Genomic DNA, 185,283 nt, shown 5'->3' with positions numbered 1-185,283 from the left:
TCGGCATCGACGTCGAGGTCGTCGCCAAAGACCCGCACATCAAAGGATTCTCGGTGGTCAAACGCCGGTGGGTCGTCGAACGCACCCTCGGCTGGATCATGCTGCACCGGCGCCTGGCCCGTGACTACGAAGCCCTACCCGGCAACTCCGCCAGCATGATCCGCATCGCGATGATCGACAACCTCACCAAACGCGTCACCGACGAAACCACCCCAACCTGGCGAGACATCTGAAGATCACATCACTCGCAAAATACCTGAATCAGACGCCCTCTCAGATCTTCGTAGAAGCCTCTCGTATTACGGTGGGTTTCCGCCAAATGGGAGGACAGAGCCCGCTAACCGCCGGCCATGCCGGCCCGCACCAGGTGCTCCAGCCACGGCGTCGGCGCCACCCCCAGCTCCCGGCTCAGGTCGGCGCGGAACAGCTCGAACCGGCGCATCGCCTCGTTGATGTTGCGCTCCGCCAGGTGCACGGCGATCAGCGTCCGAGTGGCGCTCTCCCGTAGCGGCTCCAACTGCACGGCGGTCAACGCGACCTGCACGGCCTCACCGAACCGGCCCTGGGCGGTGAGCCGCTCGGCCAGGGCCTCCAGCGCGTACAACTGCGTCTGGCGCAGCCGCTCCCGCTCGGTCAGCACCCAGTCGTCGTACCACCCGGGCAGCAGCTCGCCGATCGCCAACGCTGGCACGCCGGGACCCGTACCCACCGGTGACCCGCCGGCCAGCAGGGTGGCGGCCGCCGCGCCCAGGGTGGCCACGTCGCTGGTCACCCCTGCGGCCAGGGCCAGCCGGTCCTGTTCCTCCACGAGCGGCTCGGTGGTGATCCGGTGCAGCCGCCAGAGCATGGTGCGCAGGTTGGCCCGGGCACGTTCCTCGTGCGAGCCGGGCCAGAGCGTACCGGCGGCCTCGGATCGGGCGCACCGCTGGCGTACCCCGAGGTAGGCCAGCAGCCGGCGGGCGCCCTGCGGCACCGCCACCGCGCGCCCGTCGCGTTCCAGCCCGAACCCGCCCAGCAGCCGCAGCGCATACCGGGGCGGCTGCCCCGCTCCGGCGTCGTGCGCTCCGGAGCGGAGGTCGTGCGTCACCTCGTTAGCAGCCATCCGTGCGCCTTTCACACCCGATCGCCCCGTGGGAGTTTCACGGTCGGGTGTGGACGGTCGACGCGCCAGCGCTGTGTCGTCACACCGACCCGCCGAGCGGCGCGGATCAGCCGTTCGCCGGAGTTGGTGCCGCCCGTTCAGCGCAGCTTGTTCAGCGTCCGGGCGTACCCGGTCCACTCGGCGGCGTCGCCGACGTCGGCCCGGATCTGGGCCTCCTTCATGATGGCGAGCACCTGCTCGGCCGGCGCGTCGGCCAACTTGCCGAGCGTGCTGATCCCGGCGCGGGCCAGCGCCGCCCGGGCCTTGGTCGGCACCCCGGTGAGCATCGCGATGTCGGCGTCCCCGACGTTCTCCAGCTCGGTCTCGATGCCGAGCGCCGCGGCCACCGCCGACTGGGCGCCGACCGTGGTCCGGACGATCACCGCCTCCCGTTCGCTCACCTCGGCGAACATCGCGTCGACGCTCGGGTAGCTGGTGTCGGCCGGAAGCACCTTGAGCACGTCGCGGATCAGCCGGCCGTCGGCCACCTCGTCCTCGCCGAAGATGCGAATGAACTCGGTGAGCTTCACCTCGCGCGGGAAGCGCTGCCGAACGTCGGAATGCTCGGCGGCGTACCGCTCGAGATGGGCGGCGCCCCGGAGCTTTGGTCCGGCGACCACGTCCACGCCGAGGGTCTCCACGGCGGGCAGCACGATGGTGCCGGCCTTGGTCTGCCAGATGCTGACCTTCTTGTCCATGAACATCGTGGTGCCCATGTACTTGCCGAAGTCGAGCGTGCTGATGTAGTTGGGGATCTGTTCGATCGCGTGCGGGCCGAGGGTGACCTTGTTCTCGTGCACCGTCGAGTGCAGCCGGTTGATCTCGGCACGGATCTCGTCGAGCAGCCGGCGCAGGCTCACCCGCATCGCAGCCATGCAGGAGAACGCCTTGGCCAGATCGGTGCCGAGGTGGTCCAGGTCGTGCTCGATGCGGTGGAACCGCTCGTTGAAGCCCTGCTCGCCGGGGGTCTGCCCGGCCTGCACGACGTCCTCGCCGTCGACCCAGTCGCTGTGCGCGAAGGTGCGGGCGAACGGCGGCGGCGCGCAGCCCGGCTCCACCGCCGGGAACGACTCGGCGTAGCTGAACACCCGCTTCGCGGTGCCCACGTTCTCGTAGATCCAGGAGGAGACCAGCACGCTGGCGTCCGAGGCCGGGATGCCGTGCTTGGTGAACGCCTCGTACAGCTCGGTGACGGTCACCCCGTCGTAGTTGATCTCGCTCGCCATGGTGGTGTCCCTCTCAGAGCTGGTCGTACACGCCGCGGTGCCGGCGCTGCTGGAAGGTGCGGAAGGTCCGGGCCACCGCCGGGCGCAGCGGCTCGGCGGCGCCGTCGGCGTCGAGGTCGACGTGGTCGCGCCGGATGCCGAAAGTGTTGATCTCCACGCCGAGTGGGCAGACCCGGGTCAGTGCGTTCATCAGCCGCTCGTACTGCGCCAGGGTCAACGCCACCCCGTCGGGCAGCTCCACCCGGAACTCGTACGGGTCGGTCAGCCCGGTGCGCACATAGGAGAGCGCCACCACCGCGACCAGCCCGGCGTGGGTGGGCCGCAGCGTGGTCCGCGCGCCGACCGCCTTGATCTCCGCCGTACCGCCGCCGAGCCCCACGGTGTACCAGCGGAACCCGGTGGCCCGCCTCTCGGCCAGGTTCAGCCCGGCCTGCGGCAGCCCGATCACACTGCACACCAGCAGCACCCGGTTGCCGGTCTCGACCAGCGGCAGCGCGGCGGCGAGGTGCCGATCGCGCAGCAGCCCGACCAGCCGGGCCAGCCGGTCGGCGGCGGCTGGCTGGCCGGCGATCAACGCGGTGGCCAGCGCCGCCGGCAGCTCGATGGTCTCCACCAGCTCGTCGGGGAGCCGGTTCAGCGCGGCCACCACGGGTGCCGGGTCCCGCACCGCCGGCAGACCGGCGGCGGCCAGCACCTGATCGATCGGCTGCCCCGCCGGCCGGGTCGGCACGGCCGCCCACCGGGTCCGGGCCACCGCGTCGGTCAACGGCGTCCAGGCCGGCTCCCCCGCGCCGGTCCAGGCCGACGCGGCGCTCGCGAGCCCAGCCAGCAGCAGGGCGTTTCCGCCCGGGTCACCGGGCGCGTGGAACTGCGCCTCGACCGCCGCGTCGACACCGACCGCCGCGCTCAGCGGCGCGGTCACCGCCAGCCCCCGGGTCGGCAGGTGCGACAGGTACATCCGGGTGGTGCTGATCCGGTGCGTGGTCGGCAACCCGCACACCCGCCACAGCCACGCCAGCTCGCCGTCGGCCGCCACGGTGGGCACGCCGTACGCGCGGGCAGCCGCGATCAGCGCCTCGGCGGTCCGGTCGGCAGTGGGCGTCCGGCCGGTGTCCAGCACCCGGTTGCGCAGATCGGTGGCCTGCGCGGGGGTCGGCCAGCTCACGTCCACGCCGAGACCCAGCTCGTAGCGGCTGCCGCCGGCGTCGTCCTGGGCCCGGGTCACCTGCCACACGATCGCCGAGCCGAGCGCTCGACAGACCCGCCCCGCCCGGTCCAGGGCAGCGGCCAGCGGCGGCGCGATGCCGTGCGCGCTGTCGAAGGCGTACGACTGGCGCAGGCTGGCCCGCAGCGCGGTGACCTCGGTCAGCCGGCTGGCCGGCAGCGCCCGGCCGGCGTGCGTGGTGTTGTTCGGCGGGGTGTTCGCGGGCAGCACCAGCCGGTCCCGGCGCAACTGGGCGAGGAAGTTCGTCCGGTGCTGCGGATCGCCGGCGGCGACCAGCCGGATCGCCACCGCGAACCGGTCGTCGTCCTCGCGCAGGGTGAACCGGGCGCCGCCGGGCAGGTCGGCGAAGAGCCCGGCGTTCGGGTCGGTGTCCGCGCCGGGGCCGTTGAGCAGTCGACGCACCGCGGCCGGGGTGGGCAGCAGGAACCGCCGGTAGAGCCCGAGCCGGTGGGCGTACGCGGGGTCCGGCTCGCGGGCCGGCGGGGCCAGTCGGCGCGCGTACACCTCGCCGCTGGTCGGCTCGTGCACCAGCTCGTCGACGAAGCGGGCCACCCCGACGTCCGCGCCGATCCGGTCCAGCGCGTCCCGCCGGGCGTGCGCCAGGGTCCGGTACCCGTGCACCTCCCGGGCGGCGCGGCGCAGTCGGTGCTTCTCGTACGACATCAGGTAGAGCAGCCGGCCCAGGTTGCCCTCCAGCACGGCCAGCTCGACCAGTGCGGCCCGCGCCGCCCCGGTGACCGCGGTGGCGGCGGTGCCCTCGACGGCCCGCTCGACCGCCACGGCGACGGTGAACGACGCGACCAGCGGCTCGTCGGCGGTGTCCGGCGCGTACGCCGGCACCGACGCGCCGGCGGCCGACCAGGGCGCGAAGACCACCGGCGGGAGCACCCGCTCACCGGTGCCTCCCGGGTGCACGGTGACCGTCACCCGGACGGTCTCCTCGACCAGGTCCCGGCGCAGCACCACGGTGAGCAACGGGTGGCGGCTGGTCCAGTCCACCGCGGCGGTGCCGGCGGCGGCGATCGGCACCACCACCCGCCGCACGGTGCCCGGGTACGGGCCCTCCAACTGGTCGACGAGGTTACGTTCGACGGACGGGTCGGCCCCGTCCACCGGCACCCGGATGTCGATCATCGCGCCCCCGCTCAGACGATCCGGAACGGCCGGGGGTCGTCCCGGTCGACGTAGACGGGCACCTGGTTGGCGGCGAGCACCGCGTTGTCGCCGACCGGCAGCCGCTGCACGCCGTCGCCGGTGGGGGCGCTGCCGGTCACCACCACCGCCGAGTCGGCCGGGAAGCGGACCAACCGCAGCTCGCGGACGTCCGCCACGCCCGGCTCGTTCATCAGCGTCCAGATCACCTCGGCTGCCCGGACCGGCTCGCCGAAGGGCAGCTCGTCCACGTAGCGACGCAGCCGGGCGTGCAGCCGGAGGCGCAGCTCCGTGGCGGCGGTGGAGGCGTTCACCGTGTCCCGGGAGCCGGTGGGCAACGGCAGGCCGCGGATCACCAGGTCGGCCTCGACGCCGATGCCCACCTCGTCGGCCCGATCCACCGAGGCGAAGATGCCCACCGGGCGCAGGTCCTCGATCACCGACTCGACGGCGGCCTGCAGCCCGTCCGGACCGTCCCAGATGGCCGCGGCGGTCGGCGCGACCAGCACCGTCACGTAGTACGGGTTGCCGAGGTCGCGTTCGGTGCTGAAGACCCGCTCGATGAAGTTGAAGTTGCCGAAGATGGACTGGTTGAGGTCCAGGCCGCCCCGGCCGTCGAAGACCTGCACCTGGCGTACCCCGGGCACGGTGGCCACGGCCAGGCCGATCGCCTCGGCCGTCCAGATGGACCGGGGTGCGGCCAGCAGCAGCTGCCGGTAGCGGGCGTCGGAGACCTGCTGTTCGCCGCCGGTCAGCGCGACGGTGTGCGTGATCTCCACCAGCTCCTTGCCGGCGGCCTGCTCGGCGTCGTCCAGGTCGGCCAGCAGCGTGTCGGCCCGGTTCCACCGGTCGATCTTCTGGCTGGCCTGGGTGGGGTCGAGGTTGTGCGCGGGACCGGGGTAGAAGGCCGCGACGGCCGGTTCCCGCTCGCCGACGGCGGCGGAGAGCACCACCGTCTCGTCCAGCGCGACGTGGTGCCCACCGGGGGTGGACAGTCGCGCGCCACGGGGCAGCGTCAGCTGGGTGCGGCCGGTCGGCAGCGCGTCCTTCAGCTTCACCTTCACCGTGCCCCGGGCCTGCAGGTACGGCCGGGGGATGCCGAGCTCCTCGCCGAGGCGGGTCAGCGCGTCAGCGGTCGCCGACACCACGTACGAGTTGTCGTAGACCGCGCCGAGCGCCGACCACAACCGGGCGTCCTCCAGCGCGGCCAGTTCGAGGACCTTACGCAGCACCGCACCGCTGGTCAGGTCGACGTCCTCGCCGAAGAGCAGTCGGGCGGTGGCCAGCTTCTCGGCGAGCAGCCGGGCGAAGGACTTCGGTACGAAGCCGGTCTCGACGATGCCGAAGCCGGCCGAGCCGGTGGCTCGTAGCGCGGCGGCGTCGACGGCCAGCACGTCGGCCAGCTCTGCCGGGATGGTGGGATCAGACACTGGGCAGCTCCCCGAGGTGCACCGAGAGCCGGTCGTCGGTGATGGTTTCGAACTGGACCTGCACCTGCAGGGTGCGGGAGGCGCGCAGCGCGGCCCGGGCGGCGTCGTCCTGGCCATCGCCGGTGCCGCCGGCACCGAGCCGGCCGTCGTCGAGGTTGACGTCGACGATCCGGCGGACCCGGGGATCGCGGTCGAGCAGGGTGATGATGCCGATCCGCACCTGCTCACGGATCAGGGTCGGCTCGACCGGTTCGGCCAGGGCGTTGAGCCCGTCGAAGCCGAAGGTGGCGTCGAAGACGTTCGAGCCGCGCAGCGTGGTCAACGCCACCGCGAGGCTCTGCGCCACGTTCTCGGTGCCGGCGACGAGGGCCAGCACCCGGCCGTTCGGGCCGTCGTCGAAGACGACGTCGCGGGCCAGGTCCAGCCCGGGCATGGTGGGTTCGAAGGCGAGACCCCAACCGAGGTAGCGGCGCTGCGCGGCCTGCCGTTCCCGCTCGGTCCGGTCCATCTCAGACCGCCCGCAGCTTGCTGTGGCCGGCGGTGGCGGCCAGGCCCGGGCTGGAGCCGTCGGTGGCGCCGCTGAGCGAGTCCAGCGCCACGGCGACGTTGCCGACCTTGAGCTTGCCGGCGGCGCCGGTGGCCGAGGTCACCGTGTTGCACTGCTTGGTGGAGTTGCTGGTGGCGATGGTGCAGCCGGCGACCGATTTGCCGCTGATGCCGTCCAGCCGCACCACTTCGGCACCACCGACGGTCAACTTGGTCTGCCCGGTCGGGGTCACCGCCCCCTGGTTGGGGCAGTGCACGTCACTTGACGTGGTGAGCACGAATGCCATCTCGCTCTCCTCAGTGGACGTTCATGGCGTTGCTGACCTGGACGTCGACGTCGTCGGCGGTGATGCTGACCGAGCCGCCGCTGATGTTCACCGCGCCGTTGCCGGCGTCCAGGTCGATCTGGGTGGCGGTGATGGTGATCGAGCCGTCCTGTTTCATCACGATCGACGACCCGCCGGCGGCGTGCTCGATGGTGATGCTGTCCGCCTCGTCGGCGCGTTCCGGACGCTGACCCCGGCCCCGCAACTGGGCCCGGCCCACCCGCACGGTCAGCTCACCCAACTCGATGACCCGGTTGCCGTCGCCGTCGGTCAGGTCGTGCGCCACCTTGCCGTCGTGGTCGGCGGGCACCACCGTGTCGCCGATGGATGACCGGCTGTTGGTGGCCACCCCGACCGGCAGCGAGAGCCACCAGTCCCCGGGCTGGGAGACCGGGGCGTGCCCGGTGGGCCAGAGCGCGCCCACCTCCACCGGGTCGTCCGGGGCGCCGTTGCGGTAGGCCAGCGCCACCCGGGTGCCCGGGTAGCGGGGCAGGATGAGCCCGCAGCCGCCCCAGGCGAACGGGGTCAGGTAGGTCACGCCGGGCAGCGGCGCGGGCTGCTCCCGGCGTACCGGCAGCCGGCGGGCGCCGTTGGGTCGGCCGTCGGGGCGGGCGAGCCCCTCCCAGACCGTCTCGGTCTGCGCCGGCGGCTCGACCGCGCCGCTGGCGTTGGTGGCCGCCGCCCGCACCTCGCCGATCTCCAGCCCGCGCGACTCGCCGCGGGCCGCCCGGGCCGCGCGGCGTACCGCCTCGGCGGCGGCCACCCCGGGCGAGGAGGCCGGCGCGGCCGGGTCGGCGGTACCCACGCCGGAGGCGTCGCTCCAGGCGTCCCAGGCCTGCGCGGGCGAGGCCACCTCGACGCCCTGCACGACTGTCACGAAGCCGGCGGTACGCGACAGGGTGTGCCGGGCGGCGCTGAGGTAGAGCAGCTTCGCCCCGGCGCCCAGCTCCCCGGTCGACGGGGCGAACGGGGCCGCGAACGAGCCGAGCAGCGCCGCCCCGACGCTGCCCAGCGTGGTCGCCTCGTCGACCGCGGGCGGGTCGAAGCGGACCAGGTCGCCGGGCTTCAGGTCGGGCCGGCCCTTGCACGTCAGGGTCCACGCCCGCCGGCGCGGTGGCGCGGTGCCGCCGGCCTCGGTGGCCGCGTACGGGTCGGTGTCCTGGCTGCCGTTCTCGGTGCACTCCAGCAGGCCCGTGGCGAGGGTGAGCGGCTTCGGCTCCCCCTCCGGGTACGGGATCGGGCGCTTGCCGACGTGCACCGTGCCGTCGCGGATCAGCAGCATTCCCCGCCCGTACGCGTTGAGCGACTGCTGCAACGCCCCGCCGATCCGGTCCAGGGCGGCACGGTAGAGCAGCCCGGCGCCGAAGGTGACCCGCTCGTCTCCGGCCGCCTCGGTGGCGCCCCGGGTCATCGTGCCGTCCGGGTTAGCGGCCCAGCCGGTGACGTCGACCCGGGTGCGCTCGGCGACGGCCCGGATCGCGGCGGTGAAGTTCGCCGCCTCGAACCGCTCGGCGACCCGCTGGCCGAGCCGGGCGTACGCCTGCTCGACGAGGGTCAGCTCGGTGTCGTATGTCCGCTCGCCGGTGAGCCGGCGCACCTTGGTCACCCGTAGCACGGCGACCAGCGCCTGGGTCAGCTCGGCCGGTGACGGGCCGGCGTTGACGCCGACCAGATTGGTGAAGAACGCGCCCACGGACGTGTTCGCGTCACGCCAGTACAGGTGCAGCTTCGCCACCAGCGGCGGTTGCCCTTCGGCGGTGCGCAGCGCGGCGAAGTGCTCGTCGATCAACCCCTGCACGGTGATCGTGTACGCGCCGGGACCCAGCCCGTCGGGCAGCGCGGCGTCGATGGCCGCGTAGTAGTCGGCGCTGGACAGGGTGAGTGCCGCGTCCTGGCTGAGCCCGGTCGGGGTCTCCCGGTGGAAGGTCAGGGTCCAGCCGGCGTCGTTGCCGACCGCGCCCTGGCGCACCTGGCCGGTCTGGAACGGCGTGAGCGTCATCGCACCACCCTCCGCAGCTTCTTGTCGAGCAGGTAGCGGTAGCGCAGCTTGCCGGGGCCCAGCTCGGATTCGACCCGCTGCGCCGGTGGGCGGCGGCGCCAGACGAACTCGTTGATCGGCGGCGGCCCGAACCGGTCCACCGCGCGGTCAGCGGGCCGCCAGGCCAGCGCCACCGACGAGCCGTAGTCGCCGGAGCCGCGTACCGTCCCGGCGTGCAGCAGCCAGGACAGCACCACCAGTTCCACGGCGACCGGGGCGGACCCGGTGGCGGCCGACGGGCCGGCGTCGGGGCAGACCCGGCGCAGGCCGGCGGCGAGCGGCACCGAACCGAGGATCCGGGTGCCCTGGCGGACGACCAGTCGCAGCGGCACCCGCCCGACCAGCACCGGTGGCCGGGGCGTGGCCGGCGGCGCGGGCCGGGGTGCCAGGTCGTCGGCGGAGCTGCTGACCACCGCGAGGGGGTCGGTGTCCAGCCACTGTCGGGCCAGCCCGGTGGGCAGGATCAGCACCGCGTGCACGCCGGCGCCGAGCTCGACGCGGTGCGGCAGGCCGGCGGTGAGGTTCTGCCGGACCTCGGTGAACCCGGCCGGCACCTCGATCGGCGTCTCCGGCAGCAGGTAGCGGTCGATCGGGAACGGTGGCATCAGTTGCCCAACCCGTCGGCGAGCGCGCCGACTCCGATGCTGGCCACGTCGAGCAGCTTGCCGAGCAGGCTGGGACGGGGCACGTGGACGAGGGTGATGGTGGTGTCCAGGACGTCGCGGCGGGCGGCCGAGGCGTTGAAGGTCAGGGACTGCACCTGCATGTCGGTGCGGATGGTCATCGAGGTGACCAGGATCAACCCCCCGAACTTCCCGCCCGAGTACGCGGCCAGCGCCGTGCCGCGCTTGCTCGCCTCGGCCATCGTCTCCAGGGCGAACTTCCAGGCGTAGCGTTCCGCGCCGACCAGCACCCCGGTCAGCGTGATGGTGTCGTCGTGGGTGGCCACGATGGCCTTGTGCGCGGTGGAGCCGATCGGCGGCAGGTGGTAGGTCTGGGCCAGGGAGATGGCGGTGACCGCCCAGAGCGGGATCGGCAGCGCCCCGTCGCTGATGATCGCCGACGGCACCGTGTCGTACCGCATGAAGCTGCTGGTGAATGCCATGCTCAACGACCTCCGGTGGGTGGCAGTGGCACCGGTGCGCCGGTGGGTTCGACGGCCAGGCCCAGGTCGCGCAGCGCCTGGGTGATCTCGCGGACCTCGCCGGCGGCGCTGGTCACCCGCAGCCGCAGCCGACGCTCCTCCAGTGCCCGGCTGATCCGCGCCGGCCGGGTGGCCGCCGAGCCGCGTCGGTTGATCCGGTCGATCTCGGCGGCGGCGTCCTCCATCCGGGATATCGCGTCGAGGATCCGCGGGTCGGGGGTGAAGCCGGGGTCGTCGCGTTGCAGCCGGGTGATGGCGTCGCGGAAGTCGGCGGCGTCGCGGCGCAGGTTGGCGACCAGGTTGTCGGTGAGCGCGCTGACCCCGCCGACGCTGGTGGCCCGGTGTGACTTGTCGTCGACCAGCCACACCCAGCCGTCGTGGCCGATGCCGACGAGGTCGGTGCCGGCGACCTTGACGTTGGCGTCCGGCCCCTTGAGGAACAGCTCGATGCTGCTCAGCGAGAACGCGGCGGTGTACTCGCCGAGCACGCCCCGGCCGTAGGTGACCATGTCGTGTCGCAGGTAGGCGCGGAAGCCGGGGCCGTCGTCGGCGCGTCCACCCCGGTCGCGGAAACGCCGCCACAGGGTGGCCAGGGCCTCCGGGTTGTGCAGGGCGAGCTGCTGGGTGAGCCAGACGTCGCCGCCGGCCACCACGGCCCGCAACTCCGGGTCGGCGATCCGGGCCAGGGCCTCCGCGAGCCGGGCCTGGCTGACCTGCAAGCCACGGTTGCGGGCCCGGCCGAGGTCGTCCACTGCGGTGCGTAGCCGGCCCAGCTCGTCTGGGGTGAGCCGGCTGCCGAGCCGGGTCTCCAGATCGGCGAGGGCGGCCCGCTTGCCCGCCTCGGACTCGGCGGCCACCGCCCGCCACAACGCCTGCGGCTCCAGCTCGGCGGCGCGGCGCAGGGCGGCCTGCCGGTCCGCCGGCATGGCCCGGAACGCGTCGGTGACCACGGCGGCCGGCTCGGTGTGCCGGCCGCCCGTGCCGCCGCCGGCCTCGAACTCGCGCAGCAGCGAGTCGGCGTACTGGGCGGCGTCGTCAGCCAGCCGCAGCGGCGCGTCCCCGACGATGCCCTCGCGGGGTCGGCTCAGCTCGCGCATCTCGGTGTTGAGCTGGTCGAAGTACTCCCCCAGCGTCTCCACCCGCACCCCCTCAGGCAGGGTGCCGCCGTCGAGCACGTGGTCGAGGATCGCGGCGATGTTCTCCCGCAGCACGGCGATCCGCTCCAGCCGGCTCACCGCGTTGCCCAGGTGCAGGTCACCGACGTCGTCGATGATGCGGCGGATGAGGTGCTCCATGAGCCGCCGGGAGCGCACGTCGCCGGCCTCGCTGTGCCCGGCCACGGTCCGCATGAAGCGGCGCAGCCGTGGGTTGGCGTCGGCGGCGGCGTGCACCGCGGCGGCGTCCAGGAAGCGGCCGGCGCGGAACCGGCGGGGCGGGGTCACGGCCGCACCGCCGGGACGCGTGGCCCGGCGGCGGCACCACCGGGTTGGGAGTCGAGCACCATGAGGAGGAACCGGGCGCCCTCCGGGCCACCGACCGCGCTGCGCAGCATCGCCTCCCGCTCCACGTACGCCAGCACCGGCTCCATCAGCTTCTGCACGACGCGTTCCAACACCTCGTTGAGGAGGATCTCGGTGATGAACGCCTGCAGCAGGTCCCGGGAGGCCGCCTCGATGACCTGCCGGGCGACCCGGCGCGCCACGTACCGGCCGCCGGCCCGTAGCCCGGCGCGCAGCCCGTACCGCAGGGCGACCCGGCCGCCGCGCATGGCCGCTCCGCCGATGGTGCCGATCTCCGGGATCAGTGACAGCGCCAGCCCGAGGTACGCGGCGAAGAGTTCCACCTCCACCTCGGCGCGGGTGAGCACCAGCTCCGGGTCGATCAGCGCCCCGTAGAGCCGTTCCCGCCGGTGGGCGTGGACCACGTCACCCACGGCGACAGCCACGCCGATGGCGAAGCCCAGCGGTGGGCAGAGCACCGACAGGGCGATGATGCCGACGGTCAGCGCGAACGCCGACAGCGCCTGCCGGCCCAGTTCGCTGCTGAACAGGTCGTCGACGCCGAGCGCGTAGAACCCGTTGCCGCCGAAGAACTCGCCGAGCTGCTGGTGGGTGACGAGGTGGATGCCCTGCAGGGCGTACCGGCCACCGGGGATGGTGGCGGACGGGATGTGTTCACTGATCCGGCTGGAGCGGAACGCGAACCCGGCGTCCTCGCGGGCACGGCCGAGCATCTCGGCGTTGTTGCGCCGCATGTCCTGCAGCACCCGCCACAGCTCGTCGCGGATCGCCGACCGGTCACCGGCGAAGCGGGCCAGCACGTCGGGCAGATCGGCGATCTGCTTGACCAGCGGGTCGATGCCCTCGGCCTCGCCGCGCTGGATGACCAGCGCCTGCTCGATGTCGGCGACGGTCCAGAGCACTCCGTGCGAGTCTCGGATCCGGGCCACCCCGTCCCGCTCGACGATCTCACCGGCCGCCCCGGGACTGGTGAGGGCGGCCTCGGCGGCGAGGAACGCGCCGGAGAGCGAGTGCGCCGCGCCGTACCAGGCGGTGGAGGGGTTGACCAGGCTGGCGGTGGCGAGCGCCTCTCCACCGGTGCTCGTGTAGGTCAGGAGCGTCCGGGCCGTCTCGTGTCGACGCAGCCGGTCCCGGAGGCCCTGCAACTCGACGTAGTCGGTGAGTTGGGAGACGATCAGCCGCTCGAAGATCGGCGCGTACCGGGCGAAGTTGGTGATCCGGGCCTGGATGCCCTGTCGGGAGGTGAGCAGCAACTGCACCAGCATGGCCTTGTTGCCGATCACGAAGATCGTCCCGACAGCGTCCTTCACCGCCGGCGTGAACTCGTGCAGGAAGTGCAGGTTCCAGGCAGCCGGGTGCTCCTGCAGGCCGCTGCGGATCCGGGCCCAGTGCTCCGGCTTCCGATAGACGGCCATGATCCGCTGGGCCAGGTGGTCCAGCCGGGGAACCACCCCGGCGAGGTGGCGCAGGAACTGGATGGCGGGCGAGGCGACCGGCCGGAAGTCCAGCGGCCCGAGCCGGCCGGTGCCCTCCGGAACCGGGCGGCTGAACCCCTCCCGTTCCGCCGCGCCGACCATGACGCCGATCGCGGCGGCCCGCGCGCGCAGCACCGCGGCGGCCTGCAGGCAGAAGGTCGCCGGATAGCGGCAGGGTTGGTTCATCTGCAGCCGGAACGCGATGTCGTCCATCAGCCGGCGCAGCTCGTCGGCGTCCGCGCCGAGCGCGTCAAGTTCGGGTTCGCCGTTGAGCGATCCACACGCCGGAATCTCCGCACGTCCGCCGGTCACCAACGGGAACCGGCTCGCACCGGCGCCGGGCGGCGCGCTCGGGGCGCTCGGGTCGAAGACGAACCCGCCTCGCGGCGTACCGCCGGCTCCGTCGCCGGTGCCGGTCCCTGTGCCGTCGCCCGCCCCGGTGCCCGTGCCACCGCCGGCGCCCGTGCCGCCGCCAGCGCCGGAGCCGGTGCCGCCGCCCTGGCCGGTACCGCCGCCGACGCCGCCGCCGGGCGGCGCGTTCGGGTCGACCGGCGTTGTCGGGTGCTGCTCGACGCTGATCGGCAGCAGGTTGGCCCGCCCGGTCCAGTGCAGCGTCGTGTCGGTGGCCTCGGTGCCGACCAGCAGCAGGGACGTGCCGCCCACCTGGACGACGATCAGGCAGGTCGGTGTCGCGCCGCCCAGCGAGCCGAGGATCCCGTCGACCCGCCGGTTCACCTCCACCTCGACGGCCCGCTCGACCTGCGCCCGGTACTCCTCGACGGTGGTGGTCTCGCCGCGCGGCTGCGCGGTCTGCAGCCGGGACCGGATGTCGGCGCCGATCTCCTCGTCCACCATGGCCACCAGCGCGGCCCGGTCGGCAACCGGTCGGCGGTCGACCGTGCCCGGTTGCGGGCTGGGCGTCCGCGCCTCGATCTCGAAGTGCGGCTGCGGGGTGGCCCGGAAGACAGTCTCACCGAACCGGTCGAAGGTGAAGTACGACAGCGGGGTGGTGGTCACCATGACCAGCCACACCTGCCGCCCTTCCGGGTCGGTGACCCGGGCGATGACGCCCTGTGCGGCGCCGGAGGGCAGGCCACCGTGCTGCCGGACCGCCTCCCGGGCCAGCTCGGCGAAGTGGCCGACGAGGTAGGTGACCGGGCGCAGGTGCCAGTCATAGCGCACCGGCGTCGCCGCGTCGCCGTCCACCGGCACCTCGGCGGCATCGCCACCGTCGTCGTAGGACGGCACCCGGTAGACGGCCAGCAGGTGGCGCATCCGCTGCGGATCGAACAGCTCGGTCGGCGGCCGGCTCAGCGGCGCGGCCACGCCGACCGGCAACCCCGGGTCGAGCCGCGCGGCGGTCACCACCTCGTCGATGCGCCGGCGCAGCCGGGCCTCGAAGGCCCGCCGGTCGTCCGGGGACACCCGCTCGCCGGCCACGCCGGTCCAGCGGAACTCCGGCGCGCCGGGGCGTACCTCCAGGTAGCCGCCGCGCGGCGCGACCACCTCGCGCCGGGAGCGTTCCAGTGCGCGGGCCAGGGCCGCGGCGAGCGCCGCGGTCACCTCCTCCGGCCGCTCGGTCACCGACCGGGCGTCCAGCCGGATCCGCACCGGCACGTGCACCGAGATGGCCACCGTCAGAACCGCCCGTCCAGGTGCTCGGCGAGCCGGGCCAGCGCGAGGTCGGCGAGCGCGTCGGCGTCGACCGCGCCGCCGCCGGCGACGACCTCGATCTCCACCGGGAAGTGGTACGCGATGACGGCGCGATCGTCCTCGGCAACCTGCTCGGCCTCCGCCTCGCTGCCGGCCGCCGGCAGCACCAGCTCACCCGCGTGCACCAGGGCCAGCCCGGTACGGGTGACCCGGGCGGCACGGCCAGCTCCGGTCGCCATCTGCTACCTCCGGTTCGTCGTCGGCGGGCTGTCGTTCGCGGGTTAGGGCAGCACGGACGGGTCGCCGACCTTCGGGTCGACCGTGGCGGCCAGGCTGAACCCGCTGAAGGTCGCCGCCGGGGCGCCGGAGATGGTGGCGGTGGTCGGCGTCGCGCTGGTGATCAGGCAGTCCTGCAGCACGAACGAGGAGAACGCCCAGTCGTCGCCGGTGTGCTCCAGCAACGCGATGTCGAACAGCTCACCGTCGAGCGCCAGCTTGGTGAGCCGGCCCGCGACGTCCCCGATGGCCTTGACTGTCATCGTGAAGTTCATCGACACCGGCGCGTGGATCGCCCCCATGTGGGTCACCTCGCACGAGTGCAGCGGCTCGACGTTGAGCGAGAACGACGGGCTGAACGAGTCGATCGGGCTGATCAGCACCGTCTCGGTGCCCTTGGTGTACTGCACCGCGAGGCGGGTCTTCCACTCCATGGTCTGGTTCCTCCGGGTCAGAACTTGGCCACGAGCGTGACCAGCAGGCGGCTCACGGCCGGGCCGTACGTGACGGTGACGACCAGGTCGACGGTGCGGTCGGCCCGGGCGGCGGTGACGATCGAGGTGTCGGTGGCGGTGCGGGCGACCTCCGGGATGGTGAGGATGTCCAGCACCGGGATCTCGATCCGGTAGTCGTCGATCACCGCCTGCCGCTTGAGCGGGCCGAGGATGCCGTCCACCTGGGTCTTCAGCAGGGTCATCCCCGGCTTGGTGATCCGCGCGTCGCCGACCAGGCCGATCAGGCCGGCGCGGAGCATGAACTCGATCTGGTCGAGCGTGCGCACCAGGTCGACGTGCAGCAGGCTCGCGTCCGAGGTGAACAGCCGCCCGTCGGCGAAGTGCAGGCTCTCCCCGGTGATCAGTGTCGGGTCGATGATCGGCGTGAGGTTGGCCTCGGACAGGCCCTTGATCTCGGCCGGGCTGTACTGCTTGGCCACCGGCATGGCCACCCCACGGATCTTCTTCAGCACGATGCTGTGGTGTACCGGCAGCCCGGCCACGGCCGCCATCGCGGCGGTGGCGGCGTCGCCGTCCGCACCCCGAGCAGCGATCATCACCATCCGGCTGGTGCTGCTCTTGAGCGGGTTCGCCGCGGTGGTGATGTCGGCGACGTAGGTGGGGCCCTTCTCGGTGGCCGGGTTGACCATGGCGAAACCGAGCCGCCGCTGGCCGGCCGCCGACATCGTCTCCACGTGCGCCTTGAGCGCGTGCAGCCCGGTCGGCGCGCCCGCCCCGGCAGGGTTGCCGACGCTCGACTCGTTGGCCAGCGACACCATGGTCACATCGTCGGCGGCCTCCAGACCGCTGAGCGCAGCGGCGTAGTCGTCGCCGGCGACCTTGACCCCGTACACCTTGGCCGGGCGCGGATCCTGCAGAAAGGCCAGCTCCAGCGAGTTGTAGAGGGCGTTGCGGACCACGCTGCCGGTCTGCCGGCGGGCGAAGTTGGTGACCGCGTCGTCGAGGGTCTCGATCCGGACCGGGGTGTTCGCCGGGGCCGAGCCACCGTCGGCGGTGGTCGGGGCCTTGCCGACCACGGCGATGACGCCTGGCGAGCGCTGGGCCAGGGGCGCCGGTGGCGGCACGATCCGGACCTCGATGAACGGGAATGCTGCTGTCGGTGCCACGGGTCCTCCCGGACGGAGTTGCTGCTGCGGTCGATGGGCGGGAGTCTCAGGTCGTCAGGGCGGCCAGTCCGATGCCACTGCGGGCGAGCCACTGGCCGGCCCGGGCGAACCGGGCGGCCCGTCGTTGCACGTCGGTGCCGGTGTCGCCACCGGGCCAGCCGTCGTCGTCGAACGTCTCGATGGGCACCACCCAGACGGCGACGACCCGATGCCGCCGCCGAACGTCGTCCGGTGCGGGCACGTCCAGCCCCAACTCCTCGGCGCGAGCCCGCACCAGGCGGGTCTCGACGAGCAGGTCGGCCAGGGAGAAGCCCTGGTCGCGGATCAGTACGGCGGCGGCGAACGGCAGCGGACGCGGGGTGGGTGGGGCGGCCGACGGAGCGGCGTAGCGCAGTTGCACGGTGGCCCCAGCGGCCTGCCCGCGCATCCGCGCCACCAGGTCACCGGCATTGGCGGCCCCCACGCCGGCGAGCAACCGGTCCAGGTGCGCGTCGGTGAACGCGGCAGGCTGGTGCAGCCCGGCCCGCAGCCGGGTCACCAACCGGGTACGGCGCTCGGTCTCCAGTTGTGCCGGGTCGGTCGGCAGCGCACCCAGGTCCGCGATGATCTGCGGGTCGACGTCGAAGGCGGGCACCGCCACGTCGAGGTCCTCGACCCGGTCCCGGGCCACGCTGGTGCGCACCACCAGGCTGCCCCGCCAGAGCGCGTCGATGCGCAGCGCCGAGCCGCCGAGGCCGTGCAGCCGTACGTGCAGTTCGGTGCGGCTGGTGCCGCCGGAGCCGAGCCACTCCCCCTCGGCCAGGGTGACCGGGGCGGCGGCGAAGCCGAGGGTCAGCTCGTCGAACACCGCGGAGTACGGGGGCGCGACCGGCATCGCCTCGGTGTCGTACGCGGCCTCCACCAGGTGGGCCAGCGACGCGTCGTCGAAGACGGCGGCGCGGGTGCCCGGGTCGGCCAACCGCACCAGCACTCCGTCGACGAAGTCCACCGCACCGACCTCCCCGCTACTCGCGCCGGTGCACCCTGCCCGGCTCGGCACGAGGATCGCGAAGGGCCCGTCACCCGACCGTCACCGCAACCGTCACCGCAACCGGACACGGCCCCGACTGTCGGGAACTGAGCACCCGCACAGCATTCCGATGCCCTCAGCCGTGGGCCTCCGGCCCCGGCCTCCTGACCTCAGCCGTGGCCACACGTCAGCGGCCCCCAGCTTCCGCCACCCGGGCTCCGTAAGGCGGGCGGCGCGGCACGGCACGGCGCGGACAGGCGCGGCGCGGACAGGCACGGGACGGCGCGGCACGGAGCGACGCGGCACGGACCGGCCACGGCACGGCGCGGACAGGCACGGCGCGGACAGGCACGGTATGGGCCAGCACCGCATGGGCCAACGCAGCGTGGACCGGCAGCGCATCGGCCAGCACCGCATGGGCCAGCGGGGCGGCGCGGGCCGGCGGCAATGTCGCTAAAGAGCGCGATACCTCAGAGTCATTTTGATACCTCAGAGTCATCACGCTCGTCGGGACATGTGCCCTCAGGTGCCGTCACCCTCCGTGAGACACCGTCGACACCCGGGTGACGAACGGCCCGCAGGGTTCCAGGGGCGGGCGTCGAACACCGCCGTCACCGCAGGCGTCGAACACCGCCGTCACCGCGCCCAACACCGCCGCCGTCACCGCTGGCGCCGGACACCGGCGGCGCCGGGCACGCCTTCCGGTCGTTCGGGACTGGCGGGGAAATCCCGCTAAGCGGCGACCACGATCGGGTCCGGGTAACTGTCAGGAGGGCGAGGCTTCGTGCAGGACGACGCGTAGGGGGTGCGGGGCGGTGGTGGCGAGGTTGCCGAGCACTGCGAGCAGCAGGGCGTACTGACCGGCCGGCTCGTCGGCGAGCAGCTGGCCGGCGTCGTTGATCAGCAGAGTGAGCGGGCCTGCGTCCAACCGGTCCCGAAGCACGTCGGCGAGGGCGTCCCAGGTGCTCCCCAGGTAGGTCGGTAGGGCCAGCGCGTCGGCCAACGCGGCGAAGAGCGCGGGCCTGGTCCGAGTCGCCGCGCCGGCCAGCACCGACGCGCCGGGCACCTGCGGGGCGCCGTCCCGGCACACGGTCAGCCAATCGGGCAACCGGCCACGGTCCTGATCGAACATCACGTGCCTCCTGGTGGGGCCGGGCGACGGTGCTGCGGGGCCGGCCGGGTCGACCGGCCGGCCCCGGGTCGGTCAGAGTCGGTAGAAGTCGGTGTAGTGGTTGGGCGAGAACCAGGTGACCCCGGTGCTGCGGTTCACCACGATTCGGTACGCGTCCCGGGCGGCGCCCTGGGTGCGCGGGTACACGTCGTACTCGTGGTAGGTGCCGTTGGTGGGCAGTTGACCCTCGTAGTTGTAGAACCGGCCGCCGGCGAAGTTGGATTTGCCGCCGCTCCACGAATACCAGCCGCGGCTGGTCGGGAAGCCCTTGGCGGCCCAGCCCGAGCGGGCGGTACGGGCGTCCGCGCAGCGGCTGACAGTGCAGGAGTTGTAGACCGCCGCCGACGCGGAGCCGGTCAGTTGGGGGGCCACCACGGACGGGCCGACCAGCGCGGCGGCGACCAGGGCGAGGAGCAGGGCGAGGGCGGTGGTACGCCGGCGGATCGCGCCGAGCGTGGCCAACGGGGACACGAGGGTGGACACAGGCTGCCTCCAGACCATCCGATCCATCGATCCGCATCACTGTCGGATCGGAACCAGTCTCACCGTTGCCCCCTGCTCGCAACAGCCCTCGCCGCGCCAACTACTCCACAATGTTCGGTGAACCTCGGACGATCCACTCCTCCGCTGGCGCGTCGGCGTGCGCTCTCAACGGCGTGGCGGCGGGCATATCGGTCACGGGTTGTTAGCGTGAAACGCGGATCCGTGACCATGGAGGGGTGCCATGACAGACACCCCCGATGGGCGGCCGAGGCCGGCGGATCGGTGGAGGCATCGGGGCATCCGCGGGCTGACCATCACCCGGGACGTGAGTGTCCGCAGTTGGCGTTGGTGGGCACGGACCTGGGATCGACTGGTCGCGGCGCTCCAGGATGAGGCACCCGTGGGGCTGGGCGCCGACCCGTCTCCGTCCGGTCCGCTCGTCGAACAGCGCGACGTGCCCCGGCTGATCGTGGTCCCTGCCCGCGGCTACGTGTACTCGTTCTACATCCGCGCCACGTTCGCCTGGTCGTCGCCGTCGAGCCTCCGGTCCGAGGTGTTGAGCTGGTACGTGCAGTACTTCCAGCCGAACGCGATCCAGCGGTTGACCCGGCTCGCCGCAGACGCCGCCCGAGACCTACCTCCGCACCGGGCAGCCGACCTGGAGTTGGCCTTGCAGCGGGCGCTCGCCGACGACCCCACGTGGGACTACCAGCGGGGCGACATCGTCATCACCTGCCAACCCGATGCCACCGTACGGCTCGACGAGCGGATCATGCCGACGTTCCAGCCGCACGTCGACCGGTTGATGAAGCTGGAGTACCAGTTCGACGAGCAGCTGCGAAAAGCTACCTACGCCCAGGAGCTGAGCCGGCGCTGGGCCGCGATCCTCGGCGAACACGTCGACGCCGAAGACGAGGACGTCGCCGACGCCCGCCAACACATGCTCACCGCACAGAGGGAGGCAGCCCGCTGGATCAGCGAACTCCTCCACCACCACTCTCAACACCCCACCGACCCGCCGACCCCGCCCCCGATCCCACCCCAGCAAAGCCGTCCCAGCCCCGCCCCGCCGCCCTCCCATCCCAGCCCATGATCACTCGGCGTTCGGCAGTTCGGCACCCTGACGACCACTCGCCAGAAAATGATCATGGGTGGGGGTGACGGACGGCGAGGATGGTCAGGGTTTGCGAACAGGGGCACTGCGATCAAGCCGCTTTGTACACAGTGTCGAGGTGCCATTCCAGGAATTCGGCACGCGGCCGATCGCTGCGCCGCTCCGGAAGGGCGATCTGCTCGCCCGCCTTCGCATAGAACTGCTCGCCATTGCCGAACTCGCTCCGAAGCCGAGGACTGACCATGAGCCGATGTTTCGGATCGACGCCCAGATAACCCCGATCGAAGAGGATGTGCACGTCCGACTTGAGTAGCAGACCGTTGTCCAGCCGATGCTCGCCACCCATCGGAAGCGGACGGATGTGCGCGGCCTGCAACACAGGCTGAACCTTGTTGCCGGTGATGGCGCAGCGCCGGCCATAGGCCCCCAGAACCACCGCCTTGAATGACTGCTGCCCGAGCCGCTGGGGCACCAATCGGGGATCCCCATAGACGGGACCAGGACGATGCCAGGGCCCGTTCAGATCCACCTCGGCCGACGTCCCGATCAACCGGTGCATCAGGAGATCGAAGTATCCCGCCACCTCGGCATCAGCCAGGTTGTAAGTCTTGCCCTGCACGACGTTCGACGCGAATGCTGGCGGTGGATCGACGGTCGACGCATCGTGAAAGAAGGTGACGTCACGAACGAAAATGCAGCCGATGGTCGGATCCTCTCCGGAACCAATCGCCTGCTTGCGGTAACGCCCGACGCTGTAACGCATCTCATCGATGCTCGCAGCACCATTGGCCTCGCCGAAGAGCTCCCAGGCCTCCGAGATTCGAAGCTGGGTGAAGCCGCTGAAGAAGCCTCCGCCAACCACCCGGTTCAGTGGAAAGTGCGCCTTGAAGAGGAAGGGCTCGCCTGGGGTGAGTGCGCGGAAGGCACCGCCAGAGGGCCGCCAGAAGTTGACCTCATTCAGCTCGGGACGCTCCGCGAGGAAGCGGTACCACCTCTCGTCCGTCACACCTACGAAGGCCTTCACATCGAACAGGGTGCGTGAAAGTTGATCTGAACGCCACCATCTGAACGGTCACGTGCGCTTGCGTCGAGACACCACAGGCGCTGGAGCAAGATCGTGCTCGATCCTGGAACGAGTGGCCTTCGCAGCGACCCGATACCACTACATCGAGGATCGAGCAGGATCATCCGGTCCAGCACCACTCCACGTTCGCTGGTCGCCGACGATCAGGGGCGAGCGGAGGACGTCAGCCTGCTGTCACGTCGGATGTCACGGTTGATCGGTCGAGAAGCGCTGCTGCAAGGCCGACGACTGTTCCACCGATCCACCCCGGACGCCGAGGCTGCGCCGGGCCATCCGGTAGTAGGCGTCACGGGCTTCGTTGACCCGGGTGAGCATGACGGCGATGTCCGGCGGCGGGTCGACGATCCCGCGAGCGAGCCGTTCGACCTGCCAGACCGCGTCCCGCCAAACAGCGGCGGCGGCGACCGTCGGCTCGTCGCCGAGCAGCAGCAGGTTCTCCCAGACGATGGTGCGCCTGGCGTCCGCCTCGGCCAACCGGGCCAGCCCGTCCTCCCGGTCGATGGGGTGGCTGTGCGCTCCCGGCCGGTGATCGGCCGTCATCCGCAGCGCCACCGCGTGACTCTCCTTGATGGCATGCGCGTACTCGACGTACGCGTCGAGCCGCCGCTCGTCCCACCGGATGCTCTGGCTGCGCCGCCACCTTGCCCGGTCGGCCAGCGAGGTGGCGAGGATCGTGCCCAGGGTGCCGACCAGTACGCCGAGGAGTGCCGGAAGCTGCGTCAGAAGGGTGCCCACGAGCAGAGGCTGCCAGCACCGGGCAAGCCCTGCCAGTCGCTACCCGGCGTGCCATGCGCCGGTGCACACCACCGCTACGCGCCGCCGATCAGTGCCCTCAACGCCGCGCAGTGCTGCTCGTACGCTCTCTGCCCGGCCGGAGCTATCCGATAGGTGGTGCTACCCCCACGGCCACGACCGGTTTTCGTCGAGCTGACATAGCCAGCCGCTTCCAACGTGGACATCTGCTTTGACAAATCCGACTCGCTGATCTGCAGGTGGTCCTTCAGAAACCGAAACGAGACCGAGGAGGCGTTGGCCAGGACGGCCATGGCCGCTAGGCGCTTAGGCACGTGGATGATCGGGTCCAGTCCATCGATCATCGAAGGCGTGCCCGGGTCGTGGCGGCAGCCACGGCGTAACGCCGCTCGTAGACCGCTAGGCCAACCGTCACAAGGACGAACGCCGCCCCGGCGGCAGCCGGGACGCCGACCAGCCACCAGACGAGCCCGACGAGGAGAATGACCACGGCCAGGCCAACCAGGTATCCGCGCCACACTCCGGCGATCTCGACGGGCGGCGTCCCCTTGCCCGGCATCGGGAGCGCGCCGTGCCGACGCTGCATCCAGACAACGAACAGGGCCTCGACGGCGATCAGGACGGCGAGCGACGCCATGAACAGGGCCGCGTTCTCACGCCACCAGGTGAACGTCCCGATCATGGCAGCGGCCCAGGCGCCGACGGAGGGCGCGTACCACGACGGGGTGGGCGGATAGCTGACGTAGGGCGCGGCGGCACCACGCTCGGCCGCTTTGAGCTGTTCCTCCAGATCAGTACTTTCCACATCGGAAAGCTTAATGAACACTTTCCACACGTGCAAGTGATAGGCCCACCGCTGGCCGGTGCGGACGCCCGAGCCATCAGCCCCAGAAGATGCCGGTGTGGTCACGGCCGATCTCGTCGAGCAGGATGCTGACGTCTACGGACGGCCGGGCAGGGCCGTAGCGGTGAAACCGCACATCCCGGTCCCGGTAGTACAGGGCCCAGGTGCCGGTGGTCTTCGTGTGCCGCAGCCGTGCGATGGGGAATTCCTCCACTCCGGGCCAGTGTTCGCACCCCACGGCCGCCGCCGCTCGACGATCGTGAGATGCCGGGGAGCGCCCTCGCATTCCACCCGCACCTGGTCTCGTGCCGCTTCCGGCCCGCGCTCGTCGCACCAGCTCAGGCGATCGCGCCCGCCCGACGGGTCGCAAGGATGGCCAGGGTTTCGCGGCGTACCGCGTCGGCCTCGTGAACCAGCCGGCGGTGGGCGAAGCGGACCACCAGGATCCCGATGGTCGCCAACAGCGCGTCGCGGCGCAGGTCAATCTCCCGCTGGCGTGGGTCGCCGTGCGTGGCGGCGCCGTCGAGCTCGATGTTGACCTGCTCACACTCGGCGAGCATGTCGAGGTACATGGTGCGCCGCCCAACGCGTATCGGGACCTGCCGGCGGAACGCCGGCATCCCCGGGCCGGTGAAGACGTGCTCGTGCCCCCAGATCTCCAGCGGGCTGCGGCAGCCGTCGGCGAGCCTGCTCAGCAGCGTTCGGAGCGCAGCCCGGCCGATCAACTTCGGCACATTTCCCAGGGCGATGGCTAGCCGCTCGGGCGTGGTCAGCCGATCGTTGACCGCTCGGATCACCGGGGCCCGCCGCTCGGTTGGCGGCAACGTCGGCCACGAGTCGACGAGGGCCTGCTCAACGCGGGTCACCGTCAGCCCCCGCCGGACCACCACGTATGGCGGTTCGAGGATGAGGCCCTGGCGTCGGTGCACCACCACACCGGGTCGGGTGCGCAGGCCGGAGCCCGCCGGTGCACTCAGATGCACCAGCTCGCCGACCGCCTGCTGGCGCAGCCCCCATGCGCTGAGCGCGCTGAGGTGACTGAGTGCGCCGCAACCCTCAGCCCAGGCGAGAGCCGCGCGCTGACCCAGAGCAGGGTCAAGTCGACGCAGGGCAGAGACGCCGGGTCGACCATCTACCAGGTGCGCTGCCACGTACACCTCGGGCAGCACCCGCACCAGATCGCCGCTACGGCAAGCCTGCTGCAACGCCCACCGCGGCACCACCTGCCTGGCAGTCTCACGGGTCACCAGCCCCGCGCCAAGCGCTACCAACTCCCGCAGCACCGGATTCACGCCACCGACCGTGTCGCCCCACCCCAATCCCCTGCAACCCCCTCCACCTCGCCCCTGTGCACACCCACCAACCTGTGGACAGCGCCCGCCGCCGCTCGATTTCTGCTAGCCGGACCGATCGGTGGCAGGTCAGCAGGGCAGGCGTCGGCGTGTCGAGTTGCTCAGCTGCCAACGATCACGAAAGCAACTCAGCTCGGGACGTCGCGGTGGCGGAAGGCCGCGACGCCGACGGCTAGCAGCGCCGCCGCCACCCCGGCCAGCACCACCAGCGGCAGCACCGCCAGGTCGACCGCGGGCACGGACGGCACATGGGTGTACGGAGAGAGGTTGAGCGCGGCCTGCGGCAGCTCCAGCACCGCGCCGAGTTGCCCGAGGAGCAGGAAGACCAGCAGCGCCGTCCAGGAGAGCACCACCGACCGGCGGGGCAGCAGGCCGAAGAGCGCGGTCACCACTCCGGCCACCACGAGCAGAGCCGGCAGCCGCAGCAGTGCGGCCCCTCCCAACTCGATGGCCGCGCCGAGCGGGTCGCCGGTGACCAGGCCGTAGCCGAGCCCGGTGGTCAGGCCCGCGAGCAGCAGCAGGGCGACCGCGCCGAGCGCTGCGGCGAGCACCTGGGTGCCGAGCCATCGGGTACGGCTCACCGCGGTGGCGAGGGCGGCCTCCAGCACCCCGTCGGCTTCGTCGCCGCGTACCCGCAGCATGGCCTGCACCACGTACGCCCCGATCGTCAACGCGAACAGCCCGAGCATCGCGGCCAGGTACGCGTCGACCAGGTCGGTGCCACCGCCCATCGCGTTGATCGCCTCGGCGGCGGCCGGGTTCTGGTCGATCATCGCGTTGAACTCGTCGGCGGCCACGCCCATCGAGAGGCCGAGCACGGCCACCCCGACCGCCCAGCCGAGCAGAGTGCCGCGCTGCATCCGCCAGGCCAGCCCGGCAGGGCTGAGCAGCCGCGCCGCAGCGGTCGCTGGCCCGCGCCGAGGGGCGACCAGCCCGGCGCCCTGGTCCCGTCGCTCCGCGAGGGCGTACGCCAGCGCCACCCCGGCGAGCAGCAGTACGACGGGCAGGGCGAGCACCCACCAGCGTTCCCCGGCGAAGGCCCGCACCTGGTTGCCCCAGCCGAGCGGGGAGAGCCAGGACGGCCACGCACTCTCCACCCGGGTGCCGTCGGCGTTGGAGTCGCCGAGCACGTCGCCGGCGGCACGCAGCACGAAGGAGAGCCCGACGACGGCGGCGGCGAGGGCGTTGGCGCCCCGGGAGGTGACCGAGAGTTGCGCGGTGACCGCGGCGACGCCGGTGAAGGCCACCCCGACACCGCCGACCGCGCCGGCTGCCGCGACGGAGCCGGCCAGCGGCAGGCCGGCACCGGCCAGAGCGAGCGTGAGCAGGGCTGCGGCCAGCACGTTCGCCGCGACGACGACCAGCAGCGCGGCGGTGAGCGGCGCGTACCGGCCGACCACGGAAGCGCCGAGCAACTCCGCCCGGCCGGTCTCCTCGTTCTGCCGGGTGTGCCGGGCCACCGTGAAGGTGCTCAGCAGGGCGACGATCAGGGCCAACGTCACGTACGTCTCCGCGACCACCACGGCGCCGAGGTCGGCGCTGGCGATGGGGCCGTTGAAGGCTCGGGCGACCAGGCTGGACGCCGAGGTGGCGGCGTAGCCGTGGCGGGCCGCCTCGTCCGGGTAGACGCCGGCAACGCTGCCGGCGAGGGCATAGCCGAGCAGGGGCGTGCCGAGGACCCAGATCGCGAGGCGGATCCGGTCGCGGCGCAGCACGAGACGGGCCAGCCGGCGGGTGCCGGTGAGGGCGGTCATCGGGCACCGGCCTGCGGGGCTTCGGCCGGTTGGTGATCGTCGGCGGCGGGTTGCTCCTCGCCGTAGTGGCGCAGGAACAGCTGCTCCAGGGTGGGTGGGGTGCTGGTCAGCGCGCGGACGCCGAAGCGGATGAGCTGGCCGAGCAACTCGTCGAAGTGCGCCGGGTCGACCTCCAGGTGGGTACGCCCGTCGACCTCGTGCACGCCGTGCACGCCGGGCAGCGCGTCCAGGCCGGTCACCGGCCGGGCCGTCTCGACGATCACCGTGGTGCGGGTGAGGTGGCGCAGCTCGGCAAGGCTGCCGGACTCGACGGTACGACCCTCGCGGATGATGCTGACCCGGTCGCAGAGCGCCTCGACCTCGGCGAGCACGTGGCTGGAGAGCAGCACGGTGGCGCCGGCCTGCTTGATCCGCCGGATCTCGTCCTGGAACACCGCCTCCATCAGGGGATCGAGGCCGGAGGTCGGCTCGTCGAGCACGTACAGCTCCACGTTGGAGGAGAAGGCGGCGACGATGGCGACCTTCTGCCGGTTGCCCTTGGAGTACGTGCGGCACGCGCGGGTCGGGTCCAGATCGAAGCGCTGCAGCAACTCGTCACGGCGACGCCGGTCGAGGCCGCCGCGCAGGTCACCCAGGAGATCGATCGCCTCCCCGCCGGAGAGGTTCGGCCAGAGGCTGACGTCGCCCGGCACGTACGCCAGGCGGCGATGCAGGCGCACCGCGTCGCGCCACGGGTCGGCGCCGAGCACCCGCGCGTCGCCGGAGTCGCGGCGGAGCAGCCCGAGCAGGATTCGGATGGTGGTGGACTTCCCGGCTCCGTTGGGCCCGAGGAAGCCGTGCACCTCCCCCGGCTCGACCCGCAGGTCGAGCCCGTCGAGTGCCCGGATGCCGCCGAACGTCTTGACCAGGTTGCCGATCGAAATGACGGGCATCGCCCCTCCTGCCATTGGATGCGTCGACCGTCCTCACTGTACTGACCGTCGGTCAGTCGAATCAACGGTGAGGTCTGCCACCGGTCAGGGCCGGCTAGGCTGGCCGGCATGACCGCCGATCCCGCGGACGACACCCGCACCCGGATCCTGCGCGCCGCGCTCGACCTCTTCGCGGAGCACGGCTACCAGCGCACCTCGCTGCGCCAGATCGGCGAGCGGCTGCGGCTGACCAAGGCCGCGATCCTGTACCACTTCCCGGCCAAGGAGCACCTGCTCGCCGCACTGGTCGAGCCGCTGGTGGCCGACCTGGAGGCGCTGCTCGACGCCGCGCAGGGGCAGCCGACCGAGCAGGCCCGGTGGACGGTGCTGGAGGGCTGGGTGGACACCATGCTCGCCCACCGCCGGCCGCTCGGCATGCTCTTCCACGACATCGCGCTGGTCGGCCGGGGAGACACGTACCACCGCCTGATGGGGATCGCGATGCGGGCCAACGACCTCATCGCCGGGCCGGACGCTGGACGCCGCGAACGGGTCCGGGCGGTCCAGGCGGTCGCCGCGTGCAGCGACCCGATCGTCTTCTTCACCGACGTGCCGGACGAGGTGCTGCGCGCCGACATGCTCGACGGCGTACGCCGCCTGCTGGCCATGCCGCCCGCACCCCCGGACGCCGCACCCCTGGTCGGGGCAGCCCCGGCCGTCGCAGCCCCGGGTGCCGGGGCGACAGCCCACCGGCGGCAACCGGGGCGGCCGCGGGCACTGGGCCGGGAGCAGGTCGAGGCGGCTCGGCGGATGCACGCGGCGGGAACGCATTCGGTGAACGCCATCGCCACCACTCTGGGTGTCTCGCGGGCCACCGTCTACCGACACCTGGACGACAGTAATGAGACGGTTTAGCGACTGTTTCGAGACGGTTGTGAACCGCCTCCCGATCGGTCAGGCCGCCAGGGTGGCGTAGCGGCCGTTGTGGTGCAGCAGGCTGTCGTGGGTGCCGGCCTCGACGATCCGGCCGTGGTCGAGCACCGCGATCTGGTCGGCGTCGCGGACGGTGGAGAGCCGGTGCGCGATGGTGATCGTGGTACGCCCCTCGGCGAGCACGTCGAACGCCCGCTGCACGGCCCGTTCGGTCTCGGTGTCCAGCGCGCTGGTGGCCTCGTCGAGGACGAGGATGCGCGGGTCGCGCAGCAGCGTGCGGGCGATGGCCAGCCGCTGCTTCTCGCCACCGGAGAACCGGTGGCCGCGCGAGCCGACCACGGTGTCGTACCCGTCGGGGAGGCCGGCGATCAGGTCGTGGATCTGTGCGGCGCGGGCGCCGTCCTCGATCTCCGCGTCGGTGGCGTCCGGCCGGGCGTAGCGCAGGTTCTCCCGAACGGTGGTGTGCAGCAGGTAGGTCTCCTGGCTGACCACGCCGACGATCGCGGCCAGGTCGGCCAGTCGCAGGTCCCGCAGGTCGACGCCGTCGACGGTGACTCGGCCGGCGGTCGGGTCGTGCAGCCGGCTGACCAGCCCGGCGAGGGTGCTCTTGCCGGAGCCGGTCTCGCCCACCAGGGCGAGGCTGGTGCCGGCGGGCACGTCCAGGGTGATCCCGGCGAGCGCGGCGGTGTCGCTGCCCGGGTAGCCGAAGGTGACGTCCTCCAGGCGCAGGTGCCCCCGTACCCGGGTGGGGTCGAGGCGGACCGGCTCGGTGGGGTCGGCCACGTCGACCGGCAGGTCCAGGTATTCGAAGATCCGGGCGAACAGCGCCAGCGAGGCGGTCAGTGAGACGCCCACGTTGAGCAGCCCCATCAGCGGCCGGAACAGGCCGCCCTGCAGGGCGGTGAAGGCGACCAGGGTGCCGATGCTCAGCGTGCCGGCGGTGCCGGGCAGGCCGGCTGCGAGGTAGATGACCGCCGGTACGGCAGCGAAGATGATGCTCATCGAGGCCATCCGCCAGCGGCCGGCCAGCTCGCTGCGCAGCTCCAGGTCGACCAGCCGGGCCGACGAGGCGGTGAAGCGGTCGATCAACGCGGGCCCGGTGCCGAGGGTCTTGGCCAGTTGCACGCCGCTGATCGACAGCCCCTCCTCGACGGTGACGTTGAGGTCGGCGAGTTCGCGCTGGCGCTGGGCGGTGATCTCGCGGCGCATCCGGGCGACCCGGCGGGTCAGCCAGATCGCCGGCGGCAGCACCACCAGCGAGACCAGGGAGAGCTGCCAGGAGAGTGCGACCATCGCGACCGCGGTGGCGATCACGGTGGTGAGGTTGGACGCGACGGCGGTGGCGGTGGAGGTGACCACCGACTGCATGCCACCGATGTCGTTGGTGATCCGGGACTGCACCTCGCCGGTGCGGGTCCGGGTGAAGAAGCCCAGCGACTGCCGCTGGAGGTGGCTGAAGACGTCGGTGCGCAGCCGGTGCATGACCTGCTGCCCGACCTGGGTGGAGATCCAGGTCTGGACGACGCCGAGGGCGGCGGTCACGGCGGCCACCGCGACCATGCCGAGGACCAGCCAGACCAGCAGGGTCACGTCTCCCTGCGGCAGTGCCCGGTCGATGACAGCACGAAGCAGGAACGGGGTGGCCATCGCGATGATCGAGGAGGCCACGATGATCGCGGTGACGGTGGCCAGCGCGGGCCGGTGGGCGGTGAACAGCCGGCCGATGCGGCGCAACGACACCTGGCGGGCCTGCGCCTTCTCGTCGGCGCTGACGGTGCGGTGGCCGCGGTCGCGGCCGGTGGGGGTGGGTTCCAAGGGGAACTGCCTCTCGTCGGGGACATTGCTGAGGTTACCTCATCATGAGGGAACAACGGCATCCCCTGCTACCGTATTCCCCGTGACGGAGCGCACGGCGGACGGCGACGACGAGAGCCTGGCGGAGACCTTCTGGGCGGTGGCCGGGCGGCTGCGCCGACAGGCGCGGGAGTCGTTGGCGCCGTGGGACGTCACACCCAGCCAGTCCCGGGCGCTCGGGGTGCTGGCCCGGCACGGTGAGCTGCGCCCCGGCGGCATCGCCGAGCACCTGCGCATCGCGCCCCGCTCGGCCACCGAGGTCATCGACGACCTCCAGGCCCGTGGGCTCGTCGAACGCCGACCCGACCCGGCCGACCGGCGGGCGACCCTGGTCGCGCTCACCGACGAGGGCAACCGGGTCAGCGCCGCCATCCGGGCCGCCCGCCGGGCCGAGGCGGATCGCTTCTTCGGCCACCTGGACGACGCCGACCGCGCCCAGTTCGCCCGCATCCTGCGTACCCTGCTCGGCTGAGCACGGCAGGCACCTCTGTGACGGGGTTTGCCCAACCCGCGCCCGGGTAGCCAGCGGCCCCGTCCGGTCGACGGGACCGGCCCCGACCGGGCCGGGCGACGCGACAGGAGGATGGCCGTGCCGCTGGTGTCCCACCTGACCCATCGCCCCGCCTGATGTGCGGGATCAGCGGGGAGGCACGGTTCGACGGTCGGCAGCCCGACGCCGCGGCGGTCACCCGGATGACCGAGGCGATGCTTTCGCGCGGCCCGGACGGCGAAGGGCTGTTCACCGACGGCTGGGTGACCCTGGGGCATCGCCGGCTGACCATCATCGACCTGTCCGACGCGGGCGGACAGCCGATGGTCCGCGACGACCTGGGCCTGGCGCTGGTCTTCAACGGCTGCATCTACAACTACCCGGAGCTGCGCGAGGAGCTGCGGAACGCCGGGTACGCGTTCCACTCCACCAGCGACACCGAGGTGATCCTGGTGGCGTACGCGCACTGGGGTGAACGCTTCGTCGACCACCTGGTCGGCATGTTCGCGATCGGGCTGGTCGACCGTGCCCGGCGGCGGCTGGTGCTGGCCCGCGACCGGCTCGGCATCAAACCGCTGTACCTCGCCGAGACCCCCGGCCGGCTCCGGTTCGCCTCCACCCTGCCCGCGCTGCTGCGCGCCGGCGACGTGGACACCAGCGTCGACCCGGTGGCGCTGCACCACTACCTGTCGTGGCACTCCATCGTGCCCGGGCCGCGGACCGTGCTGCGCGGCGTCCGGAAGTTGCCACCGGCCACCCTGCGGGTGATCGAGGCGGACGGGCGCAGCCGGGAGGAGGTGTACTGGCGTCCGGACTACGTCCGGGAACCGGCCGACGCCGGGATGGACGCCGCCGACTGGCGGGCCGCCATCGGAGACGCGCTGCGCACGGCGGTACGTCGGCGGCTGGTCGCCGACGTGCCGGTCGGGGTGCTGCTCTCCGGAGGGCTGGACTCCAGCCTCATCGTGGCGCTTCTCGCCGAGGCCGGCCAGCAGCACCTGCGGACGTTCAGCATCGGCTTCGACAGCCGCGGCGACGAGTCCGGCGACGAGTTCCACTACTCCGACCTGGTGGCCCGCGCGTACGACACCGACCACCACCGGATCCGGCTGGCCGACGACGACCTGGTGCCCGCCCTGCGACGGGCCGTCCTGGCGATGGCCGAGCCGATGGGCAGCCACGACGTGGTCGCCTTCCACCTGCTGTCCGAGCAGGTGGCCCGGCACGTGAAGGTGGCACAGTCCGGGCAGGGCGCCGACGAGGTGTTCGCTGGCTACGGCTACCACCAGCCGCTCGTCGAGGCGCCCCGGCACGGCGCGGCCGAGACGTTCGCCGCCGCGTTCTTCGACCGCGACCACGACGAGCTGCGCCAGATCGTCGGCCCGGCGTACGCGCTGGACCACGACGCCAGCCGCGACCTGCTCGCCGGGTACCTCGCCGCGCCCGGGGCGCAGAGCGCGCTGGACGCGGTGCTGCGCCTGGACACCCACCTGATGCTGCCCGACGACCCGGTCAAGCGGGTGGACAACATGAGCATGGCGTGGGGCCTTGAGGTGCGGACGCCGTTCCTCGACCAGGACCTGGTCACCCTGGCCGCGCACTGCCCGCCCGAGCACAAGGTGGCCCAGGGCGGCAAGGGCGTGCTGAAGGAGGTCGCCCGGGAGGTACTGCCGGCCGAGGTGATCGACCGGCCCAAGGGCTACTTTCCAGTGCCGGCGCTGCGCAACGTGGACGGGCCGGTGCGCGAGCTGGTGGCCGAGGCATTGCAGGCGCCGGCCGCGCGCGAGCGGGGCCTGTTCCGGTCGGAGTACGTGGCACGCCTGCTCGCCGAGCCGGACCGGGCCGAGGCGGCGGCCGGCAGCAACAAGCTGTGGCAGCTCGGCCTCCTGGAACTCTGGCTCCAGTCGCACGGCATCCGCTGAGCCGGGGGTCGGGTCAGCCGGCGGAGGTGCGGGCGGCCAGGTCGTCGATGACCGCCCGCAGGTCTCCGGTGCGCTCCAGCACCCGCCGCTGCCGGGTCGCGCCGGTACCCTCGCGGCGCAGCCGGGCCAGCTGCCCCAGCGCATAGCCCAGATCCCCGTGCCGCAGCAGGGCCGGGGCGATCATCGTCATCAGCTCGTCGACCAGCACCCAGGCCGGCCTGGTCCCACCGGCGCGCAGGTCGATCAGCTCGCCGTCGAGGCCGTCGTGGGCGGCCCGCCAGTGCGCCGCGGCGACCAGGCAGTCGCGGGTACGGGGGGCGGGCACACCAGCGCGTACGTCGTCGGCGAGGGCGGCGACCAGTGCCCGGACCAGCGCGGCGACCAGCACGGCGTCGTCCACTTCCGGGCAGACGTCGCCCACCCGCACCTCCACCGTCGGGTACGCCGACGACGGCCGGGCGTACCAGTAGACCATCGCGGCGTCGAGCATGATGCCGGCGGCGATCAGCTCGTCGACGGTCCGGTCGTAGTCGGCGAGGGAGTCGAAGTACGGCGTCGGGCCGATGCTGGGCCAGCGCTCCAGTTGCATCGACCGCCAGCTGGCGTGGCCGGTGTCGTGCCCGTCGTGCAGCGGCGAGTTGGTGGTGATCGCCTGCACCACCGGCAGCCACACCCGCAGGTGGTTGCAGACCTGCACGGCCAGTTCGCGATCGGACAGCCCGACGTGCACGTGGCAGCCGCAGACGGCCGGGTCGTGCGCCACCGGCCCGTACCGGCGCGACATCGCGTGGTAGCGCGGTTTGTCGGGCACCGTCCGGTGCGGCTCGGCCACCGGGGTGGCCCCGACCGCCACCAGCCGGGCACCCGCCGCCGCGGCCGCCTCGACGGCCGATCGGCGCAGTGCCACCAGGTGCGCGCGCAGATCGGTGAGGTCGGCACAGACCGGGGTGATCATCTCGACCATGCTGTGCCGGAACTCCTGCCGGCTCTGCTCCCGGGCCGAGCCGCGCAGCGCGGCCAGCACCTGGTCGGCCACCGGCAGGTTCCGCCCGCTGTCCGGGTCGAGCAGCAGGAACTCCTCCTCCACGCCGAGCGTGAGGGCGCCCAGGTCGGGCACGGTTGCGGCGGCCGCCGGACGGCACGTCATGGCGCCCTCCATCTGCTCCTGCGGCCGGGGCTCGACGCCCCGGCCGGCGGGTGCCTCGGTTTCCCGGCCCGCCCCGCCGGCAAACGCACGGTCAGCCCGGTGACACGGCCGCCGCACGCCCGGCGAGGAAGGCACGTTCGGCCGCGTTGTCCGTCAGCGCGGCGGCCGTCCGGTACTCGGCGGCGGCCTCCCCGCCCCGGTCGAGCCGGGCGAGCAGGTCCGCACGGACCGCGTACCGCACGTGGTAGCCGTCCAGGTCGAGGCGGTCCACCTCGGCCAGCGCCACCGCCGGTCCGGCCACCTCGGCGAGCGCGACCGCCCGGTTCAGCGCCACCACCGGGCCGGGAGCGACCGCCGACAACTGGTCGTACAACTGGAGGATCTGGCCCCAGTCGGTGTCGGCGGCGCGCGAAGCGGCACTGTGCACGGCGGCGATCGCGGCCTGGATCTGGTACGGCCCCGGCCGGTCGCGGCGCAGACAGCGGCGGACCAGCGCCTGCCCCTCGGCGACCAGCGCGGCGTCCCAGCGGCCCCGATCCTGTCGGGGCAGTGGCACCAGCTCGCCGTCGGCGGTGGTCCGCGCGTCCCGGCGGGATTCGGTGAGCAGCATCAGCGCGAGCAGGCCGAGGGCCTCCGGCTCGTCCGGCATCAGCTCGGCCAACAGCCGGGCCAACCGGATCGCCTCGGCGCACAGCTCCGCGCGGACCAGTCGCCGCCCGGCGCTGGCCGTGTACCCCTCGTTGAAGATCAGGTACAGCACCGCGAGCACGGCGTGCAGCCGGTCGGGCAGGTCGGCGTCGCGTGGCACCCGGTACGGGATCCGGGCGTTGCGGATCTTCGACTTGGCCCGGACCAGCCGCTGCGCCATCGTCGGCTCGGGCACCAGGAATGCGCGGGCGATCTCGGCGGTGCTCAGGCCGCCGAGCAGGCGCAGGGTGAGCGCGACCCGGGCGGCCGGTGCGAGCGCCGGGTGGCAGCAGGTGAAGATCAGACGTAGCCGGTCATCGCGCACCGGTCCCTCCTCGGCGGGTACGTCGGCCGCGTACAACAGGGCCGCCTGGGCGTGCCGGTCGGCCCGGGACGCCTCCCGGCGCAGCCGGTCGATGGCCTGGTTCCGAGCGGTGGTGATGATCCAGCCGGCAGGGCTGGGCGGTGGACCGGTCTGCGACCACCGCCGTACCGCGATGGTGAAGGCCTCCTGGACGGCCTCCTCGGCGAGGTCGATGTCGCCGAGGAGGCGGACCAGGACGGCGACCGCGCGGCCGTACTCCGCGCGGAACACCGCCTCCACGTTCTGCACGGTCAGTCCCCGGCTCCACCCTGGAACGGGCGTACCTCGATCGGCAGCGTGGTGGCCAGCGCGTAGCGGCGGCCCCAGTCCAGGGCGGCGTCCAGGTCGGGCACGTCGATGATGGTGATACCGCCCAGGTGCTCCTTGCCCTCGACGAACGGCCCGTCGGTGACCAGCACCTCGCCGTCGCGGGGGCGCAGCACGGTGGCGGTCTCCGGGCCGTGCAGGCCCTGCCCGAAGACCCACGACCCGGCCCCCACCAACTCGTCGTGCAGCTCCCCGAGCTGACGCATCACCCCGGCCAGGAACTCCGGGTCCGGCGGCAGCTCACCCTGGGGCTGGTGGATGCTGAGCAGGTACAGCGTCATCGTTCCTCCTTGCGGGGGCGGCCGGCCCGTCGCCGACCCCTCATCCTCCACACGAACGGCCCTCGCCCGGATCGACATACCGCTGGAAAAGATTCGGCCGGATTCCCGCCGGCGCGACGGCGCGGTGTCGGCGGGGGTGCGGCGCGACCGGGCCGGCCCGGTCTCGGCGGGACCGGGCCGGCTCGACCCACGGTGCGACCCGCGCGGCCCGGTCGACGGCGCGACCGGGCCGGTCGGGTGCCCCGGTCAGGGGTAGGTGGTCAGGTACACCTGCTGGTTGGCCGCGTTGGCGGTGCCGCCGGTGTTGTTGATCACCCGGTTGATGGTGCCGACGCCACCGAGCGAGACGGTGACCATGTTGGTGAACCGCACGTTCGGGTTGGTGGGCGCCTCGATGGCCCGGTCGGCGATGACCGCCGGGTTCACGTTGAAGTAGCAGTAGCTGCCCATCCCCCACGCCTGATGGCTGGTGACGGAGTCGGCCACCTTGTACGCGGCGTACCCCCGGGTCGCGCCGTTCATCCAGGCGCCCTGGTTGGGCGGGTCGTACGGCATCTCGTTCTGGTAGAAGTACGTCCGCCCGCCGTTGCCGTTCCAGACCGTCTGGTACTTCTGGTAGTGCTCGACGAAGAGGCCGTACATGGTGACGTTGTCGCCGTTGACGGTGAGCCCGGTGTCGGCGGTGTTCAACGTCCACCCGGTGGGTACGCCGCTGGCCGCGTGGTCGGCCCGCCACAGCCACATGTGGTCACCGATCACGTTGTCACTGTTGACGGTCAGCGTGTTGGTGGCCCTGCCGACGTGCGGTCCACCGATCCGGAAGAACACGTCGTGCAACGAGGTCGGGTTCGCGGCGTGGCTCGCCGCCGAGCCCGTCGGCCCGACCTCCATCAGCACCGGCGAGTTCGTCGTGCCGGCCTCGAACATGATGCCGGCCACCTTCACACCGTCCACGTCGGCCACCCGCATCCCGACGCTGCCGTTGTCGGCCTGGATGGTAGCCAGGCCGAGGCCGAGGATCACCGTGTCGGCCCGGTTGACCTGGATCGGCTCGGTGACGTGGTGCACGCCCGGGGTGAAGAGCAGGTGCTTGCCCTGGGCCAGGGCCGCGTTGATGGTGGCCGCGCTGGTGCCGGGCTGGACGATGAAGAACTGCGACAGCGAGATGGACGAGCCGGCCGGGGTCTTGCCGTACCAGCTGGTGCCGGTGGAGTTGTTCCGCAGCGCCGGCACGAAGACCCGGTACTCGCCAGTGCCGTCGACGTACAGGAACGGCTTCTCCCGAACCTGCGGGGTCTGCGGGATGACGGTGTGCGACGGGTTGGGGAAGCTCGGCGGTGGTGCGCCGGTGACGCCCTGGAAGACCATGTTCCACACCGAGCCGGTCCAGCCGTTGCCGAACTCGCTGTTGCGCGAGTACCACTGCTGCTGCGAGCCGGAGACGACCAGGCCGTCGACGCGGGTGTCGGCCATCAGGCCGCCACTGGACCAGCCGTCGCCGCCGTTCCAGAGCTGGATCTGGTTCTGCGCGCCGCGCAGGTGCATCCGCCGGTACGGCGCGGCCTGGGACACCGCCCAGCGCTCGACGCTCACCCCGGCGGGCAGGGTGACCGAGAGGTTCTCCGCCGCGCGCCAGAAGTTCTGGGTGGCGTTGCCGCCGAACCAGGCCGCCTCCACCCGGACGTGCCCGTTGAGGTTGACGTCGTCGGGGCTCATGCCGAGGCCGGCGACCTGGGTGAAGAAGCCGAGGTTGACGTCGGCGGTGTAGGTGCCGGGCTTGAAGAGCACCGCGTAGCGCTGGGGGCCGAACTGGTTGGTCTCCTGCTGGGTGAAGAGCGTGTGCAGTCGACTCTGGATGGTGGCGGTCGGGGTGCTCGGGTCGAAGACGAAGGTGTTCGGACCGAGGTTCGGGTTGCGCGGGTCGGTCGGGTCGACCGGCGGCTCGCTGGTCCCACCGGTCGTGTTCACCGCCAGCTCCCACAGTGAGTAGCCGTAGGTGGTGCCCCGCGCGGTGCCGTACATCCGCAGGTAGCGACCGCTGCCGGTGACGGCGAGGGTCTGCGTGCCGCCGGCGCCGGTGGTGGTCGAGTAGATGGTGGTCCAGGTGTTGCCGTCAGCCGAGGTCTGGAGCTGGAAGGCCCGGGCGTATGCGGCCTCCCAGGTGAGCACCACCCGGCAGATCGACTGCGTGCTGCCGAGGTCGACGCGCAGCCACTGGGGATCGCTGGCGGCGCTGGCCCAGCGGGTGCCGGCGTTGCCGTCGACCGCGGCGGACGCGGGGGTGCCGGCGTTCTCGGTGGACGAGGCGGTAACCGGGCGGCCCTGCGCGGCATTGGTGCTGCCGCAGGTGGGCGTGCTGCCGCCGGTCTCGCCGTAGACCTGGAACTCCCAGAGCGAGTAGCCGTAGCCGGTGCCCCGGGCGGTGCCGTACATCCGCACGTACCGGCCGGCGCCCGTGACGGCGAGGGTCTGCGTGCCGCCGGCGCCGGTGGTGGTCGAGTAGATGGTGGTCCAGGTGGCCCCGTCGTCGGAGGTCTGGAGCTGGAAGGCGCGGGCGTAGGCACCCTCCCACTGCAGGGTCACCTGGCTGAGGGTGGCCCGGGCACCCAGGTCGACCTGGAGCCACTGGGGATCGCTGAACGCGCTGGCCCAGCGGGTGCCGGTGTTGCCGTCGACGGCGGCGGCGGCCGGGGTGCCGGCGTTCTCGGTGGACGAGGCGGTGGCCGGGCGGCCCTGCGACAGCAGGGTGGGGGCGGCCTGCGCCGGTGTCGGGACGCCGGCCGGGGTGAGCGCCGCGACCAGGGCCACGGTGAGCCCGAGGAGCAGGTGTCGGACGGCACGCCGGGGACGCGGGCGTGCGGATGTAGCGCGAGATGTCATGACATCGCCTGTCGATAGGGGGTTACGGACGACGCGCGGGTGGGATGGGGCTCGCCCGTGGTGCCGTGGGTGGTGCCGCCGATGCGACGCCGCGGGGCGGAGAGCGCTCTCGTAGGAGTGTTGCGGCGCGATTGCGACGGCGTCAAGACATCGATCTATAACACTGTTATTTATCCCGAAGGTTTGTTGTGGGCGAATTGCCCCTCAGCGGCGTACGCCACCCTCGGTGAGGAACCGGGCAATCGGCAGCGTGGCGGCACCCAACGCCACGGCGTCCACCCCGAGCCGGCACAGCTCGATCGACGCCTGCTCGTACGGCTGGCGCAGCGCCTGCCGGCCGGCGGCCTCCCGGACGGCCGGCAGCAGGTCGCCCAGCGCCATCGCCGCCCAACCGCCGAGCACCACCCGCTCCGGGTTGAACAGGTTGATCAGGTTGGCCACCCCGGCGCCGAGGTAGCCAGCGGTGTCGTCCAGCACCCGTCGGGCGGTGGCCGAGGTCGCGGCGGCGTCGACCAGGGCGGCGAGCTGGGACTCCTCATCCTCGCCCGGCACTGGCCGGCCCCGGCGTGCCTCCCGGTAGCGGTCGATGATCGCCTCCGCGCCCACGTACGCCTCCAGGCAGCCGCGCGCGCCGCACCGGCAGGCCCGGCCGCCGTACACCAGGGTGGTGTGCCCCCACTCCCCCGCGCTGCTGGACGCGCCCCGGTAGGTGGCGCCGTTGGTCACCACCGCCGCGCCGACACCGGAGCCGACCAGCGCGAAGACCGCGTGCCGCGCACCCCGGCCGGCGCCGAACCACATCTCCGCCTGGCCGAGGGTCTTCGCGCCGTTGTCGATGTGCAGCGGCAGGTCGGTGCCGGCGCCGATCAGGCGCTCCAGCGGCACCCGGTCCCAGCCGAGGGCCTGGGCGTGCACCACGGCCTGGGTGCCCTGCTCGACCACCCCGGAGACGCCGATCCCGACGCCGAGCACGTCGCTGGTGGCGACCTGGGCCTGGCCGGTCACCGCGTCGATGCCGGCCAGCACGTGCCCGGCCACCACGTCGGGCTCGGTGCGCGCCGGGTCGAGCGGGTACTCGACGCTGGCCAGCAGGGTCATCGCGAAGTCGAACAGCTCGACCCTGACCCGGGTCTCGCCCACGTCCACCCCGACGACGAAGGCGAACCGGGGTGCGACCCGCAGCAGCATGCTGGGTCGGCCCCCGTCGGACTCGGCGGCGCCGGCCTCGGCGACCAGCCCCTCGTCGATCAGGTCGGCCACCACGTTGCTCACCGCCGGCTGGCTCAGCCCGGTGCTGCGCACCAGGTCCTGCCGGGTGAGCGGGGCGTCGAGGAAGAGCTTCGTCAGCAGGGCAGACCTGTTGCGCAGCCGGACGCTCCGGTTGGTGGCTCGCGCCAGCTCCACTCGGCACCTCGATCCCGTCGGTCGTTCGAGCGACTGTAACCGGCCCGTGCTTGACGACCCACTGGACAGCAACTTTAATGACGACATTCATTAAGCCGTGATGTAACTCCCGGGAAACGCCACCGGACCCCGGCGGCGCACCCCGAAATCCCGTCCGCAGCCGGCCGGCCGTCGCCCACCCCTATCGACGACGGAGGCCGGCGGACCCCACCACGTACCGGAAGGGCTGACCGTGTCGAGACGACACCTCGGGATATTCACCGCCGCCGTACTGGCCGCGGCCTCGCTGACCGCCTGCGGCGGCTCCGGCGACGACTCCGCCGGATCGGGCAAGACCCTCACCTACTGGGCCAGCAACCAGGGCGCCAGCCTGGAGGCCGACAAGACGATCCTCCAGCCGGAGCTGGACAAGTTCGAGAAGCAGAGCGGCATCAAGGTCAACGTCGAGGTGGTCCCCTGGTCGGACCTGCTCAACCGGCTGCTCGCCGCCGCCGCCTCCGGCAAGGGCCCGGACGTGGTGAACATCGGCAACACCTGGTCGGCCTCGTTGCAGGCCACCGGCGCCCTGGTCGAGTTCGACGACGCCACCCTGCAGGCCGTCGGCGGCAAGGACCGCATCGTGCCCGCCGCGCTCGCCGCCGCCGGCGCCCCCGGCAAGCCGCCGGCCGCCGTGCCGCTCTACAGCATGGCGTACAGCCTGTACTACAACAAGAAGTCGTTCGCCGACGCCGGCATCACCGCACCGCCGACCACCTGGGAGCAGCTTGCCGAGTACGGCAAGAAGCTCAGCACCGGTGGCAAGTGGGGCCTGGCGATCGAGGGGGCCAACCCGTCGGAGAACGCCCACCACGCCTTCACCTTCAGCCAGCAGTACGGCGGCGAGTGGTTCGACTCGGCCGGCAAGCCGACCTTCGACACCCCGCAGAACGTCTCGGCGATCAAGCGCTACATCGACTTCATGGCCGCCGACAAGATCACCAACCCGAGCAACGCCGAGTACGCGCAGAACCAGTCGGTCTCCGACTTCGCCAACGGCAAGGCCGCCATGCTGCTCTGGCAGTCCGCCGGCTCGAACCTGAAGACGCAGAACATGCCCGCCGACGCGTACGGGGTGGCCCCGGTGCCGTTCCTGGCCAGCCCGCCGCCCGGCGGCAAGAAGGTCAACAGCATGGTCGCCGGTATCAACATGGCGGTCTTCAAGCACACCAAGAACCGTGACGGCGCGCTGAGCTTCGTGAAGTTCATGACCAGCGACGAGGAGCAGACGATCCTCAACCGCACGTACGGGTCGCTGCCGGCGGTGAAGACCGCGGGCTCCGACCCGGCGTTCACCGCCGTGGAGCAGAAGACGATCCAGGAGACCCTGGTCACCACCGCGGCCCCGCTGCCGCAGGTGCCCGAGGAGAGCACCTTCGAGACCCTGGTCGGCACCGCGATGAAGGAGCTGTTCGCCGACGCGGCCAGCGGCAAGCCGGTCACCGAGGAATCGGTGAAGGCCAAGCTGACCGACGCGCAGCAGAAGATGCGCTGACCCAGGCGTCGCCGGTGGCCGTGGTCGGGTGCTGAGCCCGGCCACGGCCACCGCCTCCGAGAGGACCCCGATGGCAACCAGCACCACCGCGCCGGACGCCGACCAGCGCGAACCCCGGGCCGGGTCGCCGGCCCGGGGGCCGGCCCGCCGGCCCCGCGGCCCCCGCCGCTCGCTCCTGCCGTACCTGCTGCTCGCACCGGCCATCGTGCTGGAACTCGCCATCCACGTGATCCCGATGGTCGTCGGGGTCTGGATGAGCCTGCTGGAGCTGACCCAGTTCCACATCCGCAACTGGTCCACCGCGCCCTTCATCGGGCTGGAGAACTACCGGGCGACGCTCGATGTGAACAGCGCCGCCGGCAAGGAACTGCTGCACTCGTTCTGGGTCACGCTGGTCTACAGCCTGCTCTCGGTCGGGTTCGCCTGGCTGCTCGGCATCTCGGCGGCGGTGGTGCTGCAACGGCCGTTCCGGGGCCGGGCCATCCTGCGGGCGCTGTTCCTCACCCCGTACGCGCTGCCGGTCTACACCGCCGTGATCACCTGGAGCTTCCTGCTGCAGCGCGACACCGGCCTGGTCAACCACGTACTGGTCGACCAGCTCGGGCTCCTCGACGACCGGCCGTTCTGGCTGATCGGCGACAACAGCTTCTGGTCGCTGCTCGTGGTGTCGGTCTGGCGCAACTGGCCGTTCGCTTTCCTCTGCCTGATGGCCGGCCTGCAGAACGTCCCCGGCGAGCTGTACGAGGCCGCCGCCATCGACGGCGCCGGGTTCTGGCGCCGGCTGCGCTCGGTCACCCTGCCCATGCTGCGGCCGGTGAACCTGGTGCTGCTGCTGGTGCTGTTCCTGTGGACCTTCAACGACTTCAACACCCCGTACGTGCTCTTCGGCGGCTCCGCGCCGGAACAGGCCGACCTGATCTCCATCCACATCTACCGCAGCTCCTTCAAGACCTGGGACTTCGGGTCCGGCTCGGCGATGTCGGTGGCACTGTTGCTGTTCCTGCTGGTCGTCTCGGCCGCGTACCTGCTGATCACCAACCGCCGGAGGGACGACCATGCGTGAGACCGCCGGTGAGCGCTGGGGTCGGCGCATCGTGCTGACCCTGCTCACCCTCTTCGTCGTCATCCCGCTCTACGTGATGGTCACCTCCGCGGCGAAGCCGCTGCAGGACGTGCAGAACGGCTTCACCTGGTGGCCCAGCCGGCCCACCCTGCAACCGTTCATCGACATGTGGAGCACCGTGCCGCTGGCCCGCTACCTGGTGAACAGCCTGGTGGTGTCGAGCATCGCGGCGATCTGCTCGGTCGCGGTGGCGATCTTCGCCGCGTTCGCGGTCAGCCGGTACCGGTTCCGCGGCCGGGGAGTCTTCTCGGTGACGGTGCTGTCCACCCAGATGTTCCCCGGCATCCTGTTCCTGCTGCCGCTCTTCCTCATCTACGTCAACCTGGGCAACGCCACCGGCATCGAGCTGTACGCCAGCCGCACCGGCCTGATCATCACCTACCTGACCTTCTCGCTGCCGTTCTCGATCTGGATGCTGGTCGGCTACTTCGACTCGATCCCCCGAGGGCTGGACGAGGCGGCGCAGGTCGACGGGGCCGGGCCGCTGCGCATCCTGTTCCAGGTCATCCTCCCGGCCGCCGTGCCCGGCGTGGTCGCGGTCACCGTGTACGCGTTCATGACCGCCTGGGGTGAGGTGCTCTTCGCCTCGGTGATGACCGATGAGGGCAGCCGCACCCTGGCCGTCGGCCTGCAGGGCTACTCCACCCAGTTCAACGTCTACTGGAACCAGGTGATGGCCGCCTCGCTGGTGGTCAGCATTCCGGTCGTCGCCGGCTTCCTCGCCCTCCAGCGCTACTTCGTCGCCGGCCTCACCGCCGGCGCGGTCAAGTGAGTCATCCAACCCCAGAGGAGAACCTACCCGTGCCGGATTTGTCCAAGCTGCCGCCCGACTTTCTCTGGGGTGTCGCCACGGCGGCGTACCAGATCGAGGGGGCCGTCGACGTCGACGGCCGGGCGCCGTCCATCTGGGACACCTTCTCGGCGACCCCCGGCAACGTCGACAACGGCGACACCGGCGCGGTGGCCTGCGACCACTACCACCGGTGGCCGGAGGATCTGGCGCTGCTGCGCCGACTCGGCGTCGACGCGTACCGGTTCTCGGTGGCCTGGCCCCGGGTGATGCCCGACGGCGTCGGCGCGGTCAACCCCGCCGGGTTGGACTTCTACGACCGGCTGGTCGACACGCTGCTCGCCGACGGGATCCGGCCGTTCGTCACGCTCTACCACTGGGACCTGCCGCAGGTGCTACAGGACCGGGGCGGCTGGCCGCAGCGCTCCACCGCCGAGGCGTTCGCCGACTACGCGGCGGTGGTCGCCGCCCGCCTCGGCGATCGGGTGACCGACTGGAACACCGTCAACGAGCCGCTCTGCGTGTCCTGGATCGGGCACCTGGAGGGGCGGATGGCCCCGGGCGAGCGGGACCTGACCCGCGCGGTGCACGCGTCACACCACGTGCTGCTCGGGCACGGCCTGGCCACCCAGGCGGTACGCGCCAACGCCGCCCGGCCGGCCTCGGTGGGGCTGGTGCTCAACCTCAGCCCGATCGAGCCGGCGACCGACCGGCCCGAGGACGTCGCGGCGGCCCGGCGCGCCGACGGGCACGTCAACCGCTGGTGGCTGGACCCGATCCACGGGCGCGGCTACCCCTCCGACATGATCGCCACGTACGGAGTCGAGCCGCCGGTGCGCGGCGACGATCTGGCGGTGATTGCCACACCCACCGACTTCCTCGGGGTGAACTACTACTTCCGCCAGGTGGTGGCCGACGACCCGACCGGGCCGCCGCCGTACGCCCGGCAACTGCCGGTGCCCGGCTCGGTGGAGACCGCGATGGGCTGGGAGATGTACCCGACGGGGCTGGAGCGGCTGCTGGTCGAGGTGAACGAGGAGTACCGGCCGGGCCGGATCATCGTCACCGAGAGCGGCTCGGCATGGCCGGATGAGGTCACGGCCGAAGGCGCGGTGGAGGACAAGGAGCGCACCGACCACCTGGAGCAGCACCTGGCGGCGTGCGCGTCGGCGGTGGCCCAGGGCGTGCCGCTGGACGGCTACTTCGTCTGGTCGTTGCTGGACAACTTCGAGTGGGCGTACGGCTATGACAAGCGCTTCGGGTTGGTGCACGTGGACTACGCCACCCAGCGCCGGACGGTGAAGGCGAGCGGCCTGCGCTACGCCGAGCTGATCCGCGCCCACCAGCGCGTCGCCGGTGCGACCGGGACCGCCACACCGGCGGCCTGAACGGGGGTCGGCGAGGCTGGGCACCCTGGGCGCCGCGTCGAGCGGCGCCCAGGGCGTTCCGCGCTCAGTCCAGGAGCCGGCGGGACAGCGACGGCGGCAGCCGGCCGGCGAGCAGCCAGCCGGCGACCGCGGCGAGCAACGGCAGCCCACCGGCGGTCGCGACGAGGTGAACGACCGGCACGGCGCCGAGCGGGTCGAGGTCGCGGTGCAGGGCACCGGCCAGCGCCAGGTAGGCACCGGCCACGCCCAGTACGGCACCGAGCAGGGCGAGCGCTCCGGCGGTGGTGGCGGTGAGCGTCCGCCGGACCCGCCTCGGTGCCCCGGTCGCGGTCAGCGTCCGCAGGTCCGCTGCGGCCTCACCCCGGATGAGCCCGACGGTCGTCGCCAGCACGCCGAGCGCGAGCAGCACGCCAGCGCCGGTAGCGCCGGTCCGCAGTGCGGTCAGCGAGCTCTGCTCCCGACGGGACTCGATGGTGAGCCCGGCGGCGGCGGCCAGGTCCTGGGCTGTGGCCAACTGCGCGTGGGTGAGGGCCTGGTCGGCCGCGAGGAACCAGCCGACGCGGGCCGGTTGCCAGCCGTGCCGGCCGAGCGCGCCGGAGGTGATCAGCGAGTCGGGCAGCCTGGTGTAGCCGGACCGGGGAAGGGTGCGCACGATCGGACGTACGCCGCGGGCGGGGATGTTCATCAGCTCCAGCTCGCCGGTGCGGGTGCTGAGCACATCGGTGTCGGGCTCGACCGTCATTCCGGCCACGCCGTTCAGTCGGAGCAGCCCGGGATTGACGACGTAGAGCGGATAAGAGGTCGTAAACTCCCCGGCCGCAGCCGGTGCGCCGATCTCGACGGCGGGGTGACCGCTCGGTCTTCCCTCCCGGCCCGGCTCGAGGTGCGCGGCCACCACCGCCATGTCCAGCGGGATGACGGTTGCCGCACCCACGGCGGTCGCGATGGTGTCGGTCCGGGCCTGGAGCGCGGCGATCTCGGCCGCCGTTCGTTCCGGGATCACCGGATCCGGGTGACCGATCCTGATCACCAGTTGGCTGGCGGCGAGGTTGCCCAGCCCGGCCGCCTCCCGGCTGCGGTAGTCCGCTGCGGCGGAGCCCACCACGATCGCCGCCGACAGCCCCACCGCGAGGCTGATCGCGGCGAGCGCGGCCCCGGCCCGGACGCGGTACCGGGACAGATCCGCCAGGGCCAGCCGCACCGCCACCGGCAGACCTCCCCGGGCCGCCGCCAGCGCCGGGATGGCCAGCGGACCGACGAACAGCACGCCGAGCGCGACGCCGACGGCACCCACCCCGATGAGCAACGGGTTCGACCCGTCGGAGAGCACCAGCGCCGTGAGACCGGCAGCGAGCAGCACGGCCGCGGCCACGGCGGTCCGCCGCGCTGGCGGTGGGACCGGCGGCCGGGCCGACAGCGCGCTCATGATCGGGGTACGGGCGACCGCGCGGGCCGGCCACCAGGCCGCGGCGGTCGCCGTCGCGACGGCCAGCAGCATGCCCGCGCCGATGGTGAGCCAGGGCAGGTCGAACCGGCCGATGCGGTGCCCGGCGGCGGTCTCGACGAACCCTGCGGTGACCAGCCAGCCGGCCACCCCGACGGCGGTGCCGCAGACCGCGGCGACTGACCCGACCGCCGCGCCGTTGACCAGCAGCACCAGCCGCAGGTGTCGACGGGTGGCGCCCATCGCCGCCAGCATGCCGAGCTGACGCAGCCGGCGCTGTGCCAGCACCACGAACCCGGCGGCGGCCACGAGCGACACCAGCAGCAGGCCGACGGCGGCCAGCGCCAGCGCGGCGATGGTGAGCGCGGTGCGCTCGGCCACCGGCCGGGACTCGCGCACCAGCGGGCCGTCGATGGTCTGCCGGAACTCCTCCAAGCTGTCGCGGTCGCCGGCCACCAGGACGGTCACCACCTGCGGTCGGTCGGCATGCGCCGGGTCGGTGAGGGCGAACTCGTCGTGCAGGTCCGCCGGGTTCTCCACCACTCCGACGATCAGGCGGTCGGAGTCACCGAGCTGGACCCGGGTGCCGAGCTCGGCGCGCAGGGCTCGCGCCACCCCGTCGGTCACCGCCACTTCGGCGGACCCGGTCGGGTAACGGCCCTGCCGCAGGGCGAGCATCGGGCCGCCGTACGCACCGGCGGGGTCCTGGGCCCGGACATCGACCGGATCGAACACCCCCGGCACCGGCACGTGCCGGTGCCCGATGACGTCGATCGTGCCGAACCACCCCCGAGCGGCGGTGACCCGGGCATCCAGCGCGGCCGGATCGTCGCCGGGGATCCGGAGAAGCTGGTCGGCGCGACCGAACGTGGCGTCGCTCGACGCGGCCAGGTTCCAGGTCGCCGCCAGGCCGAAGGTGGCACCGGTGACCGCGACGGTGAGCAGCGCGATGGCCAGCAGTTGCTGCCGCCACTCACGGCGGAACAGCCGTACCGCCCAGCGGATCACCGCGCGGCGGGCCGGGAGTCCGCCGCCAGCGGGCCGGGCTGTTCTGCGGCCGCGGCCCGGGTCGGCAGTCACGACGTCGGGTCCGGGGCGAGCAGGGCGTCCGGGCCGGCCGACGGTGCGGTCTGGTCGACCACCCGGCCGTCCCGAATGAAGATCACTCGATCGGCCCAGGACGCGAGCTGGGCATCGTGGGTGACCATCACTCCGGCGATGCCGCGCTTGCAGGCCGAGCGGAGCATCCGCAGGACGGCTTCGCCGTTGGCGGCGTCGAGGGCGCCGGTCGGCTCGTCGGCCAGCAGCAGCCGCCGGTCCCCCACCACGGCCCGGGCGATGGCGACCCGTTGGCGCTCACCGCCGGAGAGGTCGTCGGGAAAGTGGCCGGCGCGGTCGGTCAGCCCCAACTCGTCGAGCACGTGCAGGGCGGCGGCGCGCGCCGGACGTACGGCCATGCCATCCAGCTCCAGGGGCAGGGCCACGTTCTCGACGGCGGAGAGGCCGGCGAGCAGGTTCAGGTCCTGGAAGACGAAGCCGAGCGACCGGCGACGCAGCCGGGCGGTGGCGTCGGCGGACAGCGCCGAGAGGTCGGACCCGCACACCGTCACCTGACCGGCCGTCGGCTCCTCCAGGGTGCCCGCGATGGTCAGCAGGGTGCTCTTACCCGAGCCACTGGGACCCATGACCGCGACCAGTTCACCGGCGACCACGTCCAGGTCGACCGCACGCAGGGCGTGTACGGCAGCGGCGCCGGCCCCGTACACCTTGGACACCTGCCGCAGGCTCAGCACGACGCTCATCGCCGGGCTCCTGCCGCGTCGTCCCGGGCTGGCCGCGTCGGGCGACTCTCCTGGTCGTCCGTGGCCAGCGACGGGTCCGTGGTCGGTGCGCTGGCGGCGGGCTGCGTCGGGTGGCTGCGCAGGCGGGCGTCCGCCGCGTCCAGCCAGCGGACGACCGCTTCCAGTCGGAACAGCTCGGCGTCGACGACGAGGCCGAGGCCGATGTCCTCCGGTGCCGCGTCGGCCTTGAGGTGGGTGTAGCGCTGCATCTCCTCGACGATCCGCCGCCGGTGGGTCTGCAGGATCTCGGTGACGTCCACCTGGGTCAGGCGCATCGCCACCTGCACCTTCATCACGAGCTCGTCGCGGGGCGGCGGCCCGGCCTGGGGTGGCGTCCGCAGCCAGCTGTGCAGCTCCCGTTCGCCGTCGGCGGTGAGCCGGTAGCGCTTCTGTGCGCCGTCGCGGCCGGTGTCGTCGGTCTCGACGTGGCCCTCGCGCTCCAGGCGTTGCAGCGTGGTGTAGACCTGCCCGACGTTGAGTGGCCAGACCTCGCCGGTGCGCGCCTCGAACTCCTGCCGGAGCTGGAGACCGTACTTCGGTGCCTCGGTGAGCAGCGCCAGCATGGCATGACGGATGCTCACGAACCATCACCTACAGTTAGCATACTCGGTATAATACACAGTATTATACAGTCGGCACTCCCCCGTCCGACCACCGTCCACAGTCGTCCTCCCGTTCGGACAAACCGCCGTCGGCGGATCGCGCCGACGGTTAGCCTTCCCGAATGGCCGCAGCAGCCGACGAGGTCGGGCAACCCGACGCCGGGCTACGGATGTCCGAGACGGACCGGCTGACCGCGTTCAGCGACGGCGTCTTCGCCATCGTCATCACGCTGCTGGTCATCGAGCTGCGGGTGCCGGAATACCACAAGGGCGAGTTGCTGACGGGGCTGCTCGACGAAGGAGCGTCCTACCTGGCCTTCGTGGTGTCCTTCATCTATATCGGGGTGCTCTGGCTCAACCACCACGCGCTGGTCCGGCTGATCCGCGGCACCACCCTCGCGCTGAGCTGGATCAACCTCGGCATCCTCTTCGGCGCGGTGATCATCCCGTTCCCCACCGCCGTGCTGGCGTCCGCGTTCACCCACGGTGACACCGCCGACCGCCGCGCCGCCGTCGCCCTGTACGCGCTGGCCGCTGCCCTGATGTCGGCCCCCTGGCTGGTGTTCTTCGGCTACCTGCGCCGCCACCCGGCGCTGCTCCAGCGCGAGGTCAGTCCGGAGTACGTGCGGACGCAGCGGCTGCGACCGGTCACCGGCCTGGTCCTCTACGGGCTCAGCGGCCTGCTCGGCTGGTTCGTCAACCCCCTGCTGGGCCTGATCGGCGTCATCGTCATGGTCATGTATCACGCGTTCACCAGCGAGGGGCTGCACCGGCGGCCAGCAACAGCCCGGCGGTGATCGGCGGGTCCGGCACTCCGATCACCTCCCGCACGCAGCTCCATGGGTTATTCGCCCGCATATGTACCAGTAAAGCTAGTCTGGGCCGGTGCAGGGCAGACCGGACAGCGAGACAACCACCGACGAGCGGCACTCGTCCCGGGTCACGTTCGAGGTCAACGACGCGCCACGGGAGCTGACCCTGGACAACCGCACCACGCTGCTGGACACCCTGCGCGAGCGGCTCGACCTGACCGGGGCGAAGAAGGGCTGCGACCACGGCCAGTGCGGCTCCTGCACCGTGCTGCTGGACGGCCGCCGGGTGAAGAGCTGCCTGGTCCTCGCGGTCACCCTGGACGGCCGGTCCGTGCTCACCGTGGAGGGACTGGCCGGGCCGGACGAGCTGTCCCCACTCCAGGCTGCCTTCGTCGCGCACGACGCGTTCCAGTGCGGCTACTGCACCCCCGGCCAACTCTGCTCCGCCCGCGGCATGCTCGACGAGTTCGCCCAGGGCTGGCCCAGTGCGGTCACCGACGACCTCACCGCACCGGCCGAGCTGACCGACACGGAGATCCGCGAGCGGATGGCCGGCAACCTGTGCCGCTGCGCCGCGTACCCGCACATCGTCGCGGCCGTCCGTGAGACGGCGGTGACGACGTGAGGCCGTTCCGCTACCACCGGCCGGCCGACGTTGCCGAGGCGGTCGCCGTGCTGACCGCCGAGCCGCAGGCGGCGTACCTGGCCGGCGGGACCAACCTGGTGGACCTGATGAAGCTCGGTGTGCAGCGGCCCGACCTGCTGGTGGACGTGAACCGGCTGCCGCTGGACGCGGTCGAGAAGCTGCCCGACGGCGGGCTCTGGATCGGCGCGACGGTACGCAACAGCGACCTCGCCGCCCACCCGGTGGTCCGCCGGGACTACCCGGTGCTGGCCCGCGCCCTGCTCGCCGCAGCCTCCGGGCAGTTGCGCAACCTCGCCACCACCGGCGGCAACCTGTTGCAGCACACCCGCTGCGTCTACTTCCAGGACACCGGCAAGGCGTGCAACAAGCGCGAACCGGGAAGCGGTTGTGCCGCCCGGCACGGCCAGAATCGCGACCTGGCCGTGCTGGGCTGGTCCGATGAGTGCGTGGCCACCCACCCGTCGGACCTGGCGGTCGCGCTGGCCGCGCTGGACGCGGTGGTGGAGGTGCACGAGGCCGGCGGCGCCCGCGACATCCCGCTCGCCGCGCTGCACCGCCTGCCCGGGGAGCATCCGGAGCGGGAGACCACGCTGGCCAGGGGTGCGTTGATCACCGCCGTCCGACTGCCGGCGCTGCCGATGGCCCGCCGCTCGACGTACCTCAAGGTGCGGGACCGGGCCTCGTTCGCCTTCGCCGCTGGCTCGGTGGCCGCGGCGCTGGACCTCGACGGCGACGTGGTCCGCGACGTCCGACTGGCGTACGGGGCGGTGGCGCACCGGCCGTGGCGGGCCTACCGGGCCGAGGAGGAGCTGCGGGGTCAGCCGTTCAGCCCGGAGCTGGCGGCGCGGGCCGCCGACGCCGAGCTGGCCGAGGCGCGCCCGTTGCGGCACAACGGCTTCAAGCTGCCGTTGACCCGGGCCATCACGGTACGGGCGCTCACTGAACTGGCCGAGGGGACGCCGCCGTGAGCGCCGGCGCGGTCGGTCGGGCGTACCCCCGGATGGAGGGTCCGGAGAAGGTCACCGGCACGGCGCGGTACGCGGTGGAGTACCCGGTGGACGGAGTCACCTACGGCTGGGCGGTACCGGCGGCGGTGGTCCGGGGCCGGATCACCCGGGTCGACGCCGAGCCGGCGCTCGCGCTGCCCGGCGTGCTGGCCGTGCTGCATCACGGCAACGCGCCACGGCTCGCGCCCGGGCCCGAGCCGGACCTCTGGCTGTTGCAGGAGCCGGTGGTGAGCTACCGGGGGCAACTGATCGCGGTGGTGGTGGCCACCAGCCTGGAGGCGGCCCGGGAGGGCGCCCGGCTGGTCCGGATCGACTACGACGCCGGGCCGCACAGCACCGTGCTCACCGCCGATCATCCCGGCCTGTACCGGCCGGACCACGTCAACCCCAGCTACCCGACGGACACCGCCGAGGGTGACTTCGACGCCGGGTACGCGGCCGCTCCGGTCCGGGTGGACGCCACGTACCGGACGCCGGCCTACCACAACAACCCGATGGAGCCGCACGCCGCCACCGCGCAGTGGCATGGCGAACGGTTGCTCGTACACGACTCCAACCAGGGCGCCGCGCCGGTGCAGGCCGCCCTGGCCGAGCTGTTCGAGATGCCCCGGGAGGCGGTCCGGGTGATCACCGAGCACGTCGGCGGCGGCTTCGGCAGCAAGGGGTACGCCAAGGCGGCTGTGGTGCTGGCCGCGCTGTCGGCCCGGCACGTGGACCGGCCGGTCCGGCTGGCGCTGACCCGGCAGCAGCTGTTCGGCCCGATCGGCTACCGCACCCCCACCATCCAGCGGGTCCGGCTCGCCGCCGACACCGACGGACGGCTCACCGCGATCTGCCACGACGCGATCAGCCAGACCTCGACCCTCCGCGAGTTCGCCGAACAGACCGCCGTCTACACCCGCAGCATGTACGCCGCACCGCACCGACGCACCACGCACCGGCTGGTGCGCCTCGACGTGCCCACGCCGTTCTGGATGCGCGCCCCGGGAGAGTGCCCCGGCGCGTACGCGCTGGAGTCGGCGATGGACGAGCTGGCCATTGCCGTCGGCATCGACCCGGTGGAGCTGCGGATCCGCAACGACCCGGCGGTCGACCCCGAGCTGGGACGGCCGTTCACCAGCCGCAACCTGGTCGCCTGCCTGCGCGAGGGCGCCCAGCGGTTCGGCTGGGCCGACCGGGATCCGACACCGCGGGCCCGGCGCGACGGGCGCTGGCTGATCGGCACCGGGGTGGCCGGCGCGAGCTATCCGGCCCGGTCGCACGCCGCCGCCGCGGCGGCCACCGCGCGCTCCGACGGCGGATTCCTGGTGCGGATCGACGCCACCGACATCGGCACCGGCGCCCGGACCGCGCTCTGGCAGGTGGCGGCGGACGCGCTGGGGGTGCCGCCGGAGCGGGTCGAGATCCGGATCGGCGACAGCGACCTGCCGGCTGCAGGGGTGGCCGGCGGGTCGATGGGCACCGCCTCGTGGAGCTGGGCGGTGATCCGGGCGTGTGACGCGCTACGCGAGAAGCTGCGGGACGCCCCCGAGGGGGTGCAGGCCGACGGCGAGGTGACCGCCGAGGTGAACACCGCCGACGAGGTGGGCGCGCAGCCCGCGCTGCCCCGGTACGCGTACGGGGCGCACTTCGTCGAGGTCCGGGTGGACGCGGACACCGGCGAGGTGCGGGTGAACCGGCTGCTCGGGGTGTTCGCCGCCGGGCGGGTGGTCAACCCGACGACCGCGCGCAGCCAGCTCATCGGCGGCATGACGATGGGGATCTCGATGGCCCTGCACGAGGAGGGCCTGCTCGACGAGCGGTACGGCGACTGGGTCAACCACGACCTGGCCACCTACCACATCACCGGCTGCGCGGACGTGGAGCGGATCGAGGCGCACTGGATCGACGAGCAGGATGCCGAGCTGAACCCGGCCGGGGTGAAGGGCATCGGCGAGATCGGCATCGTCGGTGCCGCGGCGGCGATCGCGAACGCCGTGCACCACGCCACCGGGGTGCGGATACGCGACCTGCCGATCCGGCTGGACAAGCTGATCGGTCTATCACCATTGGCTTAAATAAGCCGGCAATGATATAAACGTCGTCGTGCACGCTTTCGACGTGCTGGGCGATCCGGTCCGGCGCCGCATCCTGGAGCTGCTCGCCGCCGGCGAGCAGACCGCCGGCGCGGTCAGCGCGGTGATCCGCGACGAGTTCGGCATCTCACAGCCCGCCGTGTCCCAGCACCTCAAGGTGTTGCGGGACAACGGCTTCGCCACCGTGCGGCCGGAAGGTACCCGGCGGCTGTACGCGGTCGACCCGCGCCCGCTGCGCGAGGTCGACGGCTGGCTGGAGCACTTCCGCCGGTTCTGGACCCCGCCCCTGGCGGCACTCGCCACCGAGCTGGCCCGGGGCCGACGCGAGCGTCGGCTGCGTGGGCCAGGAGACCCCGAGGAGAGGTAGACACGATGATCGACGCGACCGAGCAGATCAACGCCGTCCAGCGCACGGTCGGCAGCCGCACCCTGGAGGCCGGCGACGCCCGGGTGAGCACGGTCAGCCAGACGTACCACGCGACGCTCGAAGATCTCTGGGATGCCTGCACCAACGCCGAACGTATTCCGCGTTGGTTCCTGCCGATCTCCGGCGACCTGCGGCTGCACGGGCGCTACCAGCTCGAGGGCAACGCGGGCGGCGCCATCGAGACCTGCGACCCGCCGCACCGCTTCACCGCCACCTGGGAGTACGGCAACGAGGTGAGCTGGATCGAGGTGCGGCTCACGCCGGTGGACGCCGAGCGGACCCGCTTCGAGCTGGACCACATCGCGCATGTCGACCAGGACCGGTGGGCCCAGTTCGGCCCGGGTGCCGTCGGCGTCGGGTGGGACCTGGGCCTGCTCGGCCTCGCCTCCTATTTGGCCGGCGACGGCAGCGGGGTCTCGCCGGAGCAGAGCGTCGAGTGGAGCGCCTCCGACGAGGGGCGCCGGTTCATGGAGCTGAGCAGCCAACTGTGGGGGGAGGCGAGCACCGCAGCCGGCACCGACGCCGACGAGGCAAAGGCCGCCGCCGAGCGCACCACCGCCTTCTACACCGGCGCCCCGACCGCCTGAGCACATCCCCCGCGCCGCCGCCGTCCTCCGATCGACTGCGGCGGTGCGGGTAACGTGCAGCCGCATGATCGGTTCGCCGTACTCGCACTGCTCCTACTGCGGCGCCGCCTACCCGGCGACGGCCGGGTGGCCGCGGGTCTGCGCGGGCTGCGGCGAGACCGTCTGGCGCAACCCGCTGCCCGTCGCGGTGGCGGTGCTGCCGGTCCGCACCGCCGAGGGCCTGGGCGTGGTGGTGGTCCGCCGGGACATCGCGCCGGCCCGCGGGCTGCTCGCGCTGCCCGGCGGCTTCATCGAGTACGGCGAGGAGTGGTCCGACGCGCTGGTCCGTGAGCTGCGGGAGGAGACCGGGCTGGTCGCGGCGGCCGAGGACGCCCGCCTCTTCGCGGTGCACGGGGCACCGGCCGGCGGCACCATGATGATCTTCGGAGTGCTGCCCGAGCGGCCGATCGAGGAACTGCCGCCGTCGGCGCCGACCGAGGAGGCCACCGAGTGGCTGGTGCTCACCGACCCGGTCGAGCTGGCGTTCTCCACCCACACCCGGGTGCTCGCCGACTTCCTCACCCCCAACCGCCGCGCCTGACCTCCCACTCCCCCAGCCTCCCCCGGCCAAGATCGCGCTGCATCCTGGTTGTAGTGGTATCGGCGCGGTTGGAGGCCACTAAAACCAGGATCTAGCGCGATCTTGAGTCGGTTCGGTCGGCGCGACAGCCGCGCGATCGGCGCGGTCGTCAGCGGGGTAGTGCGTCGTCAGTGCCGGCGAGGTAGCCGGCGGCCTGGAGCTCGAACAGCTCCCGGTAGAGACCGCCGGCCGCCATCAGCTCGTCGTGGTTGCCGTGCTGGACGAGTCGACCCCGGTCCATGACGAAGATCCGGTCGGCGTGCCGGACGTTGGCCAGCCGGTGGGTGATCAGGACGACCGCCCGGTCGGGTCGGCGGCGCAGGTGCTGGAACAGGGCGTGTTCGGCGCGGGCGTCCAGCGCAGCCGACGGTTCGTCGCAGATCAGCAGCGCGGCGTCGCGGTAGAGGCCGCGAGCGGCGACCAGCCGCTGCCACTGCCCGCCGGACAGCTCGTGCCCATCCTTGAACTCCCGGTCGAGCAGGGTGTCATAGCCGTGCGGCAGGCCGACGATCATGTCGTGCGCGGCGGCCGCCCCGGCTGCCTCCTGCACGCTGGGGCCAGGTCGCTCCGGCGGGCGGTCGTGCCGGCCGACGCGGATGTTCTGCCCGGCGGTGAACGGGAACTTCCACCATTCCTGGGTCATCACGGCCACCTGCGCGCCGAGGGCGCGTGGGTCCAGCTCGGCGGCGTCGACGCCGTCCCAGCGGATCACCCCGCCGGTCGGCCGGTAGAGCCCCGCGATCAGTTTGGCCAGGGTGGTCTTGCCGGAGCCGTTCTCGCCGACCAGCGCGATCACCTCGCCCCGCCGGACGGTCAGGCTGACCCGGTCCACCGCCGGCGCGTCGGTGTCCGGATAGCGCAGGCTCACCTCGTCCACCTCGATCGCGTCGACACCCTCGGCCACCTGGTCGCCGCCGATCGGCACGCGGGTCTGGGCGCGGTCGAGGAAGTCGCGGTAGTCCTGGTAGTAGAGGGCGTCCTCGTACAGCGAGTTGGTGGCGATGACCGCGACGCCCAGGCTGGTCCGCGCGGACTGCAGGGCGAGCAGTGCGGTGGCCGCGGCCGCGAGGGCGACCATCCCGTTCAGCAACAGGCCGCCGAGGACCGCGTACACCCCGAAGGTGGCCAGGCCCGCCACCGTGGCGCCGACCACCCGGGTGCCGGTCTGCGAGCGGACCAGGCGCAGCTGGGCCCGGGTCTCGACGGCCATCACCCCGCGATACTCGGCCAGCAGGAAGTCGCGCATCTGGTAGGCGCGCACCTCGGCGGCGGTGTGCCGGTTGGCCATCAGGTGGGCCAGCATCCACATCCGACGCCGTCGGGTGATCCGGGCCAGCATCGCCAGGTACTCCCGGCGGGCCATCCGCACCGCAGTGATCGCCTGGGGTATCGCCGCGAGCAGCAGGCAGGGCAGCAGCAGCGGCTGGATGACGGTCACCGCCACCGCGGTGGCGAGCATGCCGACCACACCGGTGACCAGGTTGACGGTGTGGTCGACGATGTACGCCGCCTCCGCCATCCCCCGGTCCCGCGCCCGATCCATCTCCTCGGCGAAGCCGGCGTCGTCGAACGCGGCCAGGTCCACCGCCGTGGTGGCCTCGAACAGCCGAAGCTCGACCTGATAGTTGATCTGCGGGGTCAGTCGGGCCTGGGCCCAGCCTGCCGCGATCGTGAGACCGCCGCGCGCCGACACCGCCGCAGCGGCCACGATCAGCGCCGGCAGGGCCGAGCGGACCCGGTCCGGGGTGGGACCCGCGGCGAACAACTCGCGCAGCACACTGGTCGTGGCGAGCAGGCCGAACGTGGTCATCACCCCGGCGGCGACGTTGAGCCCGATGGACGCGACGGTGTCCCTGCGGTTGGTGGCCCAGGCCAGCCCGACCGCCTCCCGGACCAGCCGGGGCAGCCGGCGGGCCACCGCCCAGAAACTGGTGTGCGCGAACTCCTGCGCGTGGTGCATCCAGTCGCGATCCTCCAGCTCCGGCAGCATGGTGTCGGGCGGATCGCCCGGCGGATCGTCGTCCTGGGGAGCGGTGCGCTGCCGGGCCATCGACTCCACGGACCCTCCTCCGGGCGGGATCACGGATGCCGCCCGACACTACTGCCCGCAACCGTTCGATGTCTTCAGGTAATCGGTGCGTCGCACGGGTGTGCCAATGGCGTGTCGTCACCAACCGGAAGATCCCGAGTCACCCAGGTCAGCCGGCCGGCGTCTCCGAGCGGAAGCTGTGACCCAGCTCGGCGCCGAGCCCGAAGTAGTGGCGGAAGTTGTAGATCAACGGATGCCAGGCCGCCGGGTCGACATGGTCGGTGCCCGGCACGACGATGCGGGCGTCGGCGTGCACCGCCAGGACGTGGGCCTCGACGATGAGGAACGTGTCAGTGACGTCGGCGTGGATCCGGGTGGCACGGGCCTCCAGGTGCAGCGGGCACTCGGCCACCCGGGGCGGTCGGACGCAGCGCGACGGCTGCGGCCGCAGGCCGGCGGCCTCGAACTTCGCCGGCTCGTGTCGGAACCGGTCCCGCTTGGCCACCGGCACCGGGTGCCGTCCGGTCAACGGCGCCAGCCGCTCGACAGCCTCCCACTGGTCAGCAGCGGGAAGATTGATCACCAGGTCGGGGCGAGCGGCAAGATTGTGCGCGGTCTGCCCCTCGCGGCCGAGGCCCAGCACGACGAGCTGGCCGAGGGCCCACGCCGACGAGATCGGTGCCAGGTTGGCGCTGCCGTCGTCGTTCTCGGTGCTGAGCAGCGCCACCGGGGTGCCGAAGTACAGGATGCTCGGGTTTATCGTCAGGTGCTCGGTGGCGGTTGGGGTGTGGCTGATCGTCATGGTCGCCGACCGTACGGCCGTCATCGTTCGGCCCGCGCCGAAGCGACCACTCAAGGTCGGCCACGCCGGGCGAAGGCGATGGACGCCCGCCAACTCCGCGGGTCAGGGGGTCGGCGATGTGGCCTCGGTGACCGGCAGCAGCACCCGGAAGGTGGTCCGCCCCGGCTCGGTCTCCACCCGGATGTCGCCGTGGTGCTTGTGCACCACGATCCGGTACGAGATGTCCAGCCCCAGGCCGGTGCCCGCGCCCACCGGCTTGGTGGTGAAGAAGGGCTCGAAGATGCGGGGGCGCACCTCGGGCGGGATGCCGGGGCCGGTGTCGGTGATCTCCACGGCCAGCAGGTCGCCGACGCGTCCGGTGCGGACGGTCAGCACGCCCTTCTCCCCCATCGCGCCCAGCGCGTTGTCGATCAGGTTGGTCCACACCTGGTTCAGCTCGGCGGCGTACGCGGGGACCGGCGGGAGGCCGTGGTCGTACTCGCGGACCAGCTTGACCTGGGCGGGGATCTTCGCCTTGAACATCACCAGCGTGGCGTCGAGCAGGTCGTGCACGTCCACCACCTGGTGCGGCGCGCGGTCCAGCTGGGAGTACTGCTTGGCGGCGCCGACCAGGCCGGAGATCCGGGTCACCGCGTCGCCGATCTCGCGCATCAGCAGCTCGGTGTCGACGGTGTAGGTGAGCCAGCGCACCGCCGCCTCCAGGTCCGCCGGGCCGACCGCCTCCTTCACCCGACCCAGCCAGGCCGCGTCGAGCCCGCCGCCGACCAGGATCGGCGCCAGGTCCCAGGCGCCGCTCACCCCGCGCTCCTCCAGCCAGTCGGTGAGGGTGTCCTCCGCGTCGGCGGTGGCCATCGGGGTCAGCTTCGGCGCGGTGGCCACCCGGGCCACCGCCTCCTCCTGCAACGCGACCAGCCCGTGCAGGGCCCGGCCGTCCAGCCGGCCGTCGGCGATCATCGCGAGCTTGTGCCGCATCCCGGCGACCCGGTCGCGCAGCACCGAGGTGGCCCGCACCGCCGCCGCAGCCGGATTGTTCAGCTCATGGGTCAGCCCCGCCGAGAGTGAGCCGAGCGCCAGCAGCCGCTCCCGTTCGCCGACGATCGTCTGGCTGTTCCGCATCCCGAAGAACAGCCCCTCCAGCAGGTGCATGGGCATCGGGAACCAGGACCGCAGGGCGTGCGCGAAGTCCTCCGCCGGCAGCACGAAGAACTCCGCGTCGGTCACCGCCCGCAGGCTGTTGCGGTAGATCTGCTCGACCTGGTCGCCCAGGTACGCCTGGGTGGCCCCGCCGTACACCCCGCGCTGGTCGGTCCGGCTGGTCTCGACGTCGTCGCCGCGCACCCGCCGGCTCAACGCCACCGCGCCGCGCAGCAGCACGAAGAAGCAGGTGGCGGCCTCGCCTTCGCCGTACACCAGGGTGCCGCCGGCACGCTGCTCGACCCGGCCGTGTTCGGCCAGCCAGTCGAGCTGCGCATCGTCGAGTGCCTCGAACAGGAACAGGGTGCGCAGCTGGGCGGGCGTCAGGCGATCGGTCTCGGTGCTCACTGGGCCTCCAGGTAGCGGTGCACGAGCGACACGGCCATGGCGCCCTCGCCGACGGCCGAGGCGACCCGCTTGACCGACTCGGCCCGCACGTCCCCGGCGGCGAACACCCCCGGCAGGCTGGCCTCCAGGTGGTACGGGTCGCGCGACAGCGACCAGCCGGCCGGCCGCCGACCACCGGTCACCAGGTCGGGACCGGTGACGATGAAGCCACGCCCGTCGCGGACCAGCACCCCGTCCAGCCAGTCGGTCCGGGGCTCGGCGCCGATGAAGATGAACAGCCAGGACGTGTCGACCGAGCGGGCCTCTCCGGTGCGGGTGTCGCAGAGGGTGAGCCGTTGCAGGTGGTCCTGCCCGGCGCCACCGACCACGGCGGTGTGCGGGTGCACCGTGATCCGGTCGATCCGCTCCAACTGGTCGATCAGGTACCGCGACATCGAGGTGGTCAGGTCAGCGCCCCGGATCAGCAGGTGCACCCTGGCCGCGTAGCGGGAGAAGTGCACTGCGGCCTGGCCGGCCGAGTTGGCCCCGCCGACGATGTAGACGTCCTGCTCGACGCAGTTCGGCGCCTCCGTGGCGGTGGAGCCGTAGAAGACCCCCCGGCCGGTGAAGTCGGCCAGCCCGGGGGCGTCGAGCACCCGGTAGGAGACCCCGGTGGCCAGCACCACGGTGTGCGCGGCGATCTCGGTGCCGTCGCCGAAGCGCAGCAGCCGGGCGGAGCCGGCCTCGGTCAGGCCGACCACCTCCCGGGCACTGAGCAGCTCGGCGCCGAACTTCACCGCCTGTCGCCGGGCCCGGTCGGTCAGCTGCGCGCCGGAGACGCCGTCCGGGAAGCCCAGGTAGTTCTCGATCCGGCTGCTCTGGCCAGCCTGCCCGCCGGTCGCCCGCCGCTCGACCAGCACGGTGCGCAGGCCCTCCGACGCGCCGTACACGGCCGAGCCCAGACCGGCCGGGCCGGCGCCGATCACCACGAGGTCGTAGAAGTCGGACGCTGGCACCACGGTCAGCCCGGCCAGCCCGGCCAACTCGGCCTCGCTCGGCGCGATCAGCGCCTTACCCTCGGCGGTCACCACCAGCGGCACGTCCGCCTCGGTGGCCCCCGCCGCATCGAGCAGTCGGGCGCCCTCCGGATCGTCGGCCAGCAGCCAGCGGTACGGCACCAGATTGCGGGCCAGGAAGTCGCGGACCTTGAACGACGGCGCCGACCAGCGGTGACCGACCACCCGAATCTCGGTGGTCGCCGCGTCCGGGGTGACCGCCCACGCCTCCAGCAGGCCGTCCACCACCGGGTACAGCTTCTCCTCCGGCGGGTGCCAGGGCTTGAGCAGGTAATGGTCCAGGTCGACCACGTTGATCGCCTCGATGGCGGCGTCGGTGTCCGCGTACGCGGTGAGCAGCACCCGGCGGGCGGCCGGGAAGATGTCCATCGCGGCCTCCAGGAACTCGACGCCGGTCATCTCCGGCATCCGGTGATCGGCCAGCAGCAGCGCCACCTGCTCGCCGCGCAGTTTGACCTCCCGCAACGCGTCCAGCGCCTCCGGGCCGGAGGCGGCCCGCAGCACCCGGTAGCGGTCGCCGTAGTGGCGGCGGATGTCCCGGGCCACCGCCCGGGAGACCACCGGGTCGTCGTCGACGGTCAGGATCACCGGGTTCGCCATGGCGCCCATGAAACCACCTGACCGGGGTACGCCGCACCGGCCGGGGTCGGTCCGGGCACCGATGCACGCTTGGTCGGGGCCGGGACGGGTAAGCCGGGTCGCCGCGCGGGTGGCCGCACACCGACCACCCGCCCAGCTGCCGCGCACACCTCGGGGGGCCCATGGCGGACGCGTCGCCGACCGGACCGACGACGTCGGGCCGCATCGTGGAGCTGCGGGTGCACGGCGTCTCCGGTGCGGGGGCGGACCAGGTGCTGGACCGGCCGCACGTCCATCAGGTCGCCGGCGACCGCAGCGGCGGGTTCTACCGCCCACGCCCGGGCTACCCGGACGAAACCGGGACGGGCGGGATGACGCTGGAGGCGTACCGGTGGAGTGACCTGCCGTCCGGCACGGCCGTGCGGACGCTGTCGCTGGTGTTCCTGCTGCCGTTCATGCTCTGCAACGTGGCGCTCTGGATGCGCCCGGCGAGCCGCGCCTCGAAGCACGGCATCGTCGGGCTGTGCCGGGTGCTCGCGCTCACCCTCACCATGCTCTACGTGCTGTCGATCGTCGGGGTGGCGCTGGACCTCGTCGCCTGGCGCTGCACGGGCCTCTCGTCCTGCATGGCCGAGCGGAGCTGGCTGTCCTGGCTCGGCGGTCGCTCGCCCGGATTGCGCCTGGGCGTGCTGGCGCTGGTGCCGGTCGCCGCCATCGGCCTCGTCTGGTGGCTGGGCGCGCGCCCGGGCCACTCGTTCGACGCGTTCCGGACCCGGGAGCCCGCAGCCTCCGAGACCCAGTTGAGTGCGGTCGGCCAGTGGGACGGCGCACCGCTGGTGGGCCGGCTGCGCTCGGTGCACGTCGCCGCCGCGTTCGCCACTCTGAACGGCAGCCTGCTGGCCGCCCGGACCAGCCAGGGTGCCTCGTGGGAGATGATGCTGCTGCTGGTGGCCACCGGGGCGGTGCTGCTCGCCTGTCTGGTCCTGCTCACCGTGGTGCAGAGCATCGACCGGCCCGGCCCGGCCGCCCGGGTCGACGGGCTCACCCGCGGGCTGCGCACGATCGCCTGCGGGCTGACCGTCCTGGTGATCGTGCACACCATCAGTAGTCCGAAGCCATGGCCGCAGAGCCGCGAGCTGCCCGGGTACGGCGCCACCGTGGCCTGGTTGTTCGCCAGCCAGACCGCGCTGCTGGTCGTACTCGCCGCGCTGGTGATCTGGCGACGGGGCGGGCGGCCGGGCAGCTCGCCGCTGCGCGCGCTGGGTGCGCCGGTCTTCGTCACGGTGGCCGCGGGCCTCGCCGTGGCGTTCTCCGCCGAGCTGGTCTACCGGGTGTCGGACCTGCTGGACCGCGACGGGGAGACCGCCGACCGGCTGGCCACCAGCCCGCCGCTGGCGTACAAGTGGGCGATCTTCGGGTTTTTCATCGCGGTGCTGACCGCGCTGCTGGTCGGCGGCGTGGTCACGGTGCTGACCCGGCATGGTCGGTGGCGGGCCGCGAGGGCGATCGTGGCCGCCGACTTCCCGCACGCGCCGCCGGAGGCGGCGGACCGGCTGCGCCAGGTCGAGCGGACGGTGGCCCGGGCCCGGTTCACCGAACGGCTGGAACCGCTCACCACGGTCTACGCGGGACTCGCCGCGCTCGGCCTGGCCACCAGCGTGCTCGGCCTGCTCCAGCTCTATCCCGGCGACGTGATCCAGCGCTACGTCGGGGTGCCCGCCGACCTGGTCAACTTCCTGATCGGGATGGGCAGCTACGCGATCGCCGCGATCGTGCTCGGGTTGGTGATCGGCGGCATCTTCGCGTACCGGACGGCGCAGTTCCGCCGGTACGTGGGCGTGCTGTGGGATCTCGGCACCTTCTGGCCGCGGGCCGCGCATCCCTTCGCTCCGCCCTGCTATGCCGAGCGGGCCGTGCCGGAGCTGACCCGGCGGATCACCTACCTGGTCGAGCAGGGCGAGAGGGTGTTGCTGGCCGGGCACAGCCACGGGTCAGTGCTGCTCGCCGCCACGGTGCTGCAACTGCCACCCCGGGTCACCGACCGGGTCGCCCTGCTGACCTACGGGTCGCCGCTGCAACGGGTGTACGCGCGGCTGTTCCCCGCGTACGTCGACGACGAGGTGCTGCGGGAGATCGGCGAGCGCGTCGGCTGGCGATGGAGGAACCTGTGGCGGGACACCGACCCGCTCGGTGGCTGGATCTTCGCCCGGCACCGCCCCGGAGACCACGAAACGCTGACCGGCCCGATGGCGGCGGTGGACACCCGGCTGACCGACCCGCACGGCGTCGTGCCGCCGCCGTACGACAGCGTGCCACCGCCAATCCTGGGCCACTGGCCGTGCGAGTCGGAGGAGTCGTTCGCGGCGGCGGAGCGGGACCTGATTGAGCGGCTACGCGCGGACCGCCGGCTGAGCCCGTGAGCCGCCGGCCGGATATCGTCGCCGGGTGACTCCGTCCCAGCAGCCCGAACGCCGGCTGATCGCCTCGAACAAGAAGGCCCGGCACGACTACACCGTGCTCCGGACGTACGAGGCGGGCATCGTGCTGGTCGGCACCGAGGTGAAGTCGCTGCGCGAGGGGCGGGCGTCGCTGGTGGACGCGTTCGCCCACGAGCGCGACGGCGAGCTCATGCTGTACGGCCTGCACATCGCCGAGTACGCCTACGGCACGTGGACCAACCACGCCCCCCGGCGCAACCGCAAGCTACTGCTGCGCCGGTCCGAGATCGACCGGATCCTGGAAAAGGTCCGCGAGGGCGGGGTGACCCTGGTCCCGCTGTCGATGTACTTCGACAACGGCTGGGCCAAGGTCGAGCTGGCCCTGGCCAAGGGCAAGCGCACCTACGACAAGCGGCAGACGCTGGCCGAGCGGGACGCCAACCGGGAGATCGCCCGCGAGCTGGGCCGGCACCTCAAGGGCCACCCCCGCCGGGCCTGACCGCCGCTACCACCCGGCCTGGCCTGGGCACACCGACTTCGCCCGGCGCGCGCGACAGGCGAGGCCGCAGATGCGGCCCAGATGGCCCTTCAGGTACGCAGAAACGGCGGTCCTGGCCTTCCGTGCTCGCAGATGCGGGCGCTAGGGTGTGGCCGTGACGATGTTTCGGATCGGCGAGGCGGCCGACCTGCTCGGCGTCAGCGCCGACACGATCCGCCGCTGGGTGGACGCCGGGCGACTGCCCGCCGGGCGGGACGCGCACGGCCACCGGGTCATCGACGGCGTCGACCTGGCCGGTTTCGCCCGCGCCCAGGCGGCCGACCCGGACGCGGGCGCGGAGCTGTCCTCGGCTCGCAACCGGCTGCGCGGCATCGTCGTCGACGTCCGCAAGGACACCGTGATGGCCCAGGTCGACATCCAGGCCGGCCCGTTCCGGATCGTGTCGCTGATGAGCCGGGAAGCGGTCGACGAGCTCGACCTGCGGGTCGGGTCGGTGGCCGTCGCAGTGATCAAGTCGACCACGGTGGTGGTGGAACGGGCCGCACCCGCCGCCCCGACCAGGGGAAGGACCGGCGGATGAGCAGGCAGGGAGTGCGCGCCGCGCTGGTGGCCATGGTGGCGGTGGCCGGGCTGGCGGTTTCCGGCTGCGCCGGGGACGAGGCCCCGGGGGGCGCCGCGGACGGCCGGGTCACCGGCACGGTGACGGTGTTCGCCGCCGCCTCGCTGACCGAGTCGTTCACCCGCATCGGCAGTGACTTCGAGGCCGCCAACCCGGGCAGCTCGGTCACCTTCAACTTCGCGGGCAGCTCGGCCCTGGCCAACCAGATCAACCAGGGGGCGCCGGCGGACGTGTTCGCCTCGGCCGCGCCGACGAACATGACCACGGTGACCAAGGCCGGCAACGCCGACGGCACACCGAGCACCTTCGCCCGCAATCAACTGGTGATCGCGGTGCCCCGGGGCAACCCGAAGGGGGTGACCGGGCTCGCCGACCTGATCCGGCCAGGGGTGAAGGTGGCGCTCTGCGCCGAACAGGTGCCCTGCGGCGCGGCGGCCCGGACCGCGCTGGACGCGGCCGGCGTCGCGCTGACGCCGGTCACCCTGGAGCAGGACGTCAAGGGCGCACTGGCCAAGGTGAAGCTCGGCGAGGTCGACGCGGCCCTGGTCTACCGCAGCGACGCGCGGGCGGCGGCCGCCGACGTGACCGGCGTGGAGTTTCCCGAGTCGGCGCGGGCGGTCAACGACTACCCGATCGTGGCGCTGAAGGAGGCGCCGAACCCGGCCGGCGCGCGGGCCTTCGTCGCGTACGTCCGCTCGGCACCAGCGCAGGCGGTTCTCGCCGAGGCCGGGTTCCAGGCTCCGTGAGCCGGGTCCTCGACGCCGCCGCGCCCCGTCGGCGGGGTCGGGTGCCGGCGGCGCTGCTGATCCCCGCCGGGTTGGGGCTGCTCTTCCTCATCCTGCCGCTGGCCGGGCTGGTCGTCCGGGCGCCGTGGACGACGCTGCCGCAGCGGCTCACCGAGCCGGGAGCGCTGACCGCGCTGCGACTGTCGGTGCAGACCGCCACCCTCGCCACCGTGCTCTGCCTGCTGCTCGGCGTGCCGCTGGCCTGGCTGCTGGCCCGGGTCGAGTTCCCCGGCCGCCGGCTGGTCCGCGCCCTGGTCACCGTGCCGCTGGTGCTGCCGCCGGTGGTCGGCGGGGTGGCACTGCTGCTGGTCTTCGGCCGTCGGGGGCTGCTCGGCGGCTGGCTCGACGCTACGTTCGGCATCACCCTGCCCTTCACCACCGCGGGCGTGGTGCTGGCCGAGGCGTTCGTCGCCATGCCGTTCCTGGTGATCGCCGTGGAGGGTGCCCTGCGGGCCACCGACAACCGGTACGAGGAGGCCGCCGCGACGCTGGGCGCCGGCCGGTGGACCACCTTCACCCACGTCACGCTGCCCCTGGTGGCGCCAGGGCTGGCCGCCGGCGCGGTGCTCTGCTGGGCCCGAGCTCTCGGCGAGTTCGGCGCCACCATCACCTTCGCCGGCAACTATCCGGGCCGGACGCAGACCATGCCGCTCGCCGTCTACCTGGCCCTGGAGACCGACCTGGAATCCGCGATGGTGCTCAGCCTGGTGCTGCTCATCGTCTCGGTGGGCATCCTGGCCGCGCTACGGCACCGCTGGATCACCGGCCCATGACCGCGCCGCTGCTCGACGCCCGGCTCGTCGTCGACCGGGACGCCTTCCGGCTTGACGTGCCGTTGCGGGTTGCGCCCGGCGAGGTGGTCGCGTTGCTCGGGCCGAACGGCGCCGGCAAGACCACCGCGCTGCGCGCACTGGCCGGGCTGCAGCCGCTCAGCGCCGGGCACGTCACCCTCGACGGCGTCGACCTGGACCGGCCGGCGAGCCGGGGCTGGGTGCCCACCGAACGTCGGCCGATCGGCGTGGTCTTCCAGGACTACCTGCTCTTTCCGCACCTGAGTGCCCTGGACAACGTGGCATTCGGCCCGCGCCGGCACGGCGTCGACCGGCGGGCGGCGCGGGCCACGGCCCGGGACTGGCTCGGCCGGGTGGGGCTGGCCGGCCAGGCGCACCGCCGGCCCCGACAGCTCTCCGGCGGGCAGGCGCAGCGGGTGGCGCTGGCCCGGGCACTGGCCGTCGAGCCGTCATTGCTGCTCCTGGACGAGCCCCTCGCCGCGCTGGACGCCCGCACCCGGTTGGACACCCGCGCGGAGCTGCACCGGCACCTGTCCGCGCACCCCGGGGCGACGGTGCTGATCACCCACGACCCGCTGGACGCGTTGGCGCTGGCCGACCGACTGGTCATCGTGGAGGGTGGGCAGGTGGTGCAGGAGGGTGACGGCCCGAGCGTGACCGCCCGCCCCCGCACGGACTACGTGGCCCGGCTGGTCGGGCTGAACCTCTACCGGGGCCGAGCCGAGGGGCACGGGGTACGGGTCGCGCCGGACCTGTCCCTCACCGTCGCCGACCGGATGGACGGCGAGGCGTTCGTCGCGTTCCGCCCAGCGGCGGTGGCCCTGCACCCGTCCCGGCCGGAGGGCAGCCCGCGCAACACCTGGGCGGGCACCGTCGCCGGCGTCCAGCGGCACGGCGACAACGTGCGGGTGCAGCTGGACGGACCGATCGGAGTGGCCGCGGACGTCACCCCGGCCGCCGCCGCCCAGCTGCGGCTGATCCCCGGGCAGCGCGTCTGGGTGGCGGTCAAGGCGACCGAGACGCACGCCTACCCGGCCAACGGCTGACCCCGGCCCCCGGCGAGCAGGGTCGGCGTGCGGGTGGCCGGCCTACCACGGCTCAGCCGGCAAGCAGGTCGTTGTGCGCGGCGCGCAGCCGGGCCAGCGCCGGGTCGCTGCCGGGGATGACGCGCCGGTCCAGCTCAGCCCACGCCTCGGCCAGCGCCGCGCGGACGGCACCCAGCTCGGCTGCGTGCCGCTGACTGCTGCGCCGGTGCTGCTCGTCGAGCCGACGGGCCCAGCCGGCGGTGACCGTGGCGAGCCGGTCGGCGTCGGCGCGGGCCTGCGCACCACTGCGGGCGGCGGCGGCCGGGACGATGGCGGCGATCGGACGGGGATCGCCGTCGCGGGTGACGACGGTGACCGCGTCGGTCAGCTCGGCCAGCGCGACAAGCTGACTGAACCGGGTGCGCGCCTCGCGCAGCGGCACGGAGCGCGGCGGGTCGGGGTGCGGGGTGAGCGCGGGGACGGCCATGGATGCATGGTGCCGCCCGGGTACGACAGAATCCGCCGTCGTCAGTGGACGGTGGGCTGCCCGGCGGCCGGCCCGGCCAGCCACTCGTCGGCCAGCACCGACCAGACCTCAAGGTCGATCCGCCCGTTCGGGCGCGGGTACACCTGGCGGAGAGTGCCGTCGTGGCGCAGGCCGAGCCGGCGGGCGAGCGCGATGCTGCGGGCGTTCTCGGCGTTGGTGCGCCACTCCACCCGCTGGATGCCGCGCTCGCGTACGGCCCAGTCGACGATTCGGCGGATCGCCGGTGCGACCATGCCGCGCCCCTGCGCCGCCGGCTCCACCCAACAGCCCACCTCGCAGACGCCCAGCGCCACGTCGAACGACACGAACATCACCCCGCCGACCAGCGTGCCGCGCCACCACAGCCCCCAGATGCCACCGGAGTCGGTGGCCCAGCGGTCGGCGTACCGCTGGAGCACCGCCCGGGCCGAGGGCAGGTCGGTGGCGACGAACGACGGCGACACCCAGGGCTGGATGTGTTCCCGGGCCCGGTCCAGGTGGGCGAGGAACTCCTCGGCCCGCCACGGGTCCAGCGGGCGCAGCTCGACCTCCTCGGTCAGCGGCAGGGCGAACATGGAACCTCCACGGGGTACGGGGCCGACGTCGGGTAGCAGGCTCCCACAGGCCCGGCAGGCCCGGCAGGCCCGGCAGGCCCGGCAGGCCGGCTCAGATGATCATGTGTGTCCAGTAGCTGAGCCAGAGTACGAACAGCGCGCCCTGCACCAGGGCGAGGGCCGCGGTCAGCCACACGTCGACGGTGGCGCGGCGCGCCCAGCGGGTCAGCACCAGGGCCACCGGGAACGCGGCGAGCAGGTAGCGCAGCAGGCTCTTGTAGACCGGCGGGCCCATCGACAGCGGCACCAGCACCATGAGTACGCCGTAGACCAGGTAGGCCAGCTCCCGGCGGCGGAACCCCGCGACCAGCACGGCCAGCACGGCCACGGCGAACCAGACCCGGGCGGCGTCGCGCGTCTCCCCGGCCAACCCACCCAACAGCACCGGCACCGGGTTCTGCACCTCGATCCCCCACCCTTCCTGCTGGGCGTGCTGGTAGGCGAACCAGTCCCCACCACGCCACCGACAGAACGCCATGAAGGTGAACCAGCCGGCGGGCAGCAGCAACAGCGGCCAGCCGATCCGCAGGTATCCGAGCAGGGCGCGCGGGCCGAGCCGCCAGTCGTGCTGGCGGAGCAGCACCAGGGCCAGCGGCAGCGCGACGAGCAGGCCGACCGACCGGCTCATCGCCAGGAAGTAGCCGAGCACGCCGACCAGCAGCCAGCGGCGCCGCTCCGCGTAGTAGAACGAGGCCAGCGCGAGGCAGACGAAGAGCGACTCGGTCAGCGCGGCCTGGAACAGGAACGCGGTTGGCAGCAGCACCAGGTACCGGGTGAACCGGCGGGCCGCGTCCGGATCGCCGAGCAGCAGCTCGGCCAGCCGGTAGCCGTACCAGAGGGCCAGCAGGAACGCGACGTTGCTGATCAGCAGCAGGGCCAGCGCGTTGTCGCCGCCGAGCAGCGCGCCGACCGGCCGGGCCAGGAACGGGTAGAGCAACGGGAAGCCGAAGTCCGCCCACGGCCCGGTCAGCGGCAGCTGGCTCAGCCGCAGGTAGAGCAGCGCGTCCCAGGCGAACCAGAAGGAGATCCACCGGTGCCCGGAGACGTCCCGCTGCTGCGCCCACATCAACGCCTCGTCCGGCGGCGGCGCGCCGGGGATGCCGTCCCAGGCGTGCAGGACCAGCAATCCGACCAGGGTGAGCAGCAGCTTCGCGCCGAGGAAGAGGCCGAGCAGGTAGGGCCAGGGCGACGGCACCCGGCGGGCCAGCCGCGTCCCGGCCCGGGCCGCCCCGGCCAGGCCGGCGGCCAGCGCCGTCGCGCGCCCCCGGCCGCTCCGCCACCGGCGCATCCGCCCCGCTCCCCCGGTCCGCCCCAGACTCACCCGCCGCGGGGGTGTCGCCCCTCCCGTTGTACGCCGCCGCGCGCCCCGCCGGAGCGGAAACCGCCGTGACCCGCGCCGCCGCGAGAGTGAAGTCCGGCGCAGAACGGGTACGCGCCGCGCCTCAACCACAGCGGGTGAGCAGGGAGCGCGGGGGCATGGGCGAGCAGCACGGCACGGTGGTCATCGGTGCGGGGCCGGCTGGGCTCACGGCTGCGTACGAGCTGCTCCGGCACGGGCTGCCGGTACAGGTGTTCGAGGCGGACGAGGTGGTCGGCGGGATCAGCCGGACCGTGGAGCGCGACGGGTGGCGCTTCGACATCGGCGGGCACCGGTTCTTCACCAAGGTCCCCCGGGTGGAGGCGTTCTGGCACGAGATCCTGCCGGACGAGGACTTCCTGACCCGGCCCCGGATGAGCAGGATCTACTACCGGGGCGCGCTGTTCAACTACCCGCTGAGCGCGGTGAACGCGCTGCGCAACCTCGGGCTGCCGGAGGCCGCCCGCTGCCTGGGCTCGTACGCCCGTGCCCGGCTGCGCCCGCCGCGGGACCAGTCGCACTTCGAGGGCTGGGTGTCGGCCCGGTTCGGCTGGCGGCTGTACTCGATCTTCTTCAAGACGTACACCGAGAAGGTCTGGGGGATGCCGGCGGACCGGCTGCAGGCGGACTGGGCCGCGCAGCGGATCAAGAACTTGTCGCTGGCCAAGGCGATCCGCAACGCGGTGCTGCCCCGGCGGTACCGCACGGACGTGACCAGTCTGATCGAGCAGTTCCAGTACCCGAAGTACGGACCGGGGATGATGTGGGAGCGCTGCGCCGAGCAGGTGCGCGACCGGGGCGGGGAGGTGTCGACCGGCACCTGGGTCACCGCGGTGCACCGCGACCCGCGGCGACGGCGGGCGATCAGCGTGACGGTCAACGGCGCGGGCGGGCAACGCACCACACCGGCCGACCACGTGGTCTCGTCGATGCCGATCTCGGAGCTCGTGGCGGCGCTGCGCCCGGCGCCGCCGCCGGAGGTGCTGGCCTGTGCCGCGGACCTGCGCTACCGCGACTTCCTGACGGTCGCGCTGGTGGTGCCGGCCGAGTTCTCGTTCCCGGACAACTGGATCTACGTGCACGACCAGGGCGTGCGGGTCGGCCGGATCCAGAACTTCGGCTCCTGGTCGCCCTACCTGGTCAAGGACGGCCGCACCTGCCTGGGTCTGGAGTACTTCGTCTTCGAAGGCGACGAGATGTGGCGTACCCCGGATGCCGACCTGGTGGCGCTGGCCACCGCGGAGCTGGAGCGGCTGGGGTTGGCCCGGCCCGGCGTGGTGGAGGCCGGCTACGTGGTGCGGATGCCGAAGGCGTACCCGGTGTACGACGAGCGCTACCAGCACAACGTGGACGTGATCCGGGCCTGGCTGGCCGAGGCGGTGCCGAACGTACACCCGGTGGGGCGCAACGGCATGCACCGCTACAACAACCAGGACCACTCGATGCTGACCGCCATGCTCACCGCGGAGAACATCGCCACCGGCAGCGCGCACGATGTCTGGTCGGTGAACGTGGAGCAGGACTACCACGAGCAGTCCACCGGCGGCGACCGGCGGCGGGGCACGGGCCGGGACGCGCCGGTGCTGCCGAGCCGGACCATCACTGCCCCGATCACTGTGCCCAAGGGTGTGGGTGCCGCCGCGCAGGGTGATCGGCCGGCGCAGGTGCCGCTGGTCTGACGGACGGTCGACGCGGCCGACCCGTGACTCTGATCGTGGGCCAGCGGGGCGGGCGGGGACCCTCTTCGACGGCCTACGGTTCGGCGCGCCCAAACGCAGGCTGAACGCGACTCAGGATGGCTGGCGTGCGGCGTGAGTCCGGATGAGTCCTTCGACGCTGCGGAGGAAGGTCTCGCAGATCAGTACCGGGTCGAAGAGGCAGCCGGCCGCCATGGCCCCATCGCGGAGCATGACGAATTGCTGCGCGGCGGACTCGGCCTCGGCTTTTTGGATGCTCGCCATCAAGGTATTGATCGTGTCGAGGAACCACTGCCGATGAGCGAGGACGGCTTGGTGCACGGGGTGGTCGGGATCGGGATACTCAGCCACGGCGTTCAGGAAGGCGCAGCCGCGAAAGCCTGCGGACTGGATGTCCTGGGCAATCGACTCTGCAACGGCCCGAAGGGCGTCAGGCGCCGGTAGGCCGGCGGTGACCGCGTCCACCGGGCCGCGGATGGCTTGATCGGCCGCCTGCAGATAGGCCAGGACGAGATCCTCCTTGCCAGGGAAGTGCCGATAGAAAGTGGCCCGGGTCACTTTCGCCTCTCTGATGATCCGATCGACGCCGACCGAGTGGATTCCCTCCCCGTAGAAAATCCTGGTCGCGGTGACAAGGAGCCGTTGCCGCGCCTCGGACGGTCGGATGTCGCTTTCGCCACGTGCCATGAGCCCATCATAGGGATAGAACGTTCGGTCTTGACAGGTCGGCGCGGCCTCGTCATCATTGGCAAGACAGAACGTTCGTTCTCCCTGGTGGTTTTCCGGCCGCGGCGCCCGCTGGTCGCGGTTCTCCCTCAGGAACCACCGAAAGGATCACCATGACCACCGTTACCGCACCCGGCATCTCGACGACGGCGTCCACCCTTCGGCGGCTGTACTTCGTCCGCTTCGCATTCGCCATCGTCTGGGCCCTCGTGATGTTCACGACCGCCGAGCACCTCGGCCCGCTCACCGTGACACTGCTCGTGCTCTACCCGCTGTTCGACGTGGCCGCCGCCGTCATCGACGCCCGCGCGTCGCGCGCCACCGGATCGCCCACCCTGCTGTACGTGAACGTCGCGGTCAGCCTGCTCGCCGCGGTCGGTCTGGCAATCGCCGGCGCGTCCGGCATATCGGCGGTCCTGCGCGTGTGGGGCACCTGGGCGGTCGCGGCCGGGCTGGTTCAGCTGATCGTGGCGATTACCCGCCGCAGGATGGGTGGTCAGTGGCCGATGATCATCAGCGGTGGCATCTCCGTACTCGCCGGCGCGTCGTTCATCGCCGGTGCCTCCGCGGACAACCCGGTGCTGACCAACGCCATCGGCTACGCCATCCCCGGTGCCACCTTCTTCCTCATCTCGGCCATCCGCCTCGGCCGCGCCGCGAAGGCAAACTGACATGAGGAACGCGACGTATGACGTCGTCGTGATCGGCGCGGGGCCGGTTGGGGAGACGTTATGGCACGCCGTTCCCGCGTTCCCGACGGTCAGCGAGGTTTGGCTGCGCCTGCTGGAGGCGTGCGGCCGCTGACCGCAAGCCGAGGACCACCTCCAGGCCAGGAAACCGCTTACCTTACGGCTATTGACGGTCATCACTGTCTATCAGTACCGTGATTCAGGCAGCAAGAAAGCGCTTTCCGACCCTCACCGTCCGACAGGGAGCGCCCCCATGCCCCGATTCCTGCGCGCGTTCTGCCTCGCCCTGCTCGCCGTCGCCACCGTGCTGAGCACCACCACCGCCCTGCCCGCCGAGGCCGCCCCCCGCTTCCGGGTGCTGGTCTTCTCCAAGATCACCAACTTCTACCACGACTCGATCCCGGCCGGCGTCGCCGCGATCCAGCAACTCGGCACCACCCACAACTTCGAGGTCGTCGCCACCACCGATGCGGCCGCGTTCATCGACGCGAACCTCGCCACCTTCGACGCCCTGGTGTTCAACAACACCAACTCCACCCCGGCCTCCGGTGACCTGCTCAACGCGAGCCAGCGCGCGGCGTTGCAGACGTTCATCCGCAACGAGGGCGGCTGGGCCGGCCTGCACGCCGCCTCGGCCAGCGAGCGCGACTGGCCTTGGTACGAGGGCCTGGTCGGCACCATCTTCGACTTCCACCCCGACTTCTCCGCCACCGGCGGCACCTATCCCGGCCGGGTGAAGGTGCTCGACCGGGCGCACCCCTCGACGCGGAACCTGCCGGAGCTCTGGGAGCAGAGCGAGGAGTGGTACAACTGGCGGACCAATCCGACCGGCAACGTGCACACCCTCGCGCAGATCAAGGTGCGGGACGGGATCAACGGGCTGGACGAGGGCGTCGACCACGCGTACTCCTGGTGTCAGCGTTACGACGGCGGCCGGTCCTGGTTCACCGCCGGCGGGCACGCCAGCTCCCGGTTCAGCGAGCCGGCCTTCCTGGAGCACCTGCGCTACGGCATCGAGTGGGCCGCCGGCGCGGTGGCCGGCGACTGCTCGGCCACCGAGACCACCAACTTCGAACGGGTGGGGCTGGTCACCGAGAACCTCGCCGACCCGTTCGAACTGGCCGTCGCCCCCGACCGGAAGGTCTACTACATCCAGCGCACGGGCGCGTTGAAGGTGGTCAACCAGGACACCCTTCAGGTCAGCACGCTGCTGGACCTCGCGTACACCTCGGCGATGACCGACCAGTCCGACGGGCTGCTCGGGATGACGCTGGACCGCAACTTCGCCAGCAACGGCTGGATCTACCTGCTCTGGTCCGACAAGACCCTCAAACAGCTCAACCTGTCCCGGTTCACGGTCGCCAACAACAGCGTCGCGCTCTCCTCGGAGAAACGGCTGCTGGCCATCCCCACCTTCCGCGGGGTGGGCCGGGCCAACTCGCACATGGGCGGCTCGCTGACCATGGACGCCGCCGGGCGGCTCTACGCCGCGATCGGCGACAACACCGACCCGTTCGCCTCCAGCGGGTACACCCCGATCGACGAGCAGGCCGGGCGGGCCGCCTGGGACGCCCAGGGCACCGCCGGCAACACCAACGACCTGCGCGGCAAGATCCTGCGGATCACCCCGCAGGCCGACGGCACGTACGCCATCCCGAGCGGCAACCTCTTCCCGGCCGGCACCGCGAGGACCCGGCCGGAGATCTACGCGATGGGCATGCGCAACCCGTTCCGGATCACCATCGACCCGCTGACCAACGCGCTACTGGTGGGCGACTACGGCCCGGACGCCCGCGCCGCCGATCCCAACCGGGGTCCGGAGGGGACGGTCGAGTTCAACCGGATCACCGCCGCCGGCAACTACGGCTGGCCGTACTGCGTGGGCAACAACATCCCGTTCAACGACTACAACTTCGCCACCAGCACCTCCGGGGCGAAATTCAACTGCGCCGCCCCGGTGAACAACTCCCCCAACAACACCGGCCTGACCACCCTGCCGGCGGCGAAGTCGGCGCTGGTCTGGTACGCGTACTCCGCCTCCAGCCAGTTCCCCGAGGCGGGCACCGGCGGCGGCGGGCCGATGAGCGGCCCGGTCTACGACCACGATCCGGCCAACACCCGCACCACCAAGTTCCCCGAGTACTTCGAGGGCAAGTGGATCACCTACGAGTTCACCCGCAAGTGGTTCAAAACGCTCTCGATCCACAAGACGGCGCAGACCTTCAGCAACGCGCGCTTCGGCCCCACCGCCGTGGGTGACCTCCAGTCCATCAACGGGATCTTCGGCAACATGAGCTGGATCCAGCCCTTCGAGGCGGAGTTCGGCCCGGACGGCTCGCTCTACGTCATCGACTTCGGCGAGGGCACCGGCAGCGGTCGCGGCGGCAGTAACGCCGGCGCCGGCATCTACCGGATCGACTACGTGGCCAACGGCCGGCCGCCGGCCGTGAAGCTCATCTCCAACCCGGACAGTGGACGCCCGCCGCTGACCGTGGCCTTCTCCTCGGCCGGATCGGCCGCCGGGGACGGCTCGGCGCTCAGCTATGCCTGGGACTTCACCAACGACGGGAGCACCGACTCCACCGCCGCCAACCCGAGCCACACCTACTCGGCGGCCGGGAAGTTCACCGCCCGGCTGACCGTGCGCAACAGCGGCAACGGGTTGACCGCCAGCGCGGTCACCGACGTGGTGGTCGGCAACACCCGGCCCACGGTGACCATCACCGTGCCCGACGGCGGCTTCTTCGACTTCGGCGACAAGATCCCGTACACGGTGACGGTCACCGACCCGGAGGACGCCACCATCGACTGCGCGAAGGTGACCGTGCAGACCCAGCTCGGCCACGACTCGCACGCCCACCCGCTGGACGTGTACACCGGCTGCTCGGGGCTGCTGGCCACCGAGGCCGACGCCGGTGACGGGCACGGGCCGGGGCAGAACCTCTACACGGTCGTCACCGCGCAGTACACCGACGGCGGCGCGGCCGGCGGCGTACCGGCCCTGACCGGCTCGACCCGGGCGCAGTTGCAGCCCAAGAGCAAGGAGGCCGAGCACTTCACCGCCCAGTCCGGCATCACGGTCAACGACCGGGCCACCGCCCGCGCCGGCAAGCGGCTCGGCGACGTCGACCACAACGACTGGGCGGCGTACGGGCCGGTGGACCTGCGCAACGTCGGCTCGGTGACGCTCGGGGTGACCAACGGCGGGCTCGGCGGCGACATCGAGCTGCGAACCGGCTCACCCACCGGCACCCTGATCGGCAGGGCCACCATCGGATCGACCGGCGGGTGGGACAACCTGGTCTCGCCCACCGTCACCCTGACCAACAAGCCCGCCGGCACCACCACCCTGTACGCGAAGTTCGTCAACGCCGCCCAGGTCGGCGGCACCCCGGACCTGCTCTCGCTGGACTGGCTGCGGTTCAACGGTGCCGGCGTCAAGCAGGAGCCCGGCGGGACGCTCTCCCTCGCGGCCAGCCCGGGCAGCGGCACGGCGCCGCTGACCACCACCCTGACCGCGACCGCGACGGCGCCGTCCGGGCAGAGCATCACCGACTACGCGTGGGACTTCGGCGACAACAGCGCCGTCACGCACGGAGCGACGCTGCGGTCGACCGGCCACGGCTACCCGCGCAAGGGAACCTTCACCGCCCGCGTGACGGTCACCTACACCAGTGGGGAGACCCGCTCGGCAAACCTGACCATCACGGTCAACTGACCATGGTCACCGGCGGGCGGGGGAACCATCCCGCCCGCCGGTCACCGTCGGTACGCGCAGACCGGCTTGCCTCGGTCAGCCACCCGGGGGGCGCCCGTCAGACGGATTCGAGTTCGTGGTGTTCCGGGTCGCCGCCCGCGGCCTCGTCGCGCTCGCGGGCCGCGACGGCCTCGCGCTGGGCACGGATGTTCTTGTTGCGGAAGGTGAGCAGGATGGCCTGGGCATACAGGAAGATGCCGATCAGAATGCTGGAGGCGGGGACCGGCAGCCCCCACTCGCGTGGCAGGTACATCGCCAGGAACCAGGACTTCACGTCGGTGCCGATGAGGGTGAACACGAGCGGCACCAGGCCCTGAGGGAACAGCAGGATCGATCCGCCGACCCAGTAGAGGGCGCCGATCGTCGCGTCCCGCTTGGATATCTCGATCTTGGTGCCGTCCGACGCCGCTGCCCGGCCCGCTGCCGTGTTCCGGCCGGTACGCATGATGTGCAGCATGTCCGCGCCCTTGGCGGTGAGCTGCCGGGCCGCCACCGAGCCCAGCCACCAGGCGAGCGCGATGCTGGTCGCCAGGCTGATCGGTCCGCCGGCCCACCGCAGCACGGGCAGATCGAGCCGATCGCCGAGGATCACGGCGGTGAGCGCCGGGGCGACCGGGATCAGGCCGATCCAGAACAGCACATGGGACTGGCCGGTGGTGTCGGCGTGTTCGAGCGGATTGTCCGGGCGCTTGTGGGCGTCGGGACCGGGCACCATCGCGGCCACCGAGGCGTAGACGATCAGGCCGGCACCACCGCCGAGCAGCGCCGGCACGGTGGCGGCGATCCACGGCCAGGCCCAAGTGTAGCCGCTCCAGATGGTGAAGCCGATGCTGAGGGCGATCGAGATCGGGCCGAACAGAGCCAGGTAGGCCCACTGCCGGCCACGTACGTCCGCACGTTGGGTGCCGGTCGTGATGGTCTGCCAGAGTGCCGTGCCGTCCTGGCTGTACAGGTTGCAGGCCGAGGTGATGGCGAACAGCGCGACGGCCGGGCCGGCCCACGGCAGCAGCGCCTTCGCGTCGAAGGTGAGCGGCAGCAGCGCGGTGAGCAGCGCCCAGACGATCGGCACGGTGGCCGTGGTGGTCCGCTGTGGGTCACGCCACCAGGTGCGCAGCTCCTTGCGGAAGGCCGCGCCGGTCGGGCCGGCGAACGGGCCGCCGGTCGGCACGGGAACGTGGCTGGTGCCGCGGATGGTGACCCGGGAGCGGCGTGGTGTGCCGAGGGTGGCCGCCCAGATCAGCAGGAGCAGCCCGATGAGTACGGCCAGGCCGGCGAGCGCGCCGAGGACCAGCAGCCAGTCACCGTGGTCGGCGGCGTCGACGGCGACCACGCCCCAGCTCGACGGAATCCAGCGCAGCGTGGTGGAGCACGTGGACGAGAAGCCGGTGGAGAGCACGTCCGAGTAGATGACCGCGACGATGACCATCCAGCCGGACTGAGACAGGACGATCATGGCGGCGAACAGCACGCCGGTGATCGCGGCGCCGACCCGGGAGGTGGCGACAAAACCGAAGAGGGCGTACGCGACGCGCGACAGCAGCACCACGAACACGAGTTCCCCGGCAGCGGCCGGCACGGCGATCAGGGCCGGCACCACTCCCCGGTGTGCCGCGTACGTGATCAGGCTGAGGAAGGCCAGGGCCGTGACCGCCGTGGTGATACCGACGAAGGCGGCGCCGAGCAGGCCGACGGCGAGTTTGCGGCGCGGCACCGGAAGCAGCGCGAAGTGGTCGGCGCGCAGCACGGCCGAACCGCCCCACAACGGGCCGACCACCCAGCCCAGCATCCACGTCACCCAGACGCAGGCGAGCAGATCGCCCAGCACGCCCGGCTCGGCGATGTCGACGAACGTCAGCCAGATCGTGGCCGCGGCGAACAGCAGCCCGAAGATGCCGCCGGTGACCATCCAGGCGGCCTTGCCGCCGCTCATGGAGTTCCGGATGATCGCCAGCTTCATCCGGATCAGGACGCCAGCCAAGACAGGCCCCTCCCGGCGTGCTCGTCGCCACCGACCAGCCGGACGAAGGTCTGCTCCAGCGTCTGCTCGCCGCGGACCTCGGCCAGCGGCCCGTCCGCGACGACCCGACCCTTGGCCATGACGGCGACCGTGTCGCACAGCTGCTCGACCAGCGCCATGACGTGGCTGGACAGCACCACCGAGCCGCCCGACTCGACGAACCGTATGAGGATTGCCTTGAGCGCGGCCGCGGACACCGGGTCGACCGCCTCGAACGGCTCGTCCAGCACCAGCAGTCGCGGCCCGTGCAGCAGCGCGGTGGCCAGGCCGATCTTCTTACGCATGCCGGTCGAGTAGTCCACCACGAGGGTGGTCTCGGCCTCGTTGAGCTCCATCACGTCGAGCAGCTCATCAATGCGCTCGGCGAGCACGGCCGGTTCGATCCCGCGTAGCTGCCCGATGAACGTGAGCAGCTCCCGGCCGGTGAGCCGTTCGGGCATCGCCAGCCCGTCGGGCAGGACGCCCATCATCGTCCGCGCCTGCACCGGGTCTTTCCAGACTTCTACGCCGAACACCTCGGAGCTGCCCTCATCGGGGCGCAGCAGGCCGACCGCCATGGACAGCGCGGTGGTCTTGCCGGCGCCGTTCGGGCCGACGAGGCCGAAGAACGATCCCTGCGGCACGGTCAGATCGACGTGGTTGACCGCGATGTTCGCGCCGAACGCCTTGTGCAGACCGGTCAGGCGCAACGCCGGTGGCCTGCCATCCACGTCGGATCGATCCGTTACAGGGTCCTGCGTGGCCTCTGCTGCCATGGAAGCCCCCGTGGATGTCTGTTCGATACGACCGGCATCAGTCTGCCCGAGACGGCGTACCAGCGGAATGGACGCACCCTGACGGTGGGCGGTGGGCGGTGGGCGGTGGTCGGCCGCCGCGGCCGAATCTGATCATCTAGTATCAGCGGCCGGTATGGCGTACGACATGGGGGTTGGGTTGCATGTGGCCGTTCACGAAGCGGTCAAAGGATCCGGTCCTGGACCCGACCTTTGGTGACCCGCACCGGAAGGCCCTGATCCGGGCGCTGGAGAAGCGCAACTGGAAGTTCGCCCGGGAACTGCTCACCATGGCGGCCGATCCGGACGAGATGGCCTTCCTCATGGAAGCCGTCGGCAGGGTCGATGGGATCCAGGACTGGATCGGCGACTGGATCGACGCCGAGCCTGAGTCAACTCTTCCCGTGCTGGTGGCCGGCTGTCACGCCGTGTACTGGGCGTGGGACGCACGCGGCGGCAAGCGGGCGAAATACACCACTGCTGACCAGTTCAAGGGTTTCCATGAGCGGTTGCACTACGCCGAGACGTTGTTGCAGAGGGTCCTCACCCGCGAACCCGACAACGTGACCGCGCGGGCATGGCTGGTCACCAGTGCCCGAGGCCTGGGCATCGGGGCGGTGGTGGCCCGGCAGCGCTTCGAGGCGGTGACTCGACTGCACCCGGGGCACGTGGTCGCGCACGAGCAGCGGTTGCAGTACCTGTGTGCGAAATGGTCCGGCAGTCACGAGGAGATGTTCGACTTCGCGCGGGGCGCCGCAACGGCGGCCGGACCGAACAGCCTCCTGCACGAACTGGTGGCCGTCGCCCACGTCGAGAAGTGGGACGCCTCTGAACGAGAGGAGGGCAACGAGTACATCGTCTCCGACGAGGTGCGTGCCGAACTTCTTGCCGCGGCGGACAATTCGATCTTCCACCCGGATTACATCCCCGCCGGCCCCGGCTGGGCACCCCGGGTGGCGGTGTTCGCGATGGCCTTCGAACTGGCCGACGAGTTCGACGCGGCGTGGCATGCATTCGCGCTGCTGGACGGGTTGGTCACCGAGTGGCCGTGGCAGATCCTCGGCGACCCCGTCGAGAAGTTCACCGCCTCCCGCGACTATGTGACCGCGAACCGTAGCTGACGTTCCAGGCGGCGGCCGAGGTCTACCGCAACCGTCCGTTGGTTGATCAGTCCCGAGTCAGCGGCGTCGCCGCCACGCCAGGGTGAGCAACGCGGCGACAGCCAGCCCGAGCAGCGGGGCGACGCCCACCCCGACGAGCGTGCAGGCGACCGCCAGCAGCGCCGGCGGCACCCAGCACCAGGCGGGCACGGTCCGTGGGGTGGACCCCCGCCGACGGGCCGCCGCCTCCACGGCCATCGGCACCACCAGCACCGGCAGCGCGGCGGCCAGCAGGGTCAGCCAGGGCAGCACCAGGCGGTCGAAGCGCGCCACCGCCAGCAGCCCACCGAGCACCGCGATGGCGAGCATCGCCGTGCGGGCCGGCACCCGCGGCGCCAGGCCACGCACCGCCAGCGCCCCGGAGTACGTCGTGGTCAGCGCCGCCGCGAAGACCGCCACCGCGACGAACAGATTCGCGTACGCGGCCAGCCCCGACCCGGCGGCGAGCAGCGCGACCACGTCCGCCGAGCCGGTCCGCAGCCACAGGCCGGCGCCGGCGAGCACCCCGAGCAGCGCCGGCCCGACCAGTAGCCCCACGCACCAGGCCAGGTCCCGCCGCCGGGCCAGGCCGACGCTGAAGTCCGGCGCGCGCAGCGCGAAGACCGCCGCGTAGCCGATCAGCGCGGCGGCGTCGGCGAGCCCGCCGGCGGCGAGGCGGACCGGTGCGCCCGGTGGTGGCAGCACGGTCAGGCACCAGACGACCAGCACCACCGCGCTGAGCGTGGTGAGCACCGCGATCCGATTGCCGAGCCGGGCCGGCGCCCAGGAGACGGCGAGGACCGCCACCTCCAGCAGCACCGGTCCGGCCCAGCCGGGCAGATGCGTCAACGCGGCCAGCGAAGCGCCGCCGAGCCCGACGTTGAACCCGTTCCAACCGACCATCGACACGGCCAGCACCGCCGCCAACAGCAGCCGCGACGTGGTGCCCAGGTACGCCGGCAGCACCGCGGTCAGCGTCCCGCCGTCGCCCAGCGGTCGGCGCAGACCGATCCGGCCCTGCCCCCAGAGCAGGGCCGCCATCAGCAGCCCGCCGACCAGCAGCCCGGCCACCGGCACGGCGCCGCCGTGGCGGGCGGCCATCGCCGCGCCGAGCACCAGGGTGGCCGGCGCGGTGCCGATGCCCAGCCAGGCACCGACCGCCGCCGGCCACCGCCGTTCAGGAGCCTCAGACAACGTGGTGCAGGTAGCCGGCAATGGCCGCGTCCAGCACCTCCGCGCCCGGCCGCGCCCACACCTGCGCGGAGAAGACCTCCACCTCGATCGGGCCGAGGTAGCCGGCCGCGTCCACCGCCTCGCGCAGCCGGCGCAACTCGATGCACCCCTCGCCGGGCAGCGCCCGACCGAGCAGCACCCCCTCCGGCAGCGGCGTCACCCAGTCACAGACCTGGAACGCGGCGATCCGCGCGCCGGCCCGGTCGATCTGGGCGTACACCGTGTCGTCCCACCAGACGTGGTACGCGTCCACGACCACACCGACGACCGCCGGGTCGAACCGCTCGGCGATGTCGAGCGCCTGGCCGAGGGTGGCGATCACACACCGGTCGGCAGCGAACATCGGGTGCAGCGGCTCGATCGCCAGCCGGACCCCGGCTGCCGCCGCGTGCGGGGCCAACTCCCCGATCGCGTCGGCGACCCGGCGGCGGGCGCCGTCGATGTCCCGGCTGCCCGCCGGCAGACCGCCGGAGACCAGGACCAGCTCCGGGGCGCCCAGGGTGGCCGCCTCCTCGATGGCCCGCAGGTTCTCCGCCCGCCAGTCGTCGGCCTGGAAGAAACCACCCCGGCACAGCGAGGTCACGGTGAGGCCGGCGTCGCGGACCAGCTTCGCCGAGCGGGCCAGCCCGTGCTCGGCCACCGGCTCGCGCCACAGCCCGACGCCCGGCACACCGGCCGCCACGCAGCCGGCCACCACCTCGGGCAGCGGCCAGTGCTGCGCGGTGGCCTGATTGAACGAGAACCGCGCAAGGCTCATTGCGCCACTCCCGCGACGGTGAACAGCGCCCGGGCGCGGGCGGCGGCCAGCTCGGCGTCGGGCAGCAACCCGGCGGCGTCGGCCAGGGTGAGCAGGGTGGCCAGGTGCGCCGGGGACCGGCCGGACTGCGCGCCGCCGACCATGGTGAAGTGCTCCTGGTGCCCGGCCAGCCAGGCCAGGAACACGATCCCCGTCTTGTAGTGCCAGGTCGGTGCCGCGAACAGGTGCCGGGCCAGCGGCACGGTCGGCGTGAAGATCTCGTCGTACGCCGCCAGGCCGCCCCGGTCCAGCGCGCCCAGCGCGGCGGCGGCGGCCGGCGCGATGGCCGCGAACACCCCGAGCAGCGCGTCGGAGTGGCCCACCTCGTCGCCCCGGATCAGCTCCGGGTAGTGGAAGTCGTCGCCGGTGTAGAGCCGCACCCCGGCCGGCAGACGGCGACGCAGCGCCACCTCCCGCCCGGCGTCCAGCAGCGACACCTTGATGCCGTCCACTTTGGACTGATGCGCCTTGATCAGCTCAACGACCGTGTCGGCGGCCAGGTCCAGATCGACCGCACCCCAGTAGCCGGTCAGCGCCGGGTCGAACATCGGACCCAGCCAGTGCAGCACCACCGGCTCCTCGGCGGCGGACAACAGCTCGTCGTACACCTGGAGGTAGTCCTCCGGGCCGCGCGCCGCGGCGGCCAGGTGCCGGCTGCACATCAGCACTGGCCGGGCGCCGGCCGCGCGTACGTCGTCGAGTTGCTCCCGGTACGCCGCGGTGACCTCGGCCAGGGTGGCCGGGCCGACCGGCAGTTGGTCGGTGCCGACTCCTGCGACGATCCGCCCGCCCACCGCGCGGGCCTCGGCGGCGCTGCGGCAGATCAGCTCCCGGGTGGCCGGGTAGTCCAATCCCATCCCCCGCTGGGCGGTGTCCATCGCCTCGGCGACCCCCAGCCCGTACGACCAGAGATGCCGCCGGAAGGCGAGAGTGGTGTCCCAGTCCACCGCCGCCGGCGTGCCTGGCACGTTCTCCGCGCCGGGATCGGCCACCACGTGCGCGGCGGCGTACGCGATCCGGCTGGTCGCCGCTGCCGCCGGGCGGGTGAACCCGCTCCCCCCGGCCAGCCGGTACCGCCGTCCCCCGGGCAGCACGACCTGGGCCGTCACGGGTTGAGCTCCGGCACCTCGACGCGGACACCGTCGCGGGCCGAGCGCAACCCCAGCTCGGCGAGCTGCACGCCGCGCGCCCCGGCCAGGAAGTCCCAGCGGAACGGCTCGCCCGCCACGACGTGCCGCAGGAACGCCTCCCACTGCACCTTGAAGCCGTTGTCGAACTCCTCGTTGTCGGGCACTTCGGTCCACTGTGCCCGGAAGTCCTCGGTGACCGGCAGATCCGGGTTCCATACAGGTTTCGGGGTGACCGCCCGGTGCTGCACCCGGCAGCGGCGCAGCCCGGCCACCGCGCTGCCCTCGGTGCCGTCGACCTGGAACTCCACCAGTTCGTCGCGGAACACCCGCACGCACCAGGACGAGTTGAGCTGCGCGATGATCCCGCCGTCCAGCTCGAAGATGCCGTACGCGGCGTCGTCGGCGGTGGCCGGGTAACTGCGGCCGTCCTCGTCGACGCGCTCGGGCACGTGGGTGGCGGTCACGCAGGAGACGGCATTGACCCGGCCGAACAGCTCCTCCAGCACGTAGTGCCAGTGCGGGAACATGTCCACCGTGATGCCGCCGCCGTCCTCGGCCCGGTAGTTCCAGGACGGACGCTGGGCCGGCTGCCAGTCGCCCTCGAAGACCCAGTAGCCGAACTCGCCGCGTACCGAGAGGATCCGGCCGAAGAAGCCGCCGTCGATGAGCCGCTTGAGCTTGCGCAGCCCGGGCAGGAAGAGCTTGTCCTGCACCACCCCGGTCCGTACCCCGGCCGCGTCCGCGGCCCGAGCCAGGTCGAGCGCGACGGCGGTGTCCTCAGCGAGGGGCTTCTCCGTGTAGATGTGCTTGCCGGCCTCGATCGCCTGCCGGATCGCCTTCTCCCGCTGCTGGGTGACCTGGGCGTCGAAGTAGATCTCGACGTCGTCGCGGGCCAGCGCCGAGGTCAGGTCGGTGGTCCAGTCGGTCAGCCCGTGCCGCTCGGCGAGCTCCCGGAGCTTCGTCTCGTTGCGCCCGACCAGGACCGGTTCCGGCCAGATGGTCGTGCCGTCGGCCATCGTCAGGCCGCCGGACTCGCGGATGGCCAGCAGCGAGCGGACGAGGTGCTGCCGGTAGCCCATCCTTCCGGTCACGCCATTGACGATGATGCCGATCGACCTGCGGGTCATGGTGTTCCTTCCGTCGTACTGGTCGTGCCGATCCACGTTCAGTGGTTGGCGGCCGCGCTGCCGAGCAACCCGCGCAGGTCGGTGGCGAGCCGGTCGAAGCGGGGATCCGACATCACCTGCGCGTAGTCGCGGTGCGCCGGCAGCTCGACCGGGAAGGTACGGATGATCCGGCCGGGCCGGGCGCTCATCACCACGACCCGGGTGCCGAGGAACACCGCCTCGGCGATGGAGTGGGTGACCAGCACGACCGTCGTGCCGGTCTCCCGCCAGATCCGGTGCAACTCGGCGTTCATCTGTTCCCGGGTCAGGGCGTCCAGGGCACCGAACGGCTCGTCCATGAGCAGCACCGGCGGCGAGTGCAGCAGCGCTCGGCAGAGCGCCACCCGCTGCTGCATGCCGCCGGACAGCTCGTGCGGCAGCGCCTTCTCGAAGCCCCTCAGGCCGGTCATCTCGATCAACTCGTCCGCCCGGCGGGCCGCCTGCGCCCGGTCCATGCCGCGCATCTCGGCCTGGAGCAGGATGTTGGCCCGCGCGCCGCGCCACTCCAGCAGCGCGGCCTTCTGGAAGACGAAGCCGATCTCCTTCTGCGGGCCGCGTACCGGGCGGTCCAGCAGCGACACCTCGCCGCTGGTCGGCCGGACCAGCCCGGCGACGATCTTCAGCAGGGTGGACTTGCCGCAGCCGGACGGACCGACGATGGTGACGAACTCTCCCGGTTCGATGTCCAGCGACACGTCGTCCAGGGCTGTGGTCTGCGACCGCCGGGAGCTGAACCGGACGGTCAACCCGGCCATCCCGATGGCGGTGCCGGTGCGTGCCGGCGCGGCGGTCACCGGGTCACCCCTGGGCCGCGTACGAGGCGTCCCAGTACGCGTTGGGCGCGCCCGGGTCCTTCAGCTCCGCGTAGCGGGCCATCAGGTCGATGGTCTCGGTCCACTGGGCCTCGGTGTTCACCCCGGGCGGGCCGTCGGCGCCGATCAACGGCAGGTTGAGGGCGAGTTGCTTGGTGAGCACCTCGGCCGGGGGCTCGTTCTCGGCCAGGGCGGTCATCGCGCTCACCGCGCCAGCGGGGTCCCGAGCAGCGTCAGCCCAGGACTTCTGGGTGGCCCGGACGAACTTGCGGGCCAACTCCGGGTCCTTCTGCAGGGTCTGGGTGTTGGCGATCAGGCCGGTGCCGAGCAGGTTCATGCCGTAGTCGGCGAAGAGCAGCACGTCGACCTTCTTGCTCGTCCGGTTCTCGATGGTGGGGGCCTGGTCGTGGAAGAAGCCCATGATGGCGTCGACCTTGCCCTCGGCCAGCGCGGCGATCTTGCCGGCGGCGTCCACGTTGACCACCTTGACGTCGCTCTGCTTGAGGCCGTTCTTCTCCAGCCAGGCCGGGAAGGTCGCGTAGAGGGCGTCGCCGGGGGTGCCGCCGACGGTCTTGCCCTTGAGGTCGGCCGGGGACTTGATGTTCTCCTCCGCGAAGAACTCCACCGAGGAGGGGCCTTTCTCCAGGTACGCGCCGAGGCTGCGGACCGGCATGCCGGTGGCCACCGACTTGAGCAGCACCGGGCTGTCCGCCCAGCCGAAGTCGGTCTGCTTCTGGGCGACCTGCTTGATGGTGTTGCCCGAGCCGTTGCCCGGGAGGATCTTCAGCTCGATGCCCTCGGCGGCGTAGTAGCCCTTCTGGAGCCCGTAGTAGAACGGGGCGTGCTCGCCGTAGGGCACCCAGTTGAGGGTGAGCGTGACCTCCTTGTTGCCGCCGGCGCCGGTGGTGCCGGAGGAGTCGTCCCCGCCACAGCCGGTAGCGGCGAGCAGCAGGGCGGCGGTGGCCAGGATGGTGGTGGCGGTGCGCTTCATCGGCTTTCCTCCGTGATGGGGTCGGTCAGGAGGTGGTGAGCGGCACGCCGGCCCGACGGCTGGCATGCCAGGGAATGAGCAGCGCCTCGGCGATCTCGACCAGGACGAACAGGACGATGCCGATGGCGGACATCAGGATCAGGTCGGCGAACAGCAGCGGGGCGTCGAGGTTGCCGTTGGCCAGCAACAGGACGTAGCCGAGCCCTTCGCTGGCGCCGACGAACTCGCCGACCACGGCGCCGACCACCGCGAGGGTGACCGCCACCTTGAGGCCGGCCATCAGGTGTGGCAGCGCGTTCGGAAAACGGATCTTGCGGAAGGTGCGCCACGGCCCGGCACCCATCGTGGCGGCGAGGTCGAGCAACTCCGGGTCGGTGGAGCGCAGCCCGGCCACCCCGGAGATGACCACCGGGAAGAACGCGATGAGCACGGCCAGGATGATCTTCGGGGTGAAGCCGAGGCCGAACCAGACCACCAGCAGCGGCGCGATGGCGATCTTCGGAATGACCTGTGCGAACAGGACGATCGGGTAGAGCGCCTTGTCCAGGGTGCGCGAGTAGGCGATGGCGACCGCGGTGGCCAGCCCCAGCGCTGCGGCCAGCACGAACCCGACCACCGTCTCGTAGAGCGTGACCATGGTGTGCCGGGCCAGCTCGGACCACTGGTCGGTCATCGTGGTCCAGACCTGGACGGGAGTGGGCACCAGGTAGTTGGGCACGTACTCCCGGGCGGCGACGAACCACCAGACGGCGAAGAACGCCGCCAGCACCAGCGCCGGACGCCAGAGCGAGTCGGCGAGGACCAGCGCCCGCCGGCCGATCGTCGGTCGTGGCGGTCGGCCACCGACACCGGGTGGTGGACCGGCCACCATGGACGATCCGGAGCCGCCGGCCGGCTGGGCGGCCGCCGGTGTGGCGGATTCACCGGCCGCCGTCGCGGCGGCGGCGGCCTTCCGGCCCGCCGTGTCCAGAGCGTTCTCGGTCACGCGGAACCTCCTCGGGGCCCGGCACAACAGCCGCGGAACGGGCCGGTCGGCAGATCAGGCAAACGCTTTCCTGGAGCGTAGGCGGCCCCTCGACGGCAGGCAAGGCCTTTCCTCGATCTGTTTCCACCGCACCTGCGCCGGGGCCCCGCACCCGGCCCAACAACCATCCCTAGTGGACGGTCAAGCCGTGGCCGGATAGGTGTCGAGCAATCCGCACATGCCCAGCCGGCCCTGCTCGATCGGCTCGTTCACCGCGTACACCCCGGCCTGACCCAGGTGCCCGGGATTTCCCCGTTCGAGGGCGTCGAGCTGCTCGCCGGTGCCGGCGGCGGCCCGGCCCGCGCCGGCCGCCCACCGCTCTCGCCACCGCGCCAGCAGCGGCCGGCGCAGCGCCAGAGCGGCGGAATGGAACGCCGTCAGCGCCGCCGGCCCGCCGCTCCGCAGGGCCTGGAAGCCGGTCACCGCCAGATCCCGCCGGCGATACGCCGCGCTCACGTCGGCACCCGGCGCTCCCCCGCCCGGCAGCTCCGCCGCAGCGGCGTACGCGGCCGGGTCGGCCAGCACCTCGGGCGGGAACGTGAGCACCGCGTCGCCGGCCTCGGGCAGGCCGCTGTTCTGCATCAGCACCACAATGGTCAGCCCACCGCCGTTGACCAGGCGGTGCACGGTGCCCGGCTCGAACCAGACCACCGCCCCCGGCTGCAGCGGGGTCTCCTGGTAGCCGGTGGGGGTGAGGGTCTGCACCGCGCCCTCGCCGCCGGTCACCACGTACCCCTCGGTGCAGCAGAGGTGCACGTGCGGGGTGCCGCCGACCACGCCGTCCGGCGCGACGGTGTCGTAGACGCGCAACCGGGAGACCCCGATCCCGCCGGGCAGCGGAGCCGACCGGTCAGACACCGGCGCACCCGCCGGTGTCATGCGCCCCCGGCAGGACGGTGAGGTCGTCGAGTGGAAGCACCGCGAAGCGATCGGACACGGCCGGACCTCCCTGCGGGAAAGGGCTTTCTCTGCGGTACCGTGACGCTAGCCGGCACGACGAAACGCCGTCAACAGATCGAGGGGGCGGGCCATGGCGACCCTGTCTGACGTGGCGCGTCGCGCGGGCGTCTCGCCCGCCACCGCGTCCCGCGTGATCAACGGCAGCAGCAAGCCGGTCACCGACGAGTTGCGCGAGCGGGTGCTGGCCGCCGTCGCCGAGTTGCAGTACGTCCCGAACGCCCACGCCCAACTGCTGGCCCGCTCGCACCGCAGCGCGGTCGGCGTGATCGTGCACGACGTCTCCGACCCGTACTTCGCCGAGATCACCCGCGGGCTGCAACGGGTGGCCACCGACCGGGGCCGGCTGCTGATGATCTGCAACAGCTACCGCGACCCGGACCGCGAGTTGGAGTACGTGGAGCTGCTGCGGGGCCACCAGGTGGCGGCGCTGATCCTGGCCGGCTCCGGCTACCACGACGACGCGTTCACGCGGCAGCTCAACGAGAAGCTCGCCGCGTACGAGGCGACCGGCGGACGGGTCGCGGTGATCGGCCGGCACGAGCATTCCGGCGACGCGGTGATGCCCGACAACCGGGCCGGTGGCTACCTGGCCGGGCGGGAGCTGTGCGACCTTGGGCACCGGGCCATCGGCGTGGTGGCCGGCCCGCGCATCCTCACCACCACCACCGACCGGCTGGCCGGGTTCCGGCAGGCCCTGGCCGAGCAGGACCGCGAGCTGCCCGAGCGGCGGATCCGGTACGCCGAGTTCGACCGCGACGGTGGCGCCGAGGCCACCGCTCGGCTGCTCGACGCCGACCCGGAGCTGACCGCGATCGTGGCGCTCAACGACTCGATGGCCATCGGCGCGCTCGCCACGCTGCGGGCCCGCTCGATGGCGGTGCCGCAGCGGGTCTCGGTGGTGGGCTTCGACGACATGCCGATCGCCCGGGACGTGACCCCGGCGCTGACCACCGTACGGCTGCCGCTGGTCGACATGGGAGTCCGCGCGATGTCCCTGGTGCTCGGCGCCGAGGCGCCGGCACCCCGCGTCGAGGTGCTCCCCGCCGAGCTGGTCCGGCGGGACACCGCGGGCCCGGCCCCACAGCCCGAGCGGGATGCCGCAGGCTCGGCGCCACGCGCTCGGCGGGGCGGTCGGACGCCCGGACGCACCTCGGAATAAACGAATTGTCCAGGGCTCGTCCGGGGCTTAACCTCCCCCGGTGCTGATTCGGGAGTTCGTCGACCAGGACTGGTCGCAGGTGTGGCCGATCATCGAGGAGGTGATCCGGGCACAGGAGACCTTTCCCTACGATCCCGCGATGACCGCCGAGCAGTCGTACGGCATGTGGGCCGAGGCGGCGCCGGGGCGGACTGTCGTGGCGGTGGACGGCGAGCGGGTGCTCGGCACCGCGAAGATGGGCACCAACCGGCCCGGGCCGGGCGCGCACGTGTCCACCGCGAGCTTCATGGTCGCCGCCGACGCCCGGGGCCGGGGCGTGGGCACCGCACTGTGCCGCGACGCGCTGGCCTGGGCCCGCCAGCAGGGGTACGCCGGCATGCAGTTCAACGCCGTGGTGGAGAGCAACCGGTCGGCGGTGGAGCTGTACCGGCGGGAGGGCTTCGACGTGGTCGGCACGGTGCCGGGCGCGTTCCGCCACCCCGCCCTCGGCCGGGTCGGCCTGCACGTCATGTACCAGGAGTTCTGACCGGACCGGCGGGTGCGGCGGAACAACCGCCGCCGGGTGCGTGGCACTGCTGCGTGCCTGTCGAGCTGCCCCAGATGTGGGGCATGCGGTTCCCGGCCGACGGTGCCGGCGGTGCGGGCTGGTCCACCCCCGGCCTGCGGTCCCTTCCACCCCGGCCCGCGGTCACTTCCACCCCGGCCTGCGGTCGCTTCCAACCCGGTCTGCGGTCGCTTCCACCCCGACCCGCGGTCACTCGAACTCGCCGGTCCCGGTCGGAGGCAGCGCGCGATGACATTGCTGCCCCATTTCTGGGGCAGCTCGACAGCCAACCAGGGTGGAGTAGACGAGCTGGCGCAGCTGGGAGCGCAACGGGTACGTGCTCGGACGGCGATTGGCGCGGGGCGGACAGGGCCGCGGGACGGGATCCGGCTCGTGCCGCGGCGCGGGGCGGACAGGAGCAGCGGGACGGGATCCGGCTCGTGCCGCAGCGCGGGGCGGACGGGGCAGCGGGACGGGATCCGGCTCGTGCCGCAGCGTGGGACCGGCCGGCTCGACGGACGACCGGGGTGGAGCCGCGGCTAACCGGCCTCCCCCACCGGGATGGCGACGGGCGACCGACGTGGCTCCGCGCCAGCCCGGCGGATCGGGCTGAACAGGCCGCCGACCGCGACCAGCAGGCAGCCCGTCCCCGCGACGAGGGCGACCGTCGGGACGCCGTACCGGGCGGCGGCCCAGGTCAGCGCGACTGCGCCGGCCGGCCCGAGGGCGTAGTGCGTGCTCCAGAAGGCCGAGGTGACCCGGCCGAGCAGGTGGTCGGGGGTGATCTCCTGACGAAGCGACATCGAACAGATCCCGCCCACGCTGAGGCAGCACAGGTAGACCGCGGTCAGCACGGTGACCGTCGGCACGGTGGTCGCGAGGCCGACGCCCGCGAGGGCCAGACCGCAGACGCAGTGCGCGCTGATCCAGGTCACGCCGAAGCCGCGGCGGCGGCGTAACGGCGCCACCAGTAGCGCCCCGACGACCGTGCCGAGCGCCGCCAGGCCGAGCACCGTGCCGACGGTCCGGTCGGAACCGCCGAGGTCGTGCTTGACGTGGTAGACGAGCACGTCGGTGAAGCCGTAGGTGAGGAAGATGAACACCGACAGCAGCACGGTCAGCGACCGCAGCACCGGCTGGCGCCACAGGAACCGCGCCCCGGCCAGGAACTCGGCCAGCGGCCGCTCCCGGCGTACCGGAGCGGTGCCGTCGGGCTGGGCGGGCCGCAGCCGGATCATCCGGAGGCCGGCAGCGGAGAGAGCGAAGCTCGCCGCGTTGACGGCGATCGCCGTCGCCGGGCCGAACCGGGCCGACACCACGCCGGCGAGCAGCGGCCCGAGCACGGCCGCCGCCGCGTAGGTCGCCTGCAACCGCCCGTTGGCCTCGGTGATCCGGTCTCGGTCGACCAGGTTGCGGACCGCGGTCACCGCGGCGACCTGGAACACCATCCCGGCGGCCTCGCAGATCGGCAGTACCACGAAGAGCAACCAGACCTGCGGGCCGGCGAGCCAGGCCAACGGCACCAGCCCGTAGAGCACCAGCCGGGCCACATCCGCCACGATCATCAGGGTGCGCCGGTCGTACCGGTCGACCAGCACCCCACCGAAGATCCCGGCGGCGACGGACGCTGCGCCGGCCACGGCCGTGAGCAGGCCCATCTGGGTGATCGACCCGGTCGCCTGGAGCACCAGCAACGGCACCGCGAGGTAGGCGAACGAGTCGCCGGCCGCGGAGAGCGACTGCGCGACCCAGTACGTGCCAAAGGTGCGATCCCGCCACAGTGGGGTCCGGCCAGCGCTGGCAGGTCGACTCATCTCGCCGAGGGTAGTGCGCGCGGTCGCCCCGTTCGGACCGCCGGGCGATCGCGCGCCATCGATAGGCTCGCACCGTGACGCTCAAGGGAGCACTGACCTGGATCTCCACGGGCGGCGGCGGTCTTCTCATCGGGGCCGCGCTGGGCCTCCTGATGACAGTGGCCTTCGAGGACCCGCTCAAGAAACTCCTGCAACGGGTGCGCCGAAGGAGCAGGGTTCTACCGTCGAGACGGCGCACACCGAGCGCGTCGGGCTTCGAGTTTGGCGACGTCACGTCGCCGTGCATGATCGTGGCGGGCGATGGCACCGAGGCCATCAAAGAGGAGCTGGTGCATCTCGTCGTCAGTGACGAGCCCGTCGAACTACCTGCGGAGTTGGCAGCGTGGCGGTCGGAGATCGCCGCTGAGGAGCAGGTCAGGAAGGCATCTGGGTCAGCGCACCACTGGAACGGTGATTGTTTCGCGGTCGAGAAACTGGTCGAGGAGCGGACGGCTCGCGACGAGGAGGTGGAGATCTTCCTCCACCTGCCACGGACGGATTACTACAGCTTTCTGGCCAGTCAGCACCTCGACAGGCGATTCAGGGACGGCACGACGCCGCGGAGCAGGTACATCGACCCGGTCGGCCACCGCAGAGCGCCCGTGTTCATGTCGCTGAGCCTCGGCACCAGCGTTCTGGTCATCACGACCGACAACCATGTTCTGATCTGCCAGCGGGGCCCGGATGTCGGGTCCCGCCCTCTGCACTGGGGGGTCTCGGCCGACGAGGGGCTCAGCGCGAGGCTCGACTCGCCGAGCGGTCTTCCGCCTCGGATACACGCTGCCGCCCGGCGCGGGCTGTGTGAGGAACTGTCCCTCGAAGATCATGAGTATCGCCTGGCTCTGCTCGGCTTCACCATCGACACCGAGCGTCACCAATGGGATTCGGTGTTCGTGGCGTACGCGCACGACCTCAGCTCAGAGCAGCTCGATCGCCGGCTGCAGCGAAGCGCCAAGGACCGTGGGCTGGAGATCGAGTCCTGGGAGTTCGTCCCCTTCACTGTCCGGACCGTCCTGCAGCGGCTGCATGGCGGGCGGCCGACGCGGGCCTGGACTCCGGTCGCCCCCGTTGCCCTCTACCTCGCTCTGGTCCACGAATATGGACGATGGCGAGTTGAGCGGCTGGCAAGGAACCATTCAAAGCGCCTCCGCAGGTGACGATCGACATGTGTCGGGCGTCACACCGCTCCCATGTCACGGACGGACGGGCGCTCCGCATCTCGTGGTCATCAACACGAGCGGCGGAGGGGCACGACGATGAACACACCACACGGAGCCGACACGGCGAGCACGCACCGCGTCCTGATCCTGGGCGCGGGCTACGCGGGCATGGCTGCGGCGATCCAGCTCGCGGCCCGCACCAAGCGGCGCGCCGATGTGCAGGTGACCCTGGTGAACGCGCAGGAGCGGTTCACCGAGCGGTTGCGGCTGCACATGACGGCGACCGGGCAACAGCTCGGCGAGATGGACATCCCGGCGCTCCTGGCGGGCACGGGCGCGCGGTTCGTACGCGGCTGGGTGACGGCGGTGGACGTGCACACGAAGACCGTGCGGATCGACGACAGCCGGGTGCTGCACTACGACACCCTGGTGTACGGGTTGGGCAGCGTGGCCGACACGGCGCTGGTGCCGGGTGTCGACGACCACGCGTACACCCTCAACAGCGCCCAGGACGCCGCGTTGCTGGCCGACCGGCTGGCGCGGCTCGCCAGCGGCACGGTGGTGGTCGCCGGCAGCGGGCTGACCGGCGTCGAGTCGGCCGCGGAGATCGCCGAACGGTACCCGACGGTGAACGTGGTACTGGCGGGCCGGCAGGAACCCGGCGCCAGCATGACCGTGAAGGCCCGGGCATACCTGCGGGCCGCGCTCGATCGCCTCGGTGTCCAGGTGCGCAGCGGAACGGCGGTGACGAAGGTGCTGCCCGACTCGGTCGAGCTGGCGGGCGGGGAGTCCATCGCCGCCGACGTCGTGCTGTGGACGGGCGGTACGCGGGTGTCGCCGGTGGCGGCCGCCGCGGGACTGACCGTCGACGGTCGCGGCCGCGTCGTGACCGACGCCGCGCTGCGGTCGGTGTCGCACCCCGACGTGTACGCGGTCGGCGATGCCGCCGCGATCCGGCAGGGCTACGGCGTCATGCACGGCACCTGCCAGAGCGGGATGCCGACCGGTGTGCACGCCGCGGTGTCGATCGTCCGTGCGCTCAACGGCAGGCAGCCGAAGCCGTTCCGCTTCGGCTACTACCACACGCCGGTGAGCCTCGGACGGCACGACGCGGTGGTGCAGTTCACCCACCCCGACGACAGCCCTCGTCGGGGCTTCCTGACCGGCCGTACGGCGACCTGGTACAAGGAGACCGTGAGCGCCTCCCCCTGGCCGACCTATCGGCGAATGAAGAAGATGCCCTCCTCGGGCGCGTTCTGGCCGCACGGTGGCCGCTTCACCCGGTTGCGGGGCGCGCGGTGACCCCTCCGCACCCGGATCCCGACCAGCAGGTCTTCCACAACCACCGCAACCTGCTGTTCTCGGTGGCGTACCGCATCCTCGGCAGCGCGGCGGACGCCGAGGATGCGGTCCAGGACGCCTGGATCAAGTGGTCGGCGGCCGATCGCTCCCAGGTGGCCGACCCCAAGGCGTACCTGGCGCGGATCGTGTCGAACCTCGCGCTACAACGGTTGCGCTCCAGCCGGCACCAGCGCGAGACCTACGTGGGGCCGTGGCTGCCCGAGCCGATCCTGACCGAGGGCGACACCGCCGACACCGTCACCGACGCCGAGTCGGTGTCAATGGCGATGCTGGTGGTGTTGGAGACGCTCAGCCCGCTGGAGCGGGCCGTGTTCGTCCTGAAGGAGGTCTTCGACTTCAGCCATGCCGAGATCGCGGTGGCGGTGGAACGCTCAGAGGCTGCGGTGCGCCAGGCCGCGCATCGTGCCCGCGAGCACGTGCGCGCCCGACGGCCACGCTTCACGGCGGACCGGTCGCAGCAGCGTGGGGTCACCGAGCGGTTCATCGCCGCCGCGACCGGTGGCGACATCAACACCCTGATGGAGTTGCTGTCCCCGGACGTCACGCTGTGGACCGACGGCGGTGGCAAGGTCCGCCAGGCCCTGCGTCCCATCGTGGGTGCGCGGACGGTCGCCGCCTGGTTCGCGGCCATCGGCACCGTCACCTACCAGGGCATCGAGCCTGCCGACATGACGGCCGAGGTGGTCGAGATCAACGGCGGCCCGGGCATGGTGTTCCGGGGTGCGGGCCGGGTGATCGCCACCGTCACCTTCGACATCGACGCCGACGGCCGCATCGCCGCCATCCACAACGTCGCCAACCCCGACAAGCTCCACGCCGTCGCCGGGGGCACCGCTCACGACATCACGACCTGACCGTCAGTCGCTCTCGGTGAACAGGGCGGCGTACCGGGTCAGGTACAGCGGCCATCCTTCGTCGTGGGCGACGCCGTCGCTGACGGACTGCCAGCCGGGTCCGTGCCGGTCGAGGTGACGGTGCTCCAGCTCCACCCGGGTGCGCTGCGGCGACTCGGCGACGAACGTGACCTCGACCTCGCTGGTGTTGTCCGGCTCGGTCTCGACCTGCCACTGGGGGCTGATGTCCCAGCTGAACACGACCCGGTCCGGTGGGTCGTAGGCGAGGACACGGGCCCAGCGGCACTCGGTGCCATCGACGCCCCGGTCGTAGATGTGACCGCCGACCTTCGGTTCGAACACGGTCTCGGCGATGGCCACGCCGAGGAGGTTGTGCTCCGGCGGTTTGACGTCGCCGAACCGCTCGGTGAACACGGTGAAGGCTCGCTCGATCGGCGCCTCGACAATGATCTGCCGGCGGACCACGGCGTCTGTTGCTGGGGTCATGACTGCTCCTCGGTGGGTTGTTCGACCACTTCCTGGTAGCTGGACAGGGCACGGTTCCAGAACGTGTCGAGCTGGTCGCGCAGGGCGGCGACGCCCGCCGGGTTGAGTCGATAGACCCGGCGGGTGCCGGCTGCCCGGTCGGTGACCAGCCCGGCGTCCTTGAGCACCTTCAGGTGCTGGGATACCGCGGGCCGGCTGATCGGCAGCGCTTCGGCGAGTTCGCCGACGGCCTGCGGCCGCTCAGCCAAGCACGCGACGATGGCGCGCCTGGTGGGGTCGCCCAGGGCGTCCCAACCATCGCCAGCTTGGTAAGTATCCACGAACGGTAAGCTACGGCTTACGGATCACCGAGTCAAGCAGCACCGGCCGAAAGACCTGCCCCACCGCGGGATGGACGCACGGAGCCGGCCGCGGGAAGGATCCCCGCGGCCGGCTCCGGGTTGGTGCGAAACGTGGTCAGCGCTGGCGCAGCGGTGCGAGCGCGGTGCTCCAGGCCACGACCTGGTCGAGGGTCACGCCGAGCGCGTCCCGCTGGTGCTCGTTGGGCTTGAAGACGCTGAAGTTCTCGAAGTCGGTGAAGAGCGACAGCGCGACCTGCGAGCGCACGTCGGCCATCTGGAGCTCACCGGCGATCAGACGCAGGTGCTCGACGGCCCGCGCGCCGCCGACCGAGCCGTAGCTGACGAAGCCGACGGCCTTGTTGTTCCACTCGGCGTAGAGGAAGTCGATGGCGTTCTTCAGGGCGCCCGAGGTGGAGTGGTTGTACTCCGGGGTGACCATCACGAACCCGTCGAACGACGCGATGGTCTCGGCCCACCGCAGCGTGTGCGGCTGGGTGTACTGACCCATCGACGGCGGGTAGGCCTCGTCGAGGTGCGGCAGCTTGTAGTCGAGCAGGTCGATCAGCTCGAACTCCGCGTCGGAGCGCTGCTTGGCGACCTCGAGCACCCAGCGGGCGACGGCTTCGCCGTTACGCCCCGGGCGGGTGCTCCCGAGGATGATCCCGATCCTGGTCATGGTTGGCGCCTTTCAGGAGGTCCTTGCCTGGCGGATGAAAGCTAGCTATTCCTTGCTTGGTCAAGCAAATACTTGGCCTATGCTTACCGTCACAGCGAGGGTGAGCAATTGCTCGGTCAAGCAACTAGGATTGGGGCATGTCCGGCAGCTCGGCAGAACCCCTGCTCCCCCTCAACCCCGACGAGGAGGCGCTGGTCCGTTCCCTGGGCCAGCTGATGTTCGTCCTGCCCCGGGCGATCGACGCAGACATGACCGGCGACCGGCAGCTGCCGCTGACCGAGTACACCGCCCTACGGGTCCTCTCCGAGGCGCCGGGCCGGCAGATGCGGATGAACGAACTCGCCGCGGAGTGCCAGCTCTCGCTCAGCGGGATGACCCGCACCATCATTCGGCTGGAGACGCACGGCCTGGTCGAGCGGATCCGCAGCGAGCAGGATGCCCGCGGCTGGAACGCCGTCCTCACCGACGCAGGCTTCGCCCGGCTGGAAGAGTCCTGGCCGAGCCACCTGGCCGCCGTACGGCGGCGGTTCCTGGACCACTTCGAGGGCCTCGACCTCGCCCAGTTGGCCCGCGCCTTCCGGCGGGTCGGGACGGCCGACTGAGCCAGGCGCTCACCCGCCGCCGAGCAACCGCTCGAACGGCGCCGGGTCGGCGTACGGGTCGACGGGAGCTGGTGGGTCGCGCCGGTCCACCTCGCGGGCCAGCTCGCCGGCCGCCCGGTCGATCCGCTGGACCAGCGAGCCCTGGGCCGCGTCGCCGGCCCCCCAGTCCTCCGGTGCCGCGAACACCGCGGTGGGCACCACGACCGCGTGCAGGTAGCTGAAGAGCGGCCGCAACGCGTGCTCCAGCACCAGCGAATGACGCCCCGTCCCGCCGGTGGCGGCGACCAGCACCGGCTTGTCGACCAGGGCGGCGTCGTCGAGGACCTCGACGAACATCTTGAAGATCCCGTTGTACGAGGCGGAGAACGTCGGCGTCACCGCGACCAGCGCGTCGGCACGCCGGACGGTGTCCTGCACCCGCTCAAGGTCCTCCGACGGGTACCCCGCCAGCAGGTTGTTGACCAGGTCGTGCGCGTGGTCGCGTACCTCGATCAGCTCGACGTCGACCTCGGCGCCGAGCCGCTCCAGCTCACGGCGGACCGCGTCGGCCAACCGGTCGGCGAGCATCCGGGTCGACGACGGCTGTCGCAGGCCGGCCGACACGACGGCGATGGTGCGCTTCATCGGACCTCCTCCACGGCGCCGGCCAGCGCCGCGGCCTTCAGCGAGGCGTGGGTGGGTGCGTCCGGGACGTGGGCGGGACGGCCCACCGCGAACTCCTTACGCAGCACCTGGACGACCTCGCCCAGCATCTCGATCTGCTCCAGCACGGTCCTGCGGGGGACCCCGATCCCGTCGACGTTGAAGACCTGCCGCTGGTAGTCGCCGCCTGCGTACTCGCGGAAGGCCAGGGTCCGGTCGATCACCTCCTGCGGGCTGCCGACCAGGAGCGCCGTCTGCTTCATCGTCTCCTCCAGGGACGGCCCGTGCCCGTACGCCGCGGAGTTGTCGAAGTACGGGCGGAACTCCCGCTTCGCGTCCTGCGAGTTCTTCCGCATGAACACCTGCGCGCCCAGACCGACGATCGCCTGGTCCGCGGGGCCATGCCCGTAGTGCTCGAACCGCCGGCGGTAGAGCCCGACCATCCGCTGGACGTGGGCCTTGGGCCAGAGCAGGTTGTTGTGCAGGAACCCGTCGCCGTAGTAGGCGGCCTGCTCGGCGATCTCCGGGCTGCGGATCGAACCGTGCCAGACGAACGGCGGCACGCCGTCCAGCGGGCGCGGGGTCGAGGTGAACGACTGCAGGGGCGTGCGGAACCTCCCCTCCCAGTCGACCACCTCCTCGCGCCAGAGCCGGCGCAGCAGGTCGTAGTTCTCGACCGCGAGCGGGATGCCGTTGCGGATGTCCTGCCCGAACCAGGGGTAGACCGGGCCGGTGTTGCCGCGCCCCATCATCAGGTCGACCCGGCCGTCGGCCAGGTGCTGGAGCATCGCGTAGTCCTCGGCGATCTTCACCGGGTCGTTGGTGGTGATCAGCGTGGTCGAGGTGGACAGAATGATCTTCTCGGTCCGGGCCGCGACGTGACCGAGCAGGGTGGTGGGCGAGGACGGGAAGAATGGCGGGTTGTGGTGCTCGCCGATGGCGAAGACGTCCAGCCCGACCTCTTCGGCCAGCTTCGCGTACTCCACCACGGCCTTGATCCGTTCGTGCTCGGACGGCATCCGCCCGTTCACGGGGTCGCGTGCCACGTCTCCCACGCCGAAGATTCCGAACTGCATCCGAACTCGCCTGCCTCGCTCGCACCGGTCGTGCCTGACGCTCATCAGCAACCTCGGGCGGGCGGTACAGATTCCTTGACTGGTCAAGGAGTTTTGTGGCGGCGGTCACGTACCTGCCTGCCGGCAGGAAGCCCATCTCACACCGCCCAGACGCCGGTGGCGGCGGCCGACCGCGAGGTCACCTCGGTATCAGTCATGCGTCCATTGCACCCGTTGGCGAGCGCCCTGGCCATGTGCGACAGCGTCGCGGAGATACGCGTCCGTCTCGCTCCGGCCCGGTCGGCGTCGCCGACCGGGCCGGAGCGCGTGGTCAGCGGGACGGGCCGTAGGGGGCCAACGGGTTGGTCAGGGTGCCGACGAACTGGAGGGCGGCCGACGGGTCGGTCAGGTCGATCATCTGCTGGTTGTCGCGAAGTTGGAGCCGGTTGAGGCAGGACAACGTGAACTCCGGAGCGAACAGGTCGTAGCGGCGGGCGCGCTCGGCCAGGTGCGGCACCCGGTCCAGATAGTCGGTGGCGCAGGCCGCGACGGTCCGCCAGAAGTCCTCCTCGGCCAGCACGCCGGCCTCGGCCAGCACCGCATTGAGGTGACGCAGGAAGCAGTCCACCACGTCGGTGAAGATGGTCAGCAGCTTGGTGTCGTCGGGCACCTCGACCCTGATCCGCTCCACCGCCGCCGGCAGCTCGACCTCGGTACTCATCACCGCGATCTCCTCGGCGATGTCCTTGAAGATCACCCGCTCGACGGTGTCCTGCTCGTCGAGGACCAGGATGACGTTCTCGCCGTGCGGCATGAAGGCCAGGTCGTGGGCGTAGAAGCTGTGCAACAGCGGGGTCAGGTAGGCGTCCAGGTAGCGGCGCAGCCACACCTCGGGCGCCAGGCCGGACCGGGCGATCAGCGCCGCCGCCAGCGAGCCGCCGTCGGCGTCCACGTGCAGCAGCGCGGCCATCGTGGACAGTCGCCGCCCCGGTGCCAGGCCGGGCAGCGGGCTCTCCCGCCACAGGGCGGCCAACATCTTGCGGTACGGGGAGGTGCGGTCGGTGGCCGACTCGTACTGGCGGTGCCGGTAGCCCACCGCGGCCCGCTCCCGGATAACGGTCAGCCCGGTGCCGGCCAGCACCTCGTCACCGGCGATCAGCTCGGCCAGCCAGTCGTTGATCGCCGGGGTGGCCGCCATGTACGCGGCCGACAGCCCGCGCATGAAGCCCATGTTCAGCACCGACAGCGCGGTCTTGACATAGTGCCGGCTCGGCTCGGTGACGTTGAAGAAGGTGCGGATGGACTGCTGGGCCAGGTAGCTGTCCGGCCCCGGGCCGAGATGCACCAGCCGGCGCTCGGCCAGCTCACCGGCGAAGGTCACCGCCAGCTTGTTCCACCACTGCCAGGGGTGCGCCGGGATCAGGTGGTAGTCGACGAGATCCAGGCCGAGGTCAGCCATCGTGGCCGCGAACCGTGCCCGGGTCTCCGCGTCCAGCTCACCGTCGATCAGCGCGTCATAGTCGAGATCGGCGGCGCTGCTGAACGTCGAGTGGTCCCGGTGCGCGGCCAGCCATTCGAGCCGGACCGGCGCGGCGGCCTCCGGGGCGTACCGGTGGTACTCGTCGACGCCGAAGCCGAGCCGGCCGTTGTTGGCCACGAAGCAGGGGTGGCCCTCGGTCATCGACGTCTCGATGGTCTGGAAGTCCGCCCCGGCCAGCTCGGCGGCGGTCGGCACGGGCTGGGCCAGTTTGTACGCGGTGCCGGCCAGCGTGGAGGTGATCTCCTCCAGGTAGACCGGGAGCACCCGCGCGGAGAGCCCGAGGGTGTCACGCAGCTCGACGATCAGGTCCACCGCGTCGGGCGGCAGAGACGTGCCGTCGCGGTGCCGGGTGATGCTGTCCGGGTCGATCTGCCAGTGCGCCAGGGCGAGCACGCGGGCGGCGAACCGGTAGGTGACCGTGCCGTCATCGCTGCGGATCTCGTACCACTGCCGGTCGTCGTCGGCGGCCGACACGGGTTCCGGGGTGAGCAGCCGTTCGTGGGTGAACTCGGCGAGAGCCTTGCGGACCAGCAGCCGGTTGGCCCGGGCCCAGCGCTGCGGGGTGAGATGGCCAACCGGGTCAACGGCGGCGGCCGGGACGGTGGCGGACGACTGGGTGGGGACGGCGGTGGCGGTCACGCCGGGGCTCCTTCGGCTCGGGTGGCGGCGGCGCGCTGCATGGTGGCGTGGAACTGCGCCCGGGTGCAAACGCTGAGCAGCGCGTCCTTCTCGGGCTTGGCGATGGTGCCGACGACCTCGAAGCCGACGGCGGCGTTCAGCGCGTGCACGGCGGTGTTGCGCACGTCCGGTTCGACCACCACCCGTCGGGTCGACGGGTCGGCGAAGAGCCAGGCCATCACGGTGCTGATCACCGCCCGGGTAAAGCCGTGCGCCGGGCTGCCGGTGGGCGCGCAGAGGAAGTGCATGCCCACGTCGCCGGGCTGGGCGTCGTACAGGCCGACCAGCTCGACGTGGGCAGGGTCGTAGCGTTCGGCGAGGAAGGCGGGTTGCCCGCGCCACAGGCCGAGGTACGCGTCGTGGTGCGGGTGGTCAGCGATTCGCCGGTACTCCTCGGCCACCCGCGCCGGGTCCGCGTCCTGCATCAGCCAGAACGCGGCCTTCGGGTGGGTCACCCAGGCGTGCAGCAGCGCGGCGTCGGCGTCAAGGTCGAGGGTCCGCAGCGCGAACTCGCCGAGCTGGTCGTCGACGCGGGTGAAGACGACGCTCACGACGACATCCCGGCGGGCGCGCCGAACTCCTGGAACGTGATGCTCTTCTCGACCGGGTAGTGCTCCCGGCCGAGCATTTCCCGGATGATCCAGGAGTTGCGGTACGGGCCCATGCCGAGGTCGGGCGAGGTGATGCTGTGCGTGTGGGTGCCCGCGTTCTGCAGGAAGATGCCACGACCGGTGTGGTCGATGCTGTAGTTGCGGGCCACGTCGAACCGGCCGTGGGAATCCCAGCGGATGCGGTCGCGCACCGGCGTCAGGAACTCCGGCACCTGGTAGTGGTAGCCGGTGGCCAGCACCAGGCCCTCGGTCCGCAGGGTGAAGTCCCGCTTCTGCTCCACCTGGCGCAACCCCAGCGTGTACGCCCCGTCGTGGTAGCCGGCGCTGGTCAGCTCGGTGTTGGTGAGCAGCCGGGTGTTCACCGGCCCGTCGATGCTCAGCGCGTAGAGCTGGTCGAAAATCTCGTTGATCAGGTCGGCGTTGATCCCCTTGAACAGGCCCTTCTGCGCCGACTCCAACCGGTAGCGGGTCTCCTCGGGCAGCGCGTGGAAGTAGTCCACGTAGTCCGGTGAGGTCATCTCCAGGGTGAGCTTGGTGTACTCGAGTGGGAAGAAGCGCGGCGAGCGGGTGACCCAGTTGAGCTGGTAGCCGTACCGGCCGATGTCGCCGAGCAGGTCGTGGTAGATCTCCGCGGCGCTCTGCCCGCTGCCCACCACGGTGATGCTGCGCTTGGCCCTCAGGTCGTCCCGGTGCTCCAGGTAGCGCGAGTTGTGCACCGCGTCGCCGGGCAGCCCGGCGACGGCGGCGGGCAGGTACGGCGGTGTACCGGTGCCGAGCACCAGGTGCGGGGCGCGGTATTCGAGCGTCTCCCCCGCGCCGGTGCTGGCCCGCACCACGTAGTGCTCGTCGGCCGCGTCGTACTCCACGGTGGTCACCGACTGGCCGAAACGCAGGCTCGGCAGCTTCGCCGCCGCCCAGCGGCAGTAGGCGTCGTACTCGCTGCGCAGGGGGTAGAAGCTCTCCCGGATGTAGAACGGGTAGAGCCGGCCGATCTCCTTGAGGTAGTTGAGGAAGGAGTACGGCGAGGTCGGGTCGGCGAGGCTGACCAGGTCGGCGATGAACGGCGTCTGCAACCGGGCCGATTCCAGCAGCATGCCGGGGTGCCAGGCCAGGGTCGGCCGGGCCTCCAGGAACACGCCGTCCAGTTCGTCGATCGGCGCGGTGAGGCAGGCCAGGCCCAGGTTGTACGGGCCCAGCCCGATGGCGATGAAGTCGTGGGTGGACATCCGGCCCTCCAGCCGCGGGTTCGGGGACACCGGCATCAGCCGACGTGGCAGGTCAGGTCAGCGGCGGCCCGGTCGTGCACGTACCGGCCGGCGTGGGTCGCGATCAGCTCGAGCACGTGCCCGACGTCCTCGACCGTGGTGGCCGGGTTGAGCAGGGTGAACTTCAGGAAGTGCCGCCCGTCCACCCGGGTGCTGGCGACCAGCGCGGCACCGGAGGCGGCCAGCGCCTCCCGGGCGTGCAGGTTGGCCGCGTCGGCCAGCTCCCGGCCCTGGCCGGTGGGCAGGTAGCGGAAGACCACCGTGCTGAGCGCCGAGCGGGTGACCACCTCGAAGCGGGGATCCTCGCTGACCAGTTCCCAGGCGTCGGCGGCCCGGTCGACCACCTCGTCGAAGAGCGCGCCGAGCGCGTCCGGGCCTATCACCCGCAGGGTCAGCCAGAGCTTCAGCGCGTCGAAGCGGCGGGTGGTCTGCAGGCTCTTGTCGACCTGGTTGGGGATCCGCTGCTCCACCATTCGCGCCGGGTTGAGGTAGTCGGCGTGGTAGGTAGCGTGCCGCAGCACCTGCCGGTCGCGGACCAGCAGCGCGCTGGAGCTGACCGGCTGGAAGAACGACTTGTGGTAGTCGACGGTCACCGAGTCGGCCCGCTCGATGCCGTCGAGCAGGTGCCGGCGGGTCGGCGAGACCAGCAGCCCGCAGCCGTACGCGGCGTCCACGTGCAGCCAGACGCCGGCCACCGCGCAGATCCCGGCCAGCTCGGCGAGCGGGTCGATGGAGCCGAAGTCGGTGGTGCCGGCGGTGCCGACGACGGCCATCACCACCAGCCCGGCCTGCCGGCACCGGGCGATCTCGTCGCGGACGGCGGCGGGCCGGATCCGCCGCTGCGGGTCGGTGGACACCGCGATCACCGCGTCCGGGGCGAGGCCGAGCAGCTTGGCCGACTTCTGCACGCTGAAGTGGCCGGCCGCGGAGGTGATGACGCGCAGCCGGGGCAGCAGTTCGGCGCGGTCCGCCGGGCTGGTCGCGGCGGCGCACGCCTCCTCGCGGGCCAGCAGCAGCGCGTGCAGGTTGGACTGGCTGCCCCCGCTGGTGAACACGCCGTCGGCGTTCGGGCCGAGGCCGATCCGGTTGGCGGTCCAGTCGATCAACCGCCGCTCGATGAGGGTGGCCCCGGCGCTCTGGTCCCAGGTGTCCAGCGAGGAGTTGACCGCGGTGAGCACCGCCTCGCCGAGCAGCGCCGGGATGGCCACCGGGCAGTTGAGGTGGGCGAGGTAGCGGGGGTGGTGGAACCAGACGGCGTCGTGCAGGTAGACGTCCTCCAGCTCGTCCAGCGCGGCGCTGGCGTCGCCGAGCGGCCGGTCCAGGTCGACGCGGTCGACCAGGGGGGCCAGCTCGGCTGGGGTGATCCCGGTGCCGGGCTGGTCCACGGTGGCCACCCGGCGGGCGACCCGGTCGACGCCGGCGGCGAGTGTCCGCCGGTACTGCTCGACCGATCCGTCGTGGAGCAGCTGGGCTCGCGCGGCGGCCGGAGCGGCAGCCGGCGCCGGTGGCGGTGCGGTGGTCTTGACGGGGTACGTCGGCACAGTCACGGGATGTCCTCCACGTTCTCGACGATGGGCAGCCGGAACCCTCCCCCGGCGCGTTCGTGCGCGCCGGGGGCCGTGCTGCCTTCAGATGGGTCGCCGCTCAGGCGGTGGCGCCGACCAGCGCCTCGGCGCGCAGGTCTTCCTCGGATGCCCCGCGTCGCCAGTAGCCGGCGAAGGTCACCCGTCGGCGGTCGATGCCCCGCTCGCCGACCAGGTGTCGGCGCAGTGCCCGCACCGCGCCGGATTCACCGGCGATCCAGGCGTACGGGGTGCCGGTGGGCAGCCGGGCGCCACGGATCGCGGTGACCAGCAGGTCGCTGCCGGGTGGGGTGCTGCCCCGCACGATCCACCGGATCTCCGCGTCCGCCGCGGTGGGCAGCTCACCGATGTCGGCGGCGGCCGGCACCTCGATCCAGGCGCGGACCCGGGTGCCGGCGGGCAGCCAGGCCAGGATGCCGGCGGCGGCCGGCAGCGCGGTCTCGTCGGCGGCCAGCAGGACGACGTCGGTGTCGTCCGGCGGGCGGAAGCAGACGCTGCGGTTGTCCCGCACGGCCGGGCCGAGCAGCAGCAACCGGTCACCGGGCCCGGCCTGACCGGCCCAGCGCGAGGCGGGGCCGGTGTCGCCGTGGCTGACGAAATCGATGTCCACCTCGGCGGCGGCCGGGCGGTGCTCCCGGATGGTGTACGAGCGCATCACCGCGCGGATGTCCGGCGGAAGTGCCCGCCAGGCGCCGAACCAGTCGTCGCCCAGCTCGATCGGCACCACCGGGGCGTCCTGCCCGGGGTGCGGCAGGAACAGCGAGACGCTCTGGTCCCGGCCGCCGCCGGCGAACCCGGCCAGCTCCGCACCGCCGAGTGTGACCCGTACCAGTGAAGCCCCGACCCGGCGGGCCCGGACGACGTGCGCGGCGAAGAAGCGGTACTGGAGGGCGATAGGCTCGACGGTGCTCGTACTCATGGCGTCAGCTGACCTTCTTCGCGTTCCGGATGGCGGTGGCGAGGTTCTCCAGCAGTGGCGCGGACCCGGCGTACGAGAAGCGGGGCACCGCGTCCCACGGGGTCACCTGGTTGGTCTTGACCGCCGGCAGCTGCTGCCAGGTGGGCTTGGCGGCGAGGTCCTTGGGCTGCAGGGCGGTGCTGCGGTTGTCCAGCAGGATCAGGTCGGCCGGGAACTTGGCGGTGTTCTCCCAGCTGAGCGCCTCGAAGTAGTCGCCGGCTTCGAGCTTGGTGGGGATCACGATGTCCACGCCCAGCTCGGCGAAGTACATCAGGTCGGTGCTCACCTTGGGGTTGGAGACGTAGAACAGGTCGGGGCTGCCGGAGCAGGCCATCACCTTGATACCCGGGTTGGCCTTGACCGCCTGGCGGACCGCCTCGGAGGCGGCGTCGAAGCGGGCCTTCGCGTCGGTGACCTTCTTGGCCGACAGGTCGGCGCCGAGCGACTCGGCCAGGGCGGCGTACCGCTCGATCGGCTTGGTCATCGGCACCCGGGCGGTGGTGATCGCCACGCTGGGCGCCAGCGGCAGGATCTTGGCCTTGCTCTCGTCCGGCACGTACCAGAGGGCGTCCGGGTCGTACATGTGGGTGACCAGCAGCTCGGGGCGCAGCGCCGCGTACTTCTCCAGGCTGAACTCGCCCCACACGTTGCCCAGGATCTCCACCGACTCGACGTTCAGGTCACCGGCCTGCGGGTCGGCCGTGCCGTCGGCGCGCTTGGTCTCGCCGAACACGCCGACGATCTGCTTGTCGAGACCGAAGTCGACCAGGGCCGCCGCCACGCCGGTGAAGGCAACCACGCGGGCCGGGCGGGCCGCCGCGTCGATCTTCTGGTTGCGGTCGTCGGTGAACGACCAGGGACCACTTCCGTTGCTGGCAGCGGGCTTTGCGTCGTCGTCCTTGCCGCAGCCGGCGAGCAGGGCGGCCAGCGTGGCGGCGCCACCGGCGGCCAGCAGCCCACGGCGAGAGAGGCGACGGGCGGACAGAGCATCGGGCATGGTGTCGTCTTTCGATCAGGGGATGGCCGGGGTCGACCAGGACAGCGGGGTTAGGTTAGCCTAACCTCGGCCTTTGTCAACAGCGGTACGCCGTGTCGCCACACCCCCCGGAGCCCACACTGGACGCCACACCCTCCGTCATCCGCTCGGCACGATCCGTGCCGGTTGGGTCGGCGGCACCACCCCCCGCACCACCGCCGGCGCGGCGCGGTCGCCAGGCGGCCCGCGCCGCCGGCCTGGTCGGCGCCGTGGCGCTGCTCGGCGTGGTCCTCCTGCTCAGCATCGCCGTCGGCGCGAAGGCCATGCCGCTCGGCGACGTCTGGTCCGGGTTGCTGCACCACGACGCCGCCGAGTACGCCGTGGTGCACCGGATGCGCCTGCCGCGCACCCTGCTCGGGCTGCTCGCCGGCGCGGCGCTCGGAGTCGCCGGCGCGGTGATGCAGGCCCTCACCCGCAACCCGCTGGCCGACCCCGGGCTGCTCGGCATCAACGCCGGCGCGTCCGCCGCCGTCGCCACCGCGGCCGCCTTCCTGGGCGTCACCGCCATCGGCGGGTACGTCTGGTTCGCGCTGCTCGGCGCGGCCGTGGTCACCGCGCTGGTCTACGCCGTGGGTGGCGGACGCGGCGCCACCCCGGCCCGCCTCGCACTGGCCGGCGCGGCGCTGAACGCCACCCTCTACTCGTACGTGAGCGCGGTGATGCTGCTGGACACCGCCTCGCTGGAGCGGCTGCGGTTCTGGACGGTCGGCTCACTGGCCAGCGCGGACTCCGCGACCGTGACCCGGGTGCTGCCGTTCATCCTGGTCGGCCTGCTGGTCGCGCTCGGGGCCGCCCGCCCGCTGAACGCCCTCGCGCTCGGCGACGACGCGGCACGGGCCCTGGGTGCCCGACCCGCGCTGATCCGGGCCGCCGTGATCGTCGCGGTCACCCTGCTCTGCGGAGCGGCGACCGCCGCTTGCGGCCCGATCGTCTTCGTCGGGCTGCTGGTGCCGCACCTGGTCCGGGCCCTGACCGGCCCCGACCTGCGCTGGCTGCTGCCGTACTGCGCGGTGCTCTCCCCGGTGCTGCTGCTCGGCGCCGACGTGCTGGGCCGGGTGCTGGGCCGACCGGGTGAACTCCAGGTCGGCATGGTGACCGCCGTGCTGGGCGGCCCGCTCTTCCTCTGGCTGGTCGCGCGCGGGCGGGTGGCCCACCCGTGAGCGAGCGCAGCGAGCGGACCAGCAGGCTCAGCACCGTGGCGCGTCGCGCCACCGCGGAGCGAAGCGGAGCTGTGGCGTGACCGTCATCCGTACCCCTGGCGGGCTTTCGCTGCGGTTCCGCCCCCGCGCGCTGGCCGTTGGCGCCGGCGCCGCGCTACTCGCCGCCGGGCTGGGCCTGGTGGCCATGGGCAGCGGCGACTACCCGATGGGCCCGGCCGACGTGTTGCGTACGCTCACCGGCGGCGGCACCCCGGCGGAGCATTTCATCGTGAACGAGCTGCGGCTGCCCCGGCTGGTCACCGCACTGCTGGTCGGCGCGGCGCTGGCGCTGGCCGGCACCGTGTTCCAGTCGCTGGTGCGCAACCCGCTCGGCAGCCCGGACGTGCTCGGCTTCACCCAGGGCGCGTCGACCGGCGCGCTGGTGGTGGTCGTCCTCGGCGGCGGCAGCCTGGCGCTGGCCGGCGCGGCGGTGGCCGGCGGGCTCGCCACCGGCCTGTTGATCTACGCCCTCGCCTGGCGGCGCGGGGTGCACGGCTACCGGCTGATCCTGGTCGGCATCGGCGTCGCCGCGATTCTCACCGGCGTCAACGGCTACCTGCTGACCCGGGCGCCGCTGATGGACGCGGCCCGCGCGGTGCTCTGGCTGACCGGCAGCCTGGACGGGCGGGGCTGGGCCAACGCGGGGCCACTGCTCGTCGTCACCGCCGTTCTGGGGCCGCTGGTGCTCGTCGGCTGCGGACCGGCGCTGCGGATGATGGAGCTGGGCGACGACACTTCCAGCGCCCTCGGTGTGCCGGTACGCCAGCTACGCCTGATCCTGCTGGCCGCGGCGGTGCTCCTCGTCTCGTTCGCGGCGGCCGCCGCGGGACCGGTGTCCTTCGTGGCGCTCGTCGCGCCGCACGTGACGAAGCGGCTGACCCGGGCGCCCGGCCCGAACCTGCTGCCGTCGATGGCGGTCGGCGCGGCGCTGTTGGTCGGCGCCGACCTGCTGGCCCAGCGCGCGTTCGCCGGGCACCAGCTTCCGGTCGGTGTGGTGACCGGAGTGATCGGCGGCGGCTACCTGGTCTGGCTGCTGGCCATGGAACGCCGGGCGGGTCGGCTGTGAACACCCGCGACGCCTTCGAAGGAGCACCCATGCACCCCGGCAGTTCCCGGCTCGGCGGCACCGCGCTGACCCTCGCCTACGACCGGCGCACGATCGCCGAAGACCTGACCGTGGCGGTGCCCGACCAGTCGTTCACCGTGATCATCGGCCCGAACGCCTGCGGAAAGTCGACTCTGCTGCGGGCGCTGTCCCGGATGCTGCGCCCGACCGTCGGAACGGTCCTGCTGGACGGCCGGGACATCCACGATCTGCCCGCCCGGAAGGTGGCCCGCACCCTCGGCCTGCTGCCGCAGTCGTCGATCGCGCCCGACGGGATCAGCGTCGCCGAGCTGGTCGCCCGGGGCCGCTACCCCCATCAGGGGCTGCTGCGGCAGTGGTCGCGCGAGGACGAGCGGGTGGTCGAGGAGTCGATGGCCGCCACCGGGGTCGACGACCTCGCCGACCGGCCGGTGGACGAGCTCTCCGGCGGCCAGCGGCAGCGGGTCTGGATCGCCATGGCGCTGGCCCAGCAGACCCCGCTGCTGCTGCTCGACGAGCCGACAACGTACCTCGACATCGCCCACCAGATCGAGATCCTGGACCTCTGCGCCCGGCTGCACGAGGAGCAGGGACGCACGCTGGTCGCGGTGCTGCACGACCTCAACCACGCGGCCCGCTACGCCACCCACCTGATCGCCATGCGCGACGGGCGGGTGGTGGCCGCCGGGGAGCCGGCGTCGGTGGTCACCGCCGACCTGGTGGCCGAGGTTTTCGGGCTGCCCTGCCGGGTGATCGACGACCCCGAGACCGGCACCCCGCTGGTCATCCCCGCCGCCCGGCGCCGGGCCACCGCGCCCGCCCCGGAGCCGGCGTGACCCGCGCGCGCCGGGTGACCGGCGCGACCACCCGCCCGTACCGGATGGCGGCGGCGTGACCGCCGGACGCTTCCGCGACCGGTGGGGCGTGCCGCACCTGCGGGCCGACGACCCGCTCGCCTTGGCGACGGCGCAGGGCCGGGTGACCGCGTACGACCGGGCCTGGCAGATCGAGGTGGAGCGACACCGGGCCCAGGGCACCAGCGCCGCCTTCCTCGGCGCCGACGCGCTCGGCTGGGACCGCTTCGCCCGGCAGGTCCGGCTCGACGACACCGCCCGCCGCTGCCACGCCGCGCTCGACCCGGCCACCGCCGCCTGGGTGGCCGCGTACGTGTCCGGGGTGAACGCCGGTCTTGCCGCTGGGGCGGCCCGAGCGCCCGAGTTCGCCGCCGCCGGGCTGACTCCCGGCCGGTGGCAGCCGTGGACCCCGTTGGCGGTCTGGCTGGGCCACCACATCCTGTTCGCCGGGTTCCCCTCCAAGCTCTGGCGCGAGCACGTGGCGCACCGGCTCGGCCCGGCCGCGGTCGACCTGTTCGCCACCGACGGCCCGGCCGTCGCCGGCAGCAACGGGTGGCTGCTCGCCGCCGGGCGGACCGGCACCGGCGCCGCACTGCTCGCCGGCGACCCGCACCGGTTCATCGAGGATCCCGGCGTCTACCAGCAGATCCGGCTGGCCTGCCCGGAGTACGACGTGGTCGGGCTGGCGATGCCGGGCGTGCCGGGCATCGCCCACTTCGCGCACACCGGCGCGGTGGCCTGGGCCATCACCAGCGCCATGGCCGACTACCAGGACCTGTACGCCGAGCAGCTACGCCGGCACGGCGACGAGGTGCGGGCGCTCGGCCCGGACGGTTGGCGACCCGCGCACGTCCACGTCGAGATGATCGAGGTGGCCGGGGCGGACCCGGTCGAGGTCGAGGTGGTGGAGACCGATCGGGGGCCGGTGATCGCCGGCGGGCCGGACGAGCCGACCGCGATCAGCCTTCGCTACCCGCCCCGGGTCCGCGCCGAGCTCGGCTTCGCGGCGCTGCCGGAGCTGCTGCGCGCCCGGACTGTGGGCGATGTGGACCGGGCGCTGCGGCACTGGGTGGAGCCGGTCAACGTGGTGCAGGCGGCGGACACCGCCGGCGGGCTGCTGCACCGGGTCGCCGGCGCGGTGCCGGTGCGGCATCCGGAGAACGGCCGGCGGGTGGTCCCGGCCTGGCGGGCCGAGCACGCCTGGCGCGGCTGGTACGCGCCGCTGCCCCACGCCGAGGTGGTCGACCGCGCGGTGATGGCCAACGAGCGCGGGCTGGCGGCGCCGCTCGGGGTCGAGTTCGCCCCGCCACACCGGGCGCGCCGGATCGCCGAGCTGCTCGACGCCGGTGACGGCTGGACGGCCGAGCGGCTGGCCGCCGTGCACACCGACACGTACATCGGCTCGGCCGGCCGGCTGCTGGCCGTACTGGCTGCGGTGACCGCGCTCGGCCCGACCGCCGCCGCGCTGCGGGACCGGCTGCTGCGCTGGGACCGACGGATGGCCGCCGACAGCACCGACGCCGCGGACTTCGCCACCCTGCGGGCGGCCGTGGTCCGCCGGCTGGCCACCCACCCGGCGGTGGCCGCGCTGGCCGAGCCGCCGGCGTACCCGGAGGTGTTCGCACCCTGGTTGGCGCTGACGCCGCGGGTCGGCTACGCGCTGGAGCACCTGCTGGGCACCGCCCGGCTACCCGGCCTGGACGTGGCGGCGCTGGTGGGCGCGGCGGCCGAGGAGGTCGCCGGCCCGACCGGTGCGGCGAACGGACAGACGCGCTGGGGAGACCTGCACCGGCTGGCACCGTGGCGGGCGCTGCCCGATCCGGACGCCGGGCCAGGTCCCCGGTTGGACGGCGACCACGACTGCGTGCTGGCCACCTCCAGCGTGCCCGGGGTCACCCACTGGTGCGCACGCGGGCCGGCGGCGCGCTTCGTCTGGGACCTGGCGCGGCGGGAGGACAGTCGCTGGGTGGTCCCGCTGGGCGTCTGCGGGGTGCCCGGCGACCCACACCACGACGACCAGAACGCCGCGTGGTTGGCCGGCGACCTGCTGCCGGTGACCACCGACTGGGATCAGCTCACCGAGGAGCGAGATGAGTACTGACGCGATGAGGGCCGACCAGCACCACTACCGGCAGGACGTCACCGGGTTCGGGGTGGTGACCATCCGACTGGTGCGGCCGGACGAGGACGTCGACCTGCTGCACGGCTGGGTCACCGAGGAACGGGCCCGGTTCTGGGGCATGCGCGAGGCGAGCCGCGACCGGGTGCACGAGATCTACGCGTACCTGGACTCGCTGGCCACCCACCACGCGTACCTGGTGCACCGCGACGGCGTGCCGGCGGCGCTGGTGCAGACCTACCAGCCCGAGGCCGACCCGGTCGGCGAGTGCTACGACGTGCGCCCCGGCGACGTCGGCATGCACCTGCTGATCGGGCCACCGGTGACGGTCGAGCGCGGCTTCACCGGCGCGCTGCTCGGCGCGATCCTGGACTTCGTCCTCGCCGATCCGGCCCGACTGCGGATCGTGATGGAGCCGGACGCCCGCAACGACAAGATCCTCGACCGGCTGCTGCGCACCGGGTTCCAGTCCGGCCCGCTGATCGACCTGCCGGAGAAGCGCGCGCGACTGTTCTTCCTGGACCGGGCGGCGGTCACCGGCTGACGCCGTCCTCATCGGGAAGCACGCCGGGGTGCGCGGGGCATCCCGTCCGGGGGTCAGCGGGTGGGCGCTCCGAGGGCGACCAGGTCGGCCAGGCGGTCGAGTTGGTTCGGGTCGGACAGCGCGGAGCCGACCGCCACCACCCGCACGCCGGCGGCGAGGAACGCACCGGCGTTGTCGGCGTCGAGGCCGCCGGTGGCGACGAAGCGTAGGTGCGGCAGTGGGCCGGCAACGGCCCGGAACCAGGCCGGCCCGAGGGAGATCGCGGGGAACGCCTTGAGCCAGGTGAGGCCGTGTCGCATCGCCTGCTGTGCCTCGGTCGGGGTGGCCACGCCGGGCAGGTGGGGCAGGCCGCGCGCTGCGGCGGCGTCGGCGACCGCCAGGTCCAGGCCGGGCGCGACGGTGAACGCCGCCCCGGCGTCGGCCGCCGCGGCGACCTGCTCCACGCCGAGCACGGTGCCGGCGCCGACGATCCGGCCGCGCTCAGCGCCCGCCTCGACGGCGGCGCGCAGCGCCGGCACCGCGTCGGCGGTGGCCACCGGCACCTCCACCACGTCGATGCCGAGGTCCCAGGCCCGGCCGGCGAGCCGGACGGTCTCCGCCACCGGCAGGCCGCGCAGGATCGCCATCACGCGGGCGGCGCCGAAGATGTGCTCGAAGTCCGCTGTGGTCATGGTCCACTCCATCCGAGGTCGCGGGAGATCTGTTGCGTGGTGGCCAGCAGCCGGGGCAGCAGGCGTCGCAGGTCGGCCAGGGTGGCGACCACCGTCGGCGCGGTCACCGACACGGCCGCGGTGACCGCGCCGTCGGCCTGCCGCACCGGGGCCGCCACGCAGGTGATCAGCGGCTCGAACTCGCCGTCGTCGGCGGCCCAGCCCCGGTCGGCGACGGCTGCCAGCTCCGCGCGCAGCGCCGCCGGGTCGCAGATGGTGCCCGGGGTGTACGCGCGCAGCTCGGTGCGGTCGAGCAGCCCGGTCAGCCGGGGCTCCGGGCAGAACGCCAGCACCACCTTGCCCACCCCGCTGGCGTGCAACGGCGCGGTGCGCCCGATCTGGGAGTACATCCGCACCTGGCCACGGGCCTCGATCTTGTCCACGTAGACCAGCTCGTCGTCGACCAGTTGGGCCAGGTGGATGGTGTGCCCGCAGTCGCGGCCGAGCGCCGCCAGGTGCGGGTGGGCCACCGTGCGCACGTCCAGGGAGTCCAGGGCCTGCTGGGCGAGACCGATCAGCCGCAGCCCGACAGCCCAGCCGCCGTCGCGGCGTCGGGCGAAACCACCGGTCTCCATGGTCTGCAGCAGGCGCAGCGCGGTGGACTTGTGCACTCCCAGATGGGCGGCGACGTCACCGAGCTGGGCAGGCTCACGGGCCAGCAGCTCCAGCACCCGCATCGCCCGGCCGACGCTCTGCGACACGCCTCAGACCTCCGCTCGCACGCCGGTCAGGTCCAGCGGCGACCAGGCTTCGACGGGGGCGTCGAGCAGCCGGTCGAACCAGGCCCACGGCGGCACCGGGGCGTTGTCGCCGCTGCTGCCCAGCGCCTGAGCCGCGACCAGGTGACCGAGGCGCAGCCGGCGTACCGGGTCGAGGCCGCGCAGCAGCCCGGCCACATAGCCGGCGGCGAACGCGTCCCCGGCGCCGACCGGCTCCACCACCGTCACCCGGGGAGCCGGGACGAAAACCGGATCGGCGTCACGGGGTAGGGCGGTGGCGCCTACCGCGCCGTCCTTGACCACGACCGTCTCCGGCCCGGGCAGCAGCCGGCGCACCGAGGCCGGGTCGGCGGTGCCCCACAGGGCGTCCGCCTCGTCCTGGCCGACGAAGACCAGGTCGCTGCGGTCGGCGAGGTCGCGCAGCACCGGGGCGGCCCGGTCGGCCGGCCAGAGCCGGGCCCGGTGGTTGACGTCGAAGCTGATCAGCGCGCCCGGCAGCGGCCGGTCGGTCACCGCGTGCTCGACCAGGGCTCGGCAGGAGGCGGAGAGCGCCGGGGTGATCCCGGACAGGTGCAGCACCCGGACGCCGGCCAGCCGAGGGTCGGCCAGTACCGCCCGGTCCAGCCGGGACGCGGCCGAGCCGGCCCGGTAGTAGTGCACGGCGGTCGACGCCGGGCCCGGGTCCTTGACGTACAGCCCGGTGGGAGCGGCCGGGTCGACGGTCACCAGGTCGACCCGGACACCGGCGGCGGCGACGTGCCGGACGACGGCCCGGCCGAAGGGGTCGTCGCCGACCCGGCTCACCCAGGTCGCCCGGTGTCCGAGCCGGGCCAGGTAGCCGGCCATGTTGGACTCCGCGCCGCCGACCGACACGGCGACCCGCTCGGCGTGCTCCAGTTGCTCGCCCGGCGCGGGGCAGAGCACCACCATGGTCTCCCCCACCGTGGCCACCTCGACCGGTGGGAGGCCGGCCGGGTCGGTCGCGTGGTCGGGTCGGGAGTCAGGGGTCGGCACACGTCCTCCCGGCGGGGGTTCGGGGTGCCGCCGAGCCTATGTGCGTTGCGCAGGACGAGCAACCCGTTGCGCTCTGCGCAACGGAAGTCAGGGCAGCGTCAGCCCGTACGCGGCGAGCACCTCATTGATCGGCTGGTAGTAGGTGGTGCCGCCGGAGGTGCAGTTGCCGCTGCCGCCGGACAGGATCCCGAGGATGGTGCCGGTGGCCGCCACGTAGAGCGGCCCGCCACTGTCGCCCGGCTCGGCGCAGATGTTGGTACGGATCAGGCCGTAGACCACATCGCCGCTGGCGTAGTTGACGGTCTGGTTGAGGCCGGTGACGGTGCCGCAACGCACCCCGGTGGTGGAGCCGCTGCGGCACACCGCCTGACCGACGTACGCGTTGCCGGCGCCGTAGATGGTCAGCAGGCCGGGGTAGGTGTAGACCGCGCTGGGATGGGCGATCCGGCCGGTGTAGCGGATCAGGCCGTAGTCGTTGCTGGGAAAGCTGGTGGCGGTACGGGTGCCGAGCACGGTGGTCTGCGCGCTGTCGGCGTACCAGGCACTGGCGACAGTGGTGCAGTGGCCGGCGGTGATCACGTAGTAGGTGCTGCCGCTGCGCACGTTGGCGCCGAGCGAACAGCGGCCGCCACCGCCGTAGATGCCCTGTCCGGCGGCGATCAGGGTGCACAGCGTTCCGGGCTCCCGGCGCAGCAACGCGCCGGCCCGGCCGGCCACCGTGCGCAGCGCCGCCACCTCGGCGGGCGCCACGGTGTCGTCGACGGTGATAGTCAGCCGGCCGGTGGCCGGGTCGAGGCCCCAGGCGGTGCCGGGCGTGCGTACCCCGGCCAGCGCGGCCGGGTCGGCGACGGACGCGGCGGGGGCGGCCCGGTCGGGGACGGCGGCCTGCGCCGCGCCGGGCGCGACGAGCAGGAGTGCGGTCAGGACGAGGGCGACGAGCGGGGAGCGGCGCATCCGAACCTCCGAAGAGATCGAGATATATGGATGCCGTCAAGCATCACCCGACGGCTGACGCCATGGCAACCTCGGGCCGGACGCGCGGGTGACCAGCCTGGGGGCGGGTCGGTGGGAATCGCCGATCCGGGGACGGGCCGCGCCGGTGCCGCCGATAATCCTCGGAGACGCGGCGGGAGGCCGGGCATGACCACCGGAGGCACTGCGGCGCTGGTACGCCGCCCGGACGGGTCGGCCCGGGCCACGCTGCTGGAACTCCTCTTCGACGTGGTCTTCGTGGCCGCCCTCGCCATGGTCTCGAAGCTGATCGCCGAACGCGACTCCTGGAGCGGCTCCGGGCCGGTGCTGCTGACGCTGGCGGCGATCTGGTGGACCTGGTCGGTCACCTCGACCACGACCGAGTTCTACGACCCGGATCAGCGTCCGATCCAGGCCATCCTGATGGTCGCCATGGTGGGATCGGTGGGGATGGCGGCGGCACTGCCGATGCTGTCCGCCGGGCACGCGATGGTCTTCGCGATCGCGTACGTCACCACGCACGTGGTGCGCGGCGTCGTCCTGGTCACCACGTTGCACCGACAGCGGCACCGGGCGGCCATGGAGCGGGCCTCGCGGTTCATGTTCTGGTTCTTGGTCTCCGGCGTCTTCTGGATCACCGGAGCGGTGGCCGGATCGCCGAACTGGAGGCTCTGGACCGTCGCGATAGCGATCGACCTGGTCTCTGCGGCCGTCCGGTACCCGATGCCCTGGCTGGGCCGGGTGCCCCTCGACCAGTACGAGCGGACCACCGGGCACCTGGGCGAGCGGTACCAGCAGTTCATCATCCTGGCCCTCGGCGATATCATCCTGGTGCCCATCCTGGAGGTCAGCCGGACGCATTTCGACCGCTTCCGGCTCGCGGCCCTGCTCTGCGCCTTCGCCACCATGCTGATGCTCTGGCAGATCTACGTCTTCCGAGCTGGCGAGTTGCTGAAGGCCGGTGCCGACGCGAGGCGAGCGGCCCGGCTGGCCCCGTACACCCATCTGGTGATGCTGGCCGGCGTGGTCGCCACGGCGGCCTCCTTCGACCTGGTCGCCGAGCGGCCGACCGGAACGACGCCGACGCGGTGGCTCGTGCTGATCCTCGGTGGCCCGGCGCTGTTCGTGATCGGGCGCATCCTGTTCACCTATCTGGTGACCGCCATCGTGCCGTGGCGGCGGCTGGTCTGGCTGCTGCTGCCGGTGCTGGCGCTCCCGTGGGCCGGTGGCTGGCCGCCGCTGCTGGTCACCGTGGTCGTTGCGCTCGGGCTGGCCGGCGCCGCCCTGGTCCCGGCGAGCAATGTCCCGCTGACCAGACCGGGGCTGCAGATGCGGCGACCGCAACCCTGAGCCGCCGGGGCGGCCGGATCAGTCGAGGTGCCGACCGGTCCAGTCGGCGAGGTCCCGGGCGCAGGCGTCGACCGACTCCCGCCACGTCCGGGCCGCACCCTCCCCCGCCTCGTCGCTGACCTGCTTGACCAGACGGCACGGCACGCCGGCCTGGTTGGCGGCCCAGGCGACCGCGTACCCCTCCATGTCGACCAGGTCGGCGCGCTGCGCCAACCGGTCCCGCGCGGCGTCGTCGGCCACGAACGTGTCGCCGGTGGCCAGCACCGCGCCCTCGGCGGCCAGCGGCAGCGGCGCGCCGTAGGTCTGGCCGGTGAGCGTGCGCAGCAGGGCGGTGTCCAGGTCGTGCTGGAGCACGGTGGCCACCTCGTGGATCCCGGTCCAGCCGGGGCGTAACGCGCCCGCCGTGCCCAGGTTGAGCAGCAGGGCGGGGCGCGGCCCGCCGGCCAGCACCGCCGCCACCGCGCTGGCGGCGTTCACCTTGCCCATCCCGGTGAGCAGCACCGGCAGCTCCGGCGGCAGGTACCGGGCCTCCTCCTCGACGGCGAGCACCACCAGCGGACGATCGGCGCGGACCGTACCCCGAAGAATCACCGGAGCATCGTACGGGCCGCCCCGGCGGGATACTCGGCCGGTTCGGCGGGCTCGGCGCGAGCGCCGGTCAGCCCCCGGCGGTGACCGCGGTGGCGGTGACCGTGCCGTCGGTCGCCGGGCCACCCTGCACGGTGACGCTCTGTCCGGCCTTGAGGCCGCTCAGCTTGCTGGCCTTGGTGGTGCGGACCTCGGTGTCGTCGGTGGTGCGCACGGTGATCACGGTGCCGTCGGCGGTCTCCAGGTAGAGCGTTCCGCCGTCGACCAGCTTCACCTTCCCGTTGGTGGTCGCCGGCGCGGTCGCGCCACCGGTCTCACCCGTGCCGCTCGGCCCGGCGCCGCTCTGGCCACGCCCGCCGGCGCCCGGGAAGGCGGTGGGAACACCACCCGGGAAGCCGGCCCGCCCCGACCCGGTGGTGCTCGACGGCTCACCCCAGCGTTGCTGCACGTGAACCCCGCCCAGGAAACCGGCCAGCACCAGCACGAGCGCGCCGAGCGCCGGGGTTGCCCGGTTCCACCAGCGGCGCGGCGCCGCTGCGGCGAGCGCGGCGGTCAGGTCGCGATCCGGGGCCCCCGCCGAGGCCACCGGGTGGTCGTCCACCCGGTCGAAGATGACGGTGTCGCTGCTGTCCATGTCGGTTCCTCGCATGTCGGCCTACTCGTAGCGCAGGGCGTCGATGGGGCGCAGCCGGGCCGCCCGGGCCGCCGGAAGGCCGCCGAAGAACAGGCCGATCGCGACCGAGACCCCGAGGGCCAGCCCCACCGAGCTGGGCACGACCACCGGGTGGACGCCGACGATGGTGAACCGGGCACCGATCAGCGCCGCCGCCACCCCGAGCGCCCCACCGAGCAGGCTCAGCAGGGTCGCCTCCACCAGGAACTGGGTGAGCACGGTACGCCGGCGTGCCCCGAGCGCCTTGCGGATGCCGATCTCCCGGGTCCGCTCGGTCACCGTCACCAACATGATGTTGGTGATGCCGATGCCGCCGACCAGCAGGCTGATCGCGGCCACCGCGCCCAGCAGCACGGTGAACGTGTCGGCCGTCTCGGACTGGGTCTGCAACAGCTGCGCGGCGTTCTGGATCCGGTACGGGGTGCTGCCCGAGGTGGACGCCGGCAGGCGCTGAGCGAGCACGGTGGAGATCTGCCCCTGCGCCGCCGACACCCGATCCGGATCGCTCGCCTCCACCAGGATCGAGCTGAGCGGCCCGTACCCGGTGAGCACCTCGCGTACCGCCCGCAGCGGAGCGATCGCGGTGTCGTTGGCGTCCTGGAAGCCGGTCGAGGACTTCTCCGCCAACACCCCGACCACGGTGAACAGCGCGCCGCCCACGGTCACCTGCCGACCCACCGGGTCCACCCCGGCGAACAACTCGTCGGCCACGGTCCGACCGAGCACCACCACCCGGCGGCCCTGCGCCTCGTCGTCGGCGCTGAACGCGGTGCCGCTGGCCACCGGCGAGTTGGCCGCGGTGAACCAGCTCGGCCGGGTGCCGACGAACTGCGACACCTCGTGGTCGGCCCCCTCGAAGGTCAGGGTGGTGCTGGTGGTGGCCAGCGGGGAGACCGACCGTACATCGGGCGCGAGCACCGGGTCGGCGAGCGCGTCGGCGACCTGGAGGGTCAGCCCGCCGGCGCTGCCGCCCCGGTTGGTGCCGGTCACGGTCAGCGTGTTGGTGCCCAGCGCCTCGATCCGGTCGGTGATCGCCTGGGCAGAGCCGTTGCCGACGGCGACCAGCAGGATCACCGCGGCGACGCCGATCAGGATGCCCAACATGGTCAGCGCCGAACGCAGCTTGTTGGCGGCCACACCGCGCAGCGCGAACCGGACGGTCTCGGCGAGGTTCATCGGCCAAACCCCGCCGTCGTGTGCCGCCCGCCCTGCCGGACGTCCGAGCGGACCTGCCCGTCGAGCAGCCGGATCAGACGCCCGGCCCGGGCACCCACCTCCGACTCGTGGGTGATCAGCACGATGGTCCGGCCGGCCGCGTTGAGCTGGTCGAGGACGGCCAGGATGTCCTCGGTGGACTGGCTGTCCAGGTTGCCGGTCGGCTCGTCGGCCAGCACCAGTGCCGGCTCGGTGACCAGCGCCCGGGCCACCGCGACTCGCTGCTGCTGGCCACCGGAGAGCTGGTTGGGCTGGTGGTTCGCGCGATCGGCCAGTCCCACGGCGTCCAGCGCGGCGAGCGCCCGCTGCCGCCGCTGGCCGGCCCGTACCCCGGCGTACGCCAGTGGCAACTCGACGTTGGCCAGCGCGCTGGTCCGCGGAATCAGGTTGAACGCCTGGAAGACAAAGCCGATGAGCCGGTTGCGGACCAGGGCGAGCTGACGGTCGGCGAGGCGGCCGACGTCCACCCCGTCCAGCAGGTACTGCCCGCCGGAGGGCACGTCGAGGCAGCCGAGGATGTTCATCAGGGTCGACTTGCCGGAGCCGGAGGAGCCCATGATGGCCACATAGTCGCCAGCGGTGACGGCCAGCGAGACCCCGCGCAAGGCGTGCACCGCGGCCGGGCCCTCGCCGTACACCTTGGTCAGCATCCGGACGTCCAGGACCGGTTGGCGTGACACGTTTCCCGGCGTCATCAACGGGTTCCGTTCCCGCCCCGAGCACCGCCGCCGGGGACGCCGCCCCCGCCGGGGACACCACCGCCCGGGAAGCCACCGCCACCCGGCAGGCCGCCCCCGCCGGGGAGGCCGCCGCCGGTGCTGCCCGTGCTGCTGCTCTCCGGCAGCACCACCCGCTCCCCCTCGGTCAGCCCCGAGGTGACCTCGTACGCCTGGTCGCTGGCGAGCCCCACGGTGACCCGTCGGCTCTCCGTCCCCGTGTCAGTGACCACCGTGACGGTGCGCCGGTCGCCGGTGCCGCTGACCGCTGCCGAGGTGACCAACAGGACGTCCGCAGCGGTGCCGGTGATCACGGCGACCCGCACGGTCTGCCCCGGCTTCGCGCCGGCCGGCAGCTTGTCCACGCTGACCGTGACCCCGTAGGTGACCACGTTGTTGGCGGTGGTGGCCTGCGGATCGACCGCGACGACCTTGCCACCGGCCTCGGCCCCCTGCAACGCGTTCCACGTGATGGTGGCGGCCTGGCCGTCCTTGAGCCGGGTCGCGTCCGCCTCGGCGAAGCCCGCGGTGACCTGCAGCTTCGTCAGGTCGGCCAGCTCGACGAACCCGCTGGAGGTGGTGGACCCGGAGCTGGTGGCGCCGGTCGACCCGCTGCTGCCCTGCTGCCCGGTGGAGGAGCCCCCGGTCGAGCCGCCGCCGGTGGCGGAGCCTCCGGAGGAACTGCCCACGGTGCCGTTGACCGCGACCACCGTGCCGGCCATCGGCGCGGTCAGCCGGGTGCCGCTCACGGCGGCCTGCGCCTCGTCCACCGCCAGCTCGGCCTGGGTGACCGAGTTCTCCACCGATGAGGTGTCCGAACCGGCCTCCTCAGCGCGGTCCAGGGCGTCCCGCGCGGCGGTCAGGTCCGCCTTCGCCACGTCGAGGTCGCGTTGCGCGGCTGCCGGGTCGACGGTGGCCAGCAGTTGGCCCTTCTTCACCCGGTCGCCGACCCGTACCGGGATCGCGGTGACGGTGCCGGCGGTGGCGAAGCTGGCGCTGGCCGTCGAGGCGCTGCGCACCGAGCCGTCCGCGGTGACGGAGGCGGTCACGGTGCCCCTGGACACACTGACGGTCCGGGTGCCGGTGGACCTGGCATCCGCCGTCGAATCGCCGCGCACCGACAGCCAGGCCCAGCAGCCGCCGCCGACCAGCAGCAGGACCAGGGCGGCGTTGACCGCGACGGGGGGCCGGCGCAGGACGGCCGGCAGGCGCACTCGCATGCCGGTCAGCCTCGCCGGCACGGCTGGGAGGATCTTCGGCGCAAGCTCAGAGCTGGCTCGGAATAGGTGCCGCCGGATCGTCGCCCGACGGGGCCGGCTGCCGGGGTACGGCGGGCAACAGCACCCGGAATGTCGTCCCCGAGCCCGTCCCGGTGTCCAGCTCGATCCACCCGCCGTGCGCGTGCACGATCGACGCGGCGATGGACAACCCCAGACCGGAGCCGCCCCCGCTGCCCCGGCCCCGGCTCGGGTCGGCCCGGTACAGCCGCTCGAAGACCCGACCGGCGTGCTCGGCGGGGATACCCGGCCCGTCGTCGTGCACCTCCAGCACGGCGAACCCGTCGGCGGTCGGCGCGGGGACCGGCCCCGAGCGGACCACCGGCCCGGCCGGCGGGCCGACCAGCCGGCCGACCCGGACGGTCACCCGGGCTGCGGGCCCGGTGTGCTGCACCGCGTTGCCGACCAGGTTGGCGGCGACCTGGCGCAGCCGGTGCTCGTCGCCGAGCACGGTCGGCGTCTCGAAGGTCGGGTCGTGCTCGGCGAGCGTGCTCAGCCGCACCGGCCGGCCCGGCGTACGGGCGTGCGCATCCCGGATGGTGTCGGCGGCGATCTCCAGCAGATCCACCGGACGCAGCGTCGGCGTGCGCTGCCGGTCCAGTCGGGCGAGCAGGAGCAGGTCCTCCACCAGTACGCCCATCCGGGCTGCCTCGCTCTCGATCCGGCCCATCGTCTCGTCCAGCGCGGGACCGGGTGGGGTGCCGCCGCGCCGGTACAGCTCGGCGAAGCCGCGGATCGAGGTCAGCGGCGTCCGCAGCTCGTGCGACGCGTCCGCGACGAACTGCCGCAGCCGGCGCTCGGAGGCCGCGCGGGCGCTCATCTCGGTGCCGATCCGTTCCAGCATCAGGTTCACCGCGGCACCCAGCCGCCCCGGCTCGGTGTGCGGATCGGTGTCGTCCACTCGACGGGTCAGGTCGCCGCCGGTGATGCCGGCGACGACCTGCTCCATCCGGGTCAGCGGGCGCAGCCCGAGCCGCACCACCGAAGCGGCCAGCAGCCCGAGGCCGAGCAGCACTCCGCCGGTGACCGTGACGTCGATGAGCAGCAACCGGTCGGCGGTCTGGGTCACCTCGGCCAGGGAGGCGCCGACCACCACGACCCCGCCGGTCCCGCCCGCCGGCACGGCGAGCAGCCGCCAGTCCGCGGCGCCGTGGTCGCCGGAGACGGTGTACGGCCGGCCGGCGCGGGCGCGGGCGGTCACCTCGGCCAGCGATCCCGGGTCCGGTGCCGCCGCGCTGGGGGCGCTGCTGTGCTCGGCGTCGCGGGTGCCGTCGGCGCGGTAGAACAGGACGAGCTGGTCCGGACCGAGCCGGGCGATCCGTCCGACCAGGGCACCGGGTGGACCGGTGCCTGGGCGGGGCTCGCCGGTGAACGGGCGGACCTGTACGGCGAGTTGCTCGTCGACCCGGTCCACCAGGTAGCTGCGCAGCAGCAGCAGGCCGGCGGCGTTCGCCCCGAGCAGGGCCAGCGTGGCGAGCGCCCCGACGACCAGGACCAGTCGGGACCGCAGCGTCCAGTGCGGCCACGGGCGCACCCGGGGCAGGCGGCTCACTCGTTGCCGCGCGGCGCCCGCAGCGTGTAGCCCACCCCGCGCACCGTGTGGATCAGCGGTGGACCGGACCGGTCGACCTTGCGCCGCAGGTAGTAGACGTACGACTCGACGATCCGCCCGTCGCCGCCGAAGTCGTAGTTCCAGACCCGGTCCAGGATCTGCGCCTTGCTGACCACCCGACCGGCGTTGAGCAGCAGGTAGCGCAGCAGCCGGAACTCGGTGGGCGACAGGTCGACCGGCCGCCCGCCCCGGCGTACCTCGTGGGCGTCGTCGTCCAACTCCAGGTCGGCGTAGCGCAGCAGCCGGGTGTCCGGGGTCGGCGGGAGGTCCGACCGGGTACGCCGCAGGATCGCCCGGATCCGCAGCACCACCTCTTCCAGGCTGAACGGCTTGGCCACGTAGTCGTCCGCACCGGCCACCAACCCGGCGACCCGATCCTCGACGGTGTCCCGGGCGGTGAGGAAGAGCACCGGCACCGGCCGGCCGGCGGCGCGCAGGCGCCGGGCCACCTCGAAGCCGTCCAGGTCGGGCAGCATCACGTCGAGGATGACCAGGTCCGGAGCGAACTCCTCCACGGCGGCCAGCGCGGCCCGCCCGGATCCCGCCACCCGCACGTCGTACGCGACGAGCCGCAGTGTGGCGGCCAGCAGGGTGGAGATGTTCGGCTCGTCGTCGACCACCAGGAGGCGGGCGCTTGTGGACTCACCCTCGGCGGTCGGGGCGGGGCTGGCCGTGGGCGGCCGGAGGACGTTGGTATGCACTGGGACTGGGTACCGGACCGGGCTCGACGTTCGCTGTGCTGAACCTGTGCACCGGCTGTCACCAGGTGCGCAGCACCAGCTCACCGGCGGCGATCCCGGAGGTTATCTCGGTGTACTGGCCGCCGCGCAGCCCGACGGTGACGGTGCGGGCGGGCCCGCCGTCGGCTGGCAGCACGCTGCCGGTGCGGTCGGCGCCGTCGTGCACGGCGGTGGATGGCACGCGCAGCGCGTCCGGCACGGCACCGGTCTGCACCGTCACGGCGGCGCTCTGCCCGACCAGCAGGTTCTCCGGGGCGGTGGTGAAGGACAGCACCACGCCGTAGCGGACCATCGTGCCGTCTGCGGTGCCGACCGGGTCGACCTGCACCACGGTCGCCGCGAACGTCTGCTCCGGCCGGTCGGCCAGGGCCAGTGTCGCGCTCTGCCCGACCGCGAGCGCGCCGGCGTCGGCCTCCGGGAACTTCGCCACCACCTGCATGGCGTACGTGTCGGCCAGGGTGATGAAGGTGGCTCCGCGGCCTACCTGGCTGCCCACCGGGCCGGCAACGGAGAGCACGGTGCCAGCCATCGGCGCGGTGATGGTGGCGCCGTCGAGGGCCTCCTGCGCCTCGGTGAGGGCGGCCTCGGCCTGGTTGACCCGGCGCTGGGCGGTCAGGATCGGGTCGGTGCCCCGGGCGGTGGTTCCGGCGTCCCCGCCGCAGTCCGCGCCGCTCTGCCCAGGGGCGGCCGGCGTCCGGGACGCGCCCGATCCGCCGCCGGCGGTCGGCACGGGACCCCCGGGCGTACGGCTCGGCGCGGCGGAGGTCGCGGTGGTTCGGGGCGTTGGGCTGCTGCCGGGGGTGGGCGTGCCGGTGGCCGGCGTCGCCTCGGGCGTGCCGGTGGGCTGCGGCGAGCGCCAGGCCACCGGTCGTACCCCGGAACCGGTGCCGGTCTGGCAGCTCGCCGCCGGGTCGTCGGCCGCGTCCCAGGCCTTGGTCAGCGCGTCCCGCGCCTCGGCCAGGTCGGTCTCGGCGTCCTGGACGGTGTCCGCCGCGTCGGCAGCGTCGGCGTTAGCGATCGCCGCGAGCCGCTGGCCGACCTTGACCACGCTGCCCGGCCGGACGCTGACCGTCTGCACCGTGCCGGCGATGGTGAAGCCGAGGCTGCGGGTGGTGGCCGGCTGGACGGTGCCCGAGGTGGCCACCTCGACCGCGACCGGCCCCCGGTCGACGGCCACGGTCACCGGTCGGGTCGGCGCGTCCGCGGCGTCCGCGGTCCAGGCATGCACGCCGGCCGCGCCAAGCAGCAGCAGGCCGGCAGCGCCGGCCGCCCACCACCGGGTCCGCCGGGTACGCCAGCGTCGCTTCAGGCCGATCCCCATGGTCGGGCAGTCTGCGCAGCGCGCCTCGCGGTCGGCTCGACCCCACCTCAGAGTTGGCTCGGAACCGGACACCGGCTCGGGTGCTCGCCCCGCGCAGAGCGGGCAACCGGTAGAGCCGGTGCCCCTGGGTCGCTCCGAGGGAACTCCGAGCCAGGTCCGAGCCGCCGACGAGGTGCGGCCGGTTCGCTGAGCAACTACCGGATGAGGCGTGAGGAGCACCCGTGCCGTTGACCAAGAGGCGCCGTCGGCTGGCGGCCGTACTGACCGCCGCCGCCTCGGCAGTCCTGCTGCTAGCGGCCTGTGGCGGCGGGTCGGACGACGAGTCGACCGACGCGGACGGGGTGGGAAGCTCCTTCACGGCGTACCAGGACTGCCTGCGGGACAACGGCGTGGCGTTGCCGACGATGGATCCGTCCCGCGTTCCCGGCGCGCGGGGCACCGCCCGCCCGTCGGGCTTCCCGACCGCCCGCCCGTCAGGCATGCCGACCGACCGCCCGTCGGGCTTCCCGACCGACCGCCCGTCGGGCTTCCCGACCGCCCGGCCGTCGGGCAGCGCCGACCCGTCGCGGGGCGCGGGGCGCGGCTTCCCGGGCGGCGCTCGGCCGGAGGGGGTCGACGAACAGACCTGGCAGAAGGCGCAGCAGGCGTGTGCGTCGGTGCGGCCCAGCGGCCCGCCGGGCGGCTTCGGCGGCCCGGACGCGTCCGGCGCGCCGGGCGCACGACCGGGCGGATCGGGCGACGGGCGGTCCACCGCCTACCGCACCTGCCTGAGCGACCGCGGCCTGGATCCGGACCGGCTCGACGACAGCGACCCGAAGACCCGCGAGGCGTTGACCGCCTGCGCGGTACTCAGCCCGTCCCCGAGGACCTGACCACCACCGCGCCGGTCGCGCCCAGCCAACATTCAGCTCGGTCGCATCGCGCGTCCAGCGAGGTGGGGCAGGCTGGTCCGGCGAGCCACCGGACCCGTCCGGATGCGCCATCCCGACCACGTGGCGGCGCACCCCGACGTCGGCGGTCCGGTCCGCCGACCGAGAGGTGACGACGGTGTACGACGGGCAGGATTTCCTCCGCGACAATCGCTGGTGCCTGAGCCGGCGCACACTGCTGACCGGGGCCGGTGCGGTCGGCGCGGCCGGGCTGCTCAGCGCCTGCGGTGCCGGCGACCCTCCGGCCGGTCAGACGGCCGCCGAGCCCGGCACCGTGCTGACCCGTACCGGCGACGTGCCGGTCGGCGGCGGCACGGTCGTCGGCGGCGTGCTGGTCGTCCAGCCCGAGGCCGGCACCTTCACGGCGTACGACGCGACCTGCCCGCACCAGGGCGTACGGGTCGGCGCCCCCCGCGACGGGGTGATCACCTGCCCCGCCCACAACTCCACCTTCTCGGCCACCGACGGCGCCCGCCTGAGCGGCCCCGCCACCCGCGGGCTCACCGAAATCCCCGTCCGGGTGGACGGCACCGACATCCTCCGCGCCTGAAGATCGCGGGCGGTCACTCGTCGGCGAAGCTGTACAGCACGAAGTCCTTGTCCGCACCGCAGGCGATCACTCGGGTGTTCCATGAACACGACGCGCTGCGGACCTCCTGGAGCTCGCCCAACTCGTCGACCTCGCCTGACTTCGCCCACACACCGGCCAGGACGCGGTTGTCCGCCACCGTGCTGGGCGCCTTGGCGAAGACCAGCAGGTTGCCCTCGTCCAGTCGGGCCGCCACGCCGCGGCGGTCGCGCAGCACCGGCTTTCCGGCGGCGTCGAAGAGGGTGACCGTCGACTCCGGGCTGTCCCGCTGGGCGAGCAGTCGGGTGCCGAGTGGGACCAGGTCGGTCACGCCCGGCGCCGACCAGTGGATCGCCTGCTCGCCCTCGGTCGCCGCCACCACCTCGGTGCGCTCGGCGTCGCTGTTCGGCACCTCCAGCAGGCACGCCCGCCGCTCGCCGCAGGCCACCAGCTCCTTCGGCCGGTTCTGGTCGTTCCCGGCCCGGTAGAGCACCACCGGCTCCGCGTCAGAGCCCAGGTCGTACGCCAGCAGCTGGTACCCGCCCTCGTTGGCGGCCACGTAGAGCCGGTCCTCGTGCGCCACCACCAGGTCGTCGAGGTCGGCGACGCTGCCCCACTGGCGCAGCACATTGCCGGAGGACATGTCGAGCAGCCGCACCGACCGGTCCGCACCGACCTGCACCAGTCGACGCCCCTTGCCCGTCCACGGGTTGCGGGGCGCGCCGTCGAGGAAGGCCGGCCCGCCGGCCGCCTGATCGGTGCCCACCGGCCGGACGACGGTGCGACTGCCGCCGTACCGGTCACCGGGGTTGGCCTGGATCCACTTCTCGTTGCCGTTGGTCAGCCGCAGGCCGACCAGCCGGCCGCCGGCCCGGTCCACCAGCACCGCCACGTCGTCGGCGAAGTACACGTCGTCGTCGCCACGGACCATCCGCGACCAGCGCTGTTCGCCTGAGCGACCGTCGAGAATGGCCAGCGCGCGAGGGGTGCTGTCGCCCGGGGCGTCGGCGAGGACCGCGACCGCCCCCGGGACGGCGACCAGCCCCGTCCAGTCGTCGGCGGTGACGTCGGTCGGCTCGCGCCACAGCTCATCGCCGGTGGCCGTGTCGACGGCCACCACCTCCAGCCGGTCGTCCGGCAGCGGGTACCCGAGGTAGGCCCGGTCGCCGAGCACCGCCGTCCACATGCCGGCCGGCCGCTCGGCGCCGGCCGCCGGCCGGGACAGCTCGCTCAGCGCCCGGAACTCCAGGTCCGGGTAGCGGTCGCGGGTGAGGTAGAGGGTCGCCGCGGTGGCCACCCCGGCCAGGGCGAGCACCGCGCCGAGCACCACCCAGCGGGCCCGCCGCCAGCGCGTCCCGGTGGCCGGGGTGAGCGCCGACGGTGGGGGCGCTCCGGACCCGCCGACCAGGGTGGACGGTACGCCCGCCGGCCCGTGCACGGTCGGGGCCGACGCCCCGGGCCAGCCCGGCCCGGCCGGCAGGGTCGAACCCGGCCCGGGCTGCGACGGCAGGGTCGGTGCGATCGGTCCGGCACCGGCAGGCACGGTCTGCGTGGCGGAGTCTGCCCCGGCCGGGACGGTCGGCGCGGTCGAGCCTGCCCCGTTCGCCACGGTCGGGGCGGGTGGGGCGGCGGGTGACGTCGGCGCGTACGGCGGTCCGGCCGGTGAGGTCGGCACCGGTGACGCGGACGGGCCCGCCGGAGCCTGAGCGGGTACGCCGCCCGGGGCGGGCGGGGCGACGGGCGGTCCGGCGTACGCCGGCGCGGGCACCCCTCGGCGCAGCGGCAGATCGGTCAGCGCGCCCTCGGCCACCGGCAACTCCGGCTGGTCCAGCACCGTCGGCGCCACCCCCAGCTCGGCGTGCAGCATCCGGGCCACCAACGGGATCCGCGACGATCCGCCGACCAGGAACAGCCCGGAGAGCTGATCGGGGCGGAGTCCAGCGGCGGCGATCACCTCCCGGGCCCGGTCCACCGCGCGGCGCAGCAGCGGCGTGGCCACGCGCTCGACGTCCGCCCGGGTCAGCCGCACCGCCTCGGCCACGCCGGGCACCGCGACCGGCGCCACGGTGGACCGGGACAGCGTCTCCTTGGCACCCCGGACCTCGTCCCACAGCCGGATCTGGTCGCGGCGCTGCGCCACATCCGTCGGCCGGATCAACCGGGCCCACTGCGCGGCGTGCCGGTCGCCGACCAACTCGCCGACCCGCTGCATCAACGCCGCGTCAAGATCCAGGCCGCCGAGATCGGGCAGGCCACCATCGGCGACCACGCTGAAACCGGAGTCACCCCACGGGTCGGCGCCCTCGTTGCGCAGCACCGCGACGTCGAGCGTCCCGCCGCCGAAGTCGAACACCGCGATGGCGCCGCCGACCGGCACCGGCCGGTGCAACACCTGGGTGTAGTAGCGGGCGGCGGCCACCGGCTCACGCAGCAGCCGGGTGCCTGGTGGCGTCGGCCCGGCGAGGGTGTGCTCGGCCGCCTGCGGCCAGCCCGCCTGCATCAGCGCGTCGCCGAGCACCTGCCGTCGCGTCTCATCCCAGGCCGCCGGGCAGGTGACCACCGCCGGGGGCAGGAAGCCGACCGTGTTCACCGCGGCCCGCGCGACGGCCGCCAGCACCGCGGCGAGCAGCTCGGCCGGCGGGTACGAGCGGTCGCCGAGCAGTACGCCCGGCGCGTCCACCCGGCGCTTCGGGTTAGCCTCGAACCGGGCCGGGTCGGCCTGCGCCAGCCGCCGAGCGTCCCAGCCGGCGTGCAGCGTGCCGTCCGGGTCGGCGTACACACCGGACGGACTGACCGGCTGACCGTCCATCAGCAGCGGACGCGTCCGCCCGTCCGGCCATCGCAGCACCGCCACCGTGTTGGACGTACCGAGGTCGACGCCGAGAGCGAAGCCCTCGTGCTGTCCTGCCATCTGCCCGATACCTCCGCCGCGACGAGGGGAACTCAGCCCCGCATCGTACGCAGCCGGCACCGCCGCCCTGATCACTCGGTCACGCGGATGACGTCGGAGCCCACTAATCGGTGGAGTAGGCCACCGAACGCCAAGCACCGAACGCCCACTCGAGGTCCGCGGCGTCCGCGCTGGCGAAGACCGTCTCCACGTACGTTCCGTCGCGGAAGTTGTAGCCATAGAGGGTGAAAGCCGGGTCGCCGCTGTGGCGGTAGAGCCAGGCAGCCCTGTGACCGATCCCGTCGCAGCCGCCCTCACCTACCTTGCCTACTGGGTCCGGTGGCAACTCGGCGTCGAGCGAGGCGATGATGTCGGCACCGTCGGCACACCGCCACTGGACGCCTGGCGAGACACGCACCATCCGACCCGACTCGCGCCAGGTCGCGGCACTCTGTGTGTCGCCCTGCTGCGTCCAAGGACCGATCAGCTCGATTGACCAGCCACCACCCAGAGACCTTCGCACCCCTCCAGTGTGACTACCAGCCGTTCCGGCACAGCCGGCGGTTGCCGCCACTTCACTGCTGGCATCAGACGAGGCGCTGGACGCGGACCTTCGGACGCTCGTTCCGCAGGTGGCCATGCTTGTGCTGCCGGATCTGCTCGTCCCAGACTTCCTGGTCGTAGTCCGGGTCCGGCGGGATCCACCGGTGGGAGCCGTCGCTGTAGTGGAACTTCTCGTCCCCCGGCCGAAGAATGCTCATCGGATCCAGCCGAGGAATCGGTGGTGCAGGTAGCCGGCAGGAACGTGGGCCAGATCCCGGGTGGCGTCGACGAGCTGAGCGGCCAGATAGAGGGCCAGTGACACCGGAGCGCGGTCGTACTCGGCGACCAACTCTCGGCGGCGGGTCTGGCAGGGCCAGTCGCTGCCGCAGCCGCCACACGTCCAGGCTTGCGGGACAGGGCGGTGAGCCGTCACCGCGGACCGTTCTGGCTGGGCCAGTGGCCGCGGTTGATGGGGATTCGGTGACGACTACGGCACGGCAGATGCGCACCGCAGCGGCACATGCGTCGCCAGTGTCGCCAGGACCAGATCGGCCGGTGGCGGCGGGCGAGAGTCAGGGCGGTAGCAGAAAGGTATTCCTCGTATGAGACGCGCCGCATGTGCCCTCCCTCGTCAGCCACGAGGGCGACTTGTCCACCCCCGATGGAGGGACGCGGCGACCAACGATCTCGCACCGCACGCCGCGCCCCGTGACGAGGACGTTAGGTACGGCTGCGGGGTGGAATGGGTAAGGTTCGTACCCCTGAGTCAGGAGACCAGACCGACCTTCAACGCCAGGTCGCGGGCTTCGTTCCGCGTGGCACGCGGCCCGTCAAGCAGGTCCAGAGTGATCTGCCGGGCATAGCCGTTGAAGCGGATCGTCTCCGGAGCCGACTCGTATGCCTGCCGGAGAGTCGCCACGGCGGCTTCCTTGTCGTCCTTGCCGTAGTGGGCACGGGCGACCTCAATGAGGTGGCGCGCACGACGCGGCCTCGACGGAATGGCCGCCGCCTCGTGGCGACGCGCTTGCCGCACCGCCTCCCCGGACTTCTGCAACTCAACGGCCACGGTCACGGCGTGGGCACCCATGACGACGCGTGAGAACGACGTCTGCGGCTGATAAAACCCCTTCGGTAGACGCTTGGCCACCTCGTCCGCGCGGTCCCAGTAGCGCCAGGCGCGGCCCTCTTCACCGGCGCGGGCGGCGGTGTAGGCGGCCTCGAAGTGCAGCGCACCCCAGAGCGCAAGAAGGTTCGCGTTCGCATCGGCCGTGCGGGCTTCCAGAGCCGAGAGGATGTCGAGCGTCACCGCCATGGCGGTGTCCCAGTCACCGGCGTCCCGGTGCACCTGGCACAGGAACCACCCCGCGCTGGCCAGCGCCTCGGGATCACCGGACTCCTGCGCGGCCACCATCGCACGGTCGGCGACGCGCCACAGCAGTTCGGCGGCCGGCTGGTAGGCGAGAAACATCTGCGCGAGCCCAAGCGCCTCAGCCAACAGAGCCTGCGCCCGCCGACGGTCGGCACCCTCGTACGTCAGGGCGGCAGCCTGCGCATCCTGCACCAGAGCCGGCAGCAACGCGCCCAGCACCGTGCGATGGTCCGACGACTGGTGGCGTGCCCGCCACGCCGCCGAGAGACGGTCCCGCAGACGACTCAACGAGTCAGGAGGTACGTCACCGGACAGTGCGAAATGGTTCACCGCGTCCCGGACCGAGGCCAACGCCGGATGCTCCGGCCCGTTGACGGCAGCCGACCGGTCGCTCAACTCCCCGACCAGGGCGGACACGTCGACCTTGAGGGCACGGGCAATGCGGTCCAACATGTGCACGCGCGGCGGCAGAATGCGGTCCGTCTCCACCGCCTTCACCCACTCGGCGCTACGACCGACCAGCCCACCGAGTACGGCACGCGTCTTGCCGGATCGTTCGCGGTAGACCTTGAGACGCTGCCCGAAGCTCAACTCCGGCATGGAGTCCATCCCGCACCTCCTCATAGCCGGGATGCGTCACCGGCCCAACGGCCGCCGTCAGGTCTCACGCTACCGACCAGCACCCCGTCTGATAAGAGACGCGCTTGGCGCGGCTCCACAGGCCCAGGTGTACTGACCAGCGATGACGCTCAGACGTTCGAGCGTGGCTGCGCACGCAGTAGCCGGAGCTGACCGATCTCCGCGACGTTCTTCATCAGCTCGGAGTTGACCCAAGCGATCATGTGCGTGACCGTGGGATCGGGGTCGTCCTGCCAGGGGAACGGCGCGGTTCCTTCGAGGTCGGCGTCGGTGAGGCGGTCGAGGAGACCCAGCCACTCGGTGCGCAGGTCCCGCAGCCAGGCGACAGTCGGCTCGCCCGCGCCTGGCCACTCAACGTCCGTACGCTGCCGTGGTGGTTGCCCCTGAAGGTGATCCATGGCTACGGTCCACCACCAGCCGATGTGCCACGTCAGCCAGCCGATCGTCGGTACCGGGATCGGGTCGGGTTCGGTGTCGGCCCAGTCGGGGGTCCAACTGCCGTCAGAGCTACACCGTACGGACCAGCAGAGCGTGGCCGGCTCCCAGAGGAAGTCCGCGGGTTCGAGTCGCCCCAAGTGGTATTCGAACAGCGACCACGTCAGGTCGAACTGCCAGCGCAGGAGGGTCAGGGGCGGTACGGGCATCCGGCGATTCTGTCGCGGCTCAGCACCCCCGTCGACAGGATAATCAACAGCTTGCCGCTGGGGCCCGCCCCGGACGGGAAGGTCGGCCGGACGTAAGGGGATCGCAAGATCTGTGGAATCGTCGACCGCAGCGGTGCTGGCTAGGCTGGCCGGGGAGGTGGCCGGTGGCACAGCGGGTGCTCGTGGTCGACGACGACCGGACCGTCAGCGACGTGGTCTGCCGCTACCTGGAGCACGCCGGCTACGACGTCAGCCACGTCGGGGACGGGCTGGCCGCCCTGGACGCCGTGCAGGACCGGGCGCCACACCTGGTGGTGCTCGATCTGATGCTGCCCGGGCTGGACGGGTTGCAGGTGTGCCGGCGGCTGCGGGAGCGGCCGGACGGCGTACCGATCATCATGCTGACCGCGCGCGGCGACGAGGCGGACCGGGTGCTCGGCCTGCAACTGGGCGCCGACGACTACCTGGGCAAACCGTTCTCCCCACGCGAGTTGGTGCTGCGCGTCGGTTCGGTGCTGCGCCGGGCCGGGGAGCCGGCCGGGCCTGCGGCCGAGCCGCTGGTCGACGCGGGCCTGGAGGTGGCCACGGGGCCTCGGGTCGCCCGCCTGCACGGCCGCGAGCTGGCTCTGACGCTGCGCGAGTTCGACCTGCTGGCACACCTGATGCGGCACCCGGCACGGGCGTTCCGCCGCACGGAACTGCTGGAGCGGGTGTGGGGCTGGAACTTCGGCGACCAGTCCACCGTGACCGTCCACGTGCGGCGGTTGCGGGAGAAGATCGAGGACGACCCGGCCGAGCCCCGGCGGATCGTCACGGTCTGGGGCGTCGGCTACCGGTACGAGCCGACCGATGCGTGACCTGGCGCTGATCTTCGGCGCAGCGCTCGCCGCAGCACTCGGGGTCGGCCTGGTCGGCGCGCTGACCCTGCGGCTGCTGCGCGACCGGTCGATCACCGTGCACGTGTGCGTCCTGCTCACCGTCACCGTGGCCGCCGTGGTGGCCGGAGTGGTGGTGGTCGCCCAGGCGATGTTCCTGTCCCCGCACGACCTCCAGGTCGTGCTGCTCACCGTTGCCGCTGCGGCGGTGGTGAGCCTCGCCGTCGGCTGGCATTTCGGGCGTCGGTTGGCCGTGGCCGCGGTCTGGGCGGACCAGGCCCGGGAGCGGGAGCGTCGGGTCGAGAAGGGTCGCCGGGACCTCGTCGCCTGGGTGTCGCACGACCTGCGGACGCCGCTGGCCGGGCTGCGGGCGATGGCGGAGGCGTTGGAGGACCGGGTGGTCGACGACCCGGCGACGGTTGCCAAGTACCACCGGCGGATCCGCGCGCAGACCGATCGGATGACTCGCCTGGTGGACGACCTGTTCGAGCTGTCCCGGATCAACGCCGGGGCGCTGCGGCTGACGCTGTCGGCGGTGCCGCTCGGCGAGGTGGTCTCCGATGCGCTGGCCAGCGCCGCACCGCTGGCCGAGGCCCGCCGGATCAGACTGGTGGCCGCCGAGTCGGGCTGGCCCACCGTGCTGGCGAGCGAGCCCGAGTTGGCCCGGGTGGTGGGCAACCTGCTGCTTAATGCGGTGCACTACACCCCCAGCGACGGCACCGTTCGGGTGGCCGCCGGGTGCGAACGCGACGCCGCCTGGCTGGCGGTCGCCGACACCTGCGGCGGCATCCCGGAGGACGACCTGCCCCGACTGTTCGACGTGGCGTTCCGGGGTGAGCCAGCCCGCACTCCCCGCTCGGGCGGGGAGGGCTCGGGCGGGCTGGGGTTGGCGATCGTCCGAGGGTTGGTCGAGGCGCACGGCGGTCGGGTGGACGTGCAGAACGTCGTCGGCGGCTGCCGCTTCGTGGTCCGCCTACCGGCGGCGTGACCTGCGTCGAGCGGCCGGCCCGTACGGTCAGGTGCGGTCGGAGACGGGGTGGACGGCGGTCAGCTCACCGAACCAGCGCCGGCCCCGGGGGAAAAGCTCCCGCACGGCCAGCCCGGCGGCCCCGGCGACCTGGTGGACGACGTGCGCGTCGAGCCGGGCCCAGCGGAACGGTGGGCCGAGCCGGAGCCGGCCGGCCGGATAGGTGGCGGCCACCCGGGCGTGTCCCTGCCAGAACCCAGCGCCGGGGGGCTCCAGCTCCACCAGCACGGTGCCGCCGGGCCCGAGCAGCGTCCGGCACCGGTGCAGCAGCGCGACCGGATCTCCGCCGATGCCGATGTTGCCGTCGATCAGCACCGCGTGTGCCCACCGGCCCTCGCTGGGTAGCGGGTCGAACAGGTTGCGGCGCAGGGCGACGGCGCCCCGGGCTCGGGTCAACCGCACCGCGTGCGCCGAGACGTCCACGCCGACGGCCGCCAGCCCGGCCCGGGCCAGCGCCACGGTGAGCCGGCCCGGCCCACAGCCGAGATCCAGCGTCGGCCCGACGCACCGAGCCACTACCGCGGTCACGGCCGGCTCGGCCGGGCCGTGCCAGCGTCGCACCGGAAGCCGGCTGCGCACCCCGTCGCCGTGCACCAACCACCGACCGCCCGCCGCTCGGTCGCCCAACGCGGCGGCGAAGCCGTCGGGCCCGGCGTCACAGCCCGGCGAGCCGTCGCACCCGGCGGGGCGGGGCGGTGCCGCCTCGGGCGGGACGTCAACTGCCGTGTCGACCGGGTTCATCGCCGGTCCCCCGGCACCAACGCGAGCTGGACCGCGGCGACCTCCCGGGCGAACCTGCCGTCCGGCACCTCCGCCGCCACCGCCAGCGCGTCAGCCCACTCGTCGACGTCGCGCAGGACCGGCAGCGGCACGGTCCGCAGCCCTCGCCCGGTCAGCGCCGCCCAGGTGTCGTGGCCGGTGTCGGGCGTCGACATCGGCACCCCGCGCAGCACGTCCGCGTGCCGGGGGTCGCGCAACCCCAGCGACCACCAGCCGCCGTCGCGTGCCCGGCCGAGAACCGCGTCGGCGGCCCGCAGCCGGCGTACCGCGGCGGCCAGCCGGACCGGGGTCAGCTGCGGGGTGTCCATCCCGATCTGGAGCACGGGCCGACCCGGGTACGCCGCCGCCACCTCGGCGTACGCGTTGGCGAGCCGGTCGCCGAGCCCGGCGCCCCGCTGGTCCAGCACCGGCCAGCCGGTCAGGGCGGCGGTCAGCTCGGCGGCGTCCTCCGCCTCCGCCAGCCGGCCCGTAGAGGCCAGCACCGGGGTCACCCCCGGCGTGGCGCGAACGGCGTCGAGCGTGTCGCGCAGCGCGGCGGCGGCGATCTGGGCCGCCTGTTGCGCGGTGGCCGGCGGGCAGAGCCTGGTCTTCACCGCCCCGGGCACCGGCGCCTTGGCGACGACCAACAGAACGGTCACCGGGGGCCGTCCACGGTGCGCAGCACGCCGGCGAAGTCGCGGGTGGCGCGCAGGGTGCCCCGGACCGAGCCGGACACCTTGGATCGGGTGCCGGCGGCTCGCGGCGCGTACGTCACGTCCAGCTCGTGGATCCGCCAGCCGGCGGCGGCGGCCCGGATCAGCAGTTCGAGGGGGTAGCCGAAGGCCCGGTCGGCGACGCCGAGGGCGAGCAGCTCGTCGCGGCGGGCCACCCGGATCGGGCTGAGGTCCCGCAGGGGTACGCCCCGACGCCGCAGCAGCGCGGCGACCAGAGCCGTACCGGCCCGGGCGTGCCACGGCCAGACCCCGGCCCCGACCGGTCGACGCCGGCCCACGCTGAGATCCGCCGTGCCGGCCGCCACCGGGTCGACCAGGGCCGGCAGCTCGGCCGGGTCGAAGGAGCCGTCGGCGTCGAGGACGCAGATCAGCTCACCGTCGGCGGCTTCCAGGCCGGCGTGCACCGCCGCGCCGTACCCACGGCGGGGCTCGTGGACCACCCGGGCGCCGTGCCGGGCGGCTACCTCGGGCGAGCCGTCCCGGGAGCCGTTGTCCACCACGATGGCCCGGTAGCCGGGTGGCAGGGCGGTGAGCACGCCGGGCAGGGCGGCCGCCTCGTCCAGGCAGGGCAGCACCACGTCGATCTGAGTCGGCATACCGCCGACGCTAGGACGGCACCCGGCCGGCGGAGGCCGGAATGTGCTTACCGAACCCTTACCACCAGGGCATTTCTTACCGTCCGGTGACGGGCCGGCGGTTCCGCCCCGGGAGGGCGGGCTGTCGCCGTACCGTCCGGTGGTCATGACCTCGACCGCCGCTCCCGCCACCGCCCCCGGACGGGCCACGACCCGCCGCTTTCCGGGGGACCTGCTGGTGCTGGGCGTGGAGGCGGCGCTGCTCGCGGTGGCCGTGCTGGTGGGGGCGCTGCTCAACGCGCGCGGCGCCGGGCTGCACGCCGACGCCGCCCCGCTGTACGCGAGCTGGCGGCCGCATGTGGGCTGGGGCAGCCCGGCCGCGCTGCTGGTCGCGGTCGCGGTGGTGGGCTGGGGCGCACGGTGGACCCGCACCGCCCGGTGGGGTGTCCTGCTGGTCGCCGCGTGGTTGGCGGCGGTGGCCTGGACGCTGTCGTTGGCCCTGGTGGACGGCTGGTCGGCGGGGCTGGCCGGGCGGCTCACCCCGCAGGCCGAGTACCTGCACGAGGTTCCCCGAGTCACCGACATCCCGGCGATGCTGGCCGGATTCACCGGACGCATCCTGGACTTCCAGCCGGACGCCTGGTCCACCCACACCGCCGGGCATCCCCCGGGCGCACTGCTGATCTTCGTCTGGCTGGACCGGGTCGGCCTGGGCGGGGGTACCGCCGCCGCGCTGGCCTGCGTGCTGGTCGGGGCCACGGTGTCGGTGTCGGTGCCGGTGACGCTACGGGCGCTCGGCGCGGCCGACGCGGCCCGCGCGGTGCTCCCGTTCCTGGTGCTGCTGCCGGGTGCGGTCTGGGTGGGCGCCTCCGCCGACGGCATCTTCGCCGCCGTGGTCGCGGCCGGCCTCGCCCTGCTGGCGGTGCGTGGCCGGGCCGCCGCAGCGGCCGGCGGCGCGGTGCTCGGCTTCGCACTGCACCTGTCGTACGGGTTTCTGCTGGTCGGGGTGCTCGCGCTGGCCGTGCTGGCGCTGCGGCGGACGCACCGAGGGGCTGCGCTGCTCGCCGCGTGCGCCGGGGTGGTGGCCGTGACGGCGGTCTTCATGGCGGCGGGTTTCCACTGGTGGGACGGGTACCGGTTGGTGGTCGAGCGGTACTACCAGGGCTGGGCCGCCGACCGCCCGTACGGCTACTGGGTGTGGGCCAACCTGGCCGCCCTGCTGCTCAGCGCCGGGCCGGTGCTCGGGCCGGCGCTGCGGCGGGTGCTGCTGGCCGGCCGATCGGAGTGGTGGCGACGCGGGCTACCGGCTCGTGGCCGCCTCGCCGGGCGAGCTGCGCAGCGCGGAGCGCTGCCGGCCCGCGCCCCCACGCCGCCGGCCGGGCCGGCACCGGGCGGCCCGCGCTTCGGTCCGGGCGCGGCGGCGAGCGGGTGGCGGGCCGCCGGCCGCGTGACCAGACCGGCGGCAGCGGCGGTACGCGCGGTCGGGCCGACCGTGCTGCTGCCGCTGGCCGCCGCGGTAGCGGTGCTCGGTGCGGACCTGTCCGGGCTGAGCAAGGCCGAGGTGGAGCGGATCTGGCTGCCGTTCGTCGTCTGGCTGCTGGTGGCCACCGCGCGTCTGCCGGCCGGCTCGCGGCGCTGGTGGCTGGCCGGGCAGGCGGCCACCGCCCTGGCCGTCAACCACCTGCTCTGGACGGTGTCCTGACCACGGGCGCGGCGGCACCCCGGACGGGACGCGTGCGGCGCGCCCTGGCGTGGGGGCGCTACCCCGCTCGAGCATGATGACTCTGAGGCATAAATATGCCCCAGAGTCATCACGCCTAATACCCACACCGCCTCGGCCAAGTTGGCCGCGCGCGCGGGGGATGCTCGGTCAGCCGGCGATGGCGGCCGGTTCGCGCAGCGGGTCGGTGGCGAAGCCGGCAACCCCCTCGGCGAAGCCGACCCGGGCGGTGTAGCCGAGCAGTTCGGCGGCCCGGCGCGGGTCGGCCACCACGTGCCGCACATCGGCCGCCCGGGCGCCACCGACCACCTGCGGGGCAGGTCCGCCCATCGCCTCGGCCAGGGTGACCGCCAACTCCCCCACGGTGTGCGGCTCGCCCGAGCAGACGTTCACCGGCACCAGCGTGGCCGGCGGCGCGGTACTGGTCAGGGCCAGCAGGTTCGCCTTCGCCACGTCAGTGACGTGCACGAAGTCGCGCTGCTGCCGGCCGTCCTCCAGCACCCGGGGAGCCTCGCCGGCTGCCAGCGCGGACCGGAAGATCGACGCCACTCCGGCGTACGGGGTGTCGCGGGGCATCCGGGGACCGTAGACGTTGTGGTAGCGCAACGCCCAGACCGCGCCGCCGGTCTGCCGGGCCCACGCCGCCGCCAGGTGCTCCTGGGCGAGCTTGCTCGCCGCGTACGTGCTGCGCGGTTCCAGCGGCGCGTCCTCGGGCACCAGCACCGGGTCGAGGCCGAGGCCGCAGCGTGGGCAGGTCGGGTCGTACCGGCCGGCCGCGATGTCCTCGGCCCGCCGGGGCGTGGGACGCACCGTGCCGTGGCCGGAACAGGTGTAGCGCCCCTCGCCGTAGACCACCATCGAGCTGGCCAGCACCAACCGGCCGATCCCGGCCCGGTGCAGCGCGGCGAGCAGCACCGCCGTGCCGTAGTCGTTGTGCGTGACGTAGTCGGGGGCGTCCGACGGGTCGAGGCCGTGCCCGACCATCGCCGCCTGGTGGCAGACCGCGTCCACCCCGGACAGCAGTCGGTCCAGCAGCGGGCCGTCGCGGACGTCGCCGCGTACCACCTCGTGGCGGCGGGACCAGGCGGGCAGCTCGCCGCCGTGCGCCTGGGGCAGCAGCGCGTCCAACGCCACCACCTCGTGCCCCTGCTCGACCAGCAGGTCGACGACCTGCGACCCGATGAACCCGGCCGCGCCGGTGACCAGTACCCGCATTCCGGTCACGGTAGGACGGACCGGGTACCCGGCGGGCCGGTTCGGGTGACCCGTAAGGAGTTCGCAACAGCTCGGCGGCGCGGGCGACCGGTAAGTGTTCGGTAATACAGCAAACCGGCCCGAACCATACCGGCGCGGTCTAGCCTGCCCGCAGCGCACCCGCCACCGCCCCTCGGCGGTCCGGCGCGCGCCGGCCGGCGGCCCGCGTCGGTGTCGGTGTCGGCTCGGCGAGGAAGGAGCAGTGGTGGCCACCAGCAGATCCGGCCCGAGCGGCCGGACCCCCGCGCCGGCCGCGGGTGGCTACGGCGCGCCGCGCCGGTTCTGGCGGTCGTTGGACCGGCACCGGCCACCCGGGGTGGACGCGGTCGAACGGAGTTGGCGCAGTCCGCTGCGCGGTCCGTGGCTCACCGCTGTCTACGGGTCGGTGCTGCTGGTGGCGCTGCCCCTGGTGATCATCACGGGGCTGCTCGACTACGTCGCCTACGGCCCCCGCTTCGACCAGGCGTTGCCGAGCAACGTGGGCTGGCTGCGGCTGCCCGACTTCGACTGGCCGACCCGGCCGTCCTGGCTGTTCCGGGTCACCCAGGGTCTGCACGTGACGCTCGGGATCGTGCTCATCCCGGTGGTGCTGGGCAAGCTCTGGTCGGTGCTCCCGAAACTGTTCGACTGGCCGCCGGCGCGCTCGCTGGCCCAGGTGCTGGAACGGCTCACCCTGCTGCTGCTGGTCGGCGGGATCCTGTTCCAGATCGCCACCGGCCTGCTCAACATCCAGTACTCGTACCTGTTCGGCTTCGACTTCTACACCGCCCACTACTTCGGCGGCTGGATCTTCACGGGCGCGTTCGTGGCGCACGTGGTGCTCAAGTTCCCCCGGCTGGTGGCCGCGCTGCGGTCCCGGCCCCTAGGCGCCGAGCTGCGGACCCCGCGCACCGCGACCCGGCCCGAGCCACCCGACCCGGACGGTCTGGTCGCCGCGGCGCCCGGGGCGGCCACGGTCAGTCGGCGCGGCGCGGTCGGCCTGGTCGGCGGCGGAGCGCTGCTGCTGGCCGCGCTGACCGTCGGGCAGAGCCTGGACGGCCCGCTGCGCCACACCGCGCTGCTGCTGCCCCGGGGCCGACAGCCCGGCCCCGGACCGAACGGCTTTTCGGTCAACCGCACCGTCGCCGCCGCCGGCGTACGCCCCGAACAGACCGGCACCGGCTGGCGACTGACCCTGCGCGGCGGCGGCCGGACGGTGACCCTGGACCGCCCCGGGCTGCTGGCCATGGCGCAGCACACCGCCGCGCTGCCGATCGCCTGCGTGGAGGGCTGGTCGACCCGGCAGACCTGGACCGGCGTACGGCTGCGCGACCTGGCCGCCCTGGTCGGGGACGCCGACCCGTCCGCCGCGCGGGTGTCGTCACTGGAGAAGGCGGGGCTGTTCCGTCAGGCGGTCCTCGCGCCCAATCAGGTTCTCGATCCGGATTCGCTGCTCGCCCTGCGGGTCAACGGCGTCGACCTCTCCCCCGACCACGGCTACCCGGCCCGGGTCATCGTCCCGGCCCTGCCCGGGGTGCACTGCACCAAGTGGGTCGCCGAGATCGACTTCCGGGGCCGGGCCGATGAATGAGCTGGCCGCCCGGCTGCGCACCGGCTACGGTGCCGGCCCTCGGCATCTGATCGTGGTGACGGCCGCCATCGTGCTCGCCGGCTGGGTGGCGCTGCGGCTGGCCGGGGAGGCGACGGCCGGCCGGATGCTGCTCTGGTTCCTCGGTGCGGTCATCGCCCACGACCTGGTGCTCTTTCCGGTGTACGCGACCGCCGACCGGATGCTGCGGGCCGTCGTCCGCCCCGGGACGGACCGCCGGGTGGCGCTGCTCAACCATGTCCGGGCGCCGGTGCTCGCGAGCGCCCTGCTGTTCCTGGTCTTCGCCCCCGGCATCCTGCGGCTCGGCGAGAGCACCCACCTCGCGGCGACCGGACAGGACCAGCGGCCCTACCTGGCCCGCTGGCTGCTGCTCAGCGCCGCCCTGTTCCTGCTCAGCGCCCTGACGTACGCCATCCGCGCCCTCGCCGGCCGACGTCAGGTTTCGCCGAAGCGGTCGGAGAGGGCGTAGCGGAGCAGCACCACGTCGCCGATCTGCCGGGCCTCGGCCAGCCGCGCCCGGCGCCCGGCGTGCCAGGGGAAACTGCCCTCGCCGACAAACCGGGGCGCCCGGTCGTCACCGACGAAGAACGGGGCGACCACCAGGTGCAGTTCATCGGCGAGGCCGGCGGTGAGGAACTGCGCGTGCACCGTCCCGCCGCCCTCCACCATCAGCCGCCGCACGCCCCGGGCAGCCAGATCGGCCAGCAGCCATCCGGGGTCGACCGGCTCACCAGCGTCCACCACGGTGGCCAGCCGGCCGAGCCGCTCCTGGGTCTTCTCCAGCGCGCCGGTGGCGCAGTAGACGAGCCGGGCCGGGTCGCCGGCGGTGAAGAACCTGGCGGTCGGGTCGAGGTCGCCTCGGGCGGTCAGGGTGACCTTGGTGGGTGAGGCGGGCCGGCCGCACGCCACCCGCTCGGCCCGACGGTGGGCCGAGCGGACCAGCAGCCGGGGATCGTCGCGGCGGACGGTGCCGGCGCCGACCAGGATCGCGTCGCAGCTGGCCCGGACCGCGTCGACCCGGTCCAGGTCGTCCTCGTTGGACAGCAGCAGCCGCTGGTCGGAGGTGTCGTCAATGTACCCGTCGATCGAGGTGGCGCAGCTCAGCAGCACGTACGGCCGCGCCGTCGCCGGCCAGCAGCTCACCGGGAGACAGGCCGGTCGGGGGTACGGCCCGTCGGCGCCGGCGGCGCACCCTCCGCCACCAGCGCCTCAGCCGCCCCGGCCTCCGCTGCCGCCCCTGTCGTGGCTGCCGCCGTGGTCTCGGCTGCCTCGGTCTCCGCCGCCTTGGCCGCCTTCGCCGCCAGGTAGCCGGCGTTGGCCGGGGACAGGAAGACGCTGGTGGGCACCCGTTCGGCGACCGCCACGCCCAGCCGGGTCAACTGCTCGGCCTTGTCGGGGTTGTTGCTGAGCAGCCGGATCCTCGGCACACCGAGGGTGGCCAGCATCTGCGCGGCCACGCTGTAGTCCCGCTCGTCCTCGCCCCTGCCGAGCGCGAGGTTCGCCTGGTAGGTGTCCAGCCCCGCGTCCTGCAGGGCGTACGCGTCGAGCTTGGCGTACAGGCCGATGCCGCGGCCCTCCTGCCGCAGGTAGAGCAGGAAACCACCGGCCTCGGCGATCCGCTGTGCCGCCTCGCGCAACTGCGGCCCGCAGTCGCAGCGTTGACTGCCGAACACGTCGCCGGTCAGGCACTCGCTGTGCGGCCGGACCAGTGGCGGCTCACCGTCGGTGGCGAGCCGGTCCAGCGCGCCGGCCCAGTCGCCGAGGCCGAAAGCGAGGTGTTCCCGGCCGTCCACCAGGCCCTTGAACGAGAACACCCGGGCGGTCGTGGCGTAGCCATCGGGAAACGCCAGCGGCACCGTGACCTGCGTACGGACCGTGGCGACCGGCAGTGCTTCGCGCATGGGACTCCTTTGTCCAGCGCCACCGTCACGCGGCGACGCGTACCGTCTCACAACCGGCTCAACAGCCGCCGCCGGAGGGACCTTCCCGACCGGCGGCCGGAACCCGAGCCCGCCGGGCGAGCAGCACCGCGGCCCCGGGCAGGCTGGCCACCAGCACAAGTGCACCGTAGACGGTGGCGGTGGCGACTCCCTCGGCCGCGCTGAGCCCGGCCGCGCCGAACGCCCACGCGGCCACCCCCTCGCGCGGGCCGAAGCCGGCGATGTTCAGCGGCAGCCCCATGGCGAGCAGGGCGAGCAGGGTCAGCGGCAGCAGCCGGGACAGTGGGGCGTCCGAGCCGGCGGTGCGCGCCGCCACCAGGAAGGTGGCCAGGTGACCGGCGACCATCACGGCGGAGGCGAGCAGCACGCCGAACCAGGTCCGTCGGGCCAGCAGCCCGGCCCGGATGTCCGCCACGGCGGTGCGCAGCCCGCGCGCCCACCGCGAGCGGCCGGCGTGCGACAGGATCCGTGCCAGCAGCACGGCGGCCAGCCCAGCGGCGGCCAGCAGCGCGGCGGCAGCCGGCAGGTACGGCCGCACCGGGGACGGGAAGGCGGCCAGCACCACCAGCGCGACGGCCACCAGGACCACCTGACCGGCGGCACGTTCCCAGACCACCGCGCGGATGCCCCGGCTCACGTCGCCGGCGTCCCGGCCGTGGCGGACCGCCCGGTGTACGTCGCCGAGCACCCCGCCGGGCAGGGTGGCGTTGAGGAACACCGCCCGGTAGCAGTGCGCCACCGCGGTGGCCAGCGGGAGCCGTACGCCCAGGCCACCGGCGACCAGGCTCCACCGCCAGGCCGCACAGACCGTGGTGAGGACGCCGATGAGCAGTGCCGCGGCCAGCGCCGGCGCGTCGATCAGTCGCACCCCGGCCAGGAACGGGCCGCTGCCCACCTGCCACAGCAGGACGGCGAGCAGACCCACCCCGCCGACCACTCGTGCCCAGGCCCAGAACATCGGCGCCGGTCCTCCCTGAAGATCGTCCACTTGCTCTAGTGCACGTACCCGGGGCGTCAGCGGTTCATCCCTGGGCGAGTAGGTCCCGGTGCTCGACCAGCACTCCGAGCCGGCCAGCCGCCGCGTCGGCCAGCCGGCGTTCGGCGTAGGCCCGGGCGGGGCCGGCCAACTCGGGTCGCTGTTCGCAGGCCGCGCCCAGCCAGCCCCGGAACCACTCGGCGGCCAGGTCGGCCTGCTCCGGGCCGAGCCGCCACGGGCTGGGCCGCTCCCGCACGTTGACGCCCCGGCGGGCGAACGCGGCTGCGGTGGCGGCGACGGCATCCGGGCCGAGCAGCCGCCGGCCGTCGACGGTACGCCGCTGGTGGTCGTTGAACGCGGCCTCGATCACCGGGTCCAGCGGGTCCGCCGGGGTGAGCCTGACCTGCCCGGTCACCGAGAGCGCGAACAGGGCAGGGCGCCCGGCGTCGGCGCAGGCGGCGACCACCCGCTCGACCTCCTCGGCGGTCAGCATGTCCAGCAGCGCGGACGCGGTGACCAGCGCACTGTCGGCCAGGTCGGTGGCGGTCAGCCGGGTGAGGTCGCCGTGCCGGGTGCTGACCGTGACGGGTGCTCCGTCGGCGGCGGTGACCCCGGCCATGCCCTCGGCGGCACGGGACAGCAGGTCGGCGTCCCGGTCGTGCAGCACCCAGTGCTGCGGCCCTGGCAGGCGGGCCGCCAGCCAGCGGCTCATCGAGCCGGTACCGCTGCCCAGGTCGTGGATCAGGGTCGGGGCGTCACCGGTCAGCCGGGGGCGGAGGGCGTCCACCAGGTCCTCGGCACGGGCCGCCGCGTCGGCGGGCTCGCGCAGCCGCAGCCAGTCGGCGAACGGCAGGGTCTCCTCGACGGTCACTCCGCCACCTCCTCCAGCACCACGGCCAGGCGCGCGGTGGTCACCGGCCAGTCGATCAGGGTGTCGCGTCGGGCGAGCGCGGCACGCCGCAGCCGGGCGCGCAACTCGTCGTCGCCCAACCACCAGCTCAGCGCGCCGGCCAGCGCGGCCGGATCGTCCGGTGGGACCAGCAGCCCCGGCAGGTCACCATCGGGGGTCCGCCCGAGCGCCTCCGGTAGGCCGCCCACCGCTGTGCCCAGCACCGGCAGGCCGCGGGCCAGCGCCTCGGTGACGACCATGCCGTACGTCTCGCCCCGCGACGGCAGCACGAGCAGGTCAGCGGCGGCGTACGCGTCGTCGAGCGCCGCACCGGTCAGCGGGCCGGCCAGCCGGACCCGGTCGGTGAGGCCCGCGCCGGCGAGCCGGTCGCGCAGCCGGTGCACCAGCTCGGGCTCCCGGGTCAGCGTGCCGACGCAGACCAGCGTCCAGGGCACCGCGGCCAGGACGGACAGGGCGTCGACCAGCACGTCGTGGCCCTTGTGGTGGGTGACCGCGGCCACGCAGAGCAGCCGGTCGCCGGTGGCCGAGCCGGGGGGCACCGGCGACGTCGGCGTCACCCCTGGCGGCGCGGCCCGGACCCGGTCGGCGGGCAGCGGATGGCGGGCCAGCAGGCGGCGGCGGGTCCACTCGCTGGTGGTGACGACGGCCCGGGCGCTGGCCAGCGCACGGGCCTCGGCCTCGTCGTCCAGCGGCATGTGCACCAGGACGACCAGGCGCAGCCGTCGGCTGTGCGGGGTGAGCAGGTCCGGCACGGTCGAGGCGATCAGGCCGTCGAGCAGCACCACGGCGTCGCCCGGCACGGCGGCGAGCAGCCGGGCCAGCTCCGCCCGGGCGGCCGGGTCGGGGTGCGGCCACGCGCCGGGCACCGGGTGCTCGTGCACCGACCAGCCGTGCTCGCCGAGCCCGGCGCAGATCCGCCGGTCGTAGACGTTGCCGCCGCTGGGCGTGGCCGGGTCGTCGATGTCGCCGGGCAGGACGACGTGCACCGCGCGGCGGTGCGGGCCGAGGGGCGGGGCCGCACCGGAGGCGTCCGGCCCGCATTGCGGCACCGCCCGGCCGGCATCGATCACAGCGACCGCTCGTAGCTGGCCCAGGCGACGTGCGACTCGTGCAGGGTGACGGTGATACCGGCCAGCTCGCGCGCACCGGCGCCCAGGTCGCCGGTGCGCACCCGCTCGGCCAGCCGGTCGGCGACGGTGCGGGCCAGCACCTCGGTGGTGGTGTTCACCCCGGCGAACGCGGCCTCGTCGTCGAGGTTGCGGTAGGTCAGCTCGCCGAGCACGGCCCGCAACTGCTCGGTGGCCAGGCCGATGTCGACCACGACGCCGTCGGCGTCCAGGTCGGGCCGGCGGAACGTCGCATCCACCACGAATGTCGCCCCGTGCAGACGCTGGGCGGGGCCGAACACGTCGCCCCGGAAGCTGTGGGCGATCATCATGTGATCCCGAACGGTCACGCTGAACATGGTCACTCCCCGTCGTAGGTGATGAGGTGGCAGAGCGCGGGCAGGTCGCCCGTGCTCAGTCGGGCGAGCACGTCGGGCAGCTCCGCGAACCGGGACGCGCCGGTGATCAGCGCGTCGAAGGCGGGGTCGTCGAGCAGGTCCAGGGCGAGCGCCAGCCGGTCGGTGTAGCTGCGTCGTCCCCGTCGGGCGGGTGCGACCATGCCGACCTGGCTGCTGCGCACGGTCAGCCGGCCGGAGTGGAACGCCCCACCCAGCGACACCTGCACCGGACGGTCGCCGTACCAGCTCAGCTCGACGACGGTGCCCTCCGGTGCGAGCAGGTCCAGCGAGCGTTGCAGCCCGGCGGCGGTGGCGCTGGCGTGCACGACCAGGTCCCGGTCACCGGAGGCGTCGGCCGGGCTGGCGAACTCGACGCCGAGCGCGCCCGCCACGCCGGCCCGGCGGGCGTCGGTGTCGACCAACTCGACGTGCACGCCAGGGAACCGGGCGAGCAGCGCGGCGACGCAGCAGCCCACCATGCCCGCACCGACCACGGTGACCCGGTCGCCGACCAGCGGCGCGGCGTCCCACAGCGCGTTCACCGCGGTCTCCACCGTGCCCGCGAGCACCGCCCGCGCGGGCGGCACCCCGTCCGGCACCGGCACCACGGCGGTGGCCGGCACGACGTACGCGCTCTGGTGCGGATGCAGGCAGAAGACCGTGCGCCCGAGCAGTTCCGGCGGGCCCTGCTCGACCACGCCGACGCTGAGGTAGCCGTACTTCACCGGGCCCGGGAAGTCACCTTCCTGGAACGGCGCGCGCATCGCGGCGTACTGGTCGGCGGGCACCCGACCGGCGAAGACCAGCGTCTCGGTGCCCCGGCTGACCCCGGAGTAGCGCGCCCGGACCAGCACCTCGTCGGGGCCCGGGGCGGGCAGCGACACCGGCCGGATCTCCGCCGCGCCGGGCTCGCGCACCCAGCAGGCGTACGCCTCGCGGATCACCGTCGCGCACCTCACCTTTGCTCCCGGCCGAACCGAACGGCCACGTTTTCCGTGTTCCCTGTTGGGGTCGTCGATCATAAACACGGAGGTACGGTGCCCACAGTTCGAAGCGGTCCGATGATCGGGCTGGGCGCGCAACTGGTCGTGCTGGCTGCGCTGGCCGCCACGGTGGGTCTGAGCGGCGCGGGTTGGCTGGTCGGGACCGGATACGCGGTGGTGACCTGCCTCGCGTTGAGCCGGGGCCTGCACCGGGCCGGCGCGTCGCGGCTGGGCCCGGCCGACCGGGTGACGCTGACCCGGGGTGTCCTGGTCGGCGCGGTCACCGCGCTGGTGGTGGACTCGTTCGGCCGGCCCGCGCCGGTGGGGTTGCTGGTCGCGGTGAGCGCGGTGGCGCTGCTGCTGGACGCGGTGGATGGCCTGGTGGCGCGGCGCACCGGCACGGTCAGCGCGCTCGGCGCACGCTTCGACATGGAGGTCGACGCGTTCCTCATCCTGGTGCTCAGCGTGTACGTCGCGCCGACCGCCGGTGCCTGGGTGCTGGCCATCGGCGCGATGCGGTACGCGTTCGTCGCGGCGAGCGCCGTGCTGCCCTGGCTGAGCGGGTCGCTGCCGCCGCGCTACTGGCGCAAGGTGGTGGCCGCCGCGCAGGGCGTGCTGCTGGCGGTGGCCGCGGCAGGGGTGCTGCCGGAGCCGTGGACCACGCTGGTGCTGGTGGTGGCGCTGGCGCTGCTGGTCGAGTCGTTCGGCCGAGACGTCGCCTGGCTCTGGCGGCGCCGGCCGGCGCCCCGCTCGGTGGCCCCGCAGGCGCCGGCTGCCGCACTGGCGGCGGTTGCCGCACCGGCGCCGACCGTGCCGCCGGTTCGCGCGCCGCGGGCCGTGCCCGCCCTCGTGGTCCTGCCGCCGATGCTGCCGGTCGCGGTGCCGTCTCCGGTCGCCGTACCGCCCCTGTTGCCGGTGCACGCTTCCGCGATGGCGGGCGGCTCGGGCGGTACGGTCCACTCCGACTGGAGGCTGTGATGACCCTTCCCGCCCGGCTGAGCCGGCTGGCTGGCCGGTTCCGCCCGCGCCGCCGGACGGCGGATGAGGCGTCGGCGCGTACCCCCGGGGTGTTGGCCGCGAGAGGCGGCCGTGCGCGGCGGGCGGCGGGCAGTGTGTTGGCGGTGCTGCTGGTGTTCGCCGTCCTGGTCGGCCCGGACCGGCTGGGTCTGCTCACGCCCGGCGCCTTCCTGCGCATCCCGCTGGAGGGGCTGCTCGTCGCCGCGCTGCTGCTGGCGCTGCCGGCGCGGCCCCGGCGGGTGGTGGTGGTCGTGGTCGGGCCGCTGCTCGGCCTGCTGGCCATCGTGAAGCTCGCCGACCTGGGCTTCCGCACGGCCCTCGACCGGCCGTTCGACCTGGTGCTGGACTGGCTGCTGCTGGACGACGCGTTCGGCTTCGTCCGGGACTCGGCCGGCCGGGCCGGCGCGGTCGGCGCGGCGGTGGGCATCGTGCTGCTGGTCGGCGCGCTGCTGCTGGTGCTGACGCTGGCGCTGCGCCGGATCGCGTCGCTGCTGGCCCGCCACGAGCGGGTGGCGACCCGGGCGGTGGCCGCGCTGACCGTCGCCTGGGTGGTCTGCGCCGTCGTCGGGGTGCGGGTCGTCCCGGGCGTGCCGGTGGCCGACGCGGGGAGCACCGCGCTGGTCGGCGCGCACGCCGGGCAGGTGGACGAGCGGCTGCGCGACCGGGGGGCCTTCACCGCCCAGATCGCCGCCGACCCGTTCCGCGACGTCCCGGGCGACCAGTTGCTGACCAGGCTGCGCGGCAAGGACGTCATCCTCGCCTTCGTGGAGAGCTACGGCCGCGACGCGGTCGAGGACCCGGAGCTGGCACCGCAGGTCAACGCCGTGCTGGACGCCGGGACCGAGCGGCTGCGCGCGGCCGGGTACCAGGCCCGCAGCGGCTTCCTCACCTCCCCCACCTTCGGCGGCGGCAGCTGGTTGGCGCACGACACGCTGCTGTCGGGCCTGTGGACCGACAACGAGCAGCGGCACCGCAGCCTGCTGGCCAGTGACCGGCTCACCCTCAACGGCGCATTCCAGCGGGCCGGCTGGCAGACCGTCGGGGTGCTGCCGGCGGCCACCCAGCCGTGGCCGGAGAAAAGCTTCTTCGCGTACGACCGCTACTACGACGCCGAAGCGCTCGGCTACCGGGGGCCGAAGTTCAGCTACGCCCCGATGCCCGACCAGTACACGATGTCGTTCTTCCAGCGGCAGGTCCGCGCCAGCGCCGACCGACCGATCATGGCGGAGATCCCGCTGATCTCCAGCCACTCCCCGTGGACGGCAGTGCCCCGGATGATCGGCTGGGACGAGGTGGGCGACGGCTCGATCTACCACGGCGCCGCCGCCGGTGACGACAGCGGCGACACCGATGGGGACACCGGCCGGGTCCGTGCCGGGTACCGGCAGTCCATCGGGTACTCGCTGGAGACGTTGATCTCCTACGTGCAGACCTACGGGGACGACGATCTGGTGCTGGTCTTCCTCGGCGACCACCAGCCCGCCCCGGTGGTCACCGGCGAGGGCGCCAGCCGGGATGTCCCGATCACCATCGTCGCCCGTGACCCGGCAGTGCTGGACCGGGTGGCGGGCTGGGGCTGGCAGGACGGCCTGCGGCCCGGCCCGCAGGCTCCGGTGTGGCCGATGGACACCTTCCGGGACCGGTTCCTGACCACGTTCGGGCCATCGACGCCGCCGATCGCCGCGCCCCGCTGACCACGCAAACGTGACGGGCTCAGGCGGCGGGCGCGGCACTCTCCCTCTCCGACGACGACCTCGCCGAGCTGGACAAGATCGGCCGCTAACGGAACATCCGCCGGCGGATCGCGCAAGGTTGGGCGAGAAAGGCGGGATCAAGACGCGGCGAGTGCCGCCGGCATTCGATGTTCACCGATACGGCCCCTGCGGAGATCACGGCGGATGATCGAGACTGTAGCGATGTCGCAAGATGTCGGGGGTGCGCCGCGCACGCAGGTAACAATCGCCGCTCTGCTCGTCGTCGCTGGCGTGCTCATCCTCTTCGTCCCCGCCAGTAACGAGGGCAGAGTCCTCGTGCCCCTCAGCGAAGGTCACGGACTGTCCGCCGTGGACGTGGTCGGCGCAACACTACTGGCGTTCGGCGGCACCTGGCTGGAAGTGCTCGTGGTGCGGCGCCTGCCGCACCTCGCCCTGCCCCCTCGGGCCTTGTTCGCACTCGGCCTGCTGGCCGGGCTCGGCATGGGGCTCCTGATCGCCTCGGCCTTTTCGGGATTCTTCTGGTGGTGGGCTGTCGGCGCCACCGCACTCGGCGTTGCCGTCCTCGTCCTCGTGCCCCTCACAGCACGTCGTTGAGGTCGTTGATCGAACGTCCACGTCGGCCGCCGACGACGCGCTGACTCACCACGCGGCCGGTGAGCCGACAGACGCGCCGGACTACCGGTTGCCGGAGGTGGTGGGCCGGGCGCGGACGTGCAGCCGCTCCCCCTGCGGCCCGAAGAGGCTGAGAGCCTCCGTGGTACCCGGGCCGGGGTTGATCACCCGGTGCGGAATGCGGGTGTCGAACTCGGCCACCTCGCCCGGGGTCAACGTCAGATCGTGCTCGCCGAGCAGCAGGCGCAGCTGGCCCGAGAGCACGTAGATCCACTCGTACCCCTCGTGGGTCTGCTGGGTGTGCTCCCCGGTGGGCGTGTTCGGCGGGAGGATCTGCTTGAACGCCTGCAAACCGCCCGGTCGGCGGGTCAGCGGCAGGAACGTCACGCCGTGGTGGACGATCGGCTTGGGGCGTACCCGCGGGTCGCCGGTGGTCGGGGCGTCCACCAGCTCGTCCAGGGGCACCTGGTAGGCCCGGGCCAGCGGGAGCAGCAGCTCCAGGGTGGGCCGGCGGCTGCCGGATTCCAGCCGGGACAGGGTACTCACCGAGATGCCGGTCAGTTCGGCGAGCTGGGCCAGCGTCGTGCCCCGTTGGTTGCGCAGGGCGCGCAGCCGTGGGCCGACGGCGGCCAGCGCCGCACTGTCGTCGTTTGCCATAACGGCAAGGATAGTTGCCACCTGGCCGACGGCGACGGATGGTGGGCGCAGCCGACAAGTAAGGGGAACACCGGTGGACGAGATGTACGACGTAGTGGTGGTGGGCGGCGGCGCGGCCGGGCTCAGCGGAGCCCTGGCGTTGAGCCGAGCCCGACGGTCGGTGCTGGTGATCGACTCCGGCGAGCCGCGCAACGCGCCGGCCGGCCATGTGCACAACTACCTGGCACGGGAGGGGACGCCGCCGGCCGAGCTGGTCGCGGCCGGGCGCGCCGAGGTGGCCGGATACGGCGGGCAGTTCCTGGCCGGGCGGGTGGAGACGGCGGTCCGGGACGACGGCGGGTTCCGCCTCAGCCTCGATGACGGGCAGGCGATGCGGGCCCGGCGGCTGTTGGTGGCCACCGGGCTGACCGACGAGCTGCCCGACGTCCCCGGTCTGGCGCAGCGCTGGGGTCGCGACGTGCTGCACTGCCCGTACTGCCACGGCTGGGAGGTTCAGGACCGGCGGATCGGCGTGCTGGCCACCGGTCCGATGGCCGTGCACCAGGCCGAGATGTGGCGACAGTGGAGCTCGGACGTACTGCTCCTGCTGCACGACACCCCGGCGCCGGACGAGGAGACGGCCGAGCGGCTCGCCGCCCGGGGCATCGCCGTGGTGCCGGGCCCGGTCGCCGCGCTGGAGGTGACCGGGGACGCGCTGACCGGCGTCCGGCTCGCCTCCGGCCGGGTGCTGCCGCTCGACGCGCTGGTGGTCTCGACCCGGACCGCCCCCCGCGCCGGGTTGCTGGTCGGGCTGGGCCTGGCCCCGGAGGAGGTGACGATGGGCGGGTACGTGATCGGCAGCCAGATCCCCGCCGACGCCACCGGGGCGACGACCGTGCCGGGAGTCTGGGTGGCCGGCAACGTCGCCGACGTACGCGGCCAGGTGATCGCAGCCGCCGCGGCCGGCCTGGGCGCCGGAGCGGCGATCAACGCCGACCTGATCGCCGAGGAGACCCGCGACGCGGTGACCGCGTACCGGCAGATGGTGGCCACGACCTTCGAGGAGCCGGCGTGGGAGGAGCGTTATCGCTCCAAGCCGGCGGTGTGGAGCGGCCGGCCGAACCCGCAGCTGGTCACCGAGGCCGCCGACCTGGCCCCGGGACGGGCGCTGGACGTGGGCAGCGGCGAGGGCGCCGACGCGGTGTGGCTGGCCGAGCGCGGCTGGCGGGTGACGGCGGCGGACATCTCCACCACCGCGCTGGGCAGGGCCGCCGAGCACGCCGACGCCGCCGGCGTCGGTGACCGCATCGAGTTCACGCACGTCGACCTGCGCGACAAGCCGCCCGCCGAGGAGGCGTACGACCTGGTGTCCGCGCAGTTCATGCACCTGCCACCGCCGCAGCGGCGGGAGCTGTTCGCCCGGCTGGCCGCCGCGGTGGCGCCGGGCGGCATCCTGCTGATCGTCGGGCACCACCCGTCCGACCTGTGGACGTCGGCGCACCGGATGCACATGCCGGACATGATGTACACCGCCGAGGACGTGGCCGTCTCACTGGATCCGGCCCGGTGGGAGGTGCTCACCGCCGAGGCCCGGTCCCGCGCCGGCACCGACCCGGACGGCAAGGAGATCACCCTGCACGACGCAGTCCTGGTCGCCCGCCGCCGCTGAACCCACCCAGCCACGTTGATCATGGAGTCGTGGTGGGCGACAAGAGCGGCGGATCAGGGCCATCCGGGCACCACGACTCCATGATCGACCAAGGAAGGGCGGGCTCGGGAGCCGGCGGTGGGGCGGGCCTACTCATGGCGCGGCCTCGGCGGTAGCGTTGCGCCACACTCACGGCTCGCGGGGCGCTTGACCGCCGGCCCTGGCGCCCCGATCGTCTGGAGGATGGTGCATGTCCATCGGCGCTGAGCCGTTCGCGGTACGCGACGACGCGGCCTCGCGGCCGAGCTTCGAGCTCGCCCTGCGCGGGTACGACAAACGGCAGGTCGACAAGCACCTGGAGCAGCTCGACGGGCAGCTGAGGATGCTGAGCGGTGAGCACGGGCGATCCGCCGTCCGGGTCCGTGAGCTGACCGCCGAGGTGCAGCGGCTGCGTGCCGAGCTGGCCGAGGTGAACGAGCAACCGGCGCAGGTGGATCGCGCCTCGTTCCAGGATCTGGGCCCGATGATCGGGGAGATCATGGCGCTCGCCGAGAAGCAGGCCGGAATGATCACCGAGTCCGCTACCGACCGGGCGAACGAGTTACGGTCCGAGGCGGAGCGGATCCTCATGGACACCCGCGAGCGGGCCGCACAGGCCCGTCAGGACCTGTCGGAGGAACTGGCGGCCCGACGCGCCGAGCACGAGCAGGCACACGAGGAGCGGCGAACCCTGGCCGAGGCCGAGCTGACCGCGATCCGGGAACGTGCGGAGCAGCTGCGCGCCGACGGTGAGGAGGCGCACGAGCGCGCACAGCACGAGGCGAAGCGGATCACCGAGCAGAGCGCGCAGCAGCTCAACCAGACGCGGGTCGCCGCCGACGCGCTGATGAAGTCGGCCCGCACCCAGATCCAGCAGGAAATCCAGTCGGCCCGGTCCAAGAGTCAGCAGGAGCTGGCCCAGTGGCAGTCCGGGGTGGAGCGCGAGATCTATGACCGGCGGACCGTGGCCGAGCAGGAGATCGCCGAGCAGCAGGCGGTCGCGGAACGAGAGTTGGCCGAGCAGCGCAGCGGGACCGAGCAGCAGATTGCCGAACTGCTGGCCGAGGCACAGCAGCACGTGACCGAGCTGCGCAATCGCGCCGACGAGCAGGCCGCCGCCCACCAGGAGCAGCTCGCCACCGTGCAGCAGGAGCTTGCGGAGCGCCGGGAGGAGTCAGCCCAGCTGAACGACGAGCTGGAGATCGCCCGCCAGCAGCTCGCCGAGATCCGCCAGGAGGGCGAGACGCTGGAGAACGAGCTGTCCCGCATGCAGCAGCGGTTGGGCGAGGTCCGCCGCGACCTCACCGTGGAGAGCGCCCGCCTGGATGAGGCCCGACGGGCCGGGGACTCCGCCGAGCGGCACGCCAAGGAGGTCCGCGCCCGGGTGCAGCGGGAGGCGAAGCGGGTGGCCGACCTGGCCGCGGCCGCAGTGATGGCCGCCGCCGCCGGCGGTACGGAGACCGCCGAGTACCCGATGGTGGGCACCCGCTCCAGCGCCGACCGGCCCGGTGTCGACCGACCCGCCACCCACCGACTCGGTGCCGACCGACTCGCTGACGAGCAGCCGGCTGACGAGCAGCCCATCGACGAGCGGCTCGCTGACAACCAGCCCGGTGCTGAGCGGCTCGGTGGCGACCAGCCCGAAGCCGACCAGTCCGACGACGAGCGGGCCGGCGGACCGGCCAGCACGGACGAGCCGGCCGTGACCGCCGACCGGACGACCGCCCCGCAGGGGTCCACCGGCGATGCCGAGCCGGCTTTCGGCAGACCCCGCGGCAACGGCGACCCGACACCCGTGCCGTTCCTGCCCTTCGGGCAGCCGATCAGCGAGAACGGCGCCGCGCGGCACTGACCTCGGCGGCGGTCGACCGGGCCGCAGGTGGAGTGGGGCGATTCTGCCGAGAACCGGGTCGCCGGTCTCCTCGGAGCTGGCAGGCTGGGTTGGCCGTCGCGCACGGGCGGCCGTCGGCCCGGCCGGCGAGCGAGAGGAGCGCCTCGTGACCGACCGACCGGAGGAGTTCGACCTGCTCGTCGTCGGAGGCGGCAAGGCCGGCAAGACGCTGAGCATGGACGTCGCCCGGTCCGGACGCCGGGTGGCCATGGTCGAACGCGGCATGATCGGCGGCAGCTGCATCAACGTCGCGTGCATCCCGACCAAGGCGCTGGTGACCAGCGCACGCGCGGCCCGCCAGCTGCGGGGCGCCGCCTCGCTCGGCCTGATGGTGGAGGGTGGCCGGGTCGACGTGGACCTCCTGCGGGCGCACAAGCAGGACGTCGTCGAGGGGATGGTCGCCGCCAACCGGCAGCAGTTCCTCGACTCCGGTCTGCACCTGGTGATCGGTCAGGCCCGGTTCGTCGGCCCCCGGACCGTGCGGGTGTCGCTGGCCGACGGCGGCGAACGGCTGCTGCTCGGCGCCGACGTGGTGGTCAACACGGGCACCCGCCCGCACCTGCCGTCCGTACCCGGGATGGCCGAGGCGAGGGTGCTGACCAGCGACAGCCTGCTTCACCTGGACCGGCTGCCGCCACGACTGGTGGTGCTCGGCGGTGGCACCGTCGGGGTGGAGTTCGCGCAGATGTTCGCGTCGTTCGGCAGCACCGTGACGGTGATCGAGGGTGGTCCCCGTCTACTCAGCCGCGAGGACCCCGACGTCAGCAACGCGGTGCTGCAGGTGTTCCTCGACGACGGCATCGACGTGCGCGTCGGCGTGACGGTTGCCCGAGTCGACCGCAACGCCGACGGCACGGTCCGGGTCACTCTCGACGACGGGAGCCTGGTCACTGGGGACGACGTGCTCGTGGCGGCCGGCCGGGCGCCGGTTACCGACGAGCTCGGGCTGGATGCCGCCGGCGTCCGGCTCAACGATCGGGGCTTCGTGGTGGTCGACGAGTATTTGCGCACCAGCGCCGAGCGGACCTGGGCGGCCGGGGACGTCGCCGGCACTCCGCAGTTCACCCACGCCTCGCTCGACGACTACCGGATCATCCGGGCGAACCTGGCGGGTGAGCAGCGCAGCACCGCCGGCCGACTCATCCCGTACACCGTCTTCACCACCCCGGAGCTTGCCCGGGTCGGGCTCACCGAGAGCGAGGCGCGCCGCGCCGGGCACGAGGTCCAGGTGGCCCATCTGCCGGTGGCCGCGATCCCCCGGGCGCGTACGTTGCGTCAGACCGAGGGCATGTGGAAGGCAGTGGTCGACGCCCGCACCGACCAGATCCTGGGTGCGGCGCTGCTCGGCGCCGAGGCCGGTGAAGTCATCACGTCGGTGCAGTTGGCCATGCTCGCCGGGATGCCGTGGACCGCGCTGCGGGACGCGATCCTCACCCACCCGACCATGGCTGAGGGCCTCAACCTGCTCTTCGCGTCGTTCCAGTCCCGCCCGGTCCGCTGAGCGAGCCGCGCCGGGCCAGGCGCTGCTCCAGCCAGGTGCTAGTCGGGCTGGCCGGCGATCTCGGCGCGGACCCGGTGCTGGAAGGCGCGCGCCTGGACGCCGGTGGGCGGCGGCCCACCGTGCCGCGCGGCGACCGCACGACGGATCACCTCGGCCGGCTCTCCGGCGTCGATCAGCCGCTGCCCGGCCGCCACCTTTGAGTGCCAGACGCCGTCGCGGTGGCGTACCAACGACCGGCAGGCACCGAGCACCGCGTTCTCCGCGCCGGGCGCCGGCTGTTCGTCCGGCAGCGTCGGCAGGGCCAGCCACCAGGTCAGCGCCTCGATCAGCAGGCGACGCAGGTCGGCCGGGGCCAGGTCCGCGAAAACTTCGTCCGCTGGCGGCCCGAGGAGTGGCAGCCCGCTCTGGTGCAGGATGCTGCGGTCCAGCCCGTACCAGAACCGGCCATCGGTCGCCGGCCGGTCCGCCGGGTCGAGGGTGCACCGGAACGTCATCCCGGAGCCGGTGTTCAGCTCGACCTCGAAGCCGGGCTCCGGGCTGCCGGCGGCGGCCACCGCCCGTTGGTAGGCGACCAGCTCCAGCCCGCGCGCCGGGCAGGGCAGCGCCTCGTGTCGCAGCCGCGCCACCAGCGCCCGCTTGTCCGCCTCGGTCAGCGGCCCGGCGCAGACCAGCGCCACATCCACATCGCTGCGGCCCGACTGGTACGCGCCGAGCCCCACCGAGCCGGCGCCGTAGGCGCCCACCAGGTCGTCGCCGAGCACACCCCGGGCGGCGTCGACCAGCTCGTCGAGGTAGCGGCGAAGATCCGTGTCCACGCCCCATCCTCACCCGTGGCCAGCACCGCCCCGAACCCGGGTCGCCCGGCGGCGGCGGCCCTACCCGGCGTAGAGCAGCAGCAGCCCGGCGACGGTGTAGGCGACCATCAGCGCCAGCAGCGGGAGCTGACCGGCCACCGCTCGGGCACGGGGGAACAGGTACAGGGCCCGGTCGTGGGCGAGCAGCGTGCCGAGCAGGTGCCCGAGGATGATGACGGTGATCTGGAGGCTGGCCACCCCGGAGGGGGTGACCAGCCCGGTGTACGGCTGCCAGTCGGCGGTGCCGAGCAAGTTGGCGCCGGTGCCGAGGGGGTCGGAGAGCAGCGCGACGGTGCGCTGACCTTCCAGGATCAGCAGCGAGTAGTAGTGCGCCACCAGGTAGCCCGCCGCGATCGGCACGATCGAGTGGGCAAGTTCGCCCGGCACCCCGCGACCCGAGCCGGCACCGTCGACCGAGCCGGCACCGTCGACCGGGGCCGCGCCGGTGTGGCCGATCCGGGCCGCGGGGACGGTGGCGGCGAGGTACGCCGCGGCGACGGCAGCGATGACCAGGATCAGCCCGACGCTGCCGGTGACCGCCGCCGGCAGGCCGTTCTCTTGGGTGAAGCGCAGCCAGGCCGGCGCGTTGGAGAGGCTGTCGAACATGGTCGAGCCGAGCAGTACGACCACCACGGCGACCAGCCCGGGTCGGGGCCGCAGCCCGGCGATCCCGTCGAGCGGGTTGCGCCACACCAGCACGCCGTCCGCGGCCCGGCCGACCGGCGCGAGTTGGCCGACCAGCCCGCTGTACACCTCGAACGGGTCGGCCCGGTCGAACCAGCCCGCACCGAACAACGCCGCCCCGGCCAGCATGACCACGGCGTACCCGGCGAGCCAGGCGGTGATGACCGGCAGGGTGGCCCGGTCGGGTGCGACCAGCTCCAGCCAGACGAACCCGAACAGGGTGACGGCGGCCGGCCAGAGCCCCAGGCCGGCCGGCAGCTCACGGACGCCGCGCGCCGGATCACGCCGCGCCGCCAGCGCGGCGAGCAGGTGCACGGTCCGCAGCGGGTTGACCGTCCGCCACACCGGGCCGAGCACCAGCGACACGGGCACCAGCCCGACCCAGAGCAGCACGTAGAGCGCGCCGGCCGTCGGGTTGTTCGGGGTGTCCGGCCCGGCCAGCAGGCCCAGGCAGAACCAGCCCGCGGCGAGCAGGCCCACGCCGCGCAGCGCCCACCGGAACGCGGGCGCGTCGACGAGCCGGGCCAGGCGCTGCGGCACCGGCCGGCCGCCGGTCGCGTCCCGGTCGAGCCGTGGTTCGCGCCAGAGCAGACCCAGCGCGAGGAACGTGACGACCAGGGTCAGGGCGGCGGCGATGACGAGCTGCGGCAGCGTGATCGGCAGGTCCTGGCGACCACCGACACCATGCGCCAGCACCGCTGGGGCGCCGGTCATGGTGCTCAGCGGACGACGAGCTGGAACAGCACCAGCTCGGTCTCGTGCGTCTCCACCTCGAACAGCCCGGTCTTCTCGGCGCGGAACTCCACCGAGGCGGGCGTGCCGGCCGGCAGTCGGGCACCCAGCTCGTAGCCGTGCACGTGCAGCTCGTCGGAAACGTCCGAGGTGACCGTGATCCGTACCAGCTGGCCCTTGTCCACGGTGATCCGCCCGGTCGGCGGGGTGACCCGCCGCTTGGCGATCGTCACGGTGATCTGCCGGTCCACCGCCGGCGTGCTGGCGGTGGCGCTGGGCGTGGGGCTGTCCGACGCGGCCGGCGCGGTGGTGGTCGTCGGCGGCGCGGCCGTCGGCAGCGTCGACGGGTCGGCCACGGACGGGTCGTCGCCCTGCCCGCAGCCCGTGGCGAGCAGGGCGGTGAGGACACCGGTGGCGAGGACGGCGGGAATGCGGGAACCGGGGGCACGGACGAACACGGGCGGACTCCGAACGACGCGAGGGGGACGGCTGTCGATTTGATCGTCGGGGAGGAGAACTCTACGTCTTGTTCGGCGGCGAGGAAATGACCATGATGAACGGATGCGATCGAGGCTGGTCACTGCCCGTCACCTCCTGAGCCGCGCCGTGGCGGCGCTGGCCGCGACGTTGGTGGTGACGCTGCTGCTGCCGGCCGCTCCGGCGTCCGCGCACGGCCAGTTGGCGACCTCGACCCCGCTGACCGGCACCGTGGTCCGCGAGCCGCTGGCACAGGTGGCGTTGTACTTCACCGAGAAGCCGGCGTCCAACGCCCACTTCACCGTCACCGGACCGAACGGGTCCCGAGTGGACAACGGCTGGTCGTACGGCGAGCCGAAGCGGTTGGACAAGCCGGTCCAGGAGTATTTCATGGTCAACGGGGTCTTCGAGCCGCGGCTGTACCACACCGGCTTCCCTGCCATGGTGTCCGTGGCGCACTGGCCGGCGAAGGGTCGGTACACCGCCAGCTACCTCTCCGTCGCCTCCGACGGTGAAGCGGTGCGTGGCAGCGTCACGTTCGACTACCAGGGCTCCAGCACGGCGGCGCCGGCCGGTTGGACGGCGCCCACCGACGGGCCCGCACCCACGCTGCTCGCCCTGGTCGAGGGCACCCCGTCGGCGAGTCCCGGCGCCGTCGGCGCGAGCCCCGACCCGGGCGCGACCGGCGGCCCGGCGAGCGAGCCGTCCGGCGCCACGGGGAAAGAGTCGGGCGGCGGGTTGCCGCCGTGGCTGGTGCCGGCCCTGATCGTCGTGGTGGTCGCCGTTGTCGTGCTGGTGGCGGCGCGCCGCAGACCCGCCGCAGGTGGCGCGACCCGCCGGGCCGCCGGGCCGACCCGCAAGCCCGGCACGCCGACCCGCAAAGCGGGTTCCCCGGCCCGCAAGCCCGGCAACCGAGCCGCTGGTCCGGTCCGGCGCGGGCGCCGGTAGCTCGCGACCCCTTCGCACCGGGCATTTCCGGCCTACCATCGCGAACTTTCGCACGGGCATCGGGAACTTTTGATGTATCGATGCAAAGGCATGGACAGATCAATCGAAGCACCTTAATGTCTCGACCCATCAGCCCGGTGTTTCCAAATCGTCACTCGTCGGCGTCGAGGACGTTTCGGATCCGGGCCGGCGGCCACCGCCTCCACCACTGATCAGCGCCGGCCGTCGGATACTCCTATCCCTCCTGGAGGAACGATGGGCACACGGCTGCTACGCCGATTCCGCAGTCCTGTCCTGGGCGCACTGGCACTCGTCCTCGCCGCCGGCTTCTGGGCCGACCCGGCCGACGCCGCCCCCGAGCAGGAACCGGGCGTCACGCTGCGCGTCTTCGACGTGCAGGTTCCGCTCTCCGAACTCTGCACCCTCAAGCCCGCGCAGACCCCGAACGTGGACAAGCTGATGTCCACGATCAACTGGACGTCGACCGCCGACTTCGGCTTCGACAACTACTTCGCCTCGCAGGTGCTCGGCAACATCACCACCACCCAGGCTGGCAGCTACACGTTCCGGCTGAGCAGCGACGACGGATCCAAGCTGTCGATCGACAACACCGTGGTGATCAACCACGACGGCCTGCACGGCGCGACGCCGCCCAAGGAGGGCACCGTCACCCTCACCGCCGGGCTGCACCCGCTGCGGATCGATCATTTCGAGCGCGACGGCGGGCAGCAGATCACCCTGGAGTGGAAGACGCCCGGCTCGTCGTCCTTCGTGGTCGTACCGAACTCGGCGCTGAGCACCGACGCCGGTGTGGTCCGGGTGACCGCGCCGGGCCGAAAGGAGTGCGAGGGGGTCACCGACTCCCCCGGTGACGGCCTGCCGCTGACCGCTGTGCACCCCGGCTACACGCTGACCAACCTGCGGCCCACCGGCTTCCAGCCGAAGGTCACCGGGATGGACTGGCTGGCCGACGGTCGACTGGTCATCTCCACCTGGGGCGGCAGCGACCAGTCCGGCACGTCCCAGGACGGCGAGGTGTGGATCATGGGCAACACCGGCGGCGCGACCGGGCCGGGCAACGTGACCACCAAGAAGATCGCCGGCGGCCTCAAGGAACCGATGGGGCTCAAGATCGTCGACGGCGTGGTCTACGTCTCGGAGAAGCAGCGGCTCACCCGGCTGGTGGACACCACCGGCGACGAGGTAACCGACCGCCTCGACACCGTCGCCACCTGGCCGTACGGCGGGAACTTCCACGAGTTCGCGTTCGGCCTGCTCTACCAGGACGGGTTCTTCTACCTGAACCTCTCGGTGTCGATCAACTCCGGTGGCGCCACCACCAACCCGCAGCCGGCCGTGAACCGCGGCACCACCCTCAAGGTCAACAAGGACACCGGCGCGGTCAGCTACGTCGCCGGAGGGTTGCGGACGCCGCACGGCATCGGCTGGGGCCCGGAGGGCGGCATCTTCGTCACCGACAACCAGGGCGGCTGGCTGCCCTCGTCGAAGTTGGTGCACATCAAGCAGGGTCGGTTCTTCAACCACTACATGAACCCGGCCGGCCCGTTCGACACCAACCCGGTCACCGCGCCGGTGCTCTGGATGCCGCAGAACGAGATCGCCAACTCACCCAGCACCCCGCTGTACCTGACCAGCGGCCGGTACGCCGGCCAGTTCGTCATCGGCGACGTGACCTACGGCGGCCTCCAGAGGGCCTACGTGGAGAAGGTCAACGGCGAGTACCAGGGCGCCCTGTTCCGGCTCACCCAGGGCCTGGAAGCGGGCGTCTCCGAGGTGAACCTCGGCCCGGACGGCGCGATCTACGTCGGCGGGCTCGGCGCGGGCGGCAACTGGGGTCAGACCGGCAAGCTGTCGTACGGCCTGCAGAAGCTCACCCCGAACAGCACCAACGCCTTCGAGATGCTGGCCATGCGGGCCACCGAGGCCGGCTTCGAGTTGGAGTACACCCAGCCGGTCTCGGCGGAGACCGCCGCCGAGCTGGCCGCGCGCTACAAGGTCAAGCAGTGGCGGTACCAGCCGACGGCCAGCTACGGCGGCCCGAAGATCGACGAGGAGACGCTGACCGTCACCTCGGCCACCCTCTCGGCGGACGGGAAGAAGGTCACCCTGGCCGTCAACGGTCGCAAGGCCGGCCGGGTGGTGCATCTGCGCTCGCCGCGCCCCTTCACCTCCACCAGCGGCCAGTCGCTCTGGAGCACCGAGGCGTGGTACACGCTCAACGCCATCCCGGGCAGCACCCCGCCACCGACCAGCGGGCCCATCACCGGGATCGGCGGCAAGTGCCTGGACATCAGCAATTCCGGCACCGCGGACGGCACCAAGATCCAGCTCTACACCTGCAACGGCACCGGCGCGCAGTCGTGGAGCCGGGTCGGCGACACCTACCGGGCGCTGGGCAAGTGCCTGGACGTGGACAACGGCGGCACCGCCAACGGCACGAAGGTCCAGCTCTGGACCTGCAACGGCACCGGCGCGCAGGTTTGGCAGAGGCAGTCCGACGGCTCGATCCGCAACCCGCAGTCGGGCAAGGTGCTGGAGGTCGCCGGCGCGGGCACCGCCAACGGCGCCCAGATCCAGATCGGCACCTGGGCGAACGGCGCCCACCAGAAGTGGGTGGTCAGCGTCGGCTGATCACCTGCCGCCGGTCGTAGGGGCGTGGTCTGACCGACAACCGGTCGGGCCGCGCCCCGGCCGCCCGACGCAGGTCGTTGGTGGCGGCGGTCGGTCAGGGGCCCTGCGGCAACGGCTGGGCCAGCGCCCCCAGGTCGGCCGGCAGTTGGGCCAGCACGTCCTCGAACTCCCGGTGCCCGACCACCCGGTGCATCGTCTGAAGTACGGCCCGGACGCCCCGCTCGGCGGCGGATCGGTCCGTCCCGGCACGGTCAGCCACCCGCCGCATGAACTCGTCGTAGCCGAATGCTTCCGGCGGCTCGACGGCCTTGACCAGCAGCGGGCTCAGCTCAGGGGCCAGGTGGGGGGCCAACTCGGCCGCCTCCCCACCGCTGAGCCGCTCGGTTAGGGTACGCAGAACGGCCTCGGTCAGCGGGCGTGCCTGCTCCGGCGGAACACCCGCCCGTGCCGCAACCTTGTCGACGAACGTCAGCTCGGCCATGCCCCCGCCCTTCCCGTTCCGGAGACGCGTGGCTACCCGGGCCCAGCGGCGGCAAACCCGGGCCAGGCGTCGTCCCTCTGCGCGAGAGCGGCGCGCTGCCGTACCAGCTGCGTTCTCCTGGTTGGTCCGCGCGGCGCCGGCCGCGTCTCGTACGGTGAGGTCGAACGGGGAACTCGGCGGCCGCCCGACGGCGGCCTGCGTCGCAGGAGGAGCAGATGGCGGTCGACCTGCCCGACGTGATCGACCGGTACTTCCGGGCCGTCGACGACGGCAACCTGGACGCGTTCGTCGCCTGCTTCACGGACACCGCGAGCGTGGCCGACGAGGATCGGCTGCACGAGGGACGGGCCGCGATCCGCGCCTGGCGGGAGCGGACGACGGCGGCGTACTCGTACACCGCCGAGCCGGTGAAGGTCACGCCGCAGGCGGGCGACTCGTACCTGGTGCTCACCCGGGTGTCGGGCAGCTTTCCCGGCAGCCCGATCGAGCTGCGATACCGGTTCACGCTGCGCGACGGTCTGATCGGCGCCCTGAACATCCGCCCGTAGTGACCGCCCGATCCGGTTCGGCACGACCGCCCTCCATCGCCGCCGAAACGGAGGACACGGCCGGCCAGCCAGCGGATGACATGATGTGCCTACAACGGCTGTCGCAACGAGGAAGGGTGCTGCTGACCGATGGCGCACTTCGAGGCCCGCACGTCCGCGGCACCCGGCCGGATCGTGGTGACGCTGAACGGTGAGTGCGACCTGGCCGTCCGGGACGAGCCGACCGGCGTTCTGGACATCACCAGCGTTGGCAACCTGCTGCGTCCGCCCGCCGACGACCCGCGTCTGGGGGGCTGATGCCGTCCGACCGGCGGGAGACCCGCAACGTCGCCGAGCAGTACGCGTCCGCTCGGATCCCGGACACCATGGCGTACCAGGCGGCGACCGACCTGCACGCGCTGCGCGCGTTCGTCTGCACCGGGGCACTCGCCCGGGGCCTGCCGCCGCACCGGGTGGAGTTGCTGACGTTGGTGGTCAGTGAGCTGGCCACCAACACCTTGCAGCACACGACCGGCGGCGGCCGGGTCCGGCTCTGGGCCGAGGCCGATCAGCTGATCTGCGATGTCGTCGACCAGGGGCCGATGCGGGCGTTCGGCCGCGACATGCCGCCGGCCGACGCGGTACGGGGTCGAGGGCTGGCGATCGTCGAGCAGGTCTGCGACGAGGTCGCCGTGCTGGCCGAGCCGGAGGGGACGGTCGTCCGCATCCGGCTCGGCCTGTGACCCGGCGGCTCGGGGCAGTACGCGCACGGCCAGCGTGCCGGGTCGATCCGCACCCGTTGGGGCCACGCCGGCTGCCACAATGCGGACAGCCCGGCCGGACGGTGGCGCCGGGTGGACCCTGATCAGGAGGACGGCACCATGCCGGACAGCGAACGCGAGGCGGAACTGTTCGACGCTGAGCGCACCCTGCAGGCCGCGCAGCGGGCCGGCGACGTCGCGGCCCTCGACCAGTTGCTCGTCGACCAGCTGATCGCCATCGGCCCGGACGGCGGCAAGCTCACCAAGCGGGACGACCTGACCGCGCACCGGGACCGGACCTCGGTCGTCCAGGAGCTGGTCGAGGAGGAACTGGACCTGCTCGTCGTCGGGTCGACCGGGGTGACGTTCTTCCTGGGCCGGGTGGCCGGGGTGTACGACGGCGTGCCGTTCGCGGCGCGCCTGCGGTACACCCGGACCTGGGTCCACGACGACAGACACGGCTGGCGGGTGCTGGCCGCACACATCAGCCCGGTCTGACCCGCCGGCTCAGGTCGTGGACTCCAGCTCGTCGAACGCCAGGCTCCACCAGGATTCCGGATCGGCGAACGCCGTCGGGTCGACCTCCCGCAGGTCGATGCGAATCCGCGCGGCACGGGCCGCGCGCTCCCGGCCGCCCGGGTCGGTGGCGATGAGCTGGCCCAGCCGGTACAGGAACTCCACGAACGCGGCGAAGCTGCTGTTGACCGTCTCCAGGTTCGGCGTCTGCAGGTCGAGCAGCACCACCGCGCCGGTCGCCGCCTCCAGGCAGAACAGCAGCATCGGGTCCTCGGGCGAGCTGCCCAGCACGACGTACGCGCGCGGCGCCTCGTCGCCCACCTCGATCCGCAGGGTGGAGAAGAGCTCCACGTCGGGGGCGGAGACGTCGACCGTGAACAGGATCGGCACCTCGACCGGCAGGGCGCCGTACGGCGGGAACGTCTCCGGCCCCAACGGGCCCAGGATCGCGTCGAAGCGCTGGTCCGGGAAGTAGATGACGCCGCGCTCGCCCCACAGCGTGACCAACTCCTCGCGGGTGACCGTCACCGCCCGCGCTCCGCGTCGGGGTCGTCCGCCTCTTCTTCGTCGTCCTCGTCGAGCAGGCCCTGCTGGCCGAGGAAGGCCCACCATCGGTCGTCGGCGGGGGTCAGCTCGGCGTAGCCCGGGCCGAGCAGGTAGTAGTGCACGAAGGAGTCCAGGTCGGGGGCGAGCTCCTCGAAGGCGTCCGACATGAACCACTCGGTGCCGGTCGGCGTGAAGTACCAGATGGCGCCGGTGCCGCGATCCATGAAGATCGGCTCGTCGCTGTGGGTGCCGATCACCAGCCACCCCGCCCGGTCCTCGGGAATGGACGAGAAGGCCGGCGCGTAGTCGAGGTGGTACTGGATGCCGGCGAGGGTCGATGTGGACGCCAACTCGATCCGACCGGCGCGCAGCCCGTCGGCCACCAGCAGGAGGTCCCGCAGGCCCGCCGGAAGGTCCGCCGGCAGGGCGTCGGTGGCCGCGCCGTCGCCGAACTGGGCGTACCCCAGATTTGCCGGCTGGTCCTCAACCAGGTCGGCCCGCAGCTCCTCGATGAGCTGGTGCAGCTCGGGGGTCAATCCACCACCTCTATTCGGATCGGGGTGCCGTCCGGCAAGTTCTGGATCTGCCCCCAGATCTGCGAGCCGATGTCCGTGTTGGTTCTACCATGCAGCAACTTGAGATTCTCAACGGTGTCCGGCCCACCGAGTTGGAGCTCCCACACGTGGTCCGGGTGGTAGCTGCTGAGCCGTTCACTCAGCCGGTTGGCCAGATCCTTGTCGTGTGGCCAGTACTTGTCCCAGATCTTCTGCCGGATCCGCTCCTTGTAACCGTCGGTGATGCTCTTGTCCCGCTCGACCGGGTTGGTGGCCTTGTAGAGCTTGCCCTCGTCGCTGAGCTTCTGCAGCGCCGCCATCTTGCGCCGGAACTGCGAGGTGGCGTGGAAGTCCTTGCGCGTGACCTGGATCACCTTCGTCGGCAGGCTGTGATCCGGCCCGGTCACCCGGACCTTCGGCTTCTCGAGCTTCTTGACGGCCGCGCTGACGATCTTGCCGGCGGCCGGCTTCGGGGCTGCGCCGCGACCACTCCTCGGCTTGCTAGGCATCGAGAAGCTGCCCAATGACCTGGTCGATCAGCAGGCCGACGATCTCGCGAGTGATCATCTGAAAGATCGGGATCTCGGCCAGCGTGGCCCCGAAGGTGGCCACCGCGGTCGCGATCGCCTGCGCCACCTGAAACGCGAGGATCGCCAACTGCACGATCACCTGAATCTTCAACGCCAGGACGATCGCCGCGCAGATGATCAGGCCGGCGCCGAGAATGACGGCCGCCTGAGCAGCGTCCCGAAGCACCGACGGCCCACTCTGCTCACCCGTCCACCAGCCCTGGAACGCCTGCACCGCCGGGCCGAGGTTCTGCGACCACACCTGGGTCGCGCCCGCGTCCGCCTCGCCGGCCGTGGCGCCGATCCGGCCGGCGAAGTCGATCCACGCCTGGCCCATCTCGAAGAGCTTCTCCTCGTCGCCCTCCGGCCAGGAGTAGCCGATCCAGCTCAGCGCGGTGACCAACTCACCCGGCAGCTGCAAGCCCACTCCGCTACCCCAATCCGCCGGCCAGCGAGCGCATCGTGCCCGCGCCGTCCTCGTCGACCCGGTCGTACGCGTCGGCCATGCTGGTCAGATCGCCACCGGCCGAGCCGATCTCCTCCGCCGCGATCCCGATGCAGTCGAAGACGTACGCGGCGACACCGGTGTAGGCGACCCCGATCAGCGAACCGATGTCGTCGGCGCCCCACGGCTCGCCGTAACCGGCCATCTGCGCCTCGAAGCCGTCCAACTCGTCGAGGAACCGGCTGGCGACATCGGAGACGGTCCCGCCGGCGTCGCGCATCGACTGCGGCTCCACCTCGAAGCCGTCGCCGCTCATTTCGGGCCGCCCCGGACCATCCGCTCCTGCGCATCGGTCAGCGCCTGGAGGAACGACCCCAGGCGCGGCACCGCCGTGTCCCGGACCTCCGCCAACTGCTCCCGCAACTGCGTCAGGTCACCGACCTGCGGGGGCACCGTGGCACCCCGCATCGCGTCGATCGCCGCGTTGACAGCGGTGGTGATGTGCTCGGTCAGCTCCACCGAACCGAGCCGCATCAGCCGAGGCTCCACCCAGAGCGAGCGCAGCCGACCGTCCGGGCCCAGCTCGGCGCGGACCTGACCGTCCGCTGCCTCGCCGGCCGGCGGATCGGCCGGTACGTCATCGGTCGGAGCGCTGACCGCCGCCAGCGCCTGCATCGTCGCGTCCAACATGCGGCTGAAGTCGCCGCTGACCGGATCCGCCGCCATGTGCCCTCCCCAAAGGCCGAACGGGCCGAGCCTAACCGACGGGTACCACGGCTTCACCCGGCCCGGCCGACCCTGGACACCATCATGGACGGATGACGCTCGCCGGCACTAGGACGCGGGTGCCCGCTCGATGGTGACGTCGACCGGCCCGATGCGCAGGGTGCCGTCGGTGAGTGGTGTGCAGCGGATGCCGCCGGTGGTGCGTAGCGCCTTCCACGCCCCCGGGCCGACCGTGACGTCCATCCACGCGCACGGCCGGGCTGCCCGGTTGACCCGCAGGCTGACCGGGCCGTCACCGGAGTCCAGGACCAGCACCTTGCCGATCAGCTCGTCCACCGCGATGCCGGTGGTGAGGACGTTGCGCCGGACCTCCGCCAGGCCGACGCCGGGTGGCAACGACTCCCGGGCGATCACCGTCACGCTGGCGTCGCGGTGCGCGGGCTGGCCGAAGTACCGGTCGCCGACGATGCCGAGGCCGGCCCGGATCCGGACCACGTCGACCAGCTCACCGGGCGGGGCCGGCGCCGGGCCGTCGGTGGGCCGGCCCAGGAAGCGGTGCACGGGCGAGGCCAGCAACTCGACGATCTGCGGCATGGACGGATTCTACGAACCGGACGACACCCTCCGGGCCGGCTCGGCGGACCCGGCCGTCGGTGGCCCCGCGGCCGGTGGTCGTGACGGTGGGGACGGCGACACGGGCGCCGCCGTCCCCACGAGATGAGGTCAGGCCGGAGTGCCGGTGACGGTCAGGTTCCGCAGTCGGCCCACGTTGTCGAACGAGCCGAAGCCCACCCGCCCGGAGCCGAACGTGGTGTCCTTCGCGGTCATCAGCGGGTCCCGGTGCCCGTCGACGTAGACCGCGATCTCGCCGGTGGCCGGCAGGTGGACGACCCGTACGCGGTGCCAGTCGGCATCGGTGATCGCCGGGTTGGCGCCACGGGACCGGCCGTTCCACTGGTGGTCGATGCGCTCCCGGTCGGCATTGTTGACCTTGAAGATCCCGTTGTGCGGATAGATCGTGTTGTCGGTGGAGAGGTGGGCGTAGTAGAACTCGGTGTCCGAGCGCCAGCCGAAGACGATGATCACGTCCCGGTTGCTGACCTCCACCGGCGTGTCGAGCCGTACCCGCGCCTCGACCTCGACCGACGACCACTCCGGACCGCCGGTCAGTACGGCGTACTCGAACGGCCGGCGCGGCCCGGGCCGGCTGACTCCGGCCTCGGCGAGGATGACCTGGTCGCGGGTGAACTGCCACTTCGCCGGGGTTACCGGCGCCCAGCTCGAGGCCCCCGCGGTGCGGCGCAGGGTGGTGTTCCCGACGTCGCCGCTGGCGAAGACCCGGGTGCCGGTGACCTTCCAGATCTTTCCGTTGGCCTTGGCGACCACATAGAGCTCACCGGCGGCGTCGGTGCCGAAGCGCAGGTCGACGCGGTTGGGGTCACCGGGGGCGCCGGGCCCGGACAGGTCCCGCATCCGGACCGGGCTGCCGGCGGTGTCGAACAGGGCGAGCTGGTGGATCGGGGCCAGGCCCCGGCCGCGACGCATCTCGTTCGCCTCGGTGTAGAGCACCCGGCCGTCGACCAGGTCACCGAAGACGTACTTCCCGCGCAGCGCGGGCAGGGCGCGACCCCGGTAGACGAACCCGCCGGCCACCGCGACGCCGACGTCGGCGGTGCAGTTCCAGCCCGCGGCGGGGTCGTGGTCGTACGCGGCGACCGGGTACGTGTACCCGTACTGGTCGTCGTCGGCGGGCAGCGGGAACAGCCGGTCGCAGGGGTTCGTGGCCGTCTTGTCGAAGACGAAGGATCCCTCGCGCTCGCTCCAGCCGAAGTTGTCGCCGGCGCGCACCTCGTAGATCGCCTCGATGGCGTGCTCACCGATGTGCCCGAGGTACATCCGGCCGGTCGCCCGGTCCCAGCTGAAGCGGTGCGGGTCGCGGAAGCCCAGGGCGTAGATCTCACCGAGCGCGCCGGCCCGGCCGACGAACGGGTTCGTGGCGGGGATGCCGTACCGCCCGTTGGCGGAGGTGGTGCCGCGCGGGTCGATCCGCAGCAGCTTGCCGTGCGGCAGGCCCAGGTTCTGCGGGTCGGTGTTGCGCACACCCAGGCCACCGTCGCCGACCGCCAGGTACAGCAGGCCGTAGTCGGCGTCGTGGCGCTTCGCGGTGGGATTGAAGTTGATCTCCTGGATGCCGTGCACCTGGCCGCCGAAGCCGATGCGCAGCACCTCCCGCCGGGTACCGGCGAACGTGTCGGCGGCCGGGTCGGTCGCCGTCCACTCGGTGATGACACCGTGGTAGATCGTGCCGGGCTGGGCGTAGTCCGGCGGCGTGATCGCCGCCGAGGCCGACTCGGTGTGGATGGTGTAGAACCGGCCGTTGGCGCCGAACTCCGGGTGGAAGGCGACGTACCCGAAGCCCTGGCCCAGGCCACGGCCGGAGAAGAACTGCGGCGCGAACGTCGCCGCCACGTCGAGGTAGACGTGCGGCACGCCACCCTCGACCAGGTAGAGGCTGCCGTTCAGGTCGGGCACGGCGCGCCGGCCGGAGCCGTCGGGCACCTCCACGATGGTGTTGATCCGGGCGGTCCGCATGAGCCGCTGATCGGTCGGGGCCGGGTTGGGGTACGACTGCGGGAAGCTGGCGTACTCGCTGAGGACCAGCCCGAGCCGCGACTGGATCGGCATCTCGGGGACCGGGTCGTAGACCGCCCCGGCGGCCTGGGCGGGCGTCGCGAGCAGGGTGGACAGGACCAGCACGAGGGCGGTGAGGCCGGCCGTCAGTACGGGTCCGCGGATCCTGCGGGCGCTGTCGTGGAGGGTGAGCACGCGTGTCTCCTTCTCGGTGGGACGGTGCCGAGGGTGGTCAGCGGGCCAGGTGGCGGTACTGCCTCCGCACGTCGCTCGCGGAGACCACGCTGTCGAGGAACATCAGGCCGTCCATGCGGCAGTCGCACGGATTGCGCTCCAGCGTGTCCTGGGGGAAGCTTCCGCCGATCTTGATGCCCCGGGGGTCGGAGGCGGTGGTCACGTGCGGGCCGGGCCCCGACACGAGCCACGGGTCGTCGGTGCGGGTGTAGAAGCCGTCCACCGGTTCGCCGTTGCGGTAGAGGGCGAGGGCGCCGGTGGCGAAGTCGAAGGTGGCGGCGAGGTGCACCCACTCCCCTTCCGGCAGCAGGTCCCGCCAGTCCTGGCTGGCGGCGAACGTCTGCGAGTTGCCGCCGTCGAGCCGCCGGCCGAGCGCGACCAGCCGCAGCTCCCCGTTGACGTCGATCAGCTCCAGCAGGGCCCGGACGCCGTGGCCGTCGGAGTCGCCGGTCAACACTCCGGCCAGCCCGATGGCGTTGAAGCGATCGTTCGGGTCGGCGGTGGTGGAGTTGGGCAGCGGGCTGTCCATCTGCAGCTTGAACCAGCCCATCACGGTGGTGCCGGCGGTGGCGTTGAAGGCGCGGAGCGTCCGCACCCCGCTGGCCGACCAGGTGCCGGACTTCCAGTCGTCGTTGCCGGCCACCGCCGGGTCGACTTGCCGGGTCTGCAGCGCCCTGCCGCTGCCCCGGTAGGCGTGGTCGGCCACCCGCATGGCGGGACCGCCGTTGATCAGCTCGATCTCGGTCCCGGAGCGACCCTGGTCGCGCTCCAGCGCGGGGTCGCCCGGCACCGGGTGGTCGAAGTCGTACGCGGCGACCAGGTGCGCTCGCAGGGCCGGGTGGACATCGGACGGACGGTTCCGGTCCGCCTGTGCCGGTGGCGCCCCCGTGCCGGTCAGCACGCCGACCGCCAGGAGGGAGACGGTGGCGACGGCGGCTCTTCTGGCCCTGGACATCGCGTTCACCTCATTTCGCGGCACGCCGGTGCCGACTAACGTAAGCGCTTACGTAAGCGCTTACGTACCCTAGGCTTCGACAATCGTCACTGGCAAGAGATCAGGTGACATGGATGTTCCAGGGAGTTGCGGATGCCCAGGGCAGGCCAGCGACCTCGGCTCGTGGACGTGGCGGACCGCGCCGACGTCTCGCTGGCGACCGCCTCCCGGGCCCTCGCCGGCCGCGAGGGGGTCAGCGCGGAGGTGGCCGACCGGGTCCGGCAGGTCGCCCGCGAGCTGGGGTACGTCGCCAACCCGTACGCCCGCACCCTCGCCAGCGGCGCCAGCTCCACGGTGGGGTTGATCGTCCACCAGGTCGACGACCCGTACTTCTCCGAGATCGCCAGCGGGGTCATCCAGGTCGCCGCCGAGCAGGGGCTGCTGGTGCAGATCTGTCAGTCCGGTCGCGACCCCGACTACGAGCTGCAACAGCTCCGCCATCTCATCGCCCAGCGGGTCGGCATCATCCTGATCAGCGGCTCAGGGTACGACGACCCGCGGGTGGAGGCCGAGGCCCGCGCCGAGCTGGCGGCGTTCCAGGACCACGGCGGCCGGGTCGCCGCCATCGGGCGGCACGCGCTCGGCGTCGACGCCGTCCTGCCGGACAACGAGGCCGGCGGCCGGGCGCTCGCCCAGCACCTGGTGGATCTCGGCCACCGGCGGATCGCGGTCGCCGCGGGCAGCGCCGGTCTCACCACGGTCGCCGACCGGCTCGCGGGCGTCTCGTCGGCGCTGCGGCAGCGCGGGTTGTCCCCGGCCGACCTCGCCGTCGTGCACGGCGACTTCACCCGCGGCGGCGGCCGGGCGGCCACCGAGCAGATCCTGAACGAGCACCCCGAGACGACCGCGATCATCGCGCTCAACGATGCGATGGCGATCGGGGTGCTGTCGACGCTGCGGTCGCGCCGCGTCCCGGTGCCCGAGCGGATGTCCGTCGTCGGTTTCGACGACGTCTCCGTGGCGGCCGATCTCGCGCCCAGCCTCACCACCATCCGGCTGCCGATGACCGAGATGGGTCGCACGGCACTCACCCTCGCGCTCAAGCCCCGCTCGACGCGTCCCCGGCGTCGCGCCACCGGGCACCTGCTGGTCGTCCGCGACTCCACCGGTCCCGCGCCGGGCACCTGACCGGCGCAGACCGTCCGCCAGGTTCGGCGGCACGCGACCCAGGCCGGGAGCAACCGCCGCCGTCGGTCCGGTCGGTCCCGAACCGGCTGTTCCCGGCTCGCCCGCCGCCCCGCCCGCCTAGGGTGAGGCTTCAGCAGCTCGCGAGCAGGGAGGAAACGGCGATGGACCCGACGACGGAGGTCCTGTTGGACGCGCTCAAGCGGGCCGCGGAGGCGCACGGCGAGTACGAGAAGGAGCTGGGTCGGACCGACCCGGACTGGCCGCAGTGGTACGCACAGCACATGACCCGCACTCTGACCGAGGACGGCTACCGGCTCAACGGACCGAAGACCCCCTGAGCGTCGACCTCGGCCGGTGACCCGCTCGGCGCTGGCAGGATGGGTACGGGTGCTCATTCCCGAACCGCCCGCGCGGGGGATGATCTCCGGATGACAGCGATGAGGGGTATGCGCGCACTGCTCGGGGCCCTGTTCCTGGCGGCGGCCACGGTCGGGGTGTGGTTGCTCTGGCTGGGCTGGGACACCGAGTACACCGTCGACCCGGAGACCGGGTCGTCCAACGGCCCGTACGAGCCGTGGCAGGTGATCGGCTGCGTGCTGACCCTCGTGCTGCTCGCCGCCCTCGCCGTCCGGCGGCTCAGTCCGTGGCTGGTGGCGCCGGTGATGACGGTGGCCTTCACGGTGCCCTGGTCGTGGCAGGCCGCGTCGACCGACGACAGCGGACTGTGGGCCGTCGGGGCGATCCTGGTGCTGGTCGGGATGGCGATCGGCAGCACGCTGGTGAGCCTCGGCGCACGCCGCGTCGGCCGTCGCCTGGCCGGCCGAACCCGCTAGCCGAGGCATCCGGCAGCCCGCTGTGGTGGTGCTCGTCCACACGCCGCCCGGTCACGCTGATCCCGGCCTGATCGACCGCCGTCCGCCCATCGTGGACGGACGATATCTGTGATCTTATATTCGCCATGATCACTCCGACTCCCCTCATGAGCCTGGTGGCCGGCGTCTGGGGTTTCAAGACCCTCGCGGCCGGCGTTGAGCTCGGCCTGTTCACCCGACTCGCCGACGGCCGGACGATGACCGTCGAGCAGGCCGCCGCCGAGTTCGGGTTGGCCGATCGCCCGGCCGACCTGCTGTTGGCCGCGAGCGCCTCACTCGGGCTGCTGGAGAAGGCCGGTGACGGCTACCGCAACTCCGAGCTGGCCGAGCAGTTCCTGGTGGAGGGCCGCCCGTACTACTTCGGAGCCCAGGTCCGCTACTCCGACCTGCGTACCTACCTGCCCTGGCACCGCATCGGCGAGGCGCTGCGCACCGACCGGCCACTGACCTGGGACCCGCAGGCCCAGGAGTCGATGTTCGACACCGCCGACCCGGAGATGCTGGCGCAGTTCTGGGACGCCATGTACTCCACGTCCAGCTTCACCGCCGGTGCGCTGGCCGAGGCGTACGACTTCTCGCCGTACCGCCGGCTGCTCGACGTGGGCGGCGGCGCCGGCGCGTTCCCGATCGAGCTCTGCCGCCGGCTGCCCGAGCTGCGGGCGACCGTGCTGGACCTGCCACACGTGTGCGTACGGGCCGAGGAGCGGATCGCGGGTGCCGGTCTGACCGCTCGGATCGGCGCGGTTGCCGGCGACTTCCTGGCCGACCCGGCGCTGCCGGGCGGCCACGACGTCATCCTGCTCAGCATGATCCTGCACGACTGGGACGAGCCGACGAACCGGGCGCTGCTGGCCCGGTGCCACGCGGCGCTGCCGCCCGGCGGGGCGATCGTCGTCTGCGAGCTGCTGCTCAACGACGAGCGCACCGGGCCGCCGGAGGCTGCCCTGATGGGCATGAACATGCTGGTCGAAACCGAGGGCGGCCGGAACTACTCGGGCGCCGAGTACGCCGCCTGGCTCTCTGACGCCGGCTTCGTCGACGCCCGCACCGTGCCGTTCGACGCCCCCGGCGCCAACGGCGCCGTGGTGGCCCGCCGGGGCTGACCGCCGACGACACCCGGCCCAGCGGGGCCGGGTGTCGCGGCGTCCTCGCGGCACTGGTGTCCGATCGGCTACCGGTACGGGTCAGGCGCGAGCCTTCGCCGGCTGCTTCATGAAGTCCATGATCGCCTTGTTGACGTCGTCGGCGTTGGTCCACGGGAGACCGTGCGGCGCGCCCTTGAGCGTGATGAGTTGGGACGTCGGCGTCATCGGCGCGAGCCGCTGACCGGTCACCGGGTAGGGCAACACGTTGTCCTTGTCGCCCTGCACGATCAGCAGCGGCACGTCGATCTTCGGCAGATCGGGACGGAAGTCCTCCTGCCAGGCATCCACGCTGTCATGGGTGCCCTTGGCGGAGGCCATCGCACCGATCTGCCAGTGCGCCCGGTACGCCTCCTCGCTGACCAGCTTGCCCTTGTTCTCGCTGTAGTTGAAGAACGCGTCGCAGAACTGGGTCAGGTAGGCGAAGCGGTCCTTGATGATGGCCTGCTGGAAACCCTTGAAGAGGCTCGGGTCAACGCCTTCCGGATTGTCCTTGGCCTTGGCCAGCATTGGTTGCAGCGGGCTGACCACCACTGCCCGGCTCACCCGCTGCGAGCCGTAGTTGCCCAGGTAGCGGATCACCTCGCCGGTGCCCATCGAGTGACCGATCAGGGTCACGTCGCGCAGATCCAGCTCGGTCATCAGCACGTCGAGGTCCGCGGCGAAGGTGTTGTAGTCGTACCCGAATGCCGGCTGGGCGGAGTTGCCGAAACCGCGCCGATCGTAGGTGATCGTCCGGTATCCGGCGTTCAGCAGCGCGGTGGTCGACTTCTCCCAGGTCGCCCCGTTGAACGGGAAGCCGTGGATCAGCACCACTGGCTTACCGGACCCGTGATCCTCGTAGTACAGGTCGATGGGTGCGGAGTTTTCCGTTCCCACGGTGATGAAAGGCATGTTTCACTCCTGCTCCGGTTTGGCTGTCGGACGCCAGCGCTTTCCCGGGCGGTCGACGGATATGCCGACCACCGGAGTGCCCGCCGCCGGGTGTGGCGCGACACGGACCGGACAGGGGTGTCCCGACCGGGCCGCGCCGGCCTAGCCTCGGGGCGTGAGTCATCCGCCCCGGCTGCGGGCCGTCAGCGACCTGCACATCGGCTATCCGGAGAACCGCTCGTTCGTGCGGGAGCTGCACCCGGACAACGACGGCGACTGGCTGCTCGTCGCCGGCGACGTGGCTGAGCGGTTCGCCGACATCGAGTGGGCGCTCGGGCTGCTCAGCAGTCGGTTCGCGAGAGTGGTCTGGGCGCCGGGCAACCACGAGCTGTGGACACCGCCCGACGATCCGGTGCGGCTGCGCGGCGAGGACCGCTACCGCGAGTTGGTACGGCTGTGCCGGCGGTTGGGTGTCGTCACCCCGGAGGACCCGTACCCGGTGTGGGACGGCGACGGCGGCCCGGCCACGATCGCCCCGCTCTTCGTGCTCTACGACTACACCTTCCGGGTGCCCGAGGCGAGCACCAAGGAGCAGTCGCTGGCGCTGGCGTACGAGGCCGGGGTGGTGTGCACGGACGAGGCGCTGCTGCACCCCGATCCCTACCCGAGCCGGGAGGCGTGGTGCGACGCCCGGGTCGTCGAGACCGAGCGCCGGCTGGCCGAGCGCGACCCGGCCCTGCCGACCGTGCTGGTCAACCACTATCCGCTGGTACGCGAACCCACCGACGTCCTGTGGTTCCCGCAGTTCGCCCAGTGGTGCGGCACCGTCCGCACCGGAGACTGGCACCTGCGCTTCGGCGCGGCCACCGTGGTCTACGGGCACCTGCACATTCCCCGGACGACGTTCCACGACGGCGTACGTTTCGAGGAGGTCTCCCTCGGCTACCCGCGCGAGTGGCGGCGGCGCGGGCCGGTGCCGAACCCGGTGCGCACCATCCACCCGGCGGACGACCTGCGCCGGATGCAGCAACCGGCGGGCTGACACACACCATCGCGACCGGGGGGCGGCCGCTGGTCCTCGCCGGTGGCCGCCCGCTCGCGGTCAGCTCGCGTAGACCTCCAGTGCCGCCAGTTGCCCGGCCGGCCAGCCCGTGTTGCCGGTGACGGTGATCCGCAGGTAGCGGGTCTGCGCGGCGGTGAACGTGAGCGTCACCTGGTTCCCGGTGGCCGGGTTGAAGGTGCGCCCGGCCGCTGCGACCAGCGTGCCGAAGCTCGCCCCGTCGGTGCTGCCCTGCACCGCGAGGGTCTGCGTCCGGGTGGCCCAGGCCGCCGCCGGTGGCAGCTTGAGCACCACCCGCCCGACCGTGCGCGCCGCGCCCAGGTCGACCTGGACCCACTGCGGGAAGGCGTTGTTGACGCTCTCCCAGTAGCTGTTCGGGTCGCCGTCGACCACGTTGCCCGATCCGTAGCTCTGGGTGTGGCCGCTCTCCGCGGTGGGCCGACCCCGGGCGAGGTCCGCGTTGACCGGGGCCTCCGTGGTGACCGTGACCGCGTTCGACGGGGCGGAGGTGTTGCCCGCGGTGTCCCGCGCGGTAACCGTGAAGCTGTATCCGGTGGACGGGCTGAGCCCGCTCACCGTCGCCGTGGTGCCGGTGACGGTGGCGACCACCGTGCCGCCCTGGCGTACCTGGTAGTCGCTCACGCCGGTGTCGTCGGTCGACGCCGTCCAGGCCAGTGACACGCTGGTCGCCGTCCGCCCGGTGACCGTGAGGCCGCTCGGCGCGGTCGGTGGGGTGTCCGGCCCGCCGGTCGCGGCGTACACCTCGACCTGGGCGAGTTGCCCGGCCGGCCAGCCGGTGTTGCCGCCGATGCTGAGCCGGACATAGCGGGCGGTGGTGGTCGGCAGCGTGCGGGTGACGGTGTTGCCGGTCGCCGGGTCGAAGGTGAACCCGGCGGCCGGGGTGATGGTGGCGAAGGAGCCGCCGTCGGTGCTGCCCAGCACGGTGATGGTCTGGGTACGCGTCTCCCAGCCGGCGGGCAGCCGCAGTACGAGCCGACCGACCTGGTGGCTGGCGCCCAGGTCGACCTGCCACCAGTGCGGGAAGCCGCCGTTGCCGCTCTCCCAGTAGCTGGCGGCGTTGGAGTCCACCGCGTTCGATGCCGGGAACGGGCCGTTCTGGCTGCTCGCGGAGGCGGGCCGGCCGGCGGCCAGGTTCCCGCCGGTTGGCGGGCCACCGAGCATCGGCTGGGTGGGGCGTACGGGGGTGAGAGCGAGCTGCCCCTTGAGCATCCGTCCGCCGTCGGCGGTGATGCGGAGGTAGTAGTCGGAGGAGCAGGCCACGCCGTCCTCGTCCAGGGCCCGGATGTTCGCGCCGGCCGGGGTGGTGACCTGGGTCTCGGAGGTCTTGGCGATCTGGTTGCCCTCGTTGTACTCGTCGAACATGGACACGTACAGGCCCTGGGAGCCGAGCCGGACCATGTTGTAGATGTGCCGCCAGTAGAAGTCGCCGTGGCGGCGATGCCCCCCGGCGAGGTCACCGGGCATCACGCAGGGCTGGTAGTCGATGCCGCGCGCCACGCAGTCGGCCATGTCGGGGATGTTGACGTTGTTGTAGTACGAGTCGAGCCCCTCCAGGGTGGTGGTCCGGTAGACCATCCAAGGCGAGATCATGTTGAACGCGTGGTAGACGTCGAGGAAGCCGGGGCGGGAGTCCTCGATCCCCTGGCGCCACCAGGTGGGCACGCCACCGATGACGTAGCAGCCCTGCGCCTTGAACCAGTTGACGACCTCCAGGCAGGGCCCCGGGGTGAAGGGCCGGCTGGGTTCGCTGAAGCCGAAGCCCCAGATGCAGACGACCGGCTTGCCGTTCTGCCGGGCGTACGCGCTGGACGCGGTGTGCGCGGACATCTTGGTCGTCCAGTCGGTCTTGATCTCCGACTGCATGGTCAACCAGTCGGTGACGTCGTACATGATGTAGAACTTGCGGCCGTAGCGCTCGGCGGCCGAGCGGACCTTCTGCGTCATGGCGTCGCGGGTCGGCCCCTCATCGCCCATCGGGTTGAACCGTTGCAGGGCGGCGGTGTCGCAGCCGTACTCCTGCATCCACCGGAAGTGGGTGTCCACCGTCTGTTGGTCGTAGGAGGAGAAGAGGGTGGCCGGCGAGCCGTTGCCGAGGTTGGGGTAGGCGGTCGGGTAGCTGCGGGTGTACTCGCGCATGTCCGGCCACGACACGATCGTGGTGTTGGCAGGCGAGGGCGGCTGGAACCGGTCACGGCTCCAGTGCCACCAGCCCCCGATGGGTGCCGAGTCGCCAGGGCAGCTGAACCAGCCCTGGTAGCCGACCGTCACCTTGCCGACCACGTCCCCGGGGGGACTGGCGGCGTGGGCCGGGCCGGCGAGGGTGGTGAGCAACTCGGTGGTGGAGGCGGCGGCGAGGGCGGACCCCGCCACCACCGACGTGACGAACCTGCGGCGGGAGACCGCCATGACGACCACTCCTTCGGGACGGAAGGCATTGACGGTCATCGTGGCAGTAGCGAATATGGACTCGCAAGAGTTCGACTGATCGATGAAAATATTGGTCAACGGGTCGGAAGGAAACGAGCACCCCGCCCCGCCGGAGGTCCGGCGGGGCGAGGTCGACTCAGGCCGCGAAGTTGCGGAACAGCAGGGACGCCAGGCCGAGCGCCAACGCCAGGTTGAACACGGTGGCACTGGCGAACACCGCGACAGGCCGCCAGCCGGCCTCCCGCAGCGACGCGACCCGGACCTCCAGGCCGATGCTGACGAAGGCCAGGATGAGGAACCAGACGCGCAGGTCGTTGACGATGGCGATGGTGGCCTTGCCGTCCGCGCCCGCCGCGTCGAGGTACCAGGTGGCGATGACCGACGCGGCAACGAATCCCAGGACGAACTTCGGGAAGCGCCGCCACAACTCCCCCAGGCCCGGTCGGGCCGCGCCGGGCTGACGCTCCACCCGGAGCGTGAAGTACGCGGTGAGGGCAACGGCGACCACGCCCATGAGCGCGTTCTGGGTGACCTTGACGATGCTGGCGATCTGGAGCGCCTCCTCGCCGGCGAGCGCTCCGGCGGCGGTGACCGCGGCGGTGGTGTCGATGTTGCCGCCGATCCAGGCGCCGGCCACCGCGTCGGAGAGCCCGAACACGTCGGCCAGCCAGGGCAGGATGAAGATGGACGGCAGCGCGAAGACGATCACCAGACTCGCTGTGTAGGCCAACTGCTCGCGTCGCGCCCGGACGGCACCGGCGGCGGCGATCGCCGCGCTTACCCCACAGATCGACACCGCCGAGGCGAGCAACGCGCGTAGCTTGTCGTCGAGCCCGAACCGGCCGGCCAGCCACCAGGTGAACAGGAAGACCCCGCTGATCAGCAGGATCGCCTGGGCGATCGCCGGGCCGGCGGCACTGGCGATGACGGCCAGGTTGATCGACGCCCCGAGCAGCACCAGACCGGTCTTGATGAAGAACTCGGTCCGGAACGCGGCAGCGATCCGGTCGCGCCACCCGAGCAGGGTGACGGCGGCGTTGCCGAGCAGGCCGAGCAGGATCGCGTAGACCGGGTACTCGATCGCCGCCCCGATGTCCTCGACGGCGGTGCCCTCGGCCCACGAGGGGACGTTCTGCTCAAGGTAGCGGGTGAGCGCGGCGAGCCCCACCACGACCACCAGGCCGAGCGCCGTCCAGGCCCAGAACGCGCCGCCGCGCGCCACACCGGCGGGACCGGCGGGGTCAACGGTCGACGGTGGCCCGCTGTCCGAGGCGGGCTCGACCGCGTCGGCGGGCACTTCGGCTGCGCGAGTGGCGTCGGTCGCGTGGGCGGCGTCGGTCGTGCGGGCGGCGTCGGTCGTGCGGGGCTCATCGCCCGTGCGGGTCGCGTCGGTGGTCATCAGGGCACCAGCCCGGCGGGGATCGCACCGAGCAGGACGAGACCGAGCAGGACCAGACCGAGGATGGTCGCCACCCAGTCCTCGTTGAACGCGAGCCGGGACTCCCGCGCGGTTGGTGGGGTGGACGGTGACGGATCGGTGCTCATGACATACCTCCGAGAGGGGAAGGACCGATCCGGCCGTGACGGGATCGGGATGGGGGCGGAACGCGGACGCGCGAGGGCCTCGACGAGCGGGCGGGTGGCGCCGGACACCAGTTGGATACGGGTCGGCGCGCCGAACGTGGCAGCGGGGCCGGGCGGAGCGTGCGGGCAGCGACGGCGCTCAGTCGGTCGCCGTCGAGCTGGGACAGAGCTCGGAGGCGACCCGCATCAGGTCCACGACCCGACGGGAGGTGAGGAACGGACCGACCGGCATTCACCCATTTTCCTATCGGGACGATAGGAATTCAAGCCCACGGGAGTGGTTTCTCCATCCACCCGTCGACCCCACCACCCCGCCGGACAGGCGGAGGGCCGGAGCCACACCGGCTCCGGCCCTCCGTCGGTACGCCCGACCTGCCCTACGGCAGCGGGTACTGCGCGAGGTAGACCGGCACGCCGACCTTGGTCATGTCGGCCGCGTCGCCCACGCCGTTCACCACGTGGTCGATCGTTCCGGCGCTGAGGTTGACGGTCATGATGTGGTGCAGCCGCACGCCCGGCCGGACCGGGACCTCGAAGCCGTTCTCGGTGTGGATCGACGGGTTGTTCTGGTTGAAGACGTAGACCCCGCCGCCGTACAGGGTGTGGTGGCGTACCCGGTCGCCGACCTTGTAGCCAGCCCAGCCCTCGACCGCGCCGTTCATCCAGTCGGCCTGCGTCGGCGGGTCGTACGGCAACTCGTTCTGGTAGAGGATCGTGGTGCCGTGCTCGCCATTCCAGACCGTGTTGTACCGCTGGAAGTGCTCGACGAAAAGGCCGGTGGCGGTCACATGGTCGCCGTTGATGACGGCGCCGTAGCGGCCGGTGTTGGTACGCCAGCGCTCCGTGTCGCCGTTGACGCCCTCGGTGAAGCCCTCGACGCCGTGGTCACCGCGCCACACCCACGTGTGGTCGATGAGCACGTTGTCGCTGTTGACCTCCAGCGCCGTGTTCGTCCGGCCGATGTGCGGGCCGCCGACCCGGAAGTACACGTCGGACAGCGTGGTCGGGTTGGCCGCGCTGCTGGCGTTGCGCCCGTGCTGCCGGCCCACCCGAAGCAGGACCGGCGACTCGACGCTGCCGGCGTCGATCGTGACGCCGGCGACGACCACGCCGGGCACACCGGCAACGTCCAGCGGAATGGCGCCGTTCACCGCAGTGAGCGTGGCATGCCCGATGCCGAGCACCACCGTGTTGGGGCGCCGGACCTCGATGCTGCGCGCGATGTCGTACGTGCCGGGGGTGAGCAGCAGGTGCTTGCCGCGCGCGAGTTGGCTGTTGATGACGCGCACCGAGTCGGACGGCTTCGCGATGAAGAAGTCGCGGATTCCGATGGTCCGCCCCGCCGTCAGGCCGTCGGCCCAGGAGACGCCCCGGCTGTCCCGCTGCGCGGCGGGCACCCGCACGTTGTAGCCGCCCTTGGCGTCGACGAAGAGGTACGGCTTCTCCCGACTCAGCGGGGTGGTCTCCAGCGTGGTGTACGGCGGGTCGGGGAAGGTGGCGTCGTCCGGAGCGCCCTCGACCCCGGCGAAGACCTGGTTCCACACCGCGTTGGACCAGCCGGCGACCTCACTGTTGCGGGTCAGCCACTGCTGCTGGGATCCGTTGGTGGTGGCCGGCAGTCGCGAGTCGGCGATGAAGCCGCCGCTGGCGAACTGGGGGCCGGCGGTGCAGTAGTCCATCAGCGACAGCCCGCCGCCGTTGATGTTCAGCCGACGCATCGACACCGCCTGGGACACCGCCCAGAAGTTCGCCGACGACCGGCAACCGTCCTGGCCCGCCGCGTTGATGGTGAGCGAGAGGTTGGACAGGGTGCGCCAGAAGTTGACCAGCGCGAGGCAGTTGCCGGTGCCGCCGTCCGCCAGGCAGCGGTTGTAGACCTCCAGCTTGCCGTTGACGCTGACGTCGGTGGGCGAGGCACCCAGACCGGAGACCTCGGTGTAGTAGCCGACCTTGGCCTGCAACGGCTGCTCCGCCGTGCCGTACGTGCCCGGCTTGAACAGGTAGGCGTGCCGCGCGGTGCTCATCTCGTTGTCGACCTGGCGGGCGTGCGCCGCGTCGAGGGTCTGCTGGATCTCGCTGATCGGCATAGCCGGGTCGAAGATCGTGACGTTGGGTCCGAAGTCCGGGGCGCCATGCGTCGGCCGGCCGGCGCTGGCGGCGGTGCTGGTCATCGTGACGGCGGTGGTCAGCACCAGAGCGAGAATGAGGGTACGTCCGGATCGCCGGCGCACCCGTCGGGGCTGGGTTGTCATGCGGTTCGTCCTCTCCGCTGGCCGGAGCGTGCTCCCGGCACAGCAAGGGCGTGAGAGCGCTCTCTGATCCCTTCGGCCGTAGGTTGGACCGGGACGAAGGGGTTGGCATGTTTCTACCTGGTAAATCGGCCGCACGCTATGACCCCGGCCCGCGAACTTCGGCCCGGGCGGGTGAGAATGGACGATGATGGTGGCGATGCGGGGAGGCGCTGATGCGGATCGACTCGTGTCCGCGTACAGCGAACGGGCCGGCATCGTCGCCACGGTCCGTTCGCTGGTGGCCGACGACCACCGGGACATCGAGGTGATCGTGGTCGACGACGGTTCGACCGACGGCACGGCGCCTCGCACGACATCATCGCGACCGTCGACGCGGACACCGTCTTCGAACCGAATGCGATCCGGCGGCTGATCGAGCCGTTCAACGACCCGCGGATCGGCGCGGTGGCCGGCAACGTCAAGGTCGCCAACCGGCGACGGCTACACGGCCCGTGGCAGCACATCGGGTCCGGTCGCTCTGCCACCGGCGGAACAACGCGTACACCGCTGACCAGGACCCGTAACAGGCAGGCGCGTCCCGCCACGGCGCACCGACCCACTGCTGGCCATCCGCGTCCGCCCTGCACGGCTACGGCGACCAAGTAGTGAGCTCATCACGACGTCCACCATGTGGGGGATTCACGCCCGCTTGGCGTGACATGTTCTATTAGCGCTCGTTGCCCCCATTGTCACTGATCCACAACACGGGGGATTTACATGAGCGAGACCTCTGCGTCGCGCAGACGGGTTGGCATTCCTACGCGGCTGGGCGCCTTCGCGTTGCTGGCCGGCGCCCTGCTGCTCACGGCAGGCTCGCCGGCTGTTGCCGCGCCGGAACCGCAGGAGTATCCGAAGCTGGAGCTGATCAAGACCGGAACCCCGGCCACCGGTCTACAGGCCGGCGACAAGGTCACCTACACCTACACGGTGAAGAACCGGAGCACCGGCACTGACTACCCGATCACCAACATCACCGTCACCGACGACACGGTCACTGGCATCACCTGCAAGGACACCAAACAGCCGGCCACCGAGATCGAGCATGGTCTTGAGCTCGCACCGGGAGAAAGCGCCACCTGCACCGGCAAATACACGGTCACCAAGGCGGACGTCAAGGCCGGCAAGGTGGTCAACACCGCCACAGCGACCGGGCTGTTCCGCAGGGAGAAGGTAACGTCCAACAAGGCCGAATTCACCGTCACCACCAAGGCCAAGCGGGTGCAGGCCAGCCTGTCGATCGACAAGAAGGCCCGCGTCGAGTCGGACTGCCGCAAAAAGTGCGAGAACGACGGCTTCGCCTCCAAGGGTGACAAGATCTTCTACACCTACCGGGTGACCAACACCGGCACAGAGACCATCAAGAACGTCGCCGTCGACGACAAGACCGCCGGTCCGGTGGCCTGCAAGAACACTTGGCTGGCCCCGGGCACGAGCACCGACTGCCACGCCGTCCACCCCCACGTGGTGACGTGGGCGGACGTCAAGGCCGGCAAGGTGGTCAACACCGCCAGAGCGACCGGCACCTTCTACGACAAGAAGATCGTCTCCGACCCCGCCACCGTCACCGTCTGCATTCGGGACGGCAAGTTCGACCACCGGCACGACGGCAAGCACGACCAGGAGCTGCCGGTCACCGGCGATAACACCACCAACATCCTGTCCCTGGGTGGCGGCCTGCTGGCCGCCGGTGGTCTCCTGCTCGGGGCCAGTCGGCTGCGCCGCATGGTGCGCATCCAGGCCTGATCGGAAGGGCGACAAACTCCGGGCACCGCATGCGGTGCCCGGAGTTTGTCATTCTGACCTGCTGTTCAGGAGCTCGCGGTACCAGTCGACTTCCCGACTGTGCTGGCCCTAGCTAGACCCAACGCCGTTCAGTTAGGCGGTGTGGTGGGTTGTCAAGCGTGTCGTGGAGACGAAGCAGCGGAGCTCCGGTATAGAGGGTGGTCACTCTAAGAC

The 185,283-nt window shown here is 72.6% G+C and carries 175 protein-coding genes and 3 pseudogenes; 66 read left to right on the top strand and 112 right to left on the bottom strand.

Features of this window, described 5'->3' with window-relative positions; genetic code table 11:
• On the top strand, nucleotides 1-233 hold a 233-nt coding region (locus ABZV00_RS17655), incomplete at its 5' end, for a transposase (RefSeq protein WP_355607222.1).
• Nucleotides 234-337: 104 nt separating this feature from the next.
• Here ABZV00_RS17655 and ABZV00_RS17650 read toward each other — a convergent pair.
• The 17 genes from ABZV00_RS17650 to ABZV00_RS17570 all read right to left on the bottom strand — a co-directional run bounded on the left by ABZV00_RS17650 (nucleotide 338) and on the right by ABZV00_RS17570 (nucleotide 19,424).
• The gene (locus ABZV00_RS17650) at nucleotides 338-1,102 is read right to left on the bottom strand and encodes a BTAD domain-containing putative transcriptional regulator (protein WP_355607219.1); all 765 of its coding nucleotides are present in this window, start codon (nucleotides 1,100-1,102) and stop codon (nucleotides 338-340) included.
• Between the two features lie 137 nt (nucleotides 1,103-1,239).
• A complete protein-coding gene (locus ABZV00_RS17645) occupies nucleotides 1,240-2,367 on the bottom strand; it encodes a hypothetical protein (RefSeq protein WP_355607216.1) in 1,128 nt (375 codons plus the stop codon).
• A 13-nt stretch (nucleotides 2,368-2,380) separates the two neighbouring features.
• Nucleotides 2,381-4,726: a hypothetical protein gene (locus ABZV00_RS17640; protein ID WP_355607214.1), complete on the bottom strand. Its 2,346-nt coding sequence runs from the start codon at nucleotides 4,724-4,726 to the stop codon at nucleotides 2,381-2,383.
• Nucleotides 4,727-4,737: 11 nt separating this feature from the next.
• Nucleotides 4,738-6,174 carry a baseplate J/gp47 family protein gene (locus ABZV00_RS17635; protein WP_355607211.1) on the bottom strand — a complete coding sequence of 479 codons (1,437 nt, stop codon included), beginning with the start codon at nucleotides 6,172-6,174 and terminating at the stop codon, nucleotides 4,738-4,740.
• Complete coding sequence (locus ABZV00_RS17630) at nucleotides 6,167-6,682, bottom strand: hypothetical protein (protein WP_355607209.1); 516 nt, start codon at nucleotides 6,680-6,682, stop codon at nucleotides 6,167-6,169. Before ABZV00_RS17630 ends, ABZV00_RS17635 begins: the two co-directional genes overlap by 8 nt.
• 1 nt (nucleotide 6,683) lies before the next feature.
• Nucleotides 6,684-7,007, bottom strand: a complete 324-nt coding sequence (locus ABZV00_RS17625; protein WP_355607206.1) for a hypothetical protein — start codon at nucleotides 7,005-7,007, stop codon at nucleotides 6,684-6,686.
• A 10-nt stretch (nucleotides 7,008-7,017) separates the two neighbouring features.
• Nucleotides 7,018-9,045: a hypothetical protein gene (locus ABZV00_RS17620; RefSeq protein ID WP_355607203.1), complete on the bottom strand. Its 2,028-nt coding sequence runs from the start codon at nucleotides 9,043-9,045 to the stop codon at nucleotides 7,018-7,020.
• A complete protein-coding gene (locus ABZV00_RS17615) occupies nucleotides 9,042-9,689 on the bottom strand; it encodes a hypothetical protein (RefSeq protein ID WP_355607200.1) in 648 nt (215 codons plus the stop codon). Before ABZV00_RS17615 ends, ABZV00_RS17620 begins: the two co-directional genes overlap by 4 nt.
• Nucleotides 9,689-10,189 carry a hypothetical protein gene (locus ABZV00_RS17610; protein WP_355607198.1) on the bottom strand — a complete coding sequence of 167 codons (501 nt, stop codon included), beginning with the start codon at nucleotides 10,187-10,189 and terminating at the stop codon, nucleotides 9,689-9,691. The genes ABZV00_RS17615 and ABZV00_RS17610 overlap by 1 nt, the downstream gene beginning before the upstream one ends.
• Before the next feature lie 2 nt (nucleotides 10,190-10,191).
• Entirely contained in the window at nucleotides 10,192-11,670 is a 1,479-nt protein-coding gene (locus ABZV00_RS17605; protein WP_355607195.1) for a hypothetical protein, read from the bottom strand.
• On the bottom strand, nucleotides 11,667-14,858 hold the full coding sequence (locus tag ABZV00_RS17600) for a hypothetical protein (protein ID WP_355607192.1): 3,192 nt from the start codon (nucleotides 14,856-14,858) through the stop codon (nucleotides 11,667-11,669). Before ABZV00_RS17600 ends, ABZV00_RS17605 begins: the two co-directional genes overlap by 4 nt.
• Nucleotides 14,859-14,860: 2 nt before the next feature.
• Nucleotides 14,861-15,115 carry a hypothetical protein gene (locus ABZV00_RS17595; RefSeq protein ID WP_355607190.1) on the bottom strand — a complete coding sequence of 85 codons (255 nt, stop codon included), beginning with the start codon at nucleotides 15,113-15,115 and terminating at the stop codon, nucleotides 14,861-14,863.
• Between the two features lie 42 nt (nucleotides 15,116-15,157).
• Complete coding sequence (locus ABZV00_RS17590; protein WP_355607187.1) at nucleotides 15,158-15,586, bottom strand: hypothetical protein; 429 nt, start codon at nucleotides 15,584-15,586, stop codon at nucleotides 15,158-15,160.
• Between the two features lie 17 nt (nucleotides 15,587-15,603).
• Entirely contained in the window at nucleotides 15,604-16,773 is a 1,170-nt protein-coding gene (locus ABZV00_RS17585) for a hypothetical protein (RefSeq protein WP_355607184.1), read from the bottom strand.
• 46 nt (nucleotides 16,774-16,819) lie between these two features.
• Nucleotides 16,820-17,761 (bottom strand): hypothetical protein, encoded by a 942-nt coding sequence (locus tag ABZV00_RS17580; protein ID WP_355607181.1) that lies wholly within the window; start codon nucleotides 17,759-17,761, stop codon nucleotides 16,820-16,822.
• Between the two features lie 787 nt (nucleotides 17,762-18,548).
• On the bottom strand, nucleotides 18,549-18,914 hold the full coding sequence (locus ABZV00_RS17575; RefSeq protein ID WP_355607178.1) for a barstar family protein: 366 nt from the start codon (nucleotides 18,912-18,914) through the stop codon (nucleotides 18,549-18,551).
• Between the two features lie 72 nt (nucleotides 18,915-18,986).
• The gene (locus ABZV00_RS17570) at nucleotides 18,987-19,424 is read right to left on the bottom strand and encodes a ribonuclease domain-containing protein (protein ID WP_355607245.1); all 438 of its coding nucleotides are present in this window, start codon (nucleotides 19,422-19,424) and stop codon (nucleotides 18,987-18,989) included.
• Nucleotides 19,425-19,761: 337 nt separating this feature from the next.
• Here ABZV00_RS17570 and ABZV00_RS17565 point away from each other — a divergent pair, with 337 nt between their 5' ends.
• Complete coding sequence (locus tag ABZV00_RS17565) at nucleotides 19,762-20,529, top strand: hypothetical protein (protein ID WP_355607176.1); 768 nt, start codon at nucleotides 19,762-19,764, stop codon at nucleotides 20,527-20,529.
• Between the two features lie 112 nt (nucleotides 20,530-20,641).
• On the opposite strand, the gene ABZV00_RS17560 is transcribed toward ABZV00_RS17565, so the two are convergent.
• The 8 genes from ABZV00_RS17560 to ABZV00_RS17525 all read right to left on the bottom strand — a co-directional run bounded on the left by ABZV00_RS17560 (nucleotide 20,642) and on the right by ABZV00_RS17525 (nucleotide 27,269).
• Nucleotides 20,642-21,574 carry an HNH endonuclease gene (locus tag ABZV00_RS17560; RefSeq protein WP_355607173.1) on the bottom strand — a complete coding sequence of 311 codons (933 nt, stop codon included), beginning with the start codon at nucleotides 21,572-21,574 and terminating at the stop codon, nucleotides 20,642-20,644.
• Between the two features lie 246 nt (nucleotides 21,575-21,820).
• Nucleotides 21,821-22,369 (bottom strand): hypothetical protein, encoded by a 549-nt coding sequence (locus ABZV00_RS17555; protein ID WP_355607170.1) that lies wholly within the window; start codon nucleotides 22,367-22,369, stop codon nucleotides 21,821-21,823.
• Between the two features lie 74 nt (nucleotides 22,370-22,443).
• Entirely contained in the window at nucleotides 22,444-22,731 is a 288-nt protein-coding gene (locus ABZV00_RS17550) for a transcriptional regulator (protein WP_355607168.1), read from the bottom strand.
• On the bottom strand, nucleotides 22,728-23,222 hold the full coding sequence (locus ABZV00_RS17545; RefSeq protein ID WP_355607166.1) for a hypothetical protein: 495 nt from the start codon (nucleotides 23,220-23,222) through the stop codon (nucleotides 22,728-22,730). Before ABZV00_RS17545 ends, ABZV00_RS17550 begins: the two co-directional genes overlap by 4 nt.
• Nucleotides 23,223-23,268: 46 nt before the next feature.
• Nucleotides 23,269-23,445, bottom strand: coding sequence for a DUF3024 domain-containing protein (locus ABZV00_RS17540; RefSeq protein WP_355607163.1), 177 nt, complete (start codon nucleotides 23,443-23,445; stop codon nucleotides 23,269-23,271).
• 124 nt (nucleotides 23,446-23,569) lie between these two features.
• Nucleotides 23,570-24,523 (bottom strand): DUF559 domain-containing protein, encoded by a 954-nt coding sequence (locus tag ABZV00_RS17535; protein WP_355607160.1) that lies wholly within the window; start codon nucleotides 24,521-24,523, stop codon nucleotides 23,570-23,572.
• Between the two features lie 188 nt (nucleotides 24,524-24,711).
• Nucleotides 24,712-26,337, bottom strand: a complete 1,626-nt coding sequence (locus ABZV00_RS17530; RefSeq protein WP_355607157.1) for an anibiotic ABC transporter — start codon at nucleotides 26,335-26,337, stop codon at nucleotides 24,712-24,714.
• The gene (locus ABZV00_RS17525) at nucleotides 26,334-27,269 is read right to left on the bottom strand and encodes an ABC transporter ATP-binding protein (protein WP_328416211.1); all 936 of its coding nucleotides are present in this window, start codon (nucleotides 27,267-27,269) and stop codon (nucleotides 26,334-26,336) included. The genes ABZV00_RS17530 and ABZV00_RS17525 overlap by 4 nt, the downstream gene beginning before the upstream one ends.
• Nucleotides 27,270-27,377: 108 nt before the next feature.
• Here ABZV00_RS17525 and ABZV00_RS17520 point away from each other — a divergent pair, with 108 nt between their 5' ends.
• Entirely contained in the window at nucleotides 27,378-28,163 is a 786-nt protein-coding gene (locus ABZV00_RS17520) for a TetR family transcriptional regulator (RefSeq protein WP_355607154.1), read from the top strand.
• A gap of 39 nt (nucleotides 28,164-28,202) precedes the next feature.
• Here the strand turns inward: ABZV00_RS17520 and ABZV00_RS17515 are convergent, their stop codons facing one another.
• Nucleotides 28,203-29,996: an ABC transporter ATP-binding protein gene (locus tag ABZV00_RS17515; protein ID WP_355607151.1), complete on the bottom strand. Its 1,794-nt coding sequence runs from the start codon at nucleotides 29,994-29,996 to the stop codon at nucleotides 28,203-28,205.
• Between the two features lie 82 nt (nucleotides 29,997-30,078).
• Between ABZV00_RS17515 and ABZV00_RS17510 the strand changes: the two genes are divergently transcribed.
• On the top strand, nucleotides 30,079-30,507 hold the full coding sequence (locus tag ABZV00_RS17510) for a MarR family winged helix-turn-helix transcriptional regulator (RefSeq protein ID WP_328416208.1): 429 nt from the start codon (nucleotides 30,079-30,081) through the stop codon (nucleotides 30,505-30,507).
• 155 nt (nucleotides 30,508-30,662) lie between these two features.
• Nucleotides 30,663-32,447, top strand: coding sequence for an N-acetylglutaminylglutamine amidotransferase (locus tag ABZV00_RS17505; protein ID WP_355607147.1), 1,785 nt, complete (start codon nucleotides 30,663-30,665; stop codon nucleotides 32,445-32,447).
• A gap of 13 nt (nucleotides 32,448-32,460) precedes the next feature.
• On the opposite strand, the gene ABZV00_RS17500 is transcribed toward ABZV00_RS17505, so the two are convergent.
• The 5 genes from ABZV00_RS17500 to ABZV00_RS17480 all read right to left on the bottom strand — a co-directional run bounded on the left by ABZV00_RS17500 (nucleotide 32,461) and on the right by ABZV00_RS17480 (nucleotide 39,537).
• Nucleotides 32,461-33,594: a glutamate--cysteine ligase gene (locus ABZV00_RS17500; RefSeq protein ID WP_355607144.1), complete on the bottom strand. Its 1,134-nt coding sequence runs from the start codon at nucleotides 33,592-33,594 to the stop codon at nucleotides 32,461-32,463.
• 91 nt (nucleotides 33,595-33,685) lie between these two features.
• Nucleotides 33,686-34,894, bottom strand: coding sequence for a sigma-70 family RNA polymerase sigma factor (locus ABZV00_RS17495; protein ID WP_355607141.1), 1,209 nt, complete (start codon nucleotides 34,892-34,894; stop codon nucleotides 33,686-33,688).
• Between the two features lie 2 nt (nucleotides 34,895-34,896).
• A complete protein-coding gene (locus ABZV00_RS17490) occupies nucleotides 34,897-35,253 on the bottom strand; it encodes a YciI family protein (RefSeq protein ID WP_328416200.1) in 357 nt (118 codons plus the stop codon).
• Nucleotides 35,254-35,499: 246 nt separating this feature from the next.
• A complete protein-coding gene (locus tag ABZV00_RS17485) occupies nucleotides 35,500-38,133 on the bottom strand; it encodes a discoidin domain-containing protein (protein ID WP_355607137.1) in 2,634 nt (877 codons plus the stop codon).
• Between the two features lie 204 nt (nucleotides 38,134-38,337).
• Complete coding sequence (locus ABZV00_RS17480) at nucleotides 38,338-39,537, bottom strand: ROK family transcriptional regulator (protein WP_355607134.1); 1,200 nt, start codon at nucleotides 39,535-39,537, stop codon at nucleotides 38,338-38,340.
• Nucleotides 39,538-39,769: 232 nt separating this feature from the next.
• On the opposite strand from ABZV00_RS17480, the gene ABZV00_RS17475 reads away from it, so the two are divergent.
• From ABZV00_RS17475 to ABZV00_RS17460, 4 genes are all read left to right on the top strand, one after another.
• Entirely contained in the window at nucleotides 39,770-41,068 is a 1,299-nt protein-coding gene (locus ABZV00_RS17475; RefSeq protein WP_355607131.1) for a sugar ABC transporter substrate-binding protein, read from the top strand.
• A gap of 70 nt (nucleotides 41,069-41,138) precedes the next feature.
• Entirely contained in the window at nucleotides 41,139-42,131 is a 993-nt protein-coding gene (locus tag ABZV00_RS17470; RefSeq protein WP_355607129.1) for a sugar ABC transporter permease, read from the top strand.
• Nucleotides 42,124-42,963 carry a carbohydrate ABC transporter permease gene (locus ABZV00_RS17465; protein ID WP_328416190.1) on the top strand — a complete coding sequence of 280 codons (840 nt, stop codon included), beginning with the start codon at nucleotides 42,124-42,126 and terminating at the stop codon, nucleotides 42,961-42,963. The genes ABZV00_RS17470 and ABZV00_RS17465 overlap by 8 nt, the downstream gene beginning before the upstream one ends.
• 29 nt (nucleotides 42,964-42,992) lie before the next feature.
• Complete coding sequence (locus ABZV00_RS17460; protein ID WP_355607125.1) at nucleotides 42,993-44,369, top strand: GH1 family beta-glucosidase; 1,377 nt, start codon at nucleotides 42,993-42,995, stop codon at nucleotides 44,367-44,369.
• Between the two features lie 64 nt (nucleotides 44,370-44,433).
• Here the strand turns inward: ABZV00_RS17460 and ABZV00_RS17455 are convergent, their stop codons facing one another.
• Genes ABZV00_RS17455 through ABZV00_RS17445 form a run of 3 tightly spaced genes read right to left on the bottom strand, consistent with a single transcriptional unit; the run spans nucleotide 44,434 to nucleotide 48,235 of the window.
• On the bottom strand, nucleotides 44,434-46,893 hold the full coding sequence (locus ABZV00_RS17455; protein WP_355607122.1) for an ABC transporter permease: 2,460 nt from the start codon (nucleotides 46,891-46,893) through the stop codon (nucleotides 44,434-44,436).
• Nucleotides 46,890-47,615 carry an ABC transporter ATP-binding protein gene (locus ABZV00_RS17450; protein ID WP_355607119.1) on the bottom strand — a complete coding sequence of 242 codons (726 nt, stop codon included), beginning with the start codon at nucleotides 47,613-47,615 and terminating at the stop codon, nucleotides 46,890-46,892. Before ABZV00_RS17450 ends, ABZV00_RS17455 begins: the two co-directional genes overlap by 4 nt.
• Nucleotides 47,612-48,235, bottom strand: coding sequence for a helix-turn-helix transcriptional regulator (locus tag ABZV00_RS17445; protein ID WP_355607116.1), 624 nt, complete (start codon nucleotides 48,233-48,235; stop codon nucleotides 47,612-47,614). Before ABZV00_RS17445 ends, ABZV00_RS17450 begins: the two co-directional genes overlap by 4 nt.
• 143 nt (nucleotides 48,236-48,378) lie before the next feature.
• Between ABZV00_RS17445 and ABZV00_RS17440 the strand changes: the two genes are divergently transcribed.
• The 7 genes from ABZV00_RS17440 (at nucleotide 48,379) to ABZV00_RS17410 (ending at nucleotide 54,390) form a co-directional block, all read left to right on the top strand.
• Nucleotides 48,379-49,053 carry a TMEM175 family protein gene (locus tag ABZV00_RS17440; RefSeq protein ID WP_355607113.1) on the top strand — a complete coding sequence of 225 codons (675 nt, stop codon included), beginning with the start codon at nucleotides 48,379-48,381 and terminating at the stop codon, nucleotides 49,051-49,053.
• 88 nt (nucleotides 49,054-49,141) lie between these two features.
• Nucleotides 49,142-49,693, top strand: a complete 552-nt coding sequence (locus tag ABZV00_RS17435; protein ID WP_355607110.1) for a 2Fe-2S iron-sulfur cluster-binding protein — start codon at nucleotides 49,142-49,144, stop codon at nucleotides 49,691-49,693.
• Nucleotides 49,690-50,682: a xanthine dehydrogenase family protein subunit M gene (locus ABZV00_RS17430; RefSeq protein ID WP_355607107.1), complete on the top strand. Its 993-nt coding sequence runs from the start codon at nucleotides 49,690-49,692 to the stop codon at nucleotides 50,680-50,682. The genes ABZV00_RS17435 and ABZV00_RS17430 overlap by 4 nt, the downstream gene beginning before the upstream one ends.
• The gene (locus ABZV00_RS17425) at nucleotides 50,679-52,778 is read left to right on the top strand and encodes a xanthine dehydrogenase family protein molybdopterin-binding subunit (protein WP_355607104.1); all 2,100 of its coding nucleotides are present in this window, start codon (nucleotides 50,679-50,681) and stop codon (nucleotides 52,776-52,778) included. The genes ABZV00_RS17430 and ABZV00_RS17425 overlap by 4 nt, the downstream gene beginning before the upstream one ends.
• 28 nt (nucleotides 52,779-52,806) lie before the next feature.
• Nucleotides 52,807-53,163, top strand: a complete 357-nt coding sequence (locus tag ABZV00_RS17420) for a metalloregulator ArsR/SmtB family transcription factor (protein ID WP_328416174.1) — start codon at nucleotides 52,807-52,809, stop codon at nucleotides 53,161-53,163.
• 5 nt (nucleotides 53,164-53,168) lie between these two features.
• Nucleotides 53,169-53,810 carry an SRPBCC family protein gene (locus ABZV00_RS17415; protein WP_355607101.1) on the top strand — a complete coding sequence of 214 codons (642 nt, stop codon included), beginning with the start codon at nucleotides 53,169-53,171 and terminating at the stop codon, nucleotides 53,808-53,810.
• A gap of 64 nt (nucleotides 53,811-53,874) precedes the next feature.
• Nucleotides 53,875-54,390 carry an NUDIX domain-containing protein gene (locus ABZV00_RS17410; protein ID WP_355607098.1) on the top strand — a complete coding sequence of 172 codons (516 nt, stop codon included), beginning with the start codon at nucleotides 53,875-53,877 and terminating at the stop codon, nucleotides 54,388-54,390.
• 148 nt (nucleotides 54,391-54,538) lie between these two features.
• On the opposite strand, the gene ABZV00_RS17405 is transcribed toward ABZV00_RS17410, so the two are convergent.
• From ABZV00_RS17405 to ABZV00_RS17390, 4 genes are all read right to left on the bottom strand, one after another.
• A complete protein-coding gene (locus ABZV00_RS17405; protein WP_328426598.1) occupies nucleotides 54,539-56,479 on the bottom strand; it encodes an ABC transporter ATP-binding protein in 1,941 nt (646 codons plus the stop codon).
• A gap of 148 nt (nucleotides 56,480-56,627) precedes the next feature.
• Complete coding sequence (locus tag ABZV00_RS17400) at nucleotides 56,628-57,260, bottom strand: flavin reductase family protein (RefSeq protein ID WP_355607095.1); 633 nt, start codon at nucleotides 57,258-57,260, stop codon at nucleotides 56,628-56,630.
• Nucleotides 57,261-57,362: 102 nt separating this feature from the next.
• Complete coding sequence (locus tag ABZV00_RS17395; protein ID WP_355607092.1) at nucleotides 57,363-58,802, bottom strand: ATP-binding protein; 1,440 nt, start codon at nucleotides 58,800-58,802, stop codon at nucleotides 57,363-57,365.
• Entirely contained in the window at nucleotides 58,799-60,466 is a 1,668-nt protein-coding gene (locus tag ABZV00_RS17390) for an FAD-dependent oxidoreductase (RefSeq protein WP_355607089.1), read from the bottom strand. The genes ABZV00_RS17395 and ABZV00_RS17390 overlap by 4 nt, the downstream gene beginning before the upstream one ends.
• Nucleotides 60,467-60,618: 152 nt before the next feature.
• Between ABZV00_RS17390 and ABZV00_RS17385 the strand changes: the two genes are divergently transcribed.
• The 6 genes from ABZV00_RS17385 (at nucleotide 60,619) to ABZV00_RS17360 (ending at nucleotide 66,614) form a co-directional block, all read left to right on the top strand.
• A complete protein-coding gene (locus ABZV00_RS17385; RefSeq protein ID WP_355607086.1) occupies nucleotides 60,619-62,856 on the top strand; it encodes a hypothetical protein in 2,238 nt (745 codons plus the stop codon).
• 25 nt (nucleotides 62,857-62,881) lie between these two features.
• The gene (smpB, locus tag ABZV00_RS17380) at nucleotides 62,882-63,373 is read left to right on the top strand and encodes an SsrA-binding protein SmpB (RefSeq protein ID WP_328416160.1); all 492 of its coding nucleotides are present in this window, start codon (nucleotides 62,882-62,884) and stop codon (nucleotides 63,371-63,373) included.
• Nucleotides 63,374-63,527: 154 nt separating this feature from the next.
• A complete protein-coding gene (locus ABZV00_RS17375) occupies nucleotides 63,528-63,953 on the top strand; it encodes a MerR family DNA-binding transcriptional regulator (RefSeq protein WP_328416157.1) in 426 nt (141 codons plus the stop codon).
• A gap of 32 nt (nucleotides 63,954-63,985) precedes the next feature.
• Nucleotides 63,986-64,738: a molybdate ABC transporter substrate-binding protein gene (modA, locus tag ABZV00_RS17370; RefSeq protein ID WP_328426596.1), complete on the top strand. Its 753-nt coding sequence runs from the start codon at nucleotides 63,986-63,988 to the stop codon at nucleotides 64,736-64,738.
• The gene (locus ABZV00_RS17365; protein WP_355607082.1) at nucleotides 64,735-65,550 is read left to right on the top strand and encodes an ABC transporter permease; all 816 of its coding nucleotides are present in this window, start codon (nucleotides 64,735-64,737) and stop codon (nucleotides 65,548-65,550) included. Before modA ends, ABZV00_RS17365 begins: the two co-directional genes overlap by 4 nt.
• Nucleotides 65,547-66,614, top strand: a complete 1,068-nt coding sequence (locus tag ABZV00_RS17360) for an ABC transporter ATP-binding protein (RefSeq protein ID WP_355607079.1) — start codon at nucleotides 65,547-65,549, stop codon at nucleotides 66,612-66,614. Before ABZV00_RS17365 ends, ABZV00_RS17360 begins: the two co-directional genes overlap by 4 nt.
• 52 nt (nucleotides 66,615-66,666) lie before the next feature.
• Here ABZV00_RS17360 and ABZV00_RS17355 read toward each other — a convergent pair whose 3' ends face one another.
• The 3 genes from ABZV00_RS17355 to ABZV00_RS17345 all read right to left on the bottom strand — a co-directional run bounded on the left by ABZV00_RS17355 (nucleotide 66,667) and on the right by ABZV00_RS17345 (nucleotide 69,021).
• Nucleotides 66,667-67,080, bottom strand: a complete 414-nt coding sequence (locus ABZV00_RS17355) for a type II toxin-antitoxin system Phd/YefM family antitoxin (protein ID WP_328416152.1) — start codon at nucleotides 67,078-67,080, stop codon at nucleotides 66,667-66,669.
• Between the two features lie 41 nt (nucleotides 67,081-67,121).
• Nucleotides 67,122-67,694, bottom strand: coding sequence for a GNAT family protein (locus ABZV00_RS17350; protein WP_328416151.1), 573 nt, complete (start codon nucleotides 67,692-67,694; stop codon nucleotides 67,122-67,124).
• 91 nt (nucleotides 67,695-67,785) lie between these two features.
• Nucleotides 67,786-69,021, bottom strand: coding sequence for a hypothetical protein (locus ABZV00_RS17345; protein ID WP_328416150.1), 1,236 nt, complete (start codon nucleotides 69,019-69,021; stop codon nucleotides 67,786-67,788).
• A 188-nt stretch (nucleotides 69,022-69,209) separates the two neighbouring features.
• Here ABZV00_RS17345 and ABZV00_RS17340 point away from each other — a divergent pair, with 188 nt between their 5' ends.
• Nucleotides 69,210-70,769, top strand: coding sequence for an NAD(P)/FAD-dependent oxidoreductase (locus tag ABZV00_RS17340; RefSeq protein WP_355607075.1), 1,560 nt, complete (start codon nucleotides 69,210-69,212; stop codon nucleotides 70,767-70,769).
• Between the two features lie 111 nt (nucleotides 70,770-70,880).
• Here ABZV00_RS17340 and ABZV00_RS17335 read toward each other — a convergent pair whose 3' ends face one another.
• Complete coding sequence (locus ABZV00_RS17335; RefSeq protein ID WP_355607073.1) at nucleotides 70,881-71,474, bottom strand: TetR/AcrR family transcriptional regulator; 594 nt, start codon at nucleotides 71,472-71,474, stop codon at nucleotides 70,881-70,883.
• A 152-nt stretch (nucleotides 71,475-71,626) separates the two neighbouring features.
• Here ABZV00_RS17335 and ABZV00_RS17330 point away from each other — a divergent pair, with 152 nt between their 5' ends.
• From ABZV00_RS17330 to ABZV00_RS17320, 3 genes are all read left to right on the top strand, one after another.
• Nucleotides 71,627-72,184 (top strand): hypothetical protein, encoded by a 558-nt coding sequence (locus tag ABZV00_RS17330; protein WP_355607070.1) that lies wholly within the window; start codon nucleotides 71,627-71,629, stop codon nucleotides 72,182-72,184.
• A gap of 1 nt (nucleotide 72,185) precedes the next feature.
• Entirely contained in the window at nucleotides 72,186-72,317 is a 132-nt protein-coding gene (locus tag ABZV00_RS17325) for a hypothetical protein (RefSeq protein WP_355607067.1), read from the top strand.
• Nucleotides 72,318-72,455: 138 nt separating this feature from the next.
• Complete coding sequence (locus tag ABZV00_RS17320) at nucleotides 72,456-75,920, top strand: ThuA domain-containing protein (RefSeq protein ID WP_355607064.1); 3,465 nt, start codon at nucleotides 72,456-72,458, stop codon at nucleotides 75,918-75,920.
• 97 nt (nucleotides 75,921-76,017) lie between these two features.
• On the opposite strand, the gene ABZV00_RS17315 is transcribed toward ABZV00_RS17320, so the two are convergent.
• Together ABZV00_RS17315 and ABZV00_RS17310 are read right to left on the bottom strand one after the other, a co-directional pair.
• The gene (locus ABZV00_RS17315; protein WP_355607062.1) at nucleotides 76,018-77,937 is read right to left on the bottom strand and encodes a hypothetical protein; all 1,920 of its coding nucleotides are present in this window, start codon (nucleotides 77,935-77,937) and stop codon (nucleotides 76,018-76,020) included.
• Nucleotides 77,922-78,731, bottom strand: a complete 810-nt coding sequence (locus ABZV00_RS17310; protein WP_355607059.1) for an ABC transporter ATP-binding protein — start codon at nucleotides 78,729-78,731, stop codon at nucleotides 77,922-77,924. Before ABZV00_RS17310 ends, ABZV00_RS17315 begins: the two co-directional genes overlap by 16 nt.
• 182 nt (nucleotides 78,732-78,913) lie before the next feature.
• Here ABZV00_RS17310 and ABZV00_RS17305 point away from each other — a divergent pair, with 182 nt between their 5' ends.
• Nucleotides 78,914-79,870, top strand: coding sequence for a DUF4034 domain-containing protein (locus tag ABZV00_RS17305; RefSeq protein WP_355607056.1), 957 nt, complete (start codon nucleotides 78,914-78,916; stop codon nucleotides 79,868-79,870).
• Between the two features lie 57 nt (nucleotides 79,871-79,927).
• Here ABZV00_RS17305 and ABZV00_RS17300 read toward each other — a convergent pair whose 3' ends face one another.
• From ABZV00_RS17300 to ABZV00_RS17265, 8 genes are all read right to left on the bottom strand, one after another.
• Entirely contained in the window at nucleotides 79,928-81,082 is a 1,155-nt protein-coding gene (locus tag ABZV00_RS17300) for a hypothetical protein (RefSeq protein ID WP_355607053.1), read from the bottom strand.
• Nucleotides 81,075-81,878 (bottom strand): sugar phosphate isomerase/epimerase, encoded by an 804-nt coding sequence (locus tag ABZV00_RS17295; RefSeq protein WP_355607050.1) that lies wholly within the window; start codon nucleotides 81,876-81,878, stop codon nucleotides 81,075-81,077. Before ABZV00_RS17295 ends, ABZV00_RS17300 begins: the two co-directional genes overlap by 8 nt.
• Nucleotides 81,875-83,026, bottom strand: a complete 1,152-nt coding sequence (locus ABZV00_RS17290) for a dihydrodipicolinate synthase family protein (protein WP_355607048.1) — start codon at nucleotides 83,024-83,026, stop codon at nucleotides 81,875-81,877. Before ABZV00_RS17290 ends, ABZV00_RS17295 begins: the two co-directional genes overlap by 4 nt.
• Nucleotides 83,023-84,174 (bottom strand): Gfo/Idh/MocA family oxidoreductase, encoded by a 1,152-nt coding sequence (locus ABZV00_RS17285; RefSeq protein ID WP_355607045.1) that lies wholly within the window; start codon nucleotides 84,172-84,174, stop codon nucleotides 83,023-83,025. The genes ABZV00_RS17290 and ABZV00_RS17285 overlap by 4 nt, the downstream gene beginning before the upstream one ends.
• Nucleotides 84,175-84,212: 38 nt before the next feature.
• A complete protein-coding gene (locus tag ABZV00_RS17280; protein WP_355607042.1) occupies nucleotides 84,213-85,007 on the bottom strand; it encodes an ABC transporter ATP-binding protein in 795 nt (264 codons plus the stop codon).
• A 4-nt stretch (nucleotides 85,008-85,011) separates the two neighbouring features.
• Nucleotides 85,012-86,016, bottom strand: a complete 1,005-nt coding sequence (locus tag ABZV00_RS17275; RefSeq protein ID WP_355607039.1) for an ABC transporter substrate-binding protein — start codon at nucleotides 86,014-86,016, stop codon at nucleotides 85,012-85,014.
• A gap of 25 nt (nucleotides 86,017-86,041) precedes the next feature.
• Nucleotides 86,042-87,001 (bottom strand): ABC transporter permease, encoded by a 960-nt coding sequence (locus ABZV00_RS17270; protein WP_328416132.1) that lies wholly within the window; start codon nucleotides 86,999-87,001, stop codon nucleotides 86,042-86,044.
• A 180-nt stretch (nucleotides 87,002-87,181) separates the two neighbouring features.
• Nucleotides 87,182-87,898, bottom strand: a complete 717-nt coding sequence (locus tag ABZV00_RS17265) for a cupin (RefSeq protein ID WP_355607036.1) — start codon at nucleotides 87,896-87,898, stop codon at nucleotides 87,182-87,184.
• A 172-nt stretch (nucleotides 87,899-88,070) separates the two neighbouring features.
• Between ABZV00_RS17265 and ABZV00_RS17260 the strand changes: the two genes are divergently transcribed.
• The gene (locus tag ABZV00_RS17260; protein WP_355607033.1) at nucleotides 88,071-89,159 is read left to right on the top strand and encodes a LacI family DNA-binding transcriptional regulator; all 1,089 of its coding nucleotides are present in this window, start codon (nucleotides 88,071-88,073) and stop codon (nucleotides 89,157-89,159) included.
• A gap of 40 nt (nucleotides 89,160-89,199) precedes the next feature.
• Complete coding sequence (locus ABZV00_RS17255) at nucleotides 89,200-89,685, top strand: GNAT family N-acetyltransferase (protein ID WP_328416126.1); 486 nt, start codon at nucleotides 89,200-89,202, stop codon at nucleotides 89,683-89,685.
• 557 nt (nucleotides 89,686-90,242) lie between these two features.
• Here ABZV00_RS17255 and ABZV00_RS17250 read toward each other — a convergent pair.
• Nucleotides 90,243-91,517 carry an MFS transporter gene (locus ABZV00_RS17250; protein WP_355607030.1) on the bottom strand — a complete coding sequence of 425 codons (1,275 nt, stop codon included), beginning with the start codon at nucleotides 91,515-91,517 and terminating at the stop codon, nucleotides 90,243-90,245.
• A 74-nt stretch (nucleotides 91,518-91,591) separates the two neighbouring features.
• Between ABZV00_RS17250 and ABZV00_RS17245 the strand changes: the two genes are divergently transcribed.
• The 3 genes from ABZV00_RS17245 to ABZV00_RS17235 all read left to right on the top strand — a co-directional run bounded on the left by ABZV00_RS17245 (nucleotide 91,592) and on the right by ABZV00_RS17235 (nucleotide 94,932).
• Nucleotides 91,592-92,713, top strand: a complete 1,122-nt coding sequence (locus ABZV00_RS17245) for a hypothetical protein (protein ID WP_355607027.1) — start codon at nucleotides 91,592-91,594, stop codon at nucleotides 92,711-92,713.
• A gap of 99 nt (nucleotides 92,714-92,812) precedes the next feature.
• Nucleotides 92,813-94,018 carry an FAD-dependent oxidoreductase gene (locus ABZV00_RS17240; RefSeq protein ID WP_355607024.1) on the top strand — a complete coding sequence of 402 codons (1,206 nt, stop codon included), beginning with the start codon at nucleotides 92,813-92,815 and terminating at the stop codon, nucleotides 94,016-94,018.
• Complete coding sequence (locus ABZV00_RS17235) at nucleotides 94,015-94,932, top strand: RNA polymerase sigma-70 factor (RefSeq protein ID WP_355607021.1); 918 nt, start codon at nucleotides 94,015-94,017, stop codon at nucleotides 94,930-94,932. The genes ABZV00_RS17240 and ABZV00_RS17235 overlap by 4 nt, the downstream gene beginning before the upstream one ends.
• A gap of 3 nt (nucleotides 94,933-94,935) precedes the next feature.
• Here ABZV00_RS17235 and ABZV00_RS17230 read toward each other — a convergent pair whose 3' ends face one another.
• The 3 genes from ABZV00_RS17230 to ABZV00_RS17220 all read right to left on the bottom strand — a co-directional run bounded on the left by ABZV00_RS17230 (nucleotide 94,936) and on the right by ABZV00_RS17220 (nucleotide 96,435).
• Entirely contained in the window at nucleotides 94,936-95,418 is a 483-nt protein-coding gene (locus tag ABZV00_RS17230) for an SRPBCC family protein (RefSeq protein ID WP_355607018.1), read from the bottom strand.
• A complete protein-coding gene (locus tag ABZV00_RS17225; protein WP_355607016.1) occupies nucleotides 95,415-95,738 on the bottom strand; it encodes a metalloregulator ArsR/SmtB family transcription factor in 324 nt (107 codons plus the stop codon). Before ABZV00_RS17225 ends, ABZV00_RS17230 begins: the two co-directional genes overlap by 4 nt.
• Before the next feature lie 136 nt (nucleotides 95,739-95,874).
• Entirely contained in the window at nucleotides 95,875-96,435 is a 561-nt protein-coding gene (locus ABZV00_RS17220) for an NAD(P)H-dependent oxidoreductase (protein ID WP_328416110.1), read from the bottom strand.
• Nucleotides 96,436-96,572: 137 nt separating this feature from the next.
• On the opposite strand from ABZV00_RS17220, the gene ABZV00_RS17215 reads away from it, so the two are divergent.
• Nucleotides 96,573-97,037, top strand: coding sequence for a MarR family winged helix-turn-helix transcriptional regulator (locus ABZV00_RS17215; protein WP_355607013.1), 465 nt, complete (start codon nucleotides 96,573-96,575; stop codon nucleotides 97,035-97,037).
• Between the two features lie 9 nt (nucleotides 97,038-97,046).
• Here the strand turns inward: ABZV00_RS17215 and ABZV00_RS17210 are convergent, their stop codons facing one another.
• The 8 genes from ABZV00_RS17210 to ABZV00_RS17175 form a co-directional block, all read right to left on the bottom strand.
• Complete coding sequence (locus ABZV00_RS17210; RefSeq protein ID WP_355607010.1) at nucleotides 97,047-97,661, bottom strand: FMN reductase; 615 nt, start codon at nucleotides 97,659-97,661, stop codon at nucleotides 97,047-97,049.
• Entirely contained in the window at nucleotides 97,658-98,755 is a 1,098-nt protein-coding gene (locus tag ABZV00_RS17205; protein ID WP_328416106.1) for an LLM class flavin-dependent oxidoreductase, read from the bottom strand. Before ABZV00_RS17205 ends, ABZV00_RS17210 begins: the two co-directional genes overlap by 4 nt.
• 310 nt (nucleotides 98,756-99,065) lie before the next feature.
• Nucleotides 99,066-100,913: an IucA/IucC family siderophore biosynthesis protein gene (locus tag ABZV00_RS17200; RefSeq protein ID WP_355607008.1), complete on the bottom strand. Its 1,848-nt coding sequence runs from the start codon at nucleotides 100,911-100,913 to the stop codon at nucleotides 99,066-99,068.
• Nucleotides 100,910-101,503, bottom strand: coding sequence for a GNAT family N-acetyltransferase (locus tag ABZV00_RS17195; RefSeq protein ID WP_355607005.1), 594 nt, complete (start codon nucleotides 101,501-101,503; stop codon nucleotides 100,910-100,912). The genes ABZV00_RS17200 and ABZV00_RS17195 overlap by 4 nt, the downstream gene beginning before the upstream one ends.
• Nucleotides 101,500-102,789, bottom strand: a complete 1,290-nt coding sequence (locus tag ABZV00_RS17190; protein WP_355607242.1) for a SidA/IucD/PvdA family monooxygenase — start codon at nucleotides 102,787-102,789, stop codon at nucleotides 101,500-101,502. The genes ABZV00_RS17195 and ABZV00_RS17190 overlap by 4 nt, the downstream gene beginning before the upstream one ends.
• A gap of 35 nt (nucleotides 102,790-102,824) precedes the next feature.
• Nucleotides 102,825-104,369: an aspartate aminotransferase family protein gene (locus tag ABZV00_RS17185; RefSeq protein ID WP_355607239.1), complete on the bottom strand. Its 1,545-nt coding sequence runs from the start codon at nucleotides 104,367-104,369 to the stop codon at nucleotides 102,825-102,827.
• A gap of 103 nt (nucleotides 104,370-104,472) precedes the next feature.
• Nucleotides 104,473-105,330, bottom strand: a complete 858-nt coding sequence (locus tag ABZV00_RS17180) for a siderophore-interacting protein (protein WP_355607002.1) — start codon at nucleotides 105,328-105,330, stop codon at nucleotides 104,473-104,475.
• A 4-nt stretch (nucleotides 105,331-105,334) separates the two neighbouring features.
• Complete coding sequence (locus tag ABZV00_RS17175; RefSeq protein ID WP_355607000.1) at nucleotides 105,335-106,366, bottom strand: ABC transporter substrate-binding protein; 1,032 nt, start codon at nucleotides 106,364-106,366, stop codon at nucleotides 105,335-105,337.
• Between the two features lie 158 nt (nucleotides 106,367-106,524).
• Between ABZV00_RS17175 and ABZV00_RS17170 the strand changes: the two genes are divergently transcribed.
• From ABZV00_RS17170 to ABZV00_RS17150, 5 genes are all read left to right on the top strand, one after another.
• On the top strand, nucleotides 106,525-107,565 hold the full coding sequence (locus tag ABZV00_RS17170; RefSeq protein WP_355606997.1) for an iron chelate uptake ABC transporter family permease subunit: 1,041 nt from the start codon (nucleotides 106,525-106,527) through the stop codon (nucleotides 107,563-107,565).
• Nucleotides 107,566-107,641: 76 nt separating this feature from the next.
• Nucleotides 107,642-108,670: an iron chelate uptake ABC transporter family permease subunit gene (locus ABZV00_RS17165; protein ID WP_355606994.1), complete on the top strand. Its 1,029-nt coding sequence runs from the start codon at nucleotides 107,642-107,644 to the stop codon at nucleotides 108,668-108,670.
• Between the two features lie 29 nt (nucleotides 108,671-108,699).
• Entirely contained in the window at nucleotides 108,700-109,524 is an 825-nt protein-coding gene (locus ABZV00_RS17160; RefSeq protein WP_328416091.1) for an ABC transporter ATP-binding protein, read from the top strand.
• Between the two features lie 55 nt (nucleotides 109,525-109,579).
• Entirely contained in the window at nucleotides 109,580-111,643 is a 2,064-nt protein-coding gene (locus ABZV00_RS17155) for a penicillin acylase family protein (RefSeq protein ID WP_355606990.1), read from the top strand.
• Entirely contained in the window at nucleotides 111,633-112,205 is a 573-nt protein-coding gene (locus tag ABZV00_RS17150; protein ID WP_355606988.1) for a GNAT family N-acetyltransferase, read from the top strand. The genes ABZV00_RS17155 and ABZV00_RS17150 overlap by 11 nt, the downstream gene beginning before the upstream one ends.
• A gap of 53 nt (nucleotides 112,206-112,258) precedes the next feature.
• Here the strand turns inward: ABZV00_RS17150 and ABZV00_RS17145 are convergent, their stop codons facing one another.
• The 4 genes from ABZV00_RS17145 to ABZV00_RS17130 all read right to left on the bottom strand — a co-directional run bounded on the left by ABZV00_RS17145 (nucleotide 112,259) and on the right by ABZV00_RS17130 (nucleotide 115,602).
• Nucleotides 112,259-112,876, bottom strand: coding sequence for a bifunctional 4-hydroxy-2-oxoglutarate aldolase/2-dehydro-3-deoxy-phosphogluconate aldolase (locus tag ABZV00_RS17145; RefSeq protein ID WP_355606985.1), 618 nt, complete (start codon nucleotides 112,874-112,876; stop codon nucleotides 112,259-112,261).
• A complete protein-coding gene (locus ABZV00_RS17140) occupies nucleotides 112,873-113,616 on the bottom strand; it encodes an IclR family transcriptional regulator (RefSeq protein WP_355606982.1) in 744 nt (247 codons plus the stop codon). Before ABZV00_RS17140 ends, ABZV00_RS17145 begins: the two co-directional genes overlap by 4 nt.
• 3 nt (nucleotides 113,617-113,619) lie before the next feature.
• Complete coding sequence (locus ABZV00_RS17135) at nucleotides 113,620-114,648, bottom strand: sugar kinase (RefSeq protein ID WP_355606979.1); 1,029 nt, start codon at nucleotides 114,646-114,648, stop codon at nucleotides 113,620-113,622.
• Nucleotides 114,649-114,735: 87 nt separating this feature from the next.
• Nucleotides 114,736-115,602, bottom strand: coding sequence for a S1 family peptidase (locus tag ABZV00_RS17130; protein WP_355606976.1), 867 nt, complete (start codon nucleotides 115,600-115,602; stop codon nucleotides 114,736-114,738).
• A 186-nt stretch (nucleotides 115,603-115,788) separates the two neighbouring features.
• On the opposite strand from ABZV00_RS17130, the gene ABZV00_RS17125 reads away from it, so the two are divergent.
• Nucleotides 115,789-116,970, top strand: a complete 1,182-nt coding sequence (locus ABZV00_RS17125; RefSeq protein WP_355606974.1) for a low temperature requirement protein A — start codon at nucleotides 115,789-115,791, stop codon at nucleotides 116,968-116,970.
• Between the two features lie 18 nt (nucleotides 116,971-116,988).
• Here the strand turns inward: ABZV00_RS17125 and ABZV00_RS17120 are convergent, their stop codons facing one another.
• The 8 genes from ABZV00_RS17120 to ABZV00_RS17085 form a co-directional block, all read right to left on the bottom strand.
• Nucleotides 116,989-117,561 carry a nucleosidase gene (locus ABZV00_RS17120; RefSeq protein WP_355606971.1) on the bottom strand — a complete coding sequence of 191 codons (573 nt, stop codon included), beginning with the start codon at nucleotides 117,559-117,561 and terminating at the stop codon, nucleotides 116,989-116,991.
• 67 nt (nucleotides 117,562-117,628) lie between these two features.
• A complete protein-coding gene (locus ABZV00_RS17115) occupies nucleotides 117,629-118,192 on the bottom strand; it encodes a hypothetical protein (protein WP_355606968.1) in 564 nt (187 codons plus the stop codon).
• A gap of 21 nt (nucleotides 118,193-118,213) precedes the next feature.
• On the bottom strand, nucleotides 118,214-119,407 hold the full coding sequence (locus ABZV00_RS17110; protein WP_355606966.1) for an ABC transporter permease: 1,194 nt from the start codon (nucleotides 119,405-119,407) through the stop codon (nucleotides 118,214-118,216).
• A complete protein-coding gene (locus ABZV00_RS17105; RefSeq protein WP_355607236.1) occupies nucleotides 119,404-120,096 on the bottom strand; it encodes an ABC transporter ATP-binding protein in 693 nt (230 codons plus the stop codon). Before ABZV00_RS17105 ends, ABZV00_RS17110 begins: the two co-directional genes overlap by 4 nt.
• A 44-nt stretch (nucleotides 120,097-120,140) precedes the next feature.
• A complete protein-coding gene (locus ABZV00_RS17100; RefSeq protein ID WP_355606963.1) occupies nucleotides 120,141-121,382 on the bottom strand; it encodes a biotin/lipoyl-binding protein in 1,242 nt (413 codons plus the stop codon).
• A gap of 46 nt (nucleotides 121,383-121,428) precedes the next feature.
• Nucleotides 121,429-122,973 (bottom strand): HAMP domain-containing sensor histidine kinase, encoded by a 1,545-nt coding sequence (locus tag ABZV00_RS17095; protein WP_355606961.1) that lies wholly within the window; start codon nucleotides 122,971-122,973, stop codon nucleotides 121,429-121,431.
• Nucleotides 122,974-122,987: 14 nt separating this feature from the next.
• Entirely contained in the window at nucleotides 122,988-123,674 is a 687-nt protein-coding gene (locus ABZV00_RS17090) for a response regulator transcription factor (RefSeq protein WP_355607233.1), read from the bottom strand.
• A 136-nt stretch (nucleotides 123,675-123,810) separates the two neighbouring features.
• A complete protein-coding gene (locus tag ABZV00_RS17085; RefSeq protein ID WP_355606959.1) occupies nucleotides 123,811-125,112 on the bottom strand; it encodes an efflux RND transporter periplasmic adaptor subunit in 1,302 nt (433 codons plus the stop codon).
• A 221-nt stretch (nucleotides 125,113-125,333) separates the two neighbouring features.
• On the opposite strand from ABZV00_RS17085, the gene ABZV00_RS17080 reads away from it, so the two are divergent.
• Complete coding sequence (locus tag ABZV00_RS17080) at nucleotides 125,334-125,984, top strand: PT domain-containing protein (protein ID WP_355606957.1); 651 nt, start codon at nucleotides 125,334-125,336, stop codon at nucleotides 125,982-125,984.
• 175 nt (nucleotides 125,985-126,159) lie between these two features.
• Nucleotides 126,160-126,591 (top strand): Rieske (2Fe-2S) protein, encoded by a 432-nt coding sequence (locus tag ABZV00_RS17075; RefSeq protein WP_355606954.1) that lies wholly within the window; start codon nucleotides 126,160-126,162, stop codon nucleotides 126,589-126,591.
• Between the two features lie 13 nt (nucleotides 126,592-126,604).
• Here ABZV00_RS17075 and ABZV00_RS17070 read toward each other — a convergent pair whose 3' ends face one another.
• The 6 genes from ABZV00_RS17070 to ABZV00_RS17045 form a co-directional block, all read right to left on the bottom strand.
• A complete protein-coding gene (locus ABZV00_RS17070) occupies nucleotides 126,605-129,520 on the bottom strand; it encodes an Hsp70 family protein (RefSeq protein ID WP_355606952.1) in 2,916 nt (971 codons plus the stop codon).
• 103 nt (nucleotides 129,521-129,623) lie between these two features.
• Nucleotides 129,624-129,917, bottom strand: coding sequence for a hypothetical protein (locus ABZV00_RS17065; RefSeq protein ID WP_355606950.1), 294 nt, complete (start codon nucleotides 129,915-129,917; stop codon nucleotides 129,624-129,626).
• Nucleotides 129,918-130,086: 169 nt separating this feature from the next.
• Complete coding sequence (locus ABZV00_RS17060; RefSeq protein WP_355606947.1) at nucleotides 130,087-130,260, bottom strand: hypothetical protein; 174 nt, start codon at nucleotides 130,258-130,260, stop codon at nucleotides 130,087-130,089.
• The gene (locus ABZV00_RS17055; protein ID WP_355606944.1) at nucleotides 130,257-130,475 is read right to left on the bottom strand and encodes a flavin reductase; all 219 of its coding nucleotides are present in this window, start codon (nucleotides 130,473-130,475) and stop codon (nucleotides 130,257-130,259) included. Before ABZV00_RS17055 ends, ABZV00_RS17060 begins: the two co-directional genes overlap by 4 nt.
• Nucleotides 130,476-130,808: 333 nt before the next feature.
• Complete coding sequence (locus ABZV00_RS17050; RefSeq protein WP_355606942.1) at nucleotides 130,809-132,020, bottom strand: helix-turn-helix transcriptional regulator; 1,212 nt, start codon at nucleotides 132,018-132,020, stop codon at nucleotides 130,809-130,811.
• A gap of 140 nt (nucleotides 132,021-132,160) precedes the next feature.
• The gene (locus ABZV00_RS17045; RefSeq protein WP_355606939.1) at nucleotides 132,161-132,694 is read right to left on the bottom strand and encodes a DinB family protein; all 534 of its coding nucleotides are present in this window, start codon (nucleotides 132,692-132,694) and stop codon (nucleotides 132,161-132,163) included.
• Between the two features lie 164 nt (nucleotides 132,695-132,858).
• Between ABZV00_RS17045 and ABZV00_RS17040 the strand changes: the two genes are divergently transcribed.
• Both ABZV00_RS17040 and ABZV00_RS17035 read left to right on the top strand, forming a co-directional pair.
• Complete coding sequence (locus ABZV00_RS17040) at nucleotides 132,859-133,551, top strand: response regulator transcription factor (RefSeq protein WP_328416046.1); 693 nt, start codon at nucleotides 132,859-132,861, stop codon at nucleotides 133,549-133,551.
• Nucleotides 133,544-134,557 carry a HAMP domain-containing sensor histidine kinase gene (locus tag ABZV00_RS17035; protein ID WP_355606936.1) on the top strand — a complete coding sequence of 338 codons (1,014 nt, stop codon included), beginning with the start codon at nucleotides 133,544-133,546 and terminating at the stop codon, nucleotides 134,555-134,557. The genes ABZV00_RS17040 and ABZV00_RS17035 overlap by 8 nt, the downstream gene beginning before the upstream one ends.
• A 27-nt stretch (nucleotides 134,558-134,584) precedes the next feature.
• On the opposite strand, the gene ABZV00_RS17030 is transcribed toward ABZV00_RS17035, so the two are convergent.
• Genes ABZV00_RS17030 through ABZV00_RS17020 form a run of 3 tightly spaced genes read right to left on the bottom strand, consistent with a single transcriptional unit; the run spans nucleotide 134,585 to nucleotide 136,685 of the window.
• Nucleotides 134,585-135,337: a class I SAM-dependent methyltransferase gene (locus ABZV00_RS17030; protein WP_355606933.1), complete on the bottom strand. Its 753-nt coding sequence runs from the start codon at nucleotides 135,335-135,337 to the stop codon at nucleotides 134,585-134,587.
• Nucleotides 135,334-136,014 (bottom strand): DUF2064 domain-containing protein, encoded by a 681-nt coding sequence (locus ABZV00_RS17025; RefSeq protein ID WP_355606930.1) that lies wholly within the window; start codon nucleotides 136,012-136,014, stop codon nucleotides 135,334-135,336. The genes ABZV00_RS17030 and ABZV00_RS17025 overlap by 4 nt, the downstream gene beginning before the upstream one ends.
• Nucleotides 136,011-136,685 (bottom strand): glycosyltransferase family 2 protein, encoded by a 675-nt coding sequence (locus tag ABZV00_RS17020; protein WP_355606928.1) that lies wholly within the window; start codon nucleotides 136,683-136,685, stop codon nucleotides 136,011-136,013. The genes ABZV00_RS17025 and ABZV00_RS17020 overlap by 4 nt, the downstream gene beginning before the upstream one ends.
• 145 nt (nucleotides 136,686-136,830) lie before the next feature.
• Between ABZV00_RS17020 and ABZV00_RS17015 the strand changes: the two genes are divergently transcribed.
• The gene (locus tag ABZV00_RS17015; protein ID WP_355606925.1) at nucleotides 136,831-138,366 is read left to right on the top strand and encodes a hypothetical protein; all 1,536 of its coding nucleotides are present in this window, start codon (nucleotides 136,831-136,833) and stop codon (nucleotides 138,364-138,366) included.
• A gap of 168 nt (nucleotides 138,367-138,534) precedes the next feature.
• Here the strand turns inward: ABZV00_RS17015 and ABZV00_RS17010 are convergent, their stop codons facing one another.
• Nucleotides 138,535-139,599 carry an NAD-dependent epimerase/dehydratase family protein gene (locus ABZV00_RS17010; RefSeq protein WP_355606922.1) on the bottom strand — a complete coding sequence of 355 codons (1,065 nt, stop codon included), beginning with the start codon at nucleotides 139,597-139,599 and terminating at the stop codon, nucleotides 138,535-138,537.
• A 244-nt stretch (nucleotides 139,600-139,843) separates the two neighbouring features.
• Here ABZV00_RS17010 and ABZV00_RS17005 point away from each other — a divergent pair, with 244 nt between their 5' ends.
• Together ABZV00_RS17005 and ABZV00_RS17000 are read left to right on the top strand one after the other, a co-directional pair.
• Nucleotides 139,844-141,208, top strand: a complete 1,365-nt coding sequence (locus ABZV00_RS17005; RefSeq protein ID WP_355606919.1) for a molybdopterin-dependent oxidoreductase — start codon at nucleotides 139,844-139,846, stop codon at nucleotides 141,206-141,208.
• Nucleotides 141,201-141,695: a hypothetical protein gene (locus ABZV00_RS17000; RefSeq protein ID WP_355606917.1), complete on the top strand. Its 495-nt coding sequence runs from the start codon at nucleotides 141,201-141,203 to the stop codon at nucleotides 141,693-141,695. Before ABZV00_RS17005 ends, ABZV00_RS17000 begins: the two co-directional genes overlap by 8 nt.
• On the opposite strand, the gene ABZV00_RS16995 is transcribed toward ABZV00_RS17000, so the two are convergent.
• The 7 genes and pseudogenes from ABZV00_RS16995 to ABZV00_RS16965 all read right to left on the bottom strand — a co-directional run bounded on the left by ABZV00_RS16995 (nucleotide 141,662) and on the right by ABZV00_RS16965 (nucleotide 147,500).
• Nucleotides 141,662-142,369, bottom strand: a complete 708-nt coding sequence (locus ABZV00_RS16995) for a dihydrofolate reductase family protein (protein WP_355606914.1) — start codon at nucleotides 142,367-142,369, stop codon at nucleotides 141,662-141,664. The two genes, ABZV00_RS17000 and ABZV00_RS16995, sit on opposite strands and share 34 nt — an antisense overlap.
• Nucleotides 142,370-142,509: 140 nt before the next feature.
• Nucleotides 142,510-143,127, bottom strand: a pseudogene (gene ribA / locus ABZV00_RS16990) (GTP cyclohydrolase II); the annotation flags it as partial.
• A gap of 58 nt (nucleotides 143,128-143,185) precedes the next feature.
• Nucleotides 143,186-144,124: a lysylphosphatidylglycerol synthase transmembrane domain-containing protein gene (locus ABZV00_RS16985; protein WP_355607231.1), complete on the bottom strand. Its 939-nt coding sequence runs from the start codon at nucleotides 144,122-144,124 to the stop codon at nucleotides 143,186-143,188.
• A 64-nt stretch (nucleotides 144,125-144,188) separates the two neighbouring features.
• Nucleotides 144,189-145,013, bottom strand: coding sequence for a class I SAM-dependent methyltransferase (locus ABZV00_RS16980; protein WP_355606911.1), 825 nt, complete (start codon nucleotides 145,011-145,013; stop codon nucleotides 144,189-144,191).
• Nucleotides 145,010-146,101 (bottom strand): glycosyltransferase family 4 protein, encoded by a 1,092-nt coding sequence (locus ABZV00_RS16975; RefSeq protein ID WP_355607228.1) that lies wholly within the window; start codon nucleotides 146,099-146,101, stop codon nucleotides 145,010-145,012. Before ABZV00_RS16975 ends, ABZV00_RS16980 begins: the two co-directional genes overlap by 4 nt.
• 17 nt (nucleotides 146,102-146,118) lie before the next feature.
• On the bottom strand, nucleotides 146,119-146,517 hold the full coding sequence (locus ABZV00_RS16970) for a 6-carboxytetrahydropterin synthase (protein ID WP_355606909.1): 399 nt from the start codon (nucleotides 146,515-146,517) through the stop codon (nucleotides 146,119-146,121).
• 2 nt (nucleotides 146,518-146,519) lie between these two features.
• Complete coding sequence (locus tag ABZV00_RS16965) at nucleotides 146,520-147,500, bottom strand: dehydrogenase (protein WP_355607225.1); 981 nt, start codon at nucleotides 147,498-147,500, stop codon at nucleotides 146,520-146,522.
• A 93-nt stretch (nucleotides 147,501-147,593) separates the two neighbouring features.
• Here ABZV00_RS16965 and ABZV00_RS16960 point away from each other — a divergent pair, with 93 nt between their 5' ends.
• The 3 genes and pseudogenes from ABZV00_RS16960 to ABZV00_RS16950 all read left to right on the top strand — a co-directional run bounded on the left by ABZV00_RS16960 (nucleotide 147,594) and on the right by ABZV00_RS16950 (nucleotide 150,865).
• Nucleotides 147,594-148,517 carry a CDP-alcohol phosphatidyltransferase family protein gene (locus ABZV00_RS16960; RefSeq protein WP_355606906.1) on the top strand — a complete coding sequence of 308 codons (924 nt, stop codon included), beginning with the start codon at nucleotides 147,594-147,596 and terminating at the stop codon, nucleotides 148,515-148,517.
• Between the two features lie 131 nt (nucleotides 148,518-148,648).
• Nucleotides 148,649-150,250 (top strand): annotated as a pseudogene (locus ABZV00_RS16955) (sulfatase-like hydrolase/transferase); the annotation flags it as partial.
• A 204-nt stretch (nucleotides 150,251-150,454) separates the two neighbouring features.
• On the top strand, nucleotides 150,455-150,865 hold the full coding sequence (locus ABZV00_RS16950) for a hypothetical protein (protein WP_355606904.1): 411 nt from the start codon (nucleotides 150,455-150,457) through the stop codon (nucleotides 150,863-150,865).
• A gap of 81 nt (nucleotides 150,866-150,946) precedes the next feature.
• Here ABZV00_RS16950 and ABZV00_RS16945 read toward each other — a convergent pair whose 3' ends face one another.
• Nucleotides 150,947-151,540: an XRE family transcriptional regulator gene (locus ABZV00_RS16945; protein ID WP_355606901.1), complete on the bottom strand. Its 594-nt coding sequence runs from the start codon at nucleotides 151,538-151,540 to the stop codon at nucleotides 150,947-150,949.
• Between the two features lie 73 nt (nucleotides 151,541-151,613).
• On the opposite strand from ABZV00_RS16945, the gene ABZV00_RS16940 reads away from it, so the two are divergent.
• From ABZV00_RS16940 to ABZV00_RS16930, 3 genes are all read left to right on the top strand, one after another.
• Nucleotides 151,614-153,188, top strand: a complete 1,575-nt coding sequence (locus tag ABZV00_RS16940) for a bifunctional NAD(P)/FAD-dependent oxidoreductase/class I SAM-dependent methyltransferase (protein WP_355606898.1) — start codon at nucleotides 151,614-151,616, stop codon at nucleotides 153,186-153,188.
• A 229-nt stretch (nucleotides 153,189-153,417) separates the two neighbouring features.
• Nucleotides 153,418-155,058, top strand: coding sequence for a hypothetical protein (locus ABZV00_RS16935; RefSeq protein ID WP_355606895.1), 1,641 nt, complete (start codon nucleotides 153,418-153,420; stop codon nucleotides 155,056-155,058).
• A gap of 145 nt (nucleotides 155,059-155,203) precedes the next feature.
• Nucleotides 155,204-156,598, top strand: a complete 1,395-nt coding sequence (locus ABZV00_RS16930; protein ID WP_355606892.1) for an FAD-dependent oxidoreductase — start codon at nucleotides 155,204-155,206, stop codon at nucleotides 156,596-156,598.
• A 38-nt stretch (nucleotides 156,599-156,636) separates the two neighbouring features.
• Here the strand turns inward: ABZV00_RS16930 and ABZV00_RS16925 are convergent, their stop codons facing one another.
• Genes ABZV00_RS16925 through ABZV00_RS16915 form a run of 3 tightly spaced genes read right to left on the bottom strand, consistent with a single transcriptional unit; the run spans nucleotide 156,637 to nucleotide 159,326 of the window.
• Entirely contained in the window at nucleotides 156,637-157,413 is a 777-nt protein-coding gene (locus tag ABZV00_RS16925; protein ID WP_355606889.1) for a nucleotidyltransferase domain-containing protein, read from the bottom strand.
• A gap of 60 nt (nucleotides 157,414-157,473) precedes the next feature.
• Nucleotides 157,474-158,850, bottom strand: coding sequence for a hypothetical protein (locus tag ABZV00_RS16920; RefSeq protein ID WP_355606886.1), 1,377 nt, complete (start codon nucleotides 158,848-158,850; stop codon nucleotides 157,474-157,476).
• 5 nt (nucleotides 158,851-158,855) lie between these two features.
• Nucleotides 158,856-159,326, bottom strand: a complete 471-nt coding sequence (locus tag ABZV00_RS16915) for a hypothetical protein (RefSeq protein WP_355606883.1) — start codon at nucleotides 159,324-159,326, stop codon at nucleotides 158,856-158,858.
• A 103-nt stretch (nucleotides 159,327-159,429) separates the two neighbouring features.
• Between ABZV00_RS16915 and ABZV00_RS16910 the strand changes: the two genes are divergently transcribed.
• Entirely contained in the window at nucleotides 159,430-160,293 is an 864-nt protein-coding gene (locus tag ABZV00_RS16910; RefSeq protein WP_355606881.1) for a copper resistance protein CopC, read from the top strand.
• 255 nt (nucleotides 160,294-160,548) lie between these two features.
• Nucleotides 160,549-162,945: a ricin-type beta-trefoil lectin domain protein gene (locus tag ABZV00_RS16905; protein WP_355606878.1), complete on the top strand. Its 2,397-nt coding sequence runs from the start codon at nucleotides 160,549-160,551 to the stop codon at nucleotides 162,943-162,945.
• A 94-nt stretch (nucleotides 162,946-163,039) separates the two neighbouring features.
• On the opposite strand, the gene ABZV00_RS16900 is transcribed toward ABZV00_RS16905, so the two are convergent.
• Entirely contained in the window at nucleotides 163,040-163,426 is a 387-nt protein-coding gene (locus ABZV00_RS16900; protein ID WP_328416002.1) for a DUF2267 domain-containing protein, read from the bottom strand.
• Between the two features lie 215 nt (nucleotides 163,427-163,641).
• Between ABZV00_RS16900 and ABZV00_RS16895 the strand changes: the two genes are divergently transcribed.
• The 4 genes from ABZV00_RS16895 to ABZV00_RS16880 all read left to right on the top strand — a co-directional run bounded on the left by ABZV00_RS16895 (nucleotide 163,642) and on the right by ABZV00_RS16880 (nucleotide 165,212).
• Nucleotides 163,642-163,974 carry a nuclear transport factor 2 family protein gene (locus ABZV00_RS16895; protein WP_328416000.1) on the top strand — a complete coding sequence of 111 codons (333 nt, stop codon included), beginning with the start codon at nucleotides 163,642-163,644 and terminating at the stop codon, nucleotides 163,972-163,974.
• Nucleotides 163,975-164,103: 129 nt separating this feature from the next.
• Nucleotides 164,104-164,271 carry a hypothetical protein gene (locus ABZV00_RS16890; RefSeq protein WP_355606873.1) on the top strand — a complete coding sequence of 56 codons (168 nt, stop codon included), beginning with the start codon at nucleotides 164,104-164,106 and terminating at the stop codon, nucleotides 164,269-164,271.
• Entirely contained in the window at nucleotides 164,271-164,696 is a 426-nt protein-coding gene (locus ABZV00_RS16885) for an ATP-binding protein (RefSeq protein WP_355606870.1), read from the top strand. The genes ABZV00_RS16890 and ABZV00_RS16885 overlap by 1 nt, the downstream gene beginning before the upstream one ends.
• Nucleotides 164,697-164,807: 111 nt before the next feature.
• Nucleotides 164,808-165,212 carry a nuclear transport factor 2 family protein gene (locus ABZV00_RS16880; RefSeq protein ID WP_328415995.1) on the top strand — a complete coding sequence of 135 codons (405 nt, stop codon included), beginning with the start codon at nucleotides 164,808-164,810 and terminating at the stop codon, nucleotides 165,210-165,212.
• 9 nt (nucleotides 165,213-165,221) lie between these two features.
• Here the strand turns inward: ABZV00_RS16880 and ABZV00_RS16875 are convergent, their stop codons facing one another.
• The 7 genes from ABZV00_RS16875 to ABZV00_RS16845 form a co-directional block, all read right to left on the bottom strand.
• On the bottom strand, nucleotides 165,222-165,758 hold the full coding sequence (locus ABZV00_RS16875) for an SUKH-4 family immunity protein (RefSeq protein ID WP_355606867.1): 537 nt from the start codon (nucleotides 165,756-165,758) through the stop codon (nucleotides 165,222-165,224).
• Nucleotides 165,755-166,312 (bottom strand): hypothetical protein, encoded by a 558-nt coding sequence (locus tag ABZV00_RS16870; RefSeq protein ID WP_355606865.1) that lies wholly within the window; start codon nucleotides 166,310-166,312, stop codon nucleotides 165,755-165,757. The genes ABZV00_RS16875 and ABZV00_RS16870 overlap by 4 nt, the downstream gene beginning before the upstream one ends.
• Nucleotides 166,309-166,839: an endonuclease gene (locus ABZV00_RS16865; RefSeq protein ID WP_328415989.1), complete on the bottom strand. Its 531-nt coding sequence runs from the start codon at nucleotides 166,837-166,839 to the stop codon at nucleotides 166,309-166,311. The genes ABZV00_RS16870 and ABZV00_RS16865 overlap by 4 nt, the downstream gene beginning before the upstream one ends.
• A complete protein-coding gene (locus ABZV00_RS16860; RefSeq protein ID WP_328415987.1) occupies nucleotides 166,832-167,326 on the bottom strand; it encodes a hypothetical protein in 495 nt (164 codons plus the stop codon). Before ABZV00_RS16860 ends, ABZV00_RS16865 begins: the two co-directional genes overlap by 8 nt.
• Before the next feature lie 4 nt (nucleotides 167,327-167,330).
• Nucleotides 167,331-167,660: a hypothetical protein gene (locus ABZV00_RS16855; RefSeq protein ID WP_355606862.1), complete on the bottom strand. Its 330-nt coding sequence runs from the start codon at nucleotides 167,658-167,660 to the stop codon at nucleotides 167,331-167,333.
• Entirely contained in the window at nucleotides 167,657-168,070 is a 414-nt protein-coding gene (locus tag ABZV00_RS16850; RefSeq protein WP_355606859.1) for a YbaB/EbfC family nucleoid-associated protein, read from the bottom strand. The genes ABZV00_RS16855 and ABZV00_RS16850 overlap by 4 nt, the downstream gene beginning before the upstream one ends.
• Before the next feature lie 108 nt (nucleotides 168,071-168,178).
• On the bottom strand, nucleotides 168,179-168,664 hold the full coding sequence (locus tag ABZV00_RS16845; RefSeq protein ID WP_355606856.1) for a molybdenum cofactor biosysynthesis protein: 486 nt from the start codon (nucleotides 168,662-168,664) through the stop codon (nucleotides 168,179-168,181).
• Here ABZV00_RS16845 and ABZV00_RS16840 point away from each other — a divergent pair.
• Nucleotides 168,663-168,791, top strand: coding sequence for a hypothetical protein (locus tag ABZV00_RS16840; RefSeq protein ID WP_355606853.1), 129 nt, complete (start codon nucleotides 168,663-168,665; stop codon nucleotides 168,789-168,791). The two genes, ABZV00_RS16845 and ABZV00_RS16840, sit on opposite strands and share 2 nt — an antisense overlap.
• Nucleotides 168,792-168,793: 2 nt before the next feature.
• Here the strand turns inward: ABZV00_RS16840 and ABZV00_RS16835 are convergent, their stop codons facing one another.
• Together ABZV00_RS16835 and ABZV00_RS16830 are read right to left on the bottom strand one after the other, a co-directional pair.
• Nucleotides 168,794-170,896: a PQQ-dependent sugar dehydrogenase gene (locus ABZV00_RS16835; protein ID WP_355606850.1), complete on the bottom strand. Its 2,103-nt coding sequence runs from the start codon at nucleotides 170,894-170,896 to the stop codon at nucleotides 168,794-168,796.
• 37 nt (nucleotides 170,897-170,933) lie between these two features.
• A complete protein-coding gene (locus ABZV00_RS16830; RefSeq protein ID WP_355606847.1) occupies nucleotides 170,934-171,890 on the bottom strand; it encodes a LamG-like jellyroll fold domain-containing protein in 957 nt (318 codons plus the stop codon).
• A gap of 132 nt (nucleotides 171,891-172,022) precedes the next feature.
• On the opposite strand from ABZV00_RS16830, the gene ABZV00_RS16825 reads away from it, so the two are divergent.
• From ABZV00_RS16825 to ABZV00_RS16810, 4 genes are all read left to right on the top strand, one after another.
• Nucleotides 172,023-173,057, top strand: coding sequence for a LacI family DNA-binding transcriptional regulator (locus ABZV00_RS16825; protein WP_355606844.1), 1,035 nt, complete (start codon nucleotides 172,023-172,025; stop codon nucleotides 173,055-173,057).
• A gap of 161 nt (nucleotides 173,058-173,218) precedes the next feature.
• A complete protein-coding gene (locus tag ABZV00_RS16820) occupies nucleotides 173,219-173,395 on the top strand; it encodes a hypothetical protein (RefSeq protein WP_355606841.1) in 177 nt (58 codons plus the stop codon).
• Between the two features lie 90 nt (nucleotides 173,396-173,485).
• Nucleotides 173,486-173,890 (top strand): hypothetical protein, encoded by a 405-nt coding sequence (locus ABZV00_RS16815; RefSeq protein WP_355606838.1) that lies wholly within the window; start codon nucleotides 173,486-173,488, stop codon nucleotides 173,888-173,890.
• A 125-nt stretch (nucleotides 173,891-174,015) separates the two neighbouring features.
• Complete coding sequence (locus tag ABZV00_RS16810) at nucleotides 174,016-175,032, top strand: methyltransferase (protein WP_355606835.1); 1,017 nt, start codon at nucleotides 174,016-174,018, stop codon at nucleotides 175,030-175,032.
• A gap of 81 nt (nucleotides 175,033-175,113) precedes the next feature.
• Here ABZV00_RS16810 and ABZV00_RS16805 read toward each other — a convergent pair whose 3' ends face one another.
• Nucleotides 175,114-175,965, bottom strand: coding sequence for an alpha/beta hydrolase (locus tag ABZV00_RS16805; RefSeq protein ID WP_355606832.1), 852 nt, complete (start codon nucleotides 175,963-175,965; stop codon nucleotides 175,114-175,116).
• Between the two features lie 154 nt (nucleotides 175,966-176,119).
• Between ABZV00_RS16805 and ABZV00_RS16800 the strand changes: the two genes are divergently transcribed.
• Nucleotides 176,120-176,986, top strand: coding sequence for a metallophosphoesterase (locus ABZV00_RS16800; RefSeq protein ID WP_355606829.1), 867 nt, complete (start codon nucleotides 176,120-176,122; stop codon nucleotides 176,984-176,986).
• 60 nt (nucleotides 176,987-177,046) lie between these two features.
• Here the strand turns inward: ABZV00_RS16800 and ABZV00_RS16795 are convergent, their stop codons facing one another.
• The 4 genes from ABZV00_RS16795 to ABZV00_RS16780 form a co-directional block, all read right to left on the bottom strand.
• Nucleotides 177,047-179,431, bottom strand: coding sequence for a discoidin domain-containing protein (locus ABZV00_RS16795; protein ID WP_355606826.1), 2,385 nt, complete (start codon nucleotides 179,429-179,431; stop codon nucleotides 177,047-177,049).
• A 157-nt stretch (nucleotides 179,432-179,588) separates the two neighbouring features.
• Nucleotides 179,589-180,851 (bottom strand): putative sulfate exporter family transporter, encoded by a 1,263-nt coding sequence (locus ABZV00_RS16790; RefSeq protein WP_355606823.1) that lies wholly within the window; start codon nucleotides 180,849-180,851, stop codon nucleotides 179,589-179,591.
• On the bottom strand, nucleotides 180,851-180,997 hold the full coding sequence (locus tag ABZV00_RS16785; protein ID WP_355606822.1) for a hypothetical protein: 147 nt from the start codon (nucleotides 180,995-180,997) through the stop codon (nucleotides 180,851-180,853). The genes ABZV00_RS16790 and ABZV00_RS16785 overlap by 1 nt, the downstream gene beginning before the upstream one ends.
• 416 nt (nucleotides 180,998-181,413) lie before the next feature.
• Entirely contained in the window at nucleotides 181,414-183,288 is a 1,875-nt protein-coding gene (locus ABZV00_RS16780; RefSeq protein ID WP_355606819.1) for an adenylyl cyclase, read from the bottom strand.
• Between the two features lie 184 nt (nucleotides 183,289-183,472).
• Between ABZV00_RS16780 and ABZV00_RS16775 the strand changes: the two are divergent.
• Nucleotides 183,473-183,933, top strand: a pseudogene (locus ABZV00_RS16775) (glycosyltransferase family 2 protein).
• 111 nt (nucleotides 183,934-184,044) lie between these two features.
• The gene (locus ABZV00_RS16770) at nucleotides 184,045-185,070 is read left to right on the top strand and encodes an LPXTG cell wall anchor domain-containing protein (RefSeq protein WP_355606816.1); all 1,026 of its coding nucleotides are present in this window, start codon (nucleotides 184,045-184,047) and stop codon (nucleotides 185,068-185,070) included.
• Nucleotides 185,071-185,283 lie beyond the last annotated feature (213 nt).

This window comes from Micromonospora sp. NPDC005173 (assembly GCF_040608515.1).
GTDB lineage: Bacteria > Actinomycetota > Actinomycetes > Mycobacteriales > Micromonosporaceae > Micromonospora.
Note: the sequence above shows the minus strand (reverse complement) of the source record. Positions and strands in the feature narration are given on the sequence as shown.

Coding starts and splice junctions, on each gene's coding strand:
- ABZV00_RS16795 (WP_355606826.1), bottom strand. CDS start 179,431: ATGGCGGTCTCCCGCCGCAGGTTCGTCACGTCGGTGGTGGCGGGGTCC.
- ABZV00_RS17490 (WP_328416200.1), bottom strand. CDS start 35,253: ATGACGCTGTACCTGCTCAGCATCCACCAGCCCCAGGGTGAGCTGCCG.
- ABZV00_RS16890 (WP_355606873.1), top strand. CDS start 164,104: ATGGCGCACTTCGAGGCCCGCACGTCCGCGGCACCCGGCCGGATCGTG.
- ABZV00_RS17500 (WP_355607144.1), bottom strand. CDS start 33,594: ATGACGTGCCGTCCGGCGGCCGCCGCAACCGTGCCCGACCTGGGCGCC.
- ABZV00_RS16895 (WP_328416000.1), top strand. CDS start 163,642: ATGGCGGTCGACCTGCCCGACGTGATCGACCGGTACTTCCGGGCCGTC.
- ABZV00_RS17210 (WP_355607010.1), bottom strand. CDS start 97,661: ATGAAGCGCACCATCGCCGTCGTGTCGGCCGGCCTGCGACAGCCGTCG.
- ABZV00_RS16785 (WP_355606822.1), bottom strand. CDS start 180,997: ATGAGCACCGATCCGTCACCGTCCACCCCACCAACCGCGCGGGAGTCC.
- ABZV00_RS17250 (WP_355607030.1), bottom strand. CDS start 91,517: ATGAGTCGACCTGCCAGCGCTGGCCGGACCCCACTGTGGCGGGATCGC.
- ABZV00_RS17145 (WP_355606985.1), bottom strand. CDS start 112,876: ATGACCACAGCGGACTTCGAGCACATCTTCGGCGCCGCCCGCGTGATG.
- ABZV00_RS17215 (WP_355607013.1), top strand. CDS start 96,573: ATGTCCGGCAGCTCGGCAGAACCCCTGCTCCCCCTCAACCCCGACGAG.
- ABZV00_RS16945 (WP_355606901.1), bottom strand. CDS start 151,540: ATGGCAAACGACGACAGTGCGGCGCTGGCCGCCGTCGGCCCACGGCTG.
- ABZV00_RS17525 (WP_328416211.1), bottom strand. CDS start 27,269: ATGCCCGTCATTTCGATCGGCAACCTGGTCAAGACGTTCGGCGGCATC.
- ABZV00_RS16805 (WP_355606832.1), bottom strand. CDS start 175,965: ATGCCTTTCATCACCGTGGGAACGGAAAACTCCGCACCCATCGACCTG.
- ABZV00_RS17335 (WP_355607073.1), bottom strand. CDS start 71,474: ATGGCACGTGGCGAAAGCGACATCCGACCGTCCGAGGCGCGGCAACGG.
- ABZV00_RS17340 (WP_355607075.1), top strand. CDS start 69,210: ATGGGCGAGCAGCACGGCACGGTGGTCATCGGTGCGGGGCCGGCTGGG.
- ABZV00_RS17310 (WP_355607059.1), bottom strand. CDS start 78,731: ATGGCAGCAGAGGCCACGCAGGACCCTGTAACGGATCGATCCGACGTG.
- ABZV00_RS17415 (WP_355607101.1), top strand. CDS start 53,169: ATGATCGACGCGACCGAGCAGATCAACGCCGTCCAGCGCACGGTCGGC.
- ABZV00_RS17385 (WP_355607086.1), top strand. CDS start 60,619: ATGGCGGACGCGTCGCCGACCGGACCGACGACGTCGGGCCGCATCGTG.
- ABZV00_RS17440 (WP_355607113.1), top strand. CDS start 48,379: ATGGCCGCAGCAGCCGACGAGGTCGGGCAACCCGACGCCGGGCTACGG.
- ABZV00_RS17070 (WP_355606952.1), bottom strand. CDS start 129,520: ATGGCAGGACAGCACGAGGGCTTCGCTCTCGGCGTCGACCTCGGTACG.
- ABZV00_RS16935 (WP_355606895.1), top strand. CDS start 153,418: ATGTCCATCGGCGCTGAGCCGTTCGCGGTACGCGACGACGCGGCCTCG.
- ABZV00_RS17060 (WP_355606947.1), bottom strand. CDS start 130,260: ATGAGCATTCTTCGGCCGGGGGACGAGAAGTTCCACTACAGCGACGGC.
- ABZV00_RS17260 (WP_355607033.1), top strand. CDS start 88,071: ATGGCGACCCTGTCTGACGTGGCGCGTCGCGCGGGCGTCTCGCCCGCC.
- ABZV00_RS17175 (WP_355607000.1), bottom strand. CDS start 106,366: ATGCCCGATGCTCTGTCCGCCCGTCGCCTCTCTCGCCGTGGGCTGCTG.
- ABZV00_RS16855 (WP_355606862.1), bottom strand. CDS start 167,660: ATGAGCGGCGACGGCTTCGAGGTGGAGCCGCAGTCGATGCGCGACGCC.
- ABZV00_RS16985 (WP_355607231.1), bottom strand. CDS start 144,124: ATGTTCTGGGCCTGGGCACGAGTGGTCGGCGGGGTGGGTCTGCTCGCC.
- ABZV00_RS17105 (WP_355607236.1), bottom strand. CDS start 120,096: ATGCTGACCAAGGTGTACGGCGAGGGCCCGGCCGCGGTGCACGCCTTG.
- ABZV00_RS16780 (WP_355606819.1), bottom strand. CDS start 183,288: ATGACAACCCAGCCCCGACGGGTGCGCCGGCGATCCGGACGTACCCTC.
- ABZV00_RS17355 (WP_328416152.1), bottom strand. CDS start 67,080: ATGGCCGTCCCCGCGCTCACCCCGCACCCCGACCCGCCGCGCTCCGTG.
- ABZV00_RS17465 (WP_328416190.1), top strand. CDS start 42,124: ATGCGTGAGACCGCCGGTGAGCGCTGGGGTCGGCGCATCGTGCTGACC.
- ABZV00_RS17085 (WP_355606959.1), bottom strand. CDS start 125,112: ATGGGGATCGGCCTGAAGCGACGCTGGCGTACCCGGCGGACCCGGTGG.
- ABZV00_RS17405 (WP_328426598.1), bottom strand. CDS start 56,479: ATGGCCCGGCAGCGCACCGCTCCCCAGGACGACGATCCGCCGGGCGAT.
- ABZV00_RS16900 (WP_328416002.1), bottom strand. CDS start 163,426: ATGGCCGAGCTGACGTTCGTCGACAAGGTTGCGGCACGGGCGGGTGTT.
- ABZV00_RS17450 (WP_355607119.1), bottom strand. CDS start 47,615: ATGAGCGTCGTGCTGAGCCTGCGGCAGGTGTCCAAGGTGTACGGGGCC.
- ABZV00_RS17610 (WP_355607198.1), bottom strand. CDS start 10,189: ATGGCATTCACCAGCAGCTTCATGCGGTACGACACGGTGCCGTCGGCG.
- ABZV00_RS16790 (WP_355606823.1), bottom strand. CDS start 180,851: ATGACCACCGACGCGACCCGCACGGGCGATGAGCCCCGCACGACCGAC.
- ABZV00_RS17390 (WP_355607089.1), bottom strand. CDS start 60,466: ATGGGCGCCATGGCGAACCCGGTGATCCTGACCGTCGACGACGACCCG.
- ABZV00_RS17100 (WP_355606963.1), bottom strand. CDS start 121,382: ATGCGAGTGCGCCTGCCGGCCGTCCTGCGCCGGCCCCCCGTCGCGGTC.
- ABZV00_RS17230 (WP_355607018.1), bottom strand. CDS start 95,418: ATGACCCCAGCAACAGACGCCGTGGTCCGCCGGCAGATCATTGTCGAG.
- ABZV00_RS16950 (WP_355606904.1), top strand. CDS start 150,455: ATGATCGAGACTGTAGCGATGTCGCAAGATGTCGGGGGTGCGCCGCGC.
- ABZV00_RS16850 (WP_355606859.1), bottom strand. CDS start 168,070: ATGGCGGCGGATCCGGTCAGCGGCGACTTCAGCCGCATGTTGGACGCG.
- ABZV00_RS17125 (WP_355606974.1), top strand. CDS start 115,789: ATGACCACCGGAGGCACTGCGGCGCTGGTACGCCGCCCGGACGGGTCG.
- ABZV00_RS17190 (WP_355607242.1), bottom strand. CDS start 102,789: ATGTCCACCCACGACTTCATCGCCATCGGGCTGGGCCCGTACAACCTG.
- ABZV00_RS17530 (WP_355607157.1), bottom strand. CDS start 26,337: ATGACCGCCCTCACCGGCACCCGCCGGCTGGCCCGTCTCGTGCTGCGC.
- ABZV00_RS17470 (WP_355607129.1), top strand. CDS start 41,139: ATGGCAACCAGCACCACCGCGCCGGACGCCGACCAGCGCGAACCCCGG.
- ABZV00_RS17520 (WP_355607154.1), top strand. CDS start 27,378: ATGACCGCCGATCCCGCGGACGACACCCGCACCCGGATCCTGCGCGCC.
- ABZV00_RS17350 (WP_328416151.1), bottom strand. CDS start 67,694: ATGTTCGCCCTGCCGCTGACCGAGGAGGTCGAGCTGCGCCCGCTGGAC.
- ABZV00_RS17625 (WP_355607206.1), bottom strand. CDS start 7,007: ATGGCATTCGTGCTCACCACGTCAAGTGACGTGCACTGCCCCAACCAG.
- ABZV00_RS16830 (WP_355606847.1), bottom strand. CDS start 171,890: ATGTCCAGGGCCAGAAGAGCCGCCGTCGCCACCGTCTCCCTCCTGGCG.
- ABZV00_RS17550 (WP_355607168.1), bottom strand. CDS start 22,731: ATGATCGATGGACTGGACCCGATCATCCACGTGCCTAAGCGCCTAGCG.
- ABZV00_RS17615 (WP_355607200.1), bottom strand. CDS start 9,689: ATGCCACCGTTCCCGATCGACCGCTACCTGCTGCCGGAGACGCCGATC.
- ABZV00_RS17030 (WP_355606933.1), bottom strand. CDS start 135,337: ATGAACCCGGTCGACACGGCAGTTGACGTCCCGCCCGAGGCGGCACCG.
- ABZV00_RS17630 (WP_355607209.1), bottom strand. CDS start 6,682: ATGGACCGGACCGAGCGGGAACGGCAGGCCGCGCAGCGCCGCTACCTC.
- ABZV00_RS17160 (WP_328416091.1), top strand. CDS start 108,700: ATGCACCCCGGCAGTTCCCGGCTCGGCGGCACCGCGCTGACCCTCGCC.
- modA (WP_328426596.1), top strand. CDS start 63,986: ATGGTGGCGGTGGCCGGGCTGGCGGTTTCCGGCTGCGCCGGGGACGAG.
- ABZV00_RS17305 (WP_355607056.1), top strand. CDS start 78,914: ATGTGGCCGTTCACGAAGCGGTCAAAGGATCCGGTCCTGGACCCGACC.
- ABZV00_RS17180 (WP_355607002.1), bottom strand. CDS start 105,330: ATGAGTACGAGCACCGTCGAGCCTATCGCCCTCCAGTACCGCTTCTTC.
- ABZV00_RS17360 (WP_355607079.1), top strand. CDS start 65,547: ATGACCGCGCCGCTGCTCGACGCCCGGCTCGTCGTCGACCGGGACGCC.
- ABZV00_RS17220 (WP_328416110.1), bottom strand. CDS start 96,435: ATGACCAGGATCGGGATCATCCTCGGGAGCACCCGCCCGGGGCGTAAC.
- ABZV00_RS16815 (WP_355606838.1), top strand. CDS start 173,486: ATGACAGCGATGAGGGGTATGCGCGCACTGCTCGGGGCCCTGTTCCTG.
- ABZV00_RS17590 (WP_355607187.1), bottom strand. CDS start 15,586: ATGGAGTGGAAGACCCGCCTCGCGGTGCAGTACACCAAGGGCACCGAG.
- ABZV00_RS17575 (WP_355607178.1), bottom strand. CDS start 18,914: ATGTTCGATCAGGACCGTGGCCGGTTGCCCGATTGGCTGACCGTGTGC.
- ABZV00_RS17045 (WP_355606939.1), bottom strand. CDS start 132,694: ATGCCCGTACCGCCCCTGACCCTCCTGCGCTGGCAGTTCGACCTGACG.
- ABZV00_RS17275 (WP_355607039.1), bottom strand. CDS start 86,016: ATGAAGCGCACCGCCACCACCATCCTGGCCACCGCCGCCCTGCTGCTC.
- ABZV00_RS17595 (WP_355607190.1), bottom strand. CDS start 15,115: ATGGCGACCGGAGCTGGCCGTGCCGCCCGGGTCACCCGTACCGGGCTG.
- ABZV00_RS17320 (WP_355607064.1), top strand. CDS start 72,456: ATGCCCCGATTCCTGCGCGCGTTCTGCCTCGCCCTGCTCGCCGTCGCC.
- ABZV00_RS17650 (WP_355607219.1), bottom strand. CDS start 1,102: ATGGCTGCTAACGAGGTGACGCACGACCTCCGCTCCGGAGCGCACGAC.
- ABZV00_RS16845 (WP_355606856.1), bottom strand. CDS start 168,664: ATGCCGCAGATCGTCGAGTTGCTGGCCTCGCCCGTGCACCGCTTCCTG.
- ABZV00_RS17410 (WP_355607098.1), top strand. CDS start 53,875: ATGATCGGTTCGCCGTACTCGCACTGCTCCTACTGCGGCGCCGCCTAC.
- ABZV00_RS17205 (WP_328416106.1), bottom strand. CDS start 98,755: ATGCAGTTCGGAATCTTCGGCGTGGGAGACGTGGCACGCGACCCCGTG.
- ABZV00_RS17645 (WP_355607216.1), bottom strand. CDS start 2,367: ATGGCGAGCGAGATCAACTACGACGGGGTGACCGTCACCGAGCTGTAC.
- ABZV00_RS16970 (WP_355606909.1), bottom strand. CDS start 146,517: ATGTTCAGCGTGACCGTTCGGGATCACATGATGATCGCCCACAGCTTC.
- ABZV00_RS17345 (WP_328416150.1), bottom strand. CDS start 69,021: ATGCGCCGGTGGCGGAGCGGCCGGGGGCGCGCGACGGCGCTGGCCGCC.
- ABZV00_RS17150 (WP_355606988.1), top strand. CDS start 111,633: ATGAGTACTGACGCGATGAGGGCCGACCAGCACCACTACCGGCAGGAC.
- ABZV00_RS16770 (WP_355606816.1), top strand. CDS start 184,045: ATGAGCGAGACCTCTGCGTCGCGCAGACGGGTTGGCATTCCTACGCGG.
- ABZV00_RS17505 (WP_355607147.1), top strand. CDS start 30,663: ATGTGCGGGATCAGCGGGGAGGCACGGTTCGACGGTCGGCAGCCCGAC.
- ABZV00_RS17400 (WP_355607095.1), bottom strand. CDS start 57,260: ATGACGATCAGCCACACCCCAACCGCCACCGAGCACCTGACGATAAAC.
- ABZV00_RS17330 (WP_355607070.1), top strand. CDS start 71,627: ATGACCACCGTTACCGCACCCGGCATCTCGACGACGGCGTCCACCCTT.
- ABZV00_RS17640 (WP_355607214.1), bottom strand. CDS start 4,726: ATGATCGACATCCGGGTGCCGGTGGACGGGGCCGACCCGTCCGTCGAA.
- ABZV00_RS16885 (WP_355606870.1), top strand. CDS start 164,271: ATGCCGTCCGACCGGCGGGAGACCCGCAACGTCGCCGAGCAGTACGCG.
- ABZV00_RS16920 (WP_355606886.1), bottom strand. CDS start 158,850: ATGACCGGCGCCCCAGCGGTGCTGGCGCATGGTGTCGGTGGTCGCCAG.
- ABZV00_RS17130 (WP_355606976.1), bottom strand. CDS start 115,602: ATGCGCCGCTCCCCGCTCGTCGCCCTCGTCCTGACCGCACTCCTGCTC.
- ABZV00_RS16810 (WP_355606835.1), top strand. CDS start 174,016: ATGATCACTCCGACTCCCCTCATGAGCCTGGTGGCCGGCGTCTGGGGT.
- ABZV00_RS17050 (WP_355606942.1), bottom strand. CDS start 132,020: ATGGACTCCATGCCGGAGTTGAGCTTCGGGCAGCGTCTCAAGGTCTAC.
- ABZV00_RS17115 (WP_355606968.1), bottom strand. CDS start 118,192: ATGGACAGCAGCGACACCGTCATCTTCGACCGGGTGGACGACCACCCG.
- ABZV00_RS16865 (WP_328415989.1), bottom strand. CDS start 166,839: ATGCCTAGCAAGCCGAGGAGTGGTCGCGGCGCAGCCCCGAAGCCGGCC.
- ABZV00_RS17035 (WP_355606936.1), top strand. CDS start 133,544: ATGCGTGACCTGGCGCTGATCTTCGGCGCAGCGCTCGCCGCAGCACTC.
- ABZV00_RS16820 (WP_355606841.1), top strand. CDS start 173,219: ATGGACCCGACGACGGAGGTCCTGTTGGACGCGCTCAAGCGGGCCGCG.
- ABZV00_RS16825 (WP_355606844.1), top strand. CDS start 172,023: ATGCCCAGGGCAGGCCAGCGACCTCGGCTCGTGGACGTGGCGGACCGC.
- ABZV00_RS17010 (WP_355606922.1), bottom strand. CDS start 139,599: ATGCGGGTACTGGTCACCGGCGCGGCCGGGTTCATCGGGTCGCAGGTC.
- ABZV00_RS17020 (WP_355606928.1), bottom strand. CDS start 136,685: ATGCCGACTCAGATCGACGTGGTGCTGCCCTGCCTGGACGAGGCGGCC.
- ABZV00_RS17485 (WP_355607137.1), bottom strand. CDS start 38,133: ATGACATCTCGCGCTACATCCGCACGCCCGCGTCCCCGGCGTGCCGTC.
- ABZV00_RS16840 (WP_355606853.1), top strand. CDS start 168,663: ATGGACGGATTCTACGAACCGGACGACACCCTCCGGGCCGGCTCGGCG.
- ABZV00_RS16905 (WP_355606878.1), top strand. CDS start 160,549: ATGGGCACACGGCTGCTACGCCGATTCCGCAGTCCTGTCCTGGGCGCA.
- ABZV00_RS17285 (WP_355607045.1), bottom strand. CDS start 84,174: ATGACCCGCAGGTCGATCGGCATCATCGTCAATGGCGTGACCGGAAGG.
- ABZV00_RS17015 (WP_355606925.1), top strand. CDS start 136,831: ATGACCTCGACCGCCGCTCCCGCCACCGCCCCCGGACGGGCCACGACC.
- ABZV00_RS17000 (WP_355606917.1), top strand. CDS start 141,201: ATGAATGAGCTGGCCGCCCGGCTGCGCACCGGCTACGGTGCCGGCCCT.
- ABZV00_RS16910 (WP_355606881.1), top strand. CDS start 159,430: ATGCGATCGAGGCTGGTCACTGCCCGTCACCTCCTGAGCCGCGCCGTG.
- ABZV00_RS17620 (WP_355607203.1), bottom strand. CDS start 9,045: ATGACGCTCACGCCGTTCCAGACCGGCCAGGTGCGCCAGGGCGCGGTC.
- ABZV00_RS17295 (WP_355607050.1), bottom strand. CDS start 81,878: ATGAGCCTTGCGCGGTTCTCGTTCAATCAGGCCACCGCGCAGCACTGG.
- ABZV00_RS17240 (WP_355607024.1), top strand. CDS start 92,813: ATGAACACACCACACGGAGCCGACACGGCGAGCACGCACCGCGTCCTG.
- ABZV00_RS17325 (WP_355607067.1), top strand. CDS start 72,186: ATGAGGAACGCGACGTATGACGTCGTCGTGATCGGCGCGGGGCCGGTT.
- ABZV00_RS17110 (WP_355606966.1), bottom strand. CDS start 119,407: ATGAACCTCGCCGAGACCGTCCGGTTCGCGCTGCGCGGTGTGGCCGCC.